We start from the raw sequence: 227,594 nt of genomic DNA on the forward strand, positions 1-227,594 counted from the left end.
GAAGCCTCGTTCCTGTTCGGAGGCGGCGGTTCGCTGAGTTTCGGCCCGCTAGAAGCGCAGGTTCAGGTTCAGGTCGGCACTTTCATCCGCATTCTCAAGGTCGGGAACGTGAATTCGACCGAGATCGCGGGGACTTTCCTCGCCGCTGGCAGCATGACGATCTGGATTTTCAATTTCGCCGCGAGCCTCTACGTCAGCCTCGGCGAAGACAACGGCAATATGTATGGCGAGGCTATTTTCACCTTCTCATTCTCGGTGGGCTTCATCGATTACTCATATTCCGTCACGGTATCGCACAATGAGCCGCAGCTTGGCTCCGGCGGCGGCGGAGGCGGCACGGAGCTCGAGCCCGGGCTGCTGCAACCCGTCACCCGCTTTGCGGCGCTCAACGATCCGAGCGTTGTCAGCGACGCGCTCGAGCCGCTGACCGTCGCCGCGGCAACCGCTGAGTATCCGTCTGCCGCGAAACCTCCGCCTCAAGATGCGGATGTTATTTCCAGGGCGATCTGCCAATCGGAAGATTGGAAGAAATACGCTTCTTATTTCGATGTCGACCTCGTGCAATAGGTGGCTGCCATGCCAACTTCCCCTGCGCCAAATCCGGCCCCACAGGTCGCCGCCTACATGCGCGTTGTCGCCAATGGCGTTGCCAAGAACGGTCGTCTCAAGGCCACACTGATCGTCACGCCGCGATCGGCGCCCGACGGCGCGACCATAGATTTGAATCTTGCGACATGGCCGCGTGACATCGTCAAGCACCTGGCAACTCTTTCCAAACCGGACAAGTTTCCGGTTTGGTACAGCTTGAGCGATCCCAACAGCGGGGCGGTGACGCCGACGCGGCTCGGCAAGCCGGTCTTTGCGGCCCTCGCGGATGAAGAGAAGGGGCTAACCGAGCTCAATGTCCTTTGGGCGAAGGCGATTACCGGCGCAGGCGATTCTGATCCGTGGCACACGCTCATCGCCGACATCGATCGAAGCGTGAATGGGCAAAAGAGCTCTGCCGATCTTCAGCCGGCTTATCCAACTGATCCCGAAAAGGCCACGATCCTTGCTAATGGGGCGATCGTCGCTCAGCCGCATGACCCCACCAAGAAGACGGTCGTGAAGGGGGTCGTCCCCAATCCACAAACGGGTTACGCCATCGATATTAGTGCCGCGAGGGCACAGCGCGTGATCCGAAAGCTGGCGATCGGACCTTATCTGCCAGGCGACCATGATGAAATCCTTGAAACAGCGGATCCGGACCGCGCGCGCTTCGCCGATCAGCGCAGCGAGACACTGCTGAAACGCTTGAAGGATTCCGTCGACGCGACCGACCTTGACCGCCAGCGAAGCAAAGCTTATTTCGACGAAGTCACGACAGCGCTTCCTAACCCCGCGGCAGCCGCGGCGAACGCTGCTGCCTCGGCACCAACCGCTGCCCCGGCACTAACTGCTGCGGCGGCCGCGACTGCGATCGCCCTACCGATCGCGCCGGCGGCGCAGGTGCTCGGCAAGCAAGCGGCCGGCGATGGGACCTCGCCGCCTTCGCGTGCCGGACACGTCTATGGCAGCTGGGCCCAATGGTCACCCCAACATCAAAAGTCTTCCGCCACGATTCAAGAGGCTTCCAGGGCAGGCGCGCCGCCGGCCAAACCGAAGGGGCCGCCGCCTGACCCGCAAGCGAAGCTGCTTTCGATCTATTACAGCCTGCAAGGCGATCCAATCCTGTCGCGCCTGTTCGGCTTCGCATTCGACATCGAATTCGACATCCCCGATAACCGCCAAAACGGGGGCGATATCTGGCTCACCGCCGGAGACGCGCCGAGTTCGATCTGGACCAAGGCGCGTTACGCGGTGCAGGAAGGGGAAGACAAGACCAAACGTTTCTGGCCGGCGCCTCGCTTTGAGAGCGTGAATGCCTCGGCGGCTCTCACCCGTGAACAGATGCATGGGGTGTTCGACCTGGGTCAGGGTTATGAACAGGCCAATCCTCGGCCGCAGTATTATCTGACGTCTCTCGCCGTGCGGGGTGCCGTGTCGGAAGCGCTGGACGGCATCGAGACTGTCGACAAGGGCGAGCGTCATCAAACGAGCGGATGGACCCTGCTCGACAGCGGACGTGCGGCACGAAGCGCGCGCGACCTTGCCGTCGCCAGCCATCAACGCAAGACGTACGATCAAAAAAGCGCCGTCGTGTTGCACGCGGAAGAGCTCACGATTGGCCGGCGCCTTGACGTCATGGCAATAGGTCCAAAGCATAAGAACGTGCAGTGGCGCAGCTTGATGAATCGTTTTGTCGAGTACACCAATCTGTCCGAGGCGATGAGAGAGCGGCTGGATGCGATTGTCGCCGACCGCAGGCAGAACGGCAGGATCTTCGACGAAGCCGCCTTTCAACTCGTGTCGCGATCGATGCCGATCGTCGGCGATCAGGAGTCCGACGCAGATGGCAATCGGAATGTCGAGGCAGTCGTTGAGGAAGCGTTTCAGACCTGGGACGGAACGCCGCTTGCCGCGCTCACGTGCAAGTCGACCGCGAATGGTTCCGGAAGCGACGTTTTGCCGGTCAAGCGGGCTTACGATCTGCCAACGTCCGAGTTCCCCGAATTGCGCCCGCCGCCGCTTCGTTATGGTGTTGGTTATGTCTTCTCGATTCGCTCCGAATTCCTGGGTGGCGGCTCGCCAACTCTGGAGGAGGCGACACGTTGGCACGTCGCGCAACATGGCAAGACGACGCTGCCACCGAGTGACAGCAAGGGGGCGAAGCCGCGACGTTTTCTGCGTCAGGAAGCGGTTGCAGCTCCGATCTTGATGTTGCCCGACCACCTAGTGACGGGACGCAATGGCGAGATGGGCTTTGAGTCCCCGGTCCGGGCCGTCGTGCGCACGGCGATCGCGGCGGACAAGCTCGCTCCCGGCGAGCCAAGCACAAATCCGGCCGGTCCCGACTATGTCAAACTCGAGGATCGCGCCCGCCCGGAATCCACGATGCGCGTGTTCATCGCGCCACGGGCGGGAATTGATTTTTGCGCGCGCCACGGAGTTTTCGATAATGCTAGCACTGCCTTGCGGCGGCTTGGCGGCGGGCTATTGGACGTGGAATTTCATGTCGACAAGAAGGTGCAGGCCTTCCCTGTCGCTGTCGTTACGCGAAATACCGGCTTCAACGCTGACCGGCTGATCTATCGCAGGGATCCCGGGAGAGCCAGCACGCCCCTCGAAAACGGCGACACCCTCGGAGCCACCATCTTCCATCCGTTGCCGGCGCCCGCCAAGCGCGAAGGTGGCCGCTCCTATCTGCCCGACCCCGCGGCGGAAACCATGTCCCTGCGGCTGCGCGTCACCGGGTCCGACAAGTATCTGAAGCATGACATGCTTGTCGCACTGTATCCGAACGGAGTGGATGCCGATTACCCGAATGCGCTGCCGGTCGTTGTCACGGTGGAGAGAGTCAACGCGCAACGCGCAAAACCCGCCGAACTGGTCACCGACGTATTGCTCGGAGATCCAAAGGCGATCGTCCGCATTCGCGAGGGCGGCAACCTGGGGCTCGATACGTCAGGCGGCGGAGTTCAGGTGCGCCACCTGCGTGTCGTGCTGGCGCCAGGCGAACAATTCGATCTTGAGGCCACCTGCCTGCCCAGCCAAGCGAAACTCGCCCAATGGTTCTCGCTGCCCGAAAACATCGGGGTTCAACATCGTCTGGCAACACTCTTGCCGGCAGCCAAGAAGGCGCTTTGCAGTTCATGCGGCGAACCCCAGGAGAAACTGACCGCGGCGGTCACAACCGCTGCGTCCGGGACGGGGCTTGGCGGGTACGCGCCGCCGGACGAAAGCGGTCTCGGCGCGGTTGCCAAGGAGCTGATCGACTGTGTTCGCGACCGATGGCAGCTCACCGAGGTGGCGGCTCCGACGACGCTGCGCGTCGAACATGCCGTCAGCGCGCCGCAGAATGCAGTCTCGCTTGCCAAGGTCGCGATCGTGCGCCCGGACACGTCGGTCCCGCCGACCGCCGACCCGCCGGTTGCCTCTGCGGAGGGTTCGTCCACGCTTCTGCTGACGGGAGAACTACTGGTCGATCTCGAGCAGGTGGATGCGGTCGACATCATCGCCGAGGTGGTGAATCCAGGCGGGACACCCTTTGACGATTCCGCCCGCGGCCGTGGCGTGCTTGCCAAGAGAGCGGGCCGCTGGCCGACCGTCCTGAGCAGCGAAGGCGAGCGCAAATACAAACGTAAACGCGCCGTGGTCGGATTTGACGTCGACGCCAACGGTAAGACCACGCTTTTGCGGGAAACGGTGACATTGCTACGCATTCAGAATCTTCCCGATCCTCGCGCGGCGGTTAATCCAGCGTCCGGGCCGGCGATTTTCCTTGACCCCGAACCGTGGAAGGTTCGTCGGGCGCGGCTGAATCTGGGCGCGCTGCACTGGGCCGCTCGCAACGCCGAGCCGATAAAAATTCCCGTCGCTTCGGATGGCCAACCCGAACAATCCGGTACAAAAGTTGCGACCCACACGATCGGGGTGTCGCGACCCCACGAGATTTCAGATGCGCGCGCGCGTTACCTGAAGCTGTACGCCGTTGCGGTTTCGCGTTTTGCCGGGGCCTTCGAAACTGCGCCGATGTTCTCCGATGACGGCAAAGAGCGTCTCCTCCATCGCCGTCAGCCGCTGCACGACCGCGAGCAACGCAAAACTGGAGACACGGTCGAGGCCTCGAGCAACGCAACCGCTCGTCCGGCACCTGTCGGCGCCAGGACACCGACACCCTTCTTTGCGATCAAACGTGTCGCGGAAGAGGACCGCGGTCTTACGTTTCAGACGTTGGTCCGCAAGTGCGGCGTCCGCCTGCGCTTCGATCGAGGGATGTTTTCGGCCGGCGAGGGTGAACGCATCGGCATTGTATTGTGGCCGCCCGACATCGTGAAGCAAAATCCAGCCGACCTGGAAGACAATACGATCGAGTTCGTCGGCCGGACGATGACGCTGAGCGATTTCGTTGATGCCGATTTGGGCGATGGCGGCCAATACATCTCGCGATGGGGCGGCGATCCGATCCGTTCCGACCCCACTCCGCAGAATGGGTGGTTCATGCCTCCGACCGCGTTCGCTTGTCTCAATCCGGCGGAAGTGGGCGAACCACAAGCGCACGATCCAAAATATGTCCCGACCGTCAAAATGCCGATCATGGTGGCGAAACCGTCGGGCGCCTCGGACGGAACTCCTGCCGCGGGCTCCCTGACGTTCATGCAGGTCGCATTGCTGACGTTCGAGCCTTATTTCGATATCGAAGCTGAAGAATGGTTCGTCGACGTCGCGATGGACGCTGCCCGCGCAACCGATCCCTTCATCCGCTTCGGCCTCGTGCGCTACCAGCCGAACGCGGTCGGCGACGACCTTCAGGTCTCGACCCCGGTGCGGGTGTGGACCCAACTGCTGCCGCGCAGAATTTTGAGTTTGAAGCCTCGTCCGGAAAAGAACGGCGACATCGCGCTGCACGCCGTCGTCTGCGGCCAGGCGAGCGATGGTATCAAGCCGCTTCCGAGCGACGCGGCTGAGGTCCTGCTGAACGATCCGAATGAACAGGCGGCTGCCGCCCGCCGCGCTGTCTGGAATCGTCTCCAACGCGCCAAGATGACCCTGAAGGTGTTGCACGAGACGGAGGACGACAACTTCGGCAAGCGTCAGACCAACGTTTTTCCCGGCGAGACGATCGACTTCGACTATGGGACGATGAAAGACGGCGAAATGTCGTGGTCGGTTTCCCTCACGATACCTCAGTCGCGCCTCAACGATCTGGGCCACGGCAGGCTCGTTGCCATCGTCGAGGAAATCGAGGAGCGATTGCCGGCGACTTATCCCAGTGAACCAATCAAGCTCACCGACCTGCTGAATGTCGATGTCGTTGTGCATTCCGGTCCAAGATTCATTGCGAGAGTTCCTTTCATGGAAAGGAAGTGAACTCTCTGCGACATCGATGTCCCATTGCGCGCGGCGAGGAGGTAAAGATGCGACTGATATTGATAGTTTTTCTCTTGTTGTTGTCGCCCTTGGCCTATTCCCAGACCTGTTCGTGCGGTCCTGATTTTTGTCAAGGCGATCCTCGCTATCCCCAGCTTCTGGCGAATAAGAAGGCTTCGTTGTCTGTGAACTATCCGTCCGATCTCGTCGCCTTGCTCGACCGCGACGGCGCGTGCGTCGCTCGCGTCGAGCAGGCACCGGATGGCTTCAGCTTGATGACAGTGAGCTCGGACGGCAGCAAGTTGACCATAACCTGGGACGACGACAACGAGCGCATTTCGCGCCAGCAGGTTACGGAGGGTGTGGCGCGCGCGTACTACAAATTCAACACAGCGCGCCGGTTTTCCTGCTGTAACGATCCGAATTACGATGCGCGGCCTGACTGGGACGCAAACCTCGGAATAAACACTGGCATTGCCATAGCGTGCAAGAAGAGCGGCAGCGGTGTCATTTGCCAGTGAAAGCTTGGCGCAGCCGATACATTGAAAGGCTAAAAAAGGAGATCGATATGCCGACAGCACAGATTGAGATCAAGAATGGAGATAACAACGACAACTTTGTGACAGTGCAGGATCGTAACTTAGCTGGCACGCCGACCATATGGAACGGGAAGCGGTTGAACGGCGGCGCTTCAGCGCTGTGCGATCTCGAAGTCGACGGCAGCGGCGAGACTCACTTGAATTGGACGGCGACGCGAACCGACGATCCGGCTCAGACTCGATGACCTTGCCCCACGGGCTTAATCCAGTTTGAAGTTCGTTCTGGCCCACAACAAGGACCAGAACATGAAGCGCAGCCGCTTTTCGGAAGAGCAGATCATCGGGATTTTGAAGGAGCATGAGGCCGGCGTGTCGGTTGCCGATCTGTGCCGCAAGCATGGCGTCAGCGACGCCAGCATCTACAAATGGAAGGCGAAGTTCGGTGGAATGGAGGTGTCGGAGGCCAAGCGGCTGAAGACCCTGGAGGACGAGAACACACGGCTGAAGCGCCTTTTGGCCGACGCCATGCTGGACAACGCCGCCTTGAAGGATCTCGTGGGAAAGAAATGGTGACGCCCGCGGCCAAGCGGAAAGCTGTCGCCCATCTCCGAGGCGCGTTCGGGATGAGCGAACGGCGGGCGTGTAAAGCCATCGGCTGCTGCCGCATGACCATGAGATACCAAACGACCCGGGCGGACGAAGCCGGCCTTCGCCAGCGCATGCGGGCAATCGCCCAGGAACGTCGTCGTTTCGGCTATCGGCGCCTGCATGTGCTGCTCAAGCGGGAGGGGTATCTGATCAACCACAAAAAGCTCTTCCGGCTCTTAAGAGAAGCTGACGGTGCGCCGCCGTGGCGGCCGCAAGCGGGCGATCGGGACCCGGGCGCCGATGACGGTGGCGATGACGCCGAACGACCGGTGGTCGCTCGACTTTGTGTCGGATCAGCTGACCGACGGCCGCCGCTTCCGCATCCTGACCGTCGTCGATGATTGTACCCGTGAGTGCCTGGCGCTGGTGGCCGATACCTCGCTCTCCGGCGTCCGCGTGGCGCGGGAACTGGACCGGCTGATGATCGAGCGCGGCAAGCCCAGGATGGTGGTCAGCGACAACGGCAGCGAACTCACCAGCAACGCCATTCTTGCATGGGCGGATCACAGCCATGTCGCATGGCACTACATCGCGCCGGGCAAGCCCATGCAGAACGCCTTCATCGAGAGCTTCATGTATAGACGGCCCCGCGGATGCAAGGGATTTCAGCAGCACTTTGGATTCCGGTCCGGTGCGTTCATGTATCCGGCCTGTTAGTGCGACCGATGCCATGGCCGCTGGCCCTGATGGAGATCGCGGATCGAGGCCTCATCAACGGGTCGCGCTTGTTGCGCTTAAAGCTCTTCGGGCTTGCTCGATCCCCAGCTCCGCCGGTGTCCATCATGCTGTCATTTGCCCTCACACCATAAGGTGGCCAACATACGCGGAAAGTCAGGCCGCGAGCTTAGGCCGATAGAATTCCCCGGTCGTCATCATCGCCCAGACGATCCGGGCCAACTTGTTGGCAACGGCGATGGCGACGACCATCGGCCGACGCCGTTCAAGCAGGGCTTCGATCCAGCCGCCTCCAACCCGGGAGCGAGCCTTTGGGTACCGAACGACGTTACGTGCCCCGATGACAAGCAAGTGCCTGAGATAGGAATCGCCCTGTTTCGTAATCCGGCCGAGCCGATCCTTCCCGCCGGTGGAATTCTGCTTAGGCGTCAGGCCAAGCCAGGCCGCGAACTCCCGCCCGGAGCGGAACATTGTTGCGTCCGGTACGGTCGCGGCGAGAGCCGTGGCCGTTATGGGACCGATCCCCGGAATTGTGGACAGCAACTTCGCCATCGGATTTACTCGCTGGATCTGAGCTATCTCGCGCTCGATGGCCTCGACCTGCCGGTCCAATTCCTTCAGTTGGTTCACAAGGACGGCTAGTGCGATGCGGGCGTGGGCCGGTAGCGTCAGTTCCTCGTCATCCAACAAGTCCACCAGACCATCCACCCGTTGCCGGCCTTGCCCGACAATGATTCCGAACTCAGCAAAGTGAGCCCGAATCGCGCAGGCTGTCATGGTTCGTTGGCGGACCAACAAGCCTCTTGCACGATGAAGCATCAAGAAGCCCTGGTTCTCAACGCTCTTGATTGGAACGAACCGCATATTGGGACGGGTGACCGCTTCGCAGATCGCGGCCGCGTCAGCGGCGTCATTCTTGGCTCCTCTTCGTAGGTAGGGTTTAACATAGGCTGGCGGGATCAATCTCACATCGTGTCCAAACTGCCGAATCTCCCGCGCCCAGTGGTGAGCAGTCGCACAGGCCTCAATGCCGACTAGGCAAGGTGCGAGCGAGGAGAAGAACGACACGATCTCGCCTCGCCGGAGGCGTTGGCGACCGGCCACTTGGCCTTGGCCATCAACTGCATGGATGTGAAATACGTGCTTCGAAATATCCAACCCAATTGTCGCGATTTCCATGGTGAATTGCTCCTGTTAGCGGGTTCGTCCATCGCCAGTATATCGCCGGCGCCGAGGGAGCGGGGCCGTCTTCCCCATCAACGGCCGGCTGCGGGACGAGCTGTTGAACGAGACGTTGTTCACGTCACTGGCACAAGCCCGCGTCACACTTGGATGTTGGCGGGCCGATTACAACGACACACGACCACACTCGCAGCTCGGATGGAGAACCCCGTCCGAGTTCGCGATGACATGCCACCCGCGCCGGGATCTGGCGCTGCGCTATGCCGAAGGCTCCGCGCCAGCCCCCGTCGCTTCCACCGCCCAACCGGGCAAATCCAACGGCAGGGGCGAACTCAGAACTGGATAAAACTTGATGTGGTGGAACGGCCCGCTCCAACAGCATCAAAGTGCTAGAACGTGGTCGTTGTTCGAACGCCACAAAGGAGGGACCGTTCCGTGAAACAGGTTATCACCATCGGGCTCGATCTGGCCAAGCACGTTTTCCAGGTTCACGGGGCGGATGCCGAGGGCTCACCCGTGTTCAACCGGAAGCTACGGCGCAGCGAAGTTCTGCGTTTCTTTGAGAAGCTGCCACCATGCCTGGTGGGAATGGAAGCATGCGGTAGCGCCCACTATTGGGCACGCGAGATCGCAGCTCTCGGTCATGAGGTCCGGCTCATTCCGCCGGCTTATGTCAAACCCTTCGTCAAGCGTGGTAAGACGGATGCGGCGGACGCGGAGGCCATCAGCGAAGCGGTGACCCGAAAGACCATGCGCTTCGTGCCGATTAAGACGGCTGAGCAACAGGCTGCCGCGATGGTGCTGAAGACCCGCGCTCTTCTAGTGCGGCAGCGAACGCAGGCGGTCAACGCGTTGCGCGCGCATCTGGCAGAATTGGGGATCATCGCCACCGTCGGCCTGGCAAAGGTTGAGGCGCTGGTCGCAATCATACGGGATGAGACAGATGCTCGCCTGCCCGCAGCAGCGCGCTTCGCGCTGATGGCTATTGCCGACGAGATTGAAGCTTCAGCCGACCAGATCGAGAGGCTCGAGCGCGCAATCGTCGTGGAGGCCAAGCGCGACGAGGACATGCGTCGGTTGACCACAATCCCTGGCGTCGGCGCCATTACGGCGGCGACCATCAAGGCGCTTGTGCCGGATCCCGGCGGGTTCAAGTCGGCTCGCCACTTTGCCGCCTGGCTGGGATTGACGCCGCGGTCTCATTCAAGCGGAGGCAAAGAGCGGCTGGGACGAATATCGAAGATGGGAAATCCGGAACTCCGCTCTCTCCTCGTTGTCGGGGCAACGGCCGTCTTGCGCGTCGTCCGAAACGACGCTCGGGCGCGGCCGTGGCTGAAGGCCCTTCTCGCCAGACGGCCCTTCAAGGTTGCCGCCGTCGCGCAGGCCAATAAGACGGCGCGGATCATCTGGGCGCTCCTGAACAAGGGCGGAATTTATCGGCGTCCCGACCCATTGGCGGTTACCGCGGTGACGCAGTGACCGCCAAAACGATCTGACCGGCGCAGGCCGGCAGAGGGCAAGGTGCAACAACAGGCGATGAACCCTTGGGACGAAATCCCGAAACGAGTGAAGCTACTGCCCCCAATGCGCTCAAGCGCGTAAACTTGATTTGGCTCCTCGTTCCGCGGATCTCATCGAGGCCAGCGGCCATATTGTGCCGCGCGCAAAGGCCGGACATATGACCGCACCGTCCCAATGTGTGAAATCGACTGAAAAAAGCTCTTGCCTCGCGGGCCGTTCCACATATGGGGGCAAGGTCAATACCTTTCTGCAATGGTAAACGTCCTACTGCCGGGAAACGCCGGCCGATAATTACAACGTGGATAGTGAAATCACAGTACGCCGCCACTGGGTACTGTCCAGAATCTTTCGCACTTTTGATCAGGCGACGGCTCCGGTTTCAGAGAGTTGTGGCTGATAGAGCGGTCGCATGTTCATGTAGCATTTGGTCGACCACGCCGTTCCGGCAATGTGCCGCAGCCGGGCCGCCGCCAAATTGAGACAGGATTGACCGTCGGGGAAGGCGCCGACGACACGGGTTCGTCGCCGGATCTCCTTCATGATGCGCTCGAGCGGATTGTTCGTTCGAATCTTCCGCCAATGGATGTCCGGAAAGGCATAGTAGGCGAGCGTCTCGTGAACCGCCTGCTCGACGAGATCAGCAGCTTTGGCCATACGGCTTGCCCGCAGATCCGCGATGACGGTCCTGGCTTTCTCGTCGGCCGCGGCGCGGCTCTCCTGGGCATGAATGGCCTTGAGCATGTGGCTCACCTCGCGGACCCGGGTCGACGGCACGTGGCTGAAGACATTGCGATAAAAATGCACCATGCAGCGTTGATAGCGGGCCTCCGGCAGATAATCCGCAACGCTTTCGACAAGCCCTCGGCACGCATCGGAAACCACCAGCTGCACGCCCCTGAGACCGCGATCGACGAGATGCCGCAGAAACGATGACCAGCCGGATTTGTCCTCCTTGGCGCCCTCACAGATGCCGAGGATCTCTCGGAACCCCTCGGCATTGACCGCCGAAGCCACCGGCAGCGAGACGTTGCGAACCTCACCAGCCCAGCTGCGCTTCATCACGATGCCGTCGAGGTAGAGATACGGATGCTCGCCTTCGATCCTGCGATTCCGCCACGCCTCGATCTTGGTATAGATCTTCTTGTTCAGGTTCGACACTGTGCTCGGGCTGACCCGGGTGCCCCACAGCGCCTCCGTGATGTCTTCGACCCGCCGAACTGAAATCCCGGCCAGATACATCTCGATCAGCGCCTCCTCGACCGAGCTCTCCCGCCTCCGGTAGCGCTCGATAATCGCCGTCTCGAAGGTTTGCCGCCGTAGCTTCGGGACCTTCAGATTGACGTCGCCCGCCTTGGTGTGCAGCGTTCGCTCGTAGCTGCCTGCCCGCGTGTCCTGCCGCGCGGGGCTGCGCTCATACCGCCCAGCCCCGCACAGCTGGTCCGCTTCGGCCTCCAGCATGGCGTTCAGGGTCTCTTCCACCGTCCCGCGGACCATCTCACCCAGGTGATCTCGAATCCGGGCCTCATCAATTTGGATCACCTGACCCATGGCACTCCCATCGTTCATTCAAAGCTCCTTCATTCTAGAAGAAGCCGTCAATCCTGAAAGTGCGAAAAACTCTGTACGTTATCCGCCACTGCCTTGTCGCTGGTGTTAAGGCCCGTGTGTCCCCCATAGGGCATAGGCCTCGTCCGACAGCACGCGTCAAACGGTGGCAGCATTGCAGCTCAAGTAGAGCGCGGCTCCGACGAGCAAGCAGGTCGGGTTCCTGCCGAGATCATTGCGGAATACGTAGCCCGCCTGTCAGCTACAGGCAATCTATACAACGTCGCCCGAGAGCTGGAACGGAATGCGTTCAAGATCGACATCCACCACTTTGATGCTTTGAGTGCGGAAGGGCGCTCACTTCTGGGCGTGTTCCTCGACTTTCATGGCTTATCTCGCGAGAAAGTAGCCCACGCGGCGAGCGGTTCTTTCAACAAGGCCGTGCCGGTTGCGGAAGCAGGCACGCTGTTCTCCGAAGACGCGAGTAAATCGTCTAAAGGCCGAACTGAAGGACCGTAGCGGACTGCTGACCCCGCTGATGGGGCTTTCATTATTCAGAACGCCCATGCCGTTGAACTCGCTTATGAGCGCTTCGTGGCTGCAAGCATCAGGCAGGCATGAGGCATCTCCTTAGCTACGATCTGCTCAGGATTGCGTTGAGCACGCTCAGCCCTCAACCCCATTCAAAGCGAACCGTGGATGAATAAAATTCGTTAGGAAGTCGACGCGAAGGATCATGCGAGCGGTGCCCAAGCCTGCTGCTCCAGCGTCTTTACGGATCTCAGCACCACAGTGTGCATGACTTACCCACGGATGGGATCGTTAATCCTTCAGTTACCTTTGGCGTTCCAGGCGCGAGCTTTTCATATATCCCTTGAATCCCAGCTAGCCCGTCCTATTCGTGAGAGTGCGGCTTTTGGGCCCGATTGATGCGGCCGCACATCTTGTCTGACGAGGCGCACAGGATTGCCTTCGGCTTTTCGCCGCCTGACGACCGGTACTTTGCAACGCGCTTGAGGGATGGGTTGGGCGAACGGGGGCGGACGCCCCGCCGGTCAAGGACCGAGCGGCAGCAGCGCGCCGGGCAAGCCGCAGATCAGGTCGGCTTCGGGACATGCCGCGGCAAACGCAAGGCGAATGCGGCTCGTGGTCTCGACGACACGGGCGGCGATTTTCAAGAGCCGAAGACGCAGCGTCGCGAACTCGGCAGCGGCCAATTCCCGGGCTTTGGGAATGGCGTCGCGCACGGTCAGCATCAGCCAATAAGCGGCCGTATGGAGCACGAGACGGACCTGGTTGGCGAGCGCCGAACGGCAGCTGGTGCGATCGGAGGCGAGCTGCGTCTTATGCAGCTTGATCAGATTCTCGGCTTGGCCGCGCGCGCAATACAGGCTGTCGTAGATCCACTCGGCCGAGCCGACATCGAGGCTGGTGACGACGAAGCGGATGTCGAGGCCGAGCATCGTCGCCTCAATACGGGCGACAGTGCGCCGTTCGCGATCCCAGGACTTTGCCTTGTGGCGCGTCTCGGTATAGCCACGCAGAACCGGCAGGTTCTCGATGGCGCGTCGCGTGCGGATGTCGTCGGCGACCTCGTCGACTTTTCTGGCGAGAGGCTTGGTGCCGGACAGACCGAAGATGTAGTCGATGCCGTTGGTCTCGCACCACGCCATGGCCTCCGGCCGGGCATAGTGCCCGTCGCCACGGAACGTAATTTGCGTGTTGTGCCATCGCGTCCGGATATGCCGTACCAGGCGGCGCAGATGGGCACGCACCTCGACGCCGCCCGGCGTCTTGCCGGGCCGCAGCACGACGGCCACGGGCCGGCTCTTCTCCGTGTCGTAGACGTGGATCGGCAGGAAGCAGCGTTCGTCATAATGAGCGTTGAACAGCGAGAGCTGCTGATGGCCGTGGACGACGTCGCAGGTATCATCGATGTCGAGCGTGACGGATGCCGGCTCGCGCGGGTAGCTATCCATCCATGCGTCGACCAAAATGTAGGTCAGCCGGATCACGTCGCGCAGGCGCGGAGCATTCTCCAGCCGCGACAGCGTCGGCTGGGAACACAAATCCCGGCCCGTGTCCGGCAGCCGTCCGCAGGCCAGTTTGAATGCCGGATCGGACCTCAGATGATCGAGGTCGTCGGCGTCCTCGTAGCCGCAGCAGATCGCGAACATGCGAGCGCGGAGCATATCGACCAGGCTGTGCACGACCCGCGTCGGATCGCGCCGATCCGGGAACACCCGGGCCAGATTGTTGGCCAAACCGAGACGCCGCTCGGCCATCGCCAGAAGCATCACGCCCCCGTTCGAGGTTAGGCGCCCACCATCGAAGGCAGCTGTGACTTTCTTGGCGTGAACGGCTGGAAACGAGAAGGGCGGAATCGTATCGTCGGTCATGGCGGGCGTGGCGTTCGCGGTTGGAGGTGATGGGGTTGGCTTCGCAACCGAATCCTACGCCGCATCAGCGCTTTACCCCTCAGGCGCACTCTTACGAATAAGACGGGTTAAGTTGAAGAAAGATTGAGTGACTCCCGATCATTTCTGTGCCGAAACGTGGAGTCGCGGTCGTGCCGCGTCCAAAGAAACCGGCGCGAGCGGCCTATTAGACGCGGTAGGTGATCAGCCTCCGAAACGAGACTATCAAGCATGAAGAGATCGAGCGCGAGGCAGAGGTTTTATTTGTGTTGAATTCTTGCTTCTCGATAGTGGTCTGAAATCGTATCATCGGTCATGGCGGGCGTGGCGTTCGCGGTTGAAGGTGATGGGGTGGCTTCGCAACCGAATCCTACGCCGCATCAGCGCTTTACACCACGCTCGCCAGCCTCTCAGGCGCCCTCTCGCGAATAAGACGGGCTAGCCCCCGGAGCCTGCCGTTCAGCTGTCGAACAGCGCCATCCACGGTGATCGGCCGACTTAGCGCCGCGAATGCAGCAGCTATTTCCCTTGCAGCAACCTTACTTTCGGCCAACTTTTCGGGCCGGCCCACCAAATCTATTCCAATCAAAGCACCAGACCGCGCATAGTTCGCCTTGCCTACAGTATGCAAATATCCTCTTCCACGATAGTTCCACCCGTCGTCGGGCCCGACATTACCAAATCTGCCCGAATACACTTTATTTGCCAGCGAACGGGCATTGCCGACGAAAGGCTTAGCATCTGAAGCATTCGGAAAAATGTTCGGAAGCATAGCCGCTATCAGCTCTGCCGAGACAATGTTGAGATATTGATCGTATCCGTTGAAAAAATCTGAAGTAAATAGAGCGTACGCTAGGATGATTGCCACTGAGTCGTTTAAGTTGAACTCTCGGGCTGCGTCCAAAATATCCGCAATGCGGTTCACTCCATCGGGAGTCTTTAGAGCAGAATAGCGCGCCAACACATAATCCACCGATATAGACGGCTGCTGCGTAGTTACTGACGAGCGGGTTTCGGCGAGGGCTAGCTTTACGAATCCGTCTAACCAAGCCGAGCGCACTCGATCATCCGCCGCGTGATCTGCCGCCCTGCGAGTGATCATGCTACCGACAGTAAGAGCAGACATAACGATTTCTCGCAGATAATAGACCCGTTTGATTTCTTCAGTATTGATATCGCTCTGTCTCTCCAACATTAGGCGTGCGACATCGAATTGGAACGTTCGCTCATCCTTTTCTTGGGCAGCGCTTGCCTTTGATTTCTCTAAGGTCAACTGCGCGTCGTTGGTCGACCGCTGAAGTTCAAGCTGATTTGCGCTGGACTCGCGGTTGATTTGGAGCTGAAGGTACGACACCGCAATTGTGGCTGTACCAATGATGGCAGTAATGATGACGCCGAGATTGCTATTGAAGAAGCGAAGCCCCCGAGACTTTGACTTCTCGAACTCGAATTTCTGAACCTCAAGCTGGAATTTTCGCTCCTCCAGCGAGATAGGCCCGTTCTCTGGTGGAACGTGGGGTTCTTTCGATGTGTCAGGCATGGCCGCCTTACCCAAGTATCGGCAGTTTATGCGGGCAGGTTGTGTGAACTGCCACACTAACGCTTAACGCGCGTGCCTGTTAAGAGCCGCTTAGCGGACATTGGCTCGTCAAGAGCGGAGAATTGCAAGTCCTGCATCAGCTTCCCGGCACGGTGCAGAGTGCCGGCTCATGAGTAGCGGCTTTGGGCACACCGAGCCAAGCTTCCTGTGGCCTAATCGGCTCCTCGTGGGTCGGTATAATAATAGCCACGGGTATACGCCGATGCATTTCAACACGGCAGGCTAGGTTGTGGGTGGTAGCAGTCCGTGGTAGCAATCACCTCTCGGCAAAGCTGATTTGTGTTTGTTTTTCAGTATCTTCCTGGGCGGCCCGTTCCCCCCCTAGGGAGCGCCAGAAATTTCAACGAGTGAGAGCTCGGGATCGTGTCCCCTAGCGTGGTGTAGCAGGCGGCGGGGCACCGCGTTTGCCGGCAGGAGCCGGACTGGTCAGCTGGCGATAGCCGGAAGGCTGACGGTGGGACCATCGCTCAACGGCGCGATGGTTTCCAGCGTCATGTAGCGGGCACGCTGGACGGCCCATTCATCGTTCTGTTCGAGCAGGATCGCGCCGATGAGGCGAACGATGGCGTCTTCATTGGGGAAGATGCCGACGACCTCGGTGCGCCGCTTGATCTCGCCGTTGAGGCGCTCGATCGGGTTGGTAACCGGTATGAGATGGCTCGGTGCCAACGTTCCGCTGCGGTGTTCCTACATCGTGGCGTATGGTGCGACCATCGGGACAGAGGCACCGGGAGCACGAAGTGCGGGCAGGCCGATGCACACGATGAGCCGAGAGCTCGAGTTAGTAGCTGGCCGCCTCTGCGACTCGCCCGGTTGCGCCGCGAGCGCGAATCCGTAGTTGTCGTGTCGCCCGCAGCTCCCGTCATGTGTTCGGCAGAGGAGGTGCGAATGCGACGGATAATTGGCATTGATGTCCACCGAACCTTCGGGGAGGTGGTATTTTGGGAGAACGGCAGGCTTCGACATGCGGGGCGCATTGATATGACGCGGACTGCGCTGGAGGGATTTGGCAAAACCCTGCTGGCCGGTGATGAGGTGGTGCTCGAAGCGACTGGTAACAGCTTGGCGGTGTCGCGGGTTCTGGCGCCATTCGTGGCGCGGGGGATCATCGCCAATCCGTTGCAGGTGAAGGCGATCGCCCAGGCTCACGTCAAGACCGACAAGATCGATGCCGGCACGCTCGCCAGTCTGCAGGCGGCGGGATACCTGCCGCAGATCTGGACGCCTGACGCGGAGACCGAGCGCAAGCGTAGGCTGGTGGCGCGGCGCTACCAGGTCGTGCGGCATCGCACGCGGCTCAAGAACGCGGTGCATTCGATCCTGCACGCGCACCTGATCCCGAAGTGCCCGCATGCCGATCTTTTCAACGCCCGCGGCCGGGCATGGTTGGCCGCTCAACAGTTGCCGGACGATGAGCGAGCGGCCATCGACCGGCATGTCCGTGAGCTTGACCGGCTGGCGGAAGACCTGGTCCTGCTCGACCGCGAGATCGCGCGGGACGCAATCGAGGATTCCGCGGTCAACAGATTGATGACGATCACCGGCGTGAACCTGGCGGTCGCCGCCGGCATCGTGGCGGCGATCGGCGACATCAGCCGGTTCAACAGCCCGCAGAAGTTGGTGAGCTATTTCGGGCTGAACCCGCGGGTGCGGCAGTCCGGGTTGGGAGCAGCCCACCACGGCCGTATCAGCAAGATCGGCCGCAGTCATGCGCGCGCCATGCTGGTCGAAGCGGCCTGGGCAGCGGCCAAGGCGCCCGGTCCACTGCATGCTTTTTTCGTACGCATCCGCGCCCGGCGCGGCCATCAGATCGCCGCGGTGGCCGTGGCTCGGAAGCTCACTGTGCTCTGCTGGCACTTGCTGACAAAGGGCGAGGATTACCTGTGGGCGCGCCCGGCGCTGGTCGCCAACAAGACCCGCGCGATGCAACTTCAAGCCGGACATCCACAACAGAAAGGGAGCCGCCGTGGACCAGCCTATGCCTACAACATCAAGTCGCTGCGCGACCGCGAGATGTTGATTGCCGCCCAGGCCGAGCAAAGCTACGAACGATTCGTGTCGCATGGAAGTCGCGGCACCCAAAAAGTGGCGCGCGAGCGCCTCAGTTCGGCAGGACAAAATAGGCAGTCCGGTGACGCTTGCAGCCGACGCGTCACGCTTCGCCATGAGGTCGCCCGCGCCCAACAACCATAATCGCGGCTGATGGCAAATTCTAGCCAGGAATGCAGTCCCGTTCCACTGCCAGTGTGCCGCCGTGCTCGGGCCGGTCAAGGCCAAGCCTTGCGGTGGCCGCAGACGCGGCAGCCTTGACCGCCCCGGCGCGCGGCGGCTGCGAGATTGGTGGCCGGGACGGAAGAATGGCCCGCAGCGCAGCCGAACAAAAGAATGGACTTACAGCGATCTCCGCAGTCGTCGTCTCGGCCCCGAAGAAATCGCTTGTCCATCTCATCCGTGGAGTGCAGCTTGGTGCGGTGCTGCGGCGGGAACGTCATATAGGCCAGCACATCGGTCTCGGCCTCGTAGAGGAAGCCGGCAAGCTTGGGCAGCTTGGGACGGAGTTGGTCGGAGACCTTGCGCCACTGCATTTTAGCGGCCTCGGCATCGTCCTGGGCAAACGCGGTGGCGATGAAGGCGGAGACGACGCGGCGGCCGCTCTTGCCGGCATGGGCCAGCGCGTTGCGCATGAAGTGCACCCGGCAACGCTGCCAGGAGGCATTGAGCACCTTGGCCACGGTGGCCTTGATGCCCTCGTGGGCGTCGGAGACGACCAGCTTGACGCCGCGCAGACCGCGGCGGGCGAGCTTGCGCAGGAACGCGGTCCAGAATGTCTCAGCCTCTGAGGGACCGATATCCATACCGAGAACCTCGCGCCGGCCATCACTGTTGACGCCGACCGCGACGATCACTGCGACCGACACGATGCGCCCGTTCTGGCGCACCTTCACATAGGTGGCGTCGATCCACAGGTACGGCCAGTCGCCCTCGATCGGACGAGCGAGGAACGCCTTCACCTTGTCGTCGATCTCGGCGCAGAGCCGGCTCACCTGGCTCTTGGAGATGCCGCTCATGCCCATCGCCTGCACCAGATCGTCGACCGAGCGGGTCGAGACGCCTTGCACATAGGCTTCCTGCACCACGGCGGTGAGCGCCTTCTCGGCCATGCGGCGCGGCTCCAGAAAGCCGGGGAAGTAGGAGCCCTTGCGCAGCTTGGGGATGCGAAGCTCGACCGCGCCGGCACGGGTCTCCCAGGTCCGGTCGCGGTAGCCGTTGCGCTGGGCCAGGCGCTCGGGGGTCTTCTCGCCGTAGGCGGCCCCGGTCTGGCCTTCGACTTCCAGCTCCATCAATCGCTGGGCGGCAAAGCCGATCATCTCGCGCAACAGATCGGCATCAGGGGTCTTCTCCACGAGCGTGCGGAGGTTCATCATCTCATCGGTCATCGGTGGTTCCTCGAATCAGGTTGGTGTCAGCAACCCGACCCTACCGGCGAACTGCCGGTGACCACCGCAAAGCCGCCCGCCCGCTACGGCGCTATTGGGGGGCGCGCGTCGGGGCGGCTTTGCTCTACCGAGCTACACCACATCCGGGGACACGACCGAGCTCGGATCGAAAAGTCGTCGAATATCCGTCGAATAAGCGCTGACGAAACTTGCCGCACTCATTCATTGATCCGATCACTGAGCTCTCTTGATAGCTGAATAATCCAACCCGACGCGCGAAGCAGATCGCGGCGAGCTCGTCTGCCCGCAATTGTGCGAGAAGTCGTAGATGGTAATTCGGGGCAACGCACGCAGAGTTGAGTCTTGCTGAATCAGTCTGCGGCTCGGGCAACCATAAGGTGATCGAGGGCAACTCGCTGCTCCGAAGATAGAGGCACCGACGCTGCGGCAAAGTTCGCATTCAGTTGCTCTACCGAAGTAGCGCCTGGAATGACCCGGATGTTGGGTGACCTCCCCAGCAGCCATGCGAGGGCGACTGTAGCTGGCCTGACCAAGTGAGCAGCCGCTATGTCCCAAAGCGGATCGAGAGCAAGGCTGAGCTCGGCCAGACGTGTCGGTTCGAAGCGGGGGTCCTTGTTACGATAGTCGGTCGGCGAACGCTTTGCTTCCACGTCGGGTATCCGCGCGAGGATGCCCCGCCCAAGTGGTGAGTAGCACACGAAATCGGTGCCTGTGCCGTTCAGATAGGCAAGTAGTCCCTGCTCGGGCTGCCGCTGGATAAGGGAGTATTCGTTTTGAACGAAAGATATCCGGTGTATTGCGGACGCTCGCTGCACCGTTTCTATATCGGTAGCAGACAGGCCAAGCTCAAGCACTTTCCCTTCTTTCACGAGGTCCGACATCGTGCCGACGACCTCTTCGACCGGAATGTTTGGGTCAGGGCGATGCTGATAGAGGACGTCAATGTAGTCGCGCCGCAGTCGGCGCAGCGACCCTTCCACGGCTGAACGAATCGATTGCGGACGGGAATCCAATCCTGCGATCTTGCCGGCTTCGAGCCGATATCCGAATTTCGTGGCTATCTCGACACGGGTGCGACGGGAGCCAAGCGCATCAGCTAATAGCTCTTCGTTGACAAACGGACCGTAGAGCTCGGCCGTGTCGAAATGGGTGACACCCATGTCGAATGCGTGGCGGATGATATCAATGGCAACATCGCGGGCGATATGGCCGTAAATGCCAGTCAGTGCCATGCACCCCAAACCGATGCGCTTGCGGTCGCAAGGTACCTGGTTCATTGCGGCCTTAGAGTCAGCAGTCGAGATCGAACGCTCTCAAGAACACGCTCCACTATTTTGTCTCTGTTGCCAGAGGTCAGGATGAGAGCCTTCGGTTCGATCTGGTTGACAAGCCGTTCGATCGAGCTCGCCGCTTCCACGCGAAATGCTGCGTCCGAATCCCGTCCCTCACCAACCGCGATATCAGTGTCCACTGCAGTTCTGATAAGGATGTCGTAATCGGGGATATCCGCCTTCACGATCGTCATCAATTCGCCCGACCGCCGGCTGTCGATGGTCCGCGCCGACACCTGCAAGGCGGCGTGTAGATATCCCAACGCATCGATAACGGGCCGATCGACCAGAATGACGTCATTCTGAAGCGAGGCCTCGGCTTCGCACCGCAAGCATTCCGCCATGATCCAGAGCGTGCTTTCGTAGGTATGCTGGGTCAAAATCGGAAAGCCAAGGCCTTGTGCCCTGGGTGCAAAATCGCCGATCCGGTGAATTCTCAAACCCATATCGTTGAGCTCCTGCTCTAGACTTTGCAGGAACGTGGACTTGCCGGACGAATGCGTGCCCGTAATAGCGATTTTCATCGCTGGTGAAATCACAACAAAGATCCCTGTCTTGGATCCAGAATGTTCGCTTCCATGAGAACTCTGCGCCGTTCGTCGGCGGGCAGGGGCGACAGCAGATGGATCATGAGAAGGGCAGTCAGCGTGGCGTCGTAGAGCGCAGAATGATGCTTTGCGTCAGTGCGCCTAGCGGCCTCATCGGCCAAGCCGAATTCAACACCCAGATTGGCAAGACCGTACGATGCCAATTCCGGCTTGAGGATCTTTGTAAGCTTCAACGTGTCGATCGCGGAACTGGGTTTCCAGTCGGGGAGCGACCTCGACAGAATATCTACCTCGATTTTTACATTGTGACCGACGATCGGCGTGTCCTCGATCCACGTAATGATGTCATCGACGATGTCGGCGATGTCCGGAGACCCTACAACATCGTCGTCTGTCAGTCCGTGGATGCGCGTGGCGGCTGGCTTGATCCCGTGCTCTGGCCGCACGAACCAGTGCCGTTTGTTTTCGGTGAGCACGAGCCGATCGACCTGCAGCATCGCCAGCTCGACGATTTCCGGCGGAGAGCTGCCGCTACCCTCGACGTCGATGATCCAGAAACGCCCTGTATCTATTTCCATCCAACTTCAGCCCGTCCATGCCGCCCGTGAAGATGCGGGTGCGATCGATCGTGGACCTGATAATTGAGCGTGTGCTGAATGAAGTAGCGCTGCTGCTCAGTGCTGCCGCTCAGCTCGATCCGGCGATCGTCAATCGATATGTGATTGGACACAAGTTTCGCAAGCGCTGCCAGCTCCCGCACGCGTGACACTTCGGGTTTCACGTGAGTCTGCGCACAGCGGTCAATCTGCTGCTGCGGACAGATGTCGCAAATCTCGCGTATTCCGAAATGGCCGTTGTAATCAGCAGCGCCATGTGCATAGGCCACTCCGCAGGACGTCTTTCGGAACAGCGCTTTGCCTGCAAAAGCCTCCGTCACGCGCCGCTCGATCTCTGCGGGCAGGATTTTGCGCCTTGCAATCTCCGGATAGAGGTCCGCTACGCCAGCTTCACGAAGATGCGCGCGGATTTCTGCGCGATGAAAAAGACCCGTGAATACCGTGGCATCGGCATACTCGGAGAGCGCCAGCGCCCGGCCGATGTGATTGTCCGTGTCGTTCAGTCCGGCGATCAGCGGTCTCCAGTAGAGAATGGCTTTGGTTCTTGCTGCATGGTCGTGGAGAACACGCAACGAGTTTTCCGCATGCGCGCTGTCGACAGGCTCCACTCTGGCGTCCTCGATGCCGGACCAGGTGACGAGGATGGTGAGGCGAATGTTCTTCAGTCGCTCCAGCCGTGCGATATCGTCAGCCTCGATTTTCCATCGAGTGATGACAAGCACTGAATTCTTCAGTCCCCGTTGGTCGAGCAGCTCCAGCGTCGCAAACAGGTGGTCCTTCACGCTTGGCAGGAAGGGCTCGGTCGCCCGGTTGAAGATTTGGATCGGCGTCGTATCGGCTCGGAAGGCCCAATGGTTGGTCAAAATATCGACCGCCTCGCTATCGCTGACCACCAGATGTGGCTGCTTCATCCCGAAGTTCTGAAAGAGATGGCGGACGCAATAGCCGCAATCGAGCGGGCAGCCCACGACATGGTTGAGGCTGAGGCCGGATTTTCGATACTCGACCACGTTCCGGAGCGAGTGCGGAAGGTCGGCTGGCGCGGCGCGAAGGACTGGCATGGTTCGACGAATCCAGCGAAATATTCTATCGGGAAATGCATGGGGGTTACTTTTAACGGAGAGGTTGTGATCTCGCAAGGCCTTTTTCTGGACTTTTCCTAACCCACGCCGGCGCGCAGACATCCGATTGAGCCAATGAAAAAGCTGAATCCTCAACGCCTGAAAGTGGGCGATATCATCCTGACCGCGGGCCCGGGCAAGGTGAGCAAAGCCGTCCGGCGCATGACCAAGAGCGAGATTTCGCACGCGATGGTCTACGTCCAGCACTCGTCGCTGATCGACGCGACGGCGCATGGTGTCCATTCCAGCAACCTGCAACGGCTCTTCCTGGAGGACGACGCAGTTGTCGTCGTCTTGCGGCATCGAACGCCGTTGAGTGCGGAGGTGATCCGGCAGGTCACCGATTTCGCCCGAGCCGCCAACTCCAGATGGTATTGCCAGCCGCTTTTGGCGAGTTCGAGCTGCCAAACCGCCAAATATCCCGATTTCTCGTAAGCCCGGCGGAGAAGAAGGAAACCTCCTGATCAGACGCAGGTAGCTCGAAGTCGGAAATCTGGACGAGGTGCGCGCTGGTGCGAAGGTCTTCGGGGGTTCTTAAAGCCGCCCGCAAGCGGTCCGAGAGCATTGTTGACCAACGCCAAGAACCTGAGAAGGATTAACCGAGGGCTGCATGATCAGCTCGGTTTCAACAAGCTGACCCAGAAGCCCACCCCCCGACGACGCCGTCGGTCGGCGCGACCAAGCCCGGATGCTCGTCGACGGCATGACCGCCGCCAACGACCTTGGCCTGACCGACGCCGTGCCAGCGAAAATCGTGGTCCACACCGACGCTCGCAAACAACCGATCAAGCTCGGCAACGTCACCATCACTTTCCGTCTAACCGCAGCCAGCAAGCTGTTTTGGGCCGGTCGGCCCGCCATGCGCGTCATCCAGGCACTTCACTGGTTGCGTGATCTCCTGGTCCGCGAAGGCGAGAGTGATCGGGTTAGACAGAAGCTAGCCAAGCTTTTCGGCGATCCGCCGACCGGGCCGCCACTAAAGGCCGACATCAACGTCGGCAAGACCGCGCTTCCGACCTGGATGTGGGAGTTCCTCAAGCCGCTGATCGAAGGCGATACCAATGTTCAAGATCGGTATGTCGATGCCAACTATGCTGCCGATGATGATCATCGTCATCATCTCGCCGCCGGCGCCCGGCCCAGGGACGACCCGACCAAAAAGGTGCAATCAGCCAAGCGCAGCAGGGTGAGGAAAACATGAATCAGGCTTTTGACGAGGTCCGTGCAGCCGGAACGGATGCCATGTTGAGCGCCTTCAATACGACCGCGCAGCGCCTCGGTGCGCGTTTCGCGGGATCGTGAGCGCGGATTTCAGGGGATCGTGAGCAGAGATTTCAGACGATCGTGAGCAACGATTTCGCGGGATCGTGAGCAAGGCTTTCGGAGCCTTGCAGCGCTTCGGCCGACAACTCAACCGGCTTAGGGATGACCTCGTGGTTAACGAGGAAGTCCAATGCCTACCCAGAGATTGTCGATGCGCCGGATCAAGGAAGTCCTTCGGTTAAAACATTTTCAAGGCCTGCCAGAGCGGGCCATCGCGCGGAGCGTGGGCGTCAGCAACGGCGTTGTGCACAGCTACCTGAGCCGCGCCCGCTCTGCTGGGTTGAGCTGGCCGCTTCCGGAGGGAATGACCGATGAAGACCTGGAGCTTTTGCTTTTCCCGGCCCCACGACCAGCGTCTCAGAGCCCGCAGCGGCCGGTGCCCGACTGGAGCTACATCGATAAAGAGCTCCGCCGGCGCAACGTAACCCGTCGCCTGCTCTGGGAGGAGTATCGCGCCGTTAATCCCGACGGTTTCGGGTACACGTGGTTCTGCACTACCTACGAGGCCTGGAAGGGGCGGGTCCGACCTTCGATGCGGCAGATTCATCTGGGCGGCGAGAAGGTGTTCGTGGATTTCGCCGGCGACACCATCGACATCGTCGATCCGCTGACCGGGGAAGTGCAGCCGATGAAGCTGTTCGTCGCGGCGATGGGCGCTTCGAACTACACCTACGCCGAGGCCTGCCCCAGCGAGAGCTTGGCCGACTGGATCCGGGCCCACGTCAACTTGTTCACGTTTTTGAGCGGAACGCCGACGTTCGTGGTCTGCGACAACCTCAAAGCCGCCGTCAGCAACCCCGACCGCTACGATCCCGGCCTCAATCGCACTTATGCCGAGATGGCGAGCCATTACGGCACGGCCATTCTCGCCGCACGGCCGCGGCGCCCAAAAGACAAGGCGAAGGTCGAGGTCGCGGTGCAAATCGCCCAGCGCTGGATTCTGGCCCGGCTGCGCAATCAGCGCTTCTTTTCCCGGGCCGAGCTCAACGCCGCCATCAAGACACTCGTCGACGAACTCAATGCTCGTCAAATGCGTGGCTTCGGCTCAAGCCGCGCCGAACTGTTTGCCGAACTCGACAAACCCAAGCTAACCCCGCTGCCAGATCAGCCTTATGCCTTCGCACGCTGGAAGCGCTGCCGCCTCGCTCCCGATTATCATGTCGAGGTCGACGGCCATTGGTACTCCGCGCCGTATCGTCTGATTGGCGAGCTGGTCGATGCCCGTATCGACGATCGGACGGTCGAGATCTTCCACAAGGGCCAGCGGATCGCCAGCCATGCCCGCGCGCCCAACCGACGCGGACACACCACCATCGCCGACCACATGCCCAGCGCCCATCGCCGCTACGGCAAATGGACCCCCGCCGCGGTGATCGCCGCCGGCGAGCGGATCGGTCCTTCGACAGCAGCGTTTTTCCAGGCCGTGATCGACGCCCGGCCCCATCCAGAACAAGGCTTTCGAACCTGCCTTGGCATTCTGGCGCTCGTCAAAAGCTACGGCGCCGAACGCCTCGACGCAGCCTGCCGGAGGGGCATCCTCATCAAGGCGCGCTCCGTCGCCTCGATTAGATCGATCCTCCAGAACGGCCTCGATCGCACGTTCTTCGACGAATCTTTCGAGCACCAGCCCCTGCGCCACGGCAACATCCGCGGACGCGACTACTTCCACTGAAGCAAGGAGAGACCCGGCATGCTTAACCACCCAACCCACGAACGGCTGATCGAGCTTGGCCTGACCGGAATGGCCAAGGCCTTCGAGGAGCAGCGCCGATCGCCCGATCTCGAAGCCCTGCCGTTCGAAGATCGCATCGGCCTGTTGGTCGACCGCGAAGCCGCCGAACGCGACACCAGGCGGCTCACCACGCGCCTCAAGATCGCCGCACTGCGCCAGACTGCTTGCGTCGAGGACGTCGATCTGCGCACCCCGCGGGGCATCGACCGCGCCGTTTTCGCCAAACTCGTCGAAGGTCGCTGGATCGATCGCCACGAGAATTTGCTCGTCACCGGGGCAACCGGCCTGGGCAAAAGTTGGTTAGCCTGCGCGCTCGGCCACAAGGCCTGCCGCGACAACCGATCAGTCCTCTATCATCGCGTTCCAAGGCTGTTCGAGGCGCTCGCGCTCGCGCTCGCGCGCGGAGACGGACGTTACGCTCGGCTCCTCAAAAGCCTCGGCCGCGCTCAGCTTCTGATTTTGGATGATTGGGGACTATCGGTGCTCACCGCCGCGGAACGCCGCGATCTGCTCGAAATCCTCGAGGACCGCCATGGCCGCGCATCCACCATCGTCACAAGTCAGCTCCCCGTGGACACCTGGCATGGAGCCATTGGGGACCCCACGGTCGCCGACGCCATTCTCGATCGCCTCGTCCACAACGCCCACCGCCTCCAGCTCACCGGAGAAAGCATGCGAAAACGCAGCGCCAAAACCATCACCCTTGACGGCCAACCAGAACACTGACTCTATCTCCCATCGGCCGTAGCGGGCTGCTCACGATCGCGCGAAATCGATGCTCACGATCCGTGAAATCCGCAGATGCTCCCGGTGCGGGTCTATCGAGGGCTGTAAAGGGTGGTTTGTTGCTGATCGCCAGCATGCCAGATCGAAGCCCTGGTTCATATTTTGAAAGTGAGAACGGATGGATTTCCCCTCGACCAAGCGGGTGCGTGAACAATCGGACAGCACGGGCCCGCAAGAGAGCTCACCCGCGGCTCCGTCCGCAGCCGCGGCGACCTTTGAGCGGCAATTGAGCGAGATCGGCAGTTCAGGTGAAGGTGATGGAGCAATGCCGGCCGCCTCGACGCCGCAGCCGGCTCAGTCAAAAGGGATTCTGAGAAGGCTCAGCAAAAGCCCCCTTTATTCCCAGGATGCTCCCCTTATTTTTGGGCTTGAGAAGGCCCTCATCAAGGGCGGGGCCGCCAAAGGCACCGCACAAAATAATCTATATTCTCTTCGCAGCTTTGGCCAGTGGCTCTTCGCAAATAACAAAGATCCCATTGCTGCTCGGCTCGACGACGAAGAGTCGCTGACCGTTGATGCGCGCGTGTTCGAAAAGCGTCCCGCGACACTCCTTAGGGCAATAGACCATCTCAGGACCTCGCGGTCGACGGGCGGAATCGTGCCGATCGCAGGCCGCACTGAGTTGCATCCTTATCCCCAGGACGCAGCTCTGATCGAAGAGTACAAAAACGACGCAGCGACAGATACCGGCAAGAAGGATGCAAGCAAGAATGCAACTGCTCTTCGCAGTTTCAGCGACTACCTGCGTGAAAACAGCAAGAAGGGCATTGCTGCTCGTCTTTCAGACGAGGCGTTGGATGGAGATGTCAAGAGCTATAAGAGGGCCCCCGGTGCTGATTCGAGGATCGGTGCCGCTCTGGCTCATCTCCGAAAATCGCAGGCGGGCGCTAAGGCGATGGAGCTCGAGCGCCATATTGATTCCGAAGACGCGGCCCTGAAGGAGTCGAGGCAGGTCGGCGACGCTGCTGCGCAGCACAGTTCGTCGCAGAAAGCTGGCAGTTGGCCAGAGGAATTGCTTCCTGCGGAAGGCCATGATCAGAATTTGCTTTTGGGTCCGATGGACGAACCCGGCCCGCCGTCCTCGGCGCCGCAACCGGCTCAGTCAACTGGGGTTGCGATAGGGCACAAGAAGCGGCCTCTTCATTCCGAGGATGTTCCCCTTATTGCGGGGTTTGAGGAGGCCCTCCGGAATGGGAGCGCCGCCGAACGCACCGTCCGAAACTATCTATCTTCTCTTCGCAGCTTTGGCCAGAGGCTCTACGCAAATAACAAAAAGAGCATTTTTGCTCGGCTCGACGACGAAGAGTCACTGACCGCTGATGCGCGCGAGTTGTTCGAAAAGCGTCCCGCGACACTCCTTAGGGCAATAGACCATCTCAGGACCTCGCGGTCGACGGGCGGAATCGTGCCGATCGCAGGCCGCACTGAGTTGCATCCTTATCCCCAGGACGCAGCTCTCATCGAAGAGTACAAAAACGAAGCAGCGACAGATACCGGCAAGAAGGAAGAAGCCAGGAGGGATGCAACGGCTCTTCGCAGTTTCAGTGACTACCTGCGTGAAAACAACAAGAAGGGCATTGCTGGTCGGCTTTCAGGCAAGGCGCTGGATGGAGATGTCAAGAGCTATAAGAAGGACGCCGGTGCTGATTCGAGGATCGGTGCCGCTCTGGCTCATCTCCGAAAATCACAGGTGGGCCCTAAAGCGATGGAGCTCGAGCGCCATATTGATCCCGAAGACGCGGCCGTGATGGAGTCGAGACAGGTCGGCGACGCCGCTGCGCAGCACAGTGCGTGGCAGAAAGCTGGCAGTTGGCCAGAGGAATTGCTTCCTGCGGAAGGCCATGATCAGAATTTGCTTTTGGGGCCGATGGACGAACCCGGCGCGTCGTCCTCGGCGCCGCAGCCGGCTCAGTCAACTGGAATTTTGATAGGGCACGACAAGCAGCCTCTTCATACCGAGGATGCTCCCCTTATTTCGGGGCTTGAGGAGGCCCTCCGTAATGGGAACGCCGCCGAACGCACCGCCAGGGGCTATGTACGTACTCTTCTCAGCTTTGGCCACTGGCTCTTCGCAAATAACAAAGATCCCATTGCTGCTCGGCTCGACGACGAAAAGTCACTGACCGCTGATGCGCGCGAGTTCATCGGAAAGGGTAATCCCTTAAGACTTCTTGCGGCGATAGTTCATCTCCGAACCTCGCAGTCGACGGGCGGAGTTGTGCGGATCGCAGGCCGCACTGAGTTGCATCCTTATCCCCAGGACGCGGCTCTCATCGAAGAGTACAAAAACGAAGCAGCGACAGATACCGGCAAGAAGGATGCAAGCAGGAAGGATGCAACTGCTCTTCGCAGTTTCAGCGACTACCTGCGTGACAACAACAGGCCGGGCATTGCTGCTGGGCTCGGCACGTCGTTTGACGGAGATGTCGAGAGCTATAGGAAGGTCGCCGGTGCTGATTCCAGGATTGGCGCCGCACTGGCTCGTCTCCGAAAATCGCAGGCCGGCGCTGAGGCGATGGAGCACGAGCGCCATATTGATCCCGAAGAGGCGGCCCTGAGGGAGTCGAGGCGGGTCGGCGACGCCGCTGCGCAGCACATTGCGTCGCAGAAGGGTGGCAGTTGGCCAGAGGAATTGCTTCCTGCGGAAGGCCATGATCAGGATTTGCTTTTGGGGCTGATGGATGAACCCGGCCCGTCGTCCTCGGCGCCGCAGTCGGCTCAGTCAACTTGGATTGTGATAGGGAAGAGGAAGCAGCCTCTTTATTCCGTGGATGCTCCCCTTATTTCGGGGCTTGAGAGGGCCCTCATCAAGGGCGGGTTCAGCAAATCCGCTGCCGAGCAGCACGGAGGTTCTCTTCGTAGCTTTAGCCGTTGGCTTTTCGCAAAAGAAAAACCGAGCATTCGTGATCGGCTCGACAATAAGTCGCTGACCGATGGCGGTGAGGTGCTCGAGTTCATCGGAGAGGGTAATCCAAAGAGACTCGTTCAGGCAATCGACTATCTCCGGACCTTGCGGTCGACGGGCGAAGTGCCGATCTCACGACGCGCTAAGCTGAATCCTCACCCCCAGAACGTGGCCTTTATCAATCCCGAAGACACGGTACTGATGGAGCCGAGGCGCGTCGACGCCGCCGCTGCGCAGCACAGCGCGTCGCAGGAAACTGGCCGTCGGCCAGAGGAGCTTCCCGCGGAAGGCCGCGATCAGGATTTGCTTTTGGGGCTGATGGACGAACCCCGCTCGTCGTCATCTCTCGAGCCAGCCGCGCGCCATGACCAGGCACCGGATCCCGGAGAGCCCGACCGCCAGCAGTCCCCGGACGAGCCGATGGCTGCGCTTGCCAGGAGCAACCGCCTGCCAAGCGAGGAGGTCCTCATCAACGATGAGCATGACACAGCTGAGTTGAGGCCAGCGAAGAGGCAGAGGACCCTAAACAATCCGCAAGGCGTTGCCGGCGAGCGGCAGCTGAGCGAGATCGCCAATTCAGGCGGCCAGCCGACACCGGCGCCTACCCATCAACAGGGTACGTCGTCATGGGAGACGCAGCCGATGCTGCTGCGAAGCGGCTACGAAGATGTCACGGCGCCGCATGCGGTCGCGACGTACGTCGGGGACGCCGCTGCGCAGCACAGCGCGCGGCAGCGAGCTGTCAGTCGGCCATTGGTCCTCCCGGAAGGTTACGATCAGGATCTGCGCTTAATGGTGGAAGACGGCCCATCGTGGCCCGAGGTTCCTCCTGAGCAGGCGCAGGACATAGTCCAAGCTGGGCAGGAACCTGCCTGGCCGACCGTGGAAGCAGCGCCAACGCACTCTGCCAGGGCTCGCTCAAACACCTACGGCGGTATTGAGGTGTCGTTTAATCCGAATTCGCCCGCATCATTTGAGTTGCGCGACAATGCTTGGAGCCGGGCGCCTGGCTTTCCGCCGCCGTTTGCCGGGCCGGTACCGGGGCATCACCAGGGCGCTCGACAGCTCGGCTCGCCGCAGGGGCTTTCTCCGGTGTCCGCCCACTCGGACGATGACGCTTTGGCGTGGTTGAGCGAGGAGCTTGCGCGGCAGATGCAAGAACCGGCATCACCATCAACTGCCAGGGCTCAGGATCTCTATCGTGAGTTTGAGGCACTGCTTGATCCGGATGCGGCCGAGTTGGATGACAGTGCTCACTTTGCGCCAGCGCCTTCTGCCAGGGCTCGCTCAGACACCTACGGCGGTCTTGAGGTATCGTTTAATCCGAATTCGCCCGCATCATTTGAGTTGCGCGACAATGCTTGGAGCCGGGCGCCTGGCTTTCCGCCGCCGTCTGCCGGGCCGGTACCGGGGCATCACCAGGGCGCTCGACAGCTCGGCTCGCCGCAGGGGCTTTCTCCGGTGTCCGCCCACTCGGACGATGACGCTTTGGCGTGGTTGAGCGAGGAGCTTGCGCGGCAGATGCAAGAACCGGCATCACCATCAACTGCCGGGGCTCAGGATCTCTATCGTGGGTTTGGGGCACTGCTTGATCCGGATGCGGCCGAGTTGGATGACAGTGCTCACTTTGCGCCAGCGCCTTCTGCCAGGGCTCGTTCAGACACCTACGACGGTCTTCCATTGGTTGATCTGACCGCGCCCGCACCGTCCCCATTGCGCGACGATATCGTGCGGCGGTTTCCGATCACCTCCTCCGATGCTCAGATCGGGGCGTTGAATCCGATAGCCTTGTCCCACAACCGCGGGCTGGTGCTCGAGGACACGGAATGGCTGGGCGACGAGCATATCCTCAGGGATTACCAGCTTCAGGAGCTGGATTTGCAGAGGAGCGATTCGGATCTCGCCGCCCGGACGCGGTTCGTAGATCCCCTCGAAGCGCTGCGGCTGCGCCTGGGCGCGGAGAGCGACGTGCTACGCGTATTCCATCGCATCGTCCATGATCGGCGTGATAACGATACAGCCGACTTCCTGTTGCTGCCAGTGAACGATGCCAGTGCTACGGACCGCGGCAGGCATTGGTCGCTGCTGTTCGTTGATCGCAGCAACCGGCAATGGCCTGTCGCCTATCACTACGATTCCTACGGGAGATACAACGAGACGCATGCAAGACAACTCGCAGAAAGGCTGAACATCGCCCTGCAGCCCGCCGGCATGGCCCAGCAGCAGAACACTTATGATTGCGGCGTCTTTGTCGTGGACGGCACGCGGGAGCTGGTTAGGCAATTGGCGCAAGGACGGGAGCCAGACCAGCTGAACCTCAGCAACGTCGTTGCCAATCGGCAGGCACTGCAAGCGCGACTCAGGGGTTGATGTCGCCGTGGGCGGACCTCGCGGCGCTTCGCTTTGAGCTTGAATGACGGCTGGAAGAAGTTCACCAGCAGGCGCGCCGCGGCGTAGAGACGTGCCATCACGCGGGCCGTCTCGCCCCCGTCGAAGCGCCCGTATCCGACGAGCCGCCGGACCACCGGCAGCGCGATGCGGTTGTCGGCAAGGGCGAGCGCGCGACACTGCGCTTCGGAAAGACCGGTCAGCTCGATGACCGGCGCCTCGAGGAGACCGAGCTTTCGCGCGGCCAGGTATCGGCCTTCGCCCGCGATGATCGTGCCATCGCTGTCGACGAGCAGCGGGTACCGTCAAGTTAACGAATTGGAGCGGCCGAGGGGTAGACGACCGGCATGCCGACCGCCCGGGACCCTCTTTATCGCCGCCATCGCTTCCCACCGGAAGTGATCAGCTATGCCGTTTGGTTGTATTTCCGGTTTCCCAGCGGCTCATGAAGAAGCTCTTGAAATCCGCCGGCACGCCGCCGCGCGTGATGATCACGGACAAGCGTTCGCACGGCGCTGCGAGGGCGAAGATGGGCTTTTTCGTCGAACATCGCCAGCACAGAGCTCTCAACAATCGGGCTGAGAATTCTCATCAGCCGACGCGGCAACGCGGCGGATCATGAAGCGTTTCAAATCGTCCCGTCAGGCTCAACGGTTTCTGTCACTTCACGTTCCAGGCATCGTAAGTGGATCCGTAATCCCCGGGAAATTGACGAAACCTCAGACTCTCTCCTCAGCAGAGGTGTATCCGCGCCTGCGCTTGGCGCGCTCCAGCCGTCCGAATGCTTCGCCCGCTTCAGCGCTGGCATCGAAAGTCTGCACCATCGTCTGGCCGGTCGTGCCGATCCGGCCCCAGTCGCGGATCAGCGAGACCCCGCCGAACAAGGTCGGTTGGATCGAAAGCAAGTAAAACCGCCGCATGTTGCGGGTGGTGTCGATGCGGCGAAGGTGAAGCGGCCCTAGCTTAAGGTTCGGCATGCATGGATTCTCGCTTCCTGTGGAAGCGAGGTCCAATGCTTTCTATGAATCGATCAGGGCCAAACGATTCATTCTCTCGCTACATCAATTGCACCAGGCGGGTGTCTTCGGACTGTGGCGATGATGTGGAGGCTCCACGGCCCGATTTGAACCCCACCGTCTCGCGGCAAAACCGAGACCGCAGTCTGAACTGATCGAGAAGCTCACTGAATCGCGCCGGAGCTCGGTCGAGCAATTGCGGACAAACGGGAAATCGAAGTCCGGACACGGGTGAATTATGGAATGACACCCGGGCACTTCTTTGCCGGTGCTGCTGCAGAGAATCAAGCGCGCGATGTGGTCGGACATCGCCGACCTGCGTCTGGCAGCCCGACCAACCTTATGGGGTGTTGAAGAAGCGCGCGGCCTCTTAAAGGCCGCATTCTCTGTGGTAGGGCAGTACTGAAAGCGCGTATGGCCGCGCAACCTGAGGCGAGAGGAGGATTCCGATGTTCGAGGCTAAAGACTATCGCGTGTGCTGCCATCACTTTGTCACCCCGACCGACCGCGCCGTCTACCCGGCGCAAGAGCCCTTACTAACCTACTCTGAGGCCCTCCGGCAGGTGCAGACCGAGCAGGCCAAGGGCTACATGGTGGCCTGGGTCATCGATCGCACCGGAGCAGGCGCCACCAATGAGATTGGTGGTTCGAACGCATCGGTTCGACGTTGATCGTAAGCGCAGCTCTGGCCCTTGGATTGGCGCTTGACGTCTGTTTTGATTACGGTGTGAGCCGGCACGGCTTCCACTTTTCCGACAACGTTGACGCTGGCCTCAAGCGCCTGCCTGTCGTCGAACCACTTTTTAGAGCTTGATCACATGATCGCAGCCGCGCCGAAGATCGAAGAGGCTGCAATGCCGTTTCCACGCCGAGTCACAAGCAGAAGAAACTCAACCAGGACTCGCGCTGGTCAGCGTCATCAGAAACTGTGCACGCTCGACAGGACGATCGAGCCAGTGCGTCGAGGTCTATTCCTGCATAGGAGGACGCGGCGAGGCGGCGGGAAAGTTGGAAGGTTGGGATCCAGCAAGGTCCCGATTCGCGCGCTGTACCTCGGCGGTCCCAAACACGAGGACGCAGAGAGGTCTGTTTTGGGCGCGGGATTTTGGCTGGGACACGAGCCCGTCAGAGCGTTGCCGCCGCCGCTCTGGATTGGTCGGGAAACCTTCCGATCGTGCGAGACTCTTATCTAACCTCACTTGTGATCCGCTCCCCTCGAGACTTTTGGAAGATATCCCAACTGCCGTTCCAGAGCAGCTAAGGTTCGACGGGCCGAATCCAATCTCGCAGTCGCCTCGACCAGGTCGGCCCATGTTTTATCCGACCGTGCAACCGCCGTGGAGCCGGTCTCAAACAGGTTGTTGTTGAGATGCGGGGCCGCTTCGCCTCGCAGGGCACGCTCCAAATCGAGCAGGGTGCTCGTCAGCGCTCGATGCGCGCACGCGTCCTCTCGTTCCAGGTTTTCCGCCACGTCGAGCGCCGCACGATAGTGTCGTATAGTTTCCATTCATTCGCGCAGCCCCCCGAGCCACAGCTGTAGCAGCGGCATTGGAGGCGGGCAATTGTGCATCATTCTCCTTGAGCTTCAGCGCCAACTCCACCAGACGGCGGAATCGCCAGTTTGCGGCCATCTCGAGGCACCCAGGCAGACTTGACTTACAATGCAGATGCATTACATTGGGATGTCGTGACGACGCAAGGAGCCGCTATGGCCAAGACCGCCGAAATCCTCGAGATCCCCGCGACCATCACAGACCGCGGCCAGACGACCGTGCCCGCCGCCATCCGCAAAATGCTGGCCCTGGGAAAGCGCGACCAGGTCGTGTTTCGGGGGCTCGCTGACGGCACCGTTGTGATCGCGAAGAAGCAGTTGAGCGCCGACCACGGCGATCCGGTGATCGGCACGTTCCTCGCGTTCCTGGCCCGCGACATGGGGAGCGAGCCAGCCCGGATCCGGCCGGTGCCGAAGTCGCTGGTCGCGCGCGGCAAGGGCTTGGTCAAGGGTGTTAAGGTCGATCTCGACGCGGCGCTGCCGGAAGACGATACGTGAGCGACGACACCTTCGGGGTTAACGGTTGGACGGTCTACGCCCATCCGCTATTTCTCGACCAGTTCGAGACTATGATCGCGGCGGTCGAGAAGGCGCGCAAGAAGGATCCGAAGGGATACAAGAAGAAGCGCGCCGCGAAGCTCCTGTCGGCTGTCTTGAAGGTGGCGTTCGACGACATTCCGAGTGACCCAACGCGTGACGTCTATCGGCAGGGCGGCACTCTCGGCGACGAGTACAAGCACTGGTTCCGCGCGAAATTGCTGCAGCAGTTCCGCCTGTTCTTCCGCTATCAGCAATCGGCGGACGCCAAGATCATCGTTCTCGCCTGGGTGAACGACGACTCGACGCTGCGCGCCTACGAGAGCGCGAACGACGCCTACGCCGTGTTCAGGAAGATGCTGGACCGCGGAAACCCGCCGGACTCGTGGAACGAACTCGTAGCGGCGGCCTCGACTGGCGAATCCAAGACGCGTCTATCGCGCTCGACGCGCGGGAGATGACCCCAGCTGGCCTCGTTCGGCCGCGACCGCCCGCTGATCCGGCCCGCGCCGCCGGCACCGGTCTGCAGCGAGAGACACGATTCGGCCAGGAAGAGTCCGTGAAATGCCCACCATCCAGCTGTCGGCTACGCCCAAAGGCAGCGGCGAATGCGCCGACTGTCCGGCGACATCATCATCAGCATTCCACCTGTTAAGCCGTGTAGACGGAGGCGACATTTCAGCCCTCAGATGCGGGTGAACCGGTTCGTGTTCCTCAACCTTCCAATACTTCAGCCTCGATCCCCTTTACCTGCGGGCATCAATGCACCTCCGACCTGCCCGCGGGTTCCCGTATCCGCCCGTACAATGGAAGGTTTTGGATGTCGGCAAGCAGCGGCGCGGCCGCGTCCTTGGCCGAGAGCGACGGCTTTTTGATACCCCAGTTTATACCGATCACCGGGTCGTCCCAGCGGATCGAAACCTCGTTCTCCGGATTATAGAAATCATCGCATTTGTAGAAAAAGTCCGCGGTCTCTGAGAGCACACAACGAAACCGTGCGCGAATCCGCGCGGAACCCATAGTTGCCGCCGGTTATGCTCGCTTAATTCGACGGCAACGTAGCGTCCGAAATTCGGGCTCCGGACGCGGACGTCGACCGCGACGTCGAGCACCTTGCCCCTCATTGATGGATGTCCAGACAATCGGACTCGCGGCGCACTAAGCGGAGTTGAGTGAACGCTAGTGAGGCTCGCGACAATTAACTACAGTCGCCTTAAGATCGTGGAGCATGCCCGTGATCCCGTCGATGAGCTCGTCGATTTGATCCTTGTTGACGATCAGAGGTGGGCATATCGACAATGCATCGTCTACATTCCGCACGATGATCCCTCGCTCGTGCAGCAACCGGCTCGCAATGCTGCCAACATCGCCCGGAGTAGTAGCGGCGACTTTCCGTTTCTTGTCCAGCACCAGCTCGATTGCCGCAATAAGGCCAACGCCACGGACCTCCCCAACGAGTGGATGGTCAACGAGCGTGCGCAGCCGTTCCTGCATGTAGGCCCCGATGCGGCCAACGTTCGCAATCAGACCCCGCTCCTCGATGAGTTTGAGGTTTTCGAGCGCTACGGCGGCTCCGACCGGGTGACCACCGCCCGTGAAGCCATGAGCCAGCAGTCCAACCTTATTGCTCTCGTCCGCGATTGGTTCGAACATGTAGTCATTCATTATGATCGCAGATAACGGAAAATAACTGGACGTGAGCTGCTTCGACACCACGATTACATCGGGCGCGATGTTGTAGGTTTCGCAACCGAACATTTTTCCTGTCCGGCCAAAGCCGCAAATCACCTCATCAGCGACCAAAAGGATGCTATGCTTTTTTAGCACACTTTGAATTTTGTCCCAGTAAGTCGGCGGCGGAACGATGACGCCGCCCGCGCCCATGACAGGCTCACCGAAGAATGCTGCAATGGTATCGGCACCTTCGCGCTGAATCAGCGACTCGAGCTCCTCGGCCCGACGCGTTGCAAAGGTCTCCTCCGATTCGCCCGCACGGCTGTCTTTGTAGAAATGGGGGGAGCCCGTGTGCATAATGTTGGGGAGCGGCAGATCGAAAGAGCGGTGGTTGTCTGGAAATCCGGTCAGGCTTGCCGCACCGATCGTGACGCCGTGATAGCCGCGCAACCGGCTGATGACCTTCTTGCGCTGAGGCTGGCCCACTGCATTCGATCGATAGGCGATCAGCTTCAACACCGTATCGTTCGCTTCCGAGCCGGAATTTGTGAAGAACACCTTACTCATTGGCACCGGAGACATCTTCACCAGCTTCTCGGCAAGCGCGATGGAAGGCCCATTCGATCGTGATGCGAAGGTATGATAGAATGGCAGGATTTGCATCTGGCGATGCGCGGCTTCGATAAGCCGCTTTTCGCTGAAGCCAAGACCCGCACTCCAGAGACCGGCCATCGCATCGAGGTAGCGTTTTCCTGCCGTGTCGAAGACGTAGGGGCCCTCGCCGCGTTCAATTATGAGCGGCCCGGCCCGTTGGTGCGACCGCGCGTTGGTATAGGCGTGAAGCTGATAGGCCACATCTCGGGCCTGTTGAGAACTGGGCAGCATGGTCGGCGTCACATCATCGGTTCAGAATTGGATAGGGACCGGAGCATCATGTGGGGAAGCGCCGGTCCGTTTACGGCTTCTCTGGGCCTTGCGATAGTCGTCGTTGACGATCGCTTTAAAGGGATTCGCTTTTGCCTATGCCTGATTCGAGCCCACCACGTTCAGGCCGTCCGCTCCGCTGAAGGCCAGCGTGTCATGTGTGTTTAGCACGTTATCCCAGCTGCTGCCGCGCGTCGTCACGGACTGGTTGGGCTCCGAGCCAACACGCGTGATGAGTAACACTGTAAGCAACAACCCGCTCTGATTGACCAGTTTCTTGTGGGCCATCAGTGATCTCCTTGATCTGGTCGGTGTCCCGGCTTTGCGCGGTGATCTGCGACCGAGTTTCCCCCAGAATACCTTAACTCGTTGAGTTGGTCGCCTGCCAAAGCTTGTAGGCTCACTCCCAACCGGCACCGTCAAGTTAACGAATAGGGGCGGCCGATGGGGTAGACGACCGGCATGCCGACCGCCCGGGCCCCTCTTTATCGCCGCCATCGCTTCCCACCGGAAGTGATCAGCTATGCCGTTTGGTTGTATTTCCGGTTTCCCTTAAGCTTGCGCATGGTCGAGGAAATGCTGGCGGCGCGTGGCATTGGCGTGACCTATGAAACCGTGCGCCAGTGGGGACGGAAATTCGGCAAGCCGTTCTCCGATCGGATCCGCCAGCGCGCTCCCGCCCGCGGTGACAAATGGCATCTGGACGAGGTCGTTATCTCGATCGCGGGCGAACAACATTGGCTCTGGCGCGCTGTCGACCAGAATGGCTTCGTTCTCGACGTCTTGATCCAGCGCCGAAGAGACTCGCGCGCTGCGCAGCTTCTCATGAAGAAGCTCTTGAAATCCGCCGGCACGCCGCCGCGCGTTATGATCACGGATAAGCTGCGTTCGTACGGCGCTGCGAGGGCGAAGATGGGCTTACACGTCGAACATCGCCAGCACAAAGCTCTCAACAATCGGGCCGAGAATTCTCATCAGCCGACGCGGCGACGCGAGCGGATCATGACGCGATCGTCCCATCAGGCTCAACGGTTTCTGTCCGTTCACGATCAGGTCGCGAACCTTTTCCACATCCCCTATCCCGGTAGCCGCCACCGCCGACTTCCGTCGTGCTTCGCGCGAGCGAGCCTTTGCGACTTGGCGCGAGATCTCCATGACAAGCGCTATCGCCGATTCTCGACCTCTGAGAATCGCCTCCTTCGGCTCGGCGGTCGATTAAGTTGACGATGCCCTGCGTCGAGCCGGCGGCGGGCGCCGATCTCGGTCTGCTGGGCGATTGCCTGCTCACGCGTCAGGCGGGCCATCTCGACCGTCGAGACGCTGCCCGATTTGATCAGGGACGAGGCCCGCTCCACAGCGGCCGCCGCCTCTTCCCGTCGCGCGGCCGCGGCCTCGATCGCCGACTGGATTTCGGCGATGCGCGCCTCGAGCTGAAGGATGCGGCCATCGCGGAACTGGCCCGCCTGGCGGGCGAGGTCCTGTTGCGCGGTCTCGGCGGCTGCCAGCTTAGCGGCAAGGCTCGGGCGCTCGTTCTCCTGCCGCGACATCTGCCGCCGAAGATCGTCGAGCCGCACGCGATCGCCACGCGCGTTGACGACATGAAGGATCGCGTCGCCCTCATGGACCACGCTGAGTTGCGTCGAGCCTTGCGGCGGCTTCGCGCTCACGGTGCCGTCGATCGGCGAGCGCAACGTCACGATCCTGGCATTGACCACGGCCTCGACGCTCGAGGTCTGCAGCACGGCCTTCAGCGGCAACCATCCGAAGACGGCCACGATCGCAAGACCAATGCCGACCTTGAGCAGGCGGCGAACCCACCGGCCCGAGCCTGCAGGTGCTTCGGGATGGGGAGCACTATCGCTGACGGGCTCGCTCACCGGCTCGTCGTGCGCCGGCTGCAACCGATCCTGCAAATCGCGCTGCAATCCGCATGCGCCCGCGTCCTTATCCTTGGTGACGGAAACTTTGTCTTCAGGAGAGGGCTTCTGCTGCTGTGCCTGATTCATTGACCGGCCCCTGAATTGTCAGTGCGGGCGGGGTTCAGAAACCGTAATCCTGAACGGCCAATGTGCTTTTGGGGTGCCCCTTCGACATGGGAGCACCGTCCCACCGAACGGGGCCGTTATACGCTGGCCCATTGATGGCCACTGATACTATCTCGCTTGGATTTCTGAGGCCCAACCCTATGGTTGCACACAACCTAGACGGTTGCAACAGTCATTTTCTACTCGGAATGCGACGAAACCGCGCGCGCTCGTAAAGCGGTTGCAAGGCTCGACGCTGACGGAAGACACGATGAATCGGCGTGGGATCCGGACGCCGATCGGCGTCCCAAGTGCTTGATTGACTTCGCGCGTGCGGGGGTCAATTCAGCGTCGATTCACAAACAGGCAGAGCGTTTGTCGTCTCCCTCACACCTGTGAGCGTGCCGCGCACGATACCACTTGCAGCGGCCGTTCTCGATTATCAGAAGCACCGAGTGAAGAAGCTCAAGAAGCCGGGCCGGAGGTAGCATAGAAATGGCGCACGCGATTATCCGTGGAAAGAATGGTCGCCCGGGGATGTCCCGATCGGTGTTGAACTACGTCGGGCCGACGTTGCCGGAATGAATTTTACGCGGCCCTCGAGCCGTGGGCAACGGGCTTGATCGTCATGCGATCGTGATGAGCGTGAAGGGCCGCACGCAGAACCGACAATTGCTTATGCGCCTTCAATCGTCGGAAGCCCTTGTTGGCCTCGATCATGCCGGCCGCGACCCATCGCAACGCCATACCGGCATCCCGCCAGCGTTTGACGTTGCGCGTGACGCGGCGAATGGTGCCCATCATGTTCTCGGCGATGTTGGTGCAGGCGAGCGATCGACGAAGCTCCTTCGGCAGCGTCAACCGGACGACAGTCAGGATTTCGTCGAGGCCTTCGAGGATGCTGGCCGCTACGCCGGGCCATTGCTGGTCGAGTCGACCCGCGAGATTGCGGATCAATTTTTCAGCCTTGTCGGCGTCATCGAGCTCCCAGGCCTGGCGCAGCACCCGACGGGTGGCCGCTCACGCTGGTGGCGATCGCCTACGCCTTCATCCTGCACCTGGCGGCGAAAACATCGCCTATGGCGGGCTGGCACTGGCCTGGAGCCTGTACAATTGCGTCGTGCTCGCGATCGTGCGCTTCATCTGCATCGAGCAGCCGCGGCGCCGCAAGGCCGAGCGTTTCGAACGCGACGAGCCGATCCTGGTTCACGAAGGCGCCGAGCCGCGGCTGGTGCGGATGGCCGACATCTCGATTTCGGGCGCGCGCTTCATCGATCCCGCCCCGCCGGCAATCGGCGCCTCGATCAAGTGCAATGTCTATGGCCAGAACGTGAGCGCGACCGTTGTCCGCCGCACCCGCGACGGCTTCGGCGTCCGTTTCGAGGACGCGGTTGCGACGCGGATCAATGTCGTCCGCGCATTCTATGCCGGCGAATATGTCCGCGCCTTCCGCAGCGTGCGCGCGGCGCCGGTCGGCAAGGCGTTGCTGATGCGGCTGTTCGGCTAGAGCGGTATGAATGAGGTGGGCCTGGAGCAGTCCCATCCGTCGTCATTCGCAATTGCGCAGCTTAGTGCCGGTCGTGCTGACAGTACTCGCCTTGCTCGTGTGACCGCCCGAAACCACGGTGGGCGCGATGACGGTCCAAGAGTTGGTGACCATACTGCAAGCGCTTCCCGACCAAAACGCCCCTTCGAAAGCACCTTCGCTACCGTGCGCCACCGCACCATCCGATCCAAGGGTTGCCTGTCGAACAGGACTGCGCTTGCGATGGTCTTCAAACTGATCGATTATTCCCGCTGAAAGCCGCCGCTGCTCCCTAGCTCCCCGACGAACCGTCGATGCTTCTCCAACCATTCAGGTGAACGAGCTGCGATAGCTTGAACGCACACTTGAACGCATTCATCACAAATAGCAGCTGCTCCGTCAGGAGCGGCGACGATCGCAAGAACATGCTGCGCCTCCATTCTACAGAAAGAACAGATTACGTCCGAGGTCATAGTCGCTTCTCATTCCTGTGATGGGGACACAGAATAGTACTACCTGCAGGACCGAGTCGCAAGCTATCGCCGAATTTTGGTGACAGCCGGGGCCGGTCAGGCGGCGGCGGTTGTGGGCTGACGGTCGGTCGGCTTGGCGATGACCTCGATCCCGTCTTGAATGTCATGAGGGAGTCTCAATATAGACTATATCTACTCCCGATCTGTCAAGACACTCCGCCTTACACACGGCTTCTCTTGCTCAACCTTGAGCCGGAAAATACTTCCGGCTAAACCCCGTTCGATGACATCTAATCGTGTAGGCACAGATCTCACTCCGTTGAGAGCGACAGTATATCCCTGTTCCTGTAACAGTACGGCCGACCATTTTTGGTAGGTCCATCGGGCGCGTTTGCGTCATCACCGGGGTTATAGAGCGTCAGACCGACTTTCTAAAACAGAATTGTCAATCCTTTCCGGCGTGCAACACCAAGAACTGGTTATGGCCATCGAGACGGCGCCAGCTTTTCTGCGCGCCCTTGGCTGAGACTTTCTTGTTCGAAGCCGCTCTCCGTTTCAGTCAGCTTCCGGAGCGTGAAAAGCGGGCCCGGATAGTTCTGTTGGCAGCGGATGGGGAGGGTCGTCCTGCCCCGACAGACGCGACAGCACCCCCGCCCAGCCCGCCAGCACCGTCAGGAACAACGTCGTGCCATGCTGCCGGCTCAGCCGCTTCAAGTCCCGCATCGATGACAACAGGAACACTGGCCCCGGCAAACGACTGCTGGGCCGGCCGCGCACGGTCCGTCGGCAAGACAAGACGGGCCGTGCCTGACAGGGCGTTGCGCCAATACTTCGCCTGCTTCTGCAGCCGTTCCCCGACAGCCACTGCCGTTGCCAGGCGGCATAATCCGGATACTGGATCGCCAACGGCGGCAAAGGATCGTCCTGTCCAGCCTCGAACGCCCGGTAAAGCCGACTGAGTTCATGCACCAGCACGCCCAATCGACCGCCGTCCGAGACGATGTGATGCTGGGTCAGCAGGAAGACGTGTTCCTCATCCGACATCCGCACTAGCCCGTCCTATTCGTGAGAGTGCGGCATTTGGGCCCGATTGATGCGGCCGCACATCTTGTCTGACGAGGCGCACAGGATTGCCTTCGGCTTTTCACCGCCTGACGACCCGTACTTTGCAACGCGCTTGAGGTATAGGTTGGGCGAACGGGGGGCGGACGCCCCGCCGGTCAAGGACCGAGCGGCAGCAACGCGCCTGGCAAGCCGCGGATCAGGTCGGCTTCGGGACATGCCGCGGCAAACGCAAGGCGAATGCGGCTCGTGGTCTCGACCACACGGGCAGCGATTTTCAAGAGACGAAGACGCAGCGTCGCGAACTCGGCAGCGGCCAATTCCCGGACTTTGGGAATGGGCGTCGCGCACGGTCAGCATCAGCCAATAAGCGGCCGTATGGAGCACGAGACGGACCTGGTTGGCGAGCGCCGAACGACAGCTGGTGCGATCGGAGGCGAGCTGTGTCTTATGCAGCTTGATCAGATTCTCGGCTTGGCCGCGCGCGCAATACAGGCTGTCGTAGATCCACTCGGCCGAGCCGACATCGAGGCTGGTGACGACGAAACGGATGTCGAGGCCGAGCATCGTCGCCTCAATACGGGCGACGGTGCGGCGTTCGCGATCCCAGGACTTTGCCTTATGGCGCGTCTCGGTATAGCCACGCAGAACCGGCAGGGGTACCGTCAAGTTAACGAATTGGAGCGGCGGAGGGGGTAGACGAGCGGCATGCGGACTGCCAAGGACCCTCTTTACCGCCGCCATCGCTTCCCACCGGAAGTGATCAGCTATGCCGTTTGGTTGTATTTCCGGTTTCCCTTAAGCTTGCGCATGGTCGAGGAAATGCTGGCGGCGCGTGGCATTGGCGTGACCTATGAAACCGTGCGCCAGTGGGGACGGGAAATTCGGCAAGCCGTTCTCCGATCGGATCCGCCAGCGCGCTCCCGCCCGCGGTGACAAATGGCATCTGGACGAGGTCGTTATCTCGATCGCGGGCGAACAACATTGGCTCTGGCGCGCTGTCGACCAGAATGGCTTCGTTCTCGACGTCTTGATCCAGCGTCGAAGAGACGCGCGCTGCGCAGCGGCTCATGAAGAAGCTCTTGAAATCCGCCGGCACGCCGCCGCGCGTTATGATCACGGATAAGCTGCGTTCGTACGGCGCTGCGAGGGCGAAGATGGGCTTACACGTCGAACATCGCCAGCACAAAGCTCTCAACAATCGGGCCGAGAATTCTCATCAGCCGACGCGGCGACGCGAGCGGATCATGACGCGATCGTCCCATCAGGCTCAACGGTTTCTGTCCGTTCACGATCAGGTCGCGAACCTTTTCCACATCCCCTATCCCGGTAGCCGCCACCGCCGACTTCCGTCGTGCTTCGCGCGAGCGAGCCTTTGCGACTTGGCGCGAGATCTCCATGACAAGCGCTATCGCCGACTCTCGACCTATGAGAATCGCCTCCTTCGGCTCGGCGGTCGATTAAGTTGACGATGCCGTGCCAGGACACACCGTGATCAAACAGACGTCAAGCGCCAATTAAAGCGCCGCAGAGCTGCGCTTACGATCAGCGTCGAACCGATGAGTTTGAATCACCAATGTCATCTGGTGGCGCCTGCATCGGCGCGATCGATGACCCAGGCCACCATGTAGCCCTTGGCCTGCTCAGCCTCCACGTGCATCGGCGATCTGTTCTTCTTGCCCGGCGGAATCCTGGATATCCGAGTGCTCGAGCATGCCCTTGCCCATGTCATGGATAGGCACGAAGGCCTCAGACTCCGCGTTGCCCGAACCGACGATGGTCTACGTCTGACAATCGGACCTTCCGTGGCCGAACGCCTCGTGGAGGAGATCGATCTTGTCGGAATGACCGGCCTAGAATGCCGGCCTTACCGCAAGAACGACCAGGCGTTTGTCGAACAGAAGAACGGAGCCGTGGTCCGAGAGATGGTCGGTTACATTCACGCGCGTATGGTAGTTTTCAATGCGCCTTTTTCTTACAACCTTACGACCTTAGATTTGAAGATCGCTCTCGCGAGTTTTGGCCTGCATCTCTTTGAGCCGTGTCAACTCCGTTTCGCAAGGCTGGGCTGTCTCGGTCAGCTCAGCGCTTCCATGCTTGACAGCCCGTACGTCTTAAGGGCCCCTCCAGCTTTGCTCCGACAAAGCGACGCGAGCGCCAAAGCGGGACCCAATCGCCTCTTTCAATTGGCATTGCCGGAATGCCGGCTATCCTGTAAACGGGCCGCGCACCGTTGCCGGCCGTCTTTGAGCGGTCGCCCGCAGCGGGGCCTGTAGCTCAATGGTTAGAGCCGGCCGCTCATAACGGTCTGGTTGCAGGTTCGAGTCCTGCCGGGCCCACCAGTGAGTTCAAATATATATGTGCGGACACTTTGAAAACGACTCGATTTCGTTTTCGAATCGACTCGATCTCAGAACTCCCTGATCAGCCTGCCGAATTTCTTCCCGATTTTTTCGCCAATTTTGGGGTCCGAAAAAGTGAGGGGGTCTAATCAGCTTCGTCGCGTCTGCAACGCCTGCACCTCCCATCCAATCGCCATCGAGGACGACATGAAGCAGCCAGCATCGACGTTCGTGTTCCATGAACAGGAAGTCGCCGGCGTCGCGTTTCGCGCCATGGTCGAGACCGGACGCGTGGTGCTGCAGATGCAGAACTCGAGCGGTCGCGAGTCCAGTGTTGACCTCATCGCGAGGCATTCGCCCTGCCGTGTCTCTGCTACGCCGAAGATGGCTGGCAGCGTCGCGGCATGATTTCAGGCCCGCCGGGCTGGGCCGTCTGTCACGACACCGCGCGCGAGCCACGTATGTTTCTAGGATACCTTCACTCCGACGACGTGCGCCTTCTGAACCACGAATTCGGCCTCCATCGAAGGAACTTCCTTGGTCATCAACTTCAATTCAAGGATTCGATAGCTGGCCGGGCGCTGAAGCAGATCATGCTGCATGATCCGGTTCGCGCGGCCCTTTTCCGCAAGGCCGACGCGTCGCTGGATAACTGGGCCGAGCAAGTCGCTTCCGAAAAGCCGGCGTGCCCCACACGACTGGCGATCCAAAGACGCGAGCTTACTCGCTCGGGAAGCGTCCGAGGGAGGGTGTTTCCTCCCTTCGGCCATCACCTTATCCGTTGACCGTCGGCTACTTTTCTGACTCAATCAGGCCGTTTATGGACCGGTCTTAACAACCTCGGGGGCGGCATGGATTCGATCCTTCGCGTTCTGATGCCCTTCTTCGGGCCGAAGAACTATTCTGAGATGCTCTAGTACCCACTTTTCTTGGAACGTGAGTCGTGATTCAAGGTCGGGATGATACCCGAAGCAAGAGAAGTCCACCTTTCGAGGAAAGATCGCAAGGTGCTTGAGGCGTGCTGTCGCTCACCGGTGACGTTGCAGCGCGATTTGAAGCGGGCGCGGATAGTTCTGTTGGCGGCGGATGGGCGCAGCACCCGGTCGATCGCCAAGGAAGTTGGGGTCCAGCCGCGGATTGTCAGCCTTTGGCGGCATCGCTATGCCGACCATGGCCTTGAAGGGCTGCAAGACAAGCCGCGGCCTGGCAAGCAGCCGATCTATACGAAGACGACCGACAAGCGGATTCTGAAGCTGCTGGATAAGCCGCCACCGCAAGGGTTTGCGCGCTGGACCGGCCCCCTGCTGGCCGAGGCGCTGGGCGATGTCGATGTCCAATATGTCTGGCGGTTCCTGCGCAGCCACAAGATTGACCTGGTGGCTCGCAAGTCCTGGTGCGAGAGCAACGACCCGAACTTTACGGCCAAAGCCGCCGATGTTGTCGGCCTCTATGTCGCGCCGCCGGCGAAGGCCATTGTGCTGTGCGTGGACGAGAAGCCCTCGATCCAGGCTTTGGAGCGAGCGCAGGGTTATCTGAAGTTGCCCAATGGCCGCGCCTTGACCGGCCAAAGCCACGATTACAAGCGGCATGGCACCACAACATTGTTTGCGGCGCTCGAAGTCGCCACCGGAAAGATCATCGCGCCCCATTCAAAACGCCGGCGCCGCGTCGAGTTTCTCGATTTCATGAACAGCGTCACCGCGGCTTTTCCGAACCGCAAGCTTCACGTCATCCTCGACAACCTCAACACCCATAAAAAGAACGAGGACTGGCTCAAGGCCCACCCCAACGTGCAATTTCATTTCACGCCGACAAGTGCGTCATGGCTCAATCAGGTCGAAGTATGGTTTTCCATCTTGCAGGGGCAGTCGCTCAGCGGCACCTCCTTCACGAGCCTCAAGCAGCTTCAGGAACACATGAGCTATGGCGGAATCTGGGTGATGACGGTGTGAGGAAGGCGGCGTATCGAGGCGGGTGACGAGCCTGCCAGAACCTCTCGAGGAGAGCGATACGCCATGACCGAGACTACCAATGTTCTTGCTTTCCGTCAGCCGTCCGCGGTTGATGATCCACTGACCGATATCGTTCGTGCCGGCGCGCGGGACCTGCTTGCCAGGGCGATCGAGATCGAGGTTGGCGCGTTTCTGGCCAGCACGGCCAATCTGACGCTGCCCGACGGTCGAGCGCGCCTGGTCCGACATGGGCACGGTCCGGTGCGCGAGATTGCGACCGGCATCGGTCCGGTGGAGGTCGCTCGTCCCAAGGTCCGCGACCGCGGAGCGAGCGGGCCAGGCGACCGCCTCCGCTTCAGTTCGGCAATCCTGCCGCTATGGGCGCGGCGGACGAAGAGCCTGGATGCCTTGATCCCGGTCCTCTATTTGCGCGGCATCTCGACCGGCGACTTCCAGGAGGCGCTCTCGGCGCTGCTCGGCAAGGATGCGCCGAACCTGTCGCCTTCGGTGATCGCCGGCCTGAAGGCCGATTGGCAGGTCGAGTACGAACGCTGGCAGAGACGCGATCTGTCGGCGCGTCGCTATGTCTACATCTGGGCCGATGGCGTGTACCTGCAGGCCCGCATGGAAGATCACAGCGAATGCATGCTGGTGCTGATTGGCACCACGCCGGAAGGCAAGAAGGAGCTGATCGGCTTCCAGGTCGGCGTGCGCGAGAGCGCGCAGAGCTGGCGCGAACTCCTGATCGACCTGCGGCAACGCGGGTTACGGATTGCCCCGCAACTCGCCATCGGCGACGGCGCCCTCGGCTTCTGGAAGGCACTGGACGAGGCCTTTCCCGGCACGCGGCACCAACGATGCTGGTGCCATAAAGTGAGCAACGTACTCGACAAGGTCGCCAAATCCGTGCAGGGCCCCATGAAGAACGACCTGCGGAACATCTATCTGGCCCCACACCGGGCCGAAGCTGAAACCGCGATCGACGTCTTCGTCGAGAAATACCACGTCAAATACGGACGTGCGGTGGAGTGCCTGATCAAGGATCGCCATGCGCTGCTCGCCTTCTTCGACTTCCCTGCTGAGCACTGGATCCACCTACGCAGCTCGAACCCGATCGAGAGCGTCTTCGCCACGGTGCGCCACCGAACGGTGCGGACCAAGGGATCGCTGTCGCAACAAACTGCGAAGCTGATGGTGTTCAAGCTCATCGACGCCGCATCGAAGACCTGGCGGCGATTGAAGAGCACGAACCAGTTGCCGAAAGTCATCGCCGGTGTAAAGTTCATCGACGGAATCGAAGTCATTCCGAACACTGAAAGCCACGCCGCCTGATCAGGCCGCGTCACCCAAAATCAGCCATAGCTCGGAACACATCGATGCCTACGTCAACGCATACAACGACAGAGCCGAGCCCTTCGTCTGGACCAAAAAAAAAAGTTCCGTCAACGCCGTTTCAAAGGCCGCCGTATCACTCAGCTCTGATTCCGGGTACTAGCGCCGGCCGAACTCGATGCCTTGTCGCGCTCCCGCCGGGTGCAGCAGCAGACGAACAATGCGCTACGCTCCAGTGCAGAACGAGAGCTCGAGCGCAAGCGATACACGGCGGCGCTCGCCGAACGGCAGTTCAACCGAGCTGATCCAGATAATCGGTTGGTCGCCTCGGAACTCGAGCGTCGATGGGAAGCGGCGCTAAACGACGTGCGCGCCGCCGAAGAGGCGCTTGCCCGACAGACGCCGCCCAAAGCCATCACACAAGTGGCCATAAGCAAGGAGCTCAACGACAAGGTCATCAGCCTCACCGGCCGCCTCCCGCAGATATGGGGTGACGAGACTATCTCGGATGCGCATCGCAAGGCGTTGTTGCGATGTCTCATCGAAAAGGTCGTTCTCGACCGCGGTGAGCGCGACTTGGCCCTGGCTAGGATCGTCTGGCGGGGAGGCGCCGTGACGGAGCTCGAAGTGAAGATGAGCGTCAACTCCGTCACCAGATTGACGCGAGGCACAGAGATGCGGGAACGCCTTCTGACGCTCGCTCGCGACGGCGTCCCAGACGACAAGATCGCCACAATCCTTACTCGGGAAGGTCACCGCTCTCCCCGTTGCGCCGATAAGGTGCTGCCTATCACCGTTGGGCGGCTCCGTCGTGCCGCCGCCATCAAGGTAACTGCCCAGCGCAGCCGATGGGAGCATGACGACTCATACCTCAGCCCGCCCGAACTGGCCCGAAGGCTCGAGATTCCAGTAAACTGGCTCTATGTTCAGATCCGAACCAAGCGTTTGCTAATTGATCGCCAGCCCAGCGGCGCCTATCTCTTCCCGAATACACCATCCGTTCTTCACGCCATCGGAGACCTTCGAAACCACGTCATCGCGCAACTTGATCTAAGAATCTGTCAGCCTAACAAGGAGGGGCATCAACATGGGTGATCGAACAGCGCTTCGAACTGCACGCGCGTCAGATGCATGACGCCGTCGCTGATCTGCGGCCACTCGAAACGACCATCGCGGCCAAGGCGCTTGTAGACCAAAACGAGGCCCGTGCCGTCCCATAGCAAAATCTTCAGCCGGTCGGCGCGCTTCGAACGAAAAACCACGATCAGGCCCGAATGCGGATCGAGCCCAAGCGTGTTTTGCACAAGACCGGCCAGCGCGTCGTGCCCACACCGGAAGTCAACAGGACGCACAGCAAGCACAATCCGCAGTCCCTGCGCCGGAATGATCATGCGCCGCGCTCGATCGCAGTCACGATCTCCGCGATCCGCACCGCCGACACGTCCGCATCCAGGCGGACCGAAACCTTGCCAATCGTAATCTCGACGGGCCCCTCGCTCTTGCCTGACGCCGCTGGATCGCTCAGCTCGATCGACACGAAATCCGCCGCGTCGTCCGTGACCAATGCGAGCCGGCCAGCACGCGCCAATCTGCGCCACGTCGTCAACTGCTGGGCCTTCACACCATAACGCCGTGCGACATCACATACCCGGGCGTCGGGCTTCATGCTCTCGAAAACAGCGCGCCCCTTGATCTCCGCAGACCATAACCGGCCTCCAGAACGCGTCCGGCGCGTAAGCTTCCCCACAAAGCCATCAGCTTCGGCTTCCTCCCCCGATTGTTCCATCGCCTTCAGTCTCCTCTCGGCTCTCTGACAAGCCAAGGATCGCAGAGCGAAAGCCGAAGCGAAACCAGTCAATCAAATGGGAGAAAAGCTCCGCTTACGAAGAACCGCATCCTGCTCGACAACTATTACCTACCCGGTGATCTCGAGCGTCAAGTAGGAGCCTTCGTCGAACGCTATAATCACGTCCGCTATCATGAGAGCATCGACAACCTCACGCCAGCCGATGTCTACTTCGGCAGGGCTGAGGCGATCCTCGCAGAACGAAACCGCATCAAGCGCGACACCATCGCGAACCGCCGCTTGCAGCATCAACTGCAGGTCACTTAAACTCTAACCCTGATGAACCAGAGCCTCCCTTCTCAAAAAGCCTGACCAGTCTCAAATTATCTGACGACGGACAAAAAGCTTCGAACGCTCAGGACATCCTTTGTGTTACGACCGTCGATATATCACGTCGGTTCGGGTTCCTGTAACGCTCGGCGAGACTCTTGAACACCTCCCCCATCTGATCTGACCGAACAGTAAACTCCCCATAGTTTGGGTCAAAGAGGGTCGTCATTCCATTCGATGTCGAGGTTGCGATTGTGTGTTTGCCACCTGCGGCGAAACGCAAGCCGAGCAAATAGACCGATGGATCGGCGGTGACTTCGTTCACTATTCGGGCAATGCGCGAAGATGAGCCAAAACTGTATCGCGTATGTTTGTCGGATGGCTCCAAACCCGCGCCACGCAACATTGCGCTTCTGGCCTGAAGGTTGTGAGAACCTCCCACCCCGTCGTTTCGCAACTGATTCTTGATTTCTTCATACCGCTGCTGCCGCATTGCCGCCGAGGCATGGCTTTGAGTGCCCGGATGCAGCGCACTCATTCGGGCTGAGGGGCTGCTGTGGAGATTGAGCAGCCACTCCGCGGCCAAACCGACGCAGATACCGTCGACATTGGCCCGAGGCAATTCAGCAGTCCTGTATTCGAACAAAGCACGGATCGGCCTTGCCGGAGAGGATGGATCGGAATCGGATGATAAAGAGGATGCGCTTGGATCTAAGCGGCCTGGACTGTAAACGTTTGCGTCCGAGGTATGTGGCCTGCTGCAGCAGCCGCCCATTTGGTCGAACAACTCCTCATCCGACAGGCTCTCCTGTTTGGCGCAATCCGTAAGTGCCTGCGCAAAGTTGCCACTGTCCGCCGACTGGCTCGGTCCGTCAGCCCGATTGGAGCCTATGGATTGTCCACTAACTCGATTATACATGATGGTTCGCCTGCCTCTTCAGCGCCCGTTTGCTCAGATCGAGTGCCGGCTAATGATGTTGCGACAAGCTGACGACGAGCTGACGAGCAGATAAGCCCGGAACTGTTATCGATCCATGTCCCGATGTTTGGCGAATATACGCTCGGCTTTGCGGTCGGCTGCATAGACATAGGCGATGCCGGCCGGATCGAGGTCGCCCCAGGACCTGTCGTCGGCGGCATAGGCCCAGAGCTGGCCGGTCTTGGTGCGCCCTCGACCGGGATCGAGCACCGGCGCCGTCGTCTCGTCGGCGAACAGCTTGGACCTCGCTCGAAGCACCGCAAGAAGGCGCTCATGCAACGGGCGCAGATGGAAGGCGGCATTCCCAACCCAGTCCGCCAGTGTCGATCGATCGAGAGTGATAGAGCTGGCGGGCATAGATCATTGACCTGCAGATAGTTAGACAAAACTGCCCCATGTCATTGATGTTTGATAGCCAGTTAGATGGCGATAAGTGCTCTAAGCGATTGTCATTCCTCAAGAAACATCAGCCTGAAAATCGCAGTGTCGGTGGTTCGATTCCGCCCCTGGGCACCATCCTGGTGTTTGCCCTCGTTCTCCGGCATCCGCTGACGCCAATCTCTCCGGCCTATTCCAGGAATGCCACGCATCGTGGCTGAGCGCGAACCTTGGTTCAGCGGGCGCGGTGCTGCTGACGATGCTCATTCATGGCTGCGCCCGCTTCAAGGCGGAATGCAACGATGATTTCCGCCCGCTCCAGGAGCCAAACCTCATCGTCGTCGCCATCGCGGTCGCCGTTCTGATGACGTTCTTCCAGTGGTTGATCACCACGGGCGGATGACGAGAGCGGCCGAATCAAGTTGCAGGGTTCGGCGATGCAACTTCAATCGGCGCGTGATATCCTCGTCTCGGGGGGATGGAATGGACTGTCCCTCCGCATCTGGAAGGACATGGCCATGACGTTGTCGTCACGCTTCGTTGCGCGTCCCGCTGTCACATTCCCATCGATTGCACTGTTGCTGTGCGGCCTGAGCGGCACGGCAATGTCTCAACCGACGCCCACCGAGACTCAGCTTCCCAGCATCACGGTCGACGCGCCGAGACAGGTGGCGAGGCCGCACAAGCCAACGCATCACGTGGCCATCCGCAGCACCGGGTATCGGACATCGCCAGTCACATCGCCAGCCACATCGACGGCCGCGGCGGCGCCGATGTCGGATGCCGCGAGGCTCGCCAAGCTCGAACGCGAAACGAGCAGCTGTGCCGGCGGTTGCCAATCGAGCTTCAAGACGGGAAATCAGCCCTGGGTCGGCTGCAACGCTTCGGGCGGCGTGTACTCCTTCACGTGCCGGAACGTCGGCAACTTCAAGACTTACGACGAGTGCAAGGAAGCCGGACGGGTCACCGGCTGGCGATCGGGCGAGACCTCGGCGTATTGCAGCAGCCTGGCGTTGAAGTAAGGGGCGGCTGGGGTTGAGGAGGCTCGTCGGCTAGGCTAGCCTCCTCCGATCGGACTGGGCACAGTCGCCCGCGTATCGATAATCACGGCGTGATCGCCGGTACCTATCATCGCACGCTGCGGTTCCGGTCGAAAACGCGACCAAGCCCAATAATGCTCAGTAGCGCTCCGTCAGAACTTCGAACCGACACCTCGATTGTCGATGCGAGAGCGATCCGGTGGGCAACCTGCAAACCCGCAAGACGAAGTCTGCCTTCTAACTCCCTTTGGGCCCGGGCGGTCCGATCGGGCCCGCAGGTCCGGCCGGCCCTGGAGGACCCGCTGGCCCGGGGAGGCCGCAATTCTGTATCACCACGTCTCTCGTATCTGGTCCGGACGTGATCTTCACGATACAAGTCGATGGAAACTCCGGTCCAATCCACCGAAATCCTCCGGTCGAAGTGCTCTCGACTTTCACGGTTTTGCTCGGACTGATCTTGATTTCCACGCTGGGCTCGCGGGGTCGTCTTACTCTTCCGACGATGACCAACTCGCCCTGCGATATGGTGGCGGTTGTTATGAATATTTCCGCATGCGCGCTTTCAGTCGACGCAATTGCAAAGCCAGCAATAAGAGCTCCGACGGTGCCAAAAGGCTTTGCGAACATCATGGGCCTCCCCGCTTCCCTCGCCGATGGTTAGGAGACCAGTTTGGTGCGAAGGCGCCCGTACTCGGTGTCGGTTATGGATCCCGATTTTTTGAGCTGATCGAGCTTGGAAAGCTCGTCGGCGACACTAAAGCCGACGATGTGCCGTAATTCCTCGCGCGCCCGCTGAGCCTGCTCAGCGCTGCGTTCCGCCATCCCCCTGCCTTGGGTGATGAGGTAGGCAAAGATGCCGAGGTAGGAGGTCAGAACAAGTGCAAGCACCCACAGTGCCTTACCCCATCCGGAAATGTCGTGGCGCCTGAACAGGTCGCCATAGATGACAATGAGCAGCCAGAACCAAACGACAAATGCGAATACAGCAATTATATCCATCAGGAAATTTCGATATGTGAATCCTTCCTGAGCGAAGAACATTGCGATCTCCTTATTGAGTTGCCGTTCTCGATCTTTTCTGTAAGCCAGTCGCACGGCCCGCGAAGGCTCAACGGCAGTACCGATGCGACACGCGGTGCGACCTTCCGCTGGTCGAGCGGTACCAGCAGTTGCCGTTCCTCCAATAATATCGATGCCAATGTTGATGTCGCCGGTGGGCGCCCGCGATGGCTCCGGCCGTCGCCCCTATGGCGGCGCCGCGGCGACCACCAACAGCACCACCGATGACGGCACCTCGAAGCGCACTCTGAGCAAATGATTCGCTGGAAGGGACCATTCCTGCGAACGAGAGCAGGATGACGAACAGTGCAAGCTTTCGCATCGGGGGCCTTCCCTTGATTGATCGCTTCTGCCATGCCGTGCCGCCGAATAGCTCCGAGCGGTGATTAGCGCCGCCGCGGAGCGGCATAGCGCGGGTTGATGCCGCAATATGCGTTCGTGCCAGAAGCAGCAGCCAGGCATTGCGAGCGGGTGGCGAACTGACAATTGCCCGGAAAGCCCCAATTGCGACCTCGCAGGCAGTATCGATCCGCCTCGGCAGCTCGGACTGGCTCCAAAAAAGCAAGGAATACAGCGGCAGTGAGTAACGTCAGCATCGGAGCGACACGATCCATATCGATCTCCGTGGATGGATGGAGGTGAATATACTGGCGGCGCGAGCGGAATACCGCCAGTAAAAGCCCTTGCCAGACGCTGGGGCGTTTATTGATGCTACCTGGCGCGAAAAGCGCTCATGCTATTCAGGCTCGGAACCGCTTGTAGGTAAACGTAACAATTGCCATTGCGTGTCCTTGAATGCGGACCGCTGGCCGGATGACGTACGGCTTTCGGATATCGAGCCCCGTTTGATCTGCGCCGCCTGCGGCAGGCGGGCGCCGATGTCGCGCCAGATGGAGCCGCAGAGACATGGTTCGGGGAGAACGATCCTGAGGGCGTGGCGTTTGAATATGAGGTTCTGAACCGGATCGGCCGCAGGACTATCTACGCCATGTTAGTAATCGTTGTGCTGCTGATCGACTGGTAGATTCTCGCACCGCTTTGAAGGAGTGAGACGTCGTCGCGCAAGGCCAATGAACCTTGCATACTTGTAACGAGGCGGACACCGAAGCGCCTTCTGGGGTAAATGCTGGCGGAATGTGAGGGCTTATAAAAGCCGACCCTGGCCCACGGGATTTACTCCGATGTTATTTCAAGCGGCGATTATTTGCCTGATCGTACTCAGCATCGGCGTTCTCGTCGCCCACGCGGTTGACGCTCTCAGAACGTAGCGAGCCCGCCAGCGTGAACCGGCGGGCCTCCATCTCGGTCTTCTCAGTTCACGCCCAGAGTCTGGCGTTGAAGTAGATGCGGCTGGGGTTGAGGAGGTTCGTCCGCTGGGCAGCCTCCTCCGATCGGACTGGGGTACAGTCGCCCGCGCATCGATCATCACGGCGTGATCGCCGATACATGTCATCGCACCGGCATGTCGCTCTCGCTCATACGAGCTGTTCGTCCGCTTGCGTCTTCTATCGCCCCGCCTTCGCCAAGCCCGCCAGGCTCGCCGCCAGCTCATCGCTTCGGAACGGCTTCGTCAGCCGCGACAGGTCCGGCGTGATGCCTTCGTTGTTGGCGTAGCCTGACACGACGAGGATCTGGAGCTCGGGATATTGATTGCGCAGCGCGAGGCCGAGGTCTGTGCCGCTCATGCCGGGCATCAAATGGTCGGTGACGAGCAGGTTCGGCCGCAGGCCTTCCCTGACGCGCTGAAGCGCGTCCTCCGCCGAGGCGGCTTCGACGACGTTGTAGCCGAGCTCGCCCAGCATCTCGGCGGTGCTCATGCGCACCAGCGGTTCGTCATCCACCAGCAGAGCCGTGCCGACGGGCTGTGGCCGCAGTTTTGATTGCGGGACGGCATCAATGGCGCTCGCGACGGCGTGGCTGACCGGCAGCCACAGCTCGACCGTCGTCCCCGCGCCCACGGCGCTCCTGATCGTCAGCGCGCCGCCGAGCTGTGACGCAAGGCCGTGGACCATCGAGAGACCGAGACCGGTGCCTCGCCCGACGCCCTTGGTCGAGAAGAACGGTTCGACGGCGTGGGCCAGCGTGAACTCGTCCATGCCGATGCCGGTATCGGCGACGGAGATGCAGACATAGGCGCCCGGTGCCAATTCCGAATTGTGAGAGTCTCCAACCGTCCGGGCCTTCGCCGAGATGCGCAGCTTGCCGCCGCCGGGCATGGCATCCCTGGCGTTCACGCTGAGGTTCAGGATCGCCATCTCGATCTGGTTGGGATCAGCCATGGCCGCAGGAAGGTCTTCCGGCGTGTCCACCGTCACCTGGATTTGCGGTCCGGTCGTGCTCGAGATCAGGTCTCCCATCTCGGCAACGAGGAGACCGATGTTGACGGGAATGGCCTGAAGCGGTTGCCGGCGCGCGAAAGCGAGCAGGCGCTGAACCAGCGTCTTGGCGCGCTCGGCCGCCTGTGCCGCGCCGGCGATGAGGCGATGCTCGCGCTCGCCGCCGATGCCCTTGCGCTGAAACAGGTCGAGCAGGCCGACGATCGGCGTGAGCAGATTGTTGAAGTCGTGCGCGACGCCGCCCGTGAGCTGGCCCATGGCCTCCATCTTCTGGGCCTGGCGGAGCGCCTCCTCGGCCTGCGCGAGTCGCGCCTGCTCCTCCAGGCGATCCGTCACGTCGACCCCGGTCAGGAACGCGCCGATCCGCGTGCCGTCCGGAGCGCGCAGCGCCTCGAACTTCATCTCGTAGACGCGGCGGTCGAACCGGGGATCGCCGAACTCATCGATGTTGGTGAAGGCTTCGCCGGCCAGCGCCCGGCTCCAGATCGCGGTCGCCGCAGCGAGATGCTCGGGCCGGTCGGCCAGAAATTCGTGCAGGGAATCGCCGATCTGCGGCCGCCTGCCGTAGATGCGCTGATAGGCATCGGCGCAGGACGTGTTGATCGCCAGCCAGCGATAATCGCGATCGAGCGCCTGGATCTGTCCGTCGGTGGTTTCCACGATCGTCGCCAGCAAATGACGCTCGGCGGTGCGTTCGGCGACGCGCTGCTCGAGGGTCGTGGTCAGCTCCCTGTATCGCGCTTCGCTCGCCCGCAGCCGCGTCTCGCCCAGTACGCGCTCCGTCGTCTCGGACACGATGCAAAGCACTCCGCCGACCGAGCCGTCATCGTCCCGTACGGCCGAGTAGGAGACGTCCCAGTAGCTGGTTTCGCCGTAGCCGTGGCGCTCGACGTAGAACGGACGATCCTTGGCGGCGAATGTCTTTCTGGTTCGGCGCACGCCCGACAGGAGCGGTTCGAGATCGTCCCACAGCTCCCCCCAGTTTTCGATCGCGGGGCGACCGAGGGCGCGGGGATGATTGGCGCCGATGCCCGGGGCGTAGGCGTCATTGTAGAGCGGACGAAGTCGGGCCCCCAGAACAGGACGATCTGGGCTTGCGCGGCCAGCAGCATGCTGACCGTCGTTTTCAGCGCCTGAGACCAATCGCGGGGATGACCGAGCGGTGAATCCGACCAGTCGCGGGCGCTCATCATCGCGCCCAGCTTGCCCCCGTCAGCGAGGAAGCCCAATTCAATCGACCGCCGAGCAGCCTTCTCAGACAGCACCGGATCCCCCGCTACGCGCGACACGGGCGTCCTTGCCCATTCGAGCCGGCTTTCGAGGGCTCGTGCTCAAGCGCAGATAACACCCGGCGCGCGCTCTGGTTCCATTCCAGTCGATTCCCGCCGTCCTTGTGCTATTGCTGCTCCCCGCAACTTGACGCGAGGTTCCCATGCTCCCCATTCCCGCCGACATCTTCACCGAGCCCGAGGACGTCTCGCCCGACGGCCTTGCCAATCTCGGCCCACTCCGCCGGCTCGCAGGGAGCTGGCAGGCGGACAAGGGCATCGACATCAATCCGAAGGCGGAGGGGCCGGAGCGGCGGACCTTCATCGAGCGCATCCGCATGGACCCGATCGACCCGCAGGCCAACGGGCCGCAGCTGTTTTACGGGCTGCGCTATCACATCCACATCAACACGCCCGAGGAAGACATCACCTTCCACGACCAGGTCGGCTACTGGCTGTGGGAGCCCGCGACCGGGCTGATCATGCAGACGCTCGCGATTCCGCGCGGACAGGTCTTGCTCGCCTCGGGCAAGGCCGGGCCGGATGACAGGAAGATATCGGTCACGGCGAAGCGCGGCGACACGGCTTACGGAATCTGCTCGACCGATTTCCTGGAACAGGCCTTCCGCACCGATTCCTATCGCTGCGACATCACCTTCAACGATGACGGAAGCTGGAGCTATCTGATCCAGACCGAGTTGTTCGTGCGCGGCGCGCCGTTCAATCATCACGACAGCAACACGCTGAAGCTCGTCGCGCCGCCAAAGCTCAATCCGCTGGCGGTGATCGTGAAGGATCGCGCCGGGCGCGATGGATCAGCGGCCTGAAGCGTACCCGGAGAATTGCATGAAGCCCTACGTCATTTGCCTGATGCATTCCAGCCTGGACGGCCGCACGCATCCCAGCCGCTGGCGGCCGAAGGGGGCGGGCACAGACTGGTTCGAGAAGATCCATGACGAACTCGGCGGCCACGCCTGGGTGATCGGCCGCGTCACCGGCTCCGAGTTCGCCAAGGGCAAGCCCTATCCCGAAACGGCGGGCGAGACATTTCCCCGCCAAAGCTGGTTCGCGCGGCGCGATGCCAAAACCTACGGCGTGGTGCTCGATGCACAGGGCAAGATCGGCTGGGGCCGGTCCGACATCGGCGGCGATCCGATCGTGGTGGTGCTGACCGAGAACGTGCCGGATTCGCATCTGGCGGGGCTGCGCGGCGAGGGTGTGTCCTATATCTTCGCCGGCAAGTCCGAGATCGACCTGGCGCTGACGCTGGACATCCTCAATCGCGAGTTAGGGGTGAAGCGCCTGCTGGTGGAGGGCGGCGGCGTCGCCAATGGCGCCTTCCTGCGCGCCGGCCTCATCGACGAATTCAACCTGATCCTCAGCCCCGCGATCGATGGCGCCAAGGGCGCACCCTTCGTGTTCGATTCGACGGACGCGGACAGCGACAAGCGCGCGCCGCTCGCCGCAATGACGCTGGAGAGCACGCGCGACCTCGGCGGTGGCGTTCTGCTGCTGCGGTATCTGATCAAGAACGACCCGCAAGCGATGCCCAAGTAAGGCATCGGCATGGGACAATTGGAGCACATCGTCATCGTCGGTGCCGGCGCGGCCGGGCTGATGGCGGCGCGCGAGCTGGCACGTGCGGGCAGGACGGTCACGATCCTGGAGGCGCGCGAGCGCTGCGGCGGGCGCATCGATCCGCTGCCGGCGTCGGAGTTCGGCTACCCCGCCGATGGCGGCGCCGAATTCGTCCATGGTGAGGCGCCGGTCACGCGCAAGCTGGTGCGCGAGGCGGGACTGTCGCTGCAGGAGATCGAAGGCACCCAGTGGAGTTTTGACGGCACGAGGCTCTCGCACGAACACCGTCACGATCCGCACGAGGCAGAGCTGTACGCCGCGCTGGGGGCGTTGAAGGATGACCTCACGGTTGCCGATTTCCTGCGCCGTCATTTTGCCGACCCCGAGTATGTTCAGCTGCGCCATTCGATCGAGCGCATGGTCGAGGGCTACGACGCCGCAGACCCCGAGCGCGCCTCGACGCTGGCGCTGCGCGAAGAATGGATGGACGGCGGGCATCACACCCAGGCGCGCATCGTCGGCGGCTACGGCGCGCTGATCGATTTTCTGGCGCGCGAGTGCCGCGGGCTTGGCGTGACGTTTCGCTTCGGCTGCGCGGTGTCGGCGATCGAGGAGACGGGCGGTGCGCTGGCCGTCCGCTGGGCCGGCGGCGACGCGCATGGCTGCGATCGCGCGATCCTCACCGTTCCGTTGCCGTTGCTGCGCGAGATCGCGCTTCCGGGACGCGCACGCGCGAAGGCTGCGGCAACTGACGATATCGGCTTCGGCAGCGTGATAAAGATCCTGCTGCGGTTCGCGCGGCCGTGGTGGCGCGAGCGAAACGAAGATCTCGCGGACATGACCTTCCTGCTGTCGGACCAGTCGATCCCGGTGTGGTGGACGCGGCATCCGGACCAGCATCCCGTGTTCACCGGCTGGTTCGGCGGGCCGCGGACGGCCGAGCTTGCGAAGCTCGATCGGCAGGGGTTGATCGATGCCGGGGTCGATTCGCTTGCGGCCATCTTCGGCGTGTCGCGGGACGACATCGCGCGCGATCTCGTGGCGGCTGCGGCGACCAACTGGCTGCACGATCCCTTCGCCCGCGGCGCCTATTCCTGGGCGACGCCGCGGACGCGCGAGGCCCGATCCTCGCGCGCGCCGACGGTCCGGTGCTGTTCTCCGGCGAAGCACTCTATCGCGGCCGCGACATGGGGACGGTCGAGGCGGCGCTGGCGAGCGGGCTGGAGACTGCGGAGATGATTTTGCGGGGATGAAAAAAGGCCCGCACAAGGCGGGCCTTATCGCTCACCAGCGGCCGCCGCCGAAGCTGAACGTCACGCCGGGACCTCCGCCACCATAATAGCCGTACGGTCCGCCGCCGTAATAGCCGTGGTGCCGCGGGTAATAGCCGTAGCTCCGGTAGTGCGGACGATAGTAGCCGTGGTGGTGATGGCGCCATTGGTGATGGCGATGGCCGTGGTGGTGGTGGTGCCTGTGCTGCGCGCTGATGTCGGTGGACTGGCCGGCTGGCGCGTTCTGCTTCGCGCTGGCCTTGCCCGCCGCGTTGGCCGTGGATCCGCCGGCGAGCGCCGCTGCACCCACAGCCATCGCGACAAAGAGATACTTCATGTCATCACTCCAGTTGAGAAGTCGCGTGATAACAGATGGCTGTCCGCTGCGTTCCGGCCAGTGCGGGCGTCGAAACGACGCAGACGAAATTCCGATCGACGTGTGAATGATGTGGCGCGATCTATTGTCGCATCGTTTCGAGCGAAGCGATCACGTCGGCGGCGCTGACGATGCGCGCAAATTCGCCGTTGAGATTCGACAGCGTCATCGCATGAATTTCTTCAGCCGAATGCTTGTCGCCATCTGGTCCGATCCGGTCGAAGGTCCAGGTCGCATCGCGCACGAGGCTCGCGTCGAAACCGAGATTGCCGGCCATCCGCGTCGTCGTCTCGACGCAATGATTGGTGGTGGCGCCGCAGATCACGAGCGTCGTGATGTTGTCTGCGCGCAGGCGCGTCTCGAGATCGGTGCCGATGAAGGCGCTGTTGACGCGCTTGACGATCACCGCCTCGCCCGGCGCTTCGCGCGCCTCGTCCTTGACCGCGTAGCCGGAACGCGACGGCAGGAACGTCGAGTTCGGCTTTGTGCCCTCGTGGCGGATGTGGAAGATCGGCGCGCCGCGCTTCCTGAATGCGGCGAGCAGATCGGCGATGTGCGCCACCGCGTCCGGATTGTTGCGCCGCTTGCCCGCCGCCTCCCATTCGTCGAACGCGCGCTGAACGTCGACGACGACGAGGGCGGGAAGGGGGCTGATCATGAGGAGCGGCTTTCAGACTTGCTTGCTGCGCGAAGTATGCGGGGCGACCGACATGACAGGCAATGTCGATTTTCCCTCGTTTCGCGACAGCTCTCGTGCCCCGGCTCTACGGAGCAGCGCTACGCGCTGCGCCGCATCCGGGACACGGAGAGCTGCGCGAGTGGGCCCTCACGGATGCGGGTCGGGAAACCCGTGGCGTTCGGAGAGCGCGGCGAGGATCGCGTCCTTGTCGGCAATGAAGGTGCGGTCGTGGTGGCTACCGTCTGGTGCGGCGACGTCGTCCCGTCGGCCAGCACGAGCAGCGGCAGCGACTGGTTCTCTTCGCCGACCAGCGCGATCACCGACAGCCTTGGGCGCGGCCATGCGATCCGCTCAACGTCGAGCTTTTCGGCGAGCTGCGGAAACGAGGCGAGCACGCCCTCGATCAGCGCGCAATGCCAGCAATAGAAGCGCTGGCCCGGAAAGGCGGGATCCTCGAAACCAGGGCGCAGCAGAAACAGGCGGTCGCGCGTCATGAATCGCTCCAAAGCATGGCGCGATCATACATGCCGGCAGCAGCGGATGATGCCGTTACTTGAACGGATCCTGGATCGATGGCGACGATTGCCGGATGCGGCGTACGCTCACCGGCTTGCCGTCGGAGACGAACAGCAGCTCGTACCGGCGGCCCTCGCTGTCGGTCGCCGTGCAGGTGACGTCGGTGACCTTCCTTGCGGCGAAATTGCCGGTCTGGCGGCAGACGCCGGTCGAGGTCTGCTCGCCCGGCACCGGCAGGCCGTCGACCTTGGGTCGGTCCTTGGAATTGAGCAGCATGCGGTCGATTCGCAGCTCGTAGGAATTGTCGTCCGCGCGCTGGCCGTTCTCGCCGGAGAACGACACGACGTGGTTGGCGTCGGAGGGGTCGTCGACGGCGACTGCGAAATTGACCCGGCCCTTGTCGCCATGGGCGTAAGCCACTGTCTTGCAAGCGAAGGTGCGCCCCGCAACCTTCAGCGTCTTGCAGTGGCCCGACATCAGCGCCAGCAGGTCGATAAAGGCGTTTTGCGCCGGCGGGTTGTTGACGGGAATGGGCGCGGAAGACTCGGCGAAACAAGGGCTTGCGAGAGTCGCGAGGGCCGCGGCGAGGACCGGTCGGCGGAGGCGCATCATCAGGCTCGTATGCCAGGGGGCCACGGCGGCGGGAAAGCTCCGCTCAACAACGAGCGAACCACAAATTGGTTGCGATCCCGTTTGTTCAGCTAAACCCGACTGGAATACCACCGCACCACCCATCGGCGATTCATCCGATCGCCCCATCCCGTCCTAGCAGGCCACTTGCTGCCAGACCGATGTTTTTTTCGTGGCAGAGCTAGACGGTCGCCGCCTGCCAGCGCGCATCGCGCAAGGACGGCCGGCGGTGCAGGCGGGCATCGAGCAGCGCGCGGGCGCGGGGCAGCTCGCCGCTGCGCATGAGCGCGACGATGTAGGTATCCTCGATCAGTTCGCGCTGGGCATGGCTGCCGCCGATGCGCACGACCTCGCCGAGGACGGGCGCGAGCGTTTGCACGCATGAGGTGTAATCCTCGCGGGCAAAGGCCACGAGCGCACGGCAGATCGCCGGCACCACGGGACCGGCCGGCAGCTTGCCGTCGCCGAGCCGCTGCTCGATCGCCGCGAGGCGCGCGGCGAGCGCCTCCTGGTTCTGCGTCGCCGCAGCGAACAGCGCCATGTGGACGTCGGCAAACGGCAGACTCGATTTCGGAAACAGTTTTTGCGCGGTGGCATCGGCCTCGAGCCAGAGCGCTTCCGGCACGGCGTGGCCGTAAGCCGACAGGCGCCAGAGCAGTGAGGCGCCGTCGGTGACGACGTTGAGCGGCGGCGCCTTCGTGGCGGAGGGCCGAAGCTCGTCGGCATAGATCGCAAGCGCGCGCGCCGCATCGCCATGCTCGAGCGCGCCGAGCGCCTGGTGCCAGCGGATATGGCCGTGCAGGATGCCGGTGCGGTCGTAAGAGGGGATCCACTCGTCGACGAGACGATCAGCCGCGTCGATCGAGCCGTCCTCGAACATCGCATGCAGCACGGCGTGCGCGGCGTGGGCGTTCTGACGGCGCAGGTCGAAGCCACGCTCGGTGACGCCGCGACCGCGCGCGACGTCGCCATTCTCGGTCATGGCCCAGCCGGACATGGTGAGAAACCACCAGTCCTCGCCATAATGCTGCGCGACGCGCTCGCACAGCTCGTGCCGGGCGCGGTCGTGATCGGGCATGCCGGAGAACGCGAACAGGCCGAACGCGCCGAGCGGCAGCGACAGCACCACAGCGTCGCGCGGCCACGCGTCGATGTGCTTCAGCGTCGATGCGATCGCCTCGGGCAGCCGGCCCTCGATCGCAAGCGCCAGCGTCTCGACATGCGAGCGCTCGCGTTCCGTGCCGCGTTTCGCTGTGAGCTCGCGCGCGCGTGCCGCCTTCTGCCGGGCGAGATCGCCCTGCTGATAGAAGGCATGCACGCGGGCGCGGGCGATATGGGGCAGCGCGAAATCCGGATCGGCCGCAATCGCGCGTTCCAGCGCCTCCGCCGTGCCGGTCCAGCCGGCCAGCATGAGATCGACGCCTTCGCGATAGGCGCTTGCCGCCTCGTGCGAAGACGTCGAGAGCGAAAGGCCGTAGCGGTCTTCGTGCGCCGTCATCGTCTTCAGCTCTCAAGCCGTCCGCGCGCGGCGTCCCTCGATCGGATAGGCGGGGTCGTTGTAGCCCGGCGTCGAGGGATGGCCCGGCACGACCAGCCGGTCGATCAGCGCCTCGTCATCCGCCGTGAAGCGGTAGTCGAGCGCGCGGATGTAGCCGTCCCACTGCTCCTCGGTGCGTGGGCCGGCGACGATCGAGCTGACAAAGGTGGAGTTCAGCACCCAGGCGACCGCGAACTGGCCGGCGGTGATGCCTTTCGTCTCGGCGTGGGTCTTGATCTCCTGCGCGAGCTGGAGCGATTCCGGCCGCCATTCGGTCTGCATCATGCGGGTGTCGTTGCGGCCGGCGCGTGTCTCCTTGTCCGGCGCGGCGTCGGGCTTGTACTTGCCGGTGAGCACGCCGCGCGCCAGCGGGCTGTAGGGCACGATGCCGAGGCCATAATAGGAGCACGCCGGGAAGTGCTCGACCTCGGGCATGCGGTTCATGGCGTTGTAATAAGGCTGGCTCACCGCGGGCCGGTCGATGCCGAGCCGGTCGCAGATGTTGCAGATCTCGGCGACGCGCCAGGCGCGGTAGTTCGAGACGCCGAAATAGCGCACCTTGCCGGCGCGGATCAAATCGCCCATCGCGCGCACCGTTTCCTCCAGCGGCGTCGCATGGTCTTCCTTGTGCAGATAGTAGATGTCGATGTGGTCGGTGCCGAGCCGCTTCAGGCTCTCATCGGCGGCCTGCAACACCCAGCGCCGCGACAGGCCGACACGGTTGGGATCGTCGCCCATACCAGTGTTCATGGGGTTGGCGAGTTTCGTGGCGAGCACCCAGGCGTGCCGGTTGTTGCCGATCGCGCGGCCGACCACCTCCTCGGAGCCGCCCTTCGAATAGGCATCCGCCGTGTCGATGAAATTGATCCCGGCCTCATGCGCCTTGGCGATGATCCGATTTGATGCGGCTTCATCGGTCGGCCCGCCGAACATCATGGTGCCCAGACAGATCGGCGAAACTTTCAGGCCGGTGCGGCCGAGCTGGCGGTATTGCATGGGCTGTTTCCTCAACGCTATCGAAGCTGGCAGCATAGCCAGCTAATTCCGTCATTGCGAGCGCAGCGAAGCAATCCAGAGATGCATCCGCGGAAAGATACTGGATTGCTTCGCTGCGCTCGCAATGACGAGATTGGGGAGGGCGCTTGCCGCACTCTCAGCTGTCATCGCCCGCGAAGGCGGGCGATCCAGTATTCCAGAGACGGCTGTGATTGAGCCGAGAGGCTGCGGCGTACTGGGTCGCCCGGTCAAGCCGGGCGACGACAGCGGTGGGTGTAGTTAGAGCGGCAGCCCGACCGCGCGACGCTACCCCGGCCCCTTCAAGATCTTGAACACGCCATTCGCCATCACGATGCAGCGACCACCCACCGTCACTTCGGTGCTCATGAAGATGAGGCTGCGCGTCGAGCGCACCACGCGCGGGCGGGAGATCAGGATGTCGCCGATCTGGCCGGCCTCGACGAAATGGGTATCGAGCTGCACCGTCGCCATGAACTCCTTGCCGGAAACGTAACGGGCGGTCATGCCGCAGGTGCGGTCCGCGAACGTCATCATCACGCCGCCCTGGACCATGCCGCGGCGATTGTGGTGCTTGTCCTCGGTGGCGAGCGCGAATTCGTAATGGCCGTCGACCTCGCGCTCCCACAAGGGGCCGATCAGGTGCAGGAAGCCCGTGGTCTCCAGGATGCTCCAGCCGTCCGATTTGAGCCTTGCGGCGGCCTTGTTGGTCATGTCGTCGTCCATTGCTGCGCGGGCGTTGCGAGCTCATTTCATCGGGGCCTGACGTGGTGTAGTCAAGCATCATGAGACCGTTCGACGATGCCACACGGCGGAATATCGCGGCTGCCTGCGCGGCCTTCACGCGCCTGCCGGAGGATGATGCGCCGGCCGCATTGAAACGCGCCGCGGTGGCGGTCGCGCTGACCGCGGCGAGTGACGGCGATGACACCGCATTCCTGCTCACGCTGCGCGCGTCACACCTGCGCGCCCATCGCGGCCAATGGGCCTTGCCGGGTGGCCGCTGCGATGCCGGCGAGACGCCGGTCGAGGCGGCGCTGCGCGAGCTTGATGAGGAGCTTGGCCTCCGCCTCACGCACGCGGAGGTGCTCGGCACGCTCGATGATTATCCGACCCGCTCCGGCTATCTGATCACGCCGGTGGTGGTCTGGACGGCCGACAGTGCCGCGATCCGGCCGAACCCGGATGAGGTCGCCTCGGTCCACCACATCGCGCTCGCCACGATCGAGCATGAAGACGCGTTCGACTTCATCGCGATTCCCGAAAGCTCCCGCCGCGTGATCCGCTTCCATCACGAGACGAGCCTGATTCACGCGCCGACCGCGGCGCTGATCTACCAGTTCCGCGAGGTGCTGGCGGGACGTCACACCCGGGTCACCGAGCTGGAACAACCGGTGTTCGCCTGGAAGTGACGATGGTAAACGGCGCGTTAACGTGACGGTTACCGGATGCCTGCTAAGAGGGCAGCATGCATCATTCGATTCGAAAACATCTCGCGCTGGTTCCATTCGCGCTCGTTCTGCTCGCGCCCGCCGCGCGCGGCGGCGAGGCCGACGCGCTGCCGCCGGCCGTCCGCGATGCCAACGCCCAGTTGCTGTCGAAGTTTTTTGCGCAGGGTGGCGCGTCGCCGGCCGTGCTCGAATATCGGCGCAAGCTGCAGGAATATCAGGCGGCGCGCGCGGCCTTCGACGAGGAGGCGGGTGCCTATTGGAGCCAGATCTCCGAGAAGCGGAAAGGCCGCAACGCCAAGCGGCGCAGCGGACAGCAGGTCACGCTCGACGATTATGTGCTGCAGCATCCGCCGCTCTATAACGGGCCGAAGCGGCCGGTGAATCCGGAGCCGGAGGAAACGCCGGAGCGTCCGACCAGAAAGCCGATACCGGTGGTCGCCGATCTCCTGCAGGCGGCGCGGGAGCTCTATCAGTTCACGCCGCAGCGGCCGTCCAGCGAGGTCGAGTTCAAGCGCGCCTATGCGCGCTACGCGCTCGCCTCGGGGCTGACGCGCGAGCAGGCGGTGCGGGTCTATTCGTTCGAGACCGGCGGCACCGGCAATTACGACGTGCAGGCGGGTATTGAGCATGGCGGCAAGCGCGCGATCTCGACCGCGATGGGCTACAACCAGCTCCTGACCACCAACAGCGTCGAGCTGCTGGCCGAGCAGGGCCATGAACTCATCCGCGCGCTTTCCGACAAGGTGGCGCGGACGTCCGGGCCGGCGCGCCAGCCGCTCGAGCACAAGCTTGCCGTGCTGAAGAAGATGGTGGCGCAGGCGAAATCGGTGCCGGACACCTGGTCGGAGCACGAGAAGATCGGCAACACCGCGCAGGGCTGGGCCATGCATGCCATGGTGCTGGACATCGATATCGGCCCGATGCTGCAAACCCATAAGCTTTTGACTTCGGTGCTGTTCGCGCGCACCAAGGGCTACACCCGGCCGCTCACCGCCGCCGAGCTCGAGATGATGAACCTCACCGGCGACGGCACCGGCCTCGACATGGTGACGATGCCGCAGGCGATGCGCGAGCAGGTGCCGACCTCGAACTTCTTCCAGCGCGGCGGCTACGAGCGCAACCCGGTCGCGATCCGCCACAACACGGTGGCCAAGCTGCTGGCGGTGACGGATACGCGGATGGACTCGAACAGCAACAATGCCGGCGCACGGGAGCTGGCGGGGGCGTTCTAGTCCTCGCTGCCACATCCTCCGCTGTCATGCCCCGGCTTGACCGGGGCATCCAGTACGCCGCAGCCTCTCGATTGAAGCACAACGGCCTCTGGAATACTGGATCACCCGCCTTCGCGGGTGATGACACCGAATGCTTGGGTTGGCCGTCGCCCCTACTGATCCGACCCGAACTTGAACTTGCCGTCGCCTTCGAGATACGGGCCGCTGCGCATGTAGAGCTGGCCGTTGTGGCCGATGAAGAACAGCGTGCCTTTCGGCACCTTCTTGGCGCCCTTCAGGAGTTCACCGGCATTGCTGGTGCCCATCTTGTAGGAGAAGGTCTTGCCGTCCTTGTCATAGGCATAGCCGGTGTCGGGCTTGAGCTCCCAGGGCGTTGCCGCGGTCTGCGCCAATGCGGGTGCGCTGAACGCGCCGAGCGCTGCAGTGAGTGCAAGTGCAAATGTCTTCGTTGAAAATGCCATCATCCCATCCTCCCCATCGTTGGGGTTGCCATCTTGAACAAATCACGAACGGCGTTTACAGGTCAATTTGCGAAAGCGCCGCAGCGCATCACGTCCTGCCCAGCAGTTTGTGATTTTCCCTTCGTCCCCGCGCGACTATGTTCCGCTTTCAGTCTAGAACGCAATTCGACAAAAATATTGGTAGGGGGATGATTCGGATGAACCATGTCGTTAAAGCCTGCTCAGCCGCCGCGCTGTTGGTGACGACGCTGGCACCCGCCGCCTGGGCGGATGACTACCAGCTCAGCCACAACCAGCGGATTTCGTGCAGCCGTGGCCTCGCCCCGGGCAAGCTGAACACCGCGACCTGCAAGTCCTACACTTACCTGTTCAATACCAAGACCTCGGAATATTTCCGCTGCCAGGTCTCGCTCGCGCTGACCCGCGACAACAAGGAAGTCATCAACGTCCAGACCGACGGCGGTTGTACCAAGAAGCCGCGCATCTTCGAGACCGACGGCCACTATGATTTCGACGCCACCGAGACCGAGCCGCCGAACACCAACTCGTTCTTCGGCCCCGGCGGCTACTCGGTCTGGGCTGCCGATGTCACCGCGCAGAAGGTGCGCGGCTGCATCATCATCTCGTCCGGCCTCGGCTCCGACATCTCCAAGTGCCTGGACATGACCTTCCAATAAGGGCTTGCCAGCAAGAGCCTGCCAGTAAGGCTTGCCAGCGCGGCGAGACACGCGCCAGACCCTGACTGCGCCACCTCGCCGCACCCGCGGGTTCCCCAAAAATCGAGCCGGGTCAGCCGTTTACCGCAGTCCTGTTGTGACTTTTGGATGGGTTGACCCGCTTCCCCCATCCGGCCAATTTCCCGGCCGGTTTGGGGAGTACAACAACCATGAAACGGACGATTTTCGGCGCGGCCGCGGCTCTTGCCCTGGCGGCGTCGGCACCTTGCGCGCATGCGCAATCCTTCATCAACGTGCTGACCGGCGGCACCTCCGGCGTCTACTATCCGCTCGGGGTCGCGATCGGAAAGATCTACGGCGACAAGATTCCGAACGTGAAGACGCAGGTGCAGGCCACCAAGGCGTCGGTCGAGAACCTGATCCTGCTCCAGCAGGGCCGCGGTGAAATTGCGTTCACGCTGGGTGACTCGCTCAAAGCCGCCTGGGAGGGCGACGAGGAAGCCGGCTTCAAGACCAAGCTGGACAAGCTGCGCACCATCGGCGCGATCTATCCGAACTACATCCAGATTGTCGCGACCGCCGAATCGGGCATCAAGACGCTCGCAGATCTCAAGGGCAAGAGCCTCTCGGTCGGCGCGCCGAAGTCGGGCACCGAGCTCAATTCCCGTGCGATCCTCGCGGCCGCAGGTATGACCTATAAGGACCTCGGCAAGGTCGAATATCTGCCGTTCGCCGAATCCGTCGATCTCATGAAGAACCGCCAGTTGGGCGCGACGCTTCAATCGGCCGGCCTTGGCGTCGCCTCGCTGAAGGATCTCTCGAGTTCGGCCTCGATCACCGTGGTGTCGGTGCCGAAGGAGACCATCGACAAGATCGGCCCGCCCTTCATCTCGGCAATCATTCCGGCCAATACCTATACCGGCCAGGACAAGGACGTGCCGACCGCGGCCGTGGTCAACTATCTCGTGACGAGCTCCGCGGTGTCGGACGACCTCGCCTACCAGATGACCAAGCTGATCTTCGAGTCGCTGCCCGAATTGCAGAACGCCCATGCCGCGGGCAAGGAGATCAAGCTCGAGACGGCCGCCACCGGCAGCCCGGTTCCGCTGCACCCCGGCGCGATCCGCTACTACAAGGAAAAAGGGCTGATCAAGTAGTCAGCTTTCGCTATCGGACGTCATGGCCGGGCAAAAGCGCGAAGCGCGTCTTCGCGCAGATGTCCCGGCCATCCACGTTCTAAGGCTAGGCGAGAAAGTCCGTGGATGCCCGGGACAAGCCCGAGCATGACGGTCTGGAGACGCTGTGCAATGTTAAAAGCGCTGGACGGTTGGGGACATATCGATGTTGCAGGCAGAGGGCTCCGCAGGGCCTATCAAGGTTGAATTCGACAATTTCGAGCACGGTTTTCCGGAAGGTTTTGGTCCGGGCTGGTGGGGCACGCTCGCCTACTGGATCGGCATCGCCTTCGCCACCTTCCAGCTCTATGTCGCCGCCTTCAACTATCTGCCGAGCCAGGTGGTGCGCGGCGTCCATGTCGGCTTCCTCGTTCTCCTCACCTTCGGCCTGATCGCCAACTTTACCGCGAAGAGCGATGTCGGCCGTACGCTCGGCTGGGTGATCGGCGGCGCCGGCTTCTTCTGCGGCCTCTATCAATGGATCTTCTATGCCGACCTGATTGCGCGCGACGGCGATCCGACACGGCTCGATCTAGCGGTCGGCACGCTGCTCGCGGTGCTGATCTTCGAGGGCACGCGGCGCCTGATGGGCGCGGCGCTGCCGCTGATGTGCGGCGCGTGTCTTCTCTACTGTTTCTTCGGGCAGTACCTTCCGTCGCCGCTCAACCATCGCGGCTATGATTTCGACCAGATCGTCACGCATCTGTCGTTCGGCACCGAAGGTTTTTACGGCGTGCCGATCTACGTCTCGGCGACCTACATCTTCCTGTTCATCCTGTTCGGCTCGTTCCTGGAGCGCGCCGGCATGATCCAGCTGTTCACCGACGTTTCTCTTGGGCTATTTGGCAGGACCCGCGGCGGCCCCGCCAAGGTCGCGGTGTTCGCCTCGGGCATGATGGGCACGATCTCCGGCTCCGGCGTCGCCAACGTCGTCACCGTCGGCCAGTTCACGATTCCGCTGATGATCAGGTTCGGCTATCGCCGCGCCTTTGCGGCGGGCGTCGAGGCGACGGCCTCGATGGGCGGCCAGATCATGCCGCCGGTGATGGGCGCGGTCGCCTTCATCATGGCGGAGACGCTCGGCGTCCAGTACTCGGAAATCGTCAAGGCGGCGGCGATCCCCGCCATCCTCTATTTCGCTTCAGCGTTCTGGATGGTGCATCTGGAAGCCGGCAAGCACGGTCTCGTCGGCATGAAGCGCTCGGAGATCCCGAGCGCCTGGAAGGCGCTGGTGACGCGCTGGTACCTCGTGCTGCCGCTCGCCGCGCTCGTCTACATGCTGTTCGAGGGCTTTACGCCGCTCTATGCTGGCAGCATGGGCCTTGCGCTCACGGTGACGCTGATCCTGGGCGCCAGCATCACGGCCGGCGCCTCCTCGATGGTCGTCCGCTCCATCTTCTGGATCGGACTTGCGCTCGTCGTCGGCGCGCTGTCGCGCGACGGTCTCCAGATCGTGCCGGTCGCGAGCGTCGTCGTCGGGCTTATCGTGATCACGGCGTTCGTGCGCGGCGGGTTCGCGGCCTTGCGCGAATGCCGCAATGCGCTGGCCGAGAGTGCGAAGTCGGCGATCACGGTGGGTATGGCCTGCGCCATCGTCGGCGTCATCATCGGCATGATGTCGCAGACCGGCGTCGGCACCATTTTTGGCAGCTGGGTGATCGGTCTCGGCGAGAAGAGCCTGTTCCTGGCGCTGATCATGACCATGCTGCTGTCGATCCTGCTCGGCACCGGCATTCCGACCATCCCGACCTACATCATCACCGCCGCGCTCGCTGCGCCCGCGCTGGCGAAGCTCGGCGTGCCCTTGATCGCGAGCCACATGTTCGCGTTCTATTACGGCATCATGGCCGACCTCTCGCCGCCGGTGGCACTCGCCGCATTGGCGGCGGCACCGATCGCGAAGGAGAATCCGGACAAGATCGGCTGGGAGGCGATGCGTATCGCGCTGGCGGGTTATGTCATCCCCTTCATCTTCGTCTATTCGCCGGCGCTGATGCTGCAGACCGGCGATCCCATGGCGGCCAAGCTCGGCTTCTATGGTGCGGTGGCGCTCGCGACCTTCAAGGCGCTGGTGGCGATTGGCCTGTTCGGCATGGTCGCGATCGGCTTCCTGTTCACGCGCATGACGCTGCTCGAACGCGTGCTCGCGCTCGGAGCCGCGCTGTGCCTGCTCGGCGATTTCGCCTTCAGCGATACCGCCGGCTTCGTGCTTTCCGCCGCGCTGTTGCTGTGGCAATGGCGGCAGCGTCCGCCCGCCGTCGTCGAAGCCGCGTGAGCCTCTGCCTCGCAACAGCTGGAGTCGTGAAAGCGCTGGCGCTTTCCGCCTTCACGCTGGTGTGGACGCATTCGATCGCGAAGGTGGAGTGGCAGGAAGACTGGCGCGTCACCCCCGCCGGCCTCGAGCTGGTGCAGGCCCGCGTCAAGGGCACCGGTCCCGGCATGGAGCCGCCGCCCGAGGCGCGGCTCGTCGACGGCTGGTTTCAATGGCAGCCGCAGCGTGCGCCGATGCAGGAGGTCGTGCTTGGCAATTCCGGCGCGGCCGGGGAATGGCGGCTATGCCATGATGGAAGCTGCCGGACTCTTTCGGAGATTGTCGGGCATCCCATCGGTGCTAACGTCACCACGATGAAGGTCTGTAACGATCCGTAGCTCGCCACGCCCGGGCTACAATTAACAACAACACGGGAGACACGCGATGGATCGGCTCAAGGGCAAGGTTGCGATGGTGGTGGGCGCCGGCTCGATCGGGCCCGGCTGGGGCAACGGCAAGGCGACCGCGGTGACCTTTGCGCGCGAGGGCGCGCAGGTGTTTTGCGTCGATCGCAACGGTGCTGCAGCCGAGGAGACCGCGAAGATCATCACGGGTGAGGGCGGCAATGCGACTGCCTTCACCGCGGACGTCTCGCGCGCGAGCGAGATTGAGGCGATGGTGGCGACTTGCCTGAAGGCCCATGGCCGCATCGACGTGCTCGACAATAATGCCGGCATCGCCGAGATGGGCAGCGTGGTTGACCTCGCCGAAGAGAGCTGGGACCGCGTCTTCACCGTCAACCTCAAGAGCGCCTATCTCGCCATGAAGCAGGTCATCCCCGTGATGGTGAAGCAGGGCGGCGGCTCGATCATCAACATCTCCTCGATCGCCTCGATTCGCCATGTCGGGATTTCCTATGTCAGCTACAACGCCAGCAAAGCGGCGATGAACCAGTTGACGCGCTCCACCGCGGTCGAGTTCGCGAAGAACCATGTGCGGGTGAATGCAATCCTGCCCGGCCTGATGAAGACGCCGATGGTGGAGCATTCCGCGGGTCTCGCGAACAGCTACGCCAAGGGCGACGTCGAAGCGATGTGGCGCGCCCGCGATGCGCAGGTGCCGATGGGGCACATGGGCGAGGCCTGGGACGTCGCCAATGCCGCGCTGTTCCTGGCGTCGGACGAGTCGAAATATGTGACGGGGATCGAGCTGGTGGTGGACGGCGGGATCACGTGCAAGGCGGGGGCTTAAGGCGCCTCATACTCCACTGTCGTCCCGGGGCGCGCAAAGCGCGAACCCGGGACCCATAGCCACAGGACAGAGTTGTTTTGCTAAGCTGTAACTCCGAGCCTTCGTAACCACGCCGGCCTGTGGCTATGGATCCCGGATCTGCGCTGCGCCTGTCCGGGACGACATCGGAGAACTACTGCGCCAGCGCCAGAATCCCGCCGGCAAACGAATGCCACGCGGCACTCTCGCTGATCGGCCAGTTCAGCACCTTCACCGCCAGCAGCGCGAGCGTGCCGTAAATGTAGACCGGCTGCACGCGGCCATCGGTGCGCCAGTCGCGCACCATGGCGACGACGAGCAGGAGCGAAGCGACCACGGCGGGGGCGATCGTGACGGGCACCGGCGGCGGGCCGGGCGGTCCCGGAGGCGCGAGGAAGGTAATGAACCAGCGCGCGATCGCGGCATCGAGGATCGAGACCGCGGCAAGCAGCATCAGGCGCTTGTGAATCTCGGGCCTTCGCGTGTTGATGATTGCGAGCACGAACACCACCGCGAAGAACGCGATGCCGCTCATCGGCACGATCGAGAAGCCGATGCCGGCATCCTTCTGCCCAAGTGCGGCGGCGTGCTGCATCACATGCACGGAGGCGAGGAAGCCGAAGATCGTCATCGCGGTCGCAAGCGACACGCCGGCAACCCCGAGCGCGCGGTGATTGACCACGCGGCCCGACGCCGCGAGCCAGGTCTGGATCACGAAATAGAGAGACCAGGTGAAGAACAGGAGCCCGTGAAAATGAATGACCGGGCTCGCCGAAAACGTCCGCTGCGCGAGCGGTACGAAATAGGTCGGCGCGAAGCCGAGAAACGCGGTGGCTGCGCAGGCCAGTGCCATATTGAGATAAAAATATCGTGCAGGCGACGCATCACGCGCGCGTACACGACGGTCGTCGATCAAGGTCGTCATCTGGAATGAGTCTGGAGAGGCGGTGTTTGGTTCAAGCTCCTAACCACCTGGATAGGCCGGCACGCCGCTCAACGCTCGAGCGGAGTTTAACCGCCGGCGCTCAATTCTGCGCGATCGAGCTCTTCCTCGATCCGGTGAAACGCGTCGTCGCCGATCACCTCGGTATCGCGAAGGCCGAGGATCGATTTGCGCGCGGCCTCGATGGCGCGGCGGCGCAGCGGATCGGCGGGCAACTCGCCGTTGGCGATGCCGCCGTGCGGGTCGTCGTCGGCCTGCATCAGGATGGCGCGGTATTCGAGCCGCAGGATTTCCGCTTCCTCCGACGGATCGTCCTCGATCGCATCGAGCGCGGCGCGATAGGCGACTGCGCGGGCGCGCGCGACCTCGATACCGACGGGATCGTCGTCCTTGAGGCCGAAGGCGAGGATCAGCGGCCGCAGCGTCAGGCCCTGGATGACCAGCGAGCCCAGCACCACCGCAAAGGCGATGAAGACGATGAAGTCGCGGTAGGGGAAGTTTTCCGGCAGGGCGAAGGCGGTGGCGAGCGTGACGAGACCGCGCATGCCGCACCAGGAGATGATGAGGCCGCCCTTCGGCGAGGCGACCTGCTTGGGATCTTTCGGGTGATAGAGCCCGTGCGCGATCAGGACGCGCAGCGTCGCGCGGTAGAACGTGATCCAGGCAAGCCGCACCAGGACCACCGTGAGCAGGATCCAGGCTGCGGCCACGCAATATTCCCAGCGCACCTCCGCGTCCAACCGCGTCCAGATCGGCCGCATCTGCATGCCGATCAGCATGAAGGCGAGCACGTTGAGCACGAACACCATCGTCTCCCAGACCGCATAGGACGGCACCCGCAACCGCGCCGGCATGCGCGCCCCCGCCGTGCGCGCGACGGTGATGGCGTAGACGACGATGGTGAGGATGCCGGAGAGGCCGAGATGCTCGGCTGCGATCCAGACCATGAAGGTGGTGGCGAACTGCACGATGATCGCGCTCGGCGCTTCCTTCACGCGTTCCAGGAACAGCGGGATGATGCGCCCGGCCAAAAGACCGGCGAGGACGCTGCCGACCAGCCCGAGTGCAATCGTCGGCGCGACCTCGCTCCATTTCAGATGCTCCATGACGACGGCGCCGACCGCGATGCGATAGATCAGGAGCGCGCTGGCGTCGTTGAGCAGGCTCTCGCCTTCCAGGACCTTCACCATGCGATAGGGCAGCTTGACCTGGCTCAGGATTGCAACCGCTGCCGCGGCATCCGGCGGGGCCACGATGGCGCCGAGCGCAATGGCGGCGGCCCAGGGCATGTCAGGCATCAGCCGGTGCGCGACGAAGGCCACGCCGACCGTGGTCAGGCCGACCGCGGCGACCACCAGGGTCGAGACCGGAACCCAGTTGTTGCGGAGATCGCGCAGCGAGGTGTCGAAGGCGGCATCCATCAGCACCGGTGCGACAAAAAGTGCCAAGGCCAGGTCGGGTTCGAGCGTCCAGGAGGGGCTGTTCGGCACGAACGCGATCAGCGCGCCGCCGATGGCGAGAAAGGTCGGGTAGGGGACCTTGATCCGCCGCGCCAGCGCCGATAATGCAACGGCGCCGAGCAGAAGCACGGTGATCCATTCGAATGTCGACACGTTGATCCCCGAAACCGATTTTGGCTGTGCCACAAGCTAGCACCAATCCGGCCGTATGATGGATAGTGCACCCTCAAGGCAAGGCTCAAGCCAAGATTCAAGCCAAGATCCAAGCCAAGACTTTCCGACTGCAGCAAGCATGCGTTCTCAAAATCTCATTCGATTGTCCGGTGCGGTGGCGCTCTGTGCGCTTTCGCTTGGGGCGGCCCATGCCGCGACCGGCGGCGAGCCCGCCGCCGTCGTGCAGGTCGATGTCGCGCCGTGCCTCGCTGCTGCTGCTGCCGCCGACGACATGGACAAGGCCGGCCCCGCCTGCGCGTCCGTCATCGACAACGAGAAGACGGCCAAGGTGGACCTGGTCAAGGCGCTGGTCGCGCGCGGCGCGCTTTATGCGCGGCATGATCAGGTCGACCGCGCGATCGCCGACGACAGCCGTGCTCTTCAGCTCGATCCGACCCTGGCCGACCTCTTCAACGCCCGCGGCGAGCTCTGGCTGAAGAAGGGCGACAAGCCGAAGGCGGTGCAGGATTTCGGCGCCGCGCTGAAGATCGATCCGAACCACGAGAGGGCCAAGGCCAATCACAAGGCGATGGCGCGCGAGCTCGAGCGGATCGGCGCGCAGATGGCTGTGGCTGGCAAGCCAAGCTTCAATTGCAAGAGTGCGACCCGGGCGGTCGAGAAGGCGATCTGCGCCAACCGCGAGCTCGCCGATCTCGATCGGGAGATTTTTGCATCGAATGCCCGCGTGATCCGGGAGGCGCGCAATCCTGCGGAAGCCAAGGCGCTTCAGCGCGAGCAGGACGAGTTCATTGCCCGCCGCAATGCCGGATTTGGCCGGCCGGGCTACGATCTGAAGAAGACGATGCAGGAGCGGCTGCAGCGGATCAACGGGGTGGACGGGTATTGAGGGCTTCGTTCGCCTCTCCCCGCAAGCGGGGAGAGGGAGCGATACGCCCGTGCGTCCCTAACAGGCCCGAATTCCATTCCTCGCCCGCCGCGACAATGGTGAAAACCTGATGTCACGGAGTCTTCCTGATGTGCGGCACGCGTTCTTCCGCGCAAATGTTCCCGTTTGCCAAAATCCCGCTTCGCGCCTTCCTGCTCAGCGCCGCGATGAGCCTTGTCCTCGCCGCTCCGGCCTCTGCTGCCGTCGATTGCGTGATGGGCAGCAAGACTGCGCCGGCCGAACTGATCACGGCGTGCGGCGCCATCATCGACCAGACCACCAATTCGAGCTCCGACCGCGCCGCCGCGCTGCTGGTGCGCGCCGACGCCAATGCGCGAACCTCAGGCGGCCTCACGCAGGCGCTGCGGGATATCGACCGCGCCATCGCGCTGGACGGCAAGAACGCAAAGGCCTGGCGCCTGCGCGGCGACCTGCTGCGCGAGGCCGGCGGCGATCTCAACCGTGCCGCGGCTGATCTCAGCAAGGCCATCGAACTCGATCCGCAGGACGCGGAAGCCTACGAGCTGCGCGGCGTCGTCTACACCAATCAGCGCCGGCTCGACCGCGCGCTCGCCGATTACGATCAGGCGATCAAGCTGAAGCCGGATGATGCGCAGGCCTGGTCCGACCGCGGCGTGAACTATTATCTCGGCGGTGACAACGAGAAGGCGATCCGTGATCTCAGCGAGGCGCTGCGGCTCGATCCGAACCGGCCGCGCGCCTACACCAATCGCAGCGCGGCCTACAAGAAGCTCGGCCAGCTCGACAAGGCGGTCGCCGATGACGGCGAGGCGATCAGGCTCGATCCGAAGGTCCCCGAATATTACGACAATCGTGGCCTGGTGCTGGCCGCGATGGGTGAGTACGACAAGGCGATCGCCGACTACGACCAGGCGCTGCGGCTGGCGCCGCGGCCGAACTTCTTCACCAACCGCGGCGATTCCTACCAGCTCAAAGGCGAGCTTGGCGCGGCGCTCAGCGACTACGAGGCTGCGCTCAAGATCGATCCGAATTTCGCGCAGACCTTCAACAACCGCGCGGTGCTCTACAAGAAGATGGGCGAGCGCAAGAAGGCGCTGGCCGATTACGAGACGGCGCTGAAGCTCGATCCCGGCAACGAGAACGCGGCCAACGGCCGCCGCAGCATGATCGCCGAGATCGCGAAGTTCGGCGCCGAGCCGCTGCGTCCGCTCGCGGCGAATTCCGGCAACGGCCCGTCGTTCGATTGCGCCACGGCAAAGCGCGAGGTCGAGAAGGTGATCTGCGCCGATCCGCAACTCGGCGTGCTCGATCGCCAGATCGCCGAGACCTATGAGCGGGTGCTGAAGGCCACGAAAGGCCGTTCGGCCGGCGACCTCCGCAAGACCCAGCGCGATTTCCTCGCCACGCGGAATGCGAGCTTCGGCCGGCCCGGCTATGATCTGAGGAAGGTTATGCAGGATCGCCTGCAGCGGCTGAATGCGATGGAGAGTTGAGGCGCCTCGACGCGCACACTGCGTTCCCTCCCCCCCTTGCGGGGGAGGGTTAGGGAGAGGGGTGGCCACAAACTCTAGACCGAGTTCGTGGCCACCCCTCTCTCCCGCTCTCCCCCGCAAGGGGGAGAGGGCTAACCTTTGTCGTGGCTCCAGCTTGCTGCGATGGCCTTTCTTCCCTCCCTCCCAAAGACCCATCCTTTTCAGCTTGAACCGCGGCCCGTTCCCGGGAAAATACCTCTCAAACAACGCCGGCACTTGATCCCTGTCATGGCGGGACGCTCGTCCTGTCGGTCAGGTCAAGGCCAGGCGAATAAAGGGATGGGAGCGCGGGAATGAACGTCAAGGGAACGAGCCTCTATCACGAGGTCCATGCGCGCTCGCTGGCTGATCCCCAGGGCTTCTGGGCCGAGGCGGCCACGGAGATCGACTGGATCGAGCCGCCAAAGACGATCTTCGATGCCTCGCAGGGCGTCTACGGCCGCTGGTTCATGGGGGGCGTCGTCAACACCTGCTACAACGCGCTCGACCGCCATGTCGAACGCGGCCGCGCCGACCAGGTTGCGCTGATCCATGATTCGCCGCTGACCGGCTCGGTCACCAGGTTCACCTATGCCGAGCTATTGGCTGAGGTGCAGGCGCTCGCCGCCATCATGCAGGATTTTGGTGTCGCCAAGGGCGATCGCGTCATCCTCTATATGCCGATGGTGCCGGAGGCCGTCGTCGCGATGCTCGCCTGCGCGCGCATCGGCGCGGTGCACTCGGTGGTGTTCGGCGGCTTTGCCGCCAAGGAGCTCGCCACCCGTATCGACGACGCGCAGCCGAAGCTCATTCTCTCCGCAAGCTGCGGCATCGAGCCCGGCCGGATCGTGCAGTACAAGCCGCTGCTCGACGAGGCGATCAAGCTTGCGGGCACGAAGCCGAAGGCCTGCATCGTGCTGCAACGTCCCCAGCACATCTGCGACCTCACGCCGGGCCGCGACTACGATTGGGCGAGCCTTCGCCGCAAGGCGTTGAACGACGGCAAGAAGGCCCCTTGCGTGCCTGTCGCCGCCACCGATCCGCTCTACATCCTCTACACCTCAGGCACGACCGGTATCCCCAAGGGCGTCGTGCGCGACAATGGCGGCCATCTCGTTGCGGTGAAATGGTCGATGTTCAATCTCTATGGCGTCAAGCCGGGCGAGGTCTGGTGGTGTGGCTCCGACATCGGCTGGGTGGTCGGCCACAGCTACATCATCTATGGCCCGCTGCTGCATGGTGCGACCTCGATCATGTACGAGGGCAAGCCAATCGGCACGCCCGATGCCGGCGCGTTCTGGCGCGTCATCAGCGAGCACAAGGCGGTCGCCTTCTTCACGGCACCGACGGCGTTCCGCGCGATCCGCAAAGAGGATCCGGAAGGAAAGTTCATCCGGCAATACGACCTGTCGCAATTCCGCACGCTGTTCCTCGCCGGCGAGCGTGCCGATCCGCCGACGGTGGAATGGGCGGAGCAGCAGCTGAAGGTGCCTGTCATCGACCATTGGTGGCAGACCGAGACGGGCTGGTGCATCGCCGGCAATCCGGTCGGTCTCGGCATGCTGCCGGTGAAGCATGGCTCGCCGACGGTGCCGATGCCGGGCTACCAGGTCGACGTCGTCGACGAAGCCGCAAAGCCCGTCGGTCCCAACACCATGGGCTCGATCGTCATCAAGCTGCCGATGCCGCCGGCTTGCCTGCCGACGTTGTGGAATCAGGACGCGCGCTTCAAGGACGCCTACCTCACTGAATTCCCCGGCTATTACAAAACCTCGGACGCCGGCTACAAGGATGAGGACGGCTACGTCTTCGTCATGGGCCGCACCGACGACATCATCAACGTCGCCGGCCACAGGCTCTCCACCGGCGGCATGGAGGAGATTCTGGCCTCGCATCCGGATGTCGCCGAATGTGCCGTGCTCGGCGTCAAGGACGCGATCAAGGGCGAGGTGCCCTGCGGCTTCCTGGTGCTCAAGGCCGGCGTGAAGCGCGCGCCTGCGGAGATCGAGAAAGAGATCGTCGCGCTGGTGCGCGACAGGCTCGGCCCCGTCGCCGCCTTCAAGCTCGCCATCACCGTCGGCCGCCTGCCCAAGACGCGTTCCGGCAAGATCCTGCGCGGTACCATCAAGAAGATCGCCGATGGCGAAGCCTGGACCATGCCGGCCACGATCGAGGATCCCAAGGTGCTGGACGAGATCGGCGAGGCGCTGAAGGGCAGGGTGTGAGGCGATCTCCGCTGTCGTCACCCGCGAAAGCGGGTGATCCAGTACGCCGCGGCCGGAGTTGTGTGACCACCCAATGACCGCCGCGGAGTACTGGATTCCGCGCCTGCCGCCTACGCTAAAGCTTCGGCGCCCCTGGACCTCAACCCCGGCGAAGCCTTGGCGTAGCCGGGTCGCGGGGAATGACAGCGCGTGGGGAACGACGCCCAGGGACTTACAATCTCCTCATTCCGGGCTAAACAGGGCCGGCCAACAGGGGACCTCGTATGCCACTCGCCACCGCGCAGCGCCTGCTTGTCGCCGTGCTGCTCGCCGTCGCTGTCTCCGCCTGCTCCGCGCGCTACCAGACGCCGGTGGCGGTGGGCGGTGACGATGACGACGCGGTCTGTCAGAGTCGCGGCTATGCGCAGGGCTCACCCGAATACGTGGCCTGCCGCAAGGACCGCGACGTCCAGCGCAACGCTGCCACCGCCCGGTCCGACCGCCGTCAGCGCGATCTCGGCGAGTACATGCTGAACCATCCCGAGCGGCCTTGACCCTTACGAGAGCCACGAAGACCGTTCCAGGTCGGCCGGCGGATGTTTTTGGAGCGACTCGCCCCTGGTGACGCGAGACCGGGAGAGCATGCCGTCCTATGCGAGAAGCTGTCACCCTCTGGCAACCGTCGGGTCTCTCGGATATCTCAAGTCTGACCGATGGAGTAAGCGGCTAGAGGGGCGCAGATGGTTAATTTGCTTCGAGATGCAGAGATCGAAGGTTTGTTGCAAGCGACGCCATCGTTGATCGAGAATTTTGACGCTAGCCGGCTAGCGGCAGGAAAATCTCCGGTGAAAGGTGCGACGCTCGATCTTGCGGTTGGCGACATCTTCGTGCCGGGAGCAAAAGTCAACAGACTTGGGGGATTGGAACGTCCCCGATCTCATTTGTCACTGAAGTGCGGACAAACTGCAATCTTACGAAGTTCCGAAAAGATTCATATGCCCAAGGATGTTGCGGGAATTGGGTTTCCGCCCTCTACAAGCGCATCGCTCGCTGGCCTTTTAAGTACCAATCCCGGGCACATTGATCCCGACTACGTCGGCTATCTGCATCTTACCGTCGTCAACATGGGGAAGGAGAATTTCCCCATTGCTCGTGGTGATAGAATGATGCGGGTGATGTTCTTCCAACTCGACGGTGACGCGCAGCGGAAGCTCGGTGAACTGCCGCCGCCTCTTACTGAGGAACTCTTGGGACGACTTTCACACGACTTTCTTGACATTGACGATCGAGCAAAGAAGGCTGAAGAAGTCAGGCTCCGCTCGTGGCAACTTTGGGCCAGCTTCTTCGGTGCAGCATTAACCGTCGCTCTAACATTTGGATATCAATTGTTCATAGGCCAGCGTGATCTAGTACCCGGAATCAGAGCTGAGTGATACGGCGGCCTTTGAAACGGCGTTGACGGACCTTTTTCTTGGTCCAGACGAAGGGCTCGGCTCTGTCGTTGTATGCGTTGACGTAGGCATCGATGTGTTCCTGAAGCTGCTTGAGGCTCGTGAAGGAGGTGCCGCTGAGCGACTGCCCCTGCAAGATGGAAAACCATACTTCGACCTGATTGAGCCATGACGCACTTGTCGGCGTGAAATGAAATTGCACGTTGGGGTGGGCCTTGAGCCAGTCCTCGTTCTTTTTATGGGTGTTGAGGTTGTCGAGGATGACGTGAAGCTTGCGGTTCGGAAAAGCCGCGGTGACGCTGTTCATGAAATCGAGAAACTCGACGCGGCGCCGGCGTTTTGAATGGGGCGCGATGATCTTTCCGGTGGCGACTTCGAGCGCCGCAAACAATGTTGTGGTGCCATGCCGCTTGTAATCGTGGCTTTGGCCGGTCAAGGCGCGGCCATTGGGCAACTTCAGATAACCCTGCGCTCGCTCCAAAGCCTGGATCGAGGGCTTCTCGTCCACGCACAGCACAATGGCCTTCGCCGGCGGCGCGACATAGAGGCCGACAACATCGGCGGCTTTGGCCGTAAAGTTCGGTCGTTGCTCTCGCACCAGGACTTGCGAGCCACCAGGTCAATCTTGTGGCTGCGCAGGAACCGCCAGACATATTGGACATCGACATCGCCCAGCGCCTCGGCCAGCAGGGGGCCGGTCCAGCGCGCAAACCCTTGCGGTGGCGGCTTATCCAGCAGCTTCAGAATCCGCTTGTCGGTCGTCTTCGTATAGATCGGCTGCTTGCCAGGCCGCGGCTTGTCTTGCAGCCCTTCAAGGCCATGGTCGGCATAGCGATGCCGCCAAAGGCTGACAATCCGCGGCTGGACCCCAACTTCCTTGGCGATCGACCGGGTGCTGCGCCCATCCGCCGCCAACAGAACTATCCGCGCCCGCTTCAAATCGCGCTGCAACGTCACCGGTGAGCGACAGCACGCCTCAAGCACCTTGCGATCTTTCCTCGAAAGGTGGACTTCTCTTGCTTCGGGTATCATCCCGACCTTGAATCACGACTCACGCTCCAAGAAAAGTGGGTACTAGTCTCGCAAGTGTCGAAAATGGAGGGGCGACTAAACACGCTTGGAGGATCATTGAATGTTAGCTCTTTCGATGACCAGATAAAGAAGCTAGGACTCTTGGAGGAGCGTCTGAAGATGCTCGAAGCAAAGAGTTCTGCGACAAAACGATCTGGACGACGGTGATGCCAAAGTTATTTGTGTTAGCGAGGCCATCTTTCACGGATGAATTTGCGACATTTTTGGCCGAAGAGAATGAGGTTTGGCGGTTTGCTGGAGGGAGCGCAGCAGAGCGACTTGTGGAGTTTGCTGGTCGTATCTGCTACATGTCGTTTGGCCGTCGGCAATCTCCCAAGCGCAATTCGGAATATATTGGCAATCTTATTCGTCAGGGTCACGAGAGTGTCTTAGAGCACGTTTCCTGGACTTTCTTGCTTTCGGACGTTACGCGTTCTTTCACTCATCAGTTGGTGCGCCATCGCGCAGGCTTTTCCTTTAGTCAGTTATCGCAGCAATACCACGATGAGAGTGACGCGAGGTCGATCGTTCCAGAAGGATTAGATGACATCCCAGGAGCGACTGAGGTGTTTGAGCGCGCAGTCAATGCTTCGCGGGAGGCTTATAGACAGATTTTGGCAAAGCTGGCGTCCGAACCGGATCAGTCCAAGGAATCTCTGCGAGCAATCCGGAGCGCTGCTCGAAGTGTGCTGCTCAATGCGACCGAAACAAAAATAGTAATAACGGCCAACGCTCGTGCGATCAGGCACTTCTTAGATGTCCGTGGCGCGATAGATGGCGATGTGGAAATGCGGCGGGTAGCGAAACTAATTTACGATGTACTTATCGAGGATGCCCCAGCACTCGTCGCCGACTTTGTTGAAGAGAAGCTGTCCGATGGTACTCCTCGAATAGTAAAGATCCGCCAGTTGACGAGTTAGCCCGTCCTATTCGTGAGAGTGCGGCTTTTTGGCCCGATTGATGCGGCCGCACATCTTGTCTGACGAGGCGCACAGGATTGCCTTCGGCTTTTCACCGCCTGACGACCCGTACTTTGCAACGCGCTTGAGGTATAGGTTGGGCGAACGGGGGGCGGACGCCCCGCCGGTCAAGGACCGAGCGGCAGCAACGCGCCTGGCAAGCCGCGGATCAGGTCGGCTTCGGGACATGCCGCGGCAAACGCAAGGCGAATGCGGCTCGTGGTCTCGACCACACGGGCAGCGATTTTCAAGAGACGAAGACGCAGCGTCGCGAACTCGGCAGCGGCCAATTCCCGGGCTTTGGGAATGGCGTCGCGCACGGTCAGCATCAGCCAATAAGCGGCCGTATGGAGCACGAGACGGACCTGGTTGGCGAGCGCCGAACGGCAGCTGGTGCGGTCGGAGGCGAGCTGTGTCTTATGCAGCTTGATCAGATTCTCTGCTTGGCCGCGCGCGCAATACAGGCTGTCGTAGATCCACTCGGCCGAGCCGACATCGAGGCTGGTGACGACGAAGCGGATGTCGAGGCCGAGCATCGTCGCCTCAATACGGGCGACAGTGCGCCGTTCGCGATCCCAGGACTTTGCCTTGTGGCGCGTCTCGGTATAGCCACGCAGAACCGGCAGGTTCTCGATGGCGCGTCGCGTGCGGATGTCGTCGGCGACCTCGTCGACTTTTCTGGCGAGAGGCTTGGTGCCGGACAGACCGAAGATGTAGTCGATGCCGTTGGTCTCGCACCACGCCATGGCCTCCGGCCGGGCATAGTGCCCGTCGCCACGGAACGTAATTTGCGTGTTGTGCCATCGCGTCCGGATATGCCGTACCAGGCGGCGCAGATGGGCACGCACCTCGACGCCGCCCGGCGTCTTGCCGGGCCGCAGCACGACGGCCACGGGCCGGCTCTTCTCCGTGTCGTAGACGTGGATCGGCAGGAAGCAGCGTTCGTCATAATGAGCGTTGAACAGCGAGAGCTGCTGATGGCCGTGGACGACGTCGCAGGTATCATCGATGTCGAGCGTGACGGATGCCGGCTCGTGGGGGTAGCTATCCATCCATGCGTCGACCAAAATGTAGGTCAGCCGGATCACGTCGCGCAGGCGCGGAGCATTCTCCAGCCGCGACAGCGTCGGCTGGGAACACAAATCCCGGCCCGTGTCCGGCAGCCGTCCGCAGGCCAGTTTGAATGCCGGATCGGACCTCAGATGATCGAGGTCGTCGGCGTCCTCGTAGCCGCAGCAGATCGCGAACATGCGAGCGCGGAGCATATCGACCAGGCTGTGCACGACCCGCGTCGGATCGCGCCGATCCGGGAACACCCGGGCCAGATTGTTGGCCAAACCGAGACGCCGCTCGGCCATCGCCAGAAGCATCACGCCCCCGTTCGAGGTTAGGCGCCCACCATCGAAGGCAGCTGTGACTTTCTTGGCGTGAACGGCTGGAAACGAGAAGGGCGGAATCGTATCGTCGGTCATGGCGGGCGTGGCGTTCGCGGTTGGAGGTGATGGGGTTGGCTTCGCAACCGAATCCTACGCCGCATCAGCGCTTTACCCCTCAGGCGCACTCTTACGAATAAGACGGGTTAAGTTGAAGAAAGATTGAGTGACTCCCGATCATTTCTGTGCCGAAACGTGGAGTCGCGGTCGTGCCGCGTCCAAAGAAACCGGCGCGAGCGGCCTATTAGACGCGGTAGGTGATCAGCCTCCGAAACGAGACTATCAAGCATGAAGAGATCGAGCGCGAGGCAGAGGTTTTATTTGTGTTGAATTCTTGCTTCTCGATAGTGGTCTGAAATCGTATCATCGGTCATGGCGGGCGTGGCGTTCGCGGTTGAAGGTGATGGGGTGGCTTCGCAACCGAATCCTACGCCGCATCAGCGCTTTACACCACGCTCGCCAGCCTCTCAGGCGCCCTCTCGCGAATAAGACGGGTTAACGCGCACACAATTCGCCGGGAATGGACGCAATAGTACCGAAATATAACGCACGGAATTATCCTGCCGCGCTATTCGCTCATTCGCGTTTCTCGTGACACATCGGCAACGCCACAACCGAATCGTGTCGCGTCAGTCCTGATTTGATCGGCGTCAAATCCATCACCATCCCCTTTCTGCTCTGACGCTGATGTCGCGCAACGACGCGCGAGAGATGGCTGAAGGGGAATGCAATGAACGGAACGACAAAAAACCTGGCGCGGCTTGCGACGGTTGGCGCGATGCTCGTGGGGACTTTTGGCTCGGTACAGGCGGCCGATCTGCCTGTCTATAAGAAGGCACCGCCGCCGGTAGAAGCGTTCAATCCGTGGATGGTGCGTCTGCGCGTGCTTGGCGTGTTGCCGGATGCCGGTGGCTCAACCGTCAATGTCGCAGGCGTGCCGTCGCTGTCGTCGCCGAATTCCGGGCTCTCGATCAGCGACCAGGTCGTGCCCGAGCTCGACATCAGCTATTTCTTCACCAGGAACATCGCGGCCGAGCTGATCCTCGGCGTGACCAGGCACTCGATCAGCGGCAACGGCTCGCTCGCGAACCTGCCGATCGGCAAGACCACGCTGCTGCCGCCGACGCTGACCTTGCAATATCACTTCGACAATTTCGGCGCGTTCAAGCCGTATATCGGCGCCGGCGTGAACTACACCGTGTTCTTCAACAATTCGGCTGCCAATGCGCCAGCCGCCATCGTCGGTCCGCCCGCGATCGTTGCCACCACCACCAGCGTGCACGTCAGCAACGCCTGGGGCGGCGCCGTGCAGTTCGGCTTTGACTACATGCTCGACCGGCACTGGGGTCTCAACGTCGACGTCAAGAAGCTCTGGCTGCGGCCGGATTACTCAGCGACCGTCAGCGGCCTGCCGGTCACAGGCACCGCGCATATCGATCCGTGGCTGGTCGGTGGCGGTGTGACGTACAAGTTTTGACGCGTTGTTTGAAGACGAACTGTGGCCGCGGTTGACCCTGCGCTCCCTCCCCCCTTGCGGGGGAGGGCGGGGGAGAGGGGCAGCCCAGCAAAAGGCGCGAGAGAGCTTCGCCAGCCGCTTTGAATTGATGGAGGAAGTCCCCGTGGGGCAACCCCTCTTCCCAACCTTCCCCCGCAAGGGGGGAGGGGACTGCAGCTTGCGTGTGGCTGCATCTGTGCCGATCGCGAGGGTCTCCGCAAAACAAAAACGCGGCAGGTTTCCCCGCCGCGTTCAAATTGCGTTCGATGACGAATTGAGAGGGGAGCCTTACTCCTCCTCCTCGTCCTGCTTCTTGCCACCGAGCGTCTTCAGCTTGGCGAACACGGCGTCGACGTTGAGGTCGTCGTTCGATCGCTCTGCCGGCTCGAACTCGTCCTTCTTGGTGGTTTCGGAGGCCGGCAGCAGGGTGGCGCCACCGTAGGATGCGTCGATCGGCTTTTCCTTCGCAGCGCGCGCCACTTCGAAATCGAGCTCGATCTGCGAGCAAAGGCCAAGCGTCACCGGGTCGATCGGGGTCAGCTGGGAGGTGTTCCAGTGGGTACGGTCGCGAACGCTGGCGATGGTGCTCTTGGTGGTGCCGACCAGGCGCATGACCTGGGCGTCCTTGAGCTCCGGATGGCTGCGCAGCAGCCAGAGGATGGCGCTCGGGCGCTCGTGACGGCGGGAGACCGGGGTGTAGCGCGGGCCCTTGCGCTTGGGCTGGGGCGGCAGAATCACCTTGCTCTCCTGGAGGCGGAGTCGGTAGTCCGGGTTCCTCTCGCCCTTCTCGATCTCCTCGCGGGTCAACTGGCCGTTGGAGAGGGGATCCATGCCCTTGATGCCCTGAGCAGCGTCGCCGTCGGCGATCGCGCGCACCTCGAGGGGATGCATCTTGGTGAAATCGGCGACCTGGTCGAAGGTCAGCGCGGTGTTGTCGAGCAGCCAGACGGCGGTCGCCTTGGGCATCAGAGGTGCGTTGCTCATGGCAAATCTCCTTTGTGCTTCGCCCACCCCTCTGGAGGCGAAACCGGTGGTCATCAGCGATGACAGGGAATTCGCGCTATATAAGCCCGGAGGGGCTAGCCACGCAATGGTTCTGCTATAGATAGTGCCTTGACAGAGCCCGAAAGGGGGCCCAATTCCCTTGGAAGCGCCTGTAAAGTCCTAGCAGACCCACTAAAGCCCTATTCCATCCATTGACCGCCCCCGCCAGAAGGCGAAACGGGTGATTCGGTCCCGAGATCGCTCAATGTCAGCCAAACCAGACCTCAAGATCGTGCTTTGTTCTCCCCGCGGCTTCTGCGCCGGGGTGGTCCGGGCGATCGACACCGTGGAACGGGCGCTCGATAAATACGGCGCCCCCGTCTATGTTCGCCACGAGATTGTGCACAACAAATACGTCGTCGACGGGTTGAAGAAGAAGGGCGCGATCTTCGTCGAGGAGCTCGCCGAAATCCCGGAAAACACCACCGCGCCGGTGGTGTTCTCGGCCCATGGCGTGCCGAAATCGGTCCCGGCCGACGCCACCTCCCGCAATTTGTTCTCGCTGGATGCGACCTGCCCGCTGGTGACCAAGGTGCACCGCGAGGCCGCCATCCACTTCAAGCGCGGCCGCGAGATCTTCCTGATCGGCCATTCCCACCACCCCGAAGTGGTCGGCACGCTCGGCCAGCTTCCGGTCGGCGCCGTGACCCTGATCGAGACCGCCGAGGACGCCAAGACCATCGTCCCGAAGAACCCCGACAACATCGCCTTCGTGACTCAGACCACGCTGTCGATCGACGACACCGCAGAGATCGTGGCGCTGCTCAAGGAGCGCTTCCCGAATATCAACGGCCCGCACAAGGAAGACATCTGCTACGCCACCACCAACCGCCAGCTCGCGGTGAAGAAGGTGGCGCCGGTGGTCGACGCCCTGATCGTGGTCGGCGCTCCGAACTCGTCGAACTCGCAGCGCCTGCGCGAGGTCGCCGAGCGCGAAGGCTGCGGGATCGCAGTGCTGGCGCAGCGCGCCACCGACATCGACTGGACCAGGTTCGGCAACATCAAGAGCCTCGGCATCACCGCGGGCGCGTCCGCGCCGGAAGTGATCGTCGAGGAGATCATGGATGCGTTCGCCGAGCGCTACACGCTGCATGTGGAGACGGTCTCGGCCGCGGAAGAGAACGAGTTCTTCCCGCTGCCGCGCCAGGTGCGCCCCGAAGCCGCCGCCGAGTAGACCTTTATGGCGGTCTACACCGACGTTGCCGCCGACGAGCTTGCGGATTTCCTGAAGCAATACGATCTCGGCGAGTTGCTCTCCTACAAGGGCATCGCCGAGGGCGTCGAGAACACCAACTTCCTGCTGCACACGAGCAAAGGCTCGTTCATCCTCACGCTCTATGAGAAGCGCGTGGCGAAGAACGACCTGCCGTTCTTCCTCGCGCTGATGACGCATCTCGCTGAGCACGGCGTCACCTGCCCGCTGCCTGTGAAGGCCGGGGACGGCGAGGCGCTGCGCGAGCTGTCGGGCCGGCCGGCCGCGATCATCACCTTTCTCGAAGGCGTTTGGCCGCGCAAGCCGAACGTGGCCCATTGCGCCGGCGTCGGCGAGGGGCTGGCCAGGATGCATCTGGCCGGCGCCAATTTTGCGATCAAACGTGGCAATGCACTATCGGTCTCCGGCTGGCGGCCGCTGTTCGACGCGGCGGCAAGCCGCGCCGATGAGGTCCAGCCGGGCCTGCATGCGTTTCTCGCCGCCGAGCTCGACTATCTCTCGAGCGGGGTCTGGCCGACTGATCTGCCTGAAGGCGTGATCCACGCCGATCTCTTCAACGACAACGTCTTCTTCCTCGGCGACAAGCTCTCCGGCATCATCGACTTCACCTTCGCCTGCAACGACATGCTGGCCTATGACGTCGCGATCTGCCTGAATGCCTGGTGTTTTGAGCCGGACCATTCGTTCAACGTCACCAAGGCGCGCGCCTTCCTCAATGCCTATGGCCGTGTGCGAAAACTTTCCGAGGCGGAAGAAGCCGCGCTGCCGCTGCTCGCGCGCGGCGCCGCGATCCGCTTCCTGCTGACCCGCCTGGTCGACTGGCTCAACGTGCCTCCAGGAGCGCTGGTCAAGCCCAAGGACCCGCTGGAATATTTTCGCAAGCTGCGCTTCCACCAGAGCGTTTCCAGCGTGCGCGACTACGGGCTGATGCCGTCAGGACTGGTCGCGTGAGCGAGCTTCCCATTGTCACGATCTATACCGATGGCGCCTGCTCGGGAAATCCCGGGCCCGGCGGCTGGGGCGCGATCCTGAAGTTCGGCGACAAGGAAAAAGAGCTGAACGGCGGCGAACGCCACACCACCAACAACCAGATGGAATTGATGGCGGCGATCTCCGCGCTCGAAGCGCTGAAGAAGCCGTGCACCGTCGATCTCTATACCGACAGCCAGTATGTGCGGCAGGGCATCACCGGCTGGATCCACGGCTGGAAGCGCAACGGCTGGCGCACCGCCGACAAGAAGCCGGTGAAGAATGTCGAGCTATGGCAGCGCCTCGATGCGGCGCTGAAGCAGCACGAGGTCCGTTGGCACTGGGTCAAGGGCCACGCCGGGCATCCCGAGAACGAGCGCGCGGATCAGCTGGCGCGGGACGGGATTGTGAAGGCGAGGACGCAGACGCGGGTGGGGGAGTAGGCGACGCGCTGTCGGCGTCGCCCGGTTTCGTAGGGTGGGCAAAGCGAAGCGTGCCCACGGCTTTTTCTCAATCGAGGAAAGATGGTGGGCACGGCGCTGACGCGCCTTTGCCCACCCTACGGCACTTCCTGCTCGGAAGGAGCCGGGGCCTAAGCTTACAGCTGCCCCAGCAGCGTATCGCCGCCGGAGACCTCGACCTTGCCGGGCATCGCTTCGAGGTTCAGCTTCTTCACCACGCCGTCCTCGACCAGCATCGAATAGCGCTTGGAGCGGATGCCGAGGCCGTTGCCGGAGGCGTCCAGCTCCATGCCGATCGCCTTGGCGAAGTCGGCATTGCCGTCGGCGAGGAAGATCGCCTCGTCGCGCTGGTCGGTATCGCGCTTCCAGGCGTTCATGACGAAAGCGTCGTTGACGGAGACGATAGCGATGGTGTCGACGCCCTTGTCCTTCATGGCATAGGCGTTGAGGAAGATGCTCGGCAGATGCATCTTGTGGCAGGTGCCGGTGTAGGCGCCAGGCACTGCGAACAGCGCCACTTTCTTGCCCTTGAAGATGTCGTCGGTGGTCTTCACCTGCGGACCCTCGGCCGTCATCACGCGGAATTTCGCCTCGGGCAGCTTGTCGCCAGTCTGGATCGCCATCGTCAGTCTCCCTGAAAATCGGTCCCGCTTTTTAGACCGTGCGGCGGCGCTGCACAACATTGGCGGCGAGGGTCGCGGTCCTTCACCGTTATGTCATCAGCCGGCAAAACCGCCGGCGTCGAGGAAGGCCTGTTCTTCCTCGGTGGTGGCGCGGTCGAGGAGGCGGTTGCGGTGGGGAAAGCGGCCGAACCGCTGGATGATGTCGGCGTGCTCCCGCGCGTATTTCAGGTTCTCGGCATTGTCGGTGTTCTGAAACAGCGCGACACAATTCAGCTGGTCGGGCAGGTGCTCGGAATGCATGAAGGGCAAATAGAGGAATTCGAGCAGGATGGGATCGATCCTGCGATCGACGCCCCGCGCGATGGCGCGGCGGGCGACGTCGCGCGCCGGCGCGTCGCTGGCAAAGGCTTCCGGCGTGCCGCGAAACATGTTGCGGGGAAACTGGTCGAGCGCGATGACGAGCGCGAGCGCGCCCTCGTCGCTTTCCTCCCAGGAGGCCAGCTCGCCGGCGGTCGCCCGCTTCCATAGCGGAAGAAAGCGACGCCTGACCTCCGCGTCGAAAGCGTCGCTGCGCTTGTACCAGCGCTCGCGGCCGGCCTCGCACCAGAAGGTGAGAATGCCTGATGGCGTGATGTCGCCGACGTCAGTCATGAACCAAAGACGGGCCTACGCCGCCTCCGCCTTCTTCTCGTCGCGGAGCTGCCGGCGCAGGATCTTGCCGACATTGGTCTTCGGCAGGTCGGCGCGGAATTCGATGTGCTTGGGCACCTTGTAGCCGGTGAGCTGCTCCTGACAGAACTTGATCACGGCTTCCGCGGTGAGGTTGGGATCCTTCTTCACCACGAACGCTTTCACCGCCTCGCCCGACTTGGAATCGGGGATGCCGATCACGGCGCATTCGAGCACGCCCGGATTGCTCGCGATCACTTCCTCGATCTCGTTCGGATAGACGTTGAAGCCCGAGACCAGGATCATGTCCTTCTTGCGGTCGACGATCTTGGTGTAGCCCTTCTCGTCCATCACGCCGATGTCGCCGGTGCGGAAATAGCCGTCGGCGGTCATCACCTTGTCGGTCTCTTCCGGCCTGTTCCAGTAGCCCGACATCACCTGCGGGCCCTTGGCGCAGATCTCGCCGGGCTGGCCGAGCGGGACTTCGTTGCCGTCGTCGTCGCGGATCGAGATCCAGGTCGAAGGCACGGGGATGCCGATCGATCCCGAGAACTCGGTCGTGGTCGCGGGATTGCAGGTCAGTGTCGGCGAGGTCTCCGAGAGGCCGTAGCCTTCGGCGATGAAGCAGCCGGTCACCGCTTTCCACTGCTCGGCGACCGGGCGCTGCACCGCCATGCCGCCTCCGTTCGAGATCTTCAGCTTGGAGAAGTCGAGCTTCTTGAAGTCGGGATGGTGCATCAACCCGTTGTAGAGCGTGTTCACGGCCGGGAAGCTGTTGACCTGGTACTTCGCCAGCTCCTTGACGAAGCCCGCGATGTCGCGCGGATTGGGGATCAGCAGATTGCAGCCGCCGGCGCGCACCGCGAGCAGGTAGCAGGCCGTCAGCGCGAAGATGTGATAGAGCGGCAGCGCGCAGACGATCATCAGCTGATCGACATGCGGCGGCGCGGCGAGTGCCGGCTGGAGCCAGGCGTCGTTCTGCAGCACGTTGGCGACGATGTTGCGGTGGAGCAGGGTGGCGCCCTTGGAGACGCCGGTGGTGCCGCCGGTATATTGCAGGAAGGCGACGTCGCCCGGCGACAGCTTCGGCTTGTTGAACGTCAGGCCGCGGCCGGCCGATATCGCGTCGTTGAAGGACGCCGCACCCGGCAGCGACCAGGCCGGCACCATCTTCTTGACGCGGCGGACGACGACGTTGACGATCATGCCCTTGAAGCCGAGCAGGTCGCCCATGCTGCCGACGATGACATGCTTGACTTGCGTCTTCGCGATCACCTGCTCGACCGTGTGGGCGAAATTCTCCAGCACGATGATGGCTTCGGCGCCGGAATCCTTGAGCTGATGCTCGAGCTCGCGCGGCGTGTAGAGCGGGTTGACGTTGACCACCGCGAAACCGGCGCGCAGCACGGCAGCGGTCGCGACCGGATATTGCAGCACGTTCGGCATCATGATCGCGACGCGGGCGCCACGTTGCAGGCCACGGCCCTGTAAATAGGAGGCGAGCGCCAGCGACATCTGGTCGAGGTCGCGATAGCTGATCGCCTTGTCCATGCAGATGAATGCCTTGCGGTCGGCGAACTTGGCGAAGCTCTCCTCCAGAAGGTCGACCAGCGATGCGTATTGGGTCGGCTCGATATCAGCAGGGACGCCGGGCGGATATTGCTTGAGCCAGATGCGCTCCATGGAAAACTCCCCTCAATTTACCAGAGCCCGTTGTGTCTCGGGCTTGCCTCATTGCGGCCAGTATCGAGCCTGCCGGAACGGGTGGCAAGCCGGTCGAGGCTTAGGACAAAGGTCCGGGAGTGGCTACTGGAATTGTCGCAAGCCGTTCTGCCGCAGGTGCGAAGCGCGGGTGCGGCTTGCGATGGGGGCCGTTAACTGTTGTTGGCCGGCTTGGCGGCGGGCTTGGTCGCCGCCTTGGGCTTGGCGGGCTTGGCCGCCTGATCGCCGCTTGCCGAAGGCTTCTCGGCGGGTTTCGCCGCCGCACCGTGCTTGGCCGCGGCATGCTTGGTCCCGGCCGGCTTCGCCGCGGACTTGGTATCGCTTTTGGCGTCAGGCTTGGCGGCATCCGGCTTTGCCGCCGCCGTCTTGGCATCCTTCGGCTTGTCGGTTGGCTTGTCGGCCGCATCAGGCTTCCTGGCGACGCGCGACTTCTTGCCACGCGGCTTTGGCGTGGCCTGCTGGTCGGCATCGGCCGCGACCGCCGCGATCAGGGCGGTGCCGGTGCGGGTCGGGCCGGTATAGACCAGCACGGGCTCGGCCGCAGCCGGGGCGGAGGCCATCAGCTCGGAGGCCTTCATCAGGGGCGGCTGAAGGCCCGCGGTGAAGAAGGTGACCTGGGCTTCGCCGCCGGTGGCGGAGGCCGATCCGGAGGTGCCGCCATTGGCGGCGATCAGTGCGTCGTCATCGTCGCTGGCTGGCCGCTTGCGATGACCGCCGCACATGTCCTCGCGCAGGTTCGGCGGCGAAGCGTCGACCGGCACCAGCTTGTCGACGGTGCCGAGCGAGGGGCGGAGCCAAGTGAGATTGTCCTGGCTGAAGCCGCGTTCGAGCAGCTGCGCGGCCTTCACCGCACGCGCAGTGCCGGAGTTGGCGCCGAGCACGACGGCGATCAGCCGTCGGCCGTTGCGCGTGGCCGACGCCACGAGATTGTAGCCGGAGGCGCAGATGAAGCCGGTCTTGAAACCGTCGGCGCCGGGATAGCGGCCGATCAGCTTGTTGAAATTACCGGTGACGCGCTTGCCGAAGCGGATTGCCGGGATGTGCACGAAATATTCGTATTCCGGCAGGTCGCGCAGGAACGAGCGCGCGAGAATGCCGAGGTCGCGCGCGGACGTGATCTGGCCGTCAGCGGGCAGGCCGTTCGGATTGACGTAGCTCGTCTGCGTCATGCCGAGCTTCTGCGCGGTATCGTTCATCATCGCCGAGAAGCCGTCGATCGAGCCGCCGACGCCTTCGGCGAGCACCACGGCCATGTCGTTCGCCGACTTCACCATCATCATCTTCAGCGCGTTGTCGACGGTGAGCTGCGTTCCCGGACGGAACCCCATCTTCGACGGCGATTGCGAAGCCGCCGTCGGCGACACCGTGATCAGCGTGTCGAGCGTGAGCCTGCCGTCCTTCACCGCCTTCAGCGTCACGTAGGCCGTCATGATCTTGGTGACGGAGGCCGGATACCACGGAATGGTCGCGTTCTCCGCCTGCAGCACCTTGCCGCTGTCGGCTTCGATCAGCAGCAGTGCTTCGGCGCCCGCCGTGCGCGGCGCAAGCAGCACCGCGGATGTGAGGGCCGCAGCGAACAGGTTGAACAGGGACTTGCGAAGCAGCGGGCGAAGGGCGTGCACTATCCGATTCCGGTCCTTGGAGACCCGCCGGTTCCGGTCGGCTCTCGTGATCTGATGTTCGGTTCTGAAATCCGGCGCCGCCGCTTGCGGCGTCGCAAACCTATACCGGCTCGTGCGTCGAGAACAGGGGTTTCGGCCGGGTATTCCGTGATGAAATAGGCCGAATTTCGACGATGCTATGGGGACTTGACCGCGGTCGCCGCAGCCTCAGCGGCCGTCACGCTGGCCCGTGCATTTTCCTGAACCATGAACTGGGCCCTGGCGAGTTCGGCAAAATGGCCGCCTTTGGCCACGAGTTCATCGAAAGTTCCGCTTTCGATCACCCGGCCGTTCTCGAACACCAGGATCCGCGTGGCATTGCGGATGGTGGAGAGACGGTGGGCGATCACGAACGTGGTGCGTCCCTTCATCACTTCGTCGAGAGCGGCGTTCACCTTGGCCTCGGTGACGGCGTCGAGCGCGGAGGTGGCCTCGTCCAGGATCAGGATCGGCGGATCCTTCAGCAGCGCGCGGGCGATCGACAGCCGCTGGCGTTCGCCGCCGGAGAGCATGCGGCCGCGCTCGCCGGCATTGGTCTCGAAGCCGCCGCTGCGCTCGATGAATTCGAGCGCCTGCGCGCGCTCCGCGGCCTTGCGCATCTCCGCTTCGGTCGCATCCGGTTTGCCGACGTGCAAATTCTCCGCGATCGAGCGGTTGAACAGCAGCGCCTCCTGGAACACCACGCCGATGTTCCGGCGCAGCGACGTCAGCGTCACGCCGCGGACGTCCATGCCGTCGATCCTGATGAAGCCCGACTGCGGATCGAAGGCGCGATGCAGAAGCGCGATCGCCGTCGACTTGCCGGCGCCGGTCGCGCCGACCAGCGCGATGGTCTGGCCGGGCAGCGCGGTGAAGGAGAGGTCCTCGACCGCCGGCCGCTTGCCGTCATAGGAGAAGGTGACGTCGTTGAATTCGACGAGGCCGGAGAGCCGCCCGGCATCGATCGCGTCGGGCCGGTCGTGGACCGTGGGTACGGCATCGAGCACGTTGAAGAACTCGCGCAGGCGCGGGGCTTCCATGAACACGTTGTTGATGAAGCTCACGACCTGCTCGAGCTTCTGGATCAGCAGCGTCGCGAAGCTCACGAACATCACGATCTCGCCGACGGAGGTGAGCCCCTGGTCGTGTAGCGCGATGCCGAGCGCGAAGATCGCGAGCACCGTGATCGTCGTGGAGGCGCGCGTGATGACGGTGACGAGCGCCCACCACGACAGCACCGGCATCTGCGCCGCCAGCAGCTCGTCGGCGACGGAGCGCAAGCCCTTCACCTCGGATTCGACGCGCACGAAGCTCTGTACCAGCGCGACGTTGCCGAGCGCGTCGGAGGCGCGCGCGGAGAGCTCGCTATATTGCTCCTCGACCGCCATCTGCATGCCGAAGGTCTTGCGCACGACGAAGGTGGTCAGCACGGTGAAGACGATGCAGAGCACGAAAAGCAGGATCGCGAGCCGCCAGTTCAGGTAGAGCGACAGCGGCAGCAGCACCACGACCGACAGGATCGCGGCAAAGTGCTCGCGGAAGAAGCCGAGCCACAATCGCCACAGCGCATCGGTGCCGTTGAGCATCACCTTCATCAGCCGGCCCGAATGGGTGCCTGAGTGGAAGGTCAGCGGCAGCTGCAGAATGTGCTCGAAATAGTCGGTCAGCACCGCCTGGCGCTGGCGGTGCGAGAGCCGGTCGGCCTGCAACGCCACGATCGCGCTGCAGCCGATGGTGAACAGCCCGAACGCCACCCAGGCCAGCAGGAACGGCCAGGCCGAATTCGACCCGGCGACCGCCTTGCCGGAGAGCACGTCGACGATCCGGCCGAACAGCACGGGCTCGGCGAATTGCGAGGCGGCGAGCAGCAGATTGGCGAACGCCAGCAGCCAGCCCAGCCGCGCCTCCTTGCCGAGCAGCTCAAGAACGCGGGTGTAGAGGCTGAAAATGGACATGCGGGCGAGGAACTCAGGCGGATCGAACGAGGTGAGCCCATATTCTAATCAGGGATCGCCCGCGAGATACAGCGGAAGCTGCCGGTTTTGCTCAGTTGATCAGCCGTCCCGCGACCGGCGGCAGGAACCGGTCGTCGAAGATATCGCCCGCCGCCGGCCGTTTGCGGAATTTGAAATCCTGGGCGATCTGGTCGATCGAGCGGTCCAGGCGCGCCGGGTCGATGCCGCCGAGGCCGTTGCGCTTGACCTCGTCGGTCAGGATGTTGTCGATGAGCACGCTGCGCAGGCGTTCCCGCTCGAGGTCGCGGTCGCCGTCGTCGATCCGGCTCGTGGCTTCGTCCGCCGCACGGGCCGGCTCTTTGATGGTCGCGTTGACGCCGGCGATCAATGCGCGGACGAATCCCTTCACGGCGTCGGGCTTCGCGGCGGCGAAAGCGGGGTTGGCCACCACGGCGAAGCCGTAGGCTTCGCAGCCATAGTCGGCATAGCGGAGTACCACGAGATCGCCGCCGGGCACGCCGCGGTCGCGCAGGTTCACCGCCGAGAGATAGCTGAAGCCGGCGACGGCATCGACCTGGCCCGCGGAGAGGAGCGGCTCGCGGACCGCGGCGCTGATCTTGTGGAATTTCACTTGCGACGCGTTGATGCCGTTCTGCTGCGCCAGCGCCGGCCACAGCCGCATCGACAGATCGCCGTCGGCGACGCCGACGGTCTTGCCGTCGAGGTCGGGCAGCAAGTGAATGCCGCGGCTCCTCCGCGCGACGATCGCGTAAGGCGCGCGATTGAACAACACGAACACGGCTTTGACCGGCGCGGCATCGTCCTTGTCGCGAAAGCGGATCAGCTCGTTGATGTCGACGAGCGCGAGCTCGCTATCGCCCTTGGCGACGCGCGCGAGCGCCTCTGGCGATCCGGCTGCGCTATTGAAGGACACGTTGAGACGCTCGGCGCCGAAATTACCGTCCTTCGCGGCGAGGAAGAACGGCGCCATGCTCGCATCGACAGGACGATCGAATGTGAAGTGGATGGCAGTGGACGGCGCAGCAGTCTCGGCCGCGCTGACGTCGCGCGCAGCCAGCGCGGCGAGCGAGATTGCAATGGCCAGCAGGCCGCGAAGGGCGATCGTCTTGAATGCAAACATCAGTCGCGCCGGTCCCGCATTGTTGTGGTTTCGTGACGCTCGCAGCGCCGGCCAGCGACGAGCCTGCGCGCGCCAACATGAACGGCGGATGAGCGGGGGTTGCGTCATGATCACGCAACCCCGTTCAGCTTCTGTTGGGGTTCGGGAACCCAACATGGGCTGCGGGTGTTTGAAAGACATGAGCCTGTCGTCAGGCACCATTCGAGGTCCCAAGGAGGGTCCAGGACATGTTTGACCGATTTTCGAGATTTGCCGGCCGCAAGGCCGTCTTTGCCACCGCCGCGGTGCTGGCGCTGACCGCGGTCGCCCCGACTGCCTCATACGCAGGCGGCCGCCACTGGCATGGCGGTGGCGGTGCTGCGGCTGCCGCGGCCTTTGCCGGCATCATCGGCACCGGCCTTGCGATCGCTGCGACCCGTGACGCCTACGCTTATGATTACGGTCCGGGTCCGGGTTATGGCTATTACGGCGGCCCTGCCTATTACAGTGGCCCCGCCTACGGTCCTTACTACGGCCCGGGCCCGAACTACCAATATCAGCGCTATGGCGGCACGGCTCCGTCGGAGCTCTGTGGCCAGGGCTACATGCAGAACTGCTACTAGCCTTGGCTGCCAAGTCCTTGGCTACCAAGTCCCTGGCTACCAAGTCTTGACCAAAACAGGCCGTCGCGCTTGCCGCGGCGGCCTGTTTTTCGCTTTTAACCCTGCGCGTTAACGCGCTCGCCATTGGTTTAGGGTAGTTTTGAGTACCATGAGTGATTCGCTTGAGCGGCTATATCTGGCTGTGCTCGCGGCCAAGGATCTTGATCCGGCAACATCGCGTACCGCCCGGCTGTTTCAGCGTGGGCCATCCAAAATGGCGAAGAAACTGGCCGAAGAAGCCATTGAGGTCGTCATTGACGCGGTCAATGGCGATAGCGAGGCCGTGATCCGGGAAAGCGCCGACCTGCTCTACAATCTCACGGTGCTCTGGGCCTCGGCCGGCGTGCGCCCGGAGGATGTCTGGCGCGAGATGGCGCGGCGGGAAGACATGCTCGGCATTGCCGAGAAGCTGCCGAAGTCGCCGATGAAGCTGCCCAAAGTCGCGTCACCGCGCGTTGCCGCCAGGCGGCCAATTGTCGCGCTGGAAGGGCGCGTCTCGCGCAAGCGCCACTAAAGCGCGATGAAACCGGAGCAAAGCGTCATCGCGCTTTAGGTTGTTGTTTGCGCGTGAACTTTCGGAAAACCGCGACACACTGTTCCGGATCACGCCAAATCGTCACAAAACTCGCGATGGACAAATCCGTCCCATGGTGCTTCATCGCGGCGCCATGCTGAAACGTATCTACGACTGGTGCATCGACGCCGCCCACAAGCCCTACGCGCTCTGGATCATGGGAGCCGTGGCTTTCGCAGAAAGCTCCTTCTTTCCGGTCCCGCCGGATGTGATGCTGATCCCGATGTCGCTGGCGCGCCCGCAGCGCGCCTGGCTCTACGCCGCGGTCTGCACCGCGACCTCGGTGGTGGGCGGTCTGCTGGGCTACGCCATCGGTGCGCTGCTGTTTGACTCGGTCGGCCATTGGCTGATCCAGGTCTATGGCCTCGGCGACAAGGTCGATGCCTTCCGCGCCTCCTATGCGGAGTGGGGCGCGGTGATCATCCTGCTCAAGGGCCTGACGCCGATCCCCTACAAGCTCGTCACCATCACCTCGGGCTTTGCCGGTTACAATATCGGCCTGTTCATCCTGTGCTCGATCGTCGCGCGCGGCGGCCGTTTCTTCATCGTCGCGATCCTGCTCAACCGCTATGGCGATTGGATCCGCGTCAGGATCGAGAAGCATCTCGGTCTCTGGGTGGCGCTCGGCGCCGCCGTGCTGGTGCTCGGCTTCGTCGTCGCGGTCAAGCTGATCTAGGGAATGATCCGGACCCGAAGGGCCGCCTCAGCGCAACGTGTGAAGCCGTTCTCCGCAAAGATCATGTTCGCTCGATAACCGCGCGCTTTGCCGCTGCGCCGGGTTCGGCTACGGTTGCCGTCATGATGGTTCGATCCGGCAATCCGGTCCTCCGACCGGGGACGCTGATATTTGCAGTGCTTTCGCTCCTGCTCGGTGCCGGCGGCACCGGCTGGCCGCAATCCGCGCCGCCGGCGCTCGGCTTGCGGGAGCAGGGACCGCAGACCGCGCCGCCGCCCTCGACATCGGCACCTTCATCGCCGCCGGCGCGCGAGGAAAATCCCGGGCTGATCAACGAAATGGGCAAGCTGTTCGACAAGCTGCCCTCGATCCTGCCACCGATCAAAAGCCCGAGCGAGACCATGAACGATCTGTCGCGGCTGGCGACGCCGTCGGCCATGGTGTCGGGGCGCATGGCCTGCCCCGCCTCGTCGAATGGCGCACCCGACTGCAAGCAGGCCGCCGACCAGCTCTGCCAGAGCAAGGGCTACAAGGAAGGCAAGAGCCTGAAAGCCGATTCCGCGGAAAAATGCTCGGCCAAGGTTCTGATCCCGGGCCGGCAACGCAAACCGGATGACTGCCGCACCGATACCTTCGTCACCAGCGCGCTGTGCCAGAACTGAGGACGTAGCGCCAGCAAAGGAGCGCCCATGAGCCGCACGGAGCAGGACTTCCTCGGACAGCGCGAGATCGCCGACGACATCTATTACGGCGTCCAGACCATCCGCGGGAAGGAGAACTTCCACATCACCGGCATTCCGATGAACCAGGAGCCTTACTTCGTGAAGGCGCTCGGTTACGTCAAGAAGGCTGCCGCGATGGCCAACCGCGACCTCGGCGCGATCGACGCGAAAGTTGCGGACGCGATCATCCAGGGCTGCGACCGCGTCATCGCCGGCGACATGATGGATCAGTTCGTCACCGACTTCATCCAGGGCGGCGCCGGCACCTCCACCAACATGAACGCCAACGAGGTGATCGCCAATCTCGCGCTGGAATCGCTCGGCTTCAGCAAGGGCGACTACCAGCATGTCAGCCCGAACGACCATGTCAATTACGGCCAGTCGACCAACGACACCTATCCGACCGCGTTCCGGCTGGCGCTGATCCTGCGGCTCGAGAGCTACATGACGGCGCTGCGCCAGCTCCAGGAGGCCTTCTTCACCAAGGGCCGCGAGTTCGAGCGCGTGCTGAAGATGGGGCGCACGCATCTTCAGGACGCCGTGCCGATGTCGCTCGGCGCCGAATTCCGCGGTTGGGGCACCACGATCGGCGAGGAGGTCGACCGCATCTCCGAGGCGCGCGCGCTGCTGCGCGAGATCAATCTCGGCGCCACCGCGATCGGTACCTCCGTCACCGCGGCCGTCGGCTATCCAAAACTTGCGGTCCGGCATTTGAGCGCGCTGACCGGCGTCGACTTCATCCTTGCCGGCGATCTCGTCGAGGCGACCTCGGACACCGGCGCCTATGTGCAGCTCTCCGGCGTGCTCAAGCGCACGGCGAGCAAGCTGACGAAAATCTGCAACGACATCCGCCTGCTGGCCTCGGGCCCGCGCGCCGGCTTCAACGAGATCAACCTGCCGCAGCTCCAGCCGGGCTCGTCGATCATGCCGGGCAAGGTCAATCCTGTCATCCCCGAGGTCGTCAACCAGACCAGCTTCCTCGTCATCGGTCTCGACACCACCGTCACGCTCGCCGCAAGTGCCGGCCAGCTTCAGCTCAACGTGATGGAGCCGGTGATCTCGTTCGCGCTGTTCTTCTCGATCCGCACCATGGAGCGCGCGGTCAACAGCCTGCGCGAGAACTGCGTTGTCGGCATCACCGCCAACGAGGAGCACACCCGCAACATGGTGCTGAACTCGCTCGGCATCGTCACCGTGCTGAAGCCGCTGCTCGGCTACAAGCAATGCGCCGAGATCGCGCGCGAGGGCTACAAGAGCGGCAAGTCGCTGCACCAGATCGTGGTGGTCGAACGCAAGCTGCTGACGCAGGAGAAATGGGACGAGATGTTCTCGTTCGAGCGGCTGATCAATCCGGATTTGATTGGGTGATGCCGCCCACGTTTGCGTAGCGAATTCCGCATGTTGGAATTGCGGTAACGGCATCCGCCACGGCGTCAAAACGCAATACTTGACAGTGGAAAGATTGCCTTGTTGGTATGGCCTCCACCTTTCGATTTGCTCGCCACCAAAGGATCGTTTCGCCTATGTCCATGCCTGCCTTGTTCAAGGGGCGCTTGTCGATCCCCGTGATCGGTTCGCCGCTCTTCATCATCTCGGTGCCCGATCTCGTGATCGCGCAGTGCAAGGCCGGTGTGGTCGGCTCGTTTCCGTCGCTGAACGCGCGGCCGCCGGAGCTGCTCGACGAATGGCTGGCGCGGATCACCGAAGAGCTCGCGGCCTATGACCATCCCGACAAGCCGTCGGCGCCGTTCGCGGTGAACCAGATCGTGCACAAGTCGAACAACCGGCTCGATCACGACATGCAGCTCTGCGCCAAGTACAAGGTGCCGATGATCATCTCGTCGCTCGGCGCGCGCGAGGAGCTCAATCAAGCGGTGCACGGCTGGGGCGGCATCGTCTTCCACGACGTGATCAACCAGAAGTTTGCCCACAAGGCGATCGAGAAGGGGGCCGATGGTCTGATCCTGGTTGCGGCCGGCGCCGGCGGCCACGCCGGCACGATCTCGCCGCTGGCCTTCGTCGCAGAAACGCGAAAATGGTTCGATGGCCCGATCGCGCTGTCGGGTGCCATTGGCAACGGCAAGGCGATCCGCGCCGCGCGCATCCTCGGCGCAGACTTCGCCTATATCGGCTCGGCCTTCATTGCGACCAAGGAAGCCAACGCGGTCGAGAAATACAAGGAGATGATCGCGGGCTCGACGGCCGACGACATCGTCTACTCGAACCTCTTCACCGGTGTGCACGGCAACTATCTGAAACCTTCGATCCTCGCGGCCGGCATGGATCCGGAAAACCTGCCGACGTCCGATCCGTCCAAGATGAACTTCGGCACGGATGCCTCCGGCGAGCGCGCCAAGCCGAAAGCCTGGAAGGAGATCTGGGGTTCGGGCCAGGGCATCGGCAGCGTCGACGGCATCATCCCCGCCGCCGATCTGATCGCGCGCTTCAAGAAGGAATATGACGAAGCGATCGACCCGCCGCTCTAACCGCTCTCGTGTCCCGGACGCGCTGCAGCGTGCAACGCTGCTGCGCGGAGCCGGGACCCATCGCTGCAGCACATGGACCCCGGCTCTGCAGCGCACCGCTTACGCGCTGCACTGCGTCCGGGGAACGCCAGCCGAGATATCGGGCAAACATGACCGCCATCTATCGCGTCGACGGCAACAACGTCGTCACCAGCCCCAATGCTGCCGGTCCGTGGGACCGGCGCATGCAGCACGGCTCGGCGCCGTCTGCACTGGTGACGTGGGCGGCGGAACGCATTCCGACGCCGGTGCCGATGAATGTTGCGCGCGTCACCATCGACTTGATGCGCCCGGTGCCGGTGGCGCCGCTCACGATCGAGAGCGAGGTTTTGCGCGAGGGGCGCAAGATCCAGCTCTGCGAGATCAAGTTGTTCGCCGACGGTGTTCAGGTCGTCGGTGCCACCGTGCTCAAGATCAAGCGGCAATCACAGCCTTTGCCGGACGACGTCAAGGAGTTGCCGGTCACGCTGCCGTCGCCCGAGGACTCGCTGGTCGAGGACGGCCATGGCGCGACCAGTCCGTTCGCAGGCATGGTCTCGATGCGCGCCGCGCGCGGCCGGTTCGGCCAGGCCGGGGCCGGCGCGATCTGGTTTCGCCTCGACCATCCGCTGGTCGAAGGCGAAGCGGTCTCGCAGGCGATGCGCGCCGTGGTCGCCGCCGACTTTTCCAACGGCACCGCCTCGACGCTCGACTTCCGTGCCTGGACCTACATTAATGCCGACCTCACCGTGAACCTGTCGCGCCAGCCGGTCGGCGAGTGGATCTTGCTCGACGGCGAATCCTGGATCGGCCCCTACGGCGCCGGCCTCGCGATGTCGCGGCTCGCGGATCGTCACGGCTATTTCGGCCGCGCGGTGCAGAGTCTGGTGATCGAAAAGCGCTAAGCGTGACGGCAAGCGCCGTGATCGCTCCTTGCGCCGATTGAACGGCAGACTTCCGCCGCCGCGGAAGGGATGCCCTGGTCGCGAACCTCTTCTTGTCCGGAGGTCTCTGCTCGACGCCAGCGTCCTGCCAGTTCAGCTGCCGTAGACGATCTTGATCTCCCACAGCAGGACGATGATAGCCGTGATCAACGTGATCGCGGCCAACGCACTTTCCAAGGAAGCGACTCTCATTTGATACTCCGCTTCCCAGCCCCGTCAGCGGTCTAGTTGATTCGTTGATTCGCCTGCAATTGCGCGGACGGCGTGCCTGAAAAGTCCCTTCCGAGCTGTTGTTCGCGGGTCACAGCGACCGTAGAACCCCGGGGTCCGGCCGCGGGAATACGTGCGGTGCTACCTGCCACAAGTTGCAGATCGGGGATGACTACCCCACCATCCGGTCCCGTCCACTCCAGAAGCCCGCGCGCAGCACCTTCTTGTCGACCTTGCCGACGCCGGTCATCGGCAGCTGCTTGACGAACTGGATCCGCTTCGGTGCATGTGCCGAGCCTTTTCGCGTCCTCACCAGATTGATCAGCTCGTCCGGATCGGGCTTTGCCCCCTCGCGCGGCACGACGATCGCGGTGACGGCTTCGCCCCATTTCTCGTCGGGAATGCCGACGACCGCGACCATCGCGACATCCGCATGCTGCGACAGCACGTCCTCGACCTCGCGCGGAAAAATGTTGAAGCCGCCGGAGACGATCATGTCCTTCTTGCGGTCGAGGATGAACATGTAGCCGCGCTCGTCCTTGCGCGCGACGTCGCCGGTGTGGACCCAGCCATTCTTCAGCGTCTCGGCTGTGATGTCAGGCCGCTTCCAGTATTCGGCCATGGCATGCGGCGCGCGCACGCAGATCTCGCCGGCTTCGCCCGTCTTCACTTCCTGGTCGTTGTCGTCGAGGATCCTGACCTCGCAGGCCGAGATCGGGAAGCCGCAGGACAGGAACAGCTCCGGCGTTTTTGGATCATGATCAGCCTTGCGCAGCACCGAAATCGGATAGCATTCGGTCTGCCCGTAAAGCTGCGAGAACACTGGCCCAATGCGTTCGATGCCCTCGACCAGCCGGCTCGGCGACATCGCGGATGCGCCATAGAGCACGAGCTCGAGCGAGGACAGATCAGTCTTGCTTAAGGCGGGATGATCGAGCAGCACATAGATCATGGTCGGCACGAACAGCGTGAAATTGATGCGCTCGCGCGCGATCGTCGTCAGCACCGCCTCGGGATCGAAACCCTTCAGCATGTGCACGGTGCCCCCGCGCATCAGGGTCGGCACGACTTTCGTGCCGGCGACATGGCTGATCGGGGCGACCGCGAGATAGTGCGGGGTGTCCGGGATCTCGAAGTCGGCGAGGATCGCGGCAGCACCCCCGGCGTTCTCGCGGTGATAGCGCAGCGCGCCCTTGGATTTACCGGTCGTGCCGCCGGTGTAATTCAGCGTGGAGAGATCGTCGGGGCCGGCGAAGCAATGCGCGCTGGCATGGCCCTCGATCTCGATCGCCTGCAGGAGGTCGACGCCATAGTCGGCCGGTCCCGTGGTGAAGACCGCCTTGAGCCGGCTCGCACTCGCGGCGAGCTCGCCGCCGCGATCGCGGAAGGTGGCGGCATCGACCACCAGCATCTCAGCCTCGGAATCCTCGAGCTGGAAGAGCTGGTCTGCCCGCGATCCCAGCGGATGCAGCCAGGTGACGCAGAGCCTGGATAATTGCGCGGCGACACCGGCGCACCAGGTGTCGGCGCGGTTGGCGGTGAGAAATGCGACGCGCGCGCCGGGCTGCAATCCCAGCCGCATGAACACGGCCTGGATGCGTCCGATCAGGTCGGTGGTGCCCTGATAGCTCAGCGATCCACCGGGCCAGGCGAAAGCGGTGCGGCCGGGATAGCGCGACAGTGCCCGCAGCGTCTGCGCGCAAGTCGGGGACGATGCGTGGAGCGGATCGGACATATGTTTCCCCGTTGCCTTGTCATCGGCTTTTGACGTGCCAATGTTTGTGCGCAACGCTAGCACAGGGAAGGCGGGATGGAACGACAAAGCCCGTGCAAGGAGGCGTGAGTGACATCCGATCGACTGCAACACTTCCGCGATCGTCTCGCTCTGCCTCTGATCGCGGCGCCAATGTTTCTGGTGTCGGGCGTCGAGCTCATGGTCGCGGCCTGTCGCAATGGCGTGATCGGAAGCTTCCCCACCGTGAATTGCCGCAGCACGGAACAGCTCGAGGCGTGGTTCACGGAGATCGAAACGCGACTGCGGCAACACGAAGATCACACCGGTCGCAAGGCCGCGCCGCTTTGCCCGAACCTGATCGTGCATCGCTCCAACGCGCGGCTGGAGCAGGATCTCGCCGTGCTGCTGCGACACAAGCCGGAGATCGTCATCACCTCTGTTGGATCGCCCGCGCCGGTGTTGAAGCCGCTGCACGATGCCGGCGCGCTGGTGCTGGCGGACGTGGCCTCGATCCGCCACGCCCGGCGCGCGGCGGAAGCCGGCGCCGACGGGCTGGTGCTGCTCACCGCGGGCGCAGGCGGGCAGACCGGCTGGCTCAATCCGTTCGCGTTCGTCCGCGCGGTGCGCGCATTCTTTGACGGCATCATCGTGCTCGCCGGAGGGATCAGCGACGGCCGCGCGCTGCATGCGGCTGGAGTCCTCGGCTGCGATCTCGGCTACATGGGCACGAAATTCATCGCGACGCGCGAGAGCATGGCGGACGAGCGCCACAAGGACATGCTGGTCGACAGCAGCGCCGACGACATCCTGCTCACCACCGCGTTCACGGGGTTGCAGACCAGCATGCTGAAGCCGTCGATCGTGGCTGCGGGCCTCGATCCCGACGATCTACCGGCGCGGGGCGCGATCGACATCGGCAAGGACATTGACGTCGACGCACGCGAAAACCGCCCGAAACGCTGGCGCGATATCTGGAGCGGGGGACACGCGACATCGGGCGTGACCGACGTGATGGCGGTCGACGATCTCGTGGCGCGGACCCTTGCCGAATATCGCGAAGCGGGCGGGCGGTAGGCGGCGTCTTTCCCCTCGCCGCCGCTTGTGGGGGAGGGAGAGGAGGAGCCGTCGCTCCCGATCACAGTTAATCGAGCGCTCCTCCGCGGCCCCGTACTTAACGGCAGATTAACCAACGCCCGCCAAGAATCCCCCTCACGGCCGCCAATCAGGACCGAGAGGGACAGGCGATGGACTTCGATTTTCTCAATAGCAAGACAGCCGCGACGCTGGACGAAATCCGGGTCCGCGTGGCCCATGCTCTGGCCCGTCATCCGCTGTGCCGCAACGTGCGCTTCGACATCCTCAGCGTCCCCCGCACCCGCCGGGGCGGCAATTGGACGGTGACGCTGCAATCGGTCGAGCCGCGCGCGGTCTGGGAGGCCTCCGAGATCGTCGCCGACATCCAGGATGCCTACGACCTGGCGCTAGCTGCCTGATTTCCTTGAGATTTCGGGGCATGTCGCCACAGTCCGCGCGATTGCCGTCGCGATGGCTCGGTTAAGCCTTATTTACCGCCCAGTTTCCGGGCACTCGTCACGTGGACTTGAAGCTGGGCCTGGAGAGACGTTTGTCCAAAGCCATCACCATCGTCGTGCTGACCTGTTTCCTCGTCCTCGGCGCCGCCACCACCGCCATCCTCGGCCGTGACAGCGTGCCCAGCGTCAGCGCGGAGATGATCACGCAGGCCCCGCCGCCCAAGCAGCTTTCGACAAATCGCGCCGCCAAGGCCGACCGTCTGGTTCCGACGCTGGCACTGGCCTCGGCCGCGATCGATCCGGTCCAGGTCTCTGCCGACAAGCTCTCACAGGCGCCGGTGCTGACCGAGCCGCTGCGCCAGGCGTTTGCCGCCGCGACGCCCGCCGATTTCCCGATGCCCAAGGCGAGTGTGCATGAAGCGCCTGCCGCCGCAGAAGCTCCCGTCGAAGCTCCGGCCAAGCCGAAGGTCGCCGCCAAGCCGCAGCCGCAGAAAAACTATTCGTTGCTGTCCGACGTGCAGATCGCAGGCATCAGGGATCGCCTGAAACTATCGTCGTCGCAGGAATATTACTGGCCCTCGGTCGAGACCGCGCTGCGCAATGTCGTCCGCAAGATCTCCGCGAACAAGCTCTCCAATCCGAACGCGCCGGGCGTGCCGATCGATCCGAACTGCGACGAGGTCCAGCAGTTGAAGTCGGCCGCAATGCCGCTGCTGTTCCAGCTGCGCGAGGATCAGAAGGAAGAAGTGCGCAAGCTCGCCCGCATCATCGGGCTCGAAAAAGTCGCGCAGCAGATCTGACGCGCAAGTTCCTCCGGGAACTGCGCCCTGCATCGGGAACATCCGGCAATCGACAAACGTTGCCCGCTCCAAAGAGGGAGTGGACCAATGCGCGCCTCGACAGCTTATTTCGTCGGTGCAGGAACGATCGTCGCGGCCATCGCCATTGGTCTCGGTGGCGGCATCGTCGCCGGCAATATCATGAATCCGGTCGCGCCCAAGCTGGGGCCGGACACGAGCAAGATGGCGCAGCGCGCTGAAGCCGCTAAACCCGCGATGACGGACGCGCCTTCCGAGCGCTTGCAATATCTCACCGGCTCGCAAGCCTTCGGCGCCATGATCGGCGCGCCGGCGCAGGCCGAAGCCAAATCCGAATCCGCAAAGTCCGACACGCAGGCAAGCCAAGCGAACGCCGAGCCGCCAGCGCCGCAGCCTTCCCAGGCAGCCGCGGCCGAGCCGCCCAAGCCGGCACCGGCATCGCCTCCGCAGGTCGCAAAGCCTGCCGAGCAGCAGGCATCGACAGAGCCGCCATCCTCACCCGACAACGCCTATGCCAAGGCCAGGGATTCCGATGTGAAGCGCGCCGCGTCCGAACGGCGCCGCATGGAGCGCCGCGAGCGCTGGGCCGAGCGCCGGCACTACGATCCCCGCGAGCCGCGTGGCATACGCGACCGCACCGATTGGGATGACGTCGCGCGCAACATCCGCGAAGATTCCGATGCGCGCGATGTCGCGAGCCGGCCGCGCGGCGGCTTGCCGCAGATCAGGCTGTTCGGGTCTGACGACGATTAGCGCCGATCCTCGCCGTCGCGCACGCGATCGTGAGCGACGGTTCGTTCTGCGGACGCGCTTGCCTCGAATTTCAACTTCCAGACGATCTCCGTTCAATGCATGATTGGCGTGGCTAGCCAAAGGCCGCGTCATGGGCGTAGCGCTGTTAGCTTGGGGTCGCTTCTTCGCGCCGGACCGCGAAGGCGTCATCGTGCCGACGCCGGTTGATAGAGCCGGCATTGCCTGGCTGCTCCACTTTCTCGCGCGACACGCGCGGAATGGCGGCTTCATCGCGCTGCAATTGCCCTCGAAGGCGGACGGCGGGGCGGCCTTCTCGACTGACCTCACTTATCTCGCATTGCAAACCTTTTAGAGGTTTCCATGTCGATACATCTGTTGTGGACGTCCGCGGACAGTCTCATCGTGGCCTTTGCACTCGCATTCATCGTTCCGCAACGGCATGTGCTGCCGCTCATTCTGATGTTCGGCGCTTGCGATGCGCTGGGTTCCGCGCTCGGCGTCACGATGCCGGTCGCGGGCGGGCTCGCAGCGATCCTGTTGATCGCGTGCGGCGCATCGCTGGTGGTGCGCCACCCCATCGCGCAACGTCTTTTGAATGCGTCGGGTGGTTCTATGTGCTGCCACCGCTGCTGGCGATCGACAATTTCGTGTCGCGTACGCCTGATGCGCCGGCCGTTGCCGCACTGTCGAGCGCGATCATGGCCGGGCTCGGCTTTGCCTGCGGAGCCGTCGTGTCGCGCGGGTGGCGCGCAGGCTTGCGCGACGTACGACCGCTTGCAGCGGCTTGCCTGATTGCGGCAGGAAGCCTCCTCGCCTACGGAGCCTGACCATGGTCGCCTCCGTCACGACCCGCAGCTACGACCGTGCCCGTACCGGTACGAACAATTCCGAGACGGTGCTGACGGCGACCGCCGTCCGCACCAGGGGCATCGTCAAACTCTTCAGCCTTCCGATTCCCGACGATCCCAGGCTCGAGGCGCAGCCGCTGGCGGTCGGCGGCGTGCACATGGCAGACGGCAAGACCCGCGACCTGATCTTCCAGGCCAGCATGGGCAACTGGGTCTATGCATTCGACGCTGTGACCGGCGAGAAGATCTGGGCGACCAACCTCGGACGTCCCATCGTCGGAACGAGGGCGATCGACGGCCACATGACCAACGTCCATTGGGGCATTCTCTCGACCCCGGTGATCGACGAGGGGGCGGGCATTCTCTATGCCTGCGCCTGGATCAGCGACGACGGCAGCGTCGTCAAGGGGCAGCATTTCCTCGCCGCGCTGCGGATCCGCGACGGCTCGAAGGTGCACGGGCTGCTGAACCTGGAGGGCGCGGTCTACACGCCGCCGAACGGCCTGCCGGTGCAGAAATTCGTCTCGGCCCAGCGCAAGCAGCGCAGCGCCCTGACGCTGACGCGGAACCACGTGCTGATTCCCTTCGGCACGATCGCCGAGACGTCGAAGACGGCGCGCGGCTGGCTGCTCGCGGTCGACGTCCATGCCTGGCGGCTCGCTGCGTCGTGGTGCTCCACCGTGACCGGCTCCGGCGGCGGGCTGTGGCAGAGCGGGGCCGGCCCGGCCCTCGCTCCCGACGGTTCAATCTACGTCATCACCGGCAACGGAGCGTTCTCGCCGCAGCATGGCGATTTCGGCGAGAGCATCGTGCGGCTCGCCTTGCACACCGGAAGCCATGCGCATTTCGAGGTCATGTCGTGGTGGGCGCCATGGACCGACGCCAACCGGGTCGGCGCGGCCGCGGACGCAGCAGCCGCCGACGACAATGACGAACTGGCGTTGCCGTCGAATGTTTCCCTGCCCTCCGTGATCGCGCATGCAAGGCGCATGGGAATGACGCTGAAGCCTCGGTATGCGCGCGAGATGCCGCATGTCGCGGTCACCTCGGGTCGCAGTGCAACCGATGCGCAGATCGCGCCGGTCGTGGCGCATCACATGGAGGCGATGAACGAGTCGATGTGGGGCGACCAGGATTTCGGTTCCGGCGGTCCGGTCTACGTCGCCTCCGCCCATGCCATTCTGGCCGCGGGCAAGGACGGCATCCTCTACACCGGCAATGCCAATGCGCTCGGCAAGACGCAGCCGGGCGAACTTGCGGCCGGCCATTTCGCGGCGAACTACAACAGGCTTCTCATGCCGCCGATCCTGTACACGTATTTCGATCCCGCCGTGCCGCCGGCGCCGGCGTCACCGATGGAGCTGAACGTGTTTCCCGGCGGCGCGACGCGGCATCTGCATGGCACGCCGCTGCTGTTCCAGTCCGCCACCCACGGCACCATGCATTTCGTCGGCGGCGAGAACAGCGCCTTGCGGGCCTGGTCGATTGCGGCCGACGGGAGAACGACCTATCTCGCCGGGGGCAACGAGATCGCCTCGCCGCAATCGCCGCGTCCGCCGGGCGGCATGCCCGGCTGGAGCATCACGCTTGCCGCCAACAACGGCACCGATGGCATCATCGTGGCGATGGTGCCCTATCAGGACAGCAACATGATTCTCAGTCCGGGCCGCTTCCTGGTCTACGACGCGCAGAATTTCGCCACCAATCCGGATGGCTCCAAACGGCTCCAGGTGATCTGGGACAGCGAGGACTGGGGGCCGGAGCACGCCTTCATGCATCCCAAGTTCAACCGTCCGATCGTCTGGAAAGGCCGCATCTATCGCCCGACTTATGACGGCCGCATCGACGTCTATGGCCTGACGAACTAGCTGCTGTCCCTCTCCCTTCTTCGCGGGAGAGGGTGGCTCGCGGCAGAGCGTCTCTGCTCTTGGTGCGTCGAAGCAACTCTCATCCGCCTTGCCATCGGCAAGGCACCTTCTCCCACAGGGGGGAAGAAGATCACCCGCCGTGCGACTCCACCACCTTGCGGCAGGCGTCCGAGAGCTTTGTCTTGTTCTCGCGCAGGCAGGCATTCATCTGCGGCGGCTTGCCGATATGTTCGGCGCAGAATTTGCCGGCGTCGCTGCGGCAGGCCATCTGCTCTTGCGGCGTCGGACCGGATTGCGCAGCGGCGGGCAGGATGGCGGCAGCGAGCAGCAGCGCGGCAAGAACTGAAGTCCTCATGAGACACCTCTTTGGGATTGTGACGGGTCCCGCTGGGATCGGGTGAGCCGGACCATCTCGCGGAGGGCCGTTGCCGGTCCATGCCATGTTCATGGCATCGGCTCGCCCGCCGCACCCCCATCTTCATGGCATGTATCCGCGCGCCGTCTTTTGCCATTCAGGCTGCACGTCGGCTGCGAGACCCGGTGATTGCATCGGGGCGCCGAACGGGAAGCAGGAGAGCAAGATGTCGAAAAACGTGGGAGCGCTGAGCGCCGGCCTGACGGTCATGATGCTCGCGGGTGCGGCGATGGTGTCGCTGGGCACGAGCCCGGCGCAGGCGGTGGTCTATTGCAAGACGGTCGGCGTGCCCAAGGGCTGCGTGGTGCGGCCGGCCGGGGCGGTGGTGGTCGCGCCGGCCGCCGCGGTCGCGGTGGCGACGCCCGGTGTCGGCGCGCCCGGCATCGGCGTCCGTGCGGGGACGCCGATGAATCGCGGAGGCCCGGTCAATCGCGTCGGCGTGCGCTGACGATCTCGTTTGATTGAGTTGATTGCATCGCTTCGGGCGAAAGGATGACCTGCGGACGAACCCTCCGTCCTCCGCATGACGATAATCCGGCCCGTTCCCTCTCTCCGTGCGTCCCACACGTTCGGGGAGGGGGCTTTTCAGCCCGTGGCGGCGGCGTCGCTATCGGGAAAGGTTTTCGGCAGTTGCAGCCGTACGCGCGTCCCCGAGGAATCCGAGGCCAGATCCAGCACCGCGCCGCAGCGCGCGGCGCGGCTTCGCATGTTGCGCAGACCCCGCGCGGTCTGGCCTGCACTCCCGGCTTCGCCGTTGCCGGACAGGGCAAAGCCCATGCCGTCGTCCGCAACGCTGATCACGCCACACGGCCGGTCACCATCTCCTCGGCCATCGTCGAGCGTCTCGATGGTAACAACGATATGGCGCGCCTGCGCGTGCTTGACCGCGTTGGTCACGGCCTCGTCGAGGATGCGCACGATCTGGATGACGTGCCATGGCCGCAGTTCGGGATGCAGCGGCAGGCCCTGCGGCGTCGCCACGTGCCATCCGAGGGCGACGTCGTGCGGCCGCAATTGTGCCGCCGCGCGCTCGCGCCAGGAGCCGAGCGCAAGCATCAGGTCGCCGCCGATGTCGTCCATGGAATCGATGACGAGGCGAAGATCCTTCAGCGCGGCGCGCGCCGCATCCGTGATGGTCGCGCCCTCGTGTCCGCGCTCGGAGAGCGCGACGATGCTGACGAGCTGACCGCCGAGGCCGTCATGCAGGTCGCGCATCAAGCGCGTGCGCTCGTTGGCGAGTGCGGCGGCACGGGCGCGCTCTTCTTCGCGGGCGAAGCTTGCCTTCAGCCGCTCCTCGGCCTCGCGCACGCGTGCGATGAGTTGGCCGGCGAAGCTGTCGACCTCGTTGAGCGCGCGGGCGAAGCGCCAGGTCAGTCCGGCGCCTATCGCCACCAGCATCGCGGAATAGGACAGCCGCGTGACGAAGGTGCGATCGTCCGGCACGAACTCGAACGCCGAGAGCATGTCGTGAAACCAGCAGGTCAGCACGATGGTCACGGCGCAGCCGAAGGTAAAGCTCGCCGCGTCCTGCCGCCTGATCACCGCCCACGTCAGGATGACGACCAGCAGCATCAGGCACAGGCCCACGGTCGGCACGCCGAGGAACAGAAAGGTGATGCGCGGGATCGGCTGGCCCGCAAAGAGCCCGACCAGCAGGATGACGAGCCCCGGCGCGAACAACAGCAGCCCGTAGCGCGGCCAGCGCCAGCCGAAGAACAGCACCGCGAACGTCACGACCAGCGCGCTCTCGATCGGCGCGGACGCCAGCAGGATGGCGGCCAGCCGCGGATAAGGCGCGGGCGGCAGCGGCGCCGGCGCGAAGGCCTGCATCGCGCCGACGAGCATTCCTGCCGCCAGCACGCCATAGACCGGCTCGCGGCGTCGCATCAGCCACATGATGGCGAGGATCACCGCCAGCAACGATTGCCAGGCCGAGAACACCACGGGCAGCGTCACGAACAGCAGCGTGCGCGTCTCGTAGGCTCCCCGCAGGCTTTCGTCCGGCCCGACATAGACGGTGTCGAGGAAGCCTCGCTCGGACCCCACACCAACAGCCGCACGGTGATGGCGTTGCTGCCGTCGCGCAGCAGCGACGACGGGATCAGTGCGATCTCCGGCGTGTTGCGGTCGGGCCGGTTGGCGGTGGGATCGCGCCGCGAGTCCAGGATCGCGACGCCGTTGACCGCGACCTCCACGCCGTTGCTGAAGCGCGGCAGGAAAACCGACCAGGCCGTGTTTGCCGCATCGGGCTTGAAGACGAACGCGCCCGAATAGAGCGGCGGGTCCTGGAGCGCGTAGCGCGACGACGTGAAATGCGGCAGCGTCACCGCCCGGGTCGTGCCGTCCTCCCGCAGCGAAAATTCGCTCACGGCAAAATCGTCGGGGTCGCTGGGCTGGAGCAGCCGCAGCCCCTGGATAGTGACGATCACGATCAGGACCTGGAGCAGCAGATAAGGCACGAGGCGCGACACGATCAGCCGGCGCCGCGGTCGCGCAGGTGCCTTTGCTGCAATCTCGCTCACAGCTTGATCAGGCCCTGCTGCACCGCCTCGAACACCGCTTCGCTGCGCGTGTGCACTTCGAGCTTGCGATAGATGTTCTTGATGTGGCCGGGCACGGTCTGCCTGGACAGGCCGAGATGGCTCGCGATCTCGGCGTAGCTGAAACCCTTGGCGATGCCCCAGAGGATATCGATCTCGCGCGGGGTGAGTCGTGCGGTGTTGAGCACGGGACCCCGCGGCGGCTCGGCCGAACTCGGCGCGGCGCCTTGCGTTCTACGTACGATGAAACGGGCGATCGAGGCCGAGATCGGCGAATGGCCGGCGACCAGATTGCGCACGGTGGTGGCGATATCGGTCGGGAAGGCGTCCTTCAGGAGATAGCCGGTGGCGCCGACCGTGATCGCGGAGATCACGCTCTCCTCGTCGCCGAGCGCCGAGATCACCATGATCTCGGTGTCGGGAAAGCGCTGCCGGGTCTCGCGGATCAGCTCGATGCCATGGCCGTCGGGCAGCCGCAGATCGGTCAGCAGCACGCGCGGCGCGCCGCCGTTCAGGGCCTGGCGCGCCTCGCCGAGCGTGGCTGCGCTGCGCACCTTGTAGCCGGCCTTGACCAGCGCATCCTGGAGCCGCCAGCAGGTCGGCGCGTCGTCCTCGACGAGGAGGATGGTGATGGCCTCACCCGTCTCGCCCTGTTCGCTCATGTTCATCGTCCCGCACCGCGTGTCCCCCGCGGCGCGAGGCCAAGTTTAGCCGCGGCGCGGACGCCGTGACACCCATAATCATGGGGGCGTTGTCACTCTTCCGCTCCGTTGCGCCGGCGCCTACTGCTTTGGCGTCGGCGGCGCGGGCAGACGCTGTACCGTGATCCGCGCCGTGCCGCTGTTGTTCTTGTAGTATTGTTCGTCCGGCCCGAAATAGTCGGCGTATTTTGCCGGGGCCAGCCATCGCAGGAAGCCCGGGACGATCTGCACGGCGTCGTTGACGTAGAAGAACAGCTCGCCGGAATCAGGTGCGGTGAATTCGGCCACCATCCGGTCTGCAAGTTTCTGCGTGTCCCAGACCTTGCGGGCCGACTCGTCTGGCGGAAGCGCATCGAATGTGCCCATCTTCGCGATATCGGCCTTGAGTTTCGTCAGCTTCGCCGCATCGTCCGTGCTCGATTCCTCAGCGTTTTCGATGCGGACGGGATATCTGTTTTTTGGCTCATCCTGAGCATTGTCCTCGGGGAGGGTCGGGTCAATGCGGCGCGGCAGGTCATCTGCCGACATCACGTTCATGGCCTGCAGTGGCTGATCGTTCAGGCCCTTCTCGCCGACGCGTACGACCGGCTGGAACCAGTCCGCGCCGAACAGTCGCCGGGTCGGGAGAGCGAGGTAATGGTGGTTTTCGTAGGTCTGGAATCCGTTGACGCCGGTCATGATCGTGCGGTCGAACCAGCGTTGGTCGATATCGATCCAGACCCGGTATTTGCGGCCCTTCTCCACGGCGAGCCTGCTTGCCCAGCAGAACTGGTTGACGTTGAAAAGCTCGGCCGCAGGAAGCGCGTTGTCGCCCACCGGCTTGGCTGGCGGAATGTCTACCGCGACGTTCGCTCCCTTTTTCTTCGCCTCTGCGGCTTTTGTTTCCGGGGCTTCACAAACCTGTCCGGTCGCGACGCGCCAGGTGAAGAAGCTGCTCGAGGCGATCAGCAAGGCCGCGGCGTAGATGACGACGATGGAGACGACGGGAAAGATGATCTTGGTGAACGGAAAGCTCATCCACCGCGCATTTCGCTGCATCAAACCGCCAAACCTGAACAACCAACTCATCCGGCTGAGGTTTTTTGCGCTCGCCTTCCGTTCCGGCCGGTACCAGGCGAGCCGCGCCCGCTCCTGGATGCCATCACGCAGCGAGGCGTTGATGCTCCAGACCCACCACGTGACCAGCACGACGAGTGAGGTCGCGACAGGATAATAGAGTGCGATATTGAGCCATGGCCCCGCATAGGAGGGCAACACGTTCTTGAGCAGGTTCGCGACGGAGCCGAGTATGGCGCTGAAACCCCAGTCGATGTTGCTGACAAAATCGCGCAGGCTCTTGCCGGATGTATCTATGATCTTGTGGGCGATCCACGGCCAGGCGGCAATGATGCCCGTCATGATCAGGAGCGCGAAATAGGCCACGCGTCGCCACCACACGGCGCCGCGCGCCAGATTCGCCATGTCCGCGTCTGGCGCTTTCATTCCAGTGAAGGCGTCGGATTCCTCCTTGCTTATCGGACGCCTCGCTTTCTTCGCGTAGGCGTCATGCATGGCCTGGTGCGCGCCGTCATTGGTGAGCTCCCTGATGCTTGCGTCGGGCTCAGCACCCGCGCGTTCGCCGGCAGCATGATCGGCGCATAATCGTCGCATCCGAACAGCATTCGTTCGACCACGGCGAAGTGAACGACCGGTTTGCCGCCGTTTGCATCGCCTTCGAGGATCGGCCGCGGACCGTAGCGGTAAAGCACGGCGGCGCCGCTGCGTGAATCGTGCTTTGGCCCGATCGCCGATTGATACTCGCGGAAACGCTCGATCGTGCCGTTCTGGAAGCGCAATTGGCCACCGAGCTGTTCGGCCATCCAGACCAGCGGAACGAAGGAGAGGGTGGATTCCGGGTAACCGCCGCCAATGTCGGAATGGACGCCCGCGAACCACACCTCCTTGACAGTCTGGTCATTCGCTAGACGGCTCTGGTCGATCCGCAGCGGATGAAAGGTGGTGCGCTCGTCGTCGAGCGCGAGCGCGTGACAGATGTGCTTCGCCTTGCGCGAGGGTCGGTGATTGCGGAACGAAATCGGCCAAATTGCCCAGTCGATCGCGACGCGCAGCTCCTCGATCGGTACGCCGAAAGCCTCGACCGTGTCGAACAGCCCGAGGAATTCGATCTTGACGTTCTTGCGGCCGGCCATGGCCTTGCGGACCGTGCAATAGGAGCGGTGCCAGCAGACGAAATGGTAGATGATGAGCAGCAGGTCGCGAATCCAGCGCGCAATCCAGATCGTCGGCAGGCTGCGATAGCCCACCGATTCCTTGCGGTATTCCCGCCATGCGGACATGGCGTTGCGCTCCATCTCTGCATGCGAGACCGGCTCGCCCTTGATTTCCGCCGGCCCAATCCCTGGCTCGCGATCAGCGCCGCCAGCGTGCGCGCAGTGAAGGCGCCGCGGCTGAAGCCGAAGATGTAGATCTCGTCGCCCTCGCGCCAGTTCCAGCACAGGAAGCGGTAGAGCTTGCGGACGTTGGAGGGAACGCCGATGCCGGTGGCGCCGTCGATGGCCGCGAGCGGCGCCCAGCCGGCGGTGCCGACGCCCTTGATGTAATGCGCGATCTGGTCCGGCTGGGTGTGGTCGAGCGCTTCATAGAGCCGCCAGACGCTGGATTCCTGGGCGGTGAACGCGTTGCCCGTGCCGTCGGCGAACAGCACCAGCTTGCGCTTCGACAGGGTGGTGGCGGTCGTCCCGCCGGCGCTTGCATCGTCATGCGTGTGCTTGGGTCTGCAGAATTACCATTCTGCGCGCCATCATGCTGGGTCATGGGGCCCCTCTGGCAATCGATGGTGAAGCACTTCAGGCTGGCGCCGTTCAGCGCTTCACGATTTCAATCAATGGTTGCGTCATGAAAACAGGTGCATTCTGTGCATAATCCCGTTGAGGTAGCAAGCGAGATCGCGCGCCGCCCTGCCGCGGTCGGACGCCGCGGCATGACGGTCACGAAAACGTTTGGTCTTGCTGGTGCCGGCGGCGAGAGGCGCGATGTCGGCGGACGCCTCTCCCCTGCGAGCGGGGAGAGGCGGAGCGTTCAGCTCCTACCTGCCATTGCCGCGGCAAGCGCCGCCGGGGCCGATATGGTAGCCGCGCGGGCAGGCATGCGCGGCGGGGTTGGCGTAGTTCCTGAGGCAGCCGCCATAGGGGCCGCGGTGCCAGCCGGGGCCGCAGCCGCCGGCGACCGCGATGACGTCGCCGTTCGCGCCTGCGTTGAGCAGGGTGAGCGGCATGGCCTGGGCAACGCCCGTGATCGCGCCGAGCGTGAGAGCCGTGGCAAACAGGGTGCGTATCATGTCTTCCTCCCGAATGCCCTTGCTTCAATGGCCGGCGGCGAACGCGATGCCGGCGCGTACTTCGGCGATCGCCTGGTCGATCATCCCGATCGCCTTCTCGCGATGACCGCCCTTGTTCGGCTCTGCCTTGCCGAGCTCGGCGCGGGCCGATTGCAGGATCGCGATGGCTTCGTCCATGTGCGGCTGCGCGCCAAGCGCGTAACCGATGCAGAGGCTGGTCGCGATGGCGCCGCCGAGCACGAGGCTGCGGGGTAGAGAGGTTCGCATGTCGTTGTCTCCTCCAGCGGGCGTCAGGCTGGGGCCGCCCGTTTGCCCGGATGCAGTCCTTGTGTGGCGTGCCGCATCCGCTGCCTGAATAGGGCCCGCTTGTGTGGGGCGTCTTGGACTGTCCGGCGCCAGCGCCGTCGCAGCTTGGACTGACCGGCGCGGCTTGATTCACGTTGGCGTGCTGATAGCTTGCGGTATGCTGGTCTTCTGCGGGCGTCCGTTTGGCGTGCGAGGTTCGGCGAGCGCCAAGCCTTTTTTAAGAACTTAGAAAAGCCATTCTCGAAAAGTCGTTCTCGATGTCCGTCATCAGGAAGTCGCTCTCGACCGAGATGCTGCCGCAGGACTTGTCCGACCGGCAGCGCTTCATCCGCTTCGCGGAGCTGTTCGAGCATTTCTCCAACACCGGCGAGCTCGATCCGGCGTCCGACGTGCCGTTTCGAGCCACGATGAACTCGATCCATATCGGCACCACGATGCTCGGCCGTTGCGATGGCAGCTTCGTCACGGTCCGGCGCGAGAAGCGCCAGGTGATCGAGACCGGCGACGACCGCTTTTGCCTCGCGCGCAACACCGGAGATCTTCCGTCTCAGGTGATCCATCGTGGCCGCGAATTCACCATGCGGCCGGGAGCGATGGTGCTGCTCAAGCTGGATGAGCCGTTCTTCGCGGCCGACGGCGCGAGCCAAAAGCGCTTCACCAACGTGCATCTGCCGGTCGATACGCTGCGCGCGATGGTCGCCGACATCGACGATCTCGTCGGCTGCGAGCTCGAGCCCGGCGGCGCGCTGTCGCTGGCGATGGATTACAGCGATCTCCTCCTCCGCAATCCCACGGCCGCCGACGAGGCCGGCATGGCGATCGCCGGCCATCTGCTCGACCTTGCCGCGATCGGTCTCGGTGCCCGCAGCGATATCGCCACTGCCGCGCGACGCGGGGGCCTGCGCGCCGTGCGGCTCAAGGCCGTGCTGTCGATTCTTGAGGCGCGCTTCCACGAGCCGGGTTTTTCCGCCCAGAAGCTTGCCGCCGCCGGCGGCCTTTCCGAGCGCTACGTCAACGAGCTGCTGTTCGAGGCCGGCGCCAGCTTCACCACCCGCCTCACTGAGCTGCGTCTGCGCAAGGCCGCCGACCTCCTGGCACATCGCGAGGGCCGCATCAGCGACATCGCCTTTGCCTGCGGCTTCAACGATCTCTCTTATTTCAACCGCTGCTTCCGCAGGCGGTTTGGGTTGACGCCGACCGCGGCGAGGGGGAAGTGAGAGAGCGCTAGGTCTCCACCCTCGGTGGCGGATAGCGGCGCGCCAGCGCTGACAGCGGCAGGTGCCGTTCGCCTTCCGGCAGCTCCAGAAAGGCCAGCACTTGCGGCCGCTTCCAGTCACCGATGCCGAAATCCATCGCCATCCATTTCTGCGGCTCGGGGCCTTCGAGGCCCCGGACCCAGACGAAATAGCGGGGGAGGTCGTCGGCGTCCGCTTCCGTCGTGCGTCTCCTGGCCATCAAAGCTGCTCACTGGATCACCATTTCGTTGCGGTAGGATATAGGTATCGGCTCGCCGAAGTCGAACTCCCGGCTGCGGGTCCTCTGAGGCTGGACCGGTTGGTTAATGCGCAGGTCTGAAGATATGAACGAAGTCATGATCGATGGCTGGGGGGACGCCTCGGACGTCACGAAAAGGCTGATCGGCTCGTGGTCCTTCAACCGCGTCATCGAAGGCCAGGCTACGATGCAGGGTATCGCGATCTTCACGCCCCTGGACGAGGGGCGGTTGGCCTATCGCGAGCAGGGATATCTGAAGCTCGCGAACGGCACCATTGTGCAGGCCGAACGCGAATACGTCTTCAGCAACAGCGACGGAGGTTTCAAGGTCTTCTTCAGCGAAGATCCGCCGCGGCTGTTTCACGAGATTTCACTGTCCGCATCTTCCGGAGGAGAGCTGAGCGGACGTGCGCGCCATCTTTGCAAGCACGACGACTATCAGTCGGCCTACAAGTTTCGGCCGGATGGAACGTTCGTCGTCCGTCATGTCGTATCGGGTCCACGCAAGGACTATACGATGAACACGACCTACACGCGTCTCTCGTGATCAAGCCGGGGCGATGGCGACGGCCGTGCCGCCTCTCACCGCCAGAGCTCACTCTCCGCCACGCGGTTGATGTCGGCGAGCCGGCGGTCGGCGTTGCCGTGAAGATCGATGCTCTCAACCAGCGTTAGCAGACGCTGATATGCGCCATCGGCGATTTCGACCGGCAGCGGCTCCTCGTCAAAGGCCTCGACATAGCTGCCGACGAGGCCGCTCAACAGGCGGCAAAGACCGCGCTGGGCGGGATCGTCCCGGCCGAGCGTCTCGAGCTTTTGCTGAAATGTCCGGAAGGTGCGCAGGCCGTGGTGCTGTTGCGAAAGCCACGTATGCAGGTCGTTCATGTGAGCTCCTTCGAGTTACAGAAGAAGCTACCGGTTTATACAGGTGGGATGTGACGATTGGAAGGGGAGGGAAACACCGGATTCGTTGATCTAGTCCGCCTTCGCCAAGGCTTCGGCGGGACAGCCTTCGCTGCTTCGCATGGATAGACTGCGCCCGGCTCGCCCAGCCGTAGCTGCGAAGCAGCGAAGGCTGGTGCGCCACTCAGAACAAAACTGCGAACTCGTATGTAATTGAAATCGCTGTGTAATTCAGCCATGCATTGCTTAAGGGTTGAGCTTATCTTCAATAGGACAAGCGCGCCGGCTGGAAGGACATTGGGCCAAGAGAAAGCGAGTGGCCTCAAGTGCCGTCATGCAGCCGAGACCGGCGTGACAGCCTGCCGATAGACGCCGTCCCCCGCGTCGCCAGCCGCAAAGAGGCCTGGCCTGAGCGTCGCAAATCGGTGAGAGCTACGCTCGCCTGCGCTGATGATCGGAGGAACGAGAATACGTTTTGCTCCTTCAAACAGGTTTTTTTGCGCTCGAGCGCATTGGCGGCGCGCCGCAACGGCTCTAGGTAAACTGGCGATATTGACGATCGTCGAGAGCGGGAGACAAGGCAATGATACGGGATGAGAAGCTCCAACGGATCATCGAACGCGCTATTCAATCAGCTTTCGTTGATTTTCCAGACGCGGGAAACGGGACGGTGTGGCCGAAAACTTACAAAGAGCCCAACGAATGCAAGACTATCGCAACAGCTGTCCTCGCCGCTCTCGAAAATGCAGGCTACAGAATTTCGCTCGATGCAAACTGAGGCATCAAGGTAAGCCACCTAAGCCTCGATAAGGCCGCGCTCATAGCAGGCTTTATCGTAAGGAAAAACGACCGCCGGATCGGGTCTGTGGAGACGACGGTGCTTTCCCGGATAGTTCAGCCGCCACAGCACATCGCGAATGATATTAAGCCGCGCATGTTCCTTGTCACCGCCGCGGACCACGGTCCAGGGCGAGGTGACGGTGTGCGTCCGCTCCAGCATCTTGTCCCGTGCTTCGGAATAAGCTTTCCAAAGCTTCTGCGCCTTGGCATCGATGGGGCTCATCTTCCATTGCTTCAGGGGATCCCTTTGGCGGTCGGCGAGCCGTCGCTTCTGCTCCTGTTTCGAAATATCAAGATAGTACTTGAGCAGGGTGATCCCCGAACGCTCAATCATTGCTTCGAAACCCGGCACGGTCTCGAGGAATTCCTCGGTTTCCTCCTTGGTGCAAAAGCCCATGACACGCTCAACTCCAGCACGGTTGTACCAACTGCGATTGAACAGCACGATCTCTCCTGCCGCGGGCAAGTGCGAAACGTGACGCTGGAAGTACCATGAACACCGTTCCCGATTGCTCGGCGGCCCCAGCGCTACGACGCGGGTATCACGCGGGCTTAGATGTTCGACAATCGACTTGATTGTGCCATCCTTGCCGGCGGCGTCGCGACCTTCGACGATGACAAGGATACGCTGGCCGCGCTCAATCACGCAGCGCTGCAGCTTGACGAGCTCGATTTGCAGCCGGACCAGCAGCGCGTGATACCTATGGCGACTCAAATGTTGCGGAAGTGGTGGCCGGTTCTTCATGGTTCGATCCCTCCTAGTCGCCTCACTATCCAGGAATGTCGCGCGACACGAGGCTGTCCACACATTGCAGCAGGTCACACTTGTCGAATCCTATCGCACCGCGAACTGATGTTGTGCTTGCACATGGACACCCGTTAACATGCCCCTATGAATGAATCTCAGCGTTCTTGCACGGTGCCTCGTCCGGTTTCGGTCGTCTGGATCGACATTTGCATGGGCATCTTCAACTCGGCCATACTTCCCGAGGGGACCACCGGATAAGGGGCCTGGCCAGAGCCCGCCCCGATCGGAGCTTTCGTTGATTATGCTGAAGGTTCTTCACACGACGACTTATCGATTCAACGAACACGTGCACCTGTTGCCGCACCGCTTGATGCTTCGTCCGCGCGAAAGCCGCGAGCTCCGCTTGATTTCGAGCAACGTCACGATGACGCCGCATGCGGCCTTGACCTGGGCGCACGATGTGTTTGGCAATGCAATCGCGACGGCCACGTTTCAGATGACAGCCTCCAACCTGGTGATCGCCAGCCTCGCGGAGCTTCAGCTCGACGCGGTTGCATGGCCGGTGTTCGATATCGCTGTCTCGGCCATGTCTTACCCATTCCGCTATTCGGATGACGATTGGACCGATCTCGGCGCCCTGGCTCTCCCCCAGTACTCGGACACGGCGGGGGTCCTACGAAATTGGGCACAAATGTTCATTCGAGGAGGTCGGACCGATACGCTGTCGCTGCTAAAGGACCTGAGCGTCGGCGTTTCGGAAGCTGTCCGGTACCAGAGCCGTGAGGATGAGGGTACCCAAACGCCGGTAGAAACATTAAATCGTGGCTGGGGATCATGCCGGGATTTGGCGGTGCTGTTCACCGAAGCAGCACGCATGCTCGGGTTTGGAGCCAGGATCGTCTCCGGCTATCTTTACAATCCAGAGAAACAGAGCGTCGGATCGAGCGATGCGGGATCAACCCATGCGTGGGCCGAGGTCTTCGTACCGGGCGCCGGCTGGATCACTTTCGACCCGACGAATCGTAGCCTCGGCGGCTTCAATCTGATCCCGGTCGCGGTCGCGCGCGACATCCGGCAGACGATTCCGGTGTCCGGCAGCTTCGTCGGCAGCATCGGCGCCTTCGCCGGGATGTCCGTAGAAGTTCTTGTCACATCATAGATCGACGCATTGGACCTTCGGCAGCCTTTCTGATCAGTCGTTCAGCTTCAAGGCCCTCACGTTTTCTAGAAGGGCCTTCAGGCTCCTGCTCATGATGGGCATCGCCTATTGCGCCTACTCGTCAGTGGGGCTTGGGCCAAAGAGTGACATTGCGATGAGTGATGCCGTCCTAATCTGATGGCAAATTCCCTTTCGTTAAATTTTCTTGAATGAGCAATTTTGACCATGAGCTCGCGCGGCGTTGGAGCACAATACTTCTTGCCGCCCTGCTCTCGGCATCCATCGGTGATTGAGAGAATGTTTGCGAGGGCCGCGGCTATAGCCAATTGATTCCCGCTAACGGCAACACCCGCTGAAGGATCGCCGCTAGGCAGAATGGAATTGGGCGATTGGCACAACCTGTCGACAGACTTTCGGGGCTGTCACTGATCCACGCGGATCCACACGCAACAAACAAATCGGCGATAGCTGGAACTCTTGTCGGCGTGCCCTGTTCATTCTTTGTCCGATTCCGGACGCATAAGAATTGGTGGATACTATGAAAAGAATTCTATTAGCGACAGTCGCTGTTCTCGCATTCGCTTCTCCGTCATTCGCGGCGGAGACTGGCAAAACCGTTGGCCAATCGCCCTCCTCGTTCTATCTGGCTCAGGATACTGCGACCATGAAGTGTCAGATTGTCGAGAGCCAGCCTGCTACCGGCGGCAGCATGAAGGTTGTCGGCGTCGCCCACACGACAAAGGCCTCGGCAGAAGCCGCTTTGAAGGCGGACAAAACTTGCGCCAAGTAATCGGCTAAGTCGCGGCGCGAGTACAGAGGCGGGTCAGTGAGTTCGCTTAGAACCACGAATCCTCGGATCCGCCCCCACCAGCGCTTCGAGCACTCTGGGTCGAGGTTCTTTATCGGCCAGCGGCACGCAATCGACTTCCCCCGCTTGAGATGCTCCAAGTTCGAGAGGATACGACCATGAACCAGCAGACAATGAAATACGCGATTGCGGTCGCGCTCTTCGGTGCGGCGATGCTCGGCTCGGTGCTGCCTTCGGGGGCAGCTCCGATCTCGCCGAGCACGACTCTTCTGACACAAGCGGCTTCTTCGTCCGGGGTGACAGAAATCTACTACCGACGCCACTACCGCGGTCGTGGCTACTACGGCGCTCCGGGGGGCGCAATTGGTCTTGGCATCCTGGGTGCCGCGGCTGGAGCCGCCGCTTATGGAGCCTACGGTGGTAGCTATTACGGGCCGGGCTACTATGCGCCAGGCTACTACGGCGGCACGTATCCCTATCGCCGCCAATACTACGCCCCGTATTGAGCGCACGAGCGACGCTGTTTGGGCGTGGCAACCTCTGTCACAGACCATGCCCACTCAACGCGCGCTCGAGCGCGATGGCGCGGCTGCGCCCTTGTGATCCGGTCAACTGCATCGGCCCCTCCCATCCGGGGTCGCCTGCAGACTTATGCAGGAGTCGGCGAATCGCAAGACAGACAAAACTTGCGCCAGGGAGCTAAAGGCGCGAGCGCGGGGCGGGTCTATCGGCTCGACCAGCAATCCCGAAGCGACTGACTCGTCCCGGCAACGCCACGGGCACCGCTGACCACGAGCCAGACAATACCAAGGCTGCCTCTCTCAAGCTCAAACTGCCTCCTGCTCCGCGTCCGCCGCGCTGGGTGGCATTTCAATCGAGAAGAAGTAGCACAGCACTTGCCCAGTGATGCCGCCGACAGTCGTCGCCGGAAGCTTGAAGATCGCGCACTCAACTCGGACTACCGTGAGACCCAATATCCACAAGGTCCCACCAAAGGAGCCGGACAATGTCGATCGGACTTATCCTCATCATCCTCCTCATCATCTTCCTGCTTGGTGGCTTCAGCGGCCGCTTCGGCGGCTACGGCTACGGCTATGGCCACGGTGGGATGGGGGTCATCGGTACCATCCTGGTCATCCTCGTCGTATTGCTACTTCTGGGTCGGCTCTGACCCTCGCAGGGTCAGCTGTGTCGACCGGGCGCCTCCCAAAATTTCCTTTCCCCGGCGTACCGGGTCCCAACGAGCTCGACCAGCTGAAGCCGACAATGCCCGCCGATGAAGGGGTGTTTGTGCCTGCCTCGGTCCTGCTGCAGCGGCTGCACGACGAGGCACCGGCAAGATCGCTTTACCCTGGGCTGGCTGATGGGTCGCCTACACAAGCGCTCCTTCGGCCCTATTATGCTGCTGCTCGCTGTGGTCGCTATTGCACCGGGTGTCTCGATCGTAGCCGGCCTGCTACTCATGATCCCCGCGTCCCAGATGATCGCGGTCTTCGGTCTAATCACGGGGGCGACCAACCAGTGCGGAGCTATGCACTTCCCAAAATCCAGTAACGGTGGGGTGCGTCCTGACTGGTTTGGTAACAATTCTCACCCGCCACCCGGCTGCAATGCAAAGTGCTGAATTTGAGATATTGCACAAGGCGTCCTCACGGAAATCCGAGAATCGGCGAGAATTCATCACGCTTCTCGGCGGCCGCTTTTTGCTGGTTCCTGCAAAAAAGGCCCAGCATCTCTGCCGGGCCTTCGCTATTGTTGAGCTCTGAACGAGTAGGACTTAAAAATCCATACCACCCATGCCGCCACCTTGAGGCATGCCGCCACCGCCGGCGTTCTTCTTTGGCAATTCGGCCACCATGGCTTCGGTAGTGATCAGGAGCGCCGCAACAGAAGCCGCGTTCTGAACCGCCACACGAACGACCTTGGTCGGGTCGATGATGCCCTTGGTGACCAGGTTGCCGTACTCGCCGGACTGGGAGTCAAAGCCGTAGCCATACTGATCCTTCTCCAGGATCTTGCCGACGATGACGGAGCCGTCCTCGCCAGCGTTGATCGCGATCTGGCGGGCCGGCGCAGACAGCGCCTTGCGCACGATCTCTACGCCGGTCTTCTGGTCATCGTTCTTGGTGCGCAGCCCCTTGAGATGCTCGGAAGCACGCAGCAGGGCGACACCGCCGCCCGGCAGGATGCCTTCCTCGACGGCCGCGCGGGTCGCATGCATCGCATCATCAACGCGATCCTTGCGCTCCTTCACCTCGACCTCGGTCGCGCCGCCGACGCGGATCACCGCGACGCCGCCCGCGAGTTTGGCAAGACGCTCCTGCAGCTTTTCACGGTCATAGTCCGAGGAGGTCTCCTCGATCTGCGCCTTGATCTGCGCCACCCGCGCCTCTATGTCGGCCTTCTTGCCGGCGCCGCTGACGATGGTGGTGTTCTCCTTGTCGATGATCACCTTCTTGGCGCGACCGAGCATGTTGAGCGTGACGTTCTCGAGCTTGATGCCCAGATCTTCCGAGATCGCCTGGCCGCCGGTCAGGATCGCGATGTCCTGCAGCATGGCCTTGCGGCGATCGCCGAAGCCCGGCGCCTTCACGGCCGCGACCTTCAGACCGCCGCGCAGACGGTTCACGACCAGGGTCGCAAGCGCTTCGCCTTCGACGTCTTCCGCGATAATCACAAGCGGCTTGCCACTCTGGACCACGGCTTCCAGCAGCGGAAGCAATTCATTCAAGTGAGACAGCTTCTTTTCATTGATGAGGACGTAGGCATCTTCCATTTCGACGCGCATCTTGTCGGCGTTGGTGACGAAGTAGGGGGAGATGTAGCCGCGGTCGAACTGCATGCCTTCGACGACGTCGAGCTCGGTTTCGAGCGACTTGGCTTCCTCGACGGTGATGACACCCTCGTTGCCGACCTTCTTCATGGCGTCGGAGAGGAACTTACCGATCTCTGCGTCGCCATTGGCCGAGATGGTGCCGACCTGGGCGATCTCCTCGTTCGAGGTGACCTTCTTGGAGTTCTTCACGAGATCGGCGACCACGGCTTCCACCGCGAGGTCGATACCGCGCTTCAGGTCCATCGGGTTCATACCGGCGGCAACCGCCTTCGCGCCTTCACGGACGATCGCAGCCGCGAGCACGGTCGCGGTGGTGGTGCCATCGCCAGCTGCATCTGCCGATTTGGAGGCAACTTCTCGCACCATCTGCGCGCCCATGTTCTCGAACTTGTCCTCAAGCTCGATCTCCTTGGCGACAGTGACGCCGTCTTTGGTGATGCGGGGGGCGCCGAACGACTTGTCGAGCACGACGTTCCGGCCCTTGGGCCCGAGCGTGACCTTAACCGCATTGTTGAGAATTTCAACACCGCGCAACATCCTGTCGCGGGCGTCGACGCCGAACTTAACTTCTTTGGCCGACATCATGATCTCCGTTTTCAACTGTCAAATCCGAAAGACCGCGCGACTCGGCGAGCTCTTTAGGGACGTGAGTTCAACTTGCGGGCCTTATCCTTCTCCTTCGAGACGCTGGCTGCTTGGGATAAGGAAAACAGACTGGCGCTTAGGCGACCTTCTTCTTGGCGGCGGGCAGCTCGGTGAGAACGCCCATAATGTCGCTTTCCTTCATGATCAGCAGTTCCTGACCATCGAGCTTGATCTCCGTACCTGACCACTTGCCGAACAGGACGCGGTCGCCAACCTTGAGATCGATGGGAAGCAGCTTGCCGGATTCGTCGCGGCCGCCTGGGCCAACCGCCGTGATCTCGCCCTGCGAAGGTTTTTCCTTGGCGCTGTCCGGAATGATGATGCCGCCAGTGGTCTTCTCTTCGGCTTCGATACGCTTGACCACAACGCGGTCGTGAAGCGGACGGAATTTCATGCTGCCCTCCTGTTTTCTTGTTGTTGTTGCTTTGGACGAAATGGCAGTCGTGGCCAGCGAGTGCTAATCAGCACATAAGCCGCCGCAAGGGGACGTACAAGACCGTCCCGAAACGATATTCGCTCAGAGCATCACGAAATAGCTGCCAAGACCGCGGCGGCTAAGGATCCGGTGAAGGCCAGCTGTGTGGTGCGAAAGTCGTTGGACGCCGCGTCATCAAATTTAAGAAAGCTTCCCATCGCGCAGGGGCATTGCGTTGTTCTCGACGTGCGCCGGAATACGCCGGACGTCGGTCGCTTCTTGTGCAGCCATTCAGCGGTGCTTGTCGAGATCGAGTGGCTCGTCACTCACGAGGCGCGTCGGCATCAATGCGCTGAGCGTCAGCCAAATCGACCGGGTTGATGGAAATCCTCTCCACCGTTGAAGTGCGCGGCGGCGCCGCCGGCACCGTGATCATAGTGGCAACGCGGCGAAACGCCTCGAACGACAATCCTTCGATCATCTCCTCATCGGTGATGACCTCGTAGGCACCCGGAGGCAGGAGGCGGTCGATGCCCTTGATCCGGAAGGGATGCTTGAAGGTGACCGTTTCGCGTCGGGAGCGCATGGTCATGATCGGCTATCCTTCAGAAACGGCTTTGCATCGGCGCGATCGTGAAGCAATCCGTTTACAGTGCTCTCTGTGCCGAGATTAGCTATCTCTTTATCATAAGATGGCTGCGAAGTCACCAAACACAAGGCAATACACATCGCGGATTTGTTATAGATGCCGGCGGACGAAATGCTTGCTGATGCCAAGTGAAAAAATGCGAGTTGGCGATCGGCAAGCATCGCGACTCGGAGAGAAGAAATGCTATCTCGCAAATCTACCAGCCGAGATAGACTTGCGGCGGTTGGCTACAACCGTCATGGCGCGATGGGACGGTTCTGGCACGGTCTTCATCGTCACGCTCTTATGACGATGATTGCTTACGCCCTCTTGCAGCACTTCCGCATTGCCAAGACGGGGCGCAAAAATGAATCGACGGCCACCACCTCAGCCCAACCTGCCAGCCGGGCGTCCCGCCATCGTCGCTCTCATTCTTCAGCCATCAGATCCGCGATACGGATACTGCAGAACACAGGTCAGCGAAGAGCAAGGCGTGAACAAATCTGCCAAAGTCGTGTTAGCGCCCACCCGAAGCGCCTTTATGATCGTGCAGGAAACGGGCGATCCGCGTCTTCAACACGGTGGCGTCGTGCGATTTGCCCGAGGCCGCGTGCTCGAAGAGCCTGCGCTGGACGTCAGTAGGCAGATCATTCCATTCGCTGACAAGAGCGGCACCCAGACATTCCAGGACTCTGCGCTCCACATCGCGCAAATCGCTGGCTTCATAGGGTAAAGGCCACGCCAACTCCTGCGCTCCGCCTTCCTCGTCCCAACGGTCGAGAGCGGTTGCCATTTCTTCTCCCGACGTTGGCCTTCGACCTTTCTTTTTGACCATTCTATATAGTCGCACATGTCGGCATTAAGCGCCATTCGCTCGATCGCGGGGCGATCCGAAGCGCCAATCCTTCCAGTACCGAGAATGCCGCGGCCGCGGAACTCGGTAGTTCGCCCATCGGTTATTGCAACGGTTTGTTCGCGCGGCGTACAGACTCAAGGTTCACCATGGATGTGATCGTTACACCCGCGGAGGGAGGCACGGTTTGGCAGCTGACGGACCTGCTCGGCCGCTCGATGGGGCGCATCACGGCAAGCGCTCCCCGTCAATTCATGATCTATCCGGGGGGCCACGCCTCGGAAACTATGGCCGGCATACAGCAAGGGCCGCACGCCTCGCTCGACGCCGCACTGGCTGAGATCGAAAGGCACACCCGGGGCGTCTGCCGGCGCAATCCTGGCGAAGATCAGCTTTAGACAGCGCCCAACAATCCAGTTCGTCGCTAGAGTATCTACTGCGAGAGGATTTATGTATTTTACAAGTAACACCCTGATCTTGCGGCTCAATGTCCATGCGTCGCGCCCGACCTCAAGCGCCCAGATTGCCTGATGACGGGACCATCGGTTCCGGTAGAAGGACTTGTGGATTTTCGCGTGAGGACCGAGGCGAATGTGGGCTCCGGCGGATGTCACCGCTCGATCATTTGCGGTGCCGTGTTCGCCGAGATCTTTTGGCGGCTGGGCTTGACGCAACCCTGACAGTGCGGAGGGAACCCGCTTGAGCCGCTTGGTCATCGTCTCCAACCGTGTCGCCTTGCCGGGGGAAGCTGCGCAGCGCAGCGGCGGGCTTGTGACCGGCCTCGTCGACGCTCTGCATCAGGCTGGAGGCTTATGGTTCGGGTGGAGTGGCAAGCTTGGAGAAACAACACCAGAGCCGAACGTTTTTGAGACCGAGGGAGTGACGTACGCTACCGTCGATCTTACCCGCGCGGACCATGACGGCTACTACAGCGGCTTCTCCAACGCGGCACTGTGGCCCTTATTCCACTATCGCCTTGACCTCATGAACTTTACCCGCGGGGACTTGGCCGCCTATCGACGGGTGAACGCCCTGCTCGCCGACGCCCTCGCGCCCCTGCTCAGGCCGAGTGACCTCGTCTGGGTGCATGACTACCATCTGATCCCGATGGCCGAGGAACTTCGCCGCGCCGGGGCCACACAACGGATCGGGTTCTTCTTGCATACGCCGTTTCCGTCGTTGGGGGTGCTGGCGACCCTTCCTCACTACAGCGACCTGCTGAAATCACTGTGCGCTTACGATCTCGTCGGCTTCCAGACGGTGGAGGATTTGACCGCCTTCCATGACGCCATCCTTCGCCGCGCAGGCGGCAAGGTTTCGTCCGATGGCCCCGTTCACGCCTTCGATCGGGATCTACGCGCCGGCGTCTTCCCGATTGGTATCGATACTGAAGCCATCGCCGACATGGCCGGTCGCGCTGTGAAATCCCGAACGGCACGCCGGCTGCAGGAGAGTCTCCGGGGGCGCAAGCTCATCATTGGGGTTGACCGGCTCGATTACAGTAAGGGACTCGAGCACCGGTTCAAAGCGTTCGCCGCCTTTCTCGACGGCTATCCCGCGTACCGCAACCACGTCCGCTTCCTGCAGATCGCCACCGCAACGCGCAGCGACGTTCCTGAATACCGTGCGCTGCGGCAGAGGCTCGGTGCGCTGGCAGGCGACGTGGCCGGTCGCTTCGCGGAACTCGATTGGGCACCGATCCAGTATTTGAACAGGAGCTTTTCGCAGCGCTCGCTCGCTGGCTTCTTTCGGCTCAGTCGCGTCGCTCTTGTCACTCCGTTGCGCGACGGAATGAACCTGGTTGCCAAGGAGTATGTCGCTGCACAGGACCCCGATGACCCCGGCGTGCTCATTCTCTCACCCTTCGCCGGCGCGGCCTATGAACTCGACGCTGCCGTGATCGCCAACCCGTATGACCCCGACGCCGTCGCCGAAGCATTGCAGACAGCGCTGGGGATGCCACTTGGGGAGCGATGCGAGCGTTGGCGGACCATGATGGCGGTACTACGCCGCAATAGCATTGCGGCGTGGCGCGAGAGTTTTCTTGGCGCTCTCAGCCGCTAACTTGGGATGTCGTCCGGAACGTAGCATCGGTGCAGCAAGTCGCGATAATCTCGTTCGTCAACGAGGTTGCCCCAGTCCGCCGATAAGGTGTTACTTCGAAATCATCTCCCCGGCGGAAATGATCCACGAGTGACGGGACCACTTGCATCCGCTTCATCGTCGCGCTGAACCAGATAGACCAAAGGCAAGTCGCCCACAGTTCTCCGCTTTCGCGTCAACGTAGTACACTTCTCCTGCTTCCCATCCCAAAGCGGCCTGTACCGGATCGTCATACCCCTCTTAACTGTGGATGCAACGAATGACCAACGAGCAAAGCCACAAAGTGCACCTAGGTCCCGAAGATCAGGAGCGGTTGAGAGAACTTCGGGCGCAAAAGCCAGCCCGCAACGTACCCAAGCTCGCACTGACGCCGGGCGCGATGCTTGCCGACCGGGTTGCTGAAACAGTTGGTTCTTGGCGCTTCATCATCATCCAAAGCGTCCTTCTTGGCATTTGGATCATTCTGAACATGATAGCATTCATCAACCATTGGGACCCCTATCCCTTCATTTTGCTGAACTTGGTCCTTTCTTTCCAGGCAGCCTACGCAGCGCCCATCATCATGATGAGCCAGAACCGCCAATCTGAGATTGACCGCAGGCACGCAGAACACGACTACCGAATAAATGTGAAGGCTGAACTCGAGATCGAATTGCTGCACAACAAGATTGACGCCTTGCGTGAGCAAGAAATCTTGCAGCTACTCAACATCATTCAGCGTTTGTCCGCGCACCTTGCGCCCGAGCTTGTCGCGGCTATCGAGGCCGAAGCGGTGCCGGGTAAGACCTAGGCGGTGACGACTTGTCTGTCATGGACCAGAAGGGAAGCGGGAAGCACTGATGTTTATCGGGCACGAGATTTTCATTCCCGCTCTATCGTCGAGGTTGTCAGTTAGAGGGCACTTGTAGCGCTGACACTATCGAGGCGACGCCAAGTTCGACCGGATCCGCCAGTCAAGGCACAGGCTGCTCGCGATGTTCCTGAAGCAGTTCGTCAAGTCGTTTTTCGCACCACGTGAACACCTTCGCCTCGGCCAAGGCAACGGCCCCAGTGCGGGGGCATCTGAGGCCGCTAAGCCTTCCGCCGGGCATTGGGGCAAAATGTCGACCGGTCAGTGGGCTTGGTTCTCGAAGATAAGATCTCCGATTGCGGAGGACCAAGAAGTCCCAAGATCAATCGTTCCAGCCGTTTGAGAATATTGCCTGTCCTAACTTGGGCAATATTCGAAAGACTCAGGACGTGCCCCTCCGCCCTCGGGGCTCACCGCCGGCACTGACTTGCCATTTGGCGGAAGCGATGACTTCGGTGCGTCGCCGTTTTTGGGTAGCGCTCGGACAAGCAATCCGCTCGAGCATGCCAGCACGCTACGCCGATTCTGCACCTGATGAATAACTCCCGCTTTGGGTCACCTCGTTGCGGAAGATGAAACCAATTGACCTTCCCGCGACCAAAACGGCTATCTATTGATCCGGGGGTGGTCAATATTGACCAGCAGCTGTAAGAGTTTCAGGTCATATTTCGCCAAAATGGGGGTTGGCGGATCGATGCAGTCACTCGACGATAAGCTTTTTTACCTCCAATCCATTTCAAAGGATCTCAATACACAGCTGCTCACTTTGATCGCTTTGCGAGAGAGCACCAACGAGGCCTACAGAAAGATCGCCTATCGGGGCAGGCGCAGGCGGCGTCGACGCGCGAGAGAGAGAATTTAACCGCAATCTTCCTGTTCTACGCTTTGCAGAACTTACTTATGTCGATCGACGCTCGCTCCTCCAACTGCTAAATAGGCCGAAGTCGCTCTTGCGCAGTGAGCCGAAGCGCGAATCAGGTTGAGCTGGACTCGCCACCGGTTGGACCTCGCTGGTCCCAGAGAATGACGGACCAGGCTCTTTCGTGAAGATAGTAGAGGATCATTTTCGTGATCGCTTCAGCGCCGGCGATCGAGCCTGCAACCTTTACGCTGCCCGTGAAGATGAAACTCAGCACGAAGGTGTCGATACTACCGGTAATCCTCCAACTGACGGCCTTGACGATAGAGCGAAAATGGGAATCTCGTACCCGAATGAACATCGGTTCCTCCCGCTCCCGGCGTCGGCATAAGATCTCGAGACCTACGGGCAACGAACTGTATCAAAAAAGCAAAAGGCCGGGCGTCGCCATCCGCATTCTCGGGCGCCATGTGTCCGCCGGCGGCCGGAGCTTCGGCTCGGCGACGATGGCCATCCTGCTGATCAAGAGAGCTGCCACCGAGGAGGCATTCCGGGTCGCATTGGGCACTTTTGTCGGGGTCGATATCGATCTTGTTCTCCGAATTGTTGTTGAATGTACTGTGAGTCGAAACCGTATTGTACTGATCCTCCAGGATCTTGCCGCCACGACCGAGCTGTGGTTTCGCGGCTCTGCTTATCGCCAAGCGCAGGTCATTCTTCTACGATTGTGGTACTGAGCGCACATGACTCCAGTCGCGGCACTCTCGTGGTCCAGGTCTCAGGCCAGTCTATGAAACGCAGGCGGCAACGCCTCCCGAACGAGTTCACTTAGATCCAAAGCCTCGCCACTTTCCGTAATGTCAGAGCATAGAACCTCGACAAAGGGATGCTGGCGGTTGAATGCGGCGCCTCGCTGGTATTTCGCGCTCACAATCCGCTGAAGTGCGGCAAGGTTCAGCCTGCCAAGCGCATTGTATTGATCGCGGAACAGACTTTGTCGTCCTCCACGATGCTCGACAGACTCCGCCCAAACGTCCATCACCTTCCGGCCCATGAACGCCTCGACCCGTTCATTTCCATCCAGAGCAAAAAGCCGTAGCCCGTCCATGGTGTGTGGTCCGTCATCAACTCGAAACTGTGTAAATGACATGGGAGTCCTCCTGTTATTAACGTCTATTTTCATCGGCAGCCACGTCGCGGACTGCGCCTCCCTCGTTGTCCCACCGTGACAGAGCCAGAGCGACCGTTCTCGCATCGCTAGGCGTGCCTTCTGTTAAAGGCAGTTTGCCGCGACCGGCATCATCCTTGTGCTTATGCAGAAATCGGGCGATTTGCCCGCGGAGCGCCGCCGTCTCCGACAACTTGCCGACCGACCCGGCGGTGTCGAAGATCTCTCGCCGCAGCGTCGTCGGCAGGGCGTTCCATTGCACGATGATGGCCGCGCCGAGACAACGCAAAACGAGCTCTTCTTCGGCCGCAAGGGCTGCGCCGCTCGATCCGTCCTGCTCCGCAACGTGCACTGCATTGTCATAGTCGTCCGCCAGACCCTGCTCGTTATCCGCGAGCGAGGCAAGTCGGTCCTGCAGTTGTTGAAATTTACGGATCTCAGCCGGACCGATCGAACGCTTAATCAGTTCGCCGTACTCGACTGCCTTTGCACGATATTGCTGAGATTTAAACATGCCGGGCCCCTTTCGTTGAAAGTCTCGGCCCATTCCGACCAACTTCGATGGTTGATCAGACATACATAGATATGGGGAACAAAGGTTCGAATAACGAGCCCAGGGCACAAATAAACTGGTACGAAAAGACCGCGCTAGTTGGCAATGGTTGGCGTCTAACGCTCGTGTCTCTCAAAGAGGCTCGCCGCTACGGCTGATTACAATCATCCCGTCAAATTCTCATGAGTGAGCAATATTGACCAGCGGGCCGCGCTCCGAGTCGATACTGCTGTGATCACCGCCGACCGTTGGCACCCATCGGTGACAGAGAGTTGGATAGTGCGCCCGCCCTGTCCCACAGGGGGCAAGTTTGCCCGATCACAAGCAAAGACCCTATCACCTCGCGCGGCGGCGCAGCCTCGTTGTCCCAAATGGCAGTCGCGTACAGAGGTGCGAAACGTTGCGGTGGCCCATGCTCGGTTCGAGCACTGGACCCTGCGTTGCATCAGGTGCGCCCATATTCATGAGGCGCAGATAGCCGCCGACCCGATGAAGTCCGGTGCTGTCGATTGGGAACACAGCCACCTGCGAGGGCCGCAGTAAGGATCATGACATGACAGAGCTGCCGCGCAACGATCTCGGTAGTCACGATTGGGCTGCCCGGGCATCTGAGGCTCTGGCACTGGCAGAGAAGTTGCCGGCCGGATCGATGCGATCCGAAGCCATCAGAAAAGCCGAACAACTTGGCTTTGCCGCTGACATGAGGAAATGGCTGATACCGAAAAAGCCCAACGGCGCACCGAAAGTGACCGGCTGACCGCGATCCAAGACATAGGACGCGTCCTCAACTCGGAATGGCAAACTGCCTTCCCACGCCGATCTCTGGGCTGGGTAGACGTGCACAGGTGGACGGTTGATGGCAAAGACTTATTCCTCGTCCCGCGTCTCACTCCTCGCCCAGCCAGCAACCGCATTGTCCAAAATGCAACGCGAGGATGCATTTGGAGCGTTGAGCTGGGCCATCCGGCTTCGATATCCGCGCACTTGAGTGCGCCAAGTGCGATCATGCTCACATCGTCACGGTCGCAACTGGTCTGGTGAGTGACAGCCGCAGCCTGCACGCGAGAGCGATTGACGCGCTTGAGGAAGCGCAGGCGATGTCGCCCGGCGCACAGCGAACCGAGGGGCTCAAAAAGGCGGGCCTTCTCCGTAGAACTGCGGGCAATCAGGGGGTAATGTCTGCGAAACGGGGCAAGCCCCGAAATGTGATCAGTTGGCTAAAGCAGCAGCTCGCCGCTCGGTTCGAAAGGCTTGGCGCTTGGCAGCCAACCGAAATCGAGCAAATTCGCTGAGTCAAAGGAGGCTCCCGTGGCGAAGCCAACCAAGGAGATGTTTGACCCCAAAACGTTTCTCGCCAAAGTGGGCGCGGGGAAAACGATTCTCGAACTTCCCAAGAACCAACATGTGTTCCAGCAAGGCGACGTCGCGGACACCGTTTTTTACATTCAAAGAGGCAAAGTCAAGCTAACGGTCGTGTCTGAGCAGGGCAAGGAAGCGGTCGTCGCAATTCTGGAGCCCGGCCAGTTCTTTGGCGAAGGATGCATGAATGGTCACCCGTTACGCATCGCTACGACAACAGCGATGGAAGATTGCGTCATCACGTCGATCACCAAGGAAGCCATGATGTCGGCTATTCGTGACGAGCCGAAATTTTCAGAGCTATTCATGTCATACCTCCTGACCCGGAACAGTCGGATTGAGGAGGACCTGATCGACCAGCTATTCAATTCGAGTGAGCGGCGGCTTGCTCGGCTGCTGTTGCTGCTCGCGAATTTCGGCAAGGAAGGGAGCCCGCAGCCGATCAGCGTGAACATCAGTCAGGAAACATTGGCTGAAATGATCGGGACCACGCGATCCCGGGTCAGCTATTTCATGAACAAGTTTCGCAGGCTGGGCCTCATCAGCTATAATGGGCACATTGAGGTCCACAATTCGCTGTTGAGTGCGGTCTTGCATGAGAAGCCCCTGCTGAGAGAGCGCGACTAGAAGCACCGTTCCAAGGAACGGCCCCAGCGCGCGGGGGACGAGCTGAGGCCGTCATTTCATCGGATGCTTGGGGGCACATGCATCCGGTCACCGGTCACCAAGTTGCGCCGACGACATTGGTTCCGGCAGCAGGTCAAGCCGCTTTTGGTCGGTTGAGCCTTTTCCGAAGTCCCGGACCAGTTCTCGTGAAAGGGATTTAGCATTCAGCCTCATGCAACGCCGTCAGGGGATCATTTCCGCCTGGCGGCGTTTGTGCATCACAGAGCGAGGGGCGCAATCACTTCGCGCTCAAAATCGCATCATGAGACGGGCTATTTCTTGGAACGATACGAAGCAGCGAACCTTACCTTCTCAGAGCTGAAACGGTCCCATGAGTTAATCCAATGAACATCGTCCCCGTTGATCGCGCGCTAAGCATATACGGCGTCCTTGCGGACCGCTCCGAGACGAAGGGAGCTATGGCGGAATCTGGGTGATGACGGTGTGAGGAAGGCGGCGTATCGAGGCGGGTGACGAGCCTGCCAGAACCTCTCGAGGAGAGCGATACGCCATGACCGAGACTACCAATGTTCTTGCTTTCCGTCAGCCGTCCGCGGTTGATGATCCACTGACCGATATCGTTCGTGCCGGCGCGCGGGACCTGCTTGCCAGGGCGATCGAGATCGAGGTTGGCGCGTTTCTGGCCAGCACGGCCAATCTGACGCTGCCCGACGGTCGAGCGCGCCTGGTCCGACATGGGCACGGTCCGGTGCGCGAGATTGCGACCGGCATCGGTCCGGTGGAGGTCGCTCGTCCCAAGGTCCGCGACCGCGGAGCGAGCGGGCCAGGCGACCGCCTCCGCTTCAGTTCGGCAATCCTGCCGCTATGGGCGCGGCGGACGAAGAGCCTGGATGCCTTGATCCCGGTCCTCTATTTGCGCGGCATCTCGACCGGCGACTTCCAGGAGGCGCTCTCGGCGCTGCTCGGCAAGGATGCGCCGAACCTGTCGCCTTCGGTGATCGCCGGCCTGAAGGCCGATTGGCAGGTCGAGTACGAACGCTGGCAGAGACGCGATCTGTCGGCGCGTCGCTATGTCTACATCTGGGCCGATGGCGTGTACCTGCAGGCCCGCATGGAAGATCACAGCGAATGCATGCTGGTGCTGATTGGCACCACGCCGGAAGGCAAGAAGGAGCTGATCGGCTTCCAGGTCGGCGTGCGCGAGAGCGCGCAGAGCTGGCGCGAACTCCTGATCGACCTGCGGCAACGCGGGTTACGGATTGCCCCGCAACTCGCCATCGGCGACGGCGCCCTCGGCTTCTGGAAGGCACTGGACGAGGCCTTTCCCGGCACGCGGCACCAACGATGCTGGTGCCATAAAGTGAGCAACGTACTCGACAAGGTCGCCAAATCCGTGCAGGGCCCCATGAAGAACGACCTGCGGAACATCTATCTGGCCCCACACCGGGCCGAAGCTGAAACCGCGATCGACGTCTTCGTCGAGAAATACCACGTCAAATACGGACGTGCGGTGGAGTGCCTGATCAAGGATCGCCATGCGCTGCTCGCCTTCTTCGACTTCCCTGCTGAGCACTGGATCCACCTACGCAGCTCGAACCCGATCGAGAGCGTCTTCGCCACGGTGCGCCACCGAACGGTGCGGACCAAGGGATCGCTGTCGCAACAAACTGCGAAGCTGATGGTGTTCAAGCTCATCGACGCCGCATCGAAGACCTGGCGGCGATTGAAGAGCACGAACCAGTTGCCGAAAGTCATCGCCGGTGTAAAGTTCATCGACGGAATCGAAGTCATTCCGAACACTGAAAGCCACGCCGCCTGATCAGGCCGCGTCACCCAAAATCAGCCATAGCTCAGACGAAGGGCGCCCGTGAATGTCTTTCCAAGCATCTGATGAAATTGTACATCGGCGGCGAAAAAGACCAGCACCGCTTGACGGTGCACGGACTATCGTACCTTCGCGACCTGGACCGGGCGATCGATTCCAGCAACTGAACAGGCAACCTGTCGGCCTGCACTAGCCCTTCTGCGCTTGACGCTGCGTCCGCAGGGAATTGCGCCGCATCATTCTTGCGTTCGCGGTGCGGACTGCATCCGCCCTTGCTTGTTGTTCTTTCGGAAGTGGCGTCCTGTGTTGCTCGCCGACCGTTGGCGCCATAGCCAGCTGGGTTGGCGCTGTCGAGCTATGCTCGACAGGCTGCACGCTCATTGCGCCCGTGGATGGTGATTTGCGTTTAGGCATCAGGGACAACTCGTCGCTACCGAGTTCGTTCAATAGCTCTCCGACGGGACCTTGCTGGCGGAAACCTCAAGGTCACCGGTCCTCTCCACTCTTGCGACGTAGCAACCAGCTGCCGCAAAGTGACTATGCATAGTCGACATTCGACGGCGCGAGCCACCACTCTTCTATGACTGGTTCGATCTGAAGACCGTCGACTAACCGGTTATCGCCATCATTTCCTTCGAATGACTTCACGGCAAGCGTACGTGTGCGCAGTTGTCCGGGAATTTCATCACTTTATCGTAGGTCTGATCGCCTTCGCGCACACGCAAACCGCATCCAATACGGCGAATCGACTGGACGGCGGACGGTTCCTCGATCGCGTCATCCCGGTCATCAATGTAGGGCGCGCTCCGAGGCAGCCACCGTTCTCAAAAACCGTCAGCCCAAAGTCGTCACCCACATTTCCGTTGCTACGGGACATGCAAGCCAGCGGCGATGCCGCTATTCCCCTTCGAGGAAGTGCCCCAAGGCCTTTAGCGGGCGCAACCTGTCACAGATGATCTTCAGGATAGCCAGCATCGGAACGGCCAGGATCGCGCCAAGCACGCCCCACATCCAGAACCAGAACACCAGCGACAGGATGATCAACACCGGGTTCAGCGTGAAGCGCCGCGCGAGCAGCATGGGCGTCAGTGTCTCGCCCTCAACGAGGTGAATGCCAAAGTAGAGAACTGACGGCAGCAAAGCCCACCATAGGCTCTCGAAGCTCAGCATTCCGACCAGCACGAAGATGCAGACCCCGAAAAGCGGCCCTAAAATGGAATGTAATTAAAAAGGAAGGCTGTGGTGCCCCACAACAAGGGGTCTCCCAGGCCGCAAAGATACATCGCGGCCGCCGTCGTGACACCCACCGTGGCATTCATGGCCGTGATTGTTAGCAGATAGGCCGATATGTCCTCCTGGATCTGCTGAGAGATATCGACGGCTTGTCGCTTGTTGCCAAACGTCGGCAGGATTTCAACGATGCGTCGAAGGAATATGTTGCCCGCTACCAAAAGAAAATAGAGCACCAAGACCGTCGTAAACAGGCCATCGAGTACGGAGCGCGTGCCTGCGAAAAGTACGCCCGTTATGCCCAGATCGCGGCGAACCGAAACAATCGAACCCCGGCCGGGCGGGGCATCTGCAGCCTGCTCGGCCTGTTGGATTACCTTTTGCAGCGCTTGGATCGGCCCGCTTATAACCCGCAGGTGTGCCTCCAGACGCGGTATGCCCTCGGGCAGCCGCTCCGCCCAGGTCGTGGCCGGTACCGATAACGCCGCCACCAGACCTACAAGCGCTCCAATGACCAGGAAGACGGTCAAGAGCGCTCCGACAGCGCGCGGTAGATGCAAGCGCCCCAAGAGACGGACAGCGGGTTGAAGCAGGAGATTCAGCACGAGGGCGAGCACGACGGGAAGGATGATCGAGCTTGCCACGTAGAGCGCCGCCAAGACACCCAACGCGAACAAACCACCGAGAAAGAACGTCCGCGGATCGGATGGCAGCGGCATCTCCGTCTCGTCTGCGACCTCCGTCGCCGCAGCATGTGGCTCCGGCAGATCAACATCCAGCGGGACGGAAGGACGCTGTGATGGCGGTATGGCGGCAACCATGGCTTTCCCTCGGAATGTGAGCGTATGATCGCTTCCGGTGTCAATCATAATCCCTTTCAGCGAACGAGTTCGTCCGGAAGAGCGCGGGCGTAACAAACCTACGGAGGAACAAATTCGAGAACTGAGCAATATTGACCAGTAGTCATCGCCGCCGGGGGTACAAGCTACCTCATCACCGCCCCGTCAGTGGCAGCTTTCGGTGACTGAGAGTCCGGTAGCGCTCTCGCCGATAACGTCAGGGGAGCATCATGTCTTCCGTCCACCGGTTGCCAACCTTCGAGCAGCGTCACAGCATTGAGGAGTTTATCCAGATAAGGCGCGATATGTTGCGCTATGCCCGCTCGTTCCCGCCGGGGGCTGAGCGCAATCAGCGGCGACAGATAGCCTTATCACTTCGAGCCCTGTTCAAGAACAATGATTGGATGAACGCCCATACATGGGAAGGAGCAACGCTGCTCACTGATTGTCCTTCGCCTTCCCCAGTAAAGTAGGGACAGCTTCAATCCCAACTCTCCACAAGATCGTGCCGGCTGCACTGGATGCGGTTCGCCAATGATCCTTGCGATGATCGAGCCGGCGAAACGAGTTGTGTCCGCTTCGGACCGCTCCCCGCGGCATCATGCGATCGGCCGCAATAGCTTCCGCGGTTGCGGCATCACAATCATGCATTCTAGCGTAGGAGCTCTTGCGCTGCTCTGTAGGCGGGCGCAATCAAAGCGGGATATGAAACTCACTTAAATGGCAACGAGGAGGGTTTCGTCGGCACTGCACTTTGCGCATTCAAAGGTGCGCACATCAAAACCAGGTTTGTCCGGCTCGATGCAGACCAACCTCATTGGTGTTCGGCATTTCGAGCAGTTATGAATTCTGAAGTCTGCAACACCAACACTTGGATGGGATTGAGTCGACGGCATGATACTCCCCTTGAGACCCAGGCGGGAGTGCGACACTCTCAGTCACCGATTGTTGCCTATGGTAGGGCGGTGATCTAACCAATATAGTGTCTTGGTTCCATCCACACTGGTCAATACTGCTCGCTTTCGAAAAAAGACTCGAAGAGGACAAATAGGACCTTCCGCGGCCGCTGGCTCAGAAAATGAGGACGGCTCTTAAGCCCCCCTCTGGTTTTTTGTAGCTGCTTGTCGTGTGCTTGCCGAGTTCGCCTAACCTTCGATGATGTAAACGATCTCGTGGGTGCGCGGGCGAAGAATGATGTAGTTGCCGTGCACAAGGATGAAATCGTATCCACGCCATTCCGGATAGATTTCCACGATACGTGCTGGCATCGGATGATAGCGGACACCCGCCGGGACAGCCGTTCCGATTGAGAGGTTGAAGTTCACGTTTGTAACTTCCTCAACCTTCTCCTGCTTGATCGCCGAGGTTATCTGGGTGCGCTTTTCGGCGGGAGGCGCTGATGTCGCCGAGGTTGCGGCATTGCCGGTCGTCCTACTGTCGGGTGTCGAAGGCCTGGTCTCGGCAGTCGGAGATTTCAAGTCCCTTGAGGTGGTGGTCGAATCAGGTGATTTCGCCTTGCTGTCGGCTTTCATGTCGCTCGTCGCCTTGCTGTCAGAAGGCGACTTCGTTTCGGCGGTCGGATTTTTCATGTCCTTCGAAGTGGTGGTCGGAGTAATTGACTCTGAAGCCTTCGACTTGCCATCAGCTTTCATGTCGCCGGTCGTTTTTGCATCCGGCTTGCCCTGCGCATGTTGAGGCGCCGCTTCTTTTGACCCAGCGCCGGGTGTAGCGGTCTCGGCGCCCTTTGCGGGTGCATTCATCGGCGCCGCAGTATCACCTTTAGGCGAAGCGACAGTCGGAGATTCCTTCGCTGCTCCTTGATTAACGCCTTGAGCTGTCGCAAGCCCGGTCGTGGCCAACAAGGCCGCAACGGCCACAGACACCATTAATGACTTTCTCATCTGATTTTTCCAATTCAAATTGAATCCATGCCGACGAAGTTCGGCCATAGAGTGGAACGGCCCCAACAGTCTATAGTTCCGCTTCTATCTTGGGTTGGGAGATGTATTGGGAAGTAATGCGAGTGATCGCGTCGATCACTGGGCTGTCGCCAGAACCTTCAACCCCTGTGTGCGCTAAGTCATTTCTTGGGCTCGACCAGGCGCCAAGCAACGAGGAAACCTCTCTGCTCTCGCTCGGACCCACCCGGAAAGGAATGGGCGTACTAGCAATGAGCGATCTGGCCAAATATAGACCCGCATGAGCAACGCCATATCAGGAACGTTCAGGTTAAAACCGAAAGGCTGATCTTGCCGTCGGTGCAAGCCTGCGTGAAGCGACAAGGAGAATCCGATACGGAGCGAACCTGCACGCACCTGGCGGTGGCTGCGCATCATTTCAACAGAATTCTGTAGGGTACCAAACCCGGCGATCTGCGGGAGGGGGAGACACAACGGTTTTCGAACTGGCGATGAAGCGCCATGCTTCGACGCGACCACAAGCAAAATCAAGCCGACCATCTGTCCTGCTCTTTACGGCAATCGTCTTCGTTGAGACGGTCCGCGATATCCTCTGCGATGTCTGGCGTTTTCGCCTTGGCGATTGGCTTGCCGTCCGCAGTCATTAATTCGTCGCCCTCAACCTCAACCGGAAAGTCGTCGGGCTTGAGGGGCTTATCATTTGGCATTGCACCCTCCCACGTTAAAGGAAAAAGCCGCCCGGGCATTACGCCGAGCGGCTTTTCGAGCAACTGCCAGTCGCCCGGTTCTGTTGCTGGAATGACAACATCGATCCGAAGGAAAGGTTTCTCCCGCCAGCAAGGCTATTCTTTCCCGCTTCGGTCCCGTAGCTTCGCTGGTCGTGTGGTCGAGCGAAGCAGCGCTGACGCCTTTGTTTGCGGCTTCAAACGGTCTCCGGACAGAAGCGACGCGAGTATTGTTGGCGCGGCCAACAAGCGGCATCGCACGGTTCGTTACCAGCGACAGGTCGCTACCAGAGATCGATGATCCATTTTGCGCCGACGACCGTCTGCTAAACTACCGCCGTCGCGACCGCACAAATGGCGGCGGCCAGCAAGGCGATCGAGAGACAGGACCCCATCCTCCTCGAGATAGGCAAGGGAGATCAAGGCAATCACCAAAGCGGGGACGACATTGCTCAGGGTATTGGAATGAAGACCAGAGTAGCGCTCAGTACCACGACGAGCCGACCAGGCGCTTGGTTGCCTCCAACGGGTGCGCCACCGTGGATGAACCACCTTCTCAAGATATCTGAGCACCGGTAAGGATCGCTGCACCACAGCAGCGAGGTGTTTCGTCGGCAAGGAACGAGTGGCGATGCGGCGTGGAAAGACCGGAGCGGGTTTGCCCGCGATCATCTGGAACGCGGGAATCGTGAGTAGCAGGCCAGCTACGATCGAGAGCCCGGTGCGAGCGCGACCAGCGCGAGCAGGATCATGATGATCCCGAAGGATCGCTTGCGAAGGCCGTGCATCATCCAGCCCAAGGTGAAATGGTCCGCTGCAGCACGGCGGAGGTAGTAACAAGCCCTATCGGGTCAGCTGGCGGTCTCGACATCAGAATAGCGTCTCCTGGCCTCTTGATTGGCAGGCCGATGTCTCCGTCTCGAAGCCGAAACCGGTCGCTCCGTTGGTTGTTTTAAGTGCCATGCTGCCGATAGTCCACCGGGGTCAATCCAAGGATAGCACGTTCACATAGTTTGTTGGCGTCCCGCTCGCCGCTGCCTGCAGCCTGCAAAATACCCTTGGCAATAATTTCGCGATCTACCTCCAACTGACCGATATTCTGAAGTGTTCGACATGCCAGGTCGTAGGCCTGATTCACGGCGGTTACCTGCTCTGGATCAAAGGACAACTCTTGGAAAAGCGGATTAGGATTGGACATAATGCTCCTCGTAGCAAACGCGAGCGCAAGCTCTCAGCTGCCAGGATTAGACGGATTAAGTGATGATCGGAAAAAACCTCGCGATGAGCAGGGTATTTGTGCTCTGACACACCGCGGGGAACGATTTATCGATTTGTCGAGGTCATCTTTGCAACAAGATCACCGAATGGCTTGTAGGACTGCTTGGCAAGATCGCTGTACAGTCCGCCAATCTTCTGTGACTCCGTAACGAACGTCTCGTAGGCCGTCTTGGCGAATTCGGTTTGAACTTCAATCGCCTTGTCGAGCGACTTCACGCCAGAGAGCTTCTCAACGAACAGTTTCGTGTCTTCAAACGACTTTTTCGTGTAGTCACCGTAAGCAGTGGCAATCGCCAGGAAGGCGTTAGATGACGCAGTCCCTGTATCGATTTGTTCGTTACTATTCTGCTGGTGCTCGAAATTTTGATTCGAATGAATTTGATTTGCGTTCGACATTTTTTGAACTTTCCCTTGTTTGTTTAACAGTGGACCAATGCCGCGCGCCACCAATGGTTGCTTCGGAATCTCAGTTCTCGCTTTTAATTAGGCGGTGCTTGTATGTTCGTGCGATGATCACCAGGCGCAGTTTGCCGGGTAGCGCCGAGCGATCGCAGTCGACTCCGCCGCAATGCCAACGAGCGAAACGCACCTTAAGGTGCAGAATGTGATTTGGGCAAACCGGCTGATTATCTGCCGCGCGGGTGTCGAGAAGGCCGCAACTCATGCTACTCTCGCGCCGACGAGGTGATCGAATGAGTAGCGCAATGTTTGAGCGCGGGTGTCCACCGCCTCTCTGAGACCTTGCCGCGGGGAGATGATTTACTGTTCCGTCGCTGGAACCAAAGTCAAACCGCGTTATTGTTCCCCCAAAACAATGGAGGAACATCATGATTTCCAAATGTCTTGCAATAGCATTCCTGGCTATCGCGTCGATGACCGGCGCGGCGGCGGCGCAAACAGCCACAAACCAAGCGGCTTCGACAACCAGTGCTACCACGCACAAGGAGGGTGAATGGCGCGCGTCCAAGCTCGCCGGCGTCGATGTGTACAATGAAGCCAACGAGAAGATCGGCGACATCCACGACGTGATTTTGGATAGGTCAGGCAAGGTGGCCAATGTCATTCTGGGTGTGGGCGGCGTTCTCGGCCTGGGCGAACACTACGTGGCGGTCGCCTTCGATAAGCTGAAGTGGGTTGACCAGCCGGTGACCTCGACAACTTCGTCAACAACGTCCGCACCGGCGAATGCGCCTGCAACCACTCCCGCTCCAGACAGCACCACGCGAACCACCACCGGTGCCGCAACAACCACCACGACAACCACCACAACCAGCGCCAGTACGCGTTGGTATCCCGATCACGCGGTGTATAACGCGACCAAGGACGAATTGAAGGCCATGCCGGAGTTTAAGTACTAACTCTCGACATACGGCGTTTTTTGACGGGATGCGACACTTCGACCCTGGCAAAAGGGGGGCCGGCGTTCTAGGTGGGTTCGCGTCTTGGCGATCAAAACTCCTTCGATGGCGCCTGAATCAGAATGCGGCCATCTGGCACACTCCTTACGACCACCCCTTACGACCACCGCGAATCGCGGAATGCTAATTCAGTGTAGTGACCGTTTCCACGGTAATCGCTTGAAAGGCGTGCGGGCCGTAGACGGCGCGCGGCTTACACCTTGAGGGGGAACGGTGATCGCACAAGTGCGGGTCCGCGGCAGAAGATCGTGGGCGCGGCTCATCGTCGGGACTCGTCAATGGGCAAGCGTGTCAGACTGTTGGCTCCGGCCTTGCGGAGTCCTTCGACACGGCGCTCGAAATCGTCTCGAATCGATCAATGGCGCGGTGACCCGGACCCGATTGCCCGCCTTGCGTACGCTGCCTCCAGCACGTGGCGGACGCCCAGCGCCTTGGCCACGTCAGACACCGAGATCGCTGCTCTCTTGTAAACGAAGGACGAGCTACGCGCGATCGGGCAGCTTGGAGAGATCAGTAATGTCGTTCGGTAGCGCAACAGCGGTCAATGGTAAGACTGAGCCATACGGGTCGTCGCCGGTTTCGCCTAGTGTCGAGACTTCGCAAGAGGGCGTAACATATAGTGTTGCACTGCGCCGGAGTTTCTGGCCACGGGAAAATTTCGAAGATCCGCTACCGCCCAAAGCAGAGATCAAGGACGGCTGGCCAACGACAGTGGTGACTGCGTAAGCAGCCGCTTCATTTTGGTGTTGGAACCGCTATAATGCTGGCGCGCATGTCCGGAGCAAAGGAGGCTCCTGTGGGCAAGCTTGCCGACGAAGGATTCGCCCCCAAAGCCTTTCTCGCCAAGGTAGGAGCTGGCAAAACGATCTTGAAATTGGAGAGAAACCAGCACGTCTTCGAGCAAGGAGACGTGGCGGATAGGGTCTTCTATATTCAAAAGGGACGGGTCAAGCTTACTGTCCTATCGGAGCAAGGCAAGGAAGCGGTGGTCGGGATTCTAGAACCGGGCCAGTTCTTCGGCGAGGGGTGCCTCAATGGCCAACCATTGCGGATCGCGACGACGACGGCGATGGAAGAATGTGTGATCACCTCAATAACCAAAGAAGCGATGATCGCCACCCTTCGTTCCGAGCCGAACTTTTCCGAGCTGTTCATGGCGTATCTCTTGACACGGAACAGCCGAGTTGATGAGGACTTGATCGACCAGCTCTTTAATTCAAGCGAGAAGCGGCTCGCGCGCCTTCTTCTTCTGCTCGCGCATTTCGGAAAGGAAGGAGTACTTCAGCCTATTCTATTGGATATCAGCCAGGAAACATTGGCTGAGATGATTGGAACGACCCGATCCCGCGTGAGCTACTTCATGAACAAATTCCGCAAACTCGGACTCATCAGCTACAATGGAAAGATTGAGGTTCATAATTCGCTGTTGAACGCCGTTTTGCGTGAAAAGCCCGAAATAGAGCGGGATGATTCAATAAGCTAAAGTCTAAACCGATTTGTTCTACGTGCCGTCTCGCTCTGAAGATCCCCGTCACCGGGGTAGACCGGAAATCTGCGGTCCAGGTCAGAACGACGCGAATGCCCCAACCGAACTCGCCTCTCTCGTGAGCCGGTGCGTCTGAGGTCAGTCCCAGTCTACAAGTCCTTAGATGGAGGAAGGCGAAGCGCCGGACGGCTAGACCCGCAATCGCACTTTCCAGCCAAGCGCTAGGTCTTCCAAAGCCTAGCGGAACCATCTGTTTTTCCTTGCGTTATTGGGATATGCGCAGGCCCGCCATCAGTGATTCACCCATCGTCAAGGTTGTTGCTGAAACCGGTGCCTACCTCGAGCCACCCCCGCCCGAAGTCGTTGAAACCGATCCGGATCTGTCTGCCGAAGATGCGGAGCAAATCCGCCGGGATTATCTGCTCACGCGCTTCTGGATCAGCGCTAAGGGATTTTGGGGGAAAAACGGTGACCGGGTGGCGTGGATATTTTCCATCGTCCTGGTGATCCTGATTGTCACCAATGTCGGCTTCCAATACGGCATCAATGTCTGGAATCGCGCGATCTTCGACGCGATCGAGAAGCGCGATTCCACCACTGTGTTTTATTTGACCGCGGTGTTCTTTCCGCTCGCGATCGGCAGCGTCCTGCTCGGCGTTGCGCAGGTATTCACGCGTATGGGCATCCAGCGCCGCTGGCGGGCGTGGTTAGCCAATTCCGTGGTGTCGCGCTGGCTGACCAATGGCCGCTATTATCAGCTCAATCTCGTCAGCGGCGACCATCAGAATCCAGAATACCGCATCGGCGAGGATCTGCGCGTCGCCACTGATGCGCCGGTGGATTTCGCCGCCGGCGTCACCTCGGCATTCCTGTCGGCGACCACCTTCATCGTGGTGCTCTGGACCATCGGCGGCGCGCTGACGGTCACGATCGCGGGATCGACCATCACCATTCCTGGCTTCCTCGTGATTGCGGCGGTGTTGTACGCGGCGATTGCCTCAGGTTCGATCATGACGATCGGGCGCGGCTTCGTGCAAGTCTCCGAAGACAAGAATCAGGCCGAGGCCGAGTATCGCTACACGCTGACCCGCGTGCGCGAGAACGGCGAGAGCATAGCGCTGCTCGGCGGTGAGGAGGAAGAGCGCGACGGCATTGACAAGACCTTTACCAAGGTGCTGAGGCAATGGGCGCGGCTCGCCGGCCAGCACATGCGCACCACGCTGGTGTCGCAGGGATCGAGCCTGATCGCACCGGTGGTGCCGCTGCTACTGTGCGCGCCGAAATTTCTCGACGGCAGCATGACGCTGGGACAGGTGATGCAGGCGGCCTCCGCCTTCACCATCGTGCAGAGCGCGTTTGGTTGGCTGGTCGACAATTATCCGCGGCTTTCGGACTGGAACGCCTGTGCGCGGCGCATCGCCTCGCTGATGATGTCCCTGGACGGCCTTGAGCGCGCCGAACGTGGCGACGGCATCGGCCGCATCAAGCGCGGCGAGACCGAAGGCGACGCTATTCTCAGTCTCAACGATCTTTCGGTGACCCTCGACGACGGCACCGCCGTGGTCGGCGAGGCGGAAGTCGTGATCGAAGCCGGCGAACGCCTGCTGGTGGCCGGTGAGACCGGCACCGGCAAAAGCACATTGGTGCGCGCGATCGCGGGGCTGTGGCCGTGGGGCGGCGGCAGCGTCAATTTCCATCCAGATCGCCGCCTGTTCATGCTGCCGCAAAAACCCTATGTGCCGTTGGGCACGCTGCGGCGAGCCGCTGCCTACCCAGCCGCCGCCGAGGACTGGACGGTGGAACAGATCGGCGAAGCGCTCGACAAGGTTGGCCTCAGTCATCTCAAGGACAAGATCGAGGAAGAGGCGCCGTGGGACCAGACGCTATCAGGAGGTGAAAAGCAGCGGCTTGCCTTCGCGCGGCTGTTTCTGCACAAGCCAGATATCATCGTGCTGGACGAAGCGACCTCTGCACTCGATGAAAAGAGCCAGGACAAGATGATGGAGCTGATGACCAGGGAGCTGCCCATGGCCACCGTGGTCAGCGTCGCCCATCGCACCGAGCTTGAAGCCTTCCACAGCCGCAAGATAGTGCTGGAACGGCGCAAGGGTGGCGCGAAACTCGTCAGCGACGTCGATCTCGTCCCACGCAAGGGCAGGCGCCGGCTGCTCGGTCGCTTCCTCGGTCATCGCAAGCCGCCGCTGCAAAGGTGAAAACGGCTCGAAGCGCATTCGATTTTCGAGTTTTGCAACGGTGTCGAAGGCTAAACGGACTCTGGACGAAGGTTGTGTCAGGTCAGTCATGGCCATCTCGGATATGCGCCTTTTTGGAACCAATGTCCGGAGTGATAGCTTCTAAATCCGCTCGGCACCACCGGCAAACAAAGAGGCAGCCACACGGGCCGCCTATCTATTTTCAACTCAACGTGGAGCCCAACTAGTTGCCGGATTGCGCGAGTTCGCCGCCAATGCGGTTGAAGCGCGCCTTTTGCTCACTGCTCAGTGACCCATAAAAGTCGTTGAGCGCAGGCTTCACCGTATTAGCTGCATCGATCATGGCCTGCAGGCGCTTCTCCATAGCCTCCAACCGGCCGGGCGGAGTGATTGGCGTGTCCTCGGGGCAGGCGGCTTGCATGATCGAGACAGCCTTTGCGGTGGCCCTATCAAGGAGCTTCAAACCACCTTCCTGCGCATTGGTCGGCTTGATCGCGTCCTCGATCCGCTCGATCGGCAGATTAGCAAGCCCGGCTTTCGGTTCGCTGCAGCTCTTGCCATCCCGCGCCGATGTCTGGTTGGCCTCGGCGTTGCTCTTCTGCTTCGGCCCAATTTCGTTTAGGCGCTCCTTCTGCTCATCGTTCAACGAGCTATAGAACTTCTCCATCGCCGGGCGGACCGTCTGCACTGCTTCGAGCGTGGCTGTCAGCCGCAACGTCATCGCCTGTAGGCGACTGGGTGGCGTCATCGCGAAGGCGTTTTTCGCGGGGCATGAGGCTTTGAACACGCTGGCGGCTCTCTGGCCCGAGCTTCGCACCTGGTCGAGAAGCTGCTTCTGCTCGGTATTCAAGCCGACCTTGCTATTGATTTCTGCGAGCGGCCAAGCAGTGATGCCCGTGCCAGGCTGCGTGCACGGTTCTTCCACGGTGGAAGAAGTCGATCGGGCTTGGCGTCCGTTTGGCGGCGCATAGGCATAGCTGTACTCAGGCGGCAGACCGGCTTGGCCCCAGAACACGCCGTCGAAGAAATCATCATAGGCATAGGCAAAGTAACCGTCATCATAGCCAGAGGGCCAGAATGCGTAATCGAATACGTCCGAATAGGCATAGGGCCAGAACACGGGCCCGTGCCACGGCACGAAGGCCGCGCGCAGGCCGAGGCTCCAGGCCCGGCGTGTGGCGAGCGCAGCCGTGTCCGCACGGAAATTGGCACCTTGCGCCCGTGCCGCGAAACGCGCAGCGAAGCGGCCTTGCTGGGCTGCCTGCGGTGTAACACGCGCGACACCGTTACGACGCTCGCCGCGCTGCGCTTGCTCATTGGGTTGAACCAATGCACTCGGCTGAGCATGGCCGTTAGGTTGCAGCCGCTGCTGCACGCGCTGCTCACGCTGCTGATTGATTTCCTGCTGCTTCTGCGCGCGTTGCGCAGTCGGGAGCTTTCGCAGTTCACGGGTTTCCTGTTGGCGCAGCGTGAGCTCCTCGCGTTGCTGGCGGCGCAGCTGCTCGCGCGTTGGCGCAGCGGATACGGCGGCCTTGGGCGCGGCGTTGTGGGTGGTCGGCGGAGTTGCTGTTCGGGCGGGTGCATTGTCCCGCGGACTGTTGATGATGCGTGGCGTTGCTTGACGCGTTGGAGCTGCGGTCCTTTGCGGCGCATGGCCTTGTGGAGCGGCCTCGCGTTGCGGTGCGGCCTGGCGTTGCGGCGCGGCTTCACGTTGCGGTACGGCCTGCCGTTGCGGCGCGGCCTGCCGTTGCGGTGCGACTTCACGTTGCGGTGCGGTCTGGCGTTGCGGCACGGCCTCGCGTTGCGGAGCGGCCTGACTTTGCGGCGCGGCCTGCCGCTGTGGCGGCGGCGCGACAGCTGGGGCTGAACGCGCCGCCGGCGCTCCTTTGTTGTTTTCGTGCTTCTGTTCCTGAGCATTTGCGCTCAACGGGATCATCAACACTGCGAGCCCCAGCATTGCAGTCAGCTTCAAAACGCTTTTCATGAAAGAATTCTCCGCTACGACTATACTGATCGCAGCGCAAACAAACTGGCGGTGGCATTGTGCGGGGGTTTTGCCTCGCGGCGCGTTGATATTCACCAATCGTTGTGCGTCCGACATCGGGACAAATAGGGTCAGCCAGCAAAAGTTCCTGCCCTACCGCGCGATACAAGGTCGCGCAGATTGATCTGCATTAAATTGGACCCAATTCTGATGTTATCGAACACGACCGGCAATCAGGAAGAGTGCCAGCTTCTTTCGAAGATGATTATCGGGTGCGGATGCTGTGCCCCCCGCGCCCCCAGTTTAAATCCAGGGGGTCTGAAATTTAAAGCCGGACAGTGTGGTCAATTTTGACCGGCGGCGTGCTCTAACGCACTTAGCCTACCGCCCTCACCAAGGAGGTGACCATGGCACAGGACCCTTCTCGGCCATTGCGGGCGGGTATCGGGCACCTGCTCTAAGCAGCTACCGAGGAGTCCTCAGATCTGTATAGCCTGGGACGGTTAGCGCGCCCCCAAAACCATCATCGCCGGCGTGCGACGGCAACGCCCAACAGGAACGCGACTAACAGCGAACCAAGTGGCGCTTCGCGCGCGATATTGCTCAAGATGCTCAACGGCATCCCTGGCTTTCGACCCGCTTCTATCGCGCCGCTAACTCGATGGACTGCCCCCTTCACAGCTTCGGAGACTTCCGCGATGGTGGATTTCGGTTCTGGAACGGAATCCAAGCTTTCATGGGCGAAAGGGGCCAGCGGGATGTCATCACTCACGATCTCTCCAAGTCAACAAACAGCCAATCAATCAAGAAGCGTGAATAGCTCCGATATGGCCGTCATAGCCGTTGTCGCCCGCGCTGCGGCGGATGGTGCGGCGGGCGCGTCAGCAATAGCCCCAACGCAAAGCCGATCCCGCCCGCGATCAACATCGAACCGAGGGGATTGTCCTGCACCTTCTTCGCGATCGCTTGCGAGCCGTCACGGAAAGTATCACCGCTGTTCTCATAAGCGTCCTTGGCGTAGTTGACGGCGGCATCCGTAGCTTCCCGCGCTGCATCCTTGGCCTGGCCATACAGGTTCTGCGCGGTGCCTGTCGCCTCGCGGATGCGGCCTGCTGCCTGGGTCTTTGCGTCGCCGGCGATATCGCCGACGGTGCCCTCGACCCTACCGGCGAAGTCCTTCGCCGAGCCGGCAATTCGATCGTTCTCCATAGCGAACACTCCCTAAGATGAAGTCTCGGAGCGCTAACTGACAAGATCAGGCTACGTTCCTGCGCGCACAGAAGACCGGCTTGCAAATGTGGTCTGATCTAAGCTCTCACCATTCCACACTTGCTGCTCGCCGACGAGGCGATCGAGTATCAGAAAACTGTTGCGATGCATGGGCTGTCGATCCCCGCACGGCCCAGCGCCGTCTGGATCTTGAGAGAACTCACAGAATGGCTGCGGTTTCCGTTTGCAGCCGCAGCGGCGCTTGCTCACTTTTGCTCACTGTCAAAATTTCAAATTGCGAGTGTCCTGATCAGGACGGCTCGGGACGGTAGGTACTGGCCTGTTTCAGACGACAGTGGCCTAGTCTTAAAAATGGCAATGATCTAATTTGAAAGTGAGCAATTTTGAACAGACGATCGCAGTGCATATCTGCTGTTTTGGTGGTCACCGGGGGATTGCGCTGTCCGGACCTAATCCAACGCCACCAAGCATTATTGGGCTTGGTGGCGTTGTGCTTTCCCGGGTCCTAATTCGTTAACTTTTCGAAAGTGAGCAAAATAGAACGGCGCCGGGATAGCGATGATTCCATGGTGCCTCCATCACCGCCCCCATCACGGCATCTATCGGTGACTGAGAGTTCTGTAACGCTCCCGCTTGAGTTTAGGTGAGCATCATGTCATCCTTAGCAGTCTTGTTCGACCCAAGCCGCATAGCAGTTCAGCCCCATACCTGCCCCCAATGCTTGGGTCCAATGACCCTGACGCACATTAAGCCCTCTCGGATCGGATTCGAGATTCGTACGTTTCAGGGCGTCAATTGCCATCACGTCGATAAAGTCGTCAGCGAAACCCATTCGATGAAGTGGATTTCTTCCGGGCTGCGGGCTCCGGTTTAGATCCCAACACGGTCCCTAGATGGGGATCTGGGCGACGACACAACCTGTCAGAAGAGAATAGTTTTCAACAAACATCTGGCGGCGCTATTTGCTCAGCCGTGCGCCGACGTTCAGCCTTAAATTCAAGGACATATCTTTGAACAGCGTGCTTGGCATTGGAGCTCCAACGACGCATGAGTTGCCATGCCTGCAGGGATGCGACCCAGTCCTGGCCTTGACAAAACCTGTCGTAGCACCAGGCGAAAACAGGAATTGACATAAGCTTATCGCGGCTAACGCTGAAGAGACGCTCAATAAGCAGGAGCTTGAGAAGCTCGCCAACGATGAGGACCATAAGCCCGTCAACGACGTGGCCTGTCGCCGTCAGGTAAGCCGCAACAGGCTTAACAGGTTCGAGCAAAATGACCGGCACGATGAACAGCGCCAGAGTAGGATATGGGCGAAGCGACACAATCCACGCTCGCAAGCTTTCGAATACCCAGCAATCCGCCATCCGGCGAAGGACAGGTTTGAAGAGAGTGAAAAAGACGGCGTCCACCAGGAAGTAGATGGCGGCGATCAGAAGCACAAAGCGTTTGAATATACGGCTCAAGCTAGATTCTTCAACGAACCAAAGCGCGAATCATCATTAAGTTCACGAGCCAAAGCAGCGAATGACACGACCGCAACCAATGATCAAAACGCTCTCGGCCGTCGCAATTTCCGCCTTCATTGCCGCCGCCTTGTTCGTACTGTCTGTATATGCCCCAGAGGTCGAACCTGGGCAGTCGGCCGCCCTCCAGAAGAGCAACCGGCGCGATATTCATGTTGTCGACACGGGCTGTGCAAAGCAGACTTGGCCTCACTTCAGCGGCTCGTGCCTGCACGCGAATGGCGCGAAACTCGAGGCGCGCCTTGTCAGTGCAGCTCGCGAGTCAGAAAACGGTTCGAAATGAGACTTCAAATCGACCGCGCGTGCCTCTACCTGCGACCAAAGGAGTGGTGGACTGCCTGTTACCCTGACAGGCGAGCTCAACCAATTGCGACGAGGCCGATGGCGTGAGGCCATACCTGGCGCCAAAGCCAATATTCCAACAAGCTGATCAAATTTGCACAGACACCAGGCGGATCAGCTTGCAATACTGCGTCCAAACCAGAATGCCGAGGTGTCACAATGAATATGTCGAGCGAAGGCCTGCTGGTCATACTGTTTGTCGGTCTCGTTGCGGGCTGGTTGGCTGGTCAAATCGTCCAGGGGACCGGTTTTGGAATTATCGGTGACCTCATTGTCGGGATTTTGGGCGCCTTTATCGGAAGCTGGTTGTTACCTCAGCTAGGCATACATCTCGGTAGCGGGATGATCAGCGCGATCGTCAACGCCACCATCGGAGCGATATTGCTGCTGCTCATCGTGCGGCTGCTTCGAGGTGGCAGCGGATGGGGAGGCAGGTGGGGCGGCAATTGGGGTCGGCGATGGTAACGCATTCCCGCAGAGTGACTCGCGACCGCCCGCTGTGACTTGCTACCGGCCCCGCGACTGTGGATCCGCTCTGAGTGATGCAGCACGCTGCATAATCGGCAATGCGCCGGCTCCCAGGATCCCGCGTGGGTCCCGCGAATGGGAGACCCCTTCAACGACGGCTTTGCTTTGGTCGTTGCGAGCTCCACGCCTCGAAGGCGCCCAACAAAAAGGGACGGAGAGAAATACTGATCCACTCACGTAAATACTGATCCACTCACGTGACCACATGCGCGCTGGCTATGCCGGCGGGGAGCTCAAAGAAGCTATCGGTACGTCGAACGTGTACGAGAAACCCGTCGACGCATAGGCTAATTGCACATTGCCCTGGAGCTGCTTGCCAAGCGTCTCGATCAGCCGTGTTCCGAAGCTGCGCTTGGCGGGCGGCTGGACAACCGGACCGTTCTTTTCGGTCCAGGTGAGGTGCAAGCGCTGTGTCGGTTGGTCTACCGTCCAGACGAGGTCGACGCGCCCCTCCGGGACCGACAGGGCGCCAAACTTCGTGGTGTTCGTGCAGAGCTCATTGAGCGTCATCGCGACGGCGATGACGGCAGCCGACGTCATCCGGATATCGGGTCCCGTGATCGAGAATTTCGACTCGGCGGGATTGTCGAAGGCTTCGATGGCGCTGCGGACGACCGTGCCAAGATCGGCGCTGGACCATTTTGCCTGCAGAAGGAGATCGTGGGCCCGGCCGAGTGCCAAAAGCCGGCCCTCGATGGCGTGTTGCGCGTGCTCGCCCCCCTGCAGGTTGCGCAGGCTCTGGGAGACGATTGCGGCGACGGTCGCGAGCGTGTTCTTGATGCGGTGGTGCAGTTCTTCGAGGATCAGCTTCTGCAGCTTGTCGGATGCCTCGCGCTCTTTGGCATCGATACCGGCCTTGGCAAGCAGGCTCCTCGTATTGATCTCAGCCTGCGCCAGGAGTAGCCGCAGGCTGACATTCTCTGCCGCCAGAAAGTCCTGGTGGAATTCTGCGCCGCCCGGACGCCTGTCTGTGCGGAGATCGACTTCAAGCATTTGCAACTGTATCACCTTGGGCGGGGTACCGCACTTGATTTCGGCCGGGCGTTGGCATTGAAAGGTCTGGCGGCATCCGGCGCCAAGAACCACGAGATTCAGGCGTGGCCTATCATGCTGCGCATCTGGGCTATGACTTGCCAGGCTTGGAGTGGTTTGCCGAAAAATCTGCTGCAGGGGGGAAGATCGATGCTCGATGGGTTCAATTGTCCCGACACCAGGATGATCTTGATCGCCGGCCAACGCTTATGCACGGTATGCGCAAGACCCAGGCCGTCCATGCTGCCGGGCAACTGAATGTCGGTGCACATGAGCGCGATGTCGGACCTGGATTCCAGGATTGCGACGGCTTCGTCGGTATCCAGAGCTTCAAGCGGCGTGTAACCGGCGTCTTCCACCATGTCGACCGCGCGCATGCGGAGCATCATCTCGTCCTCTACGACGAGAACGACGGCCGGACTGCGTGAAAGATCGGGCACCATCGGATGGGCATCCACGGGAAAACGGGTGTGACTGAAACAAGCGATTGATCTGAGACAAGCATCTCGGTGCCCCTACGATCCATGCCCAGGTGCTGTTTTCCTAAATATCCGAGTTTGGGCCTGAACGGTGGAGCGCGGGAAGAAGATAGCTCTCAACCGTCATTTTGCTGGCACGCCGACCCTGCCGCTGAAATGCTCGAGCATTTCAGCGGCGTTCTCCAGGATCGTAGCCATTTTCATCGCATCCGCGCGCTCGTCTCCCGGCGGCATCTTGCGGGCTCCATCCAGGGCGTCTGCCGCCCGGATGTTCAGCTTGCAAGCTAACGACGATTGGACTCGCTTGACTGGCCGGAATGAGCGGTTGGCTTCAGCAGACGGCGCGGGCCCAACGAGGGGAACTACCACTGAATAAGCATCGCAGCAGCGATCAGCAGCACAAAGAAGATCGGCAGCAGTACCGGAGGCACTAACCACTCGCGAACGCTGAATTTGGAGATATCTGACATAGTAACCGCCTCTAGGTCGCGGCGGGAGCACACTGCTCTCAGTCACCGATAACAGCCGAGGGGCGCGCGGTGATATCCAAGATATAGTGCCGATCCGCAGAATAACGAGGCCAGGCGCGACTATTTGCTGTGGCGGGATCGAGCGGGGTTGTGATCCGCTTCCAGCATACCCAGTTAGAGGTTGGCGCAACCGGATCGCTCCAACGTCCCTCCCTTCGCGCTTCGCGCCAAGCTTTGACTACCGGATACCTTGTCAGCGTATCGACCGGTTGCAGGCGAGTGCGCCGGAGATAGGATCGGACGCCATCGAATATGCCGCGACGCAAATCGCGTGCAGCCGGCACGGAGGTCTCGTGCTCCGACAACTGATCGGCCCCGACAACATGATCGAGTTTCCCAACCATAGCCGTTCATATGACCGCACGCGGCGTGCCGTACGATTTTGGGGACACGACAGCGCTATTGAGGCATCGTTTTTCATAAACGAAGATGCGCTGAAGCGAATTCAACCAGATACCGGTTACGATGAGTCGGGTTTTCTGCACGCGTTCGATTTCAATCGTGACTTGATATGCGCCGCCGCTGCTAAGATGTACGTCCGCGGCAGCAGGGGCTCTTACGATCTGGTCGCCGCAAATTTTTGCACCGATCCTGCTTCCGCAAGCTCGGCCTGATCAGCGAAACTGCTCGACGAACGGCGAAACGTCGGCCCTTCGATCTGGCCACCTGAAAAATCGCGGCACACCAGGATAGCGGCGGAGTCGAATCGAGACTGCACCCAATCATCTCTCTTGGGAGAATGTCATGGACACAAGTTTTGCAGTTACATTCCTGTCGTGTGGAGGAATTTTCCTTCTCGCGTTTGCCGCGATCGGGGCGTTTTGGTTTGCGGAACGGTTGCGAGGGACGAACGCTCCTCGCCTGGGAAAGTCGGGGTAGATCACACCAGACGCCGATCGAAGCATTCGATCTATGCCATTTGAGGATGAGTCCCAATGAAAAAGCCGCGGACTACACCGCGGCCATTTTCACAAGGTATCTCGTCGTCTCTCAGTAGCGGTCGGTCCCGATTCCAACGCTCACGCCGGGAGCACTGAAGCCGATGCCGCCACGGTCTTCATAGCCGCGGCGCTCGATGTAACGCTCGCGAGGAGCATATCCGTAAGCATCGCGCCCGTCGCGGATGATAACACGGCGTTCACCACGTTCGCGCCAGCAGCGACCGTCTTCATTGCAGACCATACGAACGTTCTGAATGTTGCTCTCCGGTGCGACTGATGCATTGGCGGAAAGCGGGGCAGCTGAAGCGGCGGTCACAAGAAGCGTACTTGCCGCGGCGGCCATAGTGATTGCGAGAGCCTTCATAACATTTCTCCAAAAGTGATTGTGTCAGTGAGCCAATCGGCTCGCGACAGAATGGTTCCAAGAGCCCAGCTGTGATTGTCAAACGCAGGATGCAAACCGGGGAGCAGAGGTTGAGGAGCGATCATGGCATCTCGCGCGCTTTGCCATCTGCGCCTGCAAGAGAGCGATGGGACTGCCAAAGTGATCCTGGCGTCCGCGGCGGAGAAGTGCGTCTATCGCTTTAGAGGGCTTCTGGGATTAAGCCAAATCAACCAGGATGTCGCTTATCTCATTGTAGCGTGCGCTCGACCTGCATCGTGAGGCCAAAACACACCAGGCCTTAGGCTTTCATCGCCTAGTAATTACTTCAGACATTTCTCTCGAATACTTGCCGAACATGGCGATCCGCTTGCTCGTGAATTCTGAAATGACGCTGAAAAATTCAAAGGGCGATCTGATCGCCAGAAGCCTCTGGGCGAATTCAGAAGCAAATTGCATGTTGGCTTGAGCCATTTCCAGAATCTTTGCTTGATAAGCCTGCACGTTCGCCGTGGCTGAAGAGGACTCGAATCCTTTCTTAGAATCGTCATCCCTCATCATCTGTGTGAAGTCATCTTGTAAGGCAGTCGCCGGATTCTCAACAAGGATAGCTTCCTGTGTTGAGTCGTTGTGAAGCTCAGGAGGCGGCTCAGTTGAGCCTGCCGCGACAGGGCGGAGAGGATTGTCTTTCGGGCTCCTTACAATAGCCCGCGTGGTCCGTTGGGCCCGCGCGGCCATCTTCGGGCTGCGGGCGTGCTTTGACGCCGTTGCCAGTTTACGTTTGCTCATCTGACACTCCGGGACGATTGGCGACCACAACGGTCCTTCGTCTGAAGAGAACATGCGATCGAGCTTAACGTTCCAAGCGCAGCTTGATGTGGGTTCCCATGCAATTCGCATGAGCGCCGCTGCTCTTTGGGAGCTGAGCGGCGGCTGGTTTCGGTGGTTCCGTTCACTTGACGGCCGTCCGGCGTAGGCCATCTCTTGTCATCGCCTGCGTGAGTCTCGCCACGCTTATGCAGGGCGCTCAACACGACCTTCGCCTGGACGACCCGAAATGCAGTCAGCAGCGAAGTCGGCGGCGCGACGATCGCGAGTAGCGTCTATAACCGGTAATCTGATATCCGCATCCCAGATGCACAGGTGTGCCGAAATTTTTACTAGTTTTTTAATGGTAAACGAACTGGTAAACACTAGCAGCTCTAGTTCTCGCTAGTTAGGCCCTGAAAGCCTAGGTCATGACGCATGACCTTAGATATCAAGCGCCTCCGCGCTGATGCTTCAAGACTGCAGAACGAGCGATCGAAGTCGCGATCCAGTCGTGAAACGACGGGAACGACGAGGGCGATCCGAGCGGCCCTTCCAGAAATCTACAAGCTGCGCGAGGACAAGGTGCAGTGGTCCGCGATTGCGGCGGCCCTGGCCGCTCAGGGCGTCGTTCAAGGAAAAGATCGTGTCGCCCTGACCACCAATCGCCTGACGGCGCTTGTTCGGCAAATCGAACTGCAGAATGAGAAGCGTGCCGCGCAGGCGGCAAGGAAAGGAGTGAGTCCGAAGGCGCAAAAATTTGCAATGCAAAATCAGCGTCTATCTCTGTCATCCGAACTTAAGGCAGAAACGCAAGCGGTCGAAGATCGGCCGTCCGAGAGCGAAGACGATATCCGTCGTCTGGCTTTTGAACGCGTTGAACGGATGACAGAGAAAGACTAGTACGATGTCGCGTATTCTCTTCAGCTGCCAGGAAAAGGGCGGGGTCGGCAAGACCACGCTCGTCCGCGCACTCGCAGAAGCGGTGGAGGGCGCGCCGATCATCGAGATCGACGCCAGCCACCGGCTTCTCGAACTCGAGAACCGGGTTAGCTTTTTCCAGATGCGGGCCGACCGCGAGGCCATCGAGCGTACCGGCGGCCGGGCCGCCCGTGCGGAGTTCGATGCCGTTCTGGACGAATTGTCGTCGGCGACGCTGCCCACGATCGTCGACGTCGGTGCCAACACGTCGGTGTCGCTGTTCACGATGCTGGCCGATGTTGCGCCCGAGCTCGCCGCGGAATTCGCGGTCTGCGTGGTCGTGACCAACGAGCCGGGCGCCATGGTCGAGACGCCGAAGCTGCTGGCGCTTTCGAAGTCGTGGACGTCGGCGCGCTTCGTGATCGAGAACCGGTTGCATGGTCCGATCGATCCGTTCTGGCTCCATGCGAACGTGAACGGTGCGACGCTGACCTCGCTCGATGCCCAGGTCCTTGAGGACGGCGCGGAAGACTATCTCCAGTCCGGCGGTCTGGCGATCGTCGACCGGCTCAACCCGAAGAAGCTGCGTGAGGTGCACGGGATCGGTCCCGCCATCCGGATCCAGCGTGACCTCGCAAAGTTCCGCCTGGAAGCCATGCGCGCTGTGCGCCCGGCGGCCGAGTGGCTGGTGGGATAGGCCACCATGACGACCTCAATGGAAAGCGTGAAGCAGAGCTATGCCAAGGCCGAGGCGGCGTTCGCCGCCTCGGTCAGGGCGTTCGAGACCGCCAGCAGGAAGCGGTTGTCGGCATTGCTGGCCTTGCCGCCGCAAGAGCGGTTCGACCACCTGACCGATCGGTCTCTCACGTCGGCGGACGCCCTCGCCTTGACGCGCTCGGTGCGCGCCGAGACTCAGCCGAAACCGCGCAAGCGCATCTCACCGAAGACGATCCGACCGCCTCGTCGCCGGGGCCTGAGATCGCTGAGCTCGCCGGCCGGTGTCGCGATCGTTGCGATGGCCGCCTTCTATGGCTCGGTCGTCTGGTTTCGCACGCCGCATGGCATCATGGTCACGCAGCCGGTCCAGATCACTCTCCGATATCCGGACGGGAGATTGATCGATGGAGTGATGAACCCGGGCAAGCTGTGGTGGCTCATCCGCTCCCACGACGATCGCGCCGTGATCCGTATCTGGATGCCGACGATCGGTTACCAGGAGTTCGAGTTGCCGGCGTCGATCGTTCAGCCCTTCGAGGGCTGACGGGTTCAGCCTGTCGCTTCCCTCCTGCGGCAGGATTCAACGGGCCATAGCAGCATAGGCGGCGGGGAGGCGAAGGGGTGTAACGGTGTAACGGCAAGGGGTCGTTACAGGTTACACCTTTCAGGAGTAATCCGATGACAGCATACATCACCCGCGCGGAGGTCCACAGTGCCGCCGATCAGGTCGACGCCGAGGGCCGCAAGCCCTCGGCGAAGGCCGTCCGCGAGATCACGAAGCACGGCAGCTACAGCACGATCGAAACGCATCTCGGCTCGTGGACGCCGCGGGACCAGCGTCTGGAACTGCCGCCCGTCCCGGCGGGACTGACGGCTACCGTTGACAGCCTGACCGCCGACCTCTGGCACATCGCGCTGGACGCCGCCCAGAAGCAGGCGACGGCGGAGATCGAGCGGGCGGTTACGGATGCGGCCGAAGCCCGGACAGCCGCAGCGCGTGCTGGCGAGCATGCCGATCGCCTCGTCGCCGATCTCACGGCGGCCCAGCAGCGCATCTCCGTGTTAGAAGAGACGGTCGCCGAGCGCGACCAGCAGATCAACCAGTGCGCAGAGCGCATCCGCGACTGGGAGCTGGAGGCCGCACGCAAGGACGGCGAGGTCGCCACTCTTCGCCATGCGCTGGTGCAGTTCACCGCGGGGCCGGCAGATGCGTCCAAGTCGACCAAAAATCCGGCGCAGCAGCCGGCCGGTTAGGCCCTACCCAGCGTGGCCCACGAGTTGCTCACGGCCCGCAACCGGTACCTCCTGGAAAGACCGGCAGCTCCGAACGCAGACTCGCCTGTGAGCGTCAAACCGACAGATCGACAGTGAAATCCTTCATCGATCAGCACCATTCTGGAAGCCGCCGTCGCTCGAGCCTGCCGGCGTTCGGCGTCGCCCGTCATTCATGACATGCCCCGCGCGGTAGCCGGCCTCCCGACGCTCGGCGGTTTGCACTGGTGTCGCCCGTATCGCCGCCCCCGACGCCGCGGCGGCTAGATCCCACAACTATCGATATCGTAAGGACCGGCTGTCCCGAGTTAGCGGCGGCAGCCCAAGGCGTCCCGCATTCGGCAAAAGTCGCTTGGTCAACGGCTGCCGGCGGAGTTGTGGTGGAGCGGACCTACCGTCCCTCGCCTTGCGCTCGTCCGCGGCCGGTCACCGATCACCACCTACCGGAGTCGCCGTCGCCGAGCTCGCGACGTGTCGATGAAACACCACCACGCCCGACGCGGGTCTATCGGAGTATCGCCGATCAGTCATTTAGATGCGCGCAACCGGCGGCACCTTGACGATCAAGTTTTCGAAGCGGGCGTCGTTGTAAGTGGTCTTTCCGAGACGGAAGGGGTGGCGCGTATAGAACGGGGTGTTGGGGAGAGCTGGCCCCGGTTGTTTGGACAGCGCCCCGCTGGATTTAAGTGGATTCCTGCCGGGTTATGCTGAACGCGGGGCTTTACGGTTTTGTCGTTGCGTCGGGAGGGCGTAGCCCGACCAGAGCGACGACAAAACCGTCGGCGACGGTCATGCGGCCATCACCATAGCTTGCGTGCCGAAGTAAGCCTCGTCGGGCGTGCGCCCGTCAAGGCTCGAGTGAGGGCGTCCCTGATTGTAGAAGGCCAGATACTTGGCAATTGACGCTCGCGCCTCGGACACGCTGTCGTAGGCGCGGAGATAAACTTCTTCGTATTTGACCGTGCGCCAGAGCCGCTCGACAAACACGTTGTCGCGCCAGGCGCCCTTGCCGTCCATGCTGATGGCGATCTTCGCGTCCAGCAGCACATCGGTGAACTCGAGGCTGGTGAACTGGCTGCCCTGATCCGTGTTGAAAATCTCGGGCCTGCCGTGCTTCGCCAACGCCTCCTGGACCGCTTCGACGCAGAAGGCCGCCTCCATTGTGATCGAGACGCGATGGGCCAGGACCCGTCGGCTGAACACATCGACGACCGCCGCGAGATAGACGAAGCCACGCCGCATCGGAATGTAGGTGATGTCCATTGCCCACGCATGGTCGGGCCGCTCGATCTTCAATCCGCGCAACAGGTACGGGTAGATCTTGTGACCCGGAGCCGGCTTGCTCGTGTTCGGGCGACGATAGACCGCCTCGATCCCCATGCGCTTCATCAGCGTCGCGATGTGGCGGCGACCGGCGTATACGCCCTCCCGCCGCAGCAACGATCGCAGCATACGCGCTCCCGCGAAGGGATAATCGAGATGCAGCTCATCGAGCCGACGCATCAAGGCAAGGTCCTCGGCCGAAACTGGCCGAGGTTCATAGTAGACCGTGCTGCGAGCCAGCTTCAGGACCTTCGCCTGGCGCACGATAGAAAGATCATGATCGCGGTCGATCATCGCTTTGCGCTCAGCAGGCCCGCCTTGGTGAGCGCGCCGGACAAAAAATCGTTTTCCAACGCCAGCTCGCCGATCTTGGCATGTAACGCCTTCAAATCGACCGGCGTCTCGGCCGATGTCTTGTCATGCCCAAACACGCCGGCGGCGCCTTCCAGGAGCTGGTTTTTCCAGATCGTGATCTGGTTCGGATGAACATCAAACAGTTGCGCCAGCTCCGCCAGTGTCTTGTCGCCTTTGACCGCAGCCAAAGCAACCTTCGCCTTGAATGCCGGAGAATGCGTCCGGCGGCTCTTCTTCGTCATCTTCGCTCCTGATTCGCAGCAAGAATCCTCGCCGCTGTCAGGCAGAAAATCCACTCAAGCTACTGTCCGAATTTGCGGGGCCAGCTCTGAGACAGGTGAGAAGTCGACCGTCACGCGCGTCGTGGATGCCTGGGAAAGCGCCCACGGCGCGGTGTCACCGTCCTCGGTCCTTCTGATCGCCAAGACGAATGCCCAGGTCCGCGCCCTCAACGACGAGGTTCGCAGCCGTCTGAAGGGCGATGGACGCATCATCGGCGAGGATATCGAGGTCGCAGCCGTGACGCCCTCCGGCCACGGCCAGACGCTTGGCTTCGCGGTCGGCGACCATATCCGCTTCCTGGTTCGACATGATCGCCTCGCCGTCATCAACGGCACCACGGCTATCATTACCCATATCGACGGCCGCGACACGCTGGACCCGACACTGCGCGTCCATATCGGCGGACGTCAGGCCGAGTTTTCCGTGTCGGAGCTGGCTGATGAACATGGCCGCGCCCGGCTGGGTCACGGTTACAGCACGACGATCTACGGGGCTCAAGGACTGACGACGGATCGAGCCTTCGTTTGGGCGAGCCCCGCGATGACGCGACACGACGCATATGTCGCGTTCTCTCGCGCGCGGGATCAGCTCGAAATTTTTGCCGATATGCGCGAGATCGACGCGCATATCCGACTCGATTTGCCGCTTTCAGAGCGGCTCAATGTCACGATCAATTCGGAGCGCCGGCTCGACTGGCTGGCCGCGCGGCTGTCGCGGCTTCAGGTCAAGACGTGCACGCTCGATCCCGTACTCGACCGTGCCGCACGTGCCCACGAGCACGAACGAGAGCGGTCAGCGGAGTATGCCCGTGGCTAAATCGGGCATCCCAAAGATGCGGTTGCAACCTCGGCCTGCCCCTGTGGCTGTGTCGCCGACGCCGTCGGCGTCTGCCCCGGCCAAGGACGGAGCGAGGCGCAATCGTGCAGAGATCGGTCCCTTGCGGCCGTCCGACGCCGAGTTTTGGACCGTGATCAACGAGATCGCGGATCCCACCCCAATCGCGCCCGCCGAGCTCGACGCCATCGAGCGCTACTTCTCGGTGGTGCTCGATGACGTCTTTGCATCCCGCAAGACGTCTCCCTAACCAAGAGAAAGAACAAGACTATACCTGACGACAATCTCCACCCTAACGTCATCCTGCGGATGCCGATCGAACCCTTTGCGGAATCCGCGGTCGAGGCCGCGCTCTGGCTGGTGCGGGAATCGATGGATGCGGTCGCCAACAAGACCGACTTCGATCCGGATCCGGCGAGGTGCTTCCAGGTGCTCGGCCGGCTGCCCGCGATCCGGCAGCTGGAAGAGCTCACGGAAGAGCAGCGTCACGACATGTTCGTGGAAGGCTTCCGCCACCTTCTGAATGGCGCGCAGGGCCCCTTCGAGCTGCTGTTGGCCAAACACAAAGAAATCTTATGGGAAGGCTTCCGGCAGCGTTGGAAGGTGGTCGTTGACGAAGTCCCGTTCCCCTGATCTTAACCGTGCAGCGGCGTTGGGCGAAGTATCGCTTCCCCTGATTCCGCTGCGTGGTTAGACTCTTTTACCGTATCTTGTGAGGAAGTTTCCGTGGCCCGCAAGCACCTTCAAGTCGCCGCAGCGTCTGACGACGCCGTTGAACCGCGTCCGCGCAACGTCCTGATTTATGGACGGGTTTCGACTCTGGCCCAAGCCCAAAACCTGTTGAGCTTGGACGACCAGATTGCGCAGTTGGTGGCGCGGTGCAAGCGCGACGGCGACAACGTCATCGGCATCTTCCGTGACGAGGGCGAGACCGGCACCAACATGAAGCGAAGCGCCTTCGAGGATATGATCACGCGGGCGACCGACGGCACGCGTACGGTGGACGCGATCCTCGTCTATTCTTTTTCGCGGGCCTTTCGGAATCAAGTCGAGCAGGAACTGACGGTTCAGACTCTGCGCAAACATCGCGTCGAGCTGATCTCGCATGTTGAACCGCTCGCCAACGATGATACGGGCGACATGTTCCGAAAGTTCATCGGTATCGTCAACGAAATGCAGTCCAAGGAGACCTCGCGCGCGACAACCAGGACCATGCTGGCCAATGCGCGCCTGGGCTACTCCAATGGCGGCAACATTCCCCTCGGGTTCAAATCGATCGATTCCGACATCGTCGGGAACAAGCAAAAGAAGAAGCTGGCGATCGAGCCGGTCGAGGCCGAAATCGTCAGGCTGGCATTCAATCTCGCACGGAATGGCGACGGGACCAGCGGTCCCTTGGGCACGAAGAAGATTGCGATCTGGCTCAACGAGCATGGCTACCGGACCCGCAAGGGGGCGCTGTTCGGGACCGGCACCGTGCATGAAATGCTGACGCGCGAGGCCTATACCGGCTCGCGCCGCTTCAACGAGTACGACCGCAAGATCGGCGAACGCAAGAAGGCTTCTGAGATCATCGATTACGACGTGCCCGAGATCATCGACCGCGCTACGTTCGATGCCGTGCAAGCGCTACTGGTCTCCCGGCAACCGCGCTCCAAAGGGCCGCGGCTTGCATCGGCGCCGTCCCTGCTCGGCGGGCTGGTCCGCTGCGACTGCGCCAAATCCTGCGCCTTGACCGCCGCGACGGGCACGTCAAGAACGGGGACTGTCTACAGCTATTACAAGTGCATCCAGGCCACCAAACGGGGCCCGCATAAGCATGACGATGGTGGGGCTTGCAGCAACCGAAAGATTTCCCGCCCCGTCGTTGAAAAGCTGGTGGTCGGGGCCTTGCTGGATCAGCTGTTGCAGCCCGAGCGGGTTACGGCGATCCTCACGGCCCTGAAGGCTCGCCGTGATGACCGCCAAGCCTCCGCTGACCGCCGCCTCATTGATCTGGGTCGCCAAGCCGCTGACGCCGGGGAGCGGTTGTCCCGCCTTTATGCGGCGATCGAAGCTGGCACAGTCGATGGCACCGATCCTACCCTGAAGGAACGGGTGTCGGCGCTCAGGGCTAACCGAGACCGGGCTCTTGAGGCTCTGGAGTATGCCAAAAAGACCAGTGCGCTGCCCATCGAAATCGATCCAGTCGCCGTCGAACGCTTTACCCGGTTGATGCGCGAACAGCTCGTGAGCGGGGATGTCGCCGCCAGAAAGGCCTATCTCAGCGCTATTGTCGATGCGATCGTCGTTTCCGAAACCACCATCCGTATCATCGGCTCAAACGATAATATCAGGGCCACCCTTGGCCCAGATGGCCAACCTACGACCGCGGTTCGTAAGTCTGTTCAGGAATGGTGCCCCTGGCCGGAATCGAACCAGCACTCCTTGCGGAACTCGATTTTGAGTCGAGCGCGTCTACCAATTCCGCCACAGGGGCTCCCGGTCGGCCCCTGGAAGAGGGCCTCGCAAAGCGGGCGGACTATAGCCATGGACAGGGCAGGGTCAACCCGCGCCAAAGTGATCCCGGCCGTTCTCGACAGCCGCCTGGGCCGGGGTTAGAGCCTTAGGAAAGCGACCCATCCGGAAGAGGCTGCCGTGACGACCCAGAGTGCCGCAATACCTGCATTCAGACGGGCTGGGACCGGTCCCGCGCTGACCGCCTCGGTGCTCGTCACGCTGATTGCCGCCGCGACCATCGCCGGCGCCTGGTTCTTCCAACTCGTGCTGGAGATCCTGCCCTGTCCGCTGTGCCTGGAGCAGCGCTACGCCTATTATCTCGCGATCCCGGTCGGTGTGCTCACGGCGCTTGCGGCGCGGAGCGGGGCGCCGCGGCCGCTGTTGCTCGCGGGCCTTGCGATCCTCGCGCTGGCGGCACTCGCCAATGCCGGCCTCGGCACCTACCACTCCGGCGTCGAATGGGGTTTCTGGAAGGGCCCGACCGATTGCTCCGGTCCCGTCATCAATCTCGGCAATGCCGCCGACCTGCTGTCCAAGCTCGATACCGTCAAGGTGGTGCGCTGCGACGAGGTGCAGTGGCGCTTCCTCGGCCTCTCGCTCGCCGGCTACAACGTGCTGATCTCGCTGTTGATGGCCGCGATCGCGGCGTGGGGATTTTTGCGGACGGCGAAGCGCTAGGCAAGCTGCCGTAGGGTGGGCAAAGCGACTTGTCCGCCGTAGCTCGAAGAGCGAAGGCGGAAGCGTGCCCACCATTTTTAGCGATATTGCGGGAGAGCATGGTGGGCACGGCGCCAGCGCGCCTTTGCCCATCCTACGAGACCGGAGCTCCGCTACGACTGCGGCGCTTCGCTAATCATCCACATCGTCCTGCGTGCGGCCGAACAGGTGCACGATGCCCGGGGTCGCGATCGTCACGAACACGAAGCGCGACAAATGATGGGCGCCGACGAAGATCGGGTCGATGTGCAGCGTGAGCGCGAGCGCCAGCATCGCATCCATCGCGCCCGGCGCGAAGGCGACGACGACATCCGATAATTTCACCTGCGTGGTGAGCGCGACGATGCCGACGAAGATGGCGGAGACGGCGATGGCCACGGCAAACGAGCCCAGCGCCGCATGGATGTGGCCGGCCAGCGTCTTGATCCGCATCCGCGCGAAACGGCTGCCGATCAATGCGCCGATGCCGATCAGCGCCACGCCGCGCACCCAGTTCGGCAGGCCGCCCTCGACCCAGCCTGCGCCATGCAGCACGCTGGAGGCGATCATCGCGCCGAACATCCAGCTCGCCGGAAACTTGATCAGCCGGAGCAGGAGCGCCGCGGCCAGCGAGGCCGCGACCAGCTCGACGAGCTCGAGCGGCGAGGCGATCGTCGTCGTCAGCGACGGCGCGACGGAGGGCGCCACGCCCGCGAACGCGAGTACCATCGGCAGCGCCGCGGTGAGGATGATCACGCGCAGGGTCTGCACCACGGCGATGCCAGGCAGGTCGGCGCCGCGCTCGACCGCCAGGATCGTGATCTGCGACAGGGCCCCTGGGCTGCCGGCGAGGAAGGCCGAGGTGCGGTCCCAGCCATGGATGCGCTGGAGGTAATAGCTCGAACCGAAGGTCGAGCAGAAGGTCGCGAGCGCAAGCAGGCCGATGGTGAGGGGATAGGCGCTGACCTGTTGCAGCAGGTGGCGCGAGACGACCGAGCCCAGTGAAATGCCGAGCAGCACCAGCACGGTCTGGGTCAGGATCGGCGGCAGTGCCAGCTGGCGGCCGGCGATCGCGGCGATCCCGACCGCGATCATCGAGCCCGAGATCAGTCCCCCGGGAAGTCCGGCGACCAGAAACACGAGGCCTCCGGCGGTGCCGATGACAAGCGTCTCCACCGTGCTCAAGATCTTGGCACGGCTTGGCAATTCGAACGGCAGGGAGGCGGTGATTTGCTTCACGCCACCTTATCGCAAATCAGCGAGAGGCACACAATTGCAGCCTCGTCATGCCGCAATGCGCGCGCCTCTCACGGATGCTCGCAAACCGTAGTGTGACGGATTTACTTCTTGTCGGCGGCGGCGGGGGCGGCGGTGCCGGCCTTCGCTTCCTTCATGCACTCACGGCGAAATTTTTTGCGCTCCTTGCCCTTCAGTGCCTTGGCGTCCGCTTGCTTGGAGCATTCGAGCGACTCCGCCGAGCGCTCCTTCGACGCCTTCTTGTCGGCGGCGGGGGCGGCGGCAGTTGTGGTCTTGGCGTCGGTCTTGGCAGCCGGCGCGGCGGTCTGCGCGAAGGCGGTGCCGGTGGCGAGCAGGGAGGTCAGGGCGACGATGGCGAGGCGAGACGTGAAGGTCATGGTGGTGCACTCTTGCGAGATTGCGGAGGGTTGGGAACGTCGGCTCGCCTTGCTGAACGCGACATGAATAATCCGAGCCGGGGGGGTCACTATATTTTGGCGGCAGGAGCCATCGCTTCCTTGTCGCGGCCGGGCGGCACGCTAGGATAGCAATCCTCGTTTCGCTTCCGTCGGGGAAGACCAAGGAGGAGGACCAAGGATGACCATTCAATCAAAATTGCTGTGTGCGGTTGCATTGACGGGCTTTGCCGCGCTGGTCGCGAGCGCGCCGGCGCAGGCGCTGACCTCGCAGGAGTGCAGCGCGAAATACCAGGCCGCCAAGAAGGACGGCTCGCTTGGCACAACGAAGTGGAATGACTTCCGCAAGGCCCAGTGCGGAGCGGATGCGACGCCTGCCGCCGCGCCGGCCGCCGCTGCTCCGGCTGCGCCCGCCGCTCCTGCCGAGCCGAAGCAGGCGAAGAAGGAGGCGGCCCCCGCTGCCGCGCCAACCCTGCCGGCCGGACCCGCGGTCTATCCGAATGCGGTCGACCCGAAATACGCCAAGGAGACCGCCGGCAAGGCCCGCCTCCACACCTGCGTCGACCAGTACAACGCCAACAAGACCACCAACGGCAATGGCGGCATGAAGTGGATCGAGAAGGGCGGCGGCTATTACAGCGAGTGCAACAAGAAGCTGAAGGGCGCCGCCTGAGCTTCGACATGATGCGATGGCCGGAGCAAAGCTCCGGCCATTTCGCTAGTCGAGCAGCTTCTCGGCCGACTTCGCCACCAGCTGCGAGCGTTTGCGCGGACCGCGCTCGACGAACAGCAAGCTCTGGCCGAAGATGAAGCAATAGAACAGGAAGGCCTGCGCCTCGGCCGCCTCGGCCTCGAGGCCGGTCGCGCGATAGAGCTCGGCGACGTGCTTGAGCCGCGCCGCGTCCACGTTCGCGACCGCCGTGGCGGCGTTTTCGTCCGAGCGGGCCCATTGCCGGATCGCGAGCTCGATCGCCATGCCCTCCGGATTGAGCCGCTCGGAATAGAGCTGGATCACCGCCTTCAGCCGCTCGCGGGGCTCTTGCCCATCGAGGCTTGTCTGCTGCGCGATCGACGCCGCGCGTCCCTCGCGCCAGCGTTCCAGCATGGCATCGAGCAGCGCGGCACGGTCGGCGAAGCGGCGGTAGAAGCCGCCCTTGGTGACGCCGAGATTCTTGGCGAGCACCTCGACCCTGACGCCCTCGACCCCCGAGCGGGCGAGCTCGGTAAACCCTGCCTCGACCCAGACATCGCCCTTGCCGTCGTTCATGAAGGAAGCCTCACCGGTTCTTGATACGGTACCGTATTGCTAACGCGCGGAGGTGCTGATACGCTACCGTATCAATGATCAGAGGGTGGAAAAACGGCAGGAGGAATTGCGATGCAGGAGGCGACCTATCGCGGCACGGTCTATCCGTGGCAGTGCGATCACGTCGGCCACATGAACATCATGTGGTATGTCGGCAAATTCGACGAGGCCAACTGGAATCTGTTTGCCCGCCTCGGGCTGACGCCGAGCTATCTGCGCTCTTCCGGCCGCGGCATGGCCGCCGTGCAGCAGAACATCACCTACAGGCGGGAGCTGCTTGCCGGTGACATCGTCGAGATCCGCAGCCATTTGCTGGAGGTCCGCGACAAGTCGATCCGCTTCCGGCACGACATGACCAATGCCGAGACCGGCGAGATCGCCGCGTTCTGCGACATCACCGGCGTGCACATGGACCGCAGCCAGCGGAAGTCGGCGCCGTTCACGGATGCGATCCGCGCGGTCGCTCTGCAGCATCTTGCCGAGCCGGCCGAGGCCTGAGCCATGGCCGCGTTCGAGCCGAAAAATCCGGGCTATCGCGCTGCCGCCATTGCCATGTTCGACGGCCAACCGGCGATGCGCACGCTCGGCATCGTGATCGTCCGCCTCGCGCCGGGCGAGGTCGAACTGGCCATGCTGCATTCGGCGGCCTTCACGCAGCAGAACGGTTTTATCCATGCCGGCATCATCACGGCGGGCCTCGACAATGCCTGCGGCGTCGCCGCCTTCACCCTGATGCCGCCCGAGGCCGACATCCTGACCGTCGAGTTCAAGACCACGCTGTTGGCGCCCGCCCGCGGCATGCGCTTCGTCTTCAAGGCCGAGGTGGTCAAGCCCGGCCGCACGCTGACCTTCTGCGAGGCCCGGGCCTTTGCCGAGCATGAGGGCAACACCACGCTGATCGCCACCATGACCGGCACGCTGATGGCGATGCTGCCCCGCGCGGCGGCTTCGCCAGCGCCGGCGGCGATCCGCGCCTAGCATGGCGATGACATCGCGCCCGCAACGCTCTATATGACGCGTAACAGTTCCCGCTCGCGAACCGTATTTGCAGCGATGGGACCGAAACGGGACGAGATATGGCTGGATTCAGGAACAAGGGCCTCGTGGCGACGCGGCGTGCGGCGCTGACGCTGATCGGGGCGGGTGCCCTTGCGGCAGGTCGGATCACCTTTGCGCGCGCGGCCGCCGCCGATGACGAGGTGCTGACCGAAGCCAAGGTGCTGCGCGACCCCGATGTCCCCGTGGCCGGTAATCCCGACGGCAATATCAGCATCATCGAATGGTCCGACTACAACTGTCCCTATTGCCGCAAGCTCGAACCGGAGCTGCGCCAGGTGGTCCAGGACGACGGCAAGGTCAGGCTGGTGATGAAGGATTGGCCGATCCTCGGGCCGGTCTCGGTCACCGCGGCGCGGATCGCGCTCGCGGCAAAATTCCAGGACAAATACCATCAGGCGCATGATGCCATGATGGGTGTCAGCTCGCGCCTGACAGAGCCGCGCATCAACGAGCTGCTCGCGGCCGCCGGCGTCGACATGGACCGCCTGAAGCGCGATCTCACCGACCGCGCCAAGGACATCGACGCCGTCCTCAAGCGCAACAACGAGCAGGCCGAAGCCTTCGGCTTCAGCGGTACCCCCTCCTTCATCGTCGGCAAGTACCGCGTGCCGGGCGTGCTCAGCATGACCGAGTTCGAGCAGGTCATCGCCGATGCCCGCAAGGCCAAGATGAACTGACGCGAGCACATCGATCGCCGTCAACGCAAAGGCGCCGCCGCGGACCCGCGACGGCGCCTTGTTCGTGATATCGCGTCGTTACTTCGACGAGATGCGGACCCAGTCCTTGTGCGCGCGATCGCGCAGCGCATCCCAATCGGCCTTGGCGACGTCCCAGTTCACGATCGTGCGATTGGACGTCGCGACCTCGCCATTGGCGACCGACGACGTCTGCATGGAGTCATAGACGTACACGCCGCAACCGAGCAGTAGCGCGCCCAAAATCATTCCGAAAAACGTCTGCATCTGCGAACCTCCGGTGACGGGCGATAACGTCGGCCCGGAGTGATGGTTCCGCGGCAGTACGGCGCAGATAAGGACGACCCGTTCATCCGCGGTTCAGCCACTCCAGCAGCTCTGCGTTGATCTCGCGCGGATAGGTGTGGCTGAGGTCGTCGATCTCGCGATAGGTGACATCGGCGCCGGCGGCGGAGAGGGCCGCCTGCGTCTGGCGCGCGGTCTGTACCGGAAACATCCAGTCGAGCTTGCCGTGGGTGATGAAGATCGGCAGCCCCTGCAGGCGCACGGCGTCCGCCATCTCCGCCATCAGCGGATGGAAGGTCGCCGACACCGGCGCGAGATGCGTGAAGGGCGAGGCGCCGTCGAACCCGGTGACGTAGCAGAAGGTGCCGCCGTCACTCATGCCGGTCAGCAGCAGGCGCGAACCGTCGACGGTCCAGCGGCTGCGCACCGTGTCGAGAATGCGCATGAGGTTCGGCGTGTCGCTATCGTCGCCCATCAGCGCCCATGTCGGGCCGGTCGCGGTCGGCGCCACCAGGATCGCGCCAAGGCTGCGGGCATCGCGCAGCCAGCTCCAGAGAAAACCGCGGCCGTTGCCGCTGCCGCCATGCAGCGCCATCACCAGCGGCATGGCGCGCTCCGGCGAGTAATATTCTGGCACATAGACCGAGAAGCCGCCGCGGCTGCCGGGCTCGTTGTGGTCGTGGAAGATGCCGGTGAGTTCGCCCGCGCCGGCTTCCAGCCGCGCCAGCAGATCGTCATTCTCGCGATTGGCGGCGTTGAGGAAGAAGCTGCTCACCGGCGGAAACTGGGTCGACAGCGGGTACAGCGCCTCCTGCGCACGAGGCAGATGGCGCAGCGCGCGGAAGACCGCGACGAGATCGCCATTGCCGCGCTCGACCTCGCGTATGCCGGCAAAGGCGGCGAGCGTCTCGTTGCAGGCGCGGTCGAGCCGCTCGCGCAGCTCGGCGAACTGCTCGGGCCAGGCGCCGATCGCAGCGTGCGCCGCCTGCAGCGCCGCGTCGGGCGCGCCGATCGCATTCATCACCGAGGCAAAGGCCGGCGGATGCAGATTCCGGGTGAAGAAGCCGAGTGCTTCCAGCGCGTTGAGCAGCGGCGGCAGCACGGTCACGATGTCGTCAACGACGGCCTCGGTCATCGCCGCTTCCTTGCGTCAGTTCGGTGGTGTCAGTGCAGCTTCGGCGCTTTCAGCAGCTTGAAGCGGTCGGTCGACGTCACCGTGACGTCGAAGGTGACACCTTCATGATGCACGGTCAGCGGCACGTCGACGCCGGCGGCGCCGAGCGCCCACATCTTCTTGTAGAAGGCGGTCTGGCTCGTCACCTCCTCGCCGTCCACTGCAAGGATGACATCGCCGGTCTTCAGCTCCGCGCGCGCGGCCGGGCCATTGGTGGAGATCCCGATCACCACCAGGCGGTTGTCGATTTCGGTCGAATAGAGCCCGAGCCAGGGGCGCGACGGCTTATTGACGCGGCCGAATTTGCGCAGATCGTCGAGCACCGGCTTCAACAGGTCGATCGGCACGATCATGTTGACGTGCTCGGCCTTGCCGTCGCGTTCGCGCTCGAGCTGGAGCGAGCCGATGCCGATCAGCTCCCCGCGCTCGTTGAGCAGCGCTGTGCCGCCCCAGTTCGGATGCGCGGGATAGGTGAAGACCGCCTCGTCCAGCAGATATTCCCAATAGCCGGCGAATTCCTGCTTGGCCACGATCTGGCTCGCGACCGATCGGGTGCGCCCGCCGGCGCCGCCGACCACGACGCGGTCGCCGACCCTTGTTTTCGCCGAGTTGCCGAGCGGCAAGGGTTCGACGTCGAGGTGGCCGAGCGCCTGCACGAGGCCGAAGCCGGTGACGGAATCGAAACCGAGCGCATGCCCCTCGACGACGCGCCCGTCGGCGAGATGCAGCCACACCGATTCCGCCTCGGTAATGAGGTAGCCGATGGTCAGCACCAGCCCGTTGTCGATCACGACGCCGTTGCCGGCGCGTTCGGTGCCCAGCGTTTCGGCACTGAAGGCGTCGGGCGGGATGATGGCGTGCAGGCCGACGACGGACGCCAGCGAGCGGTCGAGATCGAAACCGTAATCGCTCGCGCGCGGCTGATTGGCCGGCGGCACTCTCCATTCGGTCAGGGCGGGCATGGAGTTCTCCTGGCTGAGAGCATTGCTCCGCCTTGGCCGGCGGAACGACGCGCGAAGCACCCATAATTTAGGCTGGAGGAGGCCGTCTTGAAAGCCTCGTTCCCAACTATTCCGGAGATCGCCGCGTGAAATCTTCGACAGGCACAGGACGCCCGCACAGGTGGCAAGCGGCCGCGCGATCCAGCACCGGCCGCATGGCTGCTGTCCCGCGACGTGCTAGGCGGGGTGCAATGAAGCTGCTAACCATTGCCGCTTCGTTTGACCAAGAGATCACGGACCGAAGCATGGATAACCGCAGCGACATCTGGCGTGGCGTCGACACGATCAAGGCGCGTTTCATCGACCTCAGCGACAGGGTCTGGGGCATGCCCGAGGTGTGCTACACCGAGGCGCGGTCCGCCGCCGAGCATCTCGCCGAGCTGCGCCACCAGGGTTTCCGTATCACCGAGAACGTCGCGGGCATCCCGACCGCGGTGATGGGCGAGTGGGGTGAGGGCGGTCCGGTCATTGCCTTCATGGGTGAATATGACGCGTTGCCGGGCCTCAGCCAGGAGGCCGGCGTCGCCGAGCACCGTCCGGTTGAGACCGGCGGCCATGGCCACGGTTGCGGCCACAATCTGCTTGGTTCCGCGGCGCTGCTCGCCGCGACCGCGATGAAGGACTGGCTCGCCGAGAACAAGGTGCCCGGCCGCGTTCGCTATTACGGTTGCCCGGCGGAAGAGGGCGGCGCAGCCAAGGCCTTCATGGTGCGCTCGGGCGCGTTTGAAGACGCCGACATCGCCATCACCTGGCATCCGCACAGCTTCTGGGAAGTCGCGGTGACGCCGTCGCTCGCCAACACGCGCGCGGATTTCATCTTCACCGGCCGCACGTCGCATGCGGCGGCTTCGCCGCATCTCGGCCGCTCTGCGCTCGACGCGGTGGAGCTGATGAATGTCGGCGTGAACTACATGCGCGAGCACATGCCGAGCGACGCGCGCGTGCATTATGCCCTGCTCGACACCGGTGGCATCGCCCCCAACGTGGTGCAGGCGCATGCGCGCGTGCGCTATTCGATCCGCGCCCGCGATCTGCCCGGCATGAACGAGCTGGTCGGACGCGTCAGCAAGATCGCAGAAGGCGCAGCGTTGATGACCGAGACCAAGGTCGAGATGAAGATCATCTCCGCGGTCTCCAACATCCTGCCGAATACGCCGCTGGAGCAGGCCTTGCACCGGGTGATGGAAGAGCTGGGGCCGCCGCATTTCGACGACGCCGACAAGGCCTTTGCCAGCCAGATCCGCGCCACGCTGAGCGACAAGGACATCGCGTCGGTCTATTACGCGATCGGCATGGAGCCGACTGATCGGCCGCTGGCCGACTTCCTGGTGCCGCTCGATGCCAAGCGCAACCCGCTGGTCGGCTCGACCGACGTCGGCGACGTGAGCTGGGTGGTGCCGACCGTGCAGGTTCACGCACCCACGGTTGCAATCGGCACGCCGTTCCACACCTGGCAGGTGGTGGCGCAGGGCAAGAGCGGACACGCTCATAAGGCCATGGTGCAGGCGGCCAAGGCGATGGCCGGGATCGGCATCAAGGCGTTGACGGATCCGGAGCTGATCAAGGCCGCGAAAGCGGACTTGCAGAAGCGGACCGCCAAGACACCTTACGTCTGTCCGCTGCCGGACCACGTCGCGCCGCCGCTGACCATGTCCGTGGCGTAGAATTTCGCCTCGATACTTCGTCTGATGCCGCGAACAAATTTTCCGCAGTGCAACGTGGATTCCGGCGCGATTTAGCGCCGGATTGCCGAACGCTTGGGCTGCGGAACAGAGTTTTGCCCAACAGACAGCCAGAACACCGTTTGCATACACATGGTCGCAGTTGACGCGCGGCCTATTCGGTGTGCCATCTACCGCCAGCAAAACCCGGCGGCCGCGGTGCGGCTGCCTGCATCCATACGGTAACCAGACGGGGGACAACCATGCTGGATAAAGAACTGCGTTCGATGATCGGTGACGTGAAGGACGGCCGGATGGACCGCCGTGCCTTCATCATGCGTATGGCCGCGGTCGGCCTCACCGCACCCCTCGCCAACCAGATCCTCGCGCTCGGCGGCGTCGCCATGGCGGAAGGTGCCCAGACCTACAAGCCGACCAAGCGCGGCGGCGGCGGTGCGCTGAAGCTGCTGTGGTGGCAGGGGCCGACCCTGCTCAATCCGCATTTCGCCACCGGCACCAAGGACCAGGACGGCGCGCGCCTGTTCTACGAGCCCCTCGCTTGTTGGGATCCCGACGGCAACATGAAGCTGGTTCTGGCGGCCGAAATTCCCTCGATCCAGAACGGCGGCCTCGCCGCCGACGGCAAGTCGGTGACCTGGAAGCTCAAACCAGGCGTCAAATGGCATGACGGCAAGCCGTTCACCGCCGATGACGTCGTGTTCAACTGGGAATATGCCAGGGATCCGGCGACCTCCGCCCTGACCATCGCGACGCTCCGCGACATCACGGTCGAGAAGGTGGATGACCTCACGGTTCGCATCCTCTTTAACAAGCCGACGCCGTTCTGGGCCGACGCCTTTGTCGGGGCTCCCAACACCATCATCCCCAAACATTTGTTCGCCGACTACAAGGGGTCCAAATCGCGGGAAGCCCCCACCAACCTCTCGCCGGTCGGCACTGGCCCTTACAAGTTCGTCGAGTTCAAGCCGGGCGATCTCGTCCGCGGCCAGCTCAATCCCGATTACCACATGCCGAACCGGCCTTATTTCGACACGGTCGAGATGAAGGGCGGCGGCGACGCCGTCTCTGCGGCGCGCGCGGTGATCCAGACCGGCGAATATGATTTCGGATGGAACATCCAGGTCGAGGACGACGTGCTGCTGCGCCTCGAAAAGGGCGGCAAGGGCAAGACCGTTTATGCCGTGGGCGGCGACACTGAATTCATCGCGCTCAACTTCACCGATCCGAACACCGAGGTCGATGGCGAGCGCTCCTCGATGAAGACCAAGCATCCGCTGTTCTCCGATCCGGCGGTACGCAAGGCGCTGTCGATGCTGGTCGACCGCGAGTCCATCAAGAAGGCGATCTACGGCCGCGCCGGCCGCACCACCGCCAACTTCCTCAACGGTCCCGAGAAGTTCGTCTCCAAGAACACGACCTGGGAATTCAGCATCGAGAAGGCCTCGAAGCTGCTCGACGACGCCGGCTGGAAGCCCGGCGCGGATGGCATCCGCGAGAAGGACGGCAAGAAGCTGAAGCTTCTGTACCAGACCTCGATCAACGGACCGCGTCAGAAGACCCAGGCGATCGTCAAGCAGGCCTGTCAGAAGGCCGGCATCGACGTCGAGCTGAAGTCGGTGGTGGCGTCCGTGTTCTTCTCCTCCGATGTCGCCAACCCCGACACCTACGCGCATTTCTACGCCGATCTCCAGATGTTCCAGATCCCGCTGAGCCAGCCGGATCCGTCTCAGCATATGCGCCGCTATCTGTCGACCAACGTCGCCACGAAGGAGAACAAGTGGCAGGGCACGAACTTCCCGCGCTGGGTCAACAAGGACTATGACGCAGCGATCGAAGCAGCCGAAGGCGAAATGGATCCGGTCAAGCGCGCGGCGCACTATATCAAGGCCAACGACCTCATGTTCCAGGACACCGTGTTCATCCCGGCGCAGCATCGCCTAAAGGTGGAAGCGGCAGCCAACAATCTGCGCCCGATCATCAGCGGCTGGGCCAACGAAACCGACAATCTGCACGATTGGTACCGCGAGGAATGATCCCCCAGCTCTAGACGGGGTCTTTCCCTATGAGTCAGTACGTCCTGCGTCGCCTCCTGATCGCGATTCCGAGTCTTCTCGGAATCTCGGTTGTGCTGTTTGTCGTGCTGGCGCTTGCGCCAGGCGATCCGTTCTCGGAACTGGCGACGAACCCGAACGTCCCGCCCGAGGTGCAGGCCGCACTTCGGGCCAAGTTCGGCCTCGACGATCCGATCCACCTCCGTTACCTGCACTGGCTCAACGCCATGCTGCACGGTGACTGGGGGTTCTCCTTCGTCAGCCGGATGAATGTCGACACGCTGATCCTCCAGCGTCTGCCGGCGACGCTCTACGTGATCGGCTCGGCGCAGATCCTGGCGCTGTTGATTGCGATCCCCGTCGGTGTCTATGCGGCGACAAAGCCCTATTCGCTGTTCGACCAGATCGCCAACACGCTCGCCTTCGTCGGTTTCTCGCTGCCGACCTTCTTCACCGGCATCCTGTTCATCCTGATCTTCTCGGTCACGCTGGACTGGCTGCCTTTCGTCTATACGACCGACATCAAGGGCACCGGCATCCATTGGGTGCTGGAGATGATCCGGCAGGCGATCATGCCGGTGGCGGTGCTCGGTCTGTTTCAGGCGGCGTCGATGACGCGTTTCGTTCGCTCGGCGATGCTCGACGTGATCCGGCTCGACTATGTCACCACGGCGCGCGCCAAGGGGCTTGGGCAGGCCACGGTCATCGTCAAGCACGTCATGCGCAACGCCATGATCCCGGTCGTCACCCTGATTGCGTTGCAGATGCCGGCCGTGTTCGGCGGCGCCATCGTCACCGAGCAGATCTTCCGCATCCCCGGCATCGGCTCGCTGCTGATCTCCTCCATCCTTTCCAACGACACGCCGGTGGTGATGGCCGTTACCTTTGTCTTCGCGTGCCTCGTCGTGCTGTTCAATCTCATCGCGGACGTCCTTTATGGCTGGCTTGACCCTCGCATCTCCCTCCGCTGAGCGGCGCGTCTACTCGCCCTGGCGCGAGATGTGGCGGCGCTACAGCCGCCACAAGCTCGCCGTGGTCAGTGCGTTTCTGCTCCTCATTCTGATCCTGGCGGTGGTGGCCGGCCCCTTCGTCTGGCGGGTCAAGATCGACGACATCGATATCGTGGCGGGCATGCAGGGGCCGTCGCTGGCCCATCCGTTCGGCACCGACGATCTCGGGCAGGACATCCTGGCGCGCATGATCTATGGCGGGCGCATCTCGCTCGCGGTCGGCCTTGCCGCGATGCTGGTCTCGGTCTTCATCGGTGTCCTGATCGGCGCGCTCGCCGGCACGTCGCGCGGCGCGCTCGGCCACGGCCTGATGTGGCTCACCGATCTCTTCCTGTCCCTGCCGCAACTGCCGCTGCTGCTGCTGCTGATCTATCTCTTCCGCGACGGGCTGAAGCAGATGTTTGGTCCCGAAGGCGGCATCTTCATCCTGATCGTGCTCGTGATCGGCGGCTTGCGCTGGATGCCGGTCGCGCGGCTGGTGCGCGCGCAGTTCCTGTCGATCCGCGAGAAGGAGTTCGTCGAGGCCGCCCGTGCGCTCGGCGCAAGTCCGGTGCGCCAGGTGGTGCGGCACATCCTGCCCAATGCGCTCGGTCCCGTGATCATCGCCGGCACCATCGACGTGGCTGCCGCCATCATCGCGGAATCGACGCTGTCCTTCCTCGGCCTCGGCTTTCCGCCGGATACGCCAACCTGGGGCCGGCTCTTGTACGACGCCAAGGATTTCCTCGACATCGGCCCGCACTGGGCGCTGTTCCCGGGCGGCGCGATCTTCATCGCGGTGGTCGCCATCAACTTCATCGGCGACGGCCTGCGTGACGCGCTCGATGCGCGACGGGTGATCTGATGGCGCCGCTGCTGGAAATCAAAGGGCTGAAAACCCACTTCTCGACCGACGACGGCATCCTGCAGGCCGTCGACGGTGTCGACATCTCCATCAACAAGGGCGAGACGCTCTGTGTCGTCGGCGAATCCGGCTGCGGCAAGACCGTGACCGCGATGTCGATCCTGAAGCTGATCGCCATGCCGCCGGGCCGTATCGCGGCGGGCCAGATCATCTTCGAGGGCCGCGATCTCGTGCCGCTGACGAGCCGTCAGCTCGACGAGATCAGGGCCAAGGAGATCGGCTTCATCTTCCAGGAGCCGATGACCTCGCTCAATCCGGTGCTCACCATCGGCGAGCAGATCGCCGAGAGCCTGCGCCGCCATGAAGCGGTGACGAAGAAGCAGGCGCTCGAGCGCACCATCGAGATGCTGAAGCTGGTGCAGATCCCCAACGCCGAAGGCCGCGTGCACAACTATCCGCACCAGTTCTCAGGCGGCATGCGCCAGCGCGTGATGATCGCGATGGCGCTTGCCTGCAGGCCGAAGCTGATTATCGCCGACGAGCCCACCACCGCGCTCGACGTCACCATCCAGGCGCAGATCCTCGACCTCCTGCAGGACATGAAGGAGCGCTTCGGCATGGCGGTGATGCTGATCACCCACGCCATGGGCGTCGTCGCCGAGACCGCGCAGCGCGTCGTCGTGATGTATGCCGGCAAGGTGGTGGAGGAAGCGCTCGTCGACGACCTCTTCGGCAATCCCGGCCACCCCTACACCCAGGGGCTGATCCGCTCGATCCCGCGCATCGATCTCGACAGCGAGCACAAGACAAGGCTCGAAGCGATCGGCGGCTCGGTGCCGATCCTGATCAATCCGCCGGTCGGTTGCCGCTTCGCCCCGCGCTGCAAGTTTGCCATGAACGTCTGCACCGAGAAGGAGCCGCTGCTGCGCGAGATCGCGCCCGGCCACCGCATGGCCTGTCATTTGGGAGATACGCAGTTGGGAGGCACGGCATGACCGAGCCCTTGCTCCGCGTCAGCGGCCTGAAGAAATATTTCCCCGTGCACGGCGGCCTGTTGTCGCGCCAGGTCGGCAGCGTCTATGCGGTCGACGGGGTCTCGTTCTCGGTCAACCGAGGCGAGACGCTCGGCCTCGTCGGCGAATCCGGCTGCGGCAAATCCACCACCGGCCGCTGCGTACTGCGCCTGATCGAGCCGACCGACGGCGAGGTCGTGTTCGACGGCCAGGACGTGCGCCAGCTCAGCGGCAATGATTTGCGCGCGATGCGGCGGAACATGCAGCTGGTGTTCCAGGATCCGTTCGCCTCGCTCAATCCGCGCATGACGGTCGGCGCCATCCTTGGTGAGGCCCTGATCATCCATAAGCTCGGGTCGTCGGCCAAGGAGCGCGAGGAGCGGGTCGCCAGCCTGCTCGTGAAGGTCGGCCTCAAGGCCGAGCACATGCGCCGCTACCCGCACGAATTCTCGGGCGGCCAACGCCAGCGCATCGTGATCGCGCGGGCGCTCGCGGTCGAGCCGAAGCTGATCGTCTGCGACGAGCCGGTGTCCGCGCTCGACGTGTCGATCCAGGCGCAGGTGATCAATCTGCTGGAGGATCTCCAGGCGGAGCTGAACCTCACCTATCTGTTCGTCGCGCACGACCTGTCGGTGGTCGAGCACATCTCCGACCGCGTCGCCGTGATGTATCTCGGCCGGATCGTCGAGCTGGCGAAAGCGAGCGATCTCTACCGCAATCCGCAGCATCCCTACACCAGGGCGCTGTTGTCGGCGGTGCCGGTGCCCGATCCCAAGCTCAAGCGTGATCGCATTCGCCTCAAGGGCGACGTGCCGAGCCCCATGAAGCCGCCATCCGGCTGCCACTTCCACACCCGCTGCCCGATCGCCCAGCCGCGCTGCGCGGAAAGCGCACCCGAGTTGAAGGAAGGGGCGGGCGGGCACTTCGTGGCGTGCCACCTCGCCTGACGTCGCGCGAGGCGGTGCGCCCGTTCATCCGTCCCTGAGCAGGCCGTGCGCCGAAAGGGCCTGCCGGAAAGCCTCCACCGACGTGTGATGATGCGCGAAGAGGCCCGCTTCTCGCGCGCCGGTGACATTTGCCGCGAGGTCGTCGACGAACAGAACGGTCTGCGGCGTCGCCTGCAGCTCCGACAGGCAGAGGCGATAGCAGCGCGGGTCCGGCTTGGCCGCCTTGAACCGGGCCGAGGTGTAGATGCGGGAGCCGAACAGCGTACGCAATTCCGGCAGCAGCGTGTCGATATGGTCGGCGACCAGCGTGGTATTGTTGGTCAGGACGGCAACATCGATGGTCTCATGCAGGCGGCGCGCAATCTCCAGCATCGCGCGATCGGCCTTCATCGAACGGCGGCGTGCCTCCACCCACTCATCGAGCGACAGGGGATAGCCGATGCGCTCGCCAAATCCCCGCAAATAGTCGGCGGCATCGAGCGTGCCGGAGTCGCCGAGAAGCTCGAATCCGCTCTCCCAGATCGCCTTGTAGACGAACTCACTGGTGGTCCCCGCAAGCTCCGCCAGAAACGCGACGCGCCTTCCTCTGTCGTATTCGCAGAGGACATTGTCCATGTCAAAGAGGACAAGCTTGATCTCGTCAGGCACGGGAACGCTCCCGGCCGGACCGAAACATCCGGCCGTGCTCAAAGTCATATCCCACTGGAACACCGGCGACAAATCCGGGCGCAAAGGCCGAACGTTGCGATACTGGTGTCGAGCGTAGCAGCTTCATGGCTACGAGGTGCGGCGGCGGGCCAGTTGATGCAGCACCGTGTCGATGGTCGGGACCGCACCGGTCTCGCGGAGCCAATTGTCGGCCAGCTCCCTCAGTTCGCCCGGCGTCAAGCCGAACTTGCGGCGGAATGCGCGAATGAAGGTGGAATCGCTGCTGAAGCGCATGCCGACGGCGAGGTCGATCAGCCGCGTGTCCTCCGCGGACGGCGATATCAGCTGGCGGAAAGCGAGATTGAGGCGCTGCTCCCTCACATAGTGCGAGAGCCCGCCATCCGCCTCGAACAGCCGATAGAGGGTCGCGCGCGAAATCTGGAAGTGGCGGCACAACTCGTCTGCGGTGAGCGCGTCGGTCTCGAGATTGTCCGCGATGCGGCGCTTGATCATCGCAAGATAAAGATGCCGCTCGGCGCGTTCGACTCCGGCCGCAATGTCGGCGGTCCCGCCGGCGGCCGCGGCAACGATGTCGGCGATCGCTTCGATCGTGGCCTCGGCGCTGCCCGCCTCGGGCTCGGGTGGCAGCGTAAGCGCCGCGTAATGGCTGGCAAGCAGGCGCGTATGAGGATGGTTTGACGGCAGCAAGGTTGCCGTCGCCGAATCCGGATGAGCAAGCCGTGGTGCCAGCATGGCGCGTTGCAGGATGATCGCCATCAGGCGGGTGCGACTGCCGCCGCCGCGCAACACCGTCCGGTTCGGCTGCGCCATGTCGATCAGGCAGATGGCGCCGGGCCCCATCGTCACCTCGCGCCGGCCGGAGCTGAACCGCATCTCGCCTTCGACACACAAGGTGATCTGAAAGTGATCCATCGCACCGCGGGCGACGTGTGCAGGCGTCCGGTCGTATTCCTGATCGGTCGCGCGCGTATCGACCAGCAACGCATTGCGGGTCATCATCGTCACGGTGGTGACATGGAAGTCGTCCTCCGTGGTGAGCGGAACGACATCGCAGATGTCGGCCGTCATGGCGCGCAACTGTCTCAGCGCGTCCACCCCGCGCCCCGGGATGTCCGCCGGCATGGTCTCGTTCACGGCCGTCTCGTCTGCATTGCCCCACGATGAGGCCGTACCGCATGGACCCGATCGAAGAAGTCCGGCGGCCCCCCAACATCGCCTCGGGATGTAGCCATTCAGAAATCAGTGCGCAAGCGATGGTGGGCGGGATTTGGCGCGCGCCGATGCGCCGCATGTGCACACCGCGTTAGCCGCGCTTGCCTGCTACGCAGGAAAGGGCGGCGTTCGCTACGTCTGGCAGGATTCGTCACGCGCTCTTCGCGGGCCAGGGCACGACCTGTCCCGACATCACAATACGGTCGCGGCCGCTGTCCTTGGCGGCGTAGAGCGCGCGGTCGGCGCCGGCGACCAGCGTGTTGCAGTCCAGCGCGGTCTGAGATGGAAGGCTTGTCGCAGCGCCGATGCTTGCCGTAACCAGCCGGGAGGGCGGATTTTGCGCATGCAGCATGGCGAGGTCGTGCAGTGCCTCGCGAATCCCTTCGCCGACTTCGGCGCAACCATCCGGGCCCGTGTTCGGCAACAGAACGGCGAATTCCTCGCCGCCGTAGCGCGCCGCGAGGTCAGCCGGGCGCCTGGCCTGAGCGGACAGGATCCGGCCGAGTGCGCGCAGGCATCCGTCGCCCGCCTGATGTCCGTAATGATCGTTGAATTTCTTGAACTGATCGACGTCGATCAACAGGAGCGAGATCTGCGTGCCGTCGCGCCGGGCGCGCGCCCATTCTTCCGCGAGGCGTTCGTCGAACGCGCGGCGGTTGGCAAGGCCGGTCAGGCCATCGGTGGTCGCGAGCGATGCCAGTTTGTCCTGCAAGTCCTTCTGCTCGGTCATGTCGCGCACGACCGCGACGACACCGTCGACTTCGCCGCTGTCGGAGGCACGGGTCACGTGCAAGGCCGCCTCGGCCCAGATATCGCCCTTGTCGCGATGGCGCTGTCGATAGACGAACCGCGCTTCCTCGGCCTCGCCGTTCTTCAGCGCTGCGATGGCCTGCTCGACCCGCTCCATGTCGTCCGCGTGGATACCGGCCACCGCCGACGTGCCGAGCAGTTCCTCGGGAGACCAGCCGGTGATGCGCGCGCACGAGGGAGAGACGTAGAGCAGCCGGTTATCCAGCCCGATCCGGGATACCATGTCGCTGGATTGCTCGGCGAGCAGGCGGAAATGGGCTTCATTCGCGACCAGGGCCTGCGCCATTCGCTGCCGCTGCCAGAGCTGGCGGACCAGGTAGAAGCCGATCACCGCGATCAGCGCGACGAGGCCGAGCACGAAGACCGTGCGTACGGCTGCCGCGCGCCGCCAGGGCGCCAGCACGTCGTCCTGCGACTTGCTCGCCAGCACCATCAGCGGATAGCGGCTGCTGCGCTGGTAGTAGCTCAGCCGCTGCACGCCATCGAGCGGCGACTTGAAATAGTAGACCGCAGCCGCCGGACGGCTTTTCCATTCCCTGAACAGCGGCGCATTGGAGAGGTCGCGCCCGATGAAGGCGCCGCTCTCGTCGTGGCTGCGCGCCAGCATGATACCGGCGTCGTTGAGCAGCGATGCCGAGCCGTTCGACCCGACGTCGAAGCGCTCGTAGAATTTCGCGAAATAGGCGACGTCGATCGTGAGCAGCGCGACGCCGGCAAAGCTGCCGTCGGGGTGGTTGATCCGGCGTGACGCGGTGATGATCCACTGGCCGCCGGCGCGGCTCTTGATGGGCCGCCCGATCAGCGTGTCCTTCGCCGGGGAATCACGGTGCTGCCGGAAATATTCGCGATCGCTGTTGTTGAGCTTGGAGAAGTCGAGATGCTCGGTCGTAGCAAGCCATCGGCCGGTCTCGTCATAGACGAAGATGCCGCGGATGCGGTCCGATGATTTGCGGGTCGGCAGGTAAGTCTGGAGCTTCGCGATCGTGTCCGGGCCGGTCCCGTCGAGTTCGAGGCGATGGACCAGTCCGACCAGGATCGTATCGGCAAGCTCGAACGTGTCGTCCGCGTGCTGGACCAGGGAATGCGCGAGGTTGGCGACGTCGATCTCGGCATTCCTGAGATCGGCGTTGTGCGTTTCCCATTCGCGCCAGACACTCAAGCCGAGGATCGCTACGCAGATCAGCACGACGAATCCGCCCGCCCAGAGCGGAAGACGCGTCTTGCCGAGTTCGCGGTCCGTGACCATCGGCTTGCTCCAAATCGGAGCAAAGCTCTCACTTTGGTCTTAACGGCCTGTTGCAACTTCCGCGATGATTTTGCGCGTCCGTAGTCAGCCGGAGGAGATCGTCGATATTTTGATCGACTCTCATCGTCGGATGTTAACCACGCCGCCGCGGCATGATGTTTCGCGCGGCGTCTGCCGCGTCAGTCCATCAGCGTGAAGCCGACGCGCAGCGTCACCTGGTAGTGGCGGACGGCACCATTCTCGATGTGACCGCGTGTCTGCACCACCTCGAACCATTTCATTTCGCGAACGGTCTTGGCGGCGCGGCTGATCGCATTCTTGATCGCATCCTCGATGGAGGTTTCGGATGATCCGACCAGCTCCAGGATCTTGTAGACGTGATCCGTCTCGGCTGTGGGCATGGTACGTCTCCCTCGTTTGCGCTGCGGCACCACCGCCACCCGCTCTCATTTGAACGGGTACCGGCGTTCCCGGTTCCATCGTCCGCCATGGCCCGCATGCGCCAGCCGAGGTGGAGTGCGCCGCACCCGCCTGCTAAGCGCTGTCCATGGATTCGGCGCGGCGCGACAGGACGATCGGCTCTCTCTGCCTCGGCGTGACCGCGTTCGGCTGGGCGCTGAACTGGCCATTGATGAAGCTGCTGCTCCAGCAATGACCGCCGCTGTTCGCGCGCGGGCTGGCCGGCGTCTGCGCCTCGCTCATTCTCGGCGCGCTGGCACTGAGCCGGAAGGAATCCTTCGCCGTTCCGCGCGAGGCGATTCCGCGGCTGTTGTTTGCGACCCTCACCAACGTCCTTGCCTGGATGGGGCTCGGCACGGTCGCGATGAAATATGTGACCGTGAGCGAGGGGGCTCTGCTCGCCTATACGATGCCGATCTGGGCCATGCTGTTCGCCTGGCCGGTGCTGGGTACGCGGCCGACCATGCGGGATATTTTGGGTCTCGTCCTCGGCGTCGCCGGCGTCGCGCTGCTCCTCGGCGGCCATGGCTTTGCGTTCGGCGCCGACAAGCTGCTCGGCATCGCGCTCGCACTGCTCTGCGCCATCCTGTTCGCGCTCGGCAATGTCCTCAACCGGAAACCGCTGCCGATGCCGCCGCTCGTGGTCGTCGCCTGGCAGGTTGGGCTCGGCTGCGCCACGATGCTGATCCTCGGCATCCTGTTCGAGCATCCCGACATCACCGCGATCACCCCGCTGGGACTCGGCTGCTTCGTCTATATGACGCTGGTGCCGATGGGCGTCTGTTACGTCACCTGGTTCGAGACGTTGCGCCGCCTGCCGCCGACCTCCGCCTCGACCGGCATGCTGATCGTCCCCGTGATCGGCGTCGTCTCCGCCGCGATCATCCTGGGCGAGCCGCTAGGCCTGCGCGAATGGACGGCGATGGCGCTCACGCTCGGCGGCGTGACGCTGGCGTTGCAGCGGGCCTAGAGGCTTTATTCCGCGGCCTGCGACAGGATGGGCGCAGGCTGCGTCCCGCGCCACAGCAGCCGCAGCAGCAGGATCAGGAGCGCCATCAGGGCGAAGCCGCCCAGGGCGGGCGCGAAATGTTGGTCGGGATCGGCCTTCTGCCCGAATTGCACCGCGAGCCGCCCCGACTGCAACAGCCCATAGGCTCCGGCGAACAGGATCAGCCCGTATATGACGCTCCGCTCGCGCGGGCTCGCCATCCTGGCGAGATCGGGCAGCATCAGGGCCAGGCCGATCCCGACCATCGGCAGATCGTAGTCATACGCATAGGGGCTGATCATCACGGATACCATCACGGCGGCACCGAGCGTGAAGGCCGGTGAAGCGCCCCGCGCCGCACCGAGAAGGACGGCGAACAAGGCCAGCCCGGCAACGGCCGTCTGTCCCCAGAAGGCGGCGCTTGCGGGAAGGCCGGCCTTGTACAGCGCCGCATAGGTCGAGATCATGCGGAAGAGTGGATAGAAGCCCTGCTCGAGATAGCCCGCCGATTCCCTGATCGCTCCGAGCCACGCGAACCAGATCTGCCACCCGAAGAGGAGCGTGCAGAGCAGTGAGCTCGCCAACACGACGGCCGCGGCCGTTCCGAGCGCAATCCAGCGCCGCGTCACCAGCAGATAGACGCCGGCGGCAATCGCCAGGTGCGGCTTGATCACCATGGCGCCGAGCGCGAGGCCGGCCAACAGCTGACGACGCTCCACGTTGAGGCAGACCAGTCCGATCAGCGCCCCCGTCAGAAAGCCGTTCTGCCCGCAGCCGATGGTGATCGCCATCGCCGGAAACAGGATCACCAGCACCTGCGCGAAATTGCGGCCGGCGATCGCCCGGAGCGTCACGAGATAGAGTGCAAGCGTCGCGGCGGTGAAGAGGAGATAGCCGACGCCGACCGGCAGGAATGCGAACGGCGCGAGCAGGAGGTCGTATTGCGGCGGATAGGTCCAGGGCATGAAGCCGGTGGCGCCGCCGGCGGCCTCCATCTGCATCTTCAGCAGGGCGTCGAAATGATAGACTTGGCCGAGATCGCCGCGCCAGACGTGCTGCGCGACGATGTGGAAGGCATCGAAGTCGGCGAGCTCGCGATCCGTCCAGCCGCCGAAGCGTGCGAACCAGAAGGCCTTGAAGACGGCGATCGACGCCACGGCCGCCAGCACGAAGCGGACATAGGCAGTCCGCTTCGACGGCGAGGACTGAACCGCTTCCAGCGTCTCGGCAAACATGAGCGACGACCTTGGACCTGATGGATCGGCGGTTGGACGGGCAGGGCCGCGGATCACGGCCAAACTGCCATCGGAGGCTTAAGGGACGGTAACGAATGCGGAAGGATTTGGCGCCCGCGCCTCTCCGGCGGAGCTGGAGCGCGCGGAACTGGCCCGGTTAACCGCCGATCTTGCGCCCGGGATGACGCGATTTCCGGCCGACCCGAATGTGATGTCGAAATGACCTTTTCGAAATCGCCCGCCCGCACAGAGGGCCGTGCTTGCCCGCTCGAAGACAGGCGGAGCTAACCTCCGTACATCCTGCCAAGTTCGATGTGCGGTGATGATCGACAGTTGGACGAAGGGCGCTCTGGTTGCGATCGGCCTGTCTGCCGTGCCCGCGCCGGGCGTCGCGCAGGACGATCTCGATGCTGCGCCCGGCACGATGACGCTGCAAGTGACCACCGATCCCTCCATGATCGAGTGCCGCAAGCTTGAGACGGTCCATCCCGCCTTGCTCGCGTTCCTGCCGCTGCGCCGGACTTTCAACGATGACTTTGACGAGCATCCGCTTGCGACCGGTCGCTGGGTGCCGCATTACGCCGGCGGTGCAGCGTGGCCGGAAGCGCGCTATTGGGGCGGTGACGACTCCGACTTCAAGCGCAAGACCAGCGCCAATGGCGAGCAGCAGATCTATGTCGATCCGCGCTATTCGGGGCGTGCGGGGACGCCGCTTGGGTTAGATCCGTTCAAGGTGAAGGACGGCGTGCTCTCGATCGTCGCGAGCCGCACGCCGCCGGAACTGAAGTCCGTTCTGTTCAACAACAAGTACATCTCGGGGATCCTGACCACGCAGGGCACGTTCGCGCAGAAGCACGGCTATTTCGAAATCCGCGCCAAGGTGCCGGTCGGTCACGCCGTGTGGCCGGCGTTCTGGATGCTGGCGGACGACGGCGGCTGGCCGCCGGAGGTCGACGTGCTGGAAGGCCGGGGCGAACGGCCCGGCGATCTCGTGATGACGACGCATTGGCGGATTCCGTCGACCCAGAAGATCCAGTCCTGCGGCTTCGACTATGCGGTCGGCGACGCCTCCAGCGTATTCCACAATTACGGTGTGCTGTGGGAGGAGGATCGCCTGGTCTATTTCATCGACCGCAAGCCGGTCTCCGACATCAAGGTGCCGATCGGTTTCGACGATCCCATGTACATGATCGTCAATCTCGCGATCGGATCGAAATTCTTTCTCGGCGTCGGTCCGGTCGATGCGGAATCGCCGCCCACGGTCGCATTCGAGATCGACCGAATTTCCGCCTATCAGATCGATATGGAGCAAGCTCGGAGATAGCGATGTCAGCTGATGTCTCGCGGCGCGATCTTGCGAAGCTCGCGGGGCTCGCCGCGCTTGGTGCAGCGGCGGGTGCCAAGGCTGCGGATAACAAGGCTGCGGATAACAAGGCCGCAGATAATGAGACGCCCGCATCGGCCGATCGCCACGCGCCCTTTCCCAAGGACTTTTTGTGGGGCACAGCGACCTCGTCCTACCAGATCGAAGGCGCCGTCGATGAGGACGGCCGCGGCAAATCGATCTGGGACATTTTCAGCCACACGCCCGGCAAGATCGAGGACGGCTCGACCGGCGACCGCGCCAACGAACACTATCACCGCTACAAGGACGACGTCGCGCTGATCAGGGCGCTCGGCATCAAGGCCTACCGCTTCTCGATCGCGTGGCCGCGGGTGTTTCCGGATGGATCGGGCCAGCCCAATCCGAAGGGGCTCGATTTCTACAACCGGCTCGTCGACGAGCTGCTCGCGAACGGCATCGAGCCCTACGCCACGCTCTATCACTGGGACCTGCCGCAGGCGCTCCAGGACCGCGTCGGCGGCTGGCAGTCGAGCGACGCCTCGAAGGCCTTTGCAGATTACGCTGCCTACGTCGCCGCGCGCCTGACCGATCGCGTCAAAACCATCTTCACCGTCAACGAGGTCGGGCGCTTCGTGAATTTCGGTTATGGCTGGGGCATCGATGCGCCCGGCCTCAAGCTGCCGGCGGCGCAGCTCAACCAGGCGCGCCATCACGTCGCGCTGGCGCATGGGCTTGCCGTGCAGGCGATCCGCGCATCCGGGAGCGCCGGCACCCGCGTCGGTGCGGCCGAAAACATCGCGGCCTGCGTGCCCGCGATCGCGACGCCGGAAAATATCCGCGCCGCCGAGATAGCAACGCGGGAGCTCAACGCCGGCTTTCTCGGCGTGGTGCTGGAGGGCAAGTACACCGACGGCTTCCTCGCCTATGCCGGGGCGGATGCGCCGAAATTCACCCCTGACGAGTTGAAGATCATCGGCACGCCGAACGATTTCGTCGGGCTTAACATCTACGCGCCGCAATACTACGTCGCGGCCTCCGATCGCGCGTCGGGCTTCCGCGTGCTGCCGTTCCCAACCTCGTTCCCGCACATGAACTCGGAATGGCTGCGGGTCGGCCCTGAGGTGATCTACTGGGCCCCGCGTCTCGCCGCAACAATCTGGAACATCGAGACCATCTATATCAGCGAGAACGGCACCTCGTCCGAGGACAAGATTTCCGCCGACGGCCAGGTCTACGATCTCGACCGCATCATGTTCCTGCGCAATTACCTGACCCAAATGCAGCGTGCGATCGCCGAGGGCGTGCCGATTCGCGGCTATTTCCTCTGGAGCCTGATGGACAATTTCGAGTGGATCTATGGCTACGGCAAGCGGTTCGGCCTCTACCGGGTCGACTTCGAGACCCAAGCGCGCGTGCCGAAGCTGAGCGCGGCGTTCTATCGCGACGTGGTGATACGGAATGCGATCGGGGTGTGAGCTGGACGCCTAGCCCCCGCTACTCTCCTGGCCCACAATAGACCCGCGCCACGGCGCCGTTCGTTTCTCCTTGAAGCGCGCATCGCGGCCGCTCCGTTGCAATCGAAACAAAGATCCCGCGATTGGAAACATTCCCGTAGTGCGGTCCACGCACAGAAAGGTGGTGAATCGAACCAAAGGAATAAGTATGAGCCGTCATTTTGGGCAACGCGCGGTTGTCATCGGAGCGGGGATTGGAGGATTGTCTGCCGCCGGTGCGCTTTCTTCCGCCTTCCAGGAAGTCGTCATTCTCGAACGCGATGTCCTGCCGGCTTCGATCATGTCCCGCGCCGGCGTTCCCCAGGATCGGCATCCGCATCTTCTTCTGGCCGGTGGACTGCAGGCCCTCGACTCCCTTTTCCCGGGTTTCGCGCAGGATCTTGCCGCCGCCGGTGCAGTTCCCGTGAATGTCTTCAAGGACGTCCAGTACGAGCGGCCAGATGTTGGCGCGCTGCCAAGGCGCGACTGCGGGACGTCGCTGCTATGTGGCTCGCGGCCGCTGATCGAGCATACGCTGCGCCGAAAGGTGACTGCGATCGCCAATGTCAAAGTGCAATCGCAGAGCCGCGTGATGGAGATTGTGCCGGCTGCAACCCGGCCGATGGTGAAGTTCGAGAACGACGCAGGCGTTGGTGCGGCGATCGAGGCGGATCTCGTGGTGGACGCATCCGGCCGCGGCGCGCCGACGCTCGGCCTGCTCGATGTGCTTGGCTGGGAGCGGCCGCAGGAGACCGTCGTGGGCGTCGACATCAGCTACACCACCGCGGTTCTCCGTCCGGGGCGCACCTCGTTCGACTGGCTCAATCTGGTCACGTTGCCCGATCCCGCCACGTCGGCGACAGCCGGCTTGATCATTCCTCTCGAAGGCGGGCGCTGGTTTACATCGATCTCCCATCACGGCGCGACGAATCGCCCCGGCACGTGGGAGGACTATCTTGCGGCTGCGCGCCAATTGAAGACGCCGACGATTTACAACGCAGTCTACAAGCTCTTGCCACCCGGAGGCCTCCGGCATTTCGTGTTTGACGCGAGCCGCTGGCGGCATTTTGAACGGCTCAAGCGGCTGCCGCGCGGGATTCTCCCCGTGGCGGACTCGCTGTGCCGGTTCAATCCGGTCTACGGGCAGGGCATGACGGTCGCCGCGCGAGAGGCAAAGTTGCTGCGCGAGATCCTGGATCGCGTCGCCGGGGAGGCGGACCCGATCGAGGCCCTCCAGGCTGGGTTCATGTCCGAAGTGGGCGCGCTGCTTCAGGCACCCTGGAACATGGGCGTGAACGCTGATTTCGCCTATCCAACCACACGGGGCCAGCGCCCGGAGCGGTACGAGGAAAGCCGGCAGTTCGAGGCGGCTCTATTCCGGGCCGTCGTGGCCGATCCGGTAGTTCAGCGCGCGTTCTCGGATGTCGTGCAACTCGTCGAGCCGTTCGACCTGATCAATTCGCCCGATATCCGCCAACGAATCGAGGCTCATTCGCTGGCGCAGAATGCGTGACGTTCGATGAAACGAACCGAGGACCCGACGGGTCCTCGATCTTTCGATTTCAGCAGGTCGCACGAACGGCCGAGCGCGAACAGCGTCGCCCTACGGATCCAGCTCCGTATCCCAGTAGAGATAGTCCAGCCAGCTATCGTGCAGATAATTCGGCGGGAACAGGCGGCCGTTGCGGTGGAGCTGGTGCACGGTCGGCGCGAACGCGCTCTGGCGCGGAAACATCTTTGCCTGCGCCGGCGTGAGATTGCCCTTGCGCAGATTACAGGGCGAGCATGCCGCGACCACGTTCTCCCAAGTGGTCTGGCCGCCTTTGCTGCGCGGGACGATGTGGTCGAAGGTGAGGTCTTCGGGCGAGCCGCAATATTGGCAGGCAAAACGATCGCGCAGGAAGACGTTGAACCGGGTGAACGCGGGATGCGTGGTCGGCTTGACGAAGGATTTGAGCGAGACGACACTAGGCAGCTGCATTTGCAGCGTGGGACTGTGAACCGCCTGATCGTAATGCGCGACGATGTTGACGCGGTCGAGGAACACCGCCTTGATCGCGTCCTGCCACGACCAGAGAGACAGCGGGTAGTAACTCAGCGGCCGGAAGTCCGCATTCAGCACCAACACCGGCCAACTGCCTTGCGAGACATGTGCGTTCAAGTAACGCTCCCGGCCTCCAATGTACGCTGCGAAGCAGCATGTACTGACATACTACATGCAGCGTGACGGGATTGTGAAGCCCGTTGAGCGACTTATTCAGATGCAAGCAATGCGGCGGCGGGGTGGCAAAGCGCTCAAAACCGCCGTGATTTGGGGGCGCGAACGACGCCGGGGGAGGCAGGGTCGACCCGACAGCGCGTCGCGGCCTCGCCCGCCCAGCTATTCCCGCACCCGCTCCAGCTTCTGCAAGCACCGCGTGGCGCGCACCACGGCCGGCATCTCCGCGTCCGGAAAACTCGTCTTCCAGTCGGTGACGCCGACCTCGCCGACATAGATGTCGCCCTTCGAATCCAGCGCGATGCCGTGCGGAGCCAGGAATTTTCCGCTGGCGACACCCGGTCCTTCCTCGCCGCCGAGCCGCGCAATGCGTTTGCCTTGCGCGTCCACGATCGACAGCCGCGGGCCGAGATTGGGCACCTTGCGGTTCACGGCGAGGCCCGGGCCGAGCTCGCCGATCACGAAGGTCGGGTTCTTCGCTCCGCCGCAACAGCACAGCGCGCAGGGCCGGTGCAGGTTGTTCCACTGCGTCTCGTACTTGCCCTCGCCATCGAACACCTGCACGCGATGGTTCTCGCGGTCGGCGACATAGACAAAACCGTCGGCGTCGGCGGCGATGTTGTGCACGATGTTGAACTGGCCGGGGTCGGTGCCGGGCTCGCCCCAGCTCCTGAGCAGCTTGCCGTCCGGCGTGAACTTGTGCACGCGCGCATTGCCATAGCCGTCGGAGACGTAGATCTCGCCCTTCGGCGACAGCGCGGTGTGGGTGCAGCGATGGAACGGCTCGCCGCTCATGAACGGCGACGGCTTTTCGGGGATGCCGATCGTCAGCAGCACCTTGCCGTCGGTGGTGCATTTGCGCACGGTGTGGTCGCCGTCATCGGTGCAATAGAGATGGTCGTCGGCATCGATGTGCAGGCCGTGCGCGCGCGAGAACAGGCCTTCACCCCAGCTCCGGAGGAAATTGCCCTCGCGATCCAGCACCACCATCGGATGGGCCCCGCGGTTGAAGACGTAGACGCGGTCCTTGCTGTCGACGGCGACCGAGGCGACGTCGGTCAGCGTCCAGCCGTCGGGCAGCTTCGCAAAATTGTCGACGACGCGGTAGCGGTGCTCGCCGGTGCCGAGAATGGCAGGCATTTGTTTTTCCTCTTCTTCGTTTCAGCGGCGCGATCGTCTCTACACTGTCATTGCGAGCGCAGCGAAGCAATCCAGACTGTCTTCGCGGAAAGATCCTAGATTGCTTCGCTGCGCTCGCAATGACGAGGCTTAAGCGGCGGCCGCCTCACGCCCCAAGATCCCTTCCTCGATCGCCTTGATCTGGAGCGCGAGATATTTCGAGTTGATCCGGCACTGCGCGAGGCTGCCGGCGATGAACCACAGGCCGGGCTGCTTCGTCCGCGCGTACATGTTGCGCAGCTCCAGGCCGTCGCCAAAGCCCCAGACCGGGCCGACGCGGTCGGCGACGCCGTCGCCGAACAGTTTTCGCACCAGATATTCCTGCGGCTTGTAGCCGGTGGAGAGCACGATGAGGTGGGCCGGAATGGTCGCGCCATCCTTCATCCGTGCGCCGTTGGCCGTGAAGCTCTCGATGTCCGCGAACTGCCTGAGCCCGATCGCGCCCTCGACGATCAGGTTGGAGCAGCCGACATTGAAATAATAGCCACCGCCGCGGGTGAGGTATTTGAATTGCCAGCCGGTGCCGGCTTCGCCGAAGTCGAGCTTGAATCCGACGTTGCGCAGGCCGTCGAGCAGTTCCCTGTCGAGCTCCTTCGACTGCTCGGTCAGCATCACATGGGTTTTCTTCGCGAGCGGCGTCGGCATCGAGGTCGCGATCAGGTCGTTGTCCTCGAGGGTGCCTTCGTTGTAGGTCGCATAGGCGAGCTGGGCCGACGGCTCGATATTGGTGACCAGCGTCGGCGAGCGCTGCACCAGTGTCACCTCGGCGCCGCTGGAGCAGAGATCCTGCGCGATGTCGTGGCCGCTGTTGCCGGTGCCGATCACGATGGCGCGCTTGCCGGTCCAGTTCTCGCCGTCCTCGTAGCGGCTGGAATGCAGCAGCGTGCCTTTGAAATTGGCGAGGGTCGGAATATCAGGCACGTTGGCGATGCCGCTGACGCCGGTCGCCATCACCACATGGCGCGGCTGCATGGTGCGCTTGCTGCCGTCGGCGCGCCGCAGCGTAACGGTCCAGCAGCCCTTCGCGTCGTCATAGCTGCCGCCCTCGAACTCGGCGCCGGTCCAGAAATCCAGCTCCATCGCGTCGACATAGGCTTCGAACCAGTTGGCGAGCTTGTCCTTCGGGATGTAGGTCGGCCAGTTCGGCGGGAACGGCATGTAGGGCAAATGATTGACCTGCACCTGGTTATGCAGAGTCAGCGCGTGATAGCGCTTGCGCCAATTGTCGCCGATCCGCGTCTCGCGATCGACGATCAGTGTGTCGATCTTCAATTGCTTCAGCCGTGCTGCAATCGCAAGGCCGGCCTGGCCGCCTCCGACCACCAGCACGGCAGGATTGCGATCGGCGTAGTCGCGGGCTGCGTTACGCAAATCGAGCCAGTTCGGCCCGCGGAAATCGCGTGAATAGGCCTGCCCCCGCGGTCGCGACGTGCCGAGCTGCTCCTCGAAGCCTTTGAGTTCATCGAGCGCGGTGAGCAGTGTCCACGCCTTCAGCCGGTCGCCATCGGCGGTATCGGGCACGAGCCGGACGATGCCGCTGCCGCGACCGATCACGGTCTCGAAATTGAAGATGACCTCGATATTGCTGGTGCCGGCGCGCGTGACCCAGCGCGGCGCCGCGCGGTTGGGCGCGATCGTGAAGCTGGCCGGCGCCGCCGGTGGCGCGAGCGCCCTCAGCGCTTGGGTAATCCGGTCGTGGCCCGCGATCGTTTGCAGGTTCCAGCTCAGCGCCAGCACATCGCGCCAAAAACTGTTGGCGAGGAAGAGATGGTCGAGTGCGGCCGGATCGGGCTTGCCGAGCGAGCGCTCGAACTCATCGAGCCAGGCTTGCGCCGAGACGGAAATATCCTTCGTCTTGTCCAGCATGCGCGACCTCGTGGCCGTCTTCGCGGCGTTTCCTCTGAGGTTGACGCTATACCGGTTCGACGGGCCTCGAAAGCGGTTTACCCGAGCAGAGAGAGCATGTGGCCCTGCTCCGGCGGAATACGCCCTTTCAGCGTATCGAGAAACACCTGCCGAACCGCGTCGGGTCCGCGGCTCTCGACCACGGTCAGGCTTCTCTCCAGCAGCGGCGCAAAGCCGGACCATGCCGCGCCCAAGCGCTGCTCGATACCGCCCGGGCCCCATTCCTTGGCGCGCTTGCGGATCTGGTCGGGCGCGAAGAACCAGCGCGGCTTTGCGCCGGGCAGCTCGCCTTCGTCGGGCTCGGTGGCGCGATGCGTCAATCCGACGCGTACGGAGCATTTCATCCAGTCGCCGAAGTGCCGATGCAATCCGGCGCGCAGCGCACTGTTGCCGGCCATGTCAACGAAGGCGACCGGCGCATTCGATGGCAGCGACGCAATGCGGTCATAGGTGACGACCTCGTCATAGCAACCGAGCGACGAGACAAAGTCGACATTGCCGGCGGACGTCAGCCCGATCACCTTGCGACCGCGCGTGTGCAGAAGATGGGCGAGGCCGAACGCGGTCTTGCTCGAGGCGCTCGAGAGCAGCACGGTGCGTGCGCCGAAATCGTCGTTCTCGGCCAGAGAAAGTCGTCGACCAGGAACGTCAGCATGAACAGCGGCCGCAGCAGTGCCTGGTAATCGCCGTTCCGACCGGCGTAAGCGGGATCGCCGCTGACGCGTGCATAGGCGTTGTAGACCGGCGCCACGCCCTGCCGGTGTGCGGCACCGTCGCGAAGGCCGCGCTTGCTCACGTCGGTCGCCTCGATGACGAGATGCGTCGCCATCGGGAAATAGCCGAACAGGCGCTCGCCCACGCCAACGTTCGGATGGCTGGAGGCGATCACCTCGCCAAAGCCCCATACCGGAATGTTGCCAAAACCGTTCGGCGCGGGAAAGAGCTGCCAGTATTTCAACTCGTCGCCCATCACCGCGTAGGTGATGTTGTTGGCGGTGAAGGCGAAGCGGTCGACCTTGACGAGCAGAGCGTCAGTCGGCAGCGCATCCGCGCCGGGAAGCTCGGTCGCGACCACCTTGCACTGGTCGAGGTTATTTTTCGCAACGACGAAGTCGATCGATGTCATGGCTTTGATCCCGGCTTTGTCCGCGCCGGCATTTCATCGTTCACCCATGATCCTTTTGCAACAGCAACATAGTTTAAAACGCCGTTCGCAGCCGTTCGTTACGCGCCGGCGCGCGCGTGGCCCGCCCAATAGGGCTCCCGCAGCTTGCGCTTGAAGATCTTTCCCGTCGCCTCGCGCGGCAGCGCGTCGCGGAATTCGACGTCCTTCGGCACCTTGAAATTGGCAAGCCGCTCGCGCAGGAACGACTGGACCGCGGCTGACGAGAGCGCTGCGCCCGGCTCCGGCTCGACATAGGCGCAGAGCCGCTCGCCAAATTCGGCGTCGGGAATGCCGAACACGGCGCAGTCGCGCACACCGGGCATTCCGATCAGCGCGTTCTCGATCTCGGCGGGGTAGATGTTGACGCCGCCGGAGATCACCATGTCGCGCTTGCGGTCGCACAGGAACAGATAGCCGTCCGCGTCGAGATAGCCGACGTCGCCGACGCTGACGAGCCCGTCGCGGCCGGCCTCGGCGCGCGCCTCGGCCTTGCCGTGATAGTCGAAATCCGGCACCGAGGCCTGCCGCATGTAGATTTCACCGGGTTCGTTGACGTCGCACGGGCTGCCGTCGGCGCGGAAGATCTTGACGACACCGCCCTCGATGGCGCGGCCGACGGTGCCGGGCTTCTTCAGCGCCTCCGCCGCGGAGTGCCACACCGGAATTCCGGTCTCGGTCGAGCCGAAATATTCGTTGATGACGCCACCCCACCAATCGATCATCGCCTTCTTCACGTCGGGCGGGCAGGGCGCCGCGCCATGGACGACAAAGCGCAGCGACGACAAGTCGTAACGTCGCTTCATGTCGTCGGGGAGCCGCAGCAGGCGCACGAACATCGTCGGAACCATGTGCATGTGCGTGACGCGATGGCGCTCGATCAGTTGCAGCAGGTCTTCGGGATCGAAGCGTGGCTCGAGCACGATGGTGCAGCCGCTGCGATAGGCCAGCATGCCGTAGGAGTGCGGAGCGGAATGGTACATCGGGCCGTTCATCAGCACGACCTGATCCTCGTTCGGCTTCACGCCGTAGGCGATCGCCCCGACGCGCTCGGAGGCCGCGACCTGATCGGGGCGCATCGGCATGCGCCGCACGCCCTTCGGCATACCCGTCGTGCCCGACGTGTAGAACATCGGCGCGCCGCGGCGTGGCGGCTGGGTGAACTCCGCCTGGCTGTCCCGCCATTTGTCCCAATCGGTCAATCCGTCCGGCACCTTTGTGAGCGCGGCGGGGATGTCGAACGCGCCGGCGATCTCCGGCGGCGTCGGCACGACCATCAGCGCCAGGCCCTCCGGCAGGCCGTCGCGAATCTGCGGCAGCAGGTCGGCATGGCAGATCAGGATGTCGGCGCCGCTGTCGGCCAGGATATAGCGGACTTCGGCGGCCTTCAGGTGCCAGTTGATCGGCACCACCGGTCGGCCGAGCGCGGCGGAAGCCGCGACCACCTCGAACAGGGCGAAGTCATTGCGCAGCATCATGGCAACCGGCGTGCCCTCGCGCCCGCCGAGCGCGCTGATCCCTCCTGCGGCCCGCCTGATCCGCGCATGGAGTTCTGCATAATCGATCCTGCGCTCGCCGCTGATGATCATGGGATGTCCTCTACCGGTCATCGAGAATGCCGCCGAACGGCACCCAGCTCTTGCCGTTGAAGCGGCGGAGCTGAAGCTGCTGAAACGGCAGATAGTCGTCCGGAGCAGTCGACACGCTCATTCCGGGCAACAGCAGCGGCAGCTTCACCTCTTTCAGCGACGCGGCCTGCTTCAAGATGTTGTCGCGGCTGACATCGTCCTTGCAGGCGTTCAGCACCGTCATCAGCAGCGTGGCATAGTGATAGCCCGCGGCGTAGTTGGAGTTCGAGAGATCCGCGGTCGGCATGTATTGCTTCATGAACGCGAAATAGGACTTCACGCCGGGATCGTCGGCCCATTGCGGGTCCATCGTGTCCTTCTGGTTGCTCGACGAGATCAGTCCGACCGCATTGTCCAGCCCCGCCGGCTCCAGGAACGAGATCGAGGAGGCCGAGGTCGGCACGAACAACAGCTCCGGCTTCCAGCCGATCTCGGCTACGCCCTTGACCATCTGCGAGGTGAACTTGCCGAGCACGACGCCAAACAGCACGTTGGCGCCTGACGCTTTCAGCGTCGAGAGCTGCGAGCTGATCGTCGGCGCGCTGGTCTCGTAGCTCGCCTCCGCGATGATCATGCCGGCCGCTTTGGCGCCGAGCGCGCGCTTGAAACCCGCGACATAGTCGCGGCCGAAATCGTCGTTCTGGGACAGGATCGCGATCTTCGCGTCGGGCTTGGCCTGCAGGATATACTTGGCATAGACGACGCCCTCGGATTCGTAGGCCGCCATGCCCGGCATCGTCCAGGGATTCTTCTGCGGATCGGCCCATTTGGTGGCGCCCGAGAGCACGAACAGCTGCGGTACCTTCTTGGCGTTGAGGTAACGCTGCACGGCGCTGTTGGTGGCGGTGCCGAGCGAGCCGAACATCATCAGCACCTCGTCCTGCTCCACCAGCTTTCTCGTCTGCTCGACCGTCTTCGGCGGCGAATAGGCGTCGTCCAGCGTGATGAACTTGACCTTGCGGCCGTTGATGCCGCCCTCCGCGTTGACCTTCTCGAAGAACGCCTCCTGCGTCCGTCCGATCGCGCCGAAGCCGGATGCCGGACCGCTATAGGGCAGGGTCTGCCCGATCCGGATCTCGTCCGCACCGGCACTGCCGGCGGCAAGCGTCAGCAACGACAGGCCTGTCAGTGCGGCTGTCAGCTTCATGATGTCCTCCCGTTTGTCTTGTCAGTCCAATTTTCTTGTCGGACCAAGCCGTCAGGCGCTGGCGCGCATCAGGAAATCCTGCCGGGCCTGATCGAATTCGCCCTTCATCCGGTCGACCAGCTCGGCCACCGGCGGCGCATCCAGGATCTGGCCGATGCCCTGGCCCGAGCCCCAGATGTCGCGCCACGCCTTGGATTTCATGTTGCCGCCGGAGCCGAAGTTCATCTTCGTCTTGTCGGCAACCGGGAGATTGTCCGGATCGAGCCCGGCGGCCGCGATCGAGGGGCCGAGATAGTTGCCGTGCACGCCGGTGAACAGGTTGGTGTAGACGATGTCGTGCGCGGCGTGCTGCGTCAGCGCGGACTTGTAGGCTTCGTCGGCATTGGCTTCCTTCGTCGCGATGAAGCGCGTGCCCATATAGGCGAGGTCGGCGCCCAGCGTCAGCGCGGAGGCGATGCCAAAACCGTCGCTGATTGCGCCCGACAGCAGGATCGCGCCGTCGAACCATTGCTTGACCTCGCGCACCAGCGCGAAAGGCGACAGCATGCCGGCGTGCCCACCCGCGCCGGCGCAGACCAGGATCAGGCCGTCGACGCCCTGCTCGGCGGCTTTCCGCGCGTGCTTGACGTTGATGACATCGTGGAACACCAGCCCGCCATAGGAGTGCGCGGCCTCGACGATCTCGGCGGGCGGCCGCAGCGAGGTGATGATGATGGGCGCCCTGTGCTTCACACAGGTTTCCATGTCTTTCATCAGCCGGTCGTTGGAAGCGTGGCAGATCTGGTTGACCGCATAGGGCGCGACCTTCTTGCCGGGATTGCGCGATTTGTATTCGCCGAGCTCGTCCTCGATGCGGCTCAGCCACTCGTCGAGCTTTTCCACCGGACGGGCGTTGAGCGCCGGAAACGAGCCGACGACACCGGCCTTGCACTGGGCGATCACCAGTCCGGCCCTGAGACGATGAACAGGGGCGAGCCGACCACGGGCAGCTCCAGATTGTTCTTGAGCAGAGCGGGCAGTGCCATCCGATCCTCCTGACGACGCGCGTCAACGGCCTGCCGGCCGATTGTGAGCGCTTCCATGTCGATTGTCGCGCCGGCGGGGTGTCCGCCGTCCAGCGCTTTGATCCCACTATAGGGTTGGACGGCGGGCAGCGGATCGTTCAATATTGAACAAGCAGATATTCAGATTTGTACGGAGCCGGCGGTGGATTGGGATCTCTGCAAGACCTTCGTCGCGGTCGCCGACACCGGCAGCTTCACCGCTGCGGCAAAACGCCTGCACGCCAGCCATCCGACCGTCAGCCGCAAGATCGCGGCGCTGGAGGCACAGCTCGGCACCAAGCTGCTGGCGCGCGCCGCTGACGGCTTCGTGCTCACCGCCGATGGACGTACGCTGCGAGAGCACGCGGAGGCGATGGCCGTTGCCGCACTCCGGGCCGAAGCCGCCGTTGGCGCCGGCGGGCGCAAGGCGCGCGGCACGGTCAAGCTGTCGATCGGCGCGACGCTGGCCTCGCACTGGCTGATGCCGCGGCTGCGCTCTTTTCTCGGCGCACATGATCACATTCGGCTCGAGATCATCACCCATCCGTTTCCGGCCAGCGTGCGGCGGCGGGAGGCCGACGTCGTGCTGCGACCGGTCGACAGCGGCGAGGAAAACCTGGTCGGCCGCAAGATCGGCCGTCTCGGCACCGGCTTCTATGCCTCGCGCGACTATGCCGCGGGCCGGTCCATGCCGGAGCGGAGCGGCGAGTGGAAGGGGCACAGCGTCATCGGCTTTGCCGACCAGGATTCGAACGCGCAGCTGGCGCGCTGGAGCGATGCGATCACCCGGCAAGGCACCATGGTGATGCGCTGCTCGTCGCAGGGCGACATGCTGGCGGCGGTGCGCGCCGGAATCGGAATCTCCGCGCTGTCCTGCTTCGTCGCGGAAAGCTATCCGGACCTCGTGCGCGTCGCGCCGCAGAAACTCGTCAGCGTCGCCGATCTCTGGCTGCTCGCCCATCCCGATCTGGTCGAGTTGTTTGCGGTGCGCGCCGTCATCGACTTCGTCGCTGAATGCGCCCGCGCCGATCGCGAGCGGCTGCGGGGCTAGGGCTGGTTGCTGATGACACCTTCGCGCTTCTTGATCACGCGATAATAGCTCCACCACAGATGCGCGGCTGCCCCGCGCAGCGGCCGCCAGGGTTCGGCGAGCGGCGCCATCTGCTTCTCCGTCGGCCGCGCCTGAAGGCCCAGGCCAACTTTGATCCCCTCCTGCACGGCGATGTCGCCGGCCGGCCAGGCATCGCCGTGCCCGAGGCAGAACAGCAGATAGACGTCGGCCGTCCATGGCCCGATGCCGGGCAGCGCGATCAGCGTATGGTGCGCGGCCTCGGCGTCTTCCTCGGCGAGCACGTCGAGGTTCAGCCGCTGCGCATTGATCTCGCGCGCGAGATGTTTCAGCGTCTTGATCTTGGCGGCGGACAGGCCGAGCCGTCCCAGCCGGTCGGTGCGGGCGCGGCTAACGGCCTCATGGTCGAACGGATCGAATGCGGCCGACAGCCGCCCCCAGATCGCTGCGGCGCTCGCGGTCGAAAGCTGCTGCCCGCAAACGATGTGGGCGAGCCCCGTAAAACCCGGCTCACGCCGCCGCAAGGCGGGCATGCCGGCGATCTCGAGCACGGGCTTGAGGCGCGGGTCGCGCTTGATCAGCGCGTGGACGGCCTCTTCGAGATCGGACTGGGTTTCGAGGTGGATGGTCATTTGGGTCAGCAAACTCTCTCCGGCGTCGTGGCCGGGCTTGACCCGGCCATCCACGTCTCTCGAACCACACGACATGTCTAGCATGGGTGACAGTGTTCGTATCTGTCCACGACTTGACACGATCACTGTATCGCACCGAAGAACGTGGATGGCCGGGACATAGGCGAGCGGAAGCGACGCCGTCCCTTCGGACGGCTATGCCCGGCCATGACGAGTTTCACCGCATGGCGCCACCCGTTTTCCGATTTGCCCCCAGCCCGAATGGCCTCTTGCATCTCGGCCACGCCTATTCGGCGCTGCTCAATTTCGACCGCGCGCGCGAGACCGGCGGGCGGCTGTTGCTGCGGATCGATGACATCGACGCGACGCGCTGCCGGCCGGAATATGAGACGGCGATCTACGACGACCTCGCCTGGCTCGGCATCGCCTGGGAAGCGCCGGTGCGGCGGCAGTCGGAGCATCTCGCGGTTTATCGCGCCGCGCTCGAGAAACTCTCGGCGCTTGGTCTCGTCTATCCCGCGTTCGAAAGCCGCGCGGAGATCGCCAGGCTCGTGGCCGCGCGCGATGCCGCCGGGCCATGGCCTCGCGATCCCGATGGCGCACCGCTTTATCCGGGTGACGCCAGATCGCTGTCGGCCGGCGAGCGCGACCGGCTCATTGCATCTCGCGTGCCTTACGCGCTCCGGCTCGACATGGCGGCCGCCTGCCGGCGCGCCGCCGGCCTGAGGTGGACTGAGCTGGGCGTGGGCCCCGACGGCGAGCATGGTACCGTCCCCGCGCGGCCCGAGGCCTGGGGCGACGTCATCCTGGCCCGCAAGGAGACGCCGACCAGCTACCATCTGTCCGTCGTCGTCGACGACGCGCTTCAGGGCATCAGCGAGGTCGTGCGCGGGCAGGACCTGTTTCACGCCACCTCGGTTCACCGCCTGCTCCAGGTCCTGCTCGATCTGCCGGAACCCGCCTACCGCCACCACGCCCTGATTCTGGACGAGGCGGGCCGGAAGTTGTCGAAATCGGACCGCTCGACCGGCCTGCGCGAGCTGCGCGCTGCCGGCGCCACGCCCGCCGGCGTCCGCCGGTTGGTGGGATTAGGTTAAGTTTCTCTGGGGGTTAGCAAAACGCCGCCGTGACTCCGGGGGTTCCGCCGTGCGATGCTTGCTTGAGAGCCTGGGGATCGAAGGGGACCCTTCGAAGGGATTCATGGCGGCGAAAACGCGCTCAGCGCGCACCACGCGAACGTCCAGGCGACCGCCTCGGAAGCGGTCCGGGGCGACCGGCCGGTTGCGCAAGCGCAGCGCCAAGGCCGTGGCGCCGGACGTGGTCCAGGCCGCGCTCGCCGCCTTCGCCCATGAGGTCCGTACCCCCCTGACCGGTATTCTCGCGATCAGCGACCTGCTCGCCACCTCCGATCTCGGCGAGCGCGAGCGGCGCTGGGCCGACACCATCAAGGCCGGTGCCGAGCATCTGGCGAGCCTTGCCACCCTGTTCGTCGATGCTGCCCGAACCGGCAAGGGGGCGGGCAAGGGTGGAAGTGCCTTGCGGCAGGATTTGTTCGATCTGCGCGCGCTCGCCCGCAGCGCCGGCGATTCGCTCGCCGGACGCGCCGCGGCCAAGGGCCTCCAGGCCCAGGTCGATATCTCCGAGAAGCTGCCGGGGCTGGTGGTCGGCGATTCCGTCCGCCTGCGCGCGGCGCTCGAGAACCTGATCGACAATGCCGTCAAGTTCACCGAGCAGGGCGGTGTCGCGCTCGCGGTCGCGCCTTGGCGTCCCGCCAAAGGCAAGGCCAGAGACAAGGCGAAGGGCAAGGTCGGCGTCGCCTTCGCGGTGTCCGACAGCGGCATCGGCCTGACCATGGCCGAGATCAAGCGGCTGTTCCGCCCCTTCACCCAGGCCAATGTCACCATCGCCTCGCGCTTCGGCGGCGCCGGCTTGGGCCTTTCCTCGGTCAAGCAACTGGCGCGCGCGATGGGCGGGGACATCACGGTCGCCCCGCGGCGCGGCGGCGGCGCCACCTTCACGTTGACCATGTCGCTCGACGCGACGGAATCGCGCAAGTCCCGCAAGTCGAAGGGCGAAGCCGAGGCGGATGCGATGGCCGCGCTGCGCGTGCTCAGCGTCGAGGACAATCCGTTCGGCCGCGTCGTGCTCAACACCATCCTGACCGAGCTCGGCCACCATGCCGAGTTCATCGGGCGCGGCGAGGACGCGGTGAACCGGCTCGCTCAGGGCGCGTTCGATGCGGTGCTGATGGACATGGTGCTGCCTGGCATCGACGGCGTCGAGGCCATCAGGCGGATCCGGACCATGCCGGCGCCGCTGGCTCAGATCCCCATCATCGGCGTGTCCGGCCGCGGCGAGGACGAGGCGGCCTCGCGCGAGGCTGGCGCCGACGCCTTCCTGGTCAAGCCTGTGTCTCCGCGCGCTTTAGCGACTGCGCTGCTTGAAGCGAAACGCCGTGAGGAAGCCGCGACTTGATGATCGCGGCGTTGAGCTCGCCGCCGTAGACGAAGATCGCGGCGATGAAATACAGGAACACCAGCGCGATGATCACCGAGGCGAGCCCCGCATACATCGTCACGTAGTTGTTGGCGAAGCGCGCCAGATATTGGCCGAACACGATGCCCGAGATCAGCGACGCCACGATGGTGAAGACGATGCCGGGCAGGATCTGGAGGAAGGCGCGCCGTCCCGCTGGCAGCCAGGCATGCAGGATGATCAGCGCCACCACCAGCGCACCCACGGTGATGCCGTAGCGCAGCCAGGTGAGGATGCTCTCGTTGGACTCGACGACCAGCGGGATATGGCGCCGCGCCGCCTCGATGAAGAGCGGTCCGAGTACGATCAGGAACGCCATGGCAAGCGCGGTGAAGGCCGCGACCAGCGTGTAGCCGATCGATTCAAGGCGCAACCAATACCAGCGCCGCATCTCCACCACCGCATAGGCGCGGTTCAGCGCGACGCGGAGCGCCTCAACGCCATTGGAGGCGAAATACACCGACAGCGCTGCGCCGATCGTCAGCACACCGGTGCGGGTCGTGGTCAAAACGTCGTGGACTTCCCCCGAGATCGAATCGGCGACCTGCTTGGGCCAGACCTGAAGCATCAGGCTTGCGGCCTGATCGGCAAGTTCCTTGGAACCGAAGAAGCCGGCGAGCGAGGTCAGCACGATCAGGAACGGGAACAGCGCCATCAGGGTCGACAGCGCGATATGGCTCGCGATCGCCCAGCCGTCGTCGGCGAGGAAGGTGTAGAAGGCGTCCTCCACGACGACGTAGATGGTGCGGATTGCCCTCACGCGCCCACCTACACGACAGATGCCGCTCGCTCGCCCCGTGCGCGGGGAGAGGCGAAAAAGCCGGGCAATTGGCGCAGACCAGAAATCATCGCACTACCATCTGATATTATTGACCTAAAAGCCAGATCGCGAAGCGCCCCCGTCGTCATTCCGGGCTCGATGCTTCGCATCGCCCCGGAATGACGGCGGCGGCTGCCGCGGCACCATGGCGCATCCGCAAGCACGGTGTTATCTACCCCAAATGGCATCTCTCCTGAGTACTTTCATCCTGCCGGTAGCGGCCGGCGCCGTGGCGGTGGTGCTGCTGCTCGGTCTCGTCAACATGATGCGCGGCGGCTCGCCAAACACCTCGCAGAAGCTGATGCGCTGGCGCGTGCTGCTTCAGTTCGTGGCGATCGTGATTGCCATGCTCGCAGTCTGGGCGATGGGGCGTTAAAAATGGTCACGCTGAATCGCATCTATACGAAGACCGGTGACGACGGCACGACGGCGCTCGGAACGGGCGAGCGCCGTCCGAAATACGATCTGCGCATCGAAGCCTATGGCACCGTGGACGAGACCAATGCCGCGATCGGCGTTGTCAGGCTCCACACCCATGACATGTCCGAGTTCGACGCGATGCTCGGCCGCATCCAGAATGATCTGTTCGACCTCGGCGCGGACCTCGCGGTGCCCGAGCGTGAAGGCAAGGCCGAGCGGCTGCGGGTGGTGGCAAGCCAGGTCGAGCGGCTCGAACGCGACATCGACGCGCTCAACGACAAGCTGGCGCCGCTCACCTCCTTCGTGCTGCCGGGCGGCACGCCGGCCGCCGCCTACCTCCACGTTGCCCGTACGATTTGCCGCAGGGCGGAACGCGTGATGGTGGAACTGGCGGCCCGGCCCGGCGAGCCCGTGGGCGCTGCTGGCATCCAGTATATGAACCGCCTGTCCGACTTCCTGTTCGTCGCCAGCCGTGCCGCCAACCATAACGGCGCCGGCGACGTGCTCTGGGTTCCGGGCCAGAATCGCTGACCCATTGAGGTCGATATTTCTAAGGTCTAAAATTTGGCCCTGTCGCGCGTTGACCGGGCCGGATCAGGCCTTTAGGTTCCGCGCCAGTTGATAACCCCCCTCCCAAATTGAGTGAAAGAGGATCGATGAAGGTCTTGGTGCCGGTAAAGCGGGTGGTTGATTACAACGTCAAGGTCCGCGTCAAGGGCGATGGATCGGGCGTTGAACTCGCCAACGTGAAGATGTCGATGAACCCGTTCGACGAAATCGCGGTCGAGGAAGCGTTGCGCCTGAAGGAAGGCGGCAAGGCCACCGAGGTCGTCGTGGTTTCCATTGGACCGGCGCAGGCGTCGGAGACGATCCGCACCGGTCTCGCCATGGGCGCTGACCGCGGCATCCTGGTGAAGGTTGAGGGCATCGTCGAGCCGCTCGCGGTCGCGAAGATTCTGAAGAAGATCGCCGACGAAGAGCAGCCCGGCCTGATCATCCTCGGCAAGCAGGCGATCGACGACGACAGCAACCAGACCGGTCAGATGCTGGCCGCGCTGCTCGGCTGGTCGCAGGCGACGTTTGCTTCGAAGCTCGAGGTCGAAGGTTCTGACTTCAAGGTCACCCGCGAAGTCGACGGCGGTCTGCAGACCGTCAAGCTGAAGGGACCGGCGATCGTCACCACGGATCTCCGTCTCAACGAGCCGCGCTATGCCTCGCTGCCCAACATCATGAAGGCCAAGAAGAAGCCGATCGCGGAGAAGACCGTCGCCGATTACGGCGTCGACGTCGCCGCGCGTCTCGAGGTTCTCAAGACGACGGAGCCGGCGGGCCGCAAGGCGGGCGTCAAGGTCAAGGACGTCGCCGAGCTGGTGTCGAAACTCAAGAACGAAGCCGGGGTGCTCTGATGACGACGCTTCTGATTGCCGAACACGACAATGCGTCGCTGAAGGACGCGACCAACAAGGCCCTGACCGCGGCTGCCGCGCTCGGCGCGGATGTCGACGTGCTGGTGGCCGGCCAGAACGCCAAGGCTGCTGCGGATGCCGCCGCCAAGCTTGCCGGCGTGAAGAAGGTGCTGCTTGCCGAGGGCGAGACTTACGCCCACGATCTCGCCGAGCCGCTGGCCGCGCTGATCGTCTCGCTGGCTTCCGGCTATGACGCGATCGTCGCGCCCGCGACCTCGCGCTTCAAGAACGTGATGCCGCGTGTCGCGGCCCTGCTCGACGTCATGCAGGTCTCTGAGATCACCAAGGTGGTCGCCCCCGACACCTATGAGCGCCCGATCTATGCCGGCAACGCCATCCAGACGGTGAAATCGAAGGACGCCAAGAAGGTCATCACGGTGCGCACCTCGACCTTTGCGGCGGCGGGTGAAGGCGGCAGCGCCGCCGTCGAGAACGTCGCTGCGGCGGCCGATCCGGGCCTGTCGTCCTTCGTCGGCGAGGAAGTCGCCAAGAGCGACCGCCCCGAGCTGACCTCGGCCAAGATCATCGTCTCCGGTGGCCGTGCCATGCAGAGCCGCGAGAACTTCGCCAAGTACATCGAGCCGCTCGCCGACAAGCTCGGTGCCGGCGTCGGTGCCTCGCGCGCGGCGGTGGATGCCGGCTATGCGCCGAACGACTGGCAGGTCGGCCAGACCGGCAAGGTGGTGGCCCCCGAGCTCTATGTCGCGGTGGGCATTTCCGGCGCGATCCAGCATCTGGCCGGCATGAAGGACTCCAAGGTGATCGTCGCGATCAACAAGGACGAGGACGCGCCGATCTTCCAGGTCGCCGATTACGGCCTGGTCGCCGACCTCTACCAGGCGGTTCCTGAGCTCACCGAAGCGCTCGCCAAGCTCGGCAAGTAAAAACGCGCTAAAAACACCGGCCGGAGTGGTACACTCCGGCCGGTTTTTCTTTTTCAAGGCGTTTTCTTTGGCGTGGGGCACGCCGGGGAAGCGATCCAATCTAGGTTTCGAGCCAGGATTCTGATCTAATCGAGTTTCTGATTAAATCGGACCTCCCGGCTCGGGGGATGAGGCAGGCGCGATCTGCGCGCCGTTCCGGTGGATGACATTATGGCGGCAGTGATCAAGAAGGTCGGCGTGATCGGCGCGGGTCAGATGGGCAATGGCATCGCGCATGTCGCGGCGCTGGCCGGTTTCGACGTGGTGCTCAACGACGTCTCGGCCGACCGGCTCAAGTCGGGCATGGCCACCATCAATGGCAATCTGGCGCGCCAGGTCTCCAAGAAGGCCGTCAGCGAGGACGACAAGACCAAGGCGATGGCGCGCATCAAGCTCGCCGAGAAGCTCGACGACCTCGCCGATTGCGACCTCGTGATCGAGACCGCGGTCGAGAAGGAAGAGGTCAAGCGCAAGATCTTCCACGAGCTCTGCGCGGTGCTGAAGCCGGAGGCGATCGTCGCCTCCGATACCTCCTCGATCTCGATCACGCGGCTAGCCGCCGCCACCGACCGGCCCGAGCGCTTCATCGGCATTCACTTCATGAATCCGGTGCCGCTGATGGAGCTGGTCGAGCTGATCCGCGGCATCGCCACCGACGACCAGACCTTCGAGGCGTCCAAGGAATTCGTCTCCAAGCTCGGCAAGCAGGTCGCGGTCTCCGAGGATTTCCCGGCCTTCATCGTCAACCGCATCCTGCTGCCGATGATCAACGAGGCGATCTACACGCTGTATGAAGGCGTCGGTAATGTCGAGGCCATCGACGCGGCGATGAAGCTTGGCGCGCATCATCCGATGGGCCCGCTCGAGCTCGCCGATTTCATCGGCCTCGATACCTGCCTGTCGATCATGCAGGTGCTGCACGAGGGCCTCGCCGACTCGAAATATCGCCCGTGCCCGCTGCTGGTGAAATACGTCGAGGCCGGTTGGCTCGGTCGCAAGACCCAGCGCGGCTTCTACGACTACCGCGGCGCCAAGCCGGTTCCGACGCGCTGATCCAATTTCCGGTGCCGTAGGGTGGGCAAAGGCGCAAAGCGCCGTGCCCACCATCTCTCCAATGATGCGGTGGAAATTGGTGGGCACGCTTCCGCCTTCGCTCTTCGAGCTACGGCGGACAAGCCGCTTTGCCCACCCTACGGCGCTCTCGCCCTCAGGCCGTGCATCCGCACCGTGACAATTCATGTCGCGTTAACCGCTCGCCCCTAGGCTGCGCCCGGTAAGAGGGTTTGCGTAATGGACATGATGGCGATGGTCAGCACCATGCTGGCCGCTCAGCAAGGCGCGCTACAGTCGAATATCTCGGCGACGCTGATGAAGCAGAACGCGGATATGGAGAAATCCACCGTCCTGACGCTGCTCGGCGCCGGTCAGCCTTCGCTCGCCAATGTCGGCGCCGGCGTCGGCGGCAACCTAAACGTCACGGCTTAGTACACACCGCCTAGAGCGACGCGGCGGCCTTGCCCGTCGCAGCCCGGATCAGCTTGAGCGCGTCCTCGCTCGCCCATTCCGCCGGCCCCGCGATCGTCGCGATCTCGCAGCCCTGCGGGTCGACCAGCACCGAGGTCGGCATGCCCAGGGCCCGGCCTATGGCTTTAAGATCCTGGAAAACCTTGGCTTTCTGGTCGCTAAAATAGCCGAGCCGGGTCAGATTGGCCTCTTTCAGGAACGTCTTGGGCTTCTCGGCGTCGCGGGTGTCGATGTTGATCGCCACCACCTCGAAATTCGGGCCCGAAAGCTTGCCCTGGAGCTCGTCCAGCGCCGGCATTTCCTTGCGGCAGGGCACGCACCAGGTGGCCCAGAGGTTGACCAGCAGCGTCTTGCCGCGGAAATCGGACAGCTTCTTCGGCTTGCCGTCAGCGTCCTCGAAGACCAGGTCGGGCAGTTTTAGCGGCGCGCTCGCCACGGTCAGGGCGGCCAGTTCGCCATGGGCGAGGGGAGCGATTTTTTGCGCCGTTGCCACCGCGGCCCGGCAGGCCGGATCGCCTGAGGGCGCCCGATTCAGGCCCAGCCCGTACAGCGCGGCGAAGCCGGCCAGCCCACCGATCGCCACGGTGGCGATGACGAGGGGGATCCGGCGCGTGGCAGAGGGCGTCTTGTCGAGCATATCGTTTGTCATCCGGTCGCAGATATGGCTATCAGGGGCCTCTTAATACGGCTGGCTCCGGCCAGCAAACGTGCGGCAGCAGCGGCAAGCAAGGCGTGAGCAGGGGATCATGAGCAACAAGATGTGGGGCGGCCGGTTCTCGGAACGTCCCGATGAGATCATGGAAGAGATCAACGTCTCCATCGACGTCGATCGTCACCTCTTTGCCCAGGACATTGCCGCATCCAAGGCGCACGCCGCGATGCTTGCCGCGCAGGGCATCATCACGGGCTCTGATGCGAAAAATATCGGCAAGGGTCTAGACACGATTTTGTCAGAGATCGGCAAGGGCGGCTTCACATTCAAGCGTGCCCTCGAAGATATCCATATGAACGTCGAGAGCCGCCTGTCCGAGCTGATCGGCCCCGCCGCCGGCCGGCTGCACACCGCGCGCTCGCGCAACGACCAGGTTGCGACCGATTTCCGTCTCTATGTCCGCGACGTTCTCGACGAGACCGATGCAGCGCTCGCCGCGTTCCAGGCCGCGCTCGTCAATCGCGCGCTCGAACATGCCGCGACCGTCATGCCCGGCTTCACGCATCTGCAGACCGCGCAGCCCGTGACCTTCGGCCATCATCTGCTCGCCTATGTCGAGATGGCGGCGCGCGACCGCGGCCGTTTCCAGGACGCCCGCAAGCGGCTCAATGAATCGCCGCTCGGCGCCGCCGCGCTCGCCGGCACCTCGTTCCCGATCGACCGCCACGCCACCGCGAAGGCGCTCGGTTTCGACCGCCCGATGGCGAACTCGCTCGATGCGGTCTCCGATCGCGACTTCGTGCTGGAGACGCTGTCGGCGGCCTCGATCTGCGCCGTGCACATGTCGCGCTTTGCCGAGGAGATCGTGATCTGGACCTCGCCGCTGGTCGGTCTCATCCGCCTCAGCGACAAGTTCACCACGGGATCCTCGATCATGCCGCAGAAGCGCAACCCGGATGCCGCCGAGCTCGTGCGCGCCAAGACCGGCCGCGTCATCGGCGCGCTCAATGGCCTCCTGATCGTGATGAAGGGCCTGCCGCTCGCCTATCAAAAGGACATGCAGGAGGACAAGCAGGGCGCGATGGAGGGCTTTGCTGCCCTGTCGCTCGCGATCCGCGCCATGACCGGCATGGTCCGCGATCTCGTGCCCGACGAAGCGAAGATGAAGGCGGCGGCGGGCGAGGGCTATGCCACCGCGACCGACCTTGCCGACTGGCTGGTGCGGACGCTGAAGATGCCGTTCCGCGACGCCCACCACGTCACCGGCCGTATCGTGGCGAAGGCCGCCGAGGGCGGGGTGGCGCTGCACGAGCTGCCGCTGAAGGAGATGCAGGCGATCGAGCCCAAGATCACCAAGGACGTGCTCGGCGTGCTCTCGGTCGAATCGTCGGTGAAGAGCCGGACCAGCTTCGGCGGCACCGCGCCGAAGAACGTGGCGTCGCAGGCCAAGGCCTGGGCGAAGCGGCTGGAAAAAGAGCGAAAATTGGGCTGAGGGCAAAAATTCGCTTATGTTTCATGGTCATCCGGCTCTCGCCAGAGCGTGCCAATCTCTGTATGGTGCGGCCCGCGTAGTGGGGATTTCGTCGTGACGTCAAAGTTTCGCCCGGCCGGCTCGGGGTGGGCCATCATTGTCTTGAGCCTGACGGCGCTCGCGCTTGCCGGCTGCGGCCGCAAGGGCCCGCTGGATCTGCCGCCGACCGCCTCCAGTGCATCCACGGCCAATGTCGCAGCTCCAACCGACACCGAGACGGAAGCCCAGAGGACGCCGAGCGTGTTCAATCCCGGGTACGGTGCGGACGCGGCGCCTGCCGCCGCCAAGGGCAAGAAGAAATCGTTTATCCTCGACCCGCTCCTGGACGAACCTCCCGGCAAAAAATGAGCCGGGATAGCTGAGCTGACGCCATGAACCATTTCGACTATCGCAACGGCGTGCTGCACGCCGAGGCCGTGAACCTGTCCGAGCTGGCCGCAACCGTCGGTACGCCGTTCTATTGCTATTCGACCGCGACGCTCGAGCGGCACTACCGCGTCTTCGCCGACGCCTTCGCCGGCGAGAAGGTGCTGGTCTGCTACGCCATGAAGGCGAATTCCAACCAGTCGGTGCTGCGCACGCTGGCCAAGCTCGGGGCCGGCGCCGACGTGGTCTCCGGCGGCGAATTGAAGCGCGCGCTGGCCGCCGGCATTCCCGCCAGCAAGATCCTGTTCTCCGGAGTCGGCAAGACCGAAACCGAATTACGTGCCGCGCTGGCCGCCGACATCCTCTGCCTCAACGTCGAATCCGAGCCCGAGCTCGAGCTGTTGTCGCGGCTTGCGACCGAGATGGGCAAGACCGCGCGCATCTCCGTGCGCGTCAATCCGGACGTCGATGCCGGCACGCACGCCAAGATCTCGACCGGCAAGTCCGAGAACAAGTTCGGCATTCCGATCGCCTATGCCCGCGAGGTCTATGCGCGCGCCGCAAAACTTCCGGGCATCGAGGTCACAGGCACCGACGTGCATATCGGCAGCCAGATCACCGATCTCTCCAAGATGGAGACCGCGTTCCGCATCCTCTCCGAATTCGTGCAGACGCTGCGCAGCGACGGCCACAACATCTCGCATGTCGATTTCGGCGGCGGCCTCGGTATTCCCTATTACATGGACCGCGAGGCGCCGCCGGCGCCCGACGCCTATGCCGCCATGGTCAAGCGCGTCAGCCATAATCTCGGCTGCACGCTGATGTTCGAGCCGGGCCGCATGATCGTCGGCAATGCCGGCATCCTGGTCGCCAGGGTGATCTATGCGAAGCACGGCGACGGCAAGAATTTCGTCATCATCGACGCCGCCATGAACGATTTGATCCGCCCGACGCTGTACGAGGCGCATCACGACATTCTGCCGGTGACGCAGCCGGCCGCGGGCGCCGCCACGATCATGGCCGACGTCGTCGGCCCGGTCTGCGAGACCGGCGACTATCTCGCACTGGATCGCACGCTGCCGACGCCGAAGCCTGGCGATCTCATCGCCATCATGACCGCGGGCGCCTATGGCGCGGTGCAGGCCGGCACCTACAACACGCGGGCGCTGGTGCCGGAAGTGCTGGTGAAGGGCGATCAATATGCCGTGGTGCGCCCGCGCGTCGAGGTCGAGCAGCTGATCGCGATGGATACGCCGGCGCCGTGGCTGTAAGGGATTAGGCTACTTCCCGGCCAATCCACCCCTCGCTCCGCCAACCACAACTCCCGCCTTCTTCTCGATCGGCTTGATCGCCGCGGTGAAGTCGGACTCGGCGCCTTCCGCGCTGATCACGGTCTCCCATAGCCGTCCGACCGCGTCCGCGACCTCCATCGACAGGCCGAGCGACTTCATCTCCTCCAGCGCCAGCCGCACGTCCTTCACCATCAATCCGGTCGCGAAGCCGAAGTCGAACGTTCGCGGCAAAACCGAGCGCGGAAACTTGTCGCGGCTCGCGGTGTTCATGCCGGAGCCGGCATTGATGACGTCGATCATCACCGCGGGATCGAGCCCCGCCTTGACGCCCATCACCACCGCTTCCGAGGTCGCCACGATCGCGGTCGCCGACAAGAAATTGTTGGCGAGCTTCATGGTCTGCGCCGCGCCCGGCTTCTCGCCGATGAAGAACACTTTTCCGATCACGTCGAGCGCGGGCTTGAGCAGCTCGAACTCGGCTTTGGGCCCTGAGACCATCACCGCCAGGGTGCCCTTCTCGGCGCCGCCGACGCCGCCGGAGACGGGGCAGTCGATCTGCACGATGTCGCGTTTCGCCAGCAGGCCATGGATCTTCGCCGCCATCGTCGAGCCGACGGTGGAGAGATCGATGAAGCGCTTGGCGCGGCTCCCTTCGATCACGCCGTTCGCTCCCGTCGCGACCTCGAACGACGCCTGCAGCGAGGGCAGGCTCGCCATGACCGTCTCGACCTGGTCGGCAACGTCCTTCGGCGAGGTTGCAGCGGTGGCACCGCGCGCCACGAGCTTGTCGACGGCCTCCTTGCGGGTGTCGAACACGACGAGCTTGTGCCCGCCTCGATCAGCCGCCGCGCCATCGGGAAACCCATGTTTCCGAGGCCGATGAATCCGATGTGCATGGTGTTTCCTTCTTTCTTCTTCGTTGTTCGTTGGATGTTAAGCGGCGAACAGAGGCGGCCTCACGCCTTGCCGTCGATCTCCGCGAACACCTCGCGCGCGATGCGAAAGCTGTCGACGGCGGCGGGCATGCCGCCATAGATCGCGACCTGCATCAGGATTTCGCGGATCTCGTCGCGGGTGACGCCGTTGGTCAGCGCGCCCTTCAGATGCGCGCGAAACTCGTGCTGGCGGTTGAGGATCGCGATCATGGCGATGTTGAGCATGCTGCGGGTCTTGCGCGGCAGTTCCTCGCGGCCCCACACGGTGCCCCAGCAATATTCGTTGAGCATCTCCTGGAACGGACGGTTGAAATCGTCGACGTTCTTCAGGGCATTGTTGACATAGGCCTCGCCCAGCACCGCTTTGCGGACTTCCAGGCCCTTGTCGTGCATCTTCTTGTCCATGGCGTTCCCTCTATTTCCCTTGCGTTTCCCCGGGAATGGCGCGTGGAAATTACGGGGTTGCGCCCGGCCAGTCACGTCCTCGTGTTATGCGGGAAAAGGGGTCTCTCCCGTACCGGAACGGATGCCTCAGTGCTGCCGTTGTGATACGCTTCTCTACCGGGCAACCTGGAGAATTGATTGAACGGCGTCACCCCCGACCCGTCAGACCCGATCCGCGATGGCGACGCTCTGTCGCGGTTGAAGCTGGCGCAGGCCCTCGATCGGGCTATTTATGCCATCGCGTGGGAACGTGCCTGGCCACATCTGGCGCGGGTGCTGACTGTCGTCGGCCTGTTCCTGGTGGTGTCGTGGGCCGGCCTCTGGCTGGTGCTGCCGTCCGTCATCCGTGCCATCGGTCTCGTGGCTTTTGCCGGCATCGCAATCGCCGCTCTGGTCCCGCTGCTTCGTTTCCGCTGGCCGGGCCGCGACGAGGCTCTGAGCCGGCTCGACCGTGGCTCCGGTATCCGTCACCGCCCGGCGACGACGCTGACGGACACGCTGAGCTCGAAAGACCCGGTCGCGCTGGCGCTGTGGCAGGCACAGCGCGAGCGCACGCTGGCTTCGCTCAAGCGCATCCGTGCCGGCTTGCCGCATCCGCGCCTCGCCCTGCACGATCCCTGGGCGCTGCGCGCGCTGGTCATGGTGATGCTGGTCGCGACCTTCTTCGCCGCCGGCGACGAGCGCGCGATGCGGTTAGGTGCCGCGTTCGACTGGAACGGCGTGCTGGCGCCGACCAACGTCCGCGTCGATGCCTGGATCACCCCGCCGCTCTACACCGGCAAGCCGCCGGTCATCCTGTCGGCCGCCAACAAGGAGGCCGCAGCGCTGCCTGCGAGCGGCCCACTCGCAGTTCCGGCCGGCTCGACCCTGATCGTGCGCTCCTCCGGTAGCAGCCTCGATGTCGTCACCTCCGGCGGCCTCAAGGAGGTCGCGCCCACCGAGGCCGCGCCGAAGGGCACCAACGAGAAGCATTTTACCATCACCGGCGACGGCACCGCGCATGTCCGCGCGCCCTCCGGCCAGCCGCAATGGGCCTTCGCGGCGACGCCGGACCGCCCGCCGACGATCGCGCTCGCCAAGGATCCCGAGCGTCAGGCCTACGGCGCGTTGCAGCTCTCCTACAAGATCGAGGACGATTACGGCGTCACGGGCGCCGCCGCGCAATTCGTTCCGCGCGCAACCGAAGACAAGGACGGAACCAAGGACGCGGACGGCAAGGCCGCGCGGCCGCTGTTCCAGCCGCCGCAATTCGCGCTGACCCTGCCCAATGCGCGGACCCGCAACGGCGTCGGCCAGACCGTGAAGGACCTCAGCGAAGACCCTTATTCCGGTGCCGACGTGACGTTAACGCTCACCGCCAAGGACGAGGCCGGCAACGAGGCGAAGAGCGAGCCCTTCAACATGCGCTTGCCGGGCCGGCTGTTCACCAAGCCGCTCGCCCGCGCGCTGATCGAGCAGCGCCGCATCCTCGCGCTCGACGCCAACAAGAATTCCGATGTCTACGCCGCGCTCGACGCGCTGATGATCGCGCCCGAGATGTTCACGCCGGAAGCCGGGCAATATCTCGGTCTGCATAGCGTCGCACGCCAGCTCGAGGCGGCGCGCACCGACGATTCCCTGCGTGAGGTCGTGGCGAGCCTGTGGGCGCTTGCAGTGACGATCGAGGACGGCAACATCAGCGACGTCGCCAAGGCGTTGCGCGCGGCGCAGGACGCGCTCAAGCAGGCGCTTCAGCGCGGCGCCAGCGACGAAGAGCTCAAGAAGCTCATGGACAACCTGCGGACCGCGCTCGACAATTACATGCGCCAGTACGCGCAGCAGATGCGCAGCAATCCGCTGGCGCGGCCGGCCATCGGCCTCGACGACCAGATGAAGCGCATCGAGCGGCTGATCCAGCGCGGCAATCGCGAAGCGGCGGCGCGCGAGCTGGACCGCCTGGCCCGCGCGCTGGAAAATCCTCCGGGGCCGCCCAGCGCCGAGCAGAAAGAGATGGACGAGATTGCGCGCGAGCTGAACGATCTGCTCCGGGAGCAGAATGCGCTTCGCGACGAAACCGACCGGCAGAGCAAGGACTCCAAGCGCGGCCAACGTACCAAGCCTCTGCCGCCCAAGGTCGCGGAGATCCTGCGCAAATCGAGAGAGCTGCGGCAGAAGACGCGCGGCGCGACCAGCGATCAGCTGGAGGACCTGGCAAGGCAGCAGGACGCCTTGCGCGAAGAGCTCAGGACCTGGCGTGAATCCCAGGGAGCGAGATAGCTCATGAAACACACCTCAATCTGGCAGAACGGCAAGGTCACGCGCGGAAGGCTCGCCACGGCTTGTCTCGTGCTTATGCTGTCCTGTTCCACGGCTTCGATTGGCCTCGCCCAGTCGTCGCGCGCCGACCAGAAGAGTCTGGATGCACTGCTCGACAGCGCCGAGCGGTCGATGAAGCAATCCGCCGACAACCTGAAGGACAAGAACTCGGACGAGAGCATTGGCCAGCAGTCCCGGGCGATCCGGGACATGGAGAAATATCTCTATCCCGATCCGAACGATCCCTCGCCGTCGCGCGAAGGGTCGCAGGATACGCAGGGCCGGCAGGAGCAACTGAAGAAGCGGCTGGAGGCCCTCAAGAAGAAGCTCGCCGAGATGGGCTTGCAGCAGGATGGCCAGAAAGGCCAGCGCGGGCAGAAGCAGCCGGGGCAGCAGGGCCAACAAGGTCAGCAGGGCCAAGGTCAGGGTCAGGACGGCGACCAGGATGGCGATGACGGCTTCGACGCCGCCGAGAACGCCATGGGAGATGCCGGCAATCAGATCGGCGAGGGCGATGCCGACGGTGCGACGGCATCGCAGGGCAAGGCCATCGACGCCCTGCGCAAGGGCATGCAGGATCTCGCCGACGCGCTCGGCGGGCAGCAGAACGGCGAAGGCCAGGATCCGGGCGACGGTGACGGCCCCGGTCAGGCTGTCGGCCGCCAGCAGAGCGGCGGCGAACGGACCGACCCGCTGGGCCGGCCGCTGCGCGGCAAGGAATATAGCGACGACTATACGGTCAAGATTCCCGGCGAGATCGATGCCCAGCGCGCGCGCCGTATCCTCGAAGAGCTCCGCCGCCGGCTGAGCGATCCCGCGCGTCCGCAGATCGAGCTCGATTACCTCGAGCGTCTGCTGAAGGATTTTTGACGTCACACTCGGTGTCATCGCCCGCCTAGTGCGCAATTGCGCACAGGGGCGGGCGATCCAGTATTCCAGAGACGGTTGTGATTGAACCGAGAGGCCGCGGCGTACTGGGTGCCCCGGTCAAGGCCGGGGCCTGACAGCGGAATACGCCGCGCCCCTACGCTTTCTTCGCTGCCAGCGCGTCGGCAACCGCCGTGCGGATGTCGGCCACCGAGAACGGCTTGGTCACGACGTCATGCACCAGCGCATTCAAATTCGAGGCGCGCTCGCGCTGGTCGGCAAAGCCGGTCATCAGCAAAATGGTCAGGTCGGGGAAGTCGCGCGCGGCGGAGAGCGCCAGCGCGATGCCGTCCATCACCGGCATCTGGATGTCGGTGAGCAGGAGATCGAACGCGCCGTTCTCGCGGGTCAGGATTTCCAGCGCCTCGGCGCCGTCCTGCGCGGTGACGGTCTCGTGGCCGTCCATGGCGATGGCGCGCGCCACCAGCTGGCGCATCGAGTCCTCGTCGTCGGCGATCAGGATTTTCGGCATGAGACCAACCTTGAGACCAATCTTGGGACCAGCCTCCCGTGCGGGATATGCAAAATCGATTATACGCTGCCGCCGGCAATGTCGCGCCGGTTGAAGAAGCGAACGTCGATATTGCGGCCCTCCGGCGGCGGCGAGGCCAGGCGCGACCGGAAGAAGGCGCGCTCACCTGGCTGCAGCACGGTCTGCTCCAGCACGGTGTTCCAGGCGTAGATTTCCGCTCCCTGCGCGTCGCGCACCGCAAAGCGCAGCCGCGGGATATCGAGCGGCTTCTTGCTTTGACCCACGATCACGCCCTCGATCACCAGCACCTGCTTACCGTCCACGGTCTCGCTGGAGAGCTTGACGTCCTTGAACGCCAGGCCGCGCAAATTAACTTCGAGTCCGACCATCTTGTAGAACGCCGCCGTCTGCGGCAGCAGCCGGACCATGTCGCCGCGCCAGATGACCAGCGCCAGCACCAGCGCGCCCATGGCGGCGCAGGCGGTCGGCAGACCGAAATGGGATTTTCGCGGAGCCTCGGTGGGGGCCTGGCGCCTCACCCGCGCCCCGCGGCGGCTGAACAGGCCGCGGAACCAGGACTGGTGCTGCGCGCCGGCGACGTCATCCTCGGCGGCGCGGGCCGCCGCTGACCATTCGTCCTCGGTCTCCTGGGCGTCCTCGGCCGGCCAGTCGCTGGCGATCGAGGGGCTGTCGACGACCGGCGTGTCGGCGGCGCCGTCGTCCCTGGCGTACGAGTTCCACTGCTCGGCGAGGTCGGACTGGTCGTCGGCCTGGCTGGCCGCCGCCATGGCCGGGACGGACGCCCCCTCGATGGCATCCTCGGCATAGGCGACCCAGGTCTCCTTGCAGCGGGAGCAGCGGACCGTTCGTCCGTTCGCCCCCAGGCTCGCGGGCTTGATGGCGTAGGATGTCGTACAATGGGGGCAGACGATATGCATGGACACGAGCCTTGATGCACGGACTGGTCTTGACGATGCTCCGGTCGCGGAGAGCCGGGCACCCCAGATGCTACAGAGCGACCGTTAACGAACCGGAAACCATAACGGTCGCAAAACCCGTTGATCGCGTGTGGCGGAGCGCAGCAGCGCCGCCCGCGCCCCCTCTCGAACGGAGCTGAGCTTGGTTCGGTTCGAAAATGTCGGATTGCGTTACGGACTGGGGCCGGAGATTCTGCGCGACCTCAGTTTCGAGATTCCGGCGCATTCCTTCCAGTTCCTCACCGGCCCGTCCGGCGCCGGCAAGACCTCGCTGCTGCGTCTGTTGTTCCTGTCGCACCGGCCGACGCGCGGTCTCGTCAACCTGTTCGGCCACGACATCTCGCAGCTCGGCAAGGACGAGATCGCGGATTTGCGCAAGCGCATCGGCATCGTGCTCCAGGACTTCCGCCTGCTCGACCACATGACGACCTATGAGAACGTCGCCTTGCCGTTCCGCGTCATGGGCCGCAGCGAGTCGAGCTACCGCAAGGAGGTGATCGACCTGTTGCGCTGGGTCGGCCTCGGTGACCGCATGGACGCGCTGCCGCCGATCCTGTCCGGCGGCGAGAAGCAGCGCGCCGCGATCGCGCGCGCCGTGATCTCGCGGCCGCAGCTCCTGCTCGCCGACGAGCCGACCGGCAGCGTCGATCCGACGCTCGGGCGCCGGCTGCTGCGGTTGTTCATCGAGCTCAACAAATCGGGCACCGCCGTCATCATCGCCACCCACGATATCGGCCTGATGGACCAGTACGAGGCGCGACGCTTCGTGCTGCACCAGGGGCGGCTGCACGTCTATGAGTAGGCCCGACGACCGCGGCGTGCTGGTAGATCTCGGACAGGAGCGTCCGCAGCTTCCGCCCAAGGCGCGCAACATGTCCCCGATCGTGCCGCGCGCCTCGATCCACGGCCGCGCGCTGGTTGCCGTCGTCGCCATCATGACCTTCCTCGCCTCGATGACCACGGGCACGGTGCTGCTCGTCAGTGCCTCCGCCGCGGAATGGCAGTCGGACGTTGCAAGCGAAATCACCATCCAGGTCCGCCCGCAGACCGGCCGCGATCTCGATCGCGACACGGCGGCAGTGACGGAGGCCATCCGCGCGCAGGCCGGCATCATCGAGGTCAAGCCGTTCACCAAGGACGAGAGCGGCAAGCTGCTCGAGCCCTGGCTCGGCACCGGCCTGTCGATGGATGATTTGCCGGTGCCGCGCATGATCATCGCGCGCGTGCAGCCCGGCACGCCGCTCGATCTCGGCGCCTTGCGCGCGCGCGTGACCCAGGCCGCACCAAGCGCCAGCGTCGACGATCACCGCGCCTGGATCGAGCGGATGCGCTCGATGACCAACGCCACCGTGCTCGCCGGCATCGGCATCCTCGCACTCGTCATCATCGCGACCATCATCTCGGTCTCGTTCGCGACCCGCGGCGCCATGGCGGCGAACCAACCGATCGTCGAGGTCCTGCATTTCGTCGGTGCCGGCGACCGTTACATCGCCAACCGCTTCCTACGTCACTTCCTCAGGCTGGGCCTGGAGGGCGGCGTGATCGGCGGCGGCGCCGCCATGCTGGTGTTCGGCTTCTCCGAGTCGATCGCCGGCTGGTTTTCCGGCACCCCCGTCGGCGACCAGTTCGCAGCCCTGCTCGGCACCTTCTCGCTGCGGCCGTCGGGCTACATCGTGCTCGCGGTGCAGGCGGTGCTGATCGGCGCCATCACCGCGGTAGCCTCGCGCCAGACCCTGTTCGCGACGCTGAATGACGTCGATTGAGCTCGATAAACCGGACTCCACTTCGCCTCAAAACGTCCTAAAATCATCCGGGGAAGGGATCACCGACATCATATGACCGCGCCGACCGACGATCGATCGCCGAAATTGCCGCGCGGCTGGCTGCGCGCGGCATTGGTATCGACGATCGCGTTCGTCTTCGTCGGCGCGGCGGCGGGCTTCATCGCCTTCCTGGCGCAATTGCGCGGCGCTGAGATCGCGCCGGACCGCAAGGCGGACGGCATCGTGGTCCTGACCGGCGGCTCCTCGCGGGTGTCGGATGCGATGGAGCTCCTGGCGGCCGGCTACGGCAAGCGGCTCCTGATCTCCGGCGTGCACCCGACCTCGACGGCGAGCGACATCTCCCGGACGCTGCCGGAGAACCAGTCCTTCATGCATTGCTGTGTCGATCTCGACCGCACCGCGGTCTCGACCCGCGGCAACGCGGCGGAAGCGCGGCGCTGGGCCGAGGGGCGCGGCTTCAGATCGCTGATCGTCGTCACCTCGAACTATCACATGCCGCGCGCGCTGGTGGAGTTCTCGCATGCGATGCCGGAAACCACGCTGATCCCGTTCGCGGTGGTCGGCGAAAAATGGCGTGAGGAGCCGTGGTGGACCTCGGCCTCCACCTTGCGGCTGCTCCTGTCCGAATACGTCAAATACATCGCCGCCGAGCTGAGGGTGCGGCTGGAGGATTTCGGGATTGACCTTTCCCCCGAGATGTCGGAGCAGCCTGCTGGCGTGGCGCCGAAGCGGCCCGCCACGGCACAGGCCAATTGATCGGACCATCGATGTTTTTGATTTTCCTGCGCTCGCTCCTGTTCAACGTGCTGTTCTACGCCGTGCTGGTGTGCCTCGTGATCGTGGCGCTGCCGACCTTCGCATTGCCGCCGCGCGCCATGCTGACGGTTGCGCAATGGTGGGCGAAGGCGACGCTGTTCCTGATGCGCGTGATCTGCAACATCAAGGTTGAATTCCGTGGGTTGGAGAAGATTCCGGCAGGGCCGCTGGTGATCGCGGCGAAGCATCAGTCGTTCTGGGAGACGTTCGTGCTGCCGGGCTTCTTCAACCGTCCGATCTTCATCCTCAAGCGCCAGCTCATGCAGATCCCGGTGTTCGGCCAGTTCCTGGTCAAGACCGGAATGATCGCGATCGACCGCAAGGCCGGCGTGAAGGCGCTGCTGGACATGACGCGGCGGGCGCGCGACGCGGTGCGCGCAGGCGGGCAGCTCGTGATCTTTCCGGAAGGCACACGCCGGGCGCCCGGCGCCGCGCCCGATTACAAGACCGGCTTTGCGCAGATCTATTCGTCCTGCGGCGTGCGGTGCCTGCCGATCGCGCTCAATTCCGGCCTGTTCTGGCCGCGCCGCACCTTCATGCGCTATCCCGGCACGCTGGTGGTCGAGTTCCTCGATCCGCTGCCATCAGGCCTGCCGAAAGACGAGTTTCTCTCGCGCGTGCAAACCGCCATCGAAG

Annotated in this window: 207 protein-coding genes, 2 tRNA genes and 27 pseudogenes (2 of these 236 running past the window's edge); 127 read left to right on the top strand and 109 right to left on the bottom strand. The window is 62.6% G+C overall.

Annotation, left to right across the window (positions count from 1 at the left end; translation table 11 throughout):
- The 5 genes and pseudogenes from J4G43_RS05780 to J4G43_RS05800 all read left to right on the top strand — a co-directional run.
- On the top strand, positions 1-567 hold the 3' end of the coding sequence (locus J4G43_RS05780; protein ID WP_208084229.1) for a hypothetical protein. It extends 6,357 nt beyond the left edge of the window; only the last 567 of its 6,924 coding nucleotides appear in the window; its start codon lies beyond the left edge, outside the window; it ends in the stop codon at positions 565-567.
- A 9-nt stretch (positions 568-576) separates the two neighbouring features.
- Positions 577-5,949 carry a hypothetical protein gene (locus J4G43_RS05785; RefSeq protein ID WP_208084230.1) on the top strand — a complete coding sequence of 1,791 codons (5,373 nt, stop codon included), beginning with the start codon at positions 577-579 and terminating at the stop codon, positions 5,947-5,949.
- Between the two features lie 47 nt (positions 5,950-5,996).
- Positions 5,997-6,470 (top strand): hypothetical protein, encoded by a 474-nt coding sequence (locus J4G43_RS05790; RefSeq protein ID WP_028153450.1) that lies wholly within the window; start codon positions 5,997-5,999, stop codon positions 6,468-6,470.
- A gap of 47 nt (positions 6,471-6,517) precedes the next feature.
- Entirely contained in the window at positions 6,518-6,733 is a 216-nt protein-coding gene (locus tag J4G43_RS05795; protein ID WP_038945047.1) for a hypothetical protein, read from the top strand.
- A 61-nt stretch (positions 6,734-6,794) separates the two neighbouring features.
- Positions 6,795-7,709 (top strand): annotated as a pseudogene (locus J4G43_RS05800) (IS3 family transposase); the annotation flags it as partial.
- Positions 7,710-7,967: 258 nt separating this feature from the next.
- Here the strand turns inward: J4G43_RS05800 and J4G43_RS05805 are convergent.
- A complete protein-coding gene (locus J4G43_RS05805) occupies positions 7,968-8,990 on the bottom strand; it encodes an IS110 family RNA-guided transposase (protein WP_038945046.1) in 1,023 nt (340 codons plus the stop codon).
- A 79-nt stretch (positions 8,991-9,069) separates the two neighbouring features.
- On the opposite strand from J4G43_RS05805, the pseudogene J4G43_RS05810 reads away from it, so the two are divergent.
- Positions 9,070-9,339 (top strand): annotated as a pseudogene (locus tag J4G43_RS05810) (integrase core domain-containing protein); the annotation flags it as partial.
- 89 nt (positions 9,340-9,428) lie between these two features.
- Positions 9,429-10,472 (top strand): IS110 family RNA-guided transposase, encoded by a 1,044-nt coding sequence (locus J4G43_RS05815; protein ID WP_208084231.1) that lies wholly within the window; start codon positions 9,429-9,431, stop codon positions 10,470-10,472.
- Positions 10,473-10,874: 402 nt separating this feature from the next.
- On the opposite strand, the gene J4G43_RS05820 is transcribed toward J4G43_RS05815, so the two are convergent.
- The 4 genes and pseudogenes from J4G43_RS05820 to J4G43_RS05835 all read right to left on the bottom strand — a co-directional run.
- Positions 10,875-12,062 carry an IS256 family transposase gene (locus J4G43_RS05820; protein WP_208089250.1) on the bottom strand — a complete coding sequence of 396 codons (1,188 nt, stop codon included), beginning with the start codon at positions 12,060-12,062 and terminating at the stop codon, positions 10,875-10,877.
- Between the two features lie 1,052 nt (positions 12,063-13,114).
- Positions 13,115-14,458: an IS1380-like element ISBdi2 family transposase gene (locus tag J4G43_RS05825; RefSeq protein WP_208084232.1), complete on the bottom strand. Its 1,344-nt coding sequence runs from the start codon at positions 14,456-14,458 to the stop codon at positions 13,115-13,117.
- A gap of 406 nt (positions 14,459-14,864) precedes the next feature.
- Complete coding sequence (locus tag J4G43_RS05830; protein ID WP_208084233.1) at positions 14,865-16,016, bottom strand: hypothetical protein; 1,152 nt, start codon at positions 16,014-16,016, stop codon at positions 14,865-14,867.
- Positions 16,017-16,502: 486 nt separating this feature from the next.
- Positions 16,503-16,718, bottom strand: a pseudogene (locus J4G43_RS05835) (transposase); the annotation flags it as partial.
- 264 nt (positions 16,719-16,982) lie between these two features.
- Here J4G43_RS05835 and J4G43_RS05840 point away from each other — a divergent pair.
- Positions 16,983-18,199 (top strand): annotated as a pseudogene (locus J4G43_RS05840) (IS110 family RNA-guided transposase).
- 312 nt (positions 18,200-18,511) lie between these two features.
- Here the strand turns inward: J4G43_RS05840 and J4G43_RS05845 are convergent.
- The 5 genes and pseudogenes from J4G43_RS05845 to J4G43_RS05865 form a co-directional block, all read right to left on the bottom strand.
- Positions 18,512-19,513, bottom strand: a pseudogene (locus J4G43_RS05845) (IS256 family transposase); the annotation flags it as partial.
- A gap of 371 nt (positions 19,514-19,884) precedes the next feature.
- A complete protein-coding gene (locus tag J4G43_RS05850; protein ID WP_049808043.1) occupies positions 19,885-20,811 on the bottom strand; it encodes an aldo/keto reductase in 927 nt (308 codons plus the stop codon).
- Entirely contained in the window at positions 20,808-21,389 is a 582-nt protein-coding gene (locus J4G43_RS05855) for an AAA family ATPase (RefSeq protein WP_038945479.1), read from the bottom strand. Before J4G43_RS05855 ends, J4G43_RS05850 begins: the two co-directional genes overlap by 4 nt.
- Positions 21,390-21,400: 11 nt before the next feature.
- A complete protein-coding gene (locus J4G43_RS05860) occupies positions 21,401-21,991 on the bottom strand; it encodes a 3'-5' exonuclease (RefSeq protein WP_038945480.1) in 591 nt (196 codons plus the stop codon).
- Positions 21,982-23,091, bottom strand: a complete 1,110-nt coding sequence (locus J4G43_RS05865; RefSeq protein ID WP_028154489.1) for a radical SAM protein — start codon at positions 23,089-23,091, stop codon at positions 21,982-21,984. The genes J4G43_RS05860 and J4G43_RS05865 overlap by 10 nt, the downstream gene beginning before the upstream one ends.
- A gap of 135 nt (positions 23,092-23,226) precedes the next feature.
- Here J4G43_RS05865 and J4G43_RS05870 point away from each other — a divergent pair, with 135 nt between their 5' ends.
- The 6 genes and pseudogenes from J4G43_RS05870 to J4G43_RS05900 form a co-directional block, all read left to right on the top strand.
- The gene (locus J4G43_RS05870; protein ID WP_028154490.1) at positions 23,227-23,586 is read left to right on the top strand and encodes a C40 family peptidase; all 360 of its coding nucleotides are present in this window, start codon (positions 23,227-23,229) and stop codon (positions 23,584-23,586) included.
- 253 nt (positions 23,587-23,839) lie between these two features.
- Positions 23,840-24,352, top strand: coding sequence for a DUF6088 family protein (locus J4G43_RS05875; protein WP_225004650.1), 513 nt, complete (start codon positions 23,840-23,842; stop codon positions 24,350-24,352).
- A 252-nt stretch (positions 24,353-24,604) separates the two neighbouring features.
- A complete protein-coding gene (gene istA / locus J4G43_RS05880; RefSeq protein WP_060907903.1) occupies positions 24,605-26,146 on the top strand; it encodes an IS21-like element ISFK1 family transposase in 1,542 nt (513 codons plus the stop codon).
- 18 nt (positions 26,147-26,164) lie between these two features.
- Entirely contained in the window at positions 26,165-26,932 is a 768-nt protein-coding gene (istB, locus tag J4G43_RS05885) for an IS21-like element helper ATPase IstB (protein WP_208084234.1), read from the top strand.
- 178 nt (positions 26,933-27,110) lie between these two features.
- The gene (locus tag J4G43_RS05890; RefSeq protein ID WP_208084235.1) at positions 27,111-32,267 is read left to right on the top strand and encodes a Ulp1 family isopeptidase; all 5,157 of its coding nucleotides are present in this window, start codon (positions 27,111-27,113) and stop codon (positions 32,265-32,267) included.
- A gap of 365 nt (positions 32,268-32,632) precedes the next feature.
- Positions 32,633-32,954, top strand: a pseudogene (locus J4G43_RS05900) (DDE-type integrase/transposase/recombinase); the annotation flags it as partial.
- A 50-nt stretch (positions 32,955-33,004) separates the two neighbouring features.
- Here the strand turns inward: J4G43_RS05900 and J4G43_RS05905 are convergent.
- Positions 33,005-33,262, bottom strand: coding sequence for a WGR domain-containing protein (locus tag J4G43_RS05905; protein ID WP_011084508.1), 258 nt, complete (start codon positions 33,260-33,262; stop codon positions 33,005-33,007).
- A 488-nt stretch (positions 33,263-33,750) separates the two neighbouring features.
- Here J4G43_RS05905 and J4G43_RS05910 point away from each other — a divergent pair, with 488 nt between their 5' ends.
- Positions 33,751-33,972 (top strand): hypothetical protein, encoded by a 222-nt coding sequence (locus J4G43_RS05910; RefSeq protein WP_014497999.1) that lies wholly within the window; start codon positions 33,751-33,753, stop codon positions 33,970-33,972.
- 524 nt (positions 33,973-34,496) lie between these two features.
- Here J4G43_RS05910 and J4G43_RS05915 read toward each other — a convergent pair.
- Positions 34,497-34,772 (bottom strand): hypothetical protein, encoded by a 276-nt coding sequence (locus J4G43_RS05915; RefSeq protein ID WP_225004658.1) that lies wholly within the window; start codon positions 34,770-34,772, stop codon positions 34,497-34,499.
- Positions 34,773-35,009: 237 nt separating this feature from the next.
- Between J4G43_RS05915 and J4G43_RS05920 the strand changes: the two genes are divergently transcribed.
- Both J4G43_RS05920 and J4G43_RS05925 read left to right on the top strand, forming a co-directional pair.
- A complete protein-coding gene (locus tag J4G43_RS05920; protein ID WP_014498004.1) occupies positions 35,010-35,351 on the top strand; it encodes a type II toxin-antitoxin system PrlF family antitoxin in 342 nt (113 codons plus the stop codon).
- On the top strand, positions 35,348-35,851 hold the full coding sequence (locus J4G43_RS05925; protein WP_011084500.1) for a type II toxin-antitoxin system YhaV family toxin: 504 nt from the start codon (positions 35,348-35,350) through the stop codon (positions 35,849-35,851). The genes J4G43_RS05920 and J4G43_RS05925 overlap by 4 nt, the downstream gene beginning before the upstream one ends.
- Positions 35,852-36,149: 298 nt before the next feature.
- On the opposite strand, the pseudogene J4G43_RS05930 reads toward J4G43_RS05925, so the two are convergent.
- The 3 genes and pseudogenes from J4G43_RS05930 to J4G43_RS05940 form a co-directional block, all read right to left on the bottom strand.
- Positions 36,150-36,514 (bottom strand): annotated as a pseudogene (locus J4G43_RS05930) (dTDP-4-dehydrorhamnose 3,5-epimerase family protein); the annotation flags it as partial.
- A gap of 55 nt (positions 36,515-36,569) precedes the next feature.
- Positions 36,570-37,949 carry an aspartate aminotransferase family protein gene (locus J4G43_RS05935; protein ID WP_208089251.1) on the bottom strand — a complete coding sequence of 460 codons (1,380 nt, stop codon included), beginning with the start codon at positions 37,947-37,949 and terminating at the stop codon, positions 36,570-36,572.
- Between the two features lie 135 nt (positions 37,950-38,084).
- On the bottom strand, positions 38,085-38,276 hold the full coding sequence (locus tag J4G43_RS05940; RefSeq protein ID WP_038945794.1) for a hypothetical protein: 192 nt from the start codon (positions 38,274-38,276) through the stop codon (positions 38,085-38,087).
- Positions 38,277-38,450: 174 nt separating this feature from the next.
- Here J4G43_RS05940 and J4G43_RS05945 point away from each other — a divergent pair.
- A pseudogene (locus J4G43_RS05945) lies at positions 38,451-39,207 on the top strand (IS6 family transposase).
- On the opposite strand, the gene J4G43_RS05950 reads toward J4G43_RS05945, so the two are convergent.
- Together J4G43_RS05950 and J4G43_RS05955 are read right to left on the bottom strand one after the other, a co-directional pair.
- Entirely contained in the window at positions 39,152-39,994 is an 843-nt protein-coding gene (locus J4G43_RS05950) for a hypothetical protein (protein ID WP_225004660.1), read from the bottom strand. The pseudogene J4G43_RS05945 and the gene J4G43_RS05950 overlap by 56 nt on opposite strands.
- 606 nt (positions 39,995-40,600) lie before the next feature.
- A pseudogene (locus J4G43_RS05955) lies at positions 40,601-41,032 on the bottom strand (transposase); the annotation flags it as partial.
- A 112-nt stretch (positions 41,033-41,144) separates the two neighbouring features.
- On the opposite strand from J4G43_RS05955, the gene J4G43_RS05960 reads away from it, so the two are divergent.
- Positions 41,145-41,519 (top strand): PilZ domain-containing protein, encoded by a 375-nt coding sequence (locus J4G43_RS05960; RefSeq protein WP_225005669.1) that lies wholly within the window; start codon positions 41,145-41,147, stop codon positions 41,517-41,519.
- A 281-nt stretch (positions 41,520-41,800) separates the two neighbouring features.
- On the opposite strand, the gene J4G43_RS55855 is transcribed toward J4G43_RS05960, so the two are convergent.
- The 3 genes and pseudogenes from J4G43_RS55855 to J4G43_RS05970 form a co-directional block, all read right to left on the bottom strand.
- Positions 41,801-42,010: a ClpX C4-type zinc finger protein gene (locus J4G43_RS55855; protein WP_208084237.1), complete on the bottom strand. Its 210-nt coding sequence runs from the start codon at positions 42,008-42,010 to the stop codon at positions 41,801-41,803.
- 555 nt (positions 42,011-42,565) lie between these two features.
- Positions 42,566-43,054 carry a condensation domain-containing protein gene (locus J4G43_RS05965; protein ID WP_208084238.1) on the bottom strand — a complete coding sequence of 163 codons (489 nt, stop codon included), beginning with the start codon at positions 43,052-43,054 and terminating at the stop codon, positions 42,566-42,568.
- A 176-nt stretch (positions 43,055-43,230) separates the two neighbouring features.
- Positions 43,231-43,726: pseudogene (locus tag J4G43_RS05970) on the bottom strand (transposase); the annotation flags it as partial.
- A 54-nt stretch (positions 43,727-43,780) separates the two neighbouring features.
- On the opposite strand from J4G43_RS05970, the pseudogene J4G43_RS05975 reads away from it, so the two are divergent.
- The 3 genes and pseudogenes from J4G43_RS05975 (at position 43,781) to J4G43_RS05985 (ending at position 45,822) form a co-directional block, all read left to right on the top strand.
- Positions 43,781-44,536: pseudogene (locus J4G43_RS05975) on the top strand (IS6 family transposase).
- Between the two features lie 802 nt (positions 44,537-45,338).
- Positions 45,339-45,414 (top strand) — tRNA-Ile (locus J4G43_RS05980).
- A gap of 207 nt (positions 45,415-45,621) precedes the next feature.
- Positions 45,622-45,822, top strand: coding sequence for a hypothetical protein (locus J4G43_RS05985; RefSeq protein WP_035668701.1), 201 nt, complete (start codon positions 45,622-45,624; stop codon positions 45,820-45,822).
- A gap of 59 nt (positions 45,823-45,881) precedes the next feature.
- Here J4G43_RS05985 and J4G43_RS05990 read toward each other — a convergent pair whose 3' ends face one another.
- Positions 45,882-46,184: a hypothetical protein gene (locus tag J4G43_RS05990; RefSeq protein WP_162137044.1), complete on the bottom strand. Its 303-nt coding sequence runs from the start codon at positions 46,182-46,184 to the stop codon at positions 45,882-45,884.
- 189 nt (positions 46,185-46,373) lie between these two features.
- Between J4G43_RS05990 and J4G43_RS05995 the strand changes: the two are divergent.
- The 4 genes and pseudogenes from J4G43_RS05995 to J4G43_RS06010 form a co-directional block, all read left to right on the top strand.
- A pseudogene (locus J4G43_RS05995) lies at positions 46,374-47,333 on the top strand (IS630-like element ISRj1 family transposase); the annotation flags it as partial.
- A gap of 96 nt (positions 47,334-47,429) precedes the next feature.
- Positions 47,430-48,698 carry an IS256 family transposase gene (locus J4G43_RS06000; RefSeq protein WP_038952271.1) on the top strand — a complete coding sequence of 423 codons (1,269 nt, stop codon included), beginning with the start codon at positions 47,430-47,432 and terminating at the stop codon, positions 48,696-48,698.
- Between the two features lie 34 nt (positions 48,699-48,732).
- Positions 48,733-48,848 (top strand): annotated as a pseudogene (locus J4G43_RS06005) (IS630 family transposase); the annotation flags it as partial.
- A 33-nt stretch (positions 48,849-48,881) separates the two neighbouring features.
- A complete protein-coding gene (locus J4G43_RS06010; RefSeq protein WP_060910936.1) occupies positions 48,882-49,793 on the top strand; it encodes a hypothetical protein in 912 nt (303 codons plus the stop codon).
- Here J4G43_RS06010 and tnpB read toward each other — a convergent pair.
- Positions 49,781-50,089: an IS66 family insertion sequence element accessory protein TnpB gene (gene tnpB, locus J4G43_RS06015; RefSeq protein WP_060907863.1), complete on the bottom strand. Its 309-nt coding sequence runs from the start codon at positions 50,087-50,089 to the stop codon at positions 49,781-49,783. The genes J4G43_RS06010 and tnpB overlap by 13 nt on opposite strands.
- The gene (locus J4G43_RS06020; protein ID WP_225004662.1) at positions 50,086-50,484 is read right to left on the bottom strand and encodes a transposase; all 399 of its coding nucleotides are present in this window, start codon (positions 50,482-50,484) and stop codon (positions 50,086-50,088) included. The genes tnpB and J4G43_RS06020 overlap by 4 nt, the downstream gene beginning before the upstream one ends.
- A gap of 99 nt (positions 50,485-50,583) precedes the next feature.
- Here J4G43_RS06020 and J4G43_RS06025 point away from each other — a divergent pair.
- A pseudogene (locus tag J4G43_RS06025) lies at positions 50,584-50,811 on the top strand (IS3 family transposase); the annotation flags it as partial.
- Positions 50,812-50,899: 88 nt separating this feature from the next.
- Here J4G43_RS06025 and J4G43_RS06030 read toward each other — a convergent pair.
- Both J4G43_RS06030 and J4G43_RS06035 read right to left on the bottom strand, forming a co-directional pair.
- Positions 50,900-51,460 carry a YopT-type cysteine protease domain-containing protein gene (locus tag J4G43_RS06030; protein WP_249163594.1) on the bottom strand — a complete coding sequence of 187 codons (561 nt, stop codon included), beginning with the start codon at positions 51,458-51,460 and terminating at the stop codon, positions 50,900-50,902.
- 411 nt (positions 51,461-51,871) lie between these two features.
- Positions 51,872-52,163 (bottom strand): annotated as a pseudogene (locus tag J4G43_RS06035) (IS66 family transposase); the annotation flags it as partial.
- Between the two features lie 255 nt (positions 52,164-52,418).
- Here J4G43_RS06035 and J4G43_RS06040 point away from each other — a divergent pair.
- Positions 52,419-52,574, top strand: coding sequence for a hypothetical protein (locus tag J4G43_RS06040; RefSeq protein WP_155794856.1), 156 nt, complete (start codon positions 52,419-52,421; stop codon positions 52,572-52,574).
- A gap of 19 nt (positions 52,575-52,593) precedes the next feature.
- Positions 52,594-53,193, top strand: coding sequence for a hypothetical protein (locus tag J4G43_RS06045; protein WP_228411344.1), 600 nt, complete (start codon positions 52,594-52,596; stop codon positions 53,191-53,193).
- A gap of 675 nt (positions 53,194-53,868) precedes the next feature.
- On the opposite strand, the gene J4G43_RS06050 is transcribed toward J4G43_RS06045, so the two are convergent.
- Entirely contained in the window at positions 53,869-54,252 is a 384-nt protein-coding gene (locus tag J4G43_RS06050) for a PLDc N-terminal domain-containing protein (RefSeq protein WP_028147401.1), read from the bottom strand.
- A gap of 151 nt (positions 54,253-54,403) precedes the next feature.
- On the opposite strand from J4G43_RS06050, the gene J4G43_RS55260 reads away from it, so the two are divergent.
- On the top strand, positions 54,404-54,529 hold the full coding sequence (locus J4G43_RS55260) for a hypothetical protein (RefSeq protein ID WP_256461470.1): 126 nt from the start codon (positions 54,404-54,406) through the stop codon (positions 54,527-54,529).
- A 127-nt stretch (positions 54,530-54,656) separates the two neighbouring features.
- Here J4G43_RS55260 and J4G43_RS06055 read toward each other — a convergent pair whose 3' ends face one another.
- Positions 54,657-54,884, bottom strand: a complete 228-nt coding sequence (locus tag J4G43_RS06055; RefSeq protein WP_208084239.1) for a DUF3551 domain-containing protein — start codon at positions 54,882-54,884, stop codon at positions 54,657-54,659.
- 891 nt (positions 54,885-55,775) lie between these two features.
- Positions 55,776-57,895, bottom strand: a pseudogene (locus J4G43_RS06060) (ATP-binding protein).
- 143 nt (positions 57,896-58,038) lie between these two features.
- On the opposite strand from J4G43_RS06060, the gene J4G43_RS06065 reads away from it, so the two are divergent.
- From J4G43_RS06065 to J4G43_RS06075, 3 genes and pseudogenes are all read left to right on the top strand, one after another.
- Complete coding sequence (locus J4G43_RS06065) at positions 58,039-58,701, top strand: FABP family protein (RefSeq protein ID WP_063985871.1); 663 nt, start codon at positions 58,039-58,041, stop codon at positions 58,699-58,701.
- A 19-nt stretch (positions 58,702-58,720) separates the two neighbouring features.
- Positions 58,721-59,431 carry a RibD family protein gene (locus tag J4G43_RS06070; protein WP_208084240.1) on the top strand — a complete coding sequence of 237 codons (711 nt, stop codon included), beginning with the start codon at positions 58,721-58,723 and terminating at the stop codon, positions 59,429-59,431.
- 9 nt (positions 59,432-59,440) lie between these two features.
- Positions 59,441-60,705, top strand: a pseudogene (locus tag J4G43_RS06075) (flavin monoamine oxidase family protein).
- A gap of 31 nt (positions 60,706-60,736) precedes the next feature.
- Here J4G43_RS06075 and J4G43_RS06080 read toward each other — a convergent pair.
- The 7 genes and pseudogenes from J4G43_RS06080 to J4G43_RS06110 all read right to left on the bottom strand — a co-directional run bounded on the left by J4G43_RS06080 (position 60,737) and on the right by J4G43_RS06110 (position 66,189).
- Complete coding sequence (locus J4G43_RS06080; protein ID WP_028159156.1) at positions 60,737-61,060, bottom strand: hypothetical protein; 324 nt, start codon at positions 61,058-61,060, stop codon at positions 60,737-60,739.
- 121 nt (positions 61,061-61,181) lie between these two features.
- Entirely contained in the window at positions 61,182-61,757 is a 576-nt protein-coding gene (locus tag J4G43_RS06085) for a cysteine hydrolase family protein (RefSeq protein ID WP_208084241.1), read from the bottom strand.
- A 168-nt stretch (positions 61,758-61,925) separates the two neighbouring features.
- Positions 61,926-62,272, bottom strand: a pseudogene (locus tag J4G43_RS06090) (DUF3088 domain-containing protein).
- A 55-nt stretch (positions 62,273-62,327) separates the two neighbouring features.
- Positions 62,328-62,903 carry a hypothetical protein gene (locus tag J4G43_RS06095; RefSeq protein WP_208084242.1) on the bottom strand — a complete coding sequence of 192 codons (576 nt, stop codon included), beginning with the start codon at positions 62,901-62,903 and terminating at the stop codon, positions 62,328-62,330.
- Positions 62,904-63,105: 202 nt separating this feature from the next.
- The gene (locus J4G43_RS06100) at positions 63,106-64,422 is read right to left on the bottom strand and encodes a tetratricopeptide repeat protein (RefSeq protein ID WP_208084243.1); all 1,317 of its coding nucleotides are present in this window, start codon (positions 64,420-64,422) and stop codon (positions 63,106-63,108) included.
- A 12-nt stretch (positions 64,423-64,434) separates the two neighbouring features.
- Entirely contained in the window at positions 64,435-65,457 is a 1,023-nt protein-coding gene (locus J4G43_RS06105; RefSeq protein ID WP_208084244.1) for an aldo/keto reductase, read from the bottom strand.
- 306 nt (positions 65,458-65,763) lie between these two features.
- On the bottom strand, positions 65,764-66,189 hold the full coding sequence (locus J4G43_RS06110) for a PaaI family thioesterase (RefSeq protein ID WP_208084245.1): 426 nt from the start codon (positions 66,187-66,189) through the stop codon (positions 65,764-65,766).
- A gap of 71 nt (positions 66,190-66,260) precedes the next feature.
- Between J4G43_RS06110 and J4G43_RS06115 the strand changes: the two genes are divergently transcribed.
- The gene (locus tag J4G43_RS06115; protein WP_208084246.1) at positions 66,261-66,887 is read left to right on the top strand and encodes an NUDIX hydrolase; all 627 of its coding nucleotides are present in this window, start codon (positions 66,261-66,263) and stop codon (positions 66,885-66,887) included.
- 56 nt (positions 66,888-66,943) lie between these two features.
- The gene (locus tag J4G43_RS06120) at positions 66,944-68,158 is read left to right on the top strand and encodes a hypothetical protein (protein WP_208084247.1); all 1,215 of its coding nucleotides are present in this window, start codon (positions 66,944-66,946) and stop codon (positions 68,156-68,158) included.
- 152 nt (positions 68,159-68,310) lie between these two features.
- On the opposite strand, the gene J4G43_RS06125 is transcribed toward J4G43_RS06120, so the two are convergent.
- Positions 68,311-68,619 (bottom strand): hypothetical protein, encoded by a 309-nt coding sequence (locus tag J4G43_RS06125; RefSeq protein ID WP_208089254.1) that lies wholly within the window; start codon positions 68,617-68,619, stop codon positions 68,311-68,313.
- Between the two features lie 197 nt (positions 68,620-68,816).
- Here J4G43_RS06125 and J4G43_RS06130 point away from each other — a divergent pair, with 197 nt between their 5' ends.
- The 5 genes from J4G43_RS06130 (at position 68,817) to J4G43_RS06150 (ending at position 73,973) form a co-directional block, all read left to right on the top strand.
- Positions 68,817-69,296: a hypothetical protein gene (locus J4G43_RS06130; protein ID WP_208084248.1), complete on the top strand. Its 480-nt coding sequence runs from the start codon at positions 68,817-68,819 to the stop codon at positions 69,294-69,296.
- A 209-nt stretch (positions 69,297-69,505) separates the two neighbouring features.
- Positions 69,506-70,453 carry a TAXI family TRAP transporter solute-binding subunit gene (locus J4G43_RS06135; RefSeq protein ID WP_166104196.1) on the top strand — a complete coding sequence of 316 codons (948 nt, stop codon included), beginning with the start codon at positions 69,506-69,508 and terminating at the stop codon, positions 70,451-70,453.
- A 184-nt stretch (positions 70,454-70,637) separates the two neighbouring features.
- The gene (locus J4G43_RS06140; RefSeq protein WP_208084249.1) at positions 70,638-72,746 is read left to right on the top strand and encodes a TRAP transporter permease; all 2,109 of its coding nucleotides are present in this window, start codon (positions 70,638-70,640) and stop codon (positions 72,744-72,746) included.
- Complete coding sequence (locus J4G43_RS06145; protein ID WP_208084250.1) at positions 72,707-73,120, top strand: DUF1850 domain-containing protein; 414 nt, start codon at positions 72,707-72,709, stop codon at positions 73,118-73,120. Before J4G43_RS06140 ends, J4G43_RS06145 begins: the two co-directional genes overlap by 40 nt.
- 46 nt (positions 73,121-73,166) lie before the next feature.
- Positions 73,167-73,973 (top strand): SDR family NAD(P)-dependent oxidoreductase, encoded by an 807-nt coding sequence (locus tag J4G43_RS06150; RefSeq protein ID WP_208084251.1) that lies wholly within the window; start codon positions 73,167-73,169, stop codon positions 73,971-73,973.
- A gap of 172 nt (positions 73,974-74,145) precedes the next feature.
- On the opposite strand, the gene J4G43_RS06155 is transcribed toward J4G43_RS06150, so the two are convergent.
- Positions 74,146-74,916, bottom strand: a complete 771-nt coding sequence (locus J4G43_RS06155; RefSeq protein WP_208084252.1) for a hypothetical protein — start codon at positions 74,914-74,916, stop codon at positions 74,146-74,148.
- 86 nt (positions 74,917-75,002) lie between these two features.
- Positions 75,003-76,580 (bottom strand): cation:proton antiporter, encoded by a 1,578-nt coding sequence (locus J4G43_RS06160; protein ID WP_208084253.1) that lies wholly within the window; start codon positions 76,578-76,580, stop codon positions 75,003-75,005.
- A gap of 106 nt (positions 76,581-76,686) precedes the next feature.
- Here J4G43_RS06160 and J4G43_RS06165 point away from each other — a divergent pair, with 106 nt between their 5' ends.
- The 5 genes from J4G43_RS06165 (at position 76,687) to J4G43_RS06185 (ending at position 82,623) form a co-directional block, all read left to right on the top strand.
- Positions 76,687-77,454, top strand: a complete 768-nt coding sequence (locus J4G43_RS06165; RefSeq protein WP_208084254.1) for a tetratricopeptide repeat protein — start codon at positions 76,687-76,689, stop codon at positions 77,452-77,454.
- 128 nt (positions 77,455-77,582) lie between these two features.
- Positions 77,583-78,968 (top strand): tetratricopeptide repeat protein, encoded by a 1,386-nt coding sequence (locus tag J4G43_RS06170; RefSeq protein ID WP_208084255.1) that lies wholly within the window; start codon positions 77,583-77,585, stop codon positions 78,966-78,968.
- Positions 78,969-79,300: 332 nt separating this feature from the next.
- Entirely contained in the window at positions 79,301-81,211 is a 1,911-nt protein-coding gene (locus tag J4G43_RS06175) for a propionyl-CoA synthetase (protein WP_208084256.1), read from the top strand.
- A gap of 263 nt (positions 81,212-81,474) precedes the next feature.
- Positions 81,475-81,744 carry a hypothetical protein gene (locus tag J4G43_RS06180; protein WP_208084257.1) on the top strand — a complete coding sequence of 90 codons (270 nt, stop codon included), beginning with the start codon at positions 81,475-81,477 and terminating at the stop codon, positions 81,742-81,744.
- A 186-nt stretch (positions 81,745-81,930) separates the two neighbouring features.
- Positions 81,931-82,623 carry a dCTP deaminase domain-containing protein gene (locus tag J4G43_RS06185; protein WP_208084258.1) on the top strand — a complete coding sequence of 231 codons (693 nt, stop codon included), beginning with the start codon at positions 81,931-81,933 and terminating at the stop codon, positions 82,621-82,623.
- Here J4G43_RS06185 and J4G43_RS06190 read toward each other — a convergent pair.
- A pseudogene (locus tag J4G43_RS06190) lies at positions 82,610-83,673 on the bottom strand (IS630-like element ISRj1 family transposase). The gene J4G43_RS06185 and the pseudogene J4G43_RS06190 sit on opposite strands and share 14 nt — an antisense overlap.
- A gap of 206 nt (positions 83,674-83,879) precedes the next feature.
- Between J4G43_RS06190 and thyX the strand changes: the two are divergent.
- Positions 83,880-84,632 carry an FAD-dependent thymidylate synthase gene (thyX, locus tag J4G43_RS06195; protein WP_208084259.1) on the top strand — a complete coding sequence of 251 codons (753 nt, stop codon included), beginning with the start codon at positions 83,880-83,882 and terminating at the stop codon, positions 84,630-84,632.
- A gap of 167 nt (positions 84,633-84,799) precedes the next feature.
- Here thyX and J4G43_RS06200 read toward each other — a convergent pair whose 3' ends face one another.
- Positions 84,800-86,143 (bottom strand): IS1380-like element ISBdi2 family transposase, encoded by a 1,344-nt coding sequence (locus J4G43_RS06200; RefSeq protein ID WP_208084167.1) that lies wholly within the window; start codon positions 86,141-86,143, stop codon positions 84,800-84,802.
- Between the two features lie 691 nt (positions 86,144-86,834).
- Here J4G43_RS06200 and J4G43_RS06205 point away from each other — a divergent pair.
- Positions 86,835-87,581 (top strand): OmpW/AlkL family protein, encoded by a 747-nt coding sequence (locus J4G43_RS06205; RefSeq protein ID WP_208084260.1) that lies wholly within the window; start codon positions 86,835-86,837, stop codon positions 87,579-87,581.
- 306 nt (positions 87,582-87,887) lie between these two features.
- Here J4G43_RS06205 and J4G43_RS06210 read toward each other — a convergent pair whose 3' ends face one another.
- Entirely contained in the window at positions 87,888-88,583 is a 696-nt protein-coding gene (locus J4G43_RS06210; RefSeq protein WP_166104219.1) for a DUF1013 domain-containing protein, read from the bottom strand.
- 265 nt (positions 88,584-88,848) lie between these two features.
- Between J4G43_RS06210 and ispH the strand changes: the two genes are divergently transcribed.
- The 3 genes from ispH to rnhA are packed head-to-tail and all read left to right on the top strand — an operon-like array spanning position 88,849 to position 91,268.
- On the top strand, positions 88,849-89,817 hold the full coding sequence (ispH, locus tag J4G43_RS06215; RefSeq protein WP_063985850.1) for a 4-hydroxy-3-methylbut-2-enyl diphosphate reductase: 969 nt from the start codon (positions 88,849-88,851) through the stop codon (positions 89,815-89,817).
- A 6-nt stretch (positions 89,818-89,823) separates the two neighbouring features.
- Positions 89,824-90,807, top strand: coding sequence for a homoserine kinase (locus J4G43_RS06220; RefSeq protein WP_208084261.1), 984 nt, complete (start codon positions 89,824-89,826; stop codon positions 90,805-90,807).
- Entirely contained in the window at positions 90,804-91,268 is a 465-nt protein-coding gene (gene rnhA, locus J4G43_RS06225) for a ribonuclease HI (protein ID WP_208084262.1), read from the top strand. Before J4G43_RS06220 ends, rnhA begins: the two co-directional genes overlap by 4 nt.
- A gap of 155 nt (positions 91,269-91,423) precedes the next feature.
- On the opposite strand, the gene J4G43_RS06230 is transcribed toward rnhA, so the two are convergent.
- From J4G43_RS06230 to J4G43_RS06255, 6 genes are all read right to left on the bottom strand, one after another.
- Positions 91,424-91,909, bottom strand: a complete 486-nt coding sequence (locus J4G43_RS06230) for a peroxiredoxin (protein WP_007597501.1) — start codon at positions 91,907-91,909, stop codon at positions 91,424-91,426.
- 96 nt (positions 91,910-92,005) lie between these two features.
- The gene (locus J4G43_RS06235; protein WP_208084263.1) at positions 92,006-92,560 is read right to left on the bottom strand and encodes a DUF924 family protein; all 555 of its coding nucleotides are present in this window, start codon (positions 92,558-92,560) and stop codon (positions 92,006-92,008) included.
- Between the two features lie 15 nt (positions 92,561-92,575).
- Positions 92,576-94,261: a long-chain fatty acid--CoA ligase gene (locus J4G43_RS06240; RefSeq protein WP_208084264.1), complete on the bottom strand. Its 1,686-nt coding sequence runs from the start codon at positions 94,259-94,261 to the stop codon at positions 92,576-92,578.
- 191 nt (positions 94,262-94,452) lie between these two features.
- Positions 94,453-95,922: a D-alanyl-D-alanine carboxypeptidase family protein gene (locus J4G43_RS06245; protein ID WP_208084265.1), complete on the bottom strand. Its 1,470-nt coding sequence runs from the start codon at positions 95,920-95,922 to the stop codon at positions 94,453-94,455.
- A gap of 176 nt (positions 95,923-96,098) precedes the next feature.
- Positions 96,099-97,895, bottom strand: coding sequence for a glucan ABC transporter ATP-binding protein/ permease (locus tag J4G43_RS06250; RefSeq protein ID WP_063985844.1), 1,797 nt, complete (start codon positions 97,893-97,895; stop codon positions 96,099-96,101).
- A 91-nt stretch (positions 97,896-97,986) separates the two neighbouring features.
- Positions 97,987-99,036, bottom strand: coding sequence for an ABC transporter substrate-binding protein (locus tag J4G43_RS06255; protein WP_208084266.1), 1,050 nt, complete (start codon positions 99,034-99,036; stop codon positions 97,987-97,989).
- A gap of 227 nt (positions 99,037-99,263) precedes the next feature.
- On the opposite strand from J4G43_RS06255, the gene J4G43_RS06260 reads away from it, so the two are divergent.
- From J4G43_RS06260 to J4G43_RS06290, 7 genes are all read left to right on the top strand, one after another.
- Entirely contained in the window at positions 99,264-99,638 is a 375-nt protein-coding gene (locus J4G43_RS06260; protein ID WP_208084267.1) for a hypothetical protein, read from the top strand.
- 148 nt (positions 99,639-99,786) lie between these two features.
- A complete protein-coding gene (gene hisE / locus J4G43_RS06265) occupies positions 99,787-100,191 on the top strand; it encodes a phosphoribosyl-ATP diphosphatase (protein WP_028147364.1) in 405 nt (134 codons plus the stop codon).
- Positions 100,192-100,324: 133 nt separating this feature from the next.
- A complete protein-coding gene (locus tag J4G43_RS06270; protein WP_081369120.1) occupies positions 100,325-100,927 on the top strand; it encodes a YqaA family protein in 603 nt (200 codons plus the stop codon).
- Between the two features lie 122 nt (positions 100,928-101,049).
- Positions 101,050-101,589 carry a hypothetical protein gene (locus tag J4G43_RS06275; protein ID WP_208084268.1) on the top strand — a complete coding sequence of 180 codons (540 nt, stop codon included), beginning with the start codon at positions 101,050-101,052 and terminating at the stop codon, positions 101,587-101,589.
- Positions 101,590-101,616: 27 nt separating this feature from the next.
- Positions 101,617-103,017, top strand: coding sequence for an aspartate ammonia-lyase (locus J4G43_RS06280; protein ID WP_208084269.1), 1,401 nt, complete (start codon positions 101,617-101,619; stop codon positions 103,015-103,017).
- Positions 103,018-103,172: 155 nt separating this feature from the next.
- Positions 103,173-104,135: an NAD(P)H-dependent flavin oxidoreductase gene (locus J4G43_RS06285; protein ID WP_208084270.1), complete on the top strand. Its 963-nt coding sequence runs from the start codon at positions 103,173-103,175 to the stop codon at positions 104,133-104,135.
- 149 nt (positions 104,136-104,284) lie between these two features.
- Positions 104,285-105,058, top strand: a complete 774-nt coding sequence (locus J4G43_RS06290) for a thioesterase family protein (RefSeq protein WP_208084271.1) — start codon at positions 104,285-104,287, stop codon at positions 105,056-105,058.
- A 421-nt stretch (positions 105,059-105,479) separates the two neighbouring features.
- On the opposite strand, the gene J4G43_RS06295 is transcribed toward J4G43_RS06290, so the two are convergent.
- Positions 105,480-107,042, bottom strand: coding sequence for an AMP-binding protein (locus tag J4G43_RS06295; RefSeq protein ID WP_208084272.1), 1,563 nt, complete (start codon positions 107,040-107,042; stop codon positions 105,480-105,482).
- A 108-nt stretch (positions 107,043-107,150) separates the two neighbouring features.
- Between J4G43_RS06295 and J4G43_RS06300 the strand changes: the two genes are divergently transcribed.
- From J4G43_RS06300 to J4G43_RS06330, 7 genes are all read left to right on the top strand, one after another.
- On the top strand, positions 107,151-108,116 hold the full coding sequence (locus J4G43_RS06300) for an NAD(P)H-dependent flavin oxidoreductase (RefSeq protein WP_208084273.1): 966 nt from the start codon (positions 107,151-107,153) through the stop codon (positions 108,114-108,116).
- A gap of 170 nt (positions 108,117-108,286) precedes the next feature.
- Positions 108,287-108,535, top strand: a complete 249-nt coding sequence (locus J4G43_RS06305) for a hypothetical protein (RefSeq protein WP_028147356.1) — start codon at positions 108,287-108,289, stop codon at positions 108,533-108,535.
- 131 nt (positions 108,536-108,666) lie between these two features.
- Complete coding sequence (locus J4G43_RS06310; RefSeq protein WP_166104261.1) at positions 108,667-109,374, top strand: hypothetical protein; 708 nt, start codon at positions 108,667-108,669, stop codon at positions 109,372-109,374.
- Positions 109,375-109,461: 87 nt separating this feature from the next.
- On the top strand, positions 109,462-110,145 hold the full coding sequence (locus J4G43_RS06315) for a hypothetical protein (RefSeq protein ID WP_208084274.1): 684 nt from the start codon (positions 109,462-109,464) through the stop codon (positions 110,143-110,145).
- Positions 110,146-110,275: 130 nt separating this feature from the next.
- Positions 110,276-110,497: a hypothetical protein gene (locus J4G43_RS06320; RefSeq protein ID WP_208084275.1), complete on the top strand. Its 222-nt coding sequence runs from the start codon at positions 110,276-110,278 to the stop codon at positions 110,495-110,497.
- An 8-nt stretch (positions 110,498-110,505) separates the two neighbouring features.
- Complete coding sequence (locus J4G43_RS06325; protein ID WP_208084276.1) at positions 110,506-110,937, top strand: hypothetical protein; 432 nt, start codon at positions 110,506-110,508, stop codon at positions 110,935-110,937.
- Between the two features lie 37 nt (positions 110,938-110,974).
- Positions 110,975-112,861: a PQQ-binding-like beta-propeller repeat protein gene (locus tag J4G43_RS06330; RefSeq protein ID WP_208084277.1), complete on the top strand. Its 1,887-nt coding sequence runs from the start codon at positions 110,975-110,977 to the stop codon at positions 112,859-112,861.
- Between the two features lie 130 nt (positions 112,862-112,991).
- Here the strand turns inward: J4G43_RS06330 and J4G43_RS06335 are convergent, their stop codons facing one another.
- Positions 112,992-113,216, bottom strand: a complete 225-nt coding sequence (locus tag J4G43_RS06335; protein ID WP_208084278.1) for a cysteine rich repeat-containing protein — start codon at positions 113,214-113,216, stop codon at positions 112,992-112,994.
- 226 nt (positions 113,217-113,442) lie between these two features.
- Between J4G43_RS06335 and J4G43_RS06340 the strand changes: the two genes are divergently transcribed.
- The gene (locus tag J4G43_RS06340; RefSeq protein WP_208084279.1) at positions 113,443-113,724 is read left to right on the top strand and encodes a hypothetical protein; all 282 of its coding nucleotides are present in this window, start codon (positions 113,443-113,445) and stop codon (positions 113,722-113,724) included.
- A gap of 137 nt (positions 113,725-113,861) precedes the next feature.
- Here J4G43_RS06340 and J4G43_RS06345 read toward each other — a convergent pair.
- From J4G43_RS06345 to J4G43_RS06370, 7 genes and pseudogenes are all read right to left on the bottom strand, one after another.
- Positions 113,862-115,798, bottom strand: a pseudogene (locus tag J4G43_RS06345) (sensor histidine kinase).
- The gene (locus tag J4G43_RS06350) at positions 115,795-116,478 is read right to left on the bottom strand and encodes a response regulator (protein ID WP_208084280.1); all 684 of its coding nucleotides are present in this window, start codon (positions 116,476-116,478) and stop codon (positions 115,795-115,797) included. The pseudogene J4G43_RS06345 and the gene J4G43_RS06350 overlap by 4 nt, the downstream one beginning before the upstream one ends.
- 120 nt (positions 116,479-116,598) lie before the next feature.
- Positions 116,599-117,705: a hypothetical protein gene (locus J4G43_RS06355; protein WP_225004669.1), complete on the bottom strand. Its 1,107-nt coding sequence runs from the start codon at positions 117,703-117,705 to the stop codon at positions 116,599-116,601.
- Positions 117,706-118,028: 323 nt separating this feature from the next.
- Positions 118,029-118,853 carry a phospholipase effector Tle1 domain-containing protein gene (locus J4G43_RS06360; protein ID WP_256461475.1) on the bottom strand — a complete coding sequence of 275 codons (825 nt, stop codon included), beginning with the start codon at positions 118,851-118,853 and terminating at the stop codon, positions 118,029-118,031.
- A gap of 95 nt (positions 118,854-118,948) precedes the next feature.
- Positions 118,949-119,221: pseudogene (locus tag J4G43_RS55265) on the bottom strand (phospholipase effector Tle1 domain-containing protein); the annotation flags it as partial.
- 381 nt (positions 119,222-119,602) lie between these two features.
- Positions 119,603-119,854: a GCG_CRPN prefix-to-repeats domain-containing protein gene (locus J4G43_RS06365; RefSeq protein WP_071909307.1), complete on the bottom strand. Its 252-nt coding sequence runs from the start codon at positions 119,852-119,854 to the stop codon at positions 119,603-119,605.
- Between the two features lie 24 nt (positions 119,855-119,878).
- Positions 119,879-120,121, bottom strand: coding sequence for a hypothetical protein (locus J4G43_RS06370; RefSeq protein WP_063985829.1), 243 nt, complete (start codon positions 120,119-120,121; stop codon positions 119,879-119,881).
- Positions 120,122-120,417: 296 nt separating this feature from the next.
- Here J4G43_RS06370 and J4G43_RS06375 point away from each other — a divergent pair, with 296 nt between their 5' ends.
- Positions 120,418-121,377, top strand: coding sequence for an AraC family transcriptional regulator (locus J4G43_RS06375; protein ID WP_208084281.1), 960 nt, complete (start codon positions 120,418-120,420; stop codon positions 121,375-121,377).
- Between the two features lie 7 nt (positions 121,378-121,384).
- Here the strand turns inward: J4G43_RS06375 and J4G43_RS06380 are convergent, their stop codons facing one another.
- Positions 121,385-121,615: a hypothetical protein gene (locus J4G43_RS06380; RefSeq protein WP_063985827.1), complete on the bottom strand. Its 231-nt coding sequence runs from the start codon at positions 121,613-121,615 to the stop codon at positions 121,385-121,387.
- Between the two features lie 124 nt (positions 121,616-121,739).
- Here J4G43_RS06380 and J4G43_RS06385 point away from each other — a divergent pair, with 124 nt between their 5' ends.
- Entirely contained in the window at positions 121,740-122,201 is a 462-nt protein-coding gene (locus tag J4G43_RS06385; protein WP_208084282.1) for a DUF6314 family protein, read from the top strand.
- 35 nt (positions 122,202-122,236) lie between these two features.
- Here the strand turns inward: J4G43_RS06385 and J4G43_RS06390 are convergent, their stop codons facing one another.
- A complete protein-coding gene (locus tag J4G43_RS06390) occupies positions 122,237-122,539 on the bottom strand; it encodes a hypothetical protein (protein WP_208084283.1) in 303 nt (100 codons plus the stop codon).
- Between the two features lie 601 nt (positions 122,540-123,140).
- Here J4G43_RS06390 and J4G43_RS06395 point away from each other — a divergent pair.
- A complete protein-coding gene (locus tag J4G43_RS06395) occupies positions 123,141-123,335 on the top strand; it encodes a hypothetical protein (RefSeq protein WP_038935057.1) in 195 nt (64 codons plus the stop codon).
- Positions 123,336-123,353: 18 nt separating this feature from the next.
- On the opposite strand, the gene ppk2 is transcribed toward J4G43_RS06395, so the two are convergent.
- Positions 123,354-124,142: a polyphosphate kinase 2 gene (gene ppk2 / locus J4G43_RS06400; protein ID WP_038935056.1), complete on the bottom strand. Its 789-nt coding sequence runs from the start codon at positions 124,140-124,142 to the stop codon at positions 123,354-123,356.
- A 298-nt stretch (positions 124,143-124,440) separates the two neighbouring features.
- On the opposite strand from ppk2, the gene J4G43_RS06405 reads away from it, so the two are divergent.
- The 4 genes from J4G43_RS06405 (at position 124,441) to J4G43_RS55860 (ending at position 127,736) form a co-directional block, all read left to right on the top strand.
- Positions 124,441-125,304 carry a transglutaminase family protein gene (locus J4G43_RS06405; protein WP_208084284.1) on the top strand — a complete coding sequence of 288 codons (864 nt, stop codon included), beginning with the start codon at positions 124,441-124,443 and terminating at the stop codon, positions 125,302-125,304.
- Positions 125,305-126,270: 966 nt separating this feature from the next.
- The gene (locus J4G43_RS06410; protein ID WP_225004671.1) at positions 126,271-126,618 is read left to right on the top strand and encodes a hypothetical protein; all 348 of its coding nucleotides are present in this window, start codon (positions 126,271-126,273) and stop codon (positions 126,616-126,618) included.
- A gap of 500 nt (positions 126,619-127,118) precedes the next feature.
- The gene (locus J4G43_RS06415) at positions 127,119-127,283 is read left to right on the top strand and encodes a DUF3309 family protein (RefSeq protein ID WP_018646276.1); all 165 of its coding nucleotides are present in this window, start codon (positions 127,119-127,121) and stop codon (positions 127,281-127,283) included.
- Between the two features lie 192 nt (positions 127,284-127,475).
- Positions 127,476-127,736, top strand: a complete 261-nt coding sequence (locus J4G43_RS55860; protein WP_208084286.1) for a hypothetical protein — start codon at positions 127,476-127,478, stop codon at positions 127,734-127,736.
- A 153-nt stretch (positions 127,737-127,889) separates the two neighbouring features.
- Here the strand turns inward: J4G43_RS55860 and groL are convergent, their stop codons facing one another.
- The 3 genes from groL to J4G43_RS06430 all read right to left on the bottom strand — a co-directional run bounded on the left by groL (position 127,890) and on the right by J4G43_RS06430 (position 130,600).
- Positions 127,890-129,530, bottom strand: a complete 1,641-nt coding sequence (gene groL, locus J4G43_RS06420; RefSeq protein ID WP_208084287.1) for a chaperonin GroEL — start codon at positions 129,528-129,530, stop codon at positions 127,890-127,892.
- Between the two features lie 139 nt (positions 129,531-129,669).
- A complete protein-coding gene (locus J4G43_RS06425; protein WP_038958098.1) occupies positions 129,670-129,987 on the bottom strand; it encodes a co-chaperone GroES in 318 nt (105 codons plus the stop codon).
- Between the two features lie 343 nt (positions 129,988-130,330).
- Positions 130,331-130,600 (bottom strand): hypothetical protein, encoded by a 270-nt coding sequence (locus J4G43_RS06430; protein WP_038958099.1) that lies wholly within the window; start codon positions 130,598-130,600, stop codon positions 130,331-130,333.
- 199 nt (positions 130,601-130,799) lie between these two features.
- Here J4G43_RS06430 and J4G43_RS06435 point away from each other — a divergent pair.
- Positions 130,800-131,125 (top strand): annotated as a pseudogene (locus J4G43_RS06435) (IS701 family transposase); the annotation flags it as partial.
- A gap of 28 nt (positions 131,126-131,153) precedes the next feature.
- Here J4G43_RS06435 and J4G43_RS06440 read toward each other — a convergent pair.
- Positions 131,154-131,429 (bottom strand): hypothetical protein, encoded by a 276-nt coding sequence (locus J4G43_RS06440; protein WP_018648614.1) that lies wholly within the window; start codon positions 131,427-131,429, stop codon positions 131,154-131,156.
- Between the two features lie 209 nt (positions 131,430-131,638).
- On the opposite strand from J4G43_RS06440, the gene J4G43_RS06445 reads away from it, so the two are divergent.
- From J4G43_RS06445 to J4G43_RS06455, 3 genes are all read left to right on the top strand, one after another.
- Complete coding sequence (locus J4G43_RS06445; protein ID WP_225004675.1) at positions 131,639-131,887, top strand: hypothetical protein; 249 nt, start codon at positions 131,639-131,641, stop codon at positions 131,885-131,887.
- Positions 131,888-132,188: 301 nt separating this feature from the next.
- Positions 132,189-133,553 carry an alpha,alpha-trehalose-phosphate synthase (UDP-forming) gene (locus J4G43_RS06450; RefSeq protein ID WP_208084288.1) on the top strand — a complete coding sequence of 455 codons (1,365 nt, stop codon included), beginning with the start codon at positions 132,189-132,191 and terminating at the stop codon, positions 133,551-133,553.
- Positions 133,554-133,851: 298 nt separating this feature from the next.
- Positions 133,852-134,382: a DUF1003 domain-containing protein gene (locus J4G43_RS06455; protein WP_038935046.1), complete on the top strand. Its 531-nt coding sequence runs from the start codon at positions 133,852-133,854 to the stop codon at positions 134,380-134,382.
- A gap of 1,034 nt (positions 134,383-135,416) precedes the next feature.
- Here J4G43_RS06455 and J4G43_RS06460 read toward each other — a convergent pair.
- A complete protein-coding gene (locus tag J4G43_RS06460; RefSeq protein WP_244436661.1) occupies positions 135,417-135,578 on the bottom strand; it encodes a DUF2061 domain-containing protein in 162 nt (53 codons plus the stop codon).
- Between J4G43_RS06460 and J4G43_RS06465 the strand changes: the two genes are divergently transcribed.
- Complete coding sequence (locus J4G43_RS06465) at positions 135,511-136,038, top strand: hypothetical protein (protein WP_225005886.1); 528 nt, start codon at positions 135,511-135,513, stop codon at positions 136,036-136,038. The genes J4G43_RS06460 and J4G43_RS06465 overlap by 68 nt on opposite strands.
- Positions 136,039-136,079: 41 nt before the next feature.
- Here the strand turns inward: J4G43_RS06465 and J4G43_RS06470 are convergent, their stop codons facing one another.
- Together J4G43_RS06470 and J4G43_RS06475 are read right to left on the bottom strand one after the other, a co-directional pair.
- Positions 136,080-136,451, bottom strand: coding sequence for a signal transduction histidine kinase (locus tag J4G43_RS06470; RefSeq protein WP_208084289.1), 372 nt, complete (start codon positions 136,449-136,451; stop codon positions 136,080-136,082).
- 16 nt (positions 136,452-136,467) lie between these two features.
- Positions 136,468-136,983: a hypothetical protein gene (locus J4G43_RS06475; protein ID WP_225004685.1), complete on the bottom strand. Its 516-nt coding sequence runs from the start codon at positions 136,981-136,983 to the stop codon at positions 136,468-136,470.
- A 592-nt stretch (positions 136,984-137,575) separates the two neighbouring features.
- Here J4G43_RS06475 and J4G43_RS06480 point away from each other — a divergent pair.
- The 3 genes from J4G43_RS06480 (at position 137,576) to J4G43_RS06490 (ending at position 140,827) form a co-directional block, all read left to right on the top strand.
- Positions 137,576-137,779, top strand: a complete 204-nt coding sequence (locus J4G43_RS06480; RefSeq protein ID WP_225004687.1) for a hypothetical protein — start codon at positions 137,576-137,578, stop codon at positions 137,777-137,779.
- Positions 137,780-138,330: 551 nt separating this feature from the next.
- Positions 138,331-139,008, top strand: coding sequence for a Crp/Fnr family transcriptional regulator (locus J4G43_RS06485; RefSeq protein WP_018643679.1), 678 nt, complete (start codon positions 138,331-138,333; stop codon positions 139,006-139,008).
- Between the two features lie 550 nt (positions 139,009-139,558).
- Entirely contained in the window at positions 139,559-140,827 is a 1,269-nt protein-coding gene (locus tag J4G43_RS06490; protein ID WP_038952271.1) for an IS256 family transposase, read from the top strand.
- 903 nt (positions 140,828-141,730) lie between these two features.
- Here the strand turns inward: J4G43_RS06490 and J4G43_RS06495 are convergent.
- From J4G43_RS06495 to J4G43_RS06515, 6 genes and pseudogenes are all read right to left on the bottom strand, one after another.
- Positions 141,731-142,884, bottom strand: a pseudogene (locus J4G43_RS06495) (AI-2E family transporter).
- Positions 142,885-144,047: 1,163 nt separating this feature from the next.
- Entirely contained in the window at positions 144,048-144,803 is a 756-nt protein-coding gene (locus J4G43_RS06500; RefSeq protein ID WP_225004689.1) for a DUF1236 domain-containing protein, read from the bottom strand.
- Positions 144,804-145,348: 545 nt separating this feature from the next.
- Positions 145,349-145,528 (bottom strand): hypothetical protein, encoded by a 180-nt coding sequence (locus J4G43_RS06505; RefSeq protein ID WP_020607910.1) that lies wholly within the window; start codon positions 145,526-145,528, stop codon positions 145,349-145,351.
- Positions 145,529-145,813: 285 nt separating this feature from the next.
- Positions 145,814-146,218: an exopolysaccharide biosynthesis protein gene (locus tag J4G43_RS55865; RefSeq protein WP_408581408.1), complete on the bottom strand. Its 405-nt coding sequence runs from the start codon at positions 146,216-146,218 to the stop codon at positions 145,814-145,816.
- 280 nt (positions 146,219-146,498) lie between these two features.
- On the bottom strand, positions 146,499-146,744 hold the full coding sequence (locus J4G43_RS06510; RefSeq protein WP_018643672.1) for a hypothetical protein: 246 nt from the start codon (positions 146,742-146,744) through the stop codon (positions 146,499-146,501).
- Positions 146,745-146,869: 125 nt separating this feature from the next.
- Positions 146,870-147,220 carry a phasin family protein gene (locus J4G43_RS06515; RefSeq protein WP_038954963.1) on the bottom strand — a complete coding sequence of 117 codons (351 nt, stop codon included), beginning with the start codon at positions 147,218-147,220 and terminating at the stop codon, positions 146,870-146,872.
- A gap of 431 nt (positions 147,221-147,651) precedes the next feature.
- Between J4G43_RS06515 and J4G43_RS06520 the strand changes: the two genes are divergently transcribed.
- The 3 genes from J4G43_RS06520 to J4G43_RS06535 all read left to right on the top strand — a co-directional run bounded on the left by J4G43_RS06520 (position 147,652) and on the right by J4G43_RS06535 (position 151,941).
- Positions 147,652-148,182 (top strand): PRC-barrel domain-containing protein, encoded by a 531-nt coding sequence (locus J4G43_RS06520; protein WP_020607909.1) that lies wholly within the window; start codon positions 147,652-147,654, stop codon positions 148,180-148,182.
- An 832-nt stretch (positions 148,183-149,014) separates the two neighbouring features.
- A complete protein-coding gene (locus J4G43_RS06530) occupies positions 149,015-149,725 on the top strand; it encodes a Crp/Fnr family transcriptional regulator (RefSeq protein ID WP_210387510.1) in 711 nt (236 codons plus the stop codon).
- Positions 149,726-150,003: 278 nt separating this feature from the next.
- Positions 150,004-151,941, top strand: coding sequence for an ABC transporter ATP-binding protein/permease (locus J4G43_RS06535; protein ID WP_208084292.1), 1,938 nt, complete (start codon positions 150,004-150,006; stop codon positions 151,939-151,941).
- A gap of 223 nt (positions 151,942-152,164) precedes the next feature.
- Here J4G43_RS06535 and J4G43_RS06540 read toward each other — a convergent pair whose 3' ends face one another.
- From J4G43_RS06540 to J4G43_RS06555, 4 genes are all read right to left on the bottom strand, one after another.
- Positions 152,165-153,925 carry a Spy/CpxP family protein refolding chaperone gene (locus J4G43_RS06540; RefSeq protein WP_208084293.1) on the bottom strand — a complete coding sequence of 587 codons (1,761 nt, stop codon included), beginning with the start codon at positions 153,923-153,925 and terminating at the stop codon, positions 152,165-152,167.
- Between the two features lie 523 nt (positions 153,926-154,448).
- Positions 154,449-154,697, bottom strand: coding sequence for a hypothetical protein (locus J4G43_RS06545; protein WP_018643669.1), 249 nt, complete (start codon positions 154,695-154,697; stop codon positions 154,449-154,451).
- A 62-nt stretch (positions 154,698-154,759) separates the two neighbouring features.
- Positions 154,760-155,134: a CsbD family protein gene (locus tag J4G43_RS06550; RefSeq protein ID WP_038954960.1), complete on the bottom strand. Its 375-nt coding sequence runs from the start codon at positions 155,132-155,134 to the stop codon at positions 154,760-154,762.
- Between the two features lie 959 nt (positions 155,135-156,093).
- Complete coding sequence (locus tag J4G43_RS06555; RefSeq protein ID WP_208084294.1) at positions 156,094-156,621, bottom strand: hypothetical protein; 528 nt, start codon at positions 156,619-156,621, stop codon at positions 156,094-156,096.
- Positions 156,622-156,700: 79 nt separating this feature from the next.
- Between J4G43_RS06555 and J4G43_RS06560 the strand changes: the two genes are divergently transcribed.
- Positions 156,701-156,964: a hypothetical protein gene (locus J4G43_RS06560; RefSeq protein WP_208084295.1), complete on the top strand. Its 264-nt coding sequence runs from the start codon at positions 156,701-156,703 to the stop codon at positions 156,962-156,964.
- A gap of 218 nt (positions 156,965-157,182) precedes the next feature.
- Complete coding sequence (locus J4G43_RS06565; RefSeq protein WP_208084296.1) at positions 157,183-157,488, top strand: GlsB/YeaQ/YmgE family stress response membrane protein; 306 nt, start codon at positions 157,183-157,185, stop codon at positions 157,486-157,488.
- 279 nt (positions 157,489-157,767) lie between these two features.
- Here the strand turns inward: J4G43_RS06565 and J4G43_RS06570 are convergent, their stop codons facing one another.
- Complete coding sequence (locus J4G43_RS06570; RefSeq protein WP_038954956.1) at positions 157,768-158,544, bottom strand: sensor histidine kinase; 777 nt, start codon at positions 158,542-158,544, stop codon at positions 157,768-157,770.
- A gap of 98 nt (positions 158,545-158,642) precedes the next feature.
- Entirely contained in the window at positions 158,643-159,026 is a 384-nt protein-coding gene (locus J4G43_RS06575) for a response regulator (protein WP_208084297.1), read from the bottom strand.
- Between the two features lie 859 nt (positions 159,027-159,885).
- On the opposite strand from J4G43_RS06575, the gene J4G43_RS06580 reads away from it, so the two are divergent.
- Positions 159,886-160,206, top strand: a complete 321-nt coding sequence (locus tag J4G43_RS06580; protein ID WP_225004691.1) for a DUF1488 family protein — start codon at positions 159,886-159,888, stop codon at positions 160,204-160,206.
- Between the two features lie 376 nt (positions 160,207-160,582).
- On the opposite strand, the gene J4G43_RS06585 is transcribed toward J4G43_RS06580, so the two are convergent.
- Both J4G43_RS06585 and J4G43_RS06590 read right to left on the bottom strand, forming a co-directional pair.
- On the bottom strand, positions 160,583-160,897 hold the full coding sequence (locus J4G43_RS06585) for a hypothetical protein (RefSeq protein WP_208084299.1): 315 nt from the start codon (positions 160,895-160,897) through the stop codon (positions 160,583-160,585).
- A 327-nt stretch (positions 160,898-161,224) separates the two neighbouring features.
- Positions 161,225-161,704, bottom strand: a complete 480-nt coding sequence (locus tag J4G43_RS06590; RefSeq protein WP_208084300.1) for a phasin family protein — start codon at positions 161,702-161,704, stop codon at positions 161,225-161,227.
- A 456-nt stretch (positions 161,705-162,160) separates the two neighbouring features.
- Between J4G43_RS06590 and J4G43_RS06595 the strand changes: the two genes are divergently transcribed.
- The 4 genes from J4G43_RS06595 (at position 162,161) to J4G43_RS06610 (ending at position 164,614) form a co-directional block, all read left to right on the top strand.
- Positions 162,161-162,625 (top strand): hypothetical protein, encoded by a 465-nt coding sequence (locus J4G43_RS06595; RefSeq protein WP_208084301.1) that lies wholly within the window; start codon positions 162,161-162,163, stop codon positions 162,623-162,625.
- A 4-nt stretch (positions 162,626-162,629) separates the two neighbouring features.
- Positions 162,630-163,340 (top strand): P-loop NTPase family protein, encoded by a 711-nt coding sequence (locus J4G43_RS06600; protein ID WP_208084302.1) that lies wholly within the window; start codon positions 162,630-162,632, stop codon positions 163,338-163,340.
- Positions 163,341-163,346: 6 nt separating this feature from the next.
- On the top strand, positions 163,347-163,904 hold the full coding sequence (locus tag J4G43_RS06605; protein ID WP_208084303.1) for a hypothetical protein: 558 nt from the start codon (positions 163,347-163,349) through the stop codon (positions 163,902-163,904).
- Between the two features lie 134 nt (positions 163,905-164,038).
- Positions 164,039-164,614 carry a DNA-binding protein gene (locus J4G43_RS06610; protein ID WP_208084304.1) on the top strand — a complete coding sequence of 192 codons (576 nt, stop codon included), beginning with the start codon at positions 164,039-164,041 and terminating at the stop codon, positions 164,612-164,614.
- A gap of 807 nt (positions 164,615-165,421) precedes the next feature.
- Here J4G43_RS06610 and J4G43_RS06615 read toward each other — a convergent pair.
- Positions 165,422-166,551 (bottom strand): IS3-like element ISRj2 family transposase gene (locus J4G43_RS06615; RefSeq protein WP_129557670.1). Its coding sequence is split into 2 segments (ribosomal slippage): positions 165,422-166,299 and positions 166,299-166,551, totalling 1,131 coding nucleotides; the frame shifts between segments, so codons are not numbered across the junction.
- 151 nt (positions 166,552-166,702) lie between these two features.
- Between J4G43_RS06615 and J4G43_RS06620 the strand changes: the two genes are divergently transcribed.
- The 4 genes and pseudogenes from J4G43_RS06620 to J4G43_RS55870 all read left to right on the top strand — a co-directional run.
- Positions 166,703-167,407 carry a hypothetical protein gene (locus J4G43_RS06620; RefSeq protein WP_208084305.1) on the top strand — a complete coding sequence of 235 codons (705 nt, stop codon included), beginning with the start codon at positions 166,703-166,705 and terminating at the stop codon, positions 167,405-167,407.
- Positions 167,408-167,528: 121 nt separating this feature from the next.
- A complete protein-coding gene (locus J4G43_RS06625) occupies positions 167,529-167,675 on the top strand; it encodes a hypothetical protein (RefSeq protein ID WP_208089606.1) in 147 nt (48 codons plus the stop codon).
- A 59-nt stretch (positions 167,676-167,734) separates the two neighbouring features.
- Positions 167,735-168,058 (top strand): hypothetical protein, encoded by a 324-nt coding sequence (locus tag J4G43_RS06630; RefSeq protein ID WP_208084306.1) that lies wholly within the window; start codon positions 167,735-167,737, stop codon positions 168,056-168,058.
- 93 nt (positions 168,059-168,151) lie between these two features.
- Positions 168,152-169,000, top strand: a pseudogene (locus J4G43_RS55870) (recombinase family protein); the annotation flags it as partial.
- A 177-nt stretch (positions 169,001-169,177) separates the two neighbouring features.
- On the opposite strand, the gene J4G43_RS06640 reads toward J4G43_RS55870, so the two are convergent.
- Together J4G43_RS06640 and J4G43_RS06645 are read right to left on the bottom strand one after the other, a co-directional pair.
- On the bottom strand, positions 169,178-169,432 hold the full coding sequence (locus J4G43_RS06640) for a hypothetical protein (RefSeq protein ID WP_225004694.1): 255 nt from the start codon (positions 169,430-169,432) through the stop codon (positions 169,178-169,180).
- A 387-nt stretch (positions 169,433-169,819) separates the two neighbouring features.
- Positions 169,820-169,904 (bottom strand) — tRNA-Leu (locus tag J4G43_RS06645).
- 158 nt (positions 169,905-170,062) lie between these two features.
- Here J4G43_RS06645 and J4G43_RS06650 point away from each other — a divergent pair.
- Positions 170,063-170,602, top strand: coding sequence for a disulfide bond formation protein B (locus J4G43_RS06650; RefSeq protein WP_208084307.1), 540 nt, complete (start codon positions 170,063-170,065; stop codon positions 170,600-170,602).
- A 171-nt stretch (positions 170,603-170,773) separates the two neighbouring features.
- On the opposite strand, the gene J4G43_RS06655 is transcribed toward J4G43_RS06650, so the two are convergent.
- Together J4G43_RS06655 and J4G43_RS06660 are read right to left on the bottom strand one after the other, a co-directional pair.
- Positions 170,774-171,859, bottom strand: a complete 1,086-nt coding sequence (locus J4G43_RS06655; protein WP_208084308.1) for an AbrB family transcriptional regulator — start codon at positions 171,857-171,859, stop codon at positions 170,774-170,776.
- Between the two features lie 101 nt (positions 171,860-171,960).
- Positions 171,961-172,254 carry a PsiF family protein gene (locus J4G43_RS06660; RefSeq protein WP_208084309.1) on the bottom strand — a complete coding sequence of 98 codons (294 nt, stop codon included), beginning with the start codon at positions 172,252-172,254 and terminating at the stop codon, positions 171,961-171,963.
- Between the two features lie 199 nt (positions 172,255-172,453).
- Between J4G43_RS06660 and J4G43_RS06665 the strand changes: the two genes are divergently transcribed.
- The gene (locus J4G43_RS06665) at positions 172,454-172,945 is read left to right on the top strand and encodes a hypothetical protein (protein WP_208084310.1); all 492 of its coding nucleotides are present in this window, start codon (positions 172,454-172,456) and stop codon (positions 172,943-172,945) included.
- Between the two features lie 45 nt (positions 172,946-172,990).
- Here the strand turns inward: J4G43_RS06665 and J4G43_RS06670 are convergent, their stop codons facing one another.
- Positions 172,991-173,539, bottom strand: a complete 549-nt coding sequence (locus J4G43_RS06670; RefSeq protein WP_208084311.1) for a TetR/AcrR family transcriptional regulator — start codon at positions 173,537-173,539, stop codon at positions 172,991-172,993.
- Positions 173,540-173,650: 111 nt separating this feature from the next.
- Here J4G43_RS06670 and J4G43_RS06675 point away from each other — a divergent pair, with 111 nt between their 5' ends.
- From J4G43_RS06675 to J4G43_RS06685, 3 genes are all read left to right on the top strand, one after another.
- Positions 173,651-174,076 carry an acyl-CoA thioesterase gene (locus tag J4G43_RS06675; RefSeq protein WP_014491606.1) on the top strand — a complete coding sequence of 142 codons (426 nt, stop codon included), beginning with the start codon at positions 173,651-173,653 and terminating at the stop codon, positions 174,074-174,076.
- Between the two features lie 3 nt (positions 174,077-174,079).
- Positions 174,080-174,556, top strand: coding sequence for a PaaI family thioesterase (locus J4G43_RS06680; protein WP_208084312.1), 477 nt, complete (start codon positions 174,080-174,082; stop codon positions 174,554-174,556).
- A gap of 98 nt (positions 174,557-174,654) precedes the next feature.
- Entirely contained in the window at positions 174,655-175,314 is a 660-nt protein-coding gene (locus J4G43_RS06685) for a DsbA family protein (protein WP_208084313.1), read from the top strand.
- 78 nt (positions 175,315-175,392) lie between these two features.
- On the opposite strand, the gene J4G43_RS06690 is transcribed toward J4G43_RS06685, so the two are convergent.
- From J4G43_RS06690 to J4G43_RS06700, 3 genes are all read right to left on the bottom strand, one after another.
- Complete coding sequence (locus tag J4G43_RS06690; protein ID WP_085401909.1) at positions 175,393-175,599, bottom strand: hypothetical protein; 207 nt, start codon at positions 175,597-175,599, stop codon at positions 175,393-175,395.
- Positions 175,600-175,681: 82 nt separating this feature from the next.
- Entirely contained in the window at positions 175,682-176,752 is a 1,071-nt protein-coding gene (locus J4G43_RS06695) for a carboxylesterase family protein (RefSeq protein ID WP_208084314.1), read from the bottom strand.
- Positions 176,753-176,781: 29 nt separating this feature from the next.
- The gene (locus J4G43_RS06700) at positions 176,782-177,753 is read right to left on the bottom strand and encodes a S1C family serine protease (RefSeq protein ID WP_208084315.1); all 972 of its coding nucleotides are present in this window, start codon (positions 177,751-177,753) and stop codon (positions 176,782-176,784) included.
- 284 nt (positions 177,754-178,037) lie between these two features.
- On the opposite strand from J4G43_RS06700, the gene J4G43_RS06705 reads away from it, so the two are divergent.
- The 6 genes from J4G43_RS06705 (at position 178,038) to J4G43_RS06730 (ending at position 185,339) form a co-directional block, all read left to right on the top strand.
- Entirely contained in the window at positions 178,038-179,456 is a 1,419-nt protein-coding gene (locus J4G43_RS06705) for a M20 family metallopeptidase (RefSeq protein WP_208084316.1), read from the top strand.
- A gap of 260 nt (positions 179,457-179,716) precedes the next feature.
- Positions 179,717-181,507 carry a peptide ABC transporter substrate-binding protein gene (locus tag J4G43_RS06710; RefSeq protein WP_071909319.1) on the top strand — a complete coding sequence of 597 codons (1,791 nt, stop codon included), beginning with the start codon at positions 179,717-179,719 and terminating at the stop codon, positions 181,505-181,507.
- Positions 181,508-181,536: 29 nt separating this feature from the next.
- On the top strand, positions 181,537-182,496 hold the full coding sequence (locus J4G43_RS06715) for an ABC transporter permease (RefSeq protein WP_063985816.1): 960 nt from the start codon (positions 181,537-181,539) through the stop codon (positions 182,494-182,496).
- Positions 182,462-183,379, top strand: coding sequence for an ABC transporter permease (locus tag J4G43_RS06720; protein ID WP_208084317.1), 918 nt, complete (start codon positions 182,462-182,464; stop codon positions 183,377-183,379). The genes J4G43_RS06715 and J4G43_RS06720 overlap by 35 nt, the downstream gene beginning before the upstream one ends.
- Complete coding sequence (locus J4G43_RS06725) at positions 183,379-184,374, top strand: ABC transporter ATP-binding protein (protein WP_014491616.1); 996 nt, start codon at positions 183,379-183,381, stop codon at positions 184,372-184,374. The genes J4G43_RS06720 and J4G43_RS06725 overlap by 1 nt, the downstream gene beginning before the upstream one ends.
- Positions 184,371-185,339, top strand: a complete 969-nt coding sequence (locus J4G43_RS06730; RefSeq protein ID WP_208084318.1) for an ABC transporter ATP-binding protein — start codon at positions 184,371-184,373, stop codon at positions 185,337-185,339. The genes J4G43_RS06725 and J4G43_RS06730 overlap by 4 nt, the downstream gene beginning before the upstream one ends.
- A 24-nt stretch (positions 185,340-185,363) precedes the next feature.
- On the opposite strand, the gene J4G43_RS06735 is transcribed toward J4G43_RS06730, so the two are convergent.
- The 5 genes from J4G43_RS06735 to J4G43_RS06755 all read right to left on the bottom strand — a co-directional run bounded on the left by J4G43_RS06735 (position 185,364) and on the right by J4G43_RS06755 (position 189,978).
- Positions 185,364-185,987, bottom strand: coding sequence for an HAD family hydrolase (locus J4G43_RS06735; RefSeq protein ID WP_225004697.1), 624 nt, complete (start codon positions 185,985-185,987; stop codon positions 185,364-185,366).
- 129 nt (positions 185,988-186,116) lie between these two features.
- Positions 186,117-187,142, bottom strand: coding sequence for a helix-turn-helix domain-containing protein (locus J4G43_RS06740; RefSeq protein WP_208084320.1), 1,026 nt, complete (start codon positions 187,140-187,142; stop codon positions 186,117-186,119).
- 229 nt (positions 187,143-187,371) lie between these two features.
- Positions 187,372-189,276, bottom strand: coding sequence for a sensor domain-containing diguanylate cyclase (locus tag J4G43_RS06745; protein ID WP_208084321.1), 1,905 nt, complete (start codon positions 189,274-189,276; stop codon positions 187,372-187,374).
- 179 nt (positions 189,277-189,455) lie between these two features.
- On the bottom strand, positions 189,456-189,677 hold the full coding sequence (locus J4G43_RS06750) for a dodecin (protein ID WP_063985811.1): 222 nt from the start codon (positions 189,675-189,677) through the stop codon (positions 189,456-189,458).
- A 133-nt stretch (positions 189,678-189,810) separates the two neighbouring features.
- Positions 189,811-189,978, bottom strand: coding sequence for a hypothetical protein (locus tag J4G43_RS06755; RefSeq protein ID WP_225004699.1), 168 nt, complete (start codon positions 189,976-189,978; stop codon positions 189,811-189,813).
- Between J4G43_RS06755 and J4G43_RS06760 the strand changes: the two genes are divergently transcribed.
- Positions 189,938-190,705: a DMT family transporter gene (locus tag J4G43_RS06760; protein ID WP_225005672.1), complete on the top strand. Its 768-nt coding sequence runs from the start codon at positions 189,938-189,940 to the stop codon at positions 190,703-190,705. The two genes, J4G43_RS06755 and J4G43_RS06760, sit on opposite strands and share 41 nt — an antisense overlap.
- A 5-nt stretch (positions 190,706-190,710) precedes the next feature.
- On the opposite strand, the gene J4G43_RS06765 is transcribed toward J4G43_RS06760, so the two are convergent.
- On the bottom strand, positions 190,711-191,958 hold the full coding sequence (locus tag J4G43_RS06765) for a glycosyltransferase family 87 protein (RefSeq protein ID WP_208084322.1): 1,248 nt from the start codon (positions 191,956-191,958) through the stop codon (positions 190,711-190,713).
- A 322-nt stretch (positions 191,959-192,280) separates the two neighbouring features.
- Here J4G43_RS06765 and J4G43_RS06770 point away from each other — a divergent pair, with 322 nt between their 5' ends.
- The 3 genes from J4G43_RS06770 (at position 192,281) to J4G43_RS06780 (ending at position 196,309) form a co-directional block, all read left to right on the top strand.
- The gene (locus J4G43_RS06770) at positions 192,281-193,282 is read left to right on the top strand and encodes a glycoside hydrolase family 16 protein (RefSeq protein ID WP_208084323.1); all 1,002 of its coding nucleotides are present in this window, start codon (positions 192,281-192,283) and stop codon (positions 193,280-193,282) included.
- Between the two features lie 2 nt (positions 193,283-193,284).
- Positions 193,285-194,778, top strand: a complete 1,494-nt coding sequence (locus tag J4G43_RS06775) for a GH1 family beta-glucosidase (protein ID WP_208084324.1) — start codon at positions 193,285-193,287, stop codon at positions 194,776-194,778.
- A 241-nt stretch (positions 194,779-195,019) separates the two neighbouring features.
- Positions 195,020-196,309 carry an NAD(P)/FAD-dependent oxidoreductase gene (locus J4G43_RS06780; protein ID WP_225004701.1) on the top strand — a complete coding sequence of 430 codons (1,290 nt, stop codon included), beginning with the start codon at positions 195,020-195,022 and terminating at the stop codon, positions 196,307-196,309.
- A 90-nt stretch (positions 196,310-196,399) separates the two neighbouring features.
- Here the strand turns inward: J4G43_RS06780 and J4G43_RS06785 are convergent, their stop codons facing one another.
- The 7 genes and pseudogenes from J4G43_RS06785 to J4G43_RS06815 all read right to left on the bottom strand — a co-directional run bounded on the left by J4G43_RS06785 (position 196,400) and on the right by J4G43_RS06815 (position 205,060).
- Positions 196,400-196,957, bottom strand: coding sequence for an HNH endonuclease (locus J4G43_RS06785; RefSeq protein ID WP_063985805.1), 558 nt, complete (start codon positions 196,955-196,957; stop codon positions 196,400-196,402).
- A gap of 219 nt (positions 196,958-197,176) precedes the next feature.
- Positions 197,177-198,154, bottom strand: a complete 978-nt coding sequence (locus J4G43_RS06790; protein WP_208084326.1) for a peptidyl-alpha-hydroxyglycine alpha-amidating lyase family protein — start codon at positions 198,152-198,154, stop codon at positions 197,177-197,179.
- 129 nt (positions 198,155-198,283) lie between these two features.
- The gene (locus J4G43_RS06795; protein WP_208084327.1) at positions 198,284-200,059 is read right to left on the bottom strand and encodes a flavin-containing monooxygenase; all 1,776 of its coding nucleotides are present in this window, start codon (positions 200,057-200,059) and stop codon (positions 198,284-198,286) included.
- Positions 200,060-200,136: 77 nt separating this feature from the next.
- Positions 200,137-201,224: pseudogene (locus tag J4G43_RS06800) on the bottom strand (DUF2855 family protein).
- A 98-nt stretch (positions 201,225-201,322) separates the two neighbouring features.
- Positions 201,323-202,849, bottom strand: coding sequence for an acyl-CoA synthetase (locus tag J4G43_RS06805; RefSeq protein ID WP_208084328.1), 1,527 nt, complete (start codon positions 202,847-202,849; stop codon positions 201,323-201,325).
- Positions 202,850-202,859: 10 nt separating this feature from the next.
- Positions 202,860-204,035, bottom strand: a complete 1,176-nt coding sequence (locus J4G43_RS06810; protein WP_208084329.1) for an ABC transporter substrate-binding protein — start codon at positions 204,033-204,035, stop codon at positions 202,860-202,862.
- A 51-nt stretch (positions 204,036-204,086) separates the two neighbouring features.
- Positions 204,087-205,060, bottom strand: a pseudogene (locus J4G43_RS06815) (NAD(P)H-dependent flavin oxidoreductase).
- Positions 205,061-205,241: 181 nt separating this feature from the next.
- Here J4G43_RS06815 and J4G43_RS06820 point away from each other — a divergent pair.
- A complete protein-coding gene (locus J4G43_RS06820; RefSeq protein WP_208084330.1) occupies positions 205,242-206,129 on the top strand; it encodes a LysR family transcriptional regulator in 888 nt (295 codons plus the stop codon).
- Here the strand turns inward: J4G43_RS06820 and J4G43_RS06825 are convergent.
- Positions 206,126-206,779 carry a DNA-3-methyladenine glycosylase family protein gene (locus J4G43_RS06825; protein WP_208084331.1) on the bottom strand — a complete coding sequence of 218 codons (654 nt, stop codon included), beginning with the start codon at positions 206,777-206,779 and terminating at the stop codon, positions 206,126-206,128. The two genes, J4G43_RS06820 and J4G43_RS06825, sit on opposite strands and share 4 nt — an antisense overlap.
- A gap of 224 nt (positions 206,780-207,003) precedes the next feature.
- On the opposite strand from J4G43_RS06825, the gene gluQRS reads away from it, so the two are divergent.
- Together gluQRS and J4G43_RS06835 are read left to right on the top strand one after the other, a co-directional pair.
- Entirely contained in the window at positions 207,004-207,876 is an 873-nt protein-coding gene (gene gluQRS, locus J4G43_RS06830) for a tRNA glutamyl-Q(34) synthetase GluQRS (RefSeq protein WP_208084332.1), read from the top strand.
- A gap of 103 nt (positions 207,877-207,979) precedes the next feature.
- Positions 207,980-209,254, top strand: a complete 1,275-nt coding sequence (locus J4G43_RS06835) for an ATP-binding protein (protein WP_063985796.1) — start codon at positions 207,980-207,982, stop codon at positions 209,252-209,254.
- On the opposite strand, the gene J4G43_RS06840 is transcribed toward J4G43_RS06835, so the two are convergent.
- A complete protein-coding gene (locus J4G43_RS06840) occupies positions 209,181-210,074 on the bottom strand; it encodes a YihY/virulence factor BrkB family protein (protein ID WP_071909336.1) in 894 nt (297 codons plus the stop codon). The genes J4G43_RS06835 and J4G43_RS06840 overlap by 74 nt on opposite strands.
- Positions 210,075-210,315: 241 nt before the next feature.
- Here J4G43_RS06840 and J4G43_RS06845 point away from each other — a divergent pair, with 241 nt between their 5' ends.
- The 6 genes from J4G43_RS06845 (at position 210,316) to J4G43_RS06870 (ending at position 214,428) form a co-directional block, all read left to right on the top strand.
- Positions 210,316-210,510, top strand: a complete 195-nt coding sequence (locus J4G43_RS06845) for a twin transmembrane helix small protein (RefSeq protein ID WP_028147306.1) — start codon at positions 210,316-210,318, stop codon at positions 210,508-210,510.
- A gap of 2 nt (positions 210,511-210,512) precedes the next feature.
- The gene (locus J4G43_RS06850) at positions 210,513-211,085 is read left to right on the top strand and encodes a cob(I)yrinic acid a,c-diamide adenosyltransferase (protein ID WP_063985794.1); all 573 of its coding nucleotides are present in this window, start codon (positions 210,513-210,515) and stop codon (positions 211,083-211,085) included.
- 125 nt (positions 211,086-211,210) lie between these two features.
- Entirely contained in the window at positions 211,211-211,960 is a 750-nt protein-coding gene (locus J4G43_RS06855; protein ID WP_166103829.1) for an electron transfer flavoprotein subunit beta/FixA family protein, read from the top strand.
- Positions 211,960-212,904 carry an electron transfer flavoprotein subunit alpha/FixB family protein gene (locus J4G43_RS06860; RefSeq protein ID WP_063985793.1) on the top strand — a complete coding sequence of 315 codons (945 nt, stop codon included), beginning with the start codon at positions 211,960-211,962 and terminating at the stop codon, positions 212,902-212,904. Before J4G43_RS06855 ends, J4G43_RS06860 begins: the two co-directional genes overlap by 1 nt.
- Positions 212,905-213,114: 210 nt before the next feature.
- Positions 213,115-213,996 (top strand): 3-hydroxybutyryl-CoA dehydrogenase, encoded by an 882-nt coding sequence (locus J4G43_RS06865; protein ID WP_063985792.1) that lies wholly within the window; start codon positions 213,115-213,117, stop codon positions 213,994-213,996.
- Positions 213,997-214,233: 237 nt separating this feature from the next.
- Positions 214,234-214,428, top strand: a complete 195-nt coding sequence (locus J4G43_RS06870) for a hypothetical protein (protein WP_015688853.1) — start codon at positions 214,234-214,236, stop codon at positions 214,426-214,428.
- A gap of 10 nt (positions 214,429-214,438) precedes the next feature.
- Here the strand turns inward: J4G43_RS06870 and tlpA are convergent, their stop codons facing one another.
- On the bottom strand, positions 214,439-215,104 hold the full coding sequence (gene tlpA / locus J4G43_RS06875) for a thiol:disulfide interchange protein TlpA (protein WP_063985791.1): 666 nt from the start codon (positions 215,102-215,104) through the stop codon (positions 214,439-214,441).
- Positions 215,105-215,213: 109 nt separating this feature from the next.
- Between tlpA and argH the strand changes: the two genes are divergently transcribed.
- From argH to lysA, 3 genes are all read left to right on the top strand, one after another.
- Positions 215,214-216,611: an argininosuccinate lyase gene (gene argH / locus J4G43_RS06880; RefSeq protein ID WP_071909339.1), complete on the top strand. Its 1,398-nt coding sequence runs from the start codon at positions 215,214-215,216 to the stop codon at positions 216,609-216,611.
- Positions 216,612-216,704: 93 nt separating this feature from the next.
- Positions 216,705-216,998: an LPS translocon maturation chaperone LptM gene (gene lptM / locus J4G43_RS06885; protein ID WP_063985789.1), complete on the top strand. Its 294-nt coding sequence runs from the start codon at positions 216,705-216,707 to the stop codon at positions 216,996-216,998.
- 23 nt (positions 216,999-217,021) lie between these two features.
- A complete protein-coding gene (lysA, locus tag J4G43_RS06890; protein WP_208084333.1) occupies positions 217,022-218,287 on the top strand; it encodes a diaminopimelate decarboxylase in 1,266 nt (421 codons plus the stop codon).
- Positions 218,288-218,296: 9 nt separating this feature from the next.
- On the opposite strand, the pseudogene J4G43_RS06895 reads toward lysA, so the two are convergent.
- Positions 218,297-219,204, bottom strand: a pseudogene (locus J4G43_RS06895) (NAD(P)-dependent oxidoreductase).
- Between the two features lie 60 nt (positions 219,205-219,264).
- On the bottom strand, positions 219,265-219,648 hold the full coding sequence (locus tag J4G43_RS06900; protein WP_008567285.1) for a carboxymuconolactone decarboxylase family protein: 384 nt from the start codon (positions 219,646-219,648) through the stop codon (positions 219,265-219,267).
- Positions 219,649-219,825: 177 nt separating this feature from the next.
- Between J4G43_RS06900 and J4G43_RS06905 the strand changes: the two genes are divergently transcribed.
- Positions 219,826-221,943 carry a TIGR02302 family protein gene (locus J4G43_RS06905; protein ID WP_208084334.1) on the top strand — a complete coding sequence of 706 codons (2,118 nt, stop codon included), beginning with the start codon at positions 219,826-219,828 and terminating at the stop codon, positions 221,941-221,943.
- Positions 221,944-221,946: 3 nt separating this feature from the next.
- Positions 221,947-222,852: a DUF4175 family protein gene (locus J4G43_RS06910; RefSeq protein ID WP_208084335.1), complete on the top strand. Its 906-nt coding sequence runs from the start codon at positions 221,947-221,949 to the stop codon at positions 222,850-222,852.
- Positions 222,853-223,006: 154 nt separating this feature from the next.
- On the opposite strand, the gene J4G43_RS06915 is transcribed toward J4G43_RS06910, so the two are convergent.
- Complete coding sequence (locus J4G43_RS06915) at positions 223,007-223,381, bottom strand: response regulator (protein ID WP_028147294.1); 375 nt, start codon at positions 223,379-223,381, stop codon at positions 223,007-223,009.
- 59 nt (positions 223,382-223,440) lie between these two features.
- A complete protein-coding gene (locus J4G43_RS06920) occupies positions 223,441-224,319 on the bottom strand; it encodes an MJ0042-type zinc finger domain-containing protein (RefSeq protein ID WP_071909344.1) in 879 nt (292 codons plus the stop codon).
- A 181-nt stretch (positions 224,320-224,500) separates the two neighbouring features.
- Here J4G43_RS06920 and ftsE point away from each other — a divergent pair, with 181 nt between their 5' ends.
- From ftsE to J4G43_RS06940, 4 genes are all read left to right on the top strand, one after another.
- Entirely contained in the window at positions 224,501-225,160 is a 660-nt protein-coding gene (gene ftsE, locus J4G43_RS06925) for a cell division ATP-binding protein FtsE (RefSeq protein ID WP_014491659.1), read from the top strand.
- Complete coding sequence (locus J4G43_RS06930; protein ID WP_063985782.1) at positions 225,153-226,121, top strand: cell division protein FtsX; 969 nt, start codon at positions 225,153-225,155, stop codon at positions 226,119-226,121. Before ftsE ends, J4G43_RS06930 begins: the two co-directional genes overlap by 8 nt.
- 72 nt (positions 226,122-226,193) lie before the next feature.
- On the top strand, positions 226,194-226,898 hold the full coding sequence (locus J4G43_RS06935; RefSeq protein ID WP_166103800.1) for a YdcF family protein: 705 nt from the start codon (positions 226,194-226,196) through the stop codon (positions 226,896-226,898).
- Positions 226,899-226,909: 11 nt separating this feature from the next.
- Positions 226,910-227,594 carry the 5' portion of a lysophospholipid acyltransferase family protein gene (locus tag J4G43_RS06940; RefSeq protein WP_208084336.1) on the top strand. The gene runs 89 nt beyond the window's last position, so the window shows 685 of its 774 coding nt (coding positions 1-685); the start codon lies at positions 226,910-226,912; its stop codon lies beyond the right edge, outside the window.

Source organism: Bradyrhizobium barranii subsp. barranii (genome assembly GCF_017565645.3).
Taxonomy (GTDB): Bacteria; Pseudomonadota; Alphaproteobacteria; order Rhizobiales; family Xanthobacteraceae; genus Bradyrhizobium; species Bradyrhizobium barranii.

Bases quoted from the DNA above. Each gene is read 5' to 3' on its own strand.
- J4G43_RS06120 (WP_208084247.1), top strand. From the start codon at position 66,944: ATGCATCATTCGATTCGAAAACATCTCGCGCTGGTTCCATTCGCGCTC.
- J4G43_RS06140 (WP_208084249.1), top strand. From the start codon at position 70,638: ATGTTGCAGGCAGAGGGCTCCGCAGGGCCTATCAAGGTTGAATTCGAC.
- J4G43_RS06845 (WP_028147306.1), top strand. From the start codon at position 210,316: ATGGCATCTCTCCTGAGTACTTTCATCCTGCCGGTAGCGGCCGGCGCC.
- J4G43_RS06390 (WP_208084283.1), bottom strand. From the start codon at position 122,539: ATGAACGACCTGCATACGTGGCTTTCGCAACAGCACCACGGCCTGCGC.
- ispH (WP_063985850.1), top strand. From the start codon at position 88,849: ATGTCAGCCAAACCAGACCTCAAGATCGTGCTTTGTTCTCCCCGCGGC.
- J4G43_RS06470 (WP_208084289.1), bottom strand. From the start codon at position 136,451: ATGTCATTTACACAGTTTCGAGTTGATGACGGACCACACACCATGGAC.
- J4G43_RS06585 (WP_208084299.1), bottom strand. From the start codon at position 160,897: ATGAAGGCTCTCGCAATCACTATGGCCGCCGCGGCAAGTACGCTTCTT.
- J4G43_RS06210 (WP_166104219.1), bottom strand. From the start codon at position 88,583: ATGAGCAACGCACCTCTGATGCCCAAGGCGACCGCCGTCTGGCTGCTC.
- J4G43_RS06335 (WP_208084278.1), bottom strand. From the start codon at position 113,216: ATGAGGACTTCAGTTCTTGCCGCGCTGCTGCTCGCTGCCGCCATCCTG.
- J4G43_RS06535 (WP_208084292.1), top strand. From the start codon at position 150,004: ATGCGCAGGCCCGCCATCAGTGATTCACCCATCGTCAAGGTTGTTGCT.
- J4G43_RS06870 (WP_015688853.1), top strand. From the start codon at position 214,234: ATGGACATGATGGCGATGGTCAGCACCATGCTGGCCGCTCAGCAAGGC.
- J4G43_RS06575 (WP_208084297.1), bottom strand. From the start codon at position 159,026: ATGGTGCCCGATCTTTCACGCAGTCCGGCCGTCGTTCTCGTCGTAGAG.
- J4G43_RS06230 (WP_007597501.1), bottom strand. From the start codon at position 91,909: ATGGCGATCCAGACTGGCGACAAGCTGCCCGAGGCGAAATTCCGCGTG.
- J4G43_RS06000 (WP_038952271.1), top strand. From the start codon at position 47,430: ATGACCGAGACTACCAATGTTCTTGCTTTCCGTCAGCCGTCCGCGGTT.
- J4G43_RS05805 (WP_038945046.1), bottom strand. From the start codon at position 8,990: ATGGAAATCGCGACAATTGGGTTGGATATTTCGAAGCACGTATTTCAC.
- J4G43_RS05905 (WP_011084508.1), bottom strand. From the start codon at position 33,262: ATGCCGAACCTTAAGCTAGGGCCGCTTCACCTTCGCCGCATCGACACC.
- J4G43_RS06080 (WP_028159156.1), bottom strand. From the start codon at position 61,060: ATGAAGTATCTCTTTGTCGCGATGGCTGTGGGTGCAGCGGCGCTCGCC.
- J4G43_RS06850 (WP_063985794.1), top strand. From the start codon at position 210,513: ATGGTCACGCTGAATCGCATCTATACGAAGACCGGTGACGACGGCACG.
- J4G43_RS06775 (WP_208084324.1), top strand. From the start codon at position 193,285: ATGTCAGCTGATGTCTCGCGGCGCGATCTTGCGAAGCTCGCGGGGCTC.
- J4G43_RS05860 (WP_038945480.1), bottom strand. From the start codon at position 21,991: ATGGAAATAGATACAGGGCGTTTCTGGATCATCGACGTCGAGGGTAGC.
- J4G43_RS06695 (WP_208084314.1), bottom strand. From the start codon at position 176,752: ATGACCGAGGCCGTCGTTGACGACATCGTGACCGTGCTGCCGCCGCTG.
- J4G43_RS06185 (WP_208084258.1), top strand. From the start codon at position 81,931: ATGGTTAATTTGCTTCGAGATGCAGAGATCGAAGGTTTGTTGCAAGCG.
- J4G43_RS06910 (WP_208084335.1), top strand. From the start codon at position 221,947: ATGAAACACACCTCAATCTGGCAGAACGGCAAGGTCACGCGCGGAAGG.
- J4G43_RS05825 (WP_208084232.1), bottom strand. From the start codon at position 14,458: ATGACCGACGATACGATTCCGCCCTTCTCGTTTCCAGCCGTTCACGCC.
- J4G43_RS05990 (WP_162137044.1), bottom strand. From the start codon at position 46,184: ATGGCCGAAGGGAGGAAACACCCTCCCTCGGACGCTTCCCGAGCGAGT.
- thyX (WP_208084259.1), top strand. From the start codon at position 83,880: ATGCCAAAGTTATTTGTGTTAGCGAGGCCATCTTTCACGGATGAATTT.
- J4G43_RS05850 (WP_049808043.1), bottom strand. From the start codon at position 20,811: ATGAACCAGGTACCTTGCGACCGCAAGCGCATCGGTTTGGGGTGCATG.
- J4G43_RS55860 (WP_208084286.1), top strand. From the start codon at position 127,476: ATGGGTCGCCTACACAAGCGCTCCTTCGGCCCTATTATGCTGCTGCTC.
- J4G43_RS05935 (WP_208089251.1), bottom strand. From the start codon at position 37,949: ATGCTGCCCAGTTCTCAACAGGCCCGAGATGTGGCCTATCAGCTTCAC.
- lysA (WP_208084333.1), top strand. From the start codon at position 217,022: ATGAACCATTTCGACTATCGCAACGGCGTGCTGCACGCCGAGGCCGTG.
- J4G43_RS06200 (WP_208084167.1), bottom strand. From the start codon at position 86,143: ATGACCGACGATACGATTCCGCCCTTCTCGTTTCCAGCCGTTCACGCC.
- J4G43_RS55260 (WP_256461470.1), top strand. From the start codon at position 54,404: ATGCCAATGTTGATGTCGCCGGTGGGCGCCCGCGATGGCTCCGGCCGT.
- J4G43_RS06095 (WP_208084242.1), bottom strand. From the start codon at position 62,903: ATGCGCCTCCGCCGACCGGTCCTCGCCGCGGCCCTCGCGACTCTCGCA.
- J4G43_RS06860 (WP_063985793.1), top strand. From the start codon at position 211,960: ATGACGACGCTTCTGATTGCCGAACACGACAATGCGTCGCTGAAGGAC.
- J4G43_RS06290 (WP_208084271.1), top strand. From the start codon at position 104,285: ATGACCGCCATCTATCGCGTCGACGGCAACAACGTCGTCACCAGCCCC.
- ppk2 (WP_038935056.1), bottom strand. From the start codon at position 124,142: ATGAAGAACCGGCCACCACTTCCGCAACATTTGAGTCGCCATAGGTAT.
- hisE (WP_028147364.1), top strand. From the start codon at position 99,787: ATGAGTGATTCGCTTGAGCGGCTATATCTGGCTGTGCTCGCGGCCAAG.
- J4G43_RS06480 (WP_225004687.1), top strand. From the start codon at position 137,576: ATGACAGAGCTGCCGCGCAACGATCTCGGTAGTCACGATTGGGCTGCC.
- J4G43_RS06755 (WP_225004699.1), bottom strand. From the start codon at position 189,978: ATGAGCGAGGCGCAGACGCCGGCCAGCCCGCGCGCGAACAGCGGCGGT.
- J4G43_RS05890 (WP_208084235.1), top strand. From the start codon at position 27,111: ATGGATTTCCCCTCGACCAAGCGGGTGCGTGAACAATCGGACAGCACG.
- J4G43_RS06280 (WP_208084269.1), top strand. From the start codon at position 101,617: ATGAGCCGCACGGAGCAGGACTTCCTCGGACAGCGCGAGATCGCCGAC.
- J4G43_RS06110 (WP_208084245.1), bottom strand. From the start codon at position 66,189: ATGACCAACAAGGCCGCCGCAAGGCTCAAATCGGACGGCTGGAGCATC.
- J4G43_RS06085 (WP_208084241.1), bottom strand. From the start codon at position 61,757: ATGATCAGCCCCCTTCCCGCCCTCGTCGTCGTCGACGTTCAGCGCGCG.
- J4G43_RS06370 (WP_063985829.1), bottom strand. From the start codon at position 120,121: ATGCGAACCTCTCTACCCCGCAGCCTCGTGCTCGGCGGCGCCATCGCG.
- J4G43_RS05785 (WP_208084230.1), top strand. From the start codon at position 577: ATGCCAACTTCCCCTGCGCCAAATCCGGCCCCACAGGTCGCCGCCTAC.
- J4G43_RS06675 (WP_014491606.1), top strand. From the start codon at position 173,651: ATGCAGGAGGCGACCTATCGCGGCACGGTCTATCCGTGGCAGTGCGAT.
- J4G43_RS06240 (WP_208084264.1), bottom strand. From the start codon at position 94,261: ATGGAGCGCATCTGGCTCAAGCAATATCCGCCCGGCGTCCCTGCTGAT.
- J4G43_RS06475 (WP_225004685.1), bottom strand. From the start codon at position 136,983: ATGTTTAAATCTCAGCAATATCGTGCAAAGGCAGTCGAGTACGGCGAA.
- J4G43_RS06455 (WP_038935046.1), top strand. From the start codon at position 133,852: ATGACCAACGAGCAAAGCCACAAAGTGCACCTAGGTCCCGAAGATCAG.
- J4G43_RS06205 (WP_208084260.1), top strand. From the start codon at position 86,835: ATGAACGGAACGACAAAAAACCTGGCGCGGCTTGCGACGGTTGGCGCG.
- J4G43_RS06325 (WP_208084276.1), top strand. From the start codon at position 110,506: ATGTCGATACATCTGTTGTGGACGTCCGCGGACAGTCTCATCGTGGCC.
- J4G43_RS06725 (WP_014491616.1), top strand. From the start codon at position 183,379: ATGGCGCCGCTGCTGGAAATCAAAGGGCTGAAAACCCACTTCTCGACC.
- J4G43_RS06415 (WP_018646276.1), top strand. From the start codon at position 127,119: ATGTCGATCGGACTTATCCTCATCATCCTCCTCATCATCTTCCTGCTT.
- J4G43_RS05950 (WP_225004660.1), bottom strand. From the start codon at position 39,994: ATGAATCAGGCACAGCAGCAGAAGCCCTCTCCTGAAGACAAAGTTTCC.
- J4G43_RS06810 (WP_208084329.1), bottom strand. From the start codon at position 204,035: ATGAAGCTGACAGCCGCACTGACAGGCCTGTCGTTGCTGACGCTTGCC.
- J4G43_RS06935 (WP_166103800.1), top strand. From the start codon at position 226,194: ATGACCGCGCCGACCGACGATCGATCGCCGAAATTGCCGCGCGGCTGG.
- tnpB (WP_060907863.1), bottom strand. From the start codon at position 50,089: ATGATCATTCCGGCGCAGGGACTGCGGATTGTGCTTGCTGTGCGTCCT.
- J4G43_RS06900 (WP_008567285.1), bottom strand. From the start codon at position 219,648: ATGGACAAGAAGATGCACGACAAGGGCCTGGAAGTCCGCAAAGCGGTG.
- J4G43_RS55855 (WP_208084237.1), bottom strand. From the start codon at position 42,010: ATGACCTCGGACGTAATCTGTTCTTTCTGTAGAATGGAGGCGCAGCAT.
- groL (WP_208084287.1), bottom strand. From the start codon at position 129,530: ATGTCGGCCAAAGAAGTTAAGTTCGGCGTCGACGCCCGCGACAGGATG.
- J4G43_RS06445 (WP_225004675.1), top strand. From the start codon at position 131,639: ATGGATGTGATCGTTACACCCGCGGAGGGAGGCACGGTTTGGCAGCTG.
- J4G43_RS06055 (WP_208084239.1), bottom strand. From the start codon at position 54,884: ATGGATCGTGTCGCTCCGATGCTGACGTTACTCACTGCCGCTGTATTC.
- J4G43_RS06430 (WP_038958099.1), bottom strand. From the start codon at position 130,600: ATGACCATGCGCTCCCGACGCGAAACGGTCACCTTCAAGCATCCCTTC.
- J4G43_RS06550 (WP_038954960.1), bottom strand. From the start codon at position 155,134: ATGGAGAACGATCGAATTGCCGGCTCGGCGAAGGACTTCGCCGGTAGG.
- J4G43_RS06155 (WP_208084252.1), bottom strand. From the start codon at position 74,916: ATGACGACCTTGATCGACGACCGTCGTGTACGCGCGCGTGATGCGTCG.
- J4G43_RS06260 (WP_208084267.1), top strand. From the start codon at position 99,264: ATGTTTGACCGATTTTCGAGATTTGCCGGCCGCAAGGCCGTCTTTGCC.
- tlpA (WP_063985791.1), bottom strand. From the start codon at position 215,104: ATGCTCGACAAGACGCCCTCTGCCACGCGCCGGATCCCCCTCGTCATC.
- J4G43_RS06570 (WP_038954956.1), bottom strand. From the start codon at position 158,544: ATGCTTGAAGTCGATCTCCGCACAGACAGGCGTCCGGGCGGCGCAGAA.
- J4G43_RS06560 (WP_208084295.1), top strand. From the start codon at position 156,701: ATGATCAAAACGCTCTCGGCCGTCGCAATTTCCGCCTTCATTGCCGCC.
- J4G43_RS05910 (WP_014497999.1), top strand. From the start codon at position 33,751: ATGTTCGAGGCTAAAGACTATCGCGTGTGCTGCCATCACTTTGTCACC.
- J4G43_RS05965 (WP_208084238.1), bottom strand. From the start codon at position 43,054: ATGTCGGATGAGGAACACGTCTTCCTGCTGACCCAGCATCACATCGTC.
- J4G43_RS06690 (WP_085401909.1), bottom strand. From the start codon at position 175,599: ATGCAGACGTTTTTCGGAATGATTTTGGGCGCGCTACTGCTCGGTTGC.
- J4G43_RS06920 (WP_071909344.1), bottom strand. From the start codon at position 224,319: ATGCATATCGTCTGCCCCCATTGTACGACATCCTACGCCATCAAGCCC.
- J4G43_RS06165 (WP_208084254.1), top strand. From the start codon at position 76,687: ATGCGTTCTCAAAATCTCATTCGATTGTCCGGTGCGGTGGCGCTCTGT.
- J4G43_RS06150 (WP_208084251.1), top strand. From the start codon at position 73,167: ATGGATCGGCTCAAGGGCAAGGTTGCGATGGTGGTGGGCGCCGGCTCG.
- J4G43_RS06790 (WP_208084326.1), bottom strand. From the start codon at position 198,154: ATGCCTGCCATTCTCGGCACCGGCGAGCACCGCTACCGCGTCGTCGAC.
- J4G43_RS06700 (WP_208084315.1), bottom strand. From the start codon at position 177,753: ATGCCCGCCCTGACCGAATGGAGAGTGCCGCCGGCCAATCAGCCGCGC.
- J4G43_RS06295 (WP_208084272.1), bottom strand. From the start codon at position 107,042: ATGTCCGATCCGCTCCACGCATCGTCCCCGACTTGCGCGCAGACGCTG.
- J4G43_RS06330 (WP_208084277.1), top strand. From the start codon at position 110,975: ATGGTCGCCTCCGTCACGACCCGCAGCTACGACCGTGCCCGTACCGGT.
- J4G43_RS06100 (WP_208084243.1), bottom strand. From the start codon at position 64,422: ATGACGGCGCACGAAGACCGCTACGGCCTTTCGCTCTCGACGTCTTCG.
- J4G43_RS06270 (WP_081369120.1), top strand. From the start codon at position 100,325: ATGGTGCTTCATCGCGGCGCCATGCTGAAACGTATCTACGACTGGTGC.
- J4G43_RS06730 (WP_208084318.1), top strand. From the start codon at position 184,371: ATGACCGAGCCCTTGCTCCGCGTCAGCGGCCTGAAGAAATATTTCCCC.
- J4G43_RS06825 (WP_208084331.1), bottom strand. From the start codon at position 206,779: ATGACCATCCACCTCGAAACCCAGTCCGATCTCGAAGAGGCCGTCCAC.
- J4G43_RS05985 (WP_035668701.1), top strand. From the start codon at position 45,622: ATGAAGCAGCCAGCATCGACGTTCGTGTTCCATGAACAGGAAGTCGCC.
- J4G43_RS06915 (WP_028147294.1), bottom strand. From the start codon at position 223,381: ATGCCGAAAATCCTGATCGCCGACGACGAGGACTCGATGCGCCAGCTG.
- J4G43_RS06705 (WP_208084316.1), top strand. From the start codon at position 178,038: ATGGATAACCGCAGCGACATCTGGCGTGGCGTCGACACGATCAAGGCG.
- J4G43_RS06500 (WP_225004689.1), bottom strand. From the start codon at position 144,803: ATGAGAAAGTCATTAATGGTGTCTGTGGCCGTTGCGGCCTTGTTGGCC.
- J4G43_RS06805 (WP_208084328.1), bottom strand. From the start codon at position 202,849: ATGATCATCAGCGGCGAGCGCAGGATCGATTATGCAGAACTCCATGCG.
- J4G43_RS06610 (WP_208084304.1), top strand. From the start codon at position 164,039: ATGACAGCATACATCACCCGCGCGGAGGTCCACAGTGCCGCCGATCAG.
- J4G43_RS55865 (WP_408581408.1), bottom strand. From the start codon at position 146,218: ATGATCGCGGGCAAACCCGCTCCGGTCTTTCCACGCCGCATCGCCACT.
- J4G43_RS05875 (WP_225004650.1), top strand. From the start codon at position 23,840: ATGCTCGTCGACGGCATGACCGCCGCCAACGACCTTGGCCTGACCGAC.
- istA (WP_060907903.1), top strand. From the start codon at position 24,605: ATGCCTACCCAGAGATTGTCGATGCGCCGGATCAAGGAAGTCCTTCGG.
- J4G43_RS06375 (WP_208084281.1), top strand. From the start codon at position 120,418: ATGTCCGTCATCAGGAAGTCGCTCTCGACCGAGATGCTGCCGCAGGAC.
- J4G43_RS05920 (WP_014498004.1), top strand. From the start codon at position 35,010: ATGGCCAAGACCGCCGAAATCCTCGAGATCCCCGCGACCATCACAGAC.
- J4G43_RS06350 (WP_208084280.1), bottom strand. From the start codon at position 116,478: ATGAGCGAACAGGGCGAGACGGGTGAGGCCATCACCATCCTCCTCGTC.
- J4G43_RS06595 (WP_208084301.1), top strand. From the start codon at position 162,161: ATGACCTTAGATATCAAGCGCCTCCGCGCTGATGCTTCAAGACTGCAG.
- J4G43_RS06630 (WP_208084306.1), top strand. From the start codon at position 167,735: ATGCCGATCGAACCCTTTGCGGAATCCGCGGTCGAGGCCGCGCTCTGG.
- J4G43_RS06020 (WP_225004662.1), bottom strand. From the start codon at position 50,484: ATGGAACAATCGGGGGAGGAAGCCGAAGCTGATGGCTTTGTGGGGAAG.
- J4G43_RS06520 (WP_020607909.1), top strand. From the start codon at position 147,652: ATGATTTCCAAATGTCTTGCAATAGCATTCCTGGCTATCGCGTCGATG.
- J4G43_RS06605 (WP_208084303.1), top strand. From the start codon at position 163,347: ATGACGACCTCAATGGAAAGCGTGAAGCAGAGCTATGCCAAGGCCGAG.
- J4G43_RS06315 (WP_208084274.1), top strand. From the start codon at position 109,462: ATGCGCGCCTCGACAGCTTATTTCGTCGGTGCAGGAACGATCGTCGCG.
- gluQRS (WP_208084332.1), top strand. From the start codon at position 207,004: ATGGCGCCACCCGTTTTCCGATTTGCCCCCAGCCCGAATGGCCTCTTG.
- J4G43_RS06770 (WP_208084323.1), top strand. From the start codon at position 192,281: ATGATCGACAGTTGGACGAAGGGCGCTCTGGTTGCGATCGGCCTGTCT.
- J4G43_RS06065 (WP_063985871.1), top strand. From the start codon at position 58,039: ATGCTCCCCATTCCCGCCGACATCTTCACCGAGCCCGAGGACGTCTCG.
- J4G43_RS06320 (WP_208084275.1), top strand. From the start codon at position 110,276: ATGGGCGTAGCGCTGTTAGCTTGGGGTCGCTTCTTCGCGCCGGACCGC.
- J4G43_RS06130 (WP_208084248.1), top strand. From the start codon at position 68,817: ATGAACCATGTCGTTAAAGCCTGCTCAGCCGCCGCGCTGTTGGTGACG.
- J4G43_RS06285 (WP_208084270.1), top strand. From the start codon at position 103,173: ATGTCCATGCCTGCCTTGTTCAAGGGGCGCTTGTCGATCCCCGTGATC.
- argH (WP_071909339.1), top strand. From the start codon at position 215,214: ATGAGCAACAAGATGTGGGGCGGCCGGTTCTCGGAACGTCCCGATGAG.
- J4G43_RS06665 (WP_208084310.1), top strand. From the start codon at position 172,454: ATGACCATTCAATCAAAATTGCTGTGTGCGGTTGCATTGACGGGCTTT.
- J4G43_RS05870 (WP_028154490.1), top strand. From the start codon at position 23,227: ATGAAAAAGCTGAATCCTCAACGCCTGAAAGTGGGCGATATCATCCTG.
- J4G43_RS05940 (WP_038945794.1), bottom strand. From the start codon at position 38,276: ATGGCCCACAAGAAACTGGTCAATCAGAGCGGGTTGTTGCTTACAGTG.
- J4G43_RS06135 (WP_166104196.1), top strand. From the start codon at position 69,506: ATGAAACGGACGATTTTCGGCGCGGCCGCGGCTCTTGCCCTGGCGGCG.
- J4G43_RS06530 (WP_210387510.1), top strand. From the start codon at position 149,015: ATGTCCGGAGCAAAGGAGGCTCCTGTGGGCAAGCTTGCCGACGAAGGA.
- J4G43_RS06715 (WP_063985816.1), top strand. From the start codon at position 181,537: ATGAGTCAGTACGTCCTGCGTCGCCTCCTGATCGCGATTCCGAGTCTT.
- J4G43_RS06540 (WP_208084293.1), bottom strand. From the start codon at position 153,925: ATGAAAAGCGTTTTGAAGCTGACTGCAATGCTGGGGCTCGCAGTGTTG.
- J4G43_RS06235 (WP_208084263.1), bottom strand. From the start codon at position 92,560: ATGACTGACGTCGGCGACATCACGCCATCAGGCATTCTCACCTTCTGG.
- J4G43_RS06710 (WP_071909319.1), top strand. From the start codon at position 179,717: ATGCTGGATAAAGAACTGCGTTCGATGATCGGTGACGTGAAGGACGGC.
- J4G43_RS06175 (WP_208084256.1), top strand. From the start codon at position 79,301: ATGAACGTCAAGGGAACGAGCCTCTATCACGAGGTCCATGCGCGCTCG.
- J4G43_RS06105 (WP_208084244.1), bottom strand. From the start codon at position 65,457: ATGCAATACCGCCAGCTCGGCCGCACCGGCCTGAAAGTTTCGCCGATC.
- J4G43_RS06380 (WP_063985827.1), bottom strand. From the start codon at position 121,615: ATGGCCAGGAGACGCACGACGGAAGCGGACGCCGACGACCTCCCCCGC.
- J4G43_RS06395 (WP_038935057.1), top strand. From the start codon at position 123,141: ATGATACGGGATGAGAAGCTCCAACGGATCATCGAACGCGCTATTCAA.
- J4G43_RS06720 (WP_208084317.1), top strand. From the start codon at position 182,462: ATGGCTGGCTTGACCCTCGCATCTCCCTCCGCTGAGCGGCGCGTCTAC.
- J4G43_RS06865 (WP_063985792.1), top strand. From the start codon at position 213,115: ATGGCGGCAGTGATCAAGAAGGTCGGCGTGATCGGCGCGGGTCAGATG.
- J4G43_RS06835 (WP_063985796.1), top strand. From the start codon at position 207,980: ATGGCGGCGAAAACGCGCTCAGCGCGCACCACGCGAACGTCCAGGCGA.
- J4G43_RS06250 (WP_063985844.1), bottom strand. From the start codon at position 97,895: ATGTCCATTTTCAGCCTCTACACCCGCGTTCTTGAGCTGCTCGGCAAG.
- J4G43_RS06115 (WP_208084246.1), top strand. From the start codon at position 66,261: ATGAGACCGTTCGACGATGCCACACGGCGGAATATCGCGGCTGCCTGC.
- J4G43_RS05855 (WP_038945479.1), bottom strand. From the start codon at position 21,389: ATGAAAATCGCTATTACGGGCACGCATTCGTCCGGCAAGTCCACGTTC.
- J4G43_RS06680 (WP_208084312.1), top strand. From the start codon at position 174,080: ATGGCCGCGTTCGAGCCGAAAAATCCGGGCTATCGCGCTGCCGCCATT.
- J4G43_RS06275 (WP_208084268.1), top strand. From the start codon at position 101,050: ATGATGGTTCGATCCGGCAATCCGGTCCTCCGACCGGGGACGCTGATA.
- J4G43_RS06410 (WP_225004671.1), top strand. From the start codon at position 126,271: ATGAACCAGCAGACAATGAAATACGCGATTGCGGTCGCGCTCTTCGGT.
- J4G43_RS06125 (WP_208089254.1), bottom strand. From the start codon at position 68,619: ATGGCATTTTCAACGAAGACATTTGCACTTGCACTCACTGCAGCGCTC.
- J4G43_RS06750 (WP_063985811.1), bottom strand. From the start codon at position 189,677: ATGCCCACAGCCGAGACGGATCACGTCTACAAGATCCTGGAGCTGGTC.
- J4G43_RS06170 (WP_208084255.1), top strand. From the start codon at position 77,583: ATGTGCGGCACGCGTTCTTCCGCGCAAATGTTCCCGTTTGCCAAAATC.
- J4G43_RS06360 (WP_256461475.1), bottom strand. From the start codon at position 118,853: ATGTCCGCATGGCGGGAATACCGCAAGGAATCGGTGGGCTATCGCAGC.
- J4G43_RS06255 (WP_208084266.1), bottom strand. From the start codon at position 99,036: ATGTTTGCATTCAAGACGATCGCCCTTCGCGGCCTGCTGGCCATTGCA.
- J4G43_RS06795 (WP_208084327.1), bottom strand. From the start codon at position 200,059: ATGCTGGACAAGACGAAGGATATTTCCGTCTCGGCGCAAGCCTGGCTC.
- J4G43_RS06340 (WP_208084279.1), top strand. From the start codon at position 113,443: ATGTCGAAAAACGTGGGAGCGCTGAGCGCCGGCCTGACGGTCATGATG.
- J4G43_RS05830 (WP_208084233.1), bottom strand. From the start codon at position 16,016: ATGCCTGACACATCGAAAGAACCCCACGTTCCACCAGAGAACGGGCCT.
- J4G43_RS06145 (WP_208084250.1), top strand. From the start codon at position 72,707: ATGGCGGCAGCGTCCGCCCGCCGTCGTCGAAGCCGCGTGAGCCTCTGC.
- J4G43_RS06365 (WP_071909307.1), bottom strand. From the start codon at position 119,854: ATGATACGCACCCTGTTTGCCACGGCTCTCACGCTCGGCGCGATCACG.
- J4G43_RS06490 (WP_038952271.1), top strand. From the start codon at position 139,559: ATGACCGAGACTACCAATGTTCTTGCTTTCCGTCAGCCGTCCGCGGTT.
- J4G43_RS06505 (WP_020607910.1), bottom strand. From the start codon at position 145,528: ATGCCAAATGATAAGCCCCTCAAGCCCGACGACTTTCCGGTTGAGGTT.
- J4G43_RS06590 (WP_208084300.1), bottom strand. From the start codon at position 161,704: ATGAGCAAACGTAAACTGGCAACGGCGTCAAAGCACGCCCGCAGCCCG.
- J4G43_RS06220 (WP_208084261.1), top strand. From the start codon at position 89,824: ATGGCGGTCTACACCGACGTTGCCGCCGACGAGCTTGCGGATTTCCTG.
- J4G43_RS06515 (WP_038954963.1), bottom strand. From the start codon at position 147,220: ATGTCGAACGCAAATCAAATTCATTCGAATCAAAATTTCGAGCACCAG.
- J4G43_RS05795 (WP_038945047.1), top strand. From the start codon at position 6,518: ATGCCGACAGCACAGATTGAGATCAAGAATGGAGATAACAACGACAAC.
- J4G43_RS06425 (WP_038958098.1), bottom strand. From the start codon at position 129,987: ATGAAATTCCGTCCGCTTCACGACCGCGTTGTGGTCAAGCGTATCGAA.
- J4G43_RS06305 (WP_028147356.1), top strand. From the start codon at position 108,287: ATGGACTTCGATTTTCTCAATAGCAAGACAGCCGCGACGCTGGACGAA.
- J4G43_RS06070 (WP_208084240.1), top strand. From the start codon at position 58,721: ATGAAGCCCTACGTCATTTGCCTGATGCATTCCAGCCTGGACGGCCGC.
- J4G43_RS06855 (WP_166103829.1), top strand. From the start codon at position 211,211: ATGAAGGTCTTGGTGCCGGTAAAGCGGGTGGTTGATTACAACGTCAAG.
- J4G43_RS05820 (WP_208089250.1), bottom strand. From the start codon at position 12,062: ATGGGTCAGGTGATCCAAATTGATGAGGCCCGGATTCGAGATCACCTG.
- J4G43_RS06600 (WP_208084302.1), top strand. From the start codon at position 162,630: ATGTCGCGTATTCTCTTCAGCTGCCAGGAAAAGGGCGGGGTCGGCAAG.
- J4G43_RS05790 (WP_028153450.1), top strand. From the start codon at position 5,997: ATGCGACTGATATTGATAGTTTTTCTCTTGTTGTTGTCGCCCTTGGCC.
- J4G43_RS06660 (WP_208084309.1), bottom strand. From the start codon at position 172,254: ATGACCTTCACGTCTCGCCTCGCCATCGTCGCCCTGACCTCCCTGCTC.
- J4G43_RS06050 (WP_028147401.1), bottom strand. From the start codon at position 54,252: ATGTTCTTCGCTCAGGAAGGATTCACATATCGAAATTTCCTGATGGAT.
- J4G43_RS06440 (WP_018648614.1), bottom strand. From the start codon at position 131,429: ATGGCAACCGCTCTCGACCGTTGGGACGAGGAAGGCGGAGCGCAGGAG.
- J4G43_RS06745 (WP_208084321.1), bottom strand. From the start codon at position 189,276: ATGGTCACGGACCGCGAACTCGGCAAGACGCGTCTTCCGCTCTGGGCG.
- J4G43_RS06670 (WP_208084311.1), bottom strand. From the start codon at position 173,539: ATGAACGACGGCAAGGGCGATGTCTGGGTCGAGGCAGGGTTTACCGAG.
- J4G43_RS05865 (WP_028154489.1), bottom strand. From the start codon at position 23,091: ATGCCAGTCCTTCGCGCCGCGCCAGCCGACCTTCCGCACTCGCTCCGG.
- J4G43_RS06565 (WP_208084296.1), top strand. From the start codon at position 157,183: ATGAATATGTCGAGCGAAGGCCTGCTGGTCATACTGTTTGTCGGTCTC.
- istB (WP_208084234.1), top strand. From the start codon at position 26,165: ATGCTTAACCACCCAACCCACGAACGGCTGATCGAGCTTGGCCTGACC.
- J4G43_RS06180 (WP_208084257.1), top strand. From the start codon at position 81,475: ATGCCACTCGCCACCGCGCAGCGCCTGCTTGTCGCCGTGCTGCTCGCC.
- J4G43_RS06510 (WP_018643672.1), bottom strand. From the start codon at position 146,744: ATGTCCAATCCTAATCCGCTTTTCCAAGAGTTGTCCTTTGATCCAGAG.
- J4G43_RS06765 (WP_208084322.1), bottom strand. From the start codon at position 191,958: ATGTTTGCCGAGACGCTGGAAGCGGTTCAGTCCTCGCCGTCGAAGCGG.
- J4G43_RS06930 (WP_063985782.1), top strand. From the start codon at position 225,153: ATGAGTAGGCCCGACGACCGCGGCGTGCTGGTAGATCTCGGACAGGAG.
- J4G43_RS06385 (WP_208084282.1), top strand. From the start codon at position 121,740: ATGAACGAAGTCATGATCGATGGCTGGGGGGACGCCTCGGACGTCACG.
- J4G43_RS06685 (WP_208084313.1), top strand. From the start codon at position 174,655: ATGGCTGGATTCAGGAACAAGGGCCTCGTGGCGACGCGGCGTGCGGCG.